This is a genomic window from Paeniglutamicibacter kerguelensis, from assembly GCF_017876535.1.
Classification (GTDB): Bacteria; Actinomycetota; Actinomycetes; order Actinomycetales; family Micrococcaceae; genus Paeniglutamicibacter; species Paeniglutamicibacter kerguelensis.
This window is the reverse complement of the sequence record NZ_JAGIOF010000001.1, coordinates 971147-1201832: the sequence shown is the minus strand read 5'-3', so window position 1 is coordinate 1201832 and position 230686 is coordinate 971147. Positions and strand designations below refer to the sequence as shown.

Annotated in this window: 200 protein-coding genes, 8 tRNA genes and 1 pseudogene (2 of these 209 cut by a window edge); 90 read left to right on the top strand and 119 right to left on the bottom strand. The window is 64.2% G+C overall.

Features of this window, described 5'->3' with window-relative positions:
* A protein-coding gene (locus JOF47_RS05405) for an IclR family transcriptional regulator (RefSeq protein WP_209996440.1) crosses the window boundary here: on the top strand, positions 1 to 159 show its final stretch. The gene continues 561 nt to the left of window position 1, outside the view; the window shows 159 of its 720 coding nt (coding positions 562–720); its start codon lies off the left edge, out of view; it ends in the stop codon at positions 157 to 159.
* Positions 160 to 330: 171 nt separating this feature from the next.
* Here JOF47_RS05405 and thiL read toward each other — a convergent pair whose 3' ends face one another.
* From thiL to JOF47_RS05345, 12 genes are all read right to left on the bottom strand, one after another.
* Entirely contained in the window at positions 331 to 1302 is a 972-nt protein-coding gene (thiL, locus tag JOF47_RS05400; protein ID WP_245356268.1) for a thiamine-phosphate kinase, read from the bottom strand.
* A 34-nt stretch (positions 1303 to 1336) separates the two neighbouring features.
* On the bottom strand, positions 1337 to 2977 hold the full coding sequence (locus JOF47_RS05395; protein ID WP_209996436.1) for a GTPase: 1641 nt from the start codon (positions 2975 to 2977) through the stop codon (positions 1337 to 1339).
* On the bottom strand, positions 2974 to 4713 hold the full coding sequence (locus JOF47_RS05390) for a dynamin family protein (RefSeq protein ID WP_342592714.1): 1740 nt from the start codon (positions 4711 to 4713) through the stop codon (positions 2974 to 2976). The genes JOF47_RS05395 and JOF47_RS05390 overlap by 4 nt, the downstream gene beginning before the upstream one ends.
* Before the next feature lie 182 nt (positions 4714 to 4895).
* A tRNA-Glu gene (locus tag JOF47_RS05385) sits at positions 4896 to 4971 on the bottom strand.
* A gap of 49 nt (positions 4972 to 5020) precedes the next feature.
* Positions 5021 to 5093: transfer RNA gene (locus tag JOF47_RS05380), tRNA-Glu, on the bottom strand.
* A gap of 67 nt (positions 5094 to 5160) precedes the next feature.
* Positions 5161 to 5232: transfer RNA gene (locus tag JOF47_RS05375), tRNA-Gln, on the bottom strand.
* A 102-nt stretch (positions 5233 to 5334) separates the two neighbouring features.
* The gene (locus JOF47_RS05370; RefSeq protein ID WP_209996433.1) at positions 5335 to 6117 is read right to left on the bottom strand and encodes an HAD family hydrolase; all 783 of its coding nucleotides are present in this window, start codon (positions 6115 to 6117) and stop codon (positions 5335 to 5337) included.
* Positions 6118 to 6134: 17 nt separating this feature from the next.
* Positions 6135 to 7640 carry a glutamate--tRNA ligase gene (gene gltX, locus JOF47_RS05365; protein ID WP_209996432.1) on the bottom strand — a complete coding sequence of 502 codons (1506 nt, stop codon included), beginning with the start codon at positions 7638 to 7640 and terminating at the stop codon, positions 6135 to 6137.
* A 143-nt stretch (positions 7641 to 7783) separates the two neighbouring features.
* Positions 7784 to 8545, bottom strand: a complete 762-nt coding sequence (locus tag JOF47_RS05360; protein WP_209996429.1) for a fumarylacetoacetate hydrolase family protein — start codon at positions 8543 to 8545, stop codon at positions 7784 to 7786.
* 3 nt (positions 8546 to 8548) lie between these two features.
* The gene (galE, locus tag JOF47_RS05355; RefSeq protein WP_209996428.1) at positions 8549 to 9664 is read right to left on the bottom strand and encodes a UDP-glucose 4-epimerase GalE; all 1116 of its coding nucleotides are present in this window, start codon (positions 9662 to 9664) and stop codon (positions 8549 to 8551) included.
* Between the two features lie 97 nt (positions 9665 to 9761).
* A complete protein-coding gene (locus JOF47_RS05350) occupies positions 9762 to 10856 on the bottom strand; it encodes a branched-chain amino acid aminotransferase (protein ID WP_209996426.1) in 1095 nt (364 codons plus the stop codon).
* 99 nt (positions 10857 to 10955) lie between these two features.
* Positions 10956 to 12014, bottom strand: coding sequence for a 3-isopropylmalate dehydrogenase (locus JOF47_RS05345; RefSeq protein WP_209996424.1), 1059 nt, complete (start codon positions 12012 to 12014; stop codon positions 10956 to 10958).
* A gap of 166 nt (positions 12015 to 12180) precedes the next feature.
* Between JOF47_RS05345 and JOF47_RS05340 the strand changes: the two genes are divergently transcribed.
* Both JOF47_RS05340 and JOF47_RS05335 read left to right on the top strand, forming a co-directional pair.
* Complete coding sequence (locus JOF47_RS05340; protein ID WP_209996422.1) at positions 12181 to 13380, top strand: sensor histidine kinase; 1200 nt, start codon at positions 12181 to 12183, stop codon at positions 13378 to 13380.
* Between the two features lie 75 nt (positions 13381 to 13455).
* Positions 13456 to 14076, top strand: coding sequence for a LuxR C-terminal-related transcriptional regulator (locus tag JOF47_RS05335; RefSeq protein WP_425354920.1), 621 nt, complete (start codon positions 13456 to 13458; stop codon positions 14074 to 14076).
* Positions 14077 to 14373: 297 nt separating this feature from the next.
* On the opposite strand, the gene metG is transcribed toward JOF47_RS05335, so the two are convergent.
* The 3 genes from metG to serA form a co-directional block, all read right to left on the bottom strand.
* Entirely contained in the window at positions 14374 to 15927 is a 1554-nt protein-coding gene (gene metG, locus JOF47_RS05330; RefSeq protein WP_209996420.1) for a methionine--tRNA ligase, read from the bottom strand.
* A 46-nt stretch (positions 15928 to 15973) separates the two neighbouring features.
* On the bottom strand, positions 15974 to 17017 hold the full coding sequence (locus tag JOF47_RS05325; protein WP_209996418.1) for an NYN domain-containing protein: 1044 nt from the start codon (positions 17015 to 17017) through the stop codon (positions 15974 to 15976).
* Between the two features lie 246 nt (positions 17018 to 17263).
* The gene (serA, locus tag JOF47_RS05320; protein WP_209996416.1) at positions 17264 to 18859 is read right to left on the bottom strand and encodes a phosphoglycerate dehydrogenase; all 1596 of its coding nucleotides are present in this window, start codon (positions 18857 to 18859) and stop codon (positions 17264 to 17266) included.
* Positions 18860 to 19899: 1040 nt separating this feature from the next.
* On the opposite strand from serA, the gene JOF47_RS05315 reads away from it, so the two are divergent.
* Positions 19900 to 20919, top strand: a complete 1020-nt coding sequence (locus JOF47_RS05315; RefSeq protein ID WP_245356266.1) for a glycosyltransferase — start codon at positions 19900 to 19902, stop codon at positions 20917 to 20919.
* Between the two features lie 152 nt (positions 20920 to 21071).
* Positions 21072 to 22400, top strand: a complete 1329-nt coding sequence (locus JOF47_RS05310) for a hypothetical protein (RefSeq protein WP_209996415.1) — start codon at positions 21072 to 21074, stop codon at positions 22398 to 22400.
* Between the two features lie 846 nt (positions 22401 to 23246).
* Here the strand turns inward: JOF47_RS05310 and JOF47_RS05305 are convergent.
* Positions 23247 to 24266 (bottom strand): hypothetical protein, encoded by a 1020-nt coding sequence (locus tag JOF47_RS05305; protein ID WP_209996414.1) that lies wholly within the window; start codon positions 24264 to 24266, stop codon positions 23247 to 23249.
* 1437 nt (positions 24267 to 25703) lie between these two features.
* Positions 25704 to 27266 carry an ABC-F family ATP-binding cassette domain-containing protein gene (locus tag JOF47_RS05300; RefSeq protein WP_342592713.1) on the bottom strand — a complete coding sequence of 521 codons (1563 nt, stop codon included), beginning with the start codon at positions 27264 to 27266 and terminating at the stop codon, positions 25704 to 25706.
* A 383-nt stretch (positions 27267 to 27649) separates the two neighbouring features.
* On the opposite strand from JOF47_RS05300, the gene JOF47_RS05295 reads away from it, so the two are divergent.
* Complete coding sequence (locus JOF47_RS05295) at positions 27650 to 27886, top strand: hypothetical protein (protein WP_209996412.1); 237 nt, start codon at positions 27650 to 27652, stop codon at positions 27884 to 27886.
* A 9-nt stretch (positions 27887 to 27895) separates the two neighbouring features.
* On the opposite strand, the gene JOF47_RS05290 is transcribed toward JOF47_RS05295, so the two are convergent.
* On the bottom strand, positions 27896 to 29470 hold the full coding sequence (locus tag JOF47_RS05290) for an SH3 domain-containing protein (RefSeq protein WP_209996411.1): 1575 nt from the start codon (positions 29468 to 29470) through the stop codon (positions 27896 to 27898).
* A 473-nt stretch (positions 29471 to 29943) separates the two neighbouring features.
* Here JOF47_RS05290 and JOF47_RS05285 point away from each other — a divergent pair, with 473 nt between their 5' ends.
* Complete coding sequence (locus JOF47_RS05285; protein ID WP_209996410.1) at positions 29944 to 31383, top strand: glycosyltransferase family 2 protein; 1440 nt, start codon at positions 29944 to 29946, stop codon at positions 31381 to 31383.
* 23 nt (positions 31384 to 31406) lie between these two features.
* Here JOF47_RS05285 and JOF47_RS05280 read toward each other — a convergent pair whose 3' ends face one another.
* From JOF47_RS05280 to JOF47_RS05250, 7 genes are all read right to left on the bottom strand, one after another.
* A complete protein-coding gene (locus JOF47_RS05280) occupies positions 31407 to 31904 on the bottom strand; it encodes a universal stress protein (RefSeq protein WP_209996409.1) in 498 nt (165 codons plus the stop codon).
* A gap of 349 nt (positions 31905 to 32253) precedes the next feature.
* On the bottom strand, positions 32254 to 32613 hold the full coding sequence (locus JOF47_RS05275; RefSeq protein ID WP_209996408.1) for a hypothetical protein: 360 nt from the start codon (positions 32611 to 32613) through the stop codon (positions 32254 to 32256).
* 108 nt (positions 32614 to 32721) lie between these two features.
* The gene (gene ilvC, locus JOF47_RS05270) at positions 32722 to 33744 is read right to left on the bottom strand and encodes a ketol-acid reductoisomerase (protein ID WP_209996407.1); all 1023 of its coding nucleotides are present in this window, start codon (positions 33742 to 33744) and stop codon (positions 32722 to 32724) included.
* Between the two features lie 35 nt (positions 33745 to 33779).
* The gene (gene ilvN, locus JOF47_RS05265) at positions 33780 to 34298 is read right to left on the bottom strand and encodes an acetolactate synthase small subunit (protein ID WP_209996406.1); all 519 of its coding nucleotides are present in this window, start codon (positions 34296 to 34298) and stop codon (positions 33780 to 33782) included.
* A 6-nt stretch (positions 34299 to 34304) separates the two neighbouring features.
* A complete protein-coding gene (locus JOF47_RS05260) occupies positions 34305 to 36182 on the bottom strand; it encodes an acetolactate synthase large subunit (RefSeq protein ID WP_209996405.1) in 1878 nt (625 codons plus the stop codon).
* Positions 36183 to 36466: 284 nt separating this feature from the next.
* Complete coding sequence (ilvD, locus tag JOF47_RS05255; RefSeq protein ID WP_209996404.1) at positions 36467 to 38170, bottom strand: dihydroxy-acid dehydratase; 1704 nt, start codon at positions 38168 to 38170, stop codon at positions 36467 to 36469.
* A 299-nt stretch (positions 38171 to 38469) separates the two neighbouring features.
* On the bottom strand, positions 38470 to 38925 hold the full coding sequence (locus tag JOF47_RS05250; RefSeq protein ID WP_209996403.1) for a hypothetical protein: 456 nt from the start codon (positions 38923 to 38925) through the stop codon (positions 38470 to 38472).
* A gap of 221 nt (positions 38926 to 39146) precedes the next feature.
* Here JOF47_RS05250 and JOF47_RS05245 point away from each other — a divergent pair, with 221 nt between their 5' ends.
* The 3 genes from JOF47_RS05245 (at position 39147) to JOF47_RS05235 (ending at position 40469) form a co-directional block, all read left to right on the top strand.
* Complete coding sequence (locus JOF47_RS05245) at positions 39147 to 39623, top strand: hypothetical protein (protein WP_209996402.1); 477 nt, start codon at positions 39147 to 39149, stop codon at positions 39621 to 39623.
* A 69-nt stretch (positions 39624 to 39692) separates the two neighbouring features.
* A complete protein-coding gene (locus JOF47_RS05240) occupies positions 39693 to 39977 on the top strand; it encodes a putative quinol monooxygenase (protein ID WP_209996401.1) in 285 nt (94 codons plus the stop codon).
* Positions 39978 to 40100: 123 nt separating this feature from the next.
* Complete coding sequence (locus tag JOF47_RS05235) at positions 40101 to 40469, top strand: lipopolysaccharide assembly protein LapA domain-containing protein (protein ID WP_209996400.1); 369 nt, start codon at positions 40101 to 40103, stop codon at positions 40467 to 40469.
* A 14-nt stretch (positions 40470 to 40483) separates the two neighbouring features.
* Here JOF47_RS05235 and pdxR read toward each other — a convergent pair whose 3' ends face one another.
* Positions 40484 to 41908 (bottom strand): MocR-like pyridoxine biosynthesis transcription factor PdxR, encoded by a 1425-nt coding sequence (gene pdxR, locus JOF47_RS05230; protein WP_209996399.1) that lies wholly within the window; start codon positions 41906 to 41908, stop codon positions 40484 to 40486.
* A 120-nt stretch (positions 41909 to 42028) separates the two neighbouring features.
* Here pdxR and JOF47_RS05225 point away from each other — a divergent pair, with 120 nt between their 5' ends.
* Positions 42029 to 42916 carry a dihydrodipicolinate synthase family protein gene (locus JOF47_RS05225; protein ID WP_209996398.1) on the top strand — a complete coding sequence of 296 codons (888 nt, stop codon included), beginning with the start codon at positions 42029 to 42031 and terminating at the stop codon, positions 42914 to 42916.
* Positions 42917 to 42955: 39 nt separating this feature from the next.
* Positions 42956 to 44182 carry an MFS transporter gene (locus JOF47_RS05220; RefSeq protein ID WP_209996397.1) on the top strand — a complete coding sequence of 409 codons (1227 nt, stop codon included), beginning with the start codon at positions 42956 to 42958 and terminating at the stop codon, positions 44180 to 44182.
* A gap of 113 nt (positions 44183 to 44295) precedes the next feature.
* Here JOF47_RS05220 and JOF47_RS05215 read toward each other — a convergent pair whose 3' ends face one another.
* The gene (locus tag JOF47_RS05215) at positions 44296 to 45249 is read right to left on the bottom strand and encodes a 2-hydroxyacid dehydrogenase (RefSeq protein WP_209996396.1); all 954 of its coding nucleotides are present in this window, start codon (positions 45247 to 45249) and stop codon (positions 44296 to 44298) included.
* A gap of 233 nt (positions 45250 to 45482) precedes the next feature.
* Between JOF47_RS05215 and JOF47_RS05210 the strand changes: the two genes are divergently transcribed.
* Together JOF47_RS05210 and JOF47_RS05205 are read left to right on the top strand one after the other, a co-directional pair.
* Positions 45483 to 45555 (top strand) — tRNA-Lys (locus JOF47_RS05210).
* 267 nt (positions 45556 to 45822) lie between these two features.
* Positions 45823 to 45895 (top strand) — tRNA-Lys (locus tag JOF47_RS05205).
* Between the two features lie 122 nt (positions 45896 to 46017).
* Here JOF47_RS05205 and JOF47_RS21780 read toward each other — a convergent pair.
* Positions 46018 to 47024 (bottom strand): annotated as a pseudogene (locus JOF47_RS21780) (serine hydrolase domain-containing protein).
* Positions 47025 to 48531: 1507 nt separating this feature from the next.
* On the opposite strand from JOF47_RS21780, the gene JOF47_RS05190 reads away from it, so the two are divergent.
* The 3 genes from JOF47_RS05190 (at position 48532) to JOF47_RS05180 (ending at position 52552) form a co-directional block, all read left to right on the top strand.
* Positions 48532 to 48604: transfer RNA gene (locus tag JOF47_RS05190), tRNA-Lys, on the top strand.
* A gap of 291 nt (positions 48605 to 48895) precedes the next feature.
* Positions 48896 to 50911 (top strand): MFS transporter, encoded by a 2016-nt coding sequence (locus tag JOF47_RS05185; RefSeq protein ID WP_245356265.1) that lies wholly within the window; start codon positions 48896 to 48898, stop codon positions 50909 to 50911.
* A 12-nt stretch (positions 50912 to 50923) separates the two neighbouring features.
* On the top strand, positions 50924 to 52552 hold the full coding sequence (locus JOF47_RS05180; RefSeq protein ID WP_209996391.1) for a S53 family peptidase: 1629 nt from the start codon (positions 50924 to 50926) through the stop codon (positions 52550 to 52552).
* Positions 52553 to 52598: 46 nt separating this feature from the next.
* On the opposite strand, the gene JOF47_RS05175 is transcribed toward JOF47_RS05180, so the two are convergent.
* Positions 52599 to 52799, bottom strand: a complete 201-nt coding sequence (locus JOF47_RS05175) for a hypothetical protein (RefSeq protein ID WP_209996389.1) — start codon at positions 52797 to 52799, stop codon at positions 52599 to 52601.
* A gap of 19 nt (positions 52800 to 52818) precedes the next feature.
* Here JOF47_RS05175 and JOF47_RS05170 point away from each other — a divergent pair, with 19 nt between their 5' ends.
* From JOF47_RS05170 to JOF47_RS05125, 10 genes are all read left to right on the top strand, one after another.
* The gene (locus JOF47_RS05170) at positions 52819 to 53295 is read left to right on the top strand and encodes an MFS transporter (RefSeq protein WP_209996388.1); all 477 of its coding nucleotides are present in this window, start codon (positions 52819 to 52821) and stop codon (positions 53293 to 53295) included.
* A gap of 228 nt (positions 53296 to 53523) precedes the next feature.
* Positions 53524 to 54021 (top strand): thioredoxin-dependent thiol peroxidase, encoded by a 498-nt coding sequence (bcp, locus tag JOF47_RS05165; RefSeq protein ID WP_209996387.1) that lies wholly within the window; start codon positions 53524 to 53526, stop codon positions 54019 to 54021.
* 88 nt (positions 54022 to 54109) lie between these two features.
* Positions 54110 to 54191, top strand: a tRNA-Leu gene (locus tag JOF47_RS05160).
* 134 nt (positions 54192 to 54325) lie between these two features.
* On the top strand, positions 54326 to 56173 hold the full coding sequence (locus JOF47_RS05155; protein ID WP_209996386.1) for an ABC transporter substrate-binding protein: 1848 nt from the start codon (positions 54326 to 54328) through the stop codon (positions 56171 to 56173).
* 89 nt (positions 56174 to 56262) lie between these two features.
* A complete protein-coding gene (locus JOF47_RS05150) occupies positions 56263 to 57744 on the top strand; it encodes a malate:quinone oxidoreductase (RefSeq protein WP_209996385.1) in 1482 nt (493 codons plus the stop codon).
* Between the two features lie 415 nt (positions 57745 to 58159).
* Complete coding sequence (locus JOF47_RS05145; protein WP_209996384.1) at positions 58160 to 58726, top strand: DUF4352 domain-containing protein; 567 nt, start codon at positions 58160 to 58162, stop codon at positions 58724 to 58726.
* Positions 58719 to 60164: a multicopper oxidase domain-containing protein gene (locus tag JOF47_RS05140; RefSeq protein ID WP_209996383.1), complete on the top strand. Its 1446-nt coding sequence runs from the start codon at positions 58719 to 58721 to the stop codon at positions 60162 to 60164. The genes JOF47_RS05145 and JOF47_RS05140 overlap by 8 nt, the downstream gene beginning before the upstream one ends.
* A gap of 4 nt (positions 60165 to 60168) precedes the next feature.
* Complete coding sequence (locus tag JOF47_RS05135) at positions 60169 to 61728, top strand: multicopper oxidase domain-containing protein (RefSeq protein WP_245356263.1); 1560 nt, start codon at positions 60169 to 60171, stop codon at positions 61726 to 61728.
* A 189-nt stretch (positions 61729 to 61917) separates the two neighbouring features.
* Positions 61918 to 62262: a PRC-barrel domain-containing protein gene (locus JOF47_RS05130; protein WP_209996381.1), complete on the top strand. Its 345-nt coding sequence runs from the start codon at positions 61918 to 61920 to the stop codon at positions 62260 to 62262.
* 219 nt (positions 62263 to 62481) lie between these two features.
* Positions 62482 to 63036, top strand: a complete 555-nt coding sequence (locus JOF47_RS05125) for a PRC-barrel domain-containing protein (RefSeq protein WP_209996379.1) — start codon at positions 62482 to 62484, stop codon at positions 63034 to 63036.
* Between the two features lie 41 nt (positions 63037 to 63077).
* Here the strand turns inward: JOF47_RS05125 and JOF47_RS05120 are convergent, their stop codons facing one another.
* Positions 63078 to 63287: a hypothetical protein gene (locus JOF47_RS05120; protein WP_209996377.1), complete on the bottom strand. Its 210-nt coding sequence runs from the start codon at positions 63285 to 63287 to the stop codon at positions 63078 to 63080.
* A 445-nt stretch (positions 63288 to 63732) separates the two neighbouring features.
* On the opposite strand from JOF47_RS05120, the gene JOF47_RS05115 reads away from it, so the two are divergent.
* Positions 63733 to 67116 (top strand): efflux RND transporter permease subunit, encoded by a 3384-nt coding sequence (locus tag JOF47_RS05115; protein WP_209996375.1) that lies wholly within the window; start codon positions 63733 to 63735, stop codon positions 67114 to 67116.
* 99 nt (positions 67117 to 67215) lie between these two features.
* On the opposite strand, the gene JOF47_RS05110 is transcribed toward JOF47_RS05115, so the two are convergent.
* Both JOF47_RS05110 and JOF47_RS05105 read right to left on the bottom strand, forming a co-directional pair.
* Positions 67216 to 68010 carry an ABC transporter permease gene (locus tag JOF47_RS05110; RefSeq protein ID WP_209996374.1) on the bottom strand — a complete coding sequence of 265 codons (795 nt, stop codon included), beginning with the start codon at positions 68008 to 68010 and terminating at the stop codon, positions 67216 to 67218.
* A complete protein-coding gene (locus JOF47_RS05105) occupies positions 68007 to 68927 on the bottom strand; it encodes an ATP-binding cassette domain-containing protein (protein WP_209996373.1) in 921 nt (306 codons plus the stop codon). The genes JOF47_RS05110 and JOF47_RS05105 overlap by 4 nt, the downstream gene beginning before the upstream one ends.
* Positions 68928 to 69139: 212 nt before the next feature.
* Between JOF47_RS05105 and JOF47_RS05100 the strand changes: the two genes are divergently transcribed.
* From JOF47_RS05100 to JOF47_RS05090, 3 genes are all read left to right on the top strand, one after another.
* Entirely contained in the window at positions 69140 to 69592 is a 453-nt protein-coding gene (locus JOF47_RS05100) for a pyridoxamine 5'-phosphate oxidase family protein (protein ID WP_209996372.1), read from the top strand.
* 71 nt (positions 69593 to 69663) lie between these two features.
* Entirely contained in the window at positions 69664 to 70812 is a 1149-nt protein-coding gene (locus tag JOF47_RS05095) for a hypothetical protein (RefSeq protein WP_209996371.1), read from the top strand.
* Positions 70812 to 71351 carry an HNH endonuclease signature motif containing protein gene (locus JOF47_RS05090; protein ID WP_209996370.1) on the top strand — a complete coding sequence of 180 codons (540 nt, stop codon included), beginning with the start codon at positions 70812 to 70814 and terminating at the stop codon, positions 71349 to 71351. The genes JOF47_RS05095 and JOF47_RS05090 overlap by 1 nt, the downstream gene beginning before the upstream one ends.
* Positions 71352 to 71435: 84 nt before the next feature.
* Here JOF47_RS05090 and JOF47_RS05085 read toward each other — a convergent pair whose 3' ends face one another.
* On the bottom strand, positions 71436 to 72947 hold the full coding sequence (locus JOF47_RS05085; RefSeq protein WP_245356262.1) for an MFS transporter: 1512 nt from the start codon (positions 72945 to 72947) through the stop codon (positions 71436 to 71438).
* Between the two features lie 150 nt (positions 72948 to 73097).
* On the opposite strand from JOF47_RS05085, the gene JOF47_RS05080 reads away from it, so the two are divergent.
* Together JOF47_RS05080 and JOF47_RS05075 are read left to right on the top strand one after the other, a co-directional pair.
* Positions 73098 to 74201, top strand: a complete 1104-nt coding sequence (locus tag JOF47_RS05080; protein ID WP_209996369.1) for an LLM class flavin-dependent oxidoreductase — start codon at positions 73098 to 73100, stop codon at positions 74199 to 74201.
* The gene (locus JOF47_RS05075; RefSeq protein WP_209996368.1) at positions 74194 to 74646 is read left to right on the top strand and encodes a MarR family winged helix-turn-helix transcriptional regulator; all 453 of its coding nucleotides are present in this window, start codon (positions 74194 to 74196) and stop codon (positions 74644 to 74646) included. The genes JOF47_RS05080 and JOF47_RS05075 overlap by 8 nt, the downstream gene beginning before the upstream one ends.
* A 141-nt stretch (positions 74647 to 74787) precedes the next feature.
* On the opposite strand, the gene JOF47_RS05070 is transcribed toward JOF47_RS05075, so the two are convergent.
* Positions 74788 to 75300 carry a GNAT family N-acetyltransferase gene (locus JOF47_RS05070; RefSeq protein ID WP_209996366.1) on the bottom strand — a complete coding sequence of 171 codons (513 nt, stop codon included), beginning with the start codon at positions 75298 to 75300 and terminating at the stop codon, positions 74788 to 74790.
* Positions 75301 to 75394: 94 nt separating this feature from the next.
* On the bottom strand, positions 75395 to 75760 hold the full coding sequence (locus JOF47_RS05065; protein ID WP_209996364.1) for an SPW repeat domain-containing protein: 366 nt from the start codon (positions 75758 to 75760) through the stop codon (positions 75395 to 75397).
* A gap of 292 nt (positions 75761 to 76052) precedes the next feature.
* Between JOF47_RS05065 and JOF47_RS05060 the strand changes: the two genes are divergently transcribed.
* The 9 genes from JOF47_RS05060 to JOF47_RS05020 all read left to right on the top strand — a co-directional run bounded on the left by JOF47_RS05060 (position 76053) and on the right by JOF47_RS05020 (position 83567).
* Positions 76053 to 76262: a DUF4287 domain-containing protein gene (locus JOF47_RS05060; protein WP_209996362.1), complete on the top strand. Its 210-nt coding sequence runs from the start codon at positions 76053 to 76055 to the stop codon at positions 76260 to 76262.
* A 115-nt stretch (positions 76263 to 76377) separates the two neighbouring features.
* The gene (locus JOF47_RS05055) at positions 76378 to 77316 is read left to right on the top strand and encodes a D-alanyl-D-alanine carboxypeptidase family protein (protein WP_209996360.1); all 939 of its coding nucleotides are present in this window, start codon (positions 76378 to 76380) and stop codon (positions 77314 to 77316) included.
* Positions 77317 to 77408: 92 nt separating this feature from the next.
* A complete protein-coding gene (locus JOF47_RS05050; RefSeq protein WP_209996358.1) occupies positions 77409 to 79055 on the top strand; it encodes an ABC-F family ATP-binding cassette domain-containing protein in 1647 nt (548 codons plus the stop codon).
* An 89-nt stretch (positions 79056 to 79144) separates the two neighbouring features.
* Complete coding sequence (locus tag JOF47_RS05045; RefSeq protein ID WP_209996357.1) at positions 79145 to 80080, top strand: threonine/serine dehydratase; 936 nt, start codon at positions 79145 to 79147, stop codon at positions 80078 to 80080.
* A gap of 167 nt (positions 80081 to 80247) precedes the next feature.
* Complete coding sequence (locus tag JOF47_RS05040; protein WP_245356261.1) at positions 80248 to 81198, top strand: DUF5996 family protein; 951 nt, start codon at positions 80248 to 80250, stop codon at positions 81196 to 81198.
* A gap of 120 nt (positions 81199 to 81318) precedes the next feature.
* The gene (locus tag JOF47_RS05035; RefSeq protein ID WP_209996356.1) at positions 81319 to 81666 is read left to right on the top strand and encodes a UBP-type zinc finger domain-containing protein; all 348 of its coding nucleotides are present in this window, start codon (positions 81319 to 81321) and stop codon (positions 81664 to 81666) included.
* Between the two features lie 84 nt (positions 81667 to 81750).
* Positions 81751 to 82032: a hypothetical protein gene (locus JOF47_RS05030; protein WP_209996355.1), complete on the top strand. Its 282-nt coding sequence runs from the start codon at positions 81751 to 81753 to the stop codon at positions 82030 to 82032.
* 159 nt (positions 82033 to 82191) lie between these two features.
* Positions 82192 to 82665: an HD domain-containing protein gene (locus tag JOF47_RS05025; protein WP_209996354.1), complete on the top strand. Its 474-nt coding sequence runs from the start codon at positions 82192 to 82194 to the stop codon at positions 82663 to 82665.
* A 119-nt stretch (positions 82666 to 82784) separates the two neighbouring features.
* Entirely contained in the window at positions 82785 to 83567 is a 783-nt protein-coding gene (locus JOF47_RS05020; RefSeq protein WP_245356260.1) for a response regulator, read from the top strand.
* Positions 83568 to 83653: 86 nt separating this feature from the next.
* Here the strand turns inward: JOF47_RS05020 and JOF47_RS05015 are convergent, their stop codons facing one another.
* Complete coding sequence (locus JOF47_RS05015) at positions 83654 to 85162, bottom strand: sensor histidine kinase (protein ID WP_209996353.1); 1509 nt, start codon at positions 85160 to 85162, stop codon at positions 83654 to 83656.
* Between the two features lie 338 nt (positions 85163 to 85500).
* Between JOF47_RS05015 and JOF47_RS05010 the strand changes: the two genes are divergently transcribed.
* Positions 85501 to 85926, top strand: a complete 426-nt coding sequence (locus tag JOF47_RS05010; protein WP_209996352.1) for a hypothetical protein — start codon at positions 85501 to 85503, stop codon at positions 85924 to 85926.
* A 99-nt stretch (positions 85927 to 86025) separates the two neighbouring features.
* Complete coding sequence (locus tag JOF47_RS05005; protein WP_209996351.1) at positions 86026 to 86586, top strand: Dps family protein; 561 nt, start codon at positions 86026 to 86028, stop codon at positions 86584 to 86586.
* A gap of 436 nt (positions 86587 to 87022) precedes the next feature.
* On the opposite strand, the gene JOF47_RS05000 is transcribed toward JOF47_RS05005, so the two are convergent.
* The 3 genes from JOF47_RS05000 to JOF47_RS04990 are packed head-to-tail and all read right to left on the bottom strand — an operon-like array spanning position 87023 to position 89526.
* Positions 87023 to 87445: a DUF4440 domain-containing protein gene (locus JOF47_RS05000; RefSeq protein WP_209996349.1), complete on the bottom strand. Its 423-nt coding sequence runs from the start codon at positions 87443 to 87445 to the stop codon at positions 87023 to 87025.
* Positions 87446 to 87477: 32 nt separating this feature from the next.
* Positions 87478 to 88836, bottom strand: coding sequence for a M20/M25/M40 family metallo-hydrolase (locus JOF47_RS04995; RefSeq protein WP_209996347.1), 1359 nt, complete (start codon positions 88834 to 88836; stop codon positions 87478 to 87480).
* 27 nt (positions 88837 to 88863) lie between these two features.
* Positions 88864 to 89526 (bottom strand): TetR/AcrR family transcriptional regulator, encoded by a 663-nt coding sequence (locus tag JOF47_RS04990; RefSeq protein WP_209996345.1) that lies wholly within the window; start codon positions 89524 to 89526, stop codon positions 88864 to 88866.
* Between the two features lie 101 nt (positions 89527 to 89627).
* Here JOF47_RS04990 and JOF47_RS04985 point away from each other — a divergent pair, with 101 nt between their 5' ends.
* Entirely contained in the window at positions 89628 to 90035 is a 408-nt protein-coding gene (locus tag JOF47_RS04985) for a nuclear transport factor 2 family protein (RefSeq protein ID WP_209996343.1), read from the top strand.
* Positions 90036 to 90327: 292 nt separating this feature from the next.
* Here JOF47_RS04985 and JOF47_RS04980 read toward each other — a convergent pair whose 3' ends face one another.
* The 6 genes from JOF47_RS04980 to JOF47_RS04955 all read right to left on the bottom strand — a co-directional run bounded on the left by JOF47_RS04980 (position 90328) and on the right by JOF47_RS04955 (position 97043).
* Complete coding sequence (locus tag JOF47_RS04980; protein ID WP_209996341.1) at positions 90328 to 91164, bottom strand: toprim domain-containing protein; 837 nt, start codon at positions 91162 to 91164, stop codon at positions 90328 to 90330.
* A gap of 63 nt (positions 91165 to 91227) precedes the next feature.
* Positions 91228 to 92373, bottom strand: coding sequence for a cysteine desulfurase family protein (locus JOF47_RS04975; protein ID WP_209996339.1), 1146 nt, complete (start codon positions 92371 to 92373; stop codon positions 91228 to 91230).
* Positions 92374 to 92414: 41 nt separating this feature from the next.
* Positions 92415 to 93284 (bottom strand): carboxylating nicotinate-nucleotide diphosphorylase, encoded by an 870-nt coding sequence (nadC, locus tag JOF47_RS04970; RefSeq protein ID WP_210001411.1) that lies wholly within the window; start codon positions 93282 to 93284, stop codon positions 92415 to 92417.
* Positions 93285 to 93343: 59 nt separating this feature from the next.
* Entirely contained in the window at positions 93344 to 95035 is a 1692-nt protein-coding gene (nadB, locus tag JOF47_RS04965) for an L-aspartate oxidase (protein WP_209996337.1), read from the bottom strand.
* On the bottom strand, positions 95032 to 96300 hold the full coding sequence (nadA, locus tag JOF47_RS04960) for a quinolinate synthase NadA (protein ID WP_209996335.1): 1269 nt from the start codon (positions 96298 to 96300) through the stop codon (positions 95032 to 95034). The genes nadB and nadA overlap by 4 nt, the downstream gene beginning before the upstream one ends.
* Positions 96297 to 97043 (bottom strand): NUDIX hydrolase, encoded by a 747-nt coding sequence (locus tag JOF47_RS04955; RefSeq protein WP_209996333.1) that lies wholly within the window; start codon positions 97041 to 97043, stop codon positions 96297 to 96299. Before JOF47_RS04955 ends, nadA begins: the two co-directional genes overlap by 4 nt.
* 323 nt (positions 97044 to 97366) lie before the next feature.
* Between JOF47_RS04955 and JOF47_RS04950 the strand changes: the two genes are divergently transcribed.
* From JOF47_RS04950 to JOF47_RS04940, 3 genes are all read left to right on the top strand, one after another.
* Positions 97367 to 98800 (top strand): SWIM zinc finger family protein, encoded by a 1434-nt coding sequence (locus tag JOF47_RS04950; protein WP_209996331.1) that lies wholly within the window; start codon positions 97367 to 97369, stop codon positions 98798 to 98800.
* Positions 98797 to 101331 carry a DUF6493 family protein gene (locus tag JOF47_RS04945; RefSeq protein ID WP_209996330.1) on the top strand — a complete coding sequence of 845 codons (2535 nt, stop codon included), beginning with the start codon at positions 98797 to 98799 and terminating at the stop codon, positions 101329 to 101331. Before JOF47_RS04950 ends, JOF47_RS04945 begins: the two co-directional genes overlap by 4 nt.
* A gap of 126 nt (positions 101332 to 101457) precedes the next feature.
* Positions 101458 to 102270: an alpha/beta fold hydrolase gene (locus tag JOF47_RS04940; RefSeq protein WP_209996329.1), complete on the top strand. Its 813-nt coding sequence runs from the start codon at positions 101458 to 101460 to the stop codon at positions 102268 to 102270.
* A gap of 272 nt (positions 102271 to 102542) precedes the next feature.
* Here the strand turns inward: JOF47_RS04940 and JOF47_RS04935 are convergent, their stop codons facing one another.
* On the bottom strand, positions 102543 to 104138 hold the full coding sequence (locus JOF47_RS04935; protein WP_209996328.1) for an MFS transporter: 1596 nt from the start codon (positions 104136 to 104138) through the stop codon (positions 102543 to 102545).
* Positions 104139 to 104816: 678 nt separating this feature from the next.
* Here JOF47_RS04935 and JOF47_RS04930 point away from each other — a divergent pair.
* The 6 genes from JOF47_RS04930 (at position 104817) to JOF47_RS04905 (ending at position 111140) form a co-directional block, all read left to right on the top strand.
* Positions 104817 to 106322 carry a fumarylacetoacetate hydrolase family protein gene (locus tag JOF47_RS04930; protein WP_209996327.1) on the top strand — a complete coding sequence of 502 codons (1506 nt, stop codon included), beginning with the start codon at positions 104817 to 104819 and terminating at the stop codon, positions 106320 to 106322.
* 7 nt (positions 106323 to 106329) lie between these two features.
* Positions 106330 to 106989, top strand: a complete 660-nt coding sequence (locus JOF47_RS04925) for a GntR family transcriptional regulator (RefSeq protein ID WP_209996326.1) — start codon at positions 106330 to 106332, stop codon at positions 106987 to 106989.
* 94 nt (positions 106990 to 107083) lie between these two features.
* Entirely contained in the window at positions 107084 to 108589 is a 1506-nt protein-coding gene (gene hpaE, locus JOF47_RS04920) for a 5-carboxymethyl-2-hydroxymuconate semialdehyde dehydrogenase (protein ID WP_209996325.1), read from the top strand.
* Positions 108590 to 108637: 48 nt separating this feature from the next.
* On the top strand, positions 108638 to 109747 hold the full coding sequence (gene hpaD, locus JOF47_RS04915; protein WP_209996324.1) for a 3,4-dihydroxyphenylacetate 2,3-dioxygenase: 1110 nt from the start codon (positions 108638 to 108640) through the stop codon (positions 109745 to 109747).
* A gap of 195 nt (positions 109748 to 109942) precedes the next feature.
* Positions 109943 to 110614 carry a phosphoribosyltransferase gene (locus JOF47_RS04910; RefSeq protein ID WP_209996322.1) on the top strand — a complete coding sequence of 224 codons (672 nt, stop codon included), beginning with the start codon at positions 109943 to 109945 and terminating at the stop codon, positions 110612 to 110614.
* A gap of 247 nt (positions 110615 to 110861) precedes the next feature.
* Complete coding sequence (locus tag JOF47_RS04905) at positions 110862 to 111140, top strand: GlsB/YeaQ/YmgE family stress response membrane protein (RefSeq protein ID WP_209996320.1); 279 nt, start codon at positions 110862 to 110864, stop codon at positions 111138 to 111140.
* 168 nt (positions 111141 to 111308) lie between these two features.
* On the opposite strand, the gene JOF47_RS04900 is transcribed toward JOF47_RS04905, so the two are convergent.
* Positions 111309 to 111686 (bottom strand): META domain-containing protein, encoded by a 378-nt coding sequence (locus tag JOF47_RS04900; protein WP_209996318.1) that lies wholly within the window; start codon positions 111684 to 111686, stop codon positions 111309 to 111311.
* A gap of 115 nt (positions 111687 to 111801) precedes the next feature.
* Here JOF47_RS04900 and JOF47_RS04895 point away from each other — a divergent pair, with 115 nt between their 5' ends.
* A complete protein-coding gene (locus JOF47_RS04895; protein ID WP_209996317.1) occupies positions 111802 to 112470 on the top strand; it encodes a phosphoribosyltransferase in 669 nt (222 codons plus the stop codon).
* Positions 112471 to 112594: 124 nt separating this feature from the next.
* Here the strand turns inward: JOF47_RS04895 and JOF47_RS04890 are convergent, their stop codons facing one another.
* From JOF47_RS04890 to JOF47_RS04880, 3 genes are all read right to left on the bottom strand, one after another.
* A complete protein-coding gene (locus tag JOF47_RS04890) occupies positions 112595 to 113965 on the bottom strand; it encodes an MFS transporter (protein ID WP_209996315.1) in 1371 nt (456 codons plus the stop codon).
* Positions 113966 to 114247: 282 nt separating this feature from the next.
* Positions 114248 to 115699 (bottom strand): 4-hydroxyphenylacetate 3-monooxygenase, oxygenase component, encoded by a 1452-nt coding sequence (gene hpaB / locus JOF47_RS04885; protein ID WP_209996313.1) that lies wholly within the window; start codon positions 115697 to 115699, stop codon positions 114248 to 114250.
* Between the two features lie 84 nt (positions 115700 to 115783).
* Positions 115784 to 116323, bottom strand: a complete 540-nt coding sequence (locus JOF47_RS04880) for a flavin reductase family protein (protein ID WP_245356259.1) — start codon at positions 116321 to 116323, stop codon at positions 115784 to 115786.
* Between the two features lie 177 nt (positions 116324 to 116500).
* On the opposite strand from JOF47_RS04880, the gene JOF47_RS04875 reads away from it, so the two are divergent.
* Positions 116501 to 117217 carry an IclR family transcriptional regulator gene (locus JOF47_RS04875; protein WP_209996311.1) on the top strand — a complete coding sequence of 239 codons (717 nt, stop codon included), beginning with the start codon at positions 116501 to 116503 and terminating at the stop codon, positions 117215 to 117217.
* A gap of 35 nt (positions 117218 to 117252) precedes the next feature.
* On the opposite strand, the gene JOF47_RS04870 is transcribed toward JOF47_RS04875, so the two are convergent.
* From JOF47_RS04870 to JOF47_RS04860, 3 genes are all read right to left on the bottom strand, one after another.
* Complete coding sequence (locus JOF47_RS04870) at positions 117253 to 118512, bottom strand: MFS transporter (protein WP_209996309.1); 1260 nt, start codon at positions 118510 to 118512, stop codon at positions 117253 to 117255.
* A gap of 99 nt (positions 118513 to 118611) precedes the next feature.
* Positions 118612 to 121731: an AAA family ATPase gene (locus JOF47_RS04865; protein ID WP_209996307.1), complete on the bottom strand. Its 3120-nt coding sequence runs from the start codon at positions 121729 to 121731 to the stop codon at positions 118612 to 118614.
* Entirely contained in the window at positions 121728 to 122894 is a 1167-nt protein-coding gene (locus JOF47_RS04860) for an exonuclease SbcCD subunit D (protein WP_209996305.1), read from the bottom strand. Before JOF47_RS04860 ends, JOF47_RS04865 begins: the two co-directional genes overlap by 4 nt.
* 77 nt (positions 122895 to 122971) lie before the next feature.
* Between JOF47_RS04860 and JOF47_RS04855 the strand changes: the two genes are divergently transcribed.
* Together JOF47_RS04855 and JOF47_RS04850 are read left to right on the top strand one after the other, a co-directional pair.
* Entirely contained in the window at positions 122972 to 123853 is an 882-nt protein-coding gene (locus JOF47_RS04855) for an ADP-ribosylglycohydrolase family protein (RefSeq protein WP_209996303.1), read from the top strand.
* A gap of 233 nt (positions 123854 to 124086) precedes the next feature.
* Complete coding sequence (locus tag JOF47_RS04850; RefSeq protein WP_209996301.1) at positions 124087 to 126231, top strand: bifunctional lysylphosphatidylglycerol flippase/synthetase MprF; 2145 nt, start codon at positions 124087 to 124089, stop codon at positions 126229 to 126231.
* On the opposite strand, the gene JOF47_RS04845 is transcribed toward JOF47_RS04850, so the two are convergent.
* The 12 genes from JOF47_RS04845 to clpS form a co-directional block, all read right to left on the bottom strand.
* Entirely contained in the window at positions 126228 to 127226 is a 999-nt protein-coding gene (locus JOF47_RS04845; protein ID WP_209996300.1) for a 3'-5' exonuclease, read from the bottom strand. The two genes, JOF47_RS04850 and JOF47_RS04845, sit on opposite strands and share 4 nt — an antisense overlap.
* Positions 127227 to 127400: 174 nt before the next feature.
* Positions 127401 to 128069, bottom strand: coding sequence for a hypothetical protein (locus JOF47_RS04840; protein ID WP_245356257.1), 669 nt, complete (start codon positions 128067 to 128069; stop codon positions 127401 to 127403).
* 23 nt (positions 128070 to 128092) lie between these two features.
* A complete protein-coding gene (locus tag JOF47_RS04835) occupies positions 128093 to 129016 on the bottom strand; it encodes an ABC transporter ATP-binding protein (RefSeq protein WP_209996297.1) in 924 nt (307 codons plus the stop codon).
* Entirely contained in the window at positions 129013 to 129405 is a 393-nt protein-coding gene (locus JOF47_RS04830; RefSeq protein ID WP_209996296.1) for a GntR family transcriptional regulator, read from the bottom strand. Before JOF47_RS04830 ends, JOF47_RS04835 begins: the two co-directional genes overlap by 4 nt.
* Before the next feature lie 227 nt (positions 129406 to 129632).
* Positions 129633 to 130340, bottom strand: coding sequence for a DedA family protein (locus tag JOF47_RS04825; RefSeq protein WP_209996295.1), 708 nt, complete (start codon positions 130338 to 130340; stop codon positions 129633 to 129635).
* Between the two features lie 646 nt (positions 130341 to 130986).
* The gene (locus JOF47_RS04820; RefSeq protein WP_209996294.1) at positions 130987 to 131343 is read right to left on the bottom strand and encodes a cupin domain-containing protein; all 357 of its coding nucleotides are present in this window, start codon (positions 131341 to 131343) and stop codon (positions 130987 to 130989) included.
* A 154-nt stretch (positions 131344 to 131497) separates the two neighbouring features.
* Positions 131498 to 132133 carry an RdgB/HAM1 family non-canonical purine NTP pyrophosphatase gene (rdgB, locus tag JOF47_RS04815; protein ID WP_209996293.1) on the bottom strand — a complete coding sequence of 212 codons (636 nt, stop codon included), beginning with the start codon at positions 132131 to 132133 and terminating at the stop codon, positions 131498 to 131500.
* Positions 132130 to 132885: a ribonuclease PH gene (gene rph, locus JOF47_RS04810; protein WP_245356256.1), complete on the bottom strand. Its 756-nt coding sequence runs from the start codon at positions 132883 to 132885 to the stop codon at positions 132130 to 132132. Before rph ends, rdgB begins: the two co-directional genes overlap by 4 nt.
* Before the next feature lie 146 nt (positions 132886 to 133031).
* The gene (locus tag JOF47_RS04805) at positions 133032 to 133937 is read right to left on the bottom strand and encodes an MBL fold metallo-hydrolase (RefSeq protein WP_209996292.1); all 906 of its coding nucleotides are present in this window, start codon (positions 133935 to 133937) and stop codon (positions 133032 to 133034) included.
* Positions 133934 to 134863 (bottom strand): glutamate racemase, encoded by a 930-nt coding sequence (gene murI, locus JOF47_RS04800; RefSeq protein ID WP_209996291.1) that lies wholly within the window; start codon positions 134861 to 134863, stop codon positions 133934 to 133936. The genes JOF47_RS04805 and murI overlap by 4 nt, the downstream gene beginning before the upstream one ends.
* A 65-nt stretch (positions 134864 to 134928) precedes the next feature.
* Positions 134929 to 135498, bottom strand: a complete 570-nt coding sequence (locus JOF47_RS04795) for a DUF2017 domain-containing protein (protein ID WP_209996290.1) — start codon at positions 135496 to 135498, stop codon at positions 134929 to 134931.
* A gap of 2 nt (positions 135499 to 135500) precedes the next feature.
* Complete coding sequence (gene clpS / locus JOF47_RS04790) at positions 135501 to 135797, bottom strand: ATP-dependent Clp protease adapter ClpS (RefSeq protein WP_210001408.1); 297 nt, start codon at positions 135795 to 135797, stop codon at positions 135501 to 135503.
* A gap of 227 nt (positions 135798 to 136024) precedes the next feature.
* Between clpS and JOF47_RS04785 the strand changes: the two genes are divergently transcribed.
* Positions 136025 to 137332: a nicotinate phosphoribosyltransferase gene (locus JOF47_RS04785; protein ID WP_209996287.1), complete on the top strand. Its 1308-nt coding sequence runs from the start codon at positions 136025 to 136027 to the stop codon at positions 137330 to 137332.
* Between the two features lie 55 nt (positions 137333 to 137387).
* Positions 137388 to 138038, top strand: a complete 651-nt coding sequence (locus JOF47_RS04780) for an isochorismatase family protein (RefSeq protein WP_245356255.1) — start codon at positions 137388 to 137390, stop codon at positions 138036 to 138038.
* 20 nt (positions 138039 to 138058) lie between these two features.
* Here JOF47_RS04780 and JOF47_RS04775 read toward each other — a convergent pair whose 3' ends face one another.
* From JOF47_RS04775 to JOF47_RS04755, 5 genes are all read right to left on the bottom strand, one after another.
* A complete protein-coding gene (locus JOF47_RS04775) occupies positions 138059 to 138925 on the bottom strand; it encodes a GIY-YIG nuclease family protein (protein WP_245356254.1) in 867 nt (288 codons plus the stop codon).
* A 458-nt stretch (positions 138926 to 139383) separates the two neighbouring features.
* Positions 139384 to 141180, bottom strand: a complete 1797-nt coding sequence (locus tag JOF47_RS04770) for a DEAD/DEAH box helicase (RefSeq protein ID WP_209996286.1) — start codon at positions 141178 to 141180, stop codon at positions 139384 to 139386.
* Positions 141181 to 141261: 81 nt separating this feature from the next.
* Positions 141262 to 141558, bottom strand: a complete 297-nt coding sequence (locus JOF47_RS04765; protein ID WP_209996285.1) for a DUF3039 domain-containing protein — start codon at positions 141556 to 141558, stop codon at positions 141262 to 141264.
* A gap of 73 nt (positions 141559 to 141631) precedes the next feature.
* Positions 141632 to 143200, bottom strand: coding sequence for a transporter (locus JOF47_RS04760; protein ID WP_209996284.1), 1569 nt, complete (start codon positions 143198 to 143200; stop codon positions 141632 to 141634).
* Positions 143182 to 143961, bottom strand: a complete 780-nt coding sequence (locus tag JOF47_RS04755) for an ABC transporter ATP-binding protein (protein WP_209996283.1) — start codon at positions 143959 to 143961, stop codon at positions 143182 to 143184. Before JOF47_RS04755 ends, JOF47_RS04760 begins: the two co-directional genes overlap by 19 nt.
* Positions 143962 to 144108: 147 nt before the next feature.
* On the opposite strand from JOF47_RS04755, the gene JOF47_RS04750 reads away from it, so the two are divergent.
* Positions 144109 to 146715 carry an AMP-binding protein gene (locus JOF47_RS04750; protein ID WP_209996282.1) on the top strand — a complete coding sequence of 869 codons (2607 nt, stop codon included), beginning with the start codon at positions 144109 to 144111 and terminating at the stop codon, positions 146713 to 146715.
* Positions 146712 to 147380, top strand: a complete 669-nt coding sequence (locus JOF47_RS04745; RefSeq protein ID WP_245356253.1) for a hypothetical protein — start codon at positions 146712 to 146714, stop codon at positions 147378 to 147380. The genes JOF47_RS04750 and JOF47_RS04745 overlap by 4 nt, the downstream gene beginning before the upstream one ends.
* Before the next feature lie 96 nt (positions 147381 to 147476).
* Here JOF47_RS04745 and JOF47_RS04740 read toward each other — a convergent pair whose 3' ends face one another.
* Together JOF47_RS04740 and JOF47_RS04735 are read right to left on the bottom strand one after the other, a co-directional pair.
* On the bottom strand, positions 147477 to 148400 hold the full coding sequence (locus tag JOF47_RS04740) for a tetratricopeptide repeat protein (protein ID WP_245356252.1): 924 nt from the start codon (positions 148398 to 148400) through the stop codon (positions 147477 to 147479).
* A gap of 126 nt (positions 148401 to 148526) precedes the next feature.
* Positions 148527 to 150236 (bottom strand): hypothetical protein, encoded by a 1710-nt coding sequence (locus JOF47_RS04735; RefSeq protein WP_209996281.1) that lies wholly within the window; start codon positions 150234 to 150236, stop codon positions 148527 to 148529.
* Between the two features lie 224 nt (positions 150237 to 150460).
* Between JOF47_RS04735 and JOF47_RS04730 the strand changes: the two genes are divergently transcribed.
* On the top strand, positions 150461 to 151783 hold the full coding sequence (locus JOF47_RS04730) for an AI-2E family transporter (RefSeq protein WP_342592712.1): 1323 nt from the start codon (positions 150461 to 150463) through the stop codon (positions 151781 to 151783).
* Positions 151784 to 151812: 29 nt separating this feature from the next.
* Here the strand turns inward: JOF47_RS04730 and JOF47_RS04725 are convergent, their stop codons facing one another.
* Entirely contained in the window at positions 151813 to 152163 is a 351-nt protein-coding gene (locus JOF47_RS04725) for a hypothetical protein (protein WP_209996280.1), read from the bottom strand.
* A gap of 90 nt (positions 152164 to 152253) precedes the next feature.
* On the opposite strand from JOF47_RS04725, the gene nucS reads away from it, so the two are divergent.
* From nucS to JOF47_RS04710, 3 genes are all read left to right on the top strand, one after another.
* Positions 152254 to 152949: an endonuclease NucS gene (gene nucS / locus JOF47_RS04720; RefSeq protein ID WP_209996279.1), complete on the top strand. Its 696-nt coding sequence runs from the start codon at positions 152254 to 152256 to the stop codon at positions 152947 to 152949.
* Positions 152950 to 153097: 148 nt separating this feature from the next.
* Entirely contained in the window at positions 153098 to 154333 is a 1236-nt protein-coding gene (gene nagA / locus JOF47_RS04715; protein WP_209996277.1) for an N-acetylglucosamine-6-phosphate deacetylase, read from the top strand.
* A 211-nt stretch (positions 154334 to 154544) separates the two neighbouring features.
* Entirely contained in the window at positions 154545 to 154748 is a 204-nt protein-coding gene (locus JOF47_RS04710; RefSeq protein WP_068735141.1) for a cold-shock protein, read from the top strand.
* A gap of 150 nt (positions 154749 to 154898) precedes the next feature.
* On the opposite strand, the gene JOF47_RS04705 is transcribed toward JOF47_RS04710, so the two are convergent.
* From JOF47_RS04705 to argS, 21 genes are all read right to left on the bottom strand, one after another.
* Positions 154899 to 155336, bottom strand: coding sequence for a DUF2550 domain-containing protein (locus JOF47_RS04705; RefSeq protein ID WP_209996276.1), 438 nt, complete (start codon positions 155334 to 155336; stop codon positions 154899 to 154901).
* A gap of 7 nt (positions 155337 to 155343) precedes the next feature.
* A complete protein-coding gene (locus JOF47_RS04700; protein WP_209996275.1) occupies positions 155344 to 155628 on the bottom strand; it encodes a F0F1 ATP synthase subunit epsilon in 285 nt (94 codons plus the stop codon).
* Between the two features lie 2 nt (positions 155629 to 155630).
* Positions 155631 to 157088: a F0F1 ATP synthase subunit beta gene (gene atpD / locus JOF47_RS04695; protein WP_209996274.1), complete on the bottom strand. Its 1458-nt coding sequence runs from the start codon at positions 157086 to 157088 to the stop codon at positions 155631 to 155633.
* A gap of 58 nt (positions 157089 to 157146) precedes the next feature.
* Complete coding sequence (locus JOF47_RS04690; protein WP_209996273.1) at positions 157147 to 158040, bottom strand: F0F1 ATP synthase subunit gamma; 894 nt, start codon at positions 158038 to 158040, stop codon at positions 157147 to 157149.
* A 78-nt stretch (positions 158041 to 158118) separates the two neighbouring features.
* Entirely contained in the window at positions 158119 to 159756 is a 1638-nt protein-coding gene (gene atpA / locus JOF47_RS04685; protein ID WP_209996272.1) for a F0F1 ATP synthase subunit alpha, read from the bottom strand.
* Positions 159757 to 159870: 114 nt separating this feature from the next.
* The gene (locus JOF47_RS04680; protein WP_209996271.1) at positions 159871 to 160683 is read right to left on the bottom strand and encodes a F0F1 ATP synthase subunit delta; all 813 of its coding nucleotides are present in this window, start codon (positions 160681 to 160683) and stop codon (positions 159871 to 159873) included.
* On the bottom strand, positions 160683 to 161237 hold the full coding sequence (locus tag JOF47_RS04675) for a F0F1 ATP synthase subunit B (protein ID WP_209996270.1): 555 nt from the start codon (positions 161235 to 161237) through the stop codon (positions 160683 to 160685). Before JOF47_RS04675 ends, JOF47_RS04680 begins: the two co-directional genes overlap by 1 nt.
* Positions 161238 to 161310: 73 nt before the next feature.
* Entirely contained in the window at positions 161311 to 161526 is a 216-nt protein-coding gene (locus tag JOF47_RS04670; RefSeq protein WP_209996269.1) for a F0F1 ATP synthase subunit C, read from the bottom strand.
* A gap of 99 nt (positions 161527 to 161625) precedes the next feature.
* Positions 161626 to 162432, bottom strand: a complete 807-nt coding sequence (gene atpB / locus JOF47_RS04665) for a F0F1 ATP synthase subunit A (RefSeq protein ID WP_209996267.1) — start codon at positions 162430 to 162432, stop codon at positions 161626 to 161628.
* A 94-nt stretch (positions 162433 to 162526) separates the two neighbouring features.
* Positions 162527 to 162760 carry an AtpZ/AtpI family protein gene (locus JOF47_RS04660; protein ID WP_209996265.1) on the bottom strand — a complete coding sequence of 78 codons (234 nt, stop codon included), beginning with the start codon at positions 162758 to 162760 and terminating at the stop codon, positions 162527 to 162529.
* Positions 162744 to 163244, bottom strand: a complete 501-nt coding sequence (locus tag JOF47_RS04655) for a hypothetical protein (protein ID WP_209996264.1) — start codon at positions 163242 to 163244, stop codon at positions 162744 to 162746. Before JOF47_RS04655 ends, JOF47_RS04660 begins: the two co-directional genes overlap by 17 nt.
* 162 nt (positions 163245 to 163406) lie before the next feature.
* Positions 163407 to 164525 (bottom strand): MraY family glycosyltransferase, encoded by a 1119-nt coding sequence (locus JOF47_RS04650; protein ID WP_209996263.1) that lies wholly within the window; start codon positions 164523 to 164525, stop codon positions 163407 to 163409.
* Complete coding sequence (locus JOF47_RS04645; protein ID WP_377738186.1) at positions 164522 to 165295, bottom strand: L-threonylcarbamoyladenylate synthase; 774 nt, start codon at positions 165293 to 165295, stop codon at positions 164522 to 164524. The genes JOF47_RS04650 and JOF47_RS04645 overlap by 4 nt, the downstream gene beginning before the upstream one ends.
* 30 nt (positions 165296 to 165325) lie before the next feature.
* On the bottom strand, positions 165326 to 166195 hold the full coding sequence (gene prmC, locus JOF47_RS04640) for a peptide chain release factor N(5)-glutamine methyltransferase (RefSeq protein ID WP_209996261.1): 870 nt from the start codon (positions 166193 to 166195) through the stop codon (positions 165326 to 165328).
* 6 nt (positions 166196 to 166201) lie between these two features.
* Positions 166202 to 167284, bottom strand: coding sequence for a peptide chain release factor 1 (gene prfA / locus JOF47_RS04635; RefSeq protein WP_209996260.1), 1083 nt, complete (start codon positions 167282 to 167284; stop codon positions 166202 to 166204).
* Between the two features lie 132 nt (positions 167285 to 167416).
* Positions 167417 to 169579, bottom strand: coding sequence for a transcription termination factor Rho (rho, locus tag JOF47_RS04630; RefSeq protein ID WP_209996259.1), 2163 nt, complete (start codon positions 169577 to 169579; stop codon positions 167417 to 167419).
* Positions 169580 to 169893: 314 nt separating this feature from the next.
* Entirely contained in the window at positions 169894 to 170841 is a 948-nt protein-coding gene (gene thrB / locus JOF47_RS04625) for a homoserine kinase (RefSeq protein ID WP_209996258.1), read from the bottom strand.
* A gap of 29 nt (positions 170842 to 170870) precedes the next feature.
* Positions 170871 to 171971 carry a threonine synthase gene (thrC, locus tag JOF47_RS04620; protein ID WP_209996256.1) on the bottom strand — a complete coding sequence of 367 codons (1101 nt, stop codon included), beginning with the start codon at positions 171969 to 171971 and terminating at the stop codon, positions 170871 to 170873.
* Positions 171972 to 173258, bottom strand: a complete 1287-nt coding sequence (locus JOF47_RS04615; RefSeq protein WP_209996254.1) for a homoserine dehydrogenase — start codon at positions 173256 to 173258, stop codon at positions 171972 to 171974. It abuts the gene before it with no gap.
* 8 nt (positions 173259 to 173266) lie between these two features.
* A complete protein-coding gene (gene lysA / locus JOF47_RS04610) occupies positions 173267 to 174688 on the bottom strand; it encodes a diaminopimelate decarboxylase (protein WP_209996252.1) in 1422 nt (473 codons plus the stop codon).
* Positions 174689 to 174692: 4 nt separating this feature from the next.
* On the bottom strand, positions 174693 to 176333 hold the full coding sequence (gene argS, locus JOF47_RS04605; RefSeq protein ID WP_209996250.1) for an arginine--tRNA ligase: 1641 nt from the start codon (positions 176331 to 176333) through the stop codon (positions 174693 to 174695).
* 201 nt (positions 176334 to 176534) lie between these two features.
* Here argS and JOF47_RS04600 point away from each other — a divergent pair.
* Positions 176535 to 176610 (top strand) — tRNA-Arg (locus JOF47_RS04600).
* A gap of 86 nt (positions 176611 to 176696) precedes the next feature.
* Here JOF47_RS04600 and JOF47_RS04595 read toward each other — a convergent pair.
* The 5 genes from JOF47_RS04595 to JOF47_RS22280 all read right to left on the bottom strand — a co-directional run bounded on the left by JOF47_RS04595 (position 176697) and on the right by JOF47_RS22280 (position 182438).
* A complete protein-coding gene (locus JOF47_RS04595; RefSeq protein WP_209996247.1) occupies positions 176697 to 177545 on the bottom strand; it encodes a slipin family protein in 849 nt (282 codons plus the stop codon).
* A gap of 349 nt (positions 177546 to 177894) precedes the next feature.
* The gene (locus JOF47_RS04590; RefSeq protein WP_209996246.1) at positions 177895 to 179274 is read right to left on the bottom strand and encodes a hypothetical protein; all 1380 of its coding nucleotides are present in this window, start codon (positions 179272 to 179274) and stop codon (positions 177895 to 177897) included.
* A 16-nt stretch (positions 179275 to 179290) separates the two neighbouring features.
* Complete coding sequence (locus JOF47_RS04585; RefSeq protein WP_209996245.1) at positions 179291 to 179734, bottom strand: hypothetical protein; 444 nt, start codon at positions 179732 to 179734, stop codon at positions 179291 to 179293.
* Positions 179735 to 180462: 728 nt separating this feature from the next.
* Entirely contained in the window at positions 180463 to 181128 is a 666-nt protein-coding gene (locus tag JOF47_RS04580) for a response regulator (RefSeq protein ID WP_245356251.1), read from the bottom strand.
* A complete protein-coding gene (locus tag JOF47_RS22280) occupies positions 181125 to 182438 on the bottom strand; it encodes a sensor histidine kinase (protein ID WP_209996243.1) in 1314 nt (437 codons plus the stop codon). The genes JOF47_RS04580 and JOF47_RS22280 overlap by 4 nt, the downstream gene beginning before the upstream one ends.
* A 226-nt stretch (positions 182439 to 182664) precedes the next feature.
* On the opposite strand from JOF47_RS22280, the gene JOF47_RS04570 reads away from it, so the two are divergent.
* The 5 genes from JOF47_RS04570 to JOF47_RS04550 all read left to right on the top strand — a co-directional run bounded on the left by JOF47_RS04570 (position 182665) and on the right by JOF47_RS04550 (position 187362).
* On the top strand, positions 182665 to 183252 hold the full coding sequence (locus JOF47_RS04570) for a M15 family metallopeptidase (RefSeq protein ID WP_209996242.1): 588 nt from the start codon (positions 182665 to 182667) through the stop codon (positions 183250 to 183252).
* 402 nt (positions 183253 to 183654) lie between these two features.
* The gene (locus tag JOF47_RS04565; protein ID WP_209996241.1) at positions 183655 to 185121 is read left to right on the top strand and encodes a carboxylesterase/lipase family protein; all 1467 of its coding nucleotides are present in this window, start codon (positions 183655 to 183657) and stop codon (positions 185119 to 185121) included.
* Between the two features lie 90 nt (positions 185122 to 185211).
* A complete protein-coding gene (gene cls / locus JOF47_RS04560) occupies positions 185212 to 186720 on the top strand; it encodes a cardiolipin synthase (RefSeq protein ID WP_209996240.1) in 1509 nt (502 codons plus the stop codon).
* Between the two features lie 41 nt (positions 186721 to 186761).
* Positions 186762 to 187067 carry a hypothetical protein gene (locus JOF47_RS04555; protein WP_209996238.1) on the top strand — a complete coding sequence of 102 codons (306 nt, stop codon included), beginning with the start codon at positions 186762 to 186764 and terminating at the stop codon, positions 187065 to 187067.
* On the top strand, positions 187054 to 187362 hold the full coding sequence (locus tag JOF47_RS04550) for a hypothetical protein (RefSeq protein WP_209996237.1): 309 nt from the start codon (positions 187054 to 187056) through the stop codon (positions 187360 to 187362). The genes JOF47_RS04555 and JOF47_RS04550 overlap by 14 nt, the downstream gene beginning before the upstream one ends.
* A 100-nt stretch (positions 187363 to 187462) precedes the next feature.
* Here the strand turns inward: JOF47_RS04550 and JOF47_RS04545 are convergent, their stop codons facing one another.
* The 3 genes from JOF47_RS04545 to JOF47_RS04535 form a co-directional block, all read right to left on the bottom strand.
* Positions 187463 to 188254: an ABC transporter ATP-binding protein gene (locus JOF47_RS04545; protein WP_209996235.1), complete on the bottom strand. Its 792-nt coding sequence runs from the start codon at positions 188252 to 188254 to the stop codon at positions 187463 to 187465.
* Entirely contained in the window at positions 188247 to 189167 is a 921-nt protein-coding gene (locus tag JOF47_RS04540; protein WP_209996233.1) for an ABC transporter permease, read from the bottom strand. The genes JOF47_RS04545 and JOF47_RS04540 overlap by 8 nt, the downstream gene beginning before the upstream one ends.
* A 93-nt stretch (positions 189168 to 189260) precedes the next feature.
* Positions 189261 to 190283 (bottom strand): ABC transporter substrate-binding protein, encoded by a 1023-nt coding sequence (locus JOF47_RS04535; protein ID WP_209996231.1) that lies wholly within the window; start codon positions 190281 to 190283, stop codon positions 189261 to 189263.
* A 413-nt stretch (positions 190284 to 190696) separates the two neighbouring features.
* Here JOF47_RS04535 and hrpA point away from each other — a divergent pair, with 413 nt between their 5' ends.
* The gene (gene hrpA / locus JOF47_RS04530; protein WP_209996230.1) at positions 190697 to 194680 is read left to right on the top strand and encodes an ATP-dependent RNA helicase HrpA; all 3984 of its coding nucleotides are present in this window, start codon (positions 190697 to 190699) and stop codon (positions 194678 to 194680) included.
* Positions 194681 to 194888: 208 nt separating this feature from the next.
* Here the strand turns inward: hrpA and JOF47_RS04525 are convergent, their stop codons facing one another.
* The gene (locus tag JOF47_RS04525) at positions 194889 to 196031 is read right to left on the bottom strand and encodes an ISAs1 family transposase (RefSeq protein ID WP_209996229.1); all 1143 of its coding nucleotides are present in this window, start codon (positions 196029 to 196031) and stop codon (positions 194889 to 194891) included.
* 402 nt (positions 196032 to 196433) lie between these two features.
* Here JOF47_RS04525 and JOF47_RS04520 point away from each other — a divergent pair, with 402 nt between their 5' ends.
* Complete coding sequence (locus tag JOF47_RS04520) at positions 196434 to 197105, top strand: hypothetical protein (protein ID WP_209996228.1); 672 nt, start codon at positions 196434 to 196436, stop codon at positions 197103 to 197105.
* Positions 197106 to 197805: 700 nt separating this feature from the next.
* On the opposite strand, the gene JOF47_RS04515 is transcribed toward JOF47_RS04520, so the two are convergent.
* Positions 197806 to 198135, bottom strand: coding sequence for a hypothetical protein (locus tag JOF47_RS04515; protein ID WP_209996227.1), 330 nt, complete (start codon positions 198133 to 198135; stop codon positions 197806 to 197808).
* Positions 198136 to 198769: 634 nt separating this feature from the next.
* On the opposite strand from JOF47_RS04515, the gene JOF47_RS21770 reads away from it, so the two are divergent.
* Both JOF47_RS21770 and JOF47_RS04510 read left to right on the top strand, forming a co-directional pair.
* Positions 198770 to 198940, top strand: a complete 171-nt coding sequence (locus tag JOF47_RS21770; RefSeq protein WP_245357013.1) for a hypothetical protein — start codon at positions 198770 to 198772, stop codon at positions 198938 to 198940.
* A gap of 29 nt (positions 198941 to 198969) precedes the next feature.
* On the top strand, positions 198970 to 199893 hold the full coding sequence (locus JOF47_RS04510; protein ID WP_342592711.1) for a M20/M25/M40 family metallo-hydrolase: 924 nt from the start codon (positions 198970 to 198972) through the stop codon (positions 199891 to 199893).
* A gap of 12 nt (positions 199894 to 199905) precedes the next feature.
* Here JOF47_RS04510 and JOF47_RS22460 read toward each other — a convergent pair whose 3' ends face one another.
* Positions 199906 to 200244, bottom strand: coding sequence for a LuxE/PaaK family acyltransferase (locus JOF47_RS22460; RefSeq protein WP_425354919.1), 339 nt, complete (start codon positions 200242 to 200244; stop codon positions 199906 to 199908).
* A 133-nt stretch (positions 200245 to 200377) separates the two neighbouring features.
* Positions 200378 to 200785: a maleylpyruvate isomerase N-terminal domain-containing protein gene (locus JOF47_RS22455; protein WP_425354918.1), complete on the bottom strand. Its 408-nt coding sequence runs from the start codon at positions 200783 to 200785 to the stop codon at positions 200378 to 200380.
* A gap of 1294 nt (positions 200786 to 202079) precedes the next feature.
* Between JOF47_RS22455 and JOF47_RS04495 the strand changes: the two genes are divergently transcribed.
* The 3 genes from JOF47_RS04495 (at position 202080) to JOF47_RS04485 (ending at position 204704) form a co-directional block, all read left to right on the top strand.
* Positions 202080 to 203285: an IS110 family RNA-guided transposase gene (locus JOF47_RS04495; protein WP_342592710.1), complete on the top strand. Its 1206-nt coding sequence runs from the start codon at positions 202080 to 202082 to the stop codon at positions 203283 to 203285.
* A 251-nt stretch (positions 203286 to 203536) separates the two neighbouring features.
* Complete coding sequence (locus JOF47_RS04490) at positions 203537 to 204379, top strand: patatin-like phospholipase family protein (protein ID WP_209996221.1); 843 nt, start codon at positions 203537 to 203539, stop codon at positions 204377 to 204379.
* Between the two features lie 91 nt (positions 204380 to 204470).
* Positions 204471 to 204704, top strand: coding sequence for a hypothetical protein (locus tag JOF47_RS04485; RefSeq protein WP_209996219.1), 234 nt, complete (start codon positions 204471 to 204473; stop codon positions 204702 to 204704).
* A 98-nt stretch (positions 204705 to 204802) separates the two neighbouring features.
* On the opposite strand, the gene JOF47_RS04480 is transcribed toward JOF47_RS04485, so the two are convergent.
* Positions 204803 to 205231, bottom strand: coding sequence for an HIT family protein (locus JOF47_RS04480; protein WP_209996217.1), 429 nt, complete (start codon positions 205229 to 205231; stop codon positions 204803 to 204805).
* Positions 205228 to 206406: an NAD(P)-dependent alcohol dehydrogenase gene (locus tag JOF47_RS04475; protein ID WP_209996215.1), complete on the bottom strand. Its 1179-nt coding sequence runs from the start codon at positions 206404 to 206406 to the stop codon at positions 205228 to 205230. The genes JOF47_RS04480 and JOF47_RS04475 overlap by 4 nt, the downstream gene beginning before the upstream one ends.
* A gap of 337 nt (positions 206407 to 206743) precedes the next feature.
* On the opposite strand from JOF47_RS04475, the gene JOF47_RS04470 reads away from it, so the two are divergent.
* Positions 206744 to 206911, top strand: a complete 168-nt coding sequence (locus JOF47_RS04470) for a hypothetical protein (protein ID WP_209996214.1) — start codon at positions 206744 to 206746, stop codon at positions 206909 to 206911.
* Positions 206912 to 206944: 33 nt separating this feature from the next.
* On the opposite strand, the gene JOF47_RS04465 is transcribed toward JOF47_RS04470, so the two are convergent.
* On the bottom strand, positions 206945 to 207793 hold the full coding sequence (locus JOF47_RS04465) for a sulfurtransferase (protein ID WP_209996212.1): 849 nt from the start codon (positions 207791 to 207793) through the stop codon (positions 206945 to 206947).
* A 107-nt stretch (positions 207794 to 207900) separates the two neighbouring features.
* On the opposite strand from JOF47_RS04465, the gene JOF47_RS04460 reads away from it, so the two are divergent.
* From JOF47_RS04460 to JOF47_RS04450, 4 genes are all read left to right on the top strand, one after another.
* Positions 207901 to 209013: a PLP-dependent cysteine synthase family protein gene (locus tag JOF47_RS04460; protein WP_377738202.1), complete on the top strand. Its 1113-nt coding sequence runs from the start codon at positions 207901 to 207903 to the stop codon at positions 209011 to 209013.
* Between the two features lie 744 nt (positions 209014 to 209757).
* Positions 209758 to 210621 (top strand): MFS transporter, encoded by an 864-nt coding sequence (locus JOF47_RS21760; RefSeq protein ID WP_245356248.1) that lies wholly within the window; start codon positions 209758 to 209760, stop codon positions 210619 to 210621.
* Positions 210537 to 211097 (top strand): MFS transporter, encoded by a 561-nt coding sequence (locus JOF47_RS21755; RefSeq protein WP_342592709.1) that lies wholly within the window; start codon positions 210537 to 210539, stop codon positions 211095 to 211097. The genes JOF47_RS21760 and JOF47_RS21755 overlap by 85 nt, the downstream gene beginning before the upstream one ends.
* Positions 211098 to 211278: 181 nt before the next feature.
* On the top strand, positions 211279 to 213273 hold the full coding sequence (locus JOF47_RS04450) for an acetoacetate--CoA ligase (RefSeq protein ID WP_209996210.1): 1995 nt from the start codon (positions 211279 to 211281) through the stop codon (positions 213271 to 213273).
* Positions 213274 to 213331: 58 nt separating this feature from the next.
* Here JOF47_RS04450 and JOF47_RS04445 read toward each other — a convergent pair whose 3' ends face one another.
* The 3 genes from JOF47_RS04445 to JOF47_RS04435 all read right to left on the bottom strand — a co-directional run bounded on the left by JOF47_RS04445 (position 213332) and on the right by JOF47_RS04435 (position 215555).
* A complete protein-coding gene (locus tag JOF47_RS04445; RefSeq protein WP_209996209.1) occupies positions 213332 to 214087 on the bottom strand; it encodes an IclR family transcriptional regulator in 756 nt (251 codons plus the stop codon).
* A 264-nt stretch (positions 214088 to 214351) separates the two neighbouring features.
* On the bottom strand, positions 214352 to 214858 hold the full coding sequence (locus JOF47_RS04440; RefSeq protein WP_209996208.1) for a hypothetical protein: 507 nt from the start codon (positions 214856 to 214858) through the stop codon (positions 214352 to 214354).
* A 19-nt stretch (positions 214859 to 214877) separates the two neighbouring features.
* The gene (locus JOF47_RS04435; protein WP_209996207.1) at positions 214878 to 215555 is read right to left on the bottom strand and encodes an MBL fold metallo-hydrolase; all 678 of its coding nucleotides are present in this window, start codon (positions 215553 to 215555) and stop codon (positions 214878 to 214880) included.
* Positions 215556 to 215728: 173 nt separating this feature from the next.
* Here JOF47_RS04435 and JOF47_RS04430 point away from each other — a divergent pair, with 173 nt between their 5' ends.
* Positions 215729 to 216154, top strand: a complete 426-nt coding sequence (locus tag JOF47_RS04430) for a Fur family transcriptional regulator (RefSeq protein WP_209996206.1) — start codon at positions 215729 to 215731, stop codon at positions 216152 to 216154.
* A 110-nt stretch (positions 216155 to 216264) separates the two neighbouring features.
* Here the strand turns inward: JOF47_RS04430 and JOF47_RS04425 are convergent, their stop codons facing one another.
* From JOF47_RS04425 to JOF47_RS04405, 5 genes are all read right to left on the bottom strand, one after another.
* A complete protein-coding gene (locus JOF47_RS04425) occupies positions 216265 to 217140 on the bottom strand; it encodes a metal ABC transporter permease (RefSeq protein WP_209996205.1) in 876 nt (291 codons plus the stop codon).
* A 4-nt stretch (positions 217141 to 217144) separates the two neighbouring features.
* Positions 217145 to 217945 carry a metal ABC transporter ATP-binding protein gene (locus JOF47_RS04420; protein WP_210001396.1) on the bottom strand — a complete coding sequence of 267 codons (801 nt, stop codon included), beginning with the start codon at positions 217943 to 217945 and terminating at the stop codon, positions 217145 to 217147.
* A 4-nt stretch (positions 217946 to 217949) separates the two neighbouring features.
* Positions 217950 to 218963 carry a metal ABC transporter solute-binding protein, Zn/Mn family gene (locus JOF47_RS04415; protein ID WP_209996204.1) on the bottom strand — a complete coding sequence of 338 codons (1014 nt, stop codon included), beginning with the start codon at positions 218961 to 218963 and terminating at the stop codon, positions 217950 to 217952.
* Positions 218964 to 219030: 67 nt separating this feature from the next.
* The gene (locus JOF47_RS04410) at positions 219031 to 220098 is read right to left on the bottom strand and encodes a hemolysin family protein (protein WP_209996203.1); all 1068 of its coding nucleotides are present in this window, start codon (positions 220096 to 220098) and stop codon (positions 219031 to 219033) included.
* On the bottom strand, positions 220095 to 221447 hold the full coding sequence (locus JOF47_RS04405; RefSeq protein WP_209996201.1) for a hemolysin family protein: 1353 nt from the start codon (positions 221445 to 221447) through the stop codon (positions 220095 to 220097). Before JOF47_RS04405 ends, JOF47_RS04410 begins: the two co-directional genes overlap by 4 nt.
* Before the next feature lie 663 nt (positions 221448 to 222110).
* On the opposite strand from JOF47_RS04405, the gene JOF47_RS04400 reads away from it, so the two are divergent.
* The 3 genes from JOF47_RS04400 (at position 222111) to JOF47_RS22450 (ending at position 226836) form a co-directional block, all read left to right on the top strand.
* Positions 222111 to 225899 carry a multifunctional oxoglutarate decarboxylase/oxoglutarate dehydrogenase thiamine pyrophosphate-binding subunit/dihydrolipoyllysine-residue succinyltransferase subunit gene (locus JOF47_RS04400; RefSeq protein WP_209996200.1) on the top strand — a complete coding sequence of 1263 codons (3789 nt, stop codon included), beginning with the start codon at positions 222111 to 222113 and terminating at the stop codon, positions 225897 to 225899.
* Positions 225900 to 226027: 128 nt separating this feature from the next.
* Positions 226028 to 226633, top strand: coding sequence for a GDSL-type esterase/lipase family protein (locus tag JOF47_RS04395; protein ID WP_209996199.1), 606 nt, complete (start codon positions 226028 to 226030; stop codon positions 226631 to 226633).
* A 128-nt stretch (positions 226634 to 226761) separates the two neighbouring features.
* A complete protein-coding gene (locus JOF47_RS22450) occupies positions 226762 to 226836 on the top strand; it encodes a 50S ribosomal protein bL37 (RefSeq protein ID WP_374954809.1) in 75 nt (24 codons plus the stop codon).
* A 111-nt stretch (positions 226837 to 226947) separates the two neighbouring features.
* Here JOF47_RS22450 and rsrA read toward each other — a convergent pair whose 3' ends face one another.
* Both rsrA and JOF47_RS04385 read right to left on the bottom strand, forming a co-directional pair.
* Positions 226948 to 227214, bottom strand: coding sequence for a mycothiol system anti-sigma-R factor (gene rsrA, locus JOF47_RS04390; RefSeq protein ID WP_209996198.1), 267 nt, complete (start codon positions 227212 to 227214; stop codon positions 226948 to 226950).
* The gene (locus JOF47_RS04385) at positions 227214 to 227933 is read right to left on the bottom strand and encodes a sigma-70 family RNA polymerase sigma factor (protein WP_377738209.1); all 720 of its coding nucleotides are present in this window, start codon (positions 227931 to 227933) and stop codon (positions 227214 to 227216) included. The genes rsrA and JOF47_RS04385 overlap by 1 nt, the downstream gene beginning before the upstream one ends.
* Positions 227934 to 228258: 325 nt before the next feature.
* On the opposite strand from JOF47_RS04385, the gene aroA reads away from it, so the two are divergent.
* Together aroA and rsgA are read left to right on the top strand one after the other, a co-directional pair.
* Complete coding sequence (gene aroA / locus JOF47_RS04380) at positions 228259 to 229605, top strand: 3-phosphoshikimate 1-carboxyvinyltransferase (RefSeq protein WP_209996197.1); 1347 nt, start codon at positions 228259 to 228261, stop codon at positions 229603 to 229605.
* A gap of 4 nt (positions 229606 to 229609) precedes the next feature.
* Positions 229610 to 230686 carry the 5' portion of a ribosome small subunit-dependent GTPase A gene (gene rsgA, locus JOF47_RS04375; RefSeq protein WP_209996196.1) on the top strand. Its footprint extends 27 nt past the window's final position, so only the first 1077 of its 1104 coding nucleotides appear in the window; its start codon is at positions 229610 to 229612; the stop codon falls past the right edge of the window.

The following is a 230686-nucleotide window of genomic DNA, read 5'->3' as shown; positions in this document are numbered from 1 at the left end:
TCGGCTCCGGTCCGCGGCCCGTCGGGGCGGGTCATTGCCGCGGTTTCCATGTCGGGCCCTATCGAGCGTCTCTCCCGGCAGCCCGGCCGCGCCCACCAAGAAGTCGTGGTTCAAACCGCGAATGCCTTGAGTGAAGCGCTTCGAAAGACCGGCGACTGATACACATGTTCGTTCGCCAAGCGGCAGAGAAGTACGCTTCCGGCCGGTCTATGCCCGCGGTCGTTCTTCATGCTCCGCTGCGGCGGTGAAGTGCAGGCGCGACGCTCGGCGATATGACCCGACCGTGCAGCGGCACTTCACCGCAGCTTGTGCACGCCCGGCGGAGCCTGATTATCCTTCGAAATGGTCGTAACCGATGGATGCGCCCTGCGCCAGTCCATCGAAGTAGACCTTGGGATTTGATTCTCCTGGCTCGAGGGCCTGCACAACCCCGACAGGCCTGAACCCCGGAGGCAGGTCGGCCTCCGCCGGGAATGTAGCCAACAAACCGTGATCCTCTCCCCCGGCAAGAACCCAGGGCAGCGGATCGCAGCCGAGCGCGTTGGAGATCGGTTCAAGTCGTTCGATGTCATTGAGCAGTGCGCCACGCTCGATACATACGTTCGCGCCACTTGCGGTTGCCATCCGTTGGCCGTCTTTAAGCAACCCGTCGGAGAGATCCATCATTGCGGTTGCCCCGGCGCGGGCAGCTTCGGGACCGGCGTGGAGCGGCGGCTTTGGGCGCCGCTGTCCTTGCACGATTCCAGCCTCGGCTTCCGTCCAGTCCGCCGCGGGCAGCGTCGAATCAAGCAACGCCAGTCCCGCCGCGGCGACCCCCAGCACGCCATTGACGGCCACGATGTCGCTAGGCTTGGCACCGGACCTCAGGATGGGTTTTCCCGTCGGCAGGGCCCCAGTGACAGCGGCAGTGATCGAAACCTCACTCCCCCTCCCTAGGTCCCCACCCGCAATTGAACAGTCCAACGCCCCCAGTTCACGAACCGCGGCGCTGAAGCCTTCGGCCAATTCCTCGACCCACCTCACCGGTGTTGAGTGGGGAAGGGTCAGGGAAATGACTGCCGCCGTGGCATAGGCGCCCATTGCATTGATGTCGGACAGGTTTTGCGCCGCGGATTTCCAGCCGACGTCAAAACCGCTGCTTTCGAAGCCGCTGGGCCAGTGCAGTCTAAAATCCTGGTTTTCGACCAGGGTGTCCACGGTGATAACGAAGGCCCCTCCGGGGGCCGCAATCATTGCCGCGTCGTCACCGGGACCCAGCAATGGCGCCGCGCCGCGCAGTCGCGGCAATATCCGTGCCAGCAAACCGCCCTCGCCTAGATTGCCAACAGTTAGATTTTCAGCCTCTGGCACGTCGAAGAGCTCCAATGAATTGATTGTGTCGATTGATTTCTGCGTCGACGGGGTCGACAACGGCTTCTTCCGCCACGGCAGCCATCGCGCCCAGCAAGGCCTTCCTGGCTTTGCGGGCGCGTCCGCTGCTGCCGACCCGGGCGGCGATACCGCTCAGGACGCCCAGGACCAGACCAAGCAGAATTCCCAAGATTAGCATCAACGTTGGTACGGGGATGCCTTCCACCCTGGGAGCGGGCGGGAGGCTGAACTGCAGATATTGCACCGCAGCAAGTGCCGCCAGCCAAAGCGCGCCGGTAAGTGCCGTTGCGAGGGACATCCATTGGATCACCGATACGAGCGGCCACCACCATGCACCTTTTGTGGCTTTCACGTCGGTGTTCGCGATGGCTTGATCCAGACGATCGGGTAGTTCATGCGTATGGTGGCGCGCCGCGCGGCGGATGGATGCCTTCCAGGGCTCCGGGGCACCGGCGCCCGCGCCTTCGGCATAGGCCCGCACGGCAGAGTCGGCTTGCGCGCGTTGCGCCAACCCCGGGGCAGGAAGGGACGTTCGATTGAGCTTGGGATTTACATCGGTGCTTTTCAGGTTCAGCCGACGCAATGGATCCGGGCGGAAATTGGACAGCCACCTTGTCAGCGGCCATCCCGTTTTCTTACGGGCATCGAGGCGGTATGAAGTGCGGACTGCGTCGACCACGGTGTCCATGCCGGATGCGACCGCCAAGTTCTGTATCAGCTCACGTTTTGCTTTGTCGGGCGGTGTTTTGAGTTCCTCCACGCCGTGGCCATCACCCAGTCGTTCGGCAATTGTTGCAACATCGGCAGCCAGCCTGTTTGATGCAGCACTTCGTGCGGTGACTACCTTGGCTATTTCCTGGCGAAGTCCTTCGATCCCTTCCCCGGTCGCCGCCGAGACGCCGAGAAGTCTAGGATTCCCGAGTCCGTCGCGTTCCAGTATGGAACGCAGAGACGTCATGACCGGGACCCGTTGTGCCTCGCGCAGATTATCGATTTGGTTGAGTACAACAAGGGTCACGGCACCGTGTGCGGACAACGGCCTGATGAAGTCGTGATGCACCGCGGCGTCCGCATATTTTTGCGGATCAAGCACCCAGATCAGGACATCTACTTGACCTGCCAATTTTGTTGCTATTTCCCGGTTGGCCAGGACCGTGGAATCAAAGTCCGGCAGGTCCAAAAGTATGAGACCGCTGGCTTCCTTTTCGGATCCAAAGACCCCCTGCTTGGCCAGACGCAATGGCGAGTGCAGGAATCGACGGTCATTGACCTCCAACCAATTCAGCAACGCGTCCGACCCATGGGCACCCCAGATTCCGGCCAGCGGCTGGCTGGTTGTCGGTCTGGTTGCGGCGACCCTGGCAAGTTCTTCCCCAACGACCGCATTGAAGAGCGAAGATTTCCCGCTGCCGGTCGCCCCAAAGAAGCCGACAACCGTGTGCTCGGAGGACAGCGTCCTGCGAGCCGCCGCGCGTTCCAGGACTGCCCAGGCCGCGGCACTTTCCTGTGTTCCAAGCCGTTCGTTTCCCAGCTCCGTTGCTTCCTGCAGTGCCTGCAACCGAAGTTCAAGGGGGCTAAGTGCGGATTCGGATCGGCGGCGGCTCATGCACCCTGCTCCCGGGCCAGTCGGCGAATGGCTGCCGAATGCTGATTCATGTTCTCGAGCTCCTGCTTTTCCGGGACGTCTTCAAGCCAGGACAAGAATCTGGCTCTTTCCAGCTCCAAAAGGGATTCACAACGCTGTTCAAGGCTTTCCATTGCCCTCTTGGTCAACCGCCTCACCGCATCCTCGCCGAAGATGGCTTCAAGCAATTTCTGTCCCACAAGGGCAGAGCCGCCAGCAATTCCCACTTCCAAGCCGGTCAATCCAGCCGTTGAAGCAAAAACAACAACCATCAAGGCAACTGCCACGCCATTGATTCCAAATGACACCATACGGGCGGTCATGTGCTTGTTGGCGCCTTCCGCACGGATGATATCCACGAGGTCAAGTTGCCAGGCCCTGACTTGACCGGCAACCTTGTCCGAAAAATCCTGGCTCGGGCTTCCGAACTTCCCTGCCTCGACAAGCGCCTTGCCCGCGGGGTCGGCCCTCCATCTGTCTTCGGCGGTTTCGCAGGCTTTTGCAGCTTGGTCCACCACCACTGCGTGCAGGCCGCTTTCAATGGCTTTTTCGACGCGGTCGACCGGCTGGGGTTTTCCCGTGAAAAATGCCCCTACTCGGTCGCGCAGCCGCCCGATCCCGGATTCGAGAGACCGGAAGAATTCTCCCGTTCCCACGAAATCCTGCCACCTGGCCAAAACCTCCCCGCGCAACAAAGTGCCGTCCTGCACGGCCAGTTGAATGCCGTCTTCGGCCTGCCCAAATGCCTCGTCGACATACGTTTCAAGCCGCAGGGCGCTGGCGGTTTGCTCGCCCATAGCAGCAGCAATTGCGTCAGTGCGGTTGGCAAGCTGACTCATGACACCGGCGAGCGTTTGGCGGGCGATGGCTGCGCGGGATTCACTGCTGGCGGCAATCTCCCCCAACCATGACTTGATGTCACCCACGGCCGCTTCAGGCAACATGTCCAATTCGTCGAGCTGGAACTCGCGCACCACAAAAAGTCGCGCGGACCCCAACCCCTCGCGTTGGAGCATGCCCTGCAGGTCTGCAGAAACTTCGGCTTCCACGCCGGCCGGCACACGATCCAACACAATTGAAATGCTGATGTTTCGCGCAGCAGCCTCGGAAAGCAGCTTCCAGGGAACGGCATCGGCATAGCGGTTCGCCGTGGTAACAAACACCCAGAGATCGGCCGCTGCCAGAAGCTGTCCGGCAAGGCGACGGTTTTCGTCGGAAATGGAGTCCACATCCGGGGCGTCCAGGATGGCGATACCACGGGGCACGGCATCGTCCTGAAGCAGGATGATGGAAGCGATGAGGGCAGGATCCGGATCCGCACCGACTTGGTCAGCGGGCAACATGCGCGCTGCTGGGACCGGAGTTCCGATGATGCGGCGAAGCCCTGGAAGTATGCGGTCGGTTTCAAGCCACGGCATGTCCTCCGCATGATGCAGAAGGATGGGCTGGCGGGTGGTCGGCCTGATGGCGCCGGCCCGCGTTACCGGATGGCCAACGATTGCATTGACCAATGTTGATTTCCCTGCGCCGGTGGAGCCGCCAACCACTGCCAGCAGCGGCGCGTCCAGGCTTCGGTAGCGCGGCAGGATGTAGTCATCCAGCTGCTCAACTGCCGTTCGCGCGTTTTCCCGTGCAACAGCCGCACCGGCGATCTCGAGGGGAAGCAGCCCACCAGATAATTGGTCTCGAACGGCGGAGAGCAATCTGATGGCTTCCACATCCGCAGGCGCAGCGGAAACATCGGGCACGCCTGCTGGTTCGGGGACATTACTAGTAGTCACAACTACATCATGCCAAATAGTCGGCCGGTATATCGTGACTTGGGGGGAATTCGCTCCAACCCTCGGAAAAGTCCGTTAAAGACAAAAGGCTCCAAACTGAAGTTTGGAACCATTTGCGCTGGTGACCCCAGCGGGATTCGAACCCGCGTTACCGCCGTGAGAGGGCAGCGTACTAGGCCGCTATACGATGGGGCCGCATAGCTGCAACGTTTTAGGACTGTTACCGTCCGATTCACATGAATCGTGACCCCAGCGGGATTCGAACCCGCGTTACCGCCGTGAGAGGGCAGCGTACTAGGCCGCTATACGATGGGGCCGTATGCTCCGCTTGTAGGGCTTTCGCCCCCAAGCAGACCGGCCTTCGCTTTCGCGAAGACCGTAGCGCTGGGGTACCAGGACTCGAACCTAGAATGTTGGTACCAGAAACCAGTGTGTTGCCAATTACACCATACCCCACAGCGTTGACTTGCTCTCCGGCTTTCCTTTTCGAAAGCTTTCCTGCGCCTCAGCACGAGAAATAACTATACAGGCGGATCGGCGCAAAGTACAAATCGGGCGCTACTCGCACCCCGGCGCACCCAAAAACCGCGTATTTCCGGCGATCAAGCGGGGTAACGAGGCCAGATTTTCGATGCATTTCCCCGAGTCGTTTTTGTGATCTGGGGCACGGTTCAGCAGGATTGCAATCAGTCCCGCGTCGCGCGCCCCCTGCACATCATTGATTGGGTTGTCCCCTACGTAAAGGGTTGTGCCGATTGAAGTGCCAAGCAACCGGCAACCTACGTGAAACGGACGCGGATCCGGCTTCGGCGCACCAGCAGTATCGGAGCCGACAAGAATGGAAATCCGCTCAAGGCCCGCGGCACCGAGCTTTTCTCGCTGGTAGCTTTCCACATTGTTGCTCACCGCCCCATAGGGGATGCCCATCGCATCCAACTCATCAAGGCAGCGGTGGACATCGGGGAATGGCGCCCACACGCTGCGCGCCGCGCGCTCGTACGAAGCACACCACCCGCCCAGAGCTTCTGCCGGCGGGGCATCCAGTCCCGCAAGTCCATAGGCGCGCTTGATCCGTTCAACGCGTTGCCCAAGAAATGTAAGCTCGCCCGACATGTAGCGTTCGTAGGCACCGGCGCCGTCGTCCGCGTAGTCGCGAGCAATGCGGTGGCGTTCATCCATGGGGACGTTCTCGAAGTCCTCGGCGGTCAGCAGATGGAAACCCTTGATCGCGGCAGATTTCAGGTCAACCAGGGTGTCGTCAATGTCAAAAAGAACGCCCTCAACTCGGGCGACGGAAGTGATTCCGCCAAGTGAGCTGAGGGCGTTGGTCGCGTTGTCCACGATTCTTTTGGTCTTCCCTACCGGGTGGCTCGGAAGGCACGCACGCGGGCGAGCGAGGATTCCTTGCCAAGAATCACCATGGATTCAAAGAGCGGCGGCGAAATGCGCTTACCGGACACCGCGGTGCGGATAGGTCCGAAAGCGTGACGTGGCTTGATGCCCAGCCCCTCCACCAGGGCCACCTTCAGCGCTTCCTGGATGGACTCTGCGGTCCAATCAGATGCAGCCTCGAGTGCGGCAACGCCTGCGTCAAGGATTTCGGCGGTGTTTTCCGGAAGTCCCTTCAAAGCATCCGCGGCCGGAACGATTTCCGAATCTCCGCGGAAGAGGAACTCCAGCATCTCGGGGGCTTCACCCAACAGGGTGATGCGCTCCTGGACAAGTGGCGCGGCCTCGGCGAGGATTTCCTGCTGGCGTTCGGTCAATTCGTCGCCGACCAGCTCATTGGCCTGCAAGTATGGAATCAGGCGGTCGCGGAAGTCTTCGGGTTCCAGCATGCGCACGTGCGTGCCGTTGATGGCTTCGGCCTTCTTGATGTCGAAGCGCGCAGGGTTGGACAGCACATCATGTACGTCGAATGCCTCGATGAGCTGCTCACGAGTGAAGATGTCCTCGTCGGCACTCAGGGACCAGCCCAGCAACGAGAGGTAGTTGAGCAGGCCCTCGGGGATGAATCCGCGGTCGCGGTGCAGGAAGAGGCTTGATTCCGGATCGCGCTTGGAGAGCTTCTTGTTTCCCTGGCCCATGACGTACGGAAGGTGACCGAAGAGCGGCATGTACTGGGCCACCTTTACGTCGATCAGGGCCCGGTAAAGTGCGATCTGGCGCGGGGTGGAGGAAAGCAGGTCTTCGCCACGAAGAACATGGGTGATCCCCATCAGCGCGTCGTCGACCGGATTGACCAAGGTGTACAGCGGCTGGCCGTTGGCGCGAACAACCACGAAGTCGGGAACGGTTCCCGGCTTGAACGTGATTTCGCCACGCACAAGGTCGGTGAAGGTGATGTCTTCATCCGGCATGCGGACACGCAACACCGGCTCGCGGCCCTCGGCGCGGTACGCGGCGACCTGCTCTTCGGACAGTTCGCGGTCGAAGCCGTCGTAACCCAGCTTCGGGTCGCGGCCGGCTGCCTTGTGGCGGGCTTCCACTTCTTCCGGGGTGGAGAAGGATTCATAGAGGTGGCCGCCGGCGCGCAGTTTTGCGATGACGTCCTGGTAGATGTCTCCACGCTGGGACTGGCGGTACGGCTCGTGCGGGCCGCCAACGTTTACCCCTTCGTCCCAGGTGATGCCGAGCCAGTCTAGTGCGTCAAGCAACTGGTTGTAGCTTTCTTCGGAGTCACGCTTGGCATCTGTGTCTTCGATGCGGAAGATCATCTTGCCGCCGGTGTGGCGCGCATATGCCCAGTTGAACAGGGCGGTGCGGATTAGGCCAACGTGCGGGGTGCCGGTCGGGGACGGGCAGAAGCGTACGCGGACGGGAGTTTCATCGGTCACAGTGGGAATGAGGGCTACATCAGTCATGATGTGTCTATTCTATGCCGCCGTGGGCGATGGTCTGCTGAACCTTCTGGGAGTGGTCGCCCAAGCCTGCCCGGAAACCAGCGGGCCCCGAGAACTCAATGAGTTTGCCCGGGGCCCGCATCGGAATCGAAACTATCGCAAGGTTAGCGACGGAAAGGATTGCTGAGGATTCCAATTCCCTCAATTTCAATTTCCACACGCTGCCCTTCGGCCACAAGGCCGACGCCTGCCGGCGTACCCGTGAGAATCACATCGCCGGGAAGCAGCGTGAAGGCCTGCGAAGCATAGGCAACCAGGTCGTTGATGCCCCACACCATTTCGGAGGTGTTGCCGTCCTGGACTACTTTTCCGTCCAAGCGGGTGGTCAACTGGGTGTCGTCATGGTCCAGCTCAGTCTGGATCCAAGGACCCAGCGGGCAGGAACCATCCCAGCCCTTGGCACGAGCCCACTGGCCGTCGGTGCGCTGTGCATCGCGGGCGGTGAGGTCATTGGCAACGGTGTAACCGAAAATCACATCGCCGGCCTTTTCAGCCGGAACATCCTTGCAGATTCTTCCAATGACAACAGCAAGTTCGCCTTCATAGGAAATCTCATCAGAGAAGCTTGGCAATGTGATCGGGTCGCCGGAACCGACCACCGCAGTGTTTGGCTTCAGAAACATCAGCGGTTCGGCAGGAACCTCGTTCCCGAGTTCGGCTGCGTGATCCGCATAGGTGCGTCCAAAGCCAATGACTTTGGAACGAGGAATGATCGGCGCCAACAGGCGGACATCTTCAAGCTTGTGCTTGGCGCCGGTGGGCTTGATGCCCTGGAAGAAGGGGTCGCCGGCAATGACAAGAACGTCATCACCTTCAACGACTCCGTACATCGGGTCACCGTCAACTACAAAACGAGCAATACGCATGGTTTACAGCTTAGTGGTTTCTTGAGGATCAGTTTCATCGCTTGCCGGAGCTTTCCGCTCGCCGGAAGAAGGCACAGGCTCTTCATCCCTGACAGCCAATGCGGGTTTGTCCGGGTATCCGGTCGGGTTGGTTGATTGCCAACGCCACATGTCTTCGACCATTTGTTCAAGGCCGCGTTCAGCCTTCCAGCCGATTTCTTCGCGTGCCAAGCTCGGGTCTGCATAGCTTGCCGCGACGTCGCCGGGACGACGGTCAACAATCTCGTAGGGAATCTCTTGCTTGGACGTCCGGGCGAATGCCTGGATTACTTCCAAGACTGAGGACCCGTGTCCCGTTCCAAGGTTCCAGGCATGAAGCCCGCCGTGGTCTTGCAGGTATTCAAGCGCAGCCAAATGGCCGGCACCCAAATCGACCACGTGAATGTAGTCACGCACTCCGGTGCCATCCGGCGTCGGGTAATCACTGCCGAAGACGCTGATCTTTTCGCGCACACCGACAGCAACTTGGGCGATGAAAGGCATCAAGTTGTTGGGAGTGCCTTGAGGGTCTTCGCCGATGCGACCCGACTCGTGGGAACCGACGGGATTGAAGTAGCGGAGCTTCGCAATCGACCAGCGCGGGTCGGATGCCGCCAAATCATCTAGCATGAACTCAATGTGCAGCTTCGTGCGCCCATAAGGGTTGGTGGCAGAAAGTGCGGTCGTCTCGGTGATTGGCAGCTCCTGCGTTTCCCCATAAACCGTCGCGGAGGAACTGAACACGAACGTGCGGACATTGTGGGCATCCATGATCTCCAGCAGGTTGAGCGTGCCGGTCACGTTGTTGCGGTAGTAAGTGAGCGGCTTTGCCACAGACTCCCCCACGGCTTTGAGCCCGGCAAAGTGAATCACGGCTTCCGGGCGAGCCGATTCGAACACTTCTTCAAGACGATCCGCATCGAGCAAATCCCCTACGTGAAGGGCTGCATTTTTCCCGGTCAACTCGGCGACCCTGCGAAGGGCCTCGGGCGAAGAATTGCTGAGGTTGTCGTATACGTAAACCTCGTGCCCCTCTTCAAGCAACAGGAGAACCGTGTGGGATCCGATATAGCCGGCACCGCCGGTGACCAAAATGCGCATGCTTTCCATTCTAGTTATGTTTGACCAATTTCATCGCATTAAACGAATGTTGGGTGGGGTTCAAAACGAATCCCACCCAACATGTATTGCCTAAGGTTTAGGCCAGTCGCTCGAGCCATCCGTGGCGATCGGCAACCACGCCGGTCTGGATTCCCAACAATTCGGTTCGCAGTGCCATGGTTACCTCGCCGGCCGGAGCTTCGGGGTCGCCGATGTGCTCTTCACCGTTCTTGAGGACACCGATCGGGGTGATGACGGCGGCCGTGCCACAGGCAAAGACTTCCTCGATATCACCGTTGGCGATTCCCTCGCGCCATTCCCCCAGAGCAATGGTCCGCTCTTCAACGTCCATCCCACGGTCCTTCGCAAGCTGGATGATCGAGGAGCGGGTAACGCCTTCGAGAATGGTTCCCGTCAGGCGCGGGGTGACAAGCTTGCCGCCCTTCATGACGAAGAAGACATTCATGCCGCCAAGCTCTTCCACAGCCTCGTCATTGAACGGGTCGAGGAAGAGGACCTGCTTGCAACCGTTTTGTTCGGCTTCGAGCTGAGCAACCAAGGACGCTGCATAGTTGCCTCCGCACTTGGCCGCACCGGTGCCTCCACGCCCGGCGCGGGCATAGTTATGCGAAACCCAGATCCCAACAGGCTTCAATTCGCCGCCGAAGTAGTTTCCTGCAGGAGACGCGATGACACGGTAGGAAACCTCACGTGCAGCACGGACACCCAGGAATGCCTCGGTGGCGATCATGAAGGGGCGGAGGTAGAGTGCCTCGCCCTCCCCGGACGGTACCCACTGGACGTCCGCCTTGACCAAACGGCGCAACGACTCGACAAAGGCATCCTCATCAAGTTGCGGGAGCGCAAGGCGCTCGGCCGAGCGGTTCAACCTGGCGGCATTTGCATAGGGGCGGAAGGTCCAGACGGTTCCATCCGCGTGGCGGTAGGCCTTGAGGCCTTCAAAGATTTCCTGACCATAGTGCAAAACCGAAGCCGCAGGATCCAAGGAGATAGGACCGTACGGCTCAATACGAGCGTTGTCCCATGTTCCCGTCACACCATCTTCACTGGCAGTCCAGTCAATGACTGCCGTGTGGTCGGTGAAGAAGTCGCCAAAACCGGGATTCGCCAAGATGGCAGCGCGGTCCTGGTCGCTCTTGCGTTGGTGTGAAAGTTCTTCGGTGAATTCCATGATGCCGTCAGGCTTCCTCTTCGAAAGGGTTTTGCGGTGGCAAGTCAATCATGACTTGCCACCCTAAGATTCGGTTCCATATCGAACCTAGACTTAAGCCTATGCCAGTGCCGCCACGATTGCATCGCCGATTTCGGCGGTGGTGCGTGGGTCGGTCATTTCATCGCGTGAGGCAATGTCACTTTCGACTGCTTCTTCAACTCGACGTGCGGCCTTCGGCAAGCCCACGTGATCCAGCAGCAGCGCGACCGAAAGGATTGCAGCGGTCGGGTCGGCTTTCTGCTGGCCGGCGATATCCGGCGCCGATCCGTGTACCGGTTCGAACATGGAAGGAGCTGTACGGTCCATGTTGATGTTTCCCGAAGCGGCCAAGCCAATGCCGCCGGTGATCGCACCGGCCTGGTCCGTGAGGATGTCACCGAACAGGTTGTCAGTCACAATCACGTCGAAACGCGATGGATTGGTGGTCATGAAGATGGTTGCGGCATCAACGTGCAGATAATCGTGAGTGACGTTTGGGAATTCCGCAGCAACGGCTTCAACCGTCCGGCGCCACAAGTGTCCGGCATAGACCAGGACGTTGTGCTTGTGGACGAGTGTCACGTGCTTGCGATCGCGTTCATTGGCGCGACGGAATGCGTCTCGAACCACGCGTTCCACACCGTACGCCGTGTTCACTGAAACTTCCGTGGCGATTTCATGGGGGGTACCTACCCGCAGGGCACCGCCGTTGCCCACGTAAGGCCCCTCTGTTCCTTCACGGACAACAATGAAGTCGACATCGCCCGGCGCCGCGAGGGGGCTCGGCACGCCCGGGTAGAGCTTGGCCGGGCGAAGGTTCACAAAGTGATCCAAGCTAAAGCGAAGTTTGAGCAACATTTCCCGCTCAATGAGCCCGGACGGAATCCGGGTGTCACCGGGGGCCGCACCGACCGCGCCAAAGAGGATGGCGTCGTGGGTCTTCAATGCCTCGAGGGTTTCTTCCGGCAGGGTCTCCCCCGTCTCGAGCCAGTGTTCGGCCCCAAGTTTGTAGTCGGTCAGTACCAGTGGGGCGTCGCTCTGCTCAGTTGCCTTCTTCAAGACCTTTACGGCTTCGGCAATTACTTCGGGACCAATTCCGTCACCTGGAATGACGGCAATATTCAAGGATTCGCTCATGGTCTCATGATAGCTATTCGTATCACTATGTGATCACCCTGTCTCATAATGTGGAATGACGATCGGATTGTGACGTTCACCAATCAACCCCTGGCATGATGCCACCGAAGAAAGTGCGCTAGTAGGCTTTCTACAGAGCCTTCTCCCCCCGAAAACGCAGGATTACATGACACCACATCGCACTTTGGACCGCTGGATCCGCGAAAACCCCAATAAGGTAGACCTCATCCTGGGTATCGCAATATGGCTTGCGTTTGGGCTCTCCAGTGCATTCACGATGTCAGGCGTCACCCAGAACGGTGTCAGTCAGTTCATTCCGGCGTTGATTTTGGGCTCGGCGGAAACCCTCCCCCTTATCTGGCGACGACGAAAGCCCGGTGTTTCGGCGGGCATCATCGTTGCCACCCACCTGGTCCAGGTGGCAATCACCGACGTTTACCTGCCCTCACAGATTGCCGTGCCAATAACCGTGTATACGCTTGCTGCCTACGGCAAACGGTGGCAATCCATCGCTGGCCTTGCTGCGGGTTTCCTCGGTGCCCTGCTGGTGACCCTGAAACTTGGAATGGCCAGCGGATTCACCGTTGAGGGGGGCCTCATCAGCTTTGTTGGGCTTGGCCTCGTGGTGATGCTCGCCTGGACCTTCGGTGACCTCGCCCGTACCCGCCGCCTTGCGATGCAAACCCTCGAGGATCGTGCCCGCAGGCTCGAAATCGAGAGGCAGCAAGAGCGGGATCTGGCCGCCGCGGACGAACGTAGCCACATTGCACGCGAAATGCACGACATTGTGGCGCATTCTCTATCCGTGATCATCACTCAGGCAGACGGTGCCCGATACGCAAGTGAACACGAGCCACAAATTGCCCGCACGACACTTGCAACAATCGCCGACACTGGCCGGGGGTCGCTTCGCGAGATGCGCCGCCTTCTCGGTGTCCTCCGCAACGACGAGGAAGCACCCACCCGGCCGCTCCCCACGCTTGCAGACATCCAGGATTTGCTGGATGCAACACGAAAAACAGGTCTCGACATCAGCTACTCGGAATCCGGGCAAGCTCGCCGCGACCTTCCCGCGGGGGCCGAGCTGACTTGCTATCGCGCCATTCAGGAAGCGCTGACAAATGTGGTCAAGCATGCGGGTCCATCCGTTCTAGCAACCGTGAGCCTTGCTTGGGACTACCGTGGATTGAACATCGGGATCACCGACAACGGCCGTGGAGCCGGAGCGCTCGGCACGGCCGATGTCGGCCAGGGATTGCGTGGAATGAGCGAACGCGTTTCGCTCTATGATGGCCGGGTGGAAGCGATTCCCGTCCCCGGGGGCGGGTTCCGTGTTGCAGTATTCATCCCTTACACAGAGGACTAGAAAATCTTGTTGAAAGAGAACCCCATCCGCGTGGCACTCGTGGATGACCAGCTTTTGGTCCGCAGCGGCTTCAGGATGTTAATCAACTCGCAACCCGACCTTGAAGTGGTTGCAGAGGCTTCCACCGGACGGGAAGCGCTCGCCTCTCCGGCGCTGGCTGGCGCCGATGTCATTCTGATGGACGTTCGCATGCCGGAGATGAATGGCATTCAAACTACCGAGCATTTGCTCGCGGGACGGACCAAGGATTCGCCCGGGCCAAGGGTAATCGTGCTGACCACCTTCGACCTTGATGAGTACGCGCTCTCAGCAATTCAGGCAGGTGCCAGCGGATTCCTGCTTAAGGATGCGCCTCCCGAGGAATTGCTCGAATCCATTCGCACGGTTTTCCGTGGAGATGCAGTCATCGCACCATCCACCACGCGCAGGCTGCTGGACCACGTCGCCCCGATCCTCCGCCGTGCGACTTTGCCGGACAGCATGCATGTCAAGGCCGTCGAATCGTTGACACCGCGCGAACGTGAAGTCTTCGGGCTTATCGCCAACGGCCAATCCAACCCGGAAATCGCCGCCGGCCTCTTTCTCTCCGAAGCCACGGTCAAGACGCATGTTGGACACATCTTGGCCAAACTCAACGCGAGGGATCGGGTCCAGGCAGTCGTCATTGCCTACGAAACAGGCGTCGTGTCGCCCTAGACTGGTGCTTGCGGGGCAGAGAACCGAAGCAGGCGATTGCGGTTCACTGGTTACCCGCTCCAATGTACTTGGTTGTGGGTGATTCAAGGGGATGGATGCTGGAAGCACCCATTTACCGCTCTGCCCCTTGCGGCCGGCGAACCGTGACACGGCTCAATCCTCAGCCAAAGGTTCCCAGTGGACATGGGCTCACAAGGCCCATTTGTGGGGCAGCAAGAAGGCCGGGTGCGTGGATGCTGTGCAAAGGCAAAGCATCCACGCACCCGGCCATCGTCTATGCGAGTGCCAAAAGTCCGATTATTGAACCGGTTCTTCGTACTTCGGGAAAATCGGTGTCGGTGCCGGCAGCTCCGTGCCAGCCACCAACGCAGTATCGAATGCATCGAAATCTCGCGCCGAACCCTCGGGCTGGCCCAAGACTTCAAGCAGCGATGACGCGGCAGTTGGCATAACCGGCTGCACCAGGAGCGCCACTCGGCGGACGACTTCCAAGGTCACGTACAAGACGGTTTCCATGCGCGCGACGTCGGTTTTCCGCAACACCCAAGGGGCTTGGTCGGCGAAGTAGGCGTTCGTGTTGCCCAGCACTGTCCAAATGGCTTCGAGCGCCTTGCTGAACTCCTGACGCGAGTATGAATCGCGGCAAAGATCGAGAAGCTTGCCGGCCTCGGCCAGGATGTTCTGGTCGGCTTCGGTGAAATCGCCCGGGGTGGGAACCGCTCCCCCGCAGTTCTTGGCCACCATGGACAGCGATCGCTGGGCAAGGTTGCCGAGATTGTTGGCGAGATCCGAGTTCATGCGGGCCACGATAACTTCATGGTTGTAGCTGCCATCGGCACCAAACGGGACTTCGCGCAGGAAGAAGTAGCGGACCTGGTCCAGACCGTACTGGGAAATGAAATCGGTGGGTGAAACAACGTTGCCTAGTGACTTGGACATCTTCACGCCGTTGTTGTGAAGGAAGCCGTGGATCATCACGCGCTTGGGCAAAGGCAATTTCGCCGACATCAGGAAAGCGGGCCAGTAGATGGCGTGGAAGCGCGAAATGTCCTTGCCGATCACATGCACATCGGCTGGCCAGTACTTCTTGAAGGATTCGGCCTCGACGTCGGGGAACCCGGTGCCCGTCAGGTAGTTGGTCAACGCGTCGACCCACACGTACATGACGTGGTCCTTGTTGCCCGGAACCGGAACTCCCCAGTCAAAAGTCGTGCGCGAAATCGACAGGTCTTCCAGCCCGCGTTCGACGAAGCGAATGACCTCGTTGAAGCGGGAGTGTGGCGCGCCGAAGTCGGGCTGAGACTTGTAAAGCTCAAGCAGCTTGTCCTGGTAGGACGAGAGCTTGAAGAAATACGATTCCTCTTCGGTCCAGGTAACCTCGGTGTCGGTTTCCTTGGAGTATCGCACCCCGTCTTCACGAACTTCGGTGTCTTCTTCGGCGTGAAAAGCCTCGTCGCGCACCGAGTACCAGCCCGCGTACATGTCCAGGTAGATGTCGCCGTTGGCCTCCATGCGCTTCCAGATGGCTTGGGCAGCGGCATAGTGGTCGGAGTCGGTGGTGCGAATGAAGCGATCGTAGCTGATGCCCAGCTCGTCGTTCATGGCCTGGAACGCATCCGAATTCCGCTGGGCCAGCTCGCGCGGGGTAATTCCCTGCTTCTCCGCAGTCTGCAACATCTTTTGGCCATGCTCGTCGGTACCGGTCATGAAGAACACGTCAAAGCCGTCAAGTCGCTTGAAACGTGCCATGGTGTCGGTCGCGATTACCTCGTAGGCATGCCCGATGTGTGGCACGCCGTTCGGGTAGGAAATGGCGGTGGTGATATAAAACGGAGTCTGCTCAGAAGTCACCCTAGAAATCTACCGTAGTTTGGCAGTAATCCGCCCATCGGAAACACTATGTGAGCCGATCGATTTGGTCCCAAAAGGCGATGCGGAGTGCTCTTCGGACATCCTGCAGATCCGTCTTCCACTCGCCAATGCGCTGGGCGCAATCCTTGAGCAGTACCCGGTCGATTTCCGCCGGCAACAGCGGGCGGTCCGCAAGCAAGTCCTTGAGCTCCGCTTGCGTGGTGCTGGCGTGCCAGTTCCGTGCGACGCTGGCACCGACTTCCTCGGCCACATCCATGTCCGAAGGGTCGCGGGACGTGCCGGTTGCGAATCCCGAGGTCTGCTGCGTTGAGCTGTAGACGAGTTGATAATCAGGCGGTGTTGCCGTCGCCATGGGCTGGGCCTTGGGACGGGATTGCAACAGCGCCGGTGAGGGAGGCCTCGGAACCCCGGGCTTAGTCGTGACGGGCAGTTCTTCCGCTGCATCCCCGATGATCTTGGCTTGGGTGCCTGCGCTGGCAATGGCGGCAGATTGGGCCGCATGTTCCGGATCCCAAGTCACGGCCTTCATGAAGGATGAGGCAATGAGTTCTTCGGGCAGGGTGATAATGCTGTCGACCCGGAGGGCCAAGTGCTCAGCAACCGAAGCCACTCCCAAGCGGTGGTCCGCCTTCTCCACGCCAATGAGCACCACCTTCATGCCCAGGTCCTGGGCTTCTTCGACGGCCTCGGCCAAGTCGTCGTCGCCCGATACGAGGAACGCCACCGAAGCAGCGCGATTTCGGGCAATCCCGACAAGGTCCAGAGCCAGTTTCAGGTCTACGCCCTTTTGCTCGCCGTTGAAGGAAATACGCCCCAAACGAACCTTGACGCCTGGTAGTAGGCCAATGCGTTTGTGCTGATCGGTGAAGATGGCATCCTTCGCAGCGTCGTACCAATAGACGCGAAGGTTCTCCAAGCCGGAAGAATCCTTGGCAGTTTTAAGGATTCCTTCAATCAGGGCCTCGTAGTTCACGGTAAAGGCTGCGCGCAGAGTTGTCCCAGAAGTTCGGTGCCCTCCTATTGCCAGTAGAAAGCTTGCGTCCACGAAAATAGCGCTCTGTGACATCATACCTTGATCCTATGCTCTTGGGCGGTTGAGTTGGCGAAACGCGCGGATCAACTCATCTCTACACAGGGAGTTCCCAGCAATCCACTGGGTAAGCCAACGCTCCGTGCTTCCTGAGCATCGGACCGTCCGGCCTCATAGTAGGCAAAGACAAAACGTGCCCCACACGCCGCCGCAACTATTCACGGGATTTGTTCCCGGAAAGCACTGGCAGGTGCGAGGCACGCTATGCGCTACTGGTTGAGGCGATTAGCCTTCGAGGTTGATTTCGCGCGCCACGGTGGCGCCGATTGCCGCTCCGACGATGTCTAGCACGCCGGCCGGCAGGGCCGAATCAACCGCAAGTACGGCCAAGGCTTCGCCACGTTCTTGCTTGCGAGCCACCTGCATGCCAGCAATGTTTACGCCCTGTTCGCCGAAGACGTTGCCCAGGGTGCCGATGACGCCCGGACGGTCCGCATAGCTCAACACGATCATGTGATCGGTGACGGGAATTTCGACTTCGTAACCGTTGATGCCTACGAGCTTTTCAATCTGCTTCGGACCGGTCAGGGTGCCGGCAACGGAAAGCTGGGCACCTTCCGAGGACGCGCCCTTAATGGTGAGGAGGTTGCGGTACTCAGGGGAATCCGGGCTTGTAACCAAGCGCGTTGCAACGCCGCGCTGTTCGGCGAGCACCGGGGCGTTGACGTAGGAGACCTGATCCGAAACCACGTCCATGAAGACGCCCTTGAGAGCTGAAAGCTCGAGGGCCTTCACATCCAGGGAGGCGATTTCACCGGCAACCACAACGTCGATGCTGGTCAACGAACCAACGGTCAATGCGTTGAAGATTCGTCCCAGCTTTTCAATCAGCGGGATGCCCGGGCGAACGTTTTCATCGATGACGCCACCTGCAACGTTGACCGCGTCAGGCACGAGCTCGCCGGCCAATGCCAGGCGTACGGACTTTGCAACCGAAACTCCGGCCTTTTCTTGGGCTTCGTCGGTCGATGCTCCGAGGTGCGGGGTGACAGTGACATTCTCGAACTCGAAGAACGGCATATCGACGCTTGGCTCCTTGACGAAAACGTCAATGCCGGCGCCAGCGATTTCTTCATTTTTCAATGCCGTGTATAGGGCGTCTTCATCGACAAGGCCACCGCGGGCAACGTTGATGACGTAGGCCGACTTCTTCATTTTCGCAAAGGCGTCCTTGCCAAGCATGCCCAGGGTTTCCGTCGTCTTGGGCATGTGGATGGTGATGAAGTCAGACTGGGCCAACAACTCATCCAGGCTAACCAACGTGACACCAAGCTGCTGGGCGCGGGCAGGGGTGATGTATGGGTCATAGGCGAGGATATCCATGCCAAAGCCCTGAAGCCGGGCGGCAACCAAGGCGCCGATGCGGCCAAGGCCAATGATGCCGGCCTTCTTCTCAAACAGCTCAATTCCGGTGTAGGAGCTACGCTTCCATGCGCCACCCTTCAGCGAAGCGTTTGCCGCAGGGATCCGACGCGCCAACGATACGATGTGTCCCACCGTCAGCTCGGCTGCGGAGATGATGTTGGAGGTCGGGGCGTTTACGACCATGACACCTGCCTGAGTGGCGGCCTTGATATCGACATTGTCCAAGCCGACGCCGGCGCGGGCGATGACCTTAAGGTTCTTGGCAGCGGCAATGGCCTCGGCATCCACTTGGGTTGCCGAACGCACGAGGATTGCATCAACGTCAGCAATGGCGGCCAACAGCTGGGAGCGGTCCGCACCGTCGGTCTGGCGAATTTCGAAATCGGGACCCAGGGCCGCAACGGTTGCGGGCGAGAGTTCTTCGGCCAAAAGGACGACTGGCTTGTTTACAGACACGGGGTGGCACCTTTGCTATTTCAGTGGGCTGGATGCTTGGCCCGAACGACAGCCGGACCAGATGCCAGATTATCGCCCGCCGCGTCATACTTCGGGGTTCACTGCATGATGTTACGAACCCAATAGCACGCTTTGTGAACTTCTTCACATGAAATTGAAATTCCAGTGGGTTCATGGCCGAGAAAAGCAGCAAAGGCTCAGCAGGCGTTGTCATCATTGCTCTCGGGCATGGGCCTTGAATCTCGGCCGATGCCCGATCACCCGGGCGAATTCATTGTCCGAAACTTCATGGAGGCCCGAGCCCAGTTGTTTTCTCGACTGCTGGGAATGCGTTGGCGCGAAATGTTCCGCTCAGGCAGCCACCATCCGTAAGACCGTAGGCAAATGCCTCGGCTGCACACCAAGCGCTCCATCGCCAAGTAGCCAACTACCAACTACCAACTACCAATCCTGTGGGAGTTGGGACCAGTCACTTTTAGTGGACCTTTGGGGATGCTGACACGCCGCCACTACTCAATAACAGCTCAATGCATCTGCTCCATCGCAGTCGTGAGCGTCACCTAATCATCTACAAATTTTTTGATTGCTGTAGCCGCCGCGATCCTACAGCCTCAGTTGCTGGCCTGGGTATCGCTGACGGCGCTGTCCGGAAACGATGTCCCGGCCACCTCACAGGCCTAGCTCATCGGGGCGCCCAACGATCACGCCCGCTCGCTAAATCGTTTGGGAATCGCCACAAGATTCCAATCACAGACAGTTCACGGCCAGACTGCGATCCGCAAATAGTGCCCCAGCGCGTGCCCTGACGAGAAATCAAGGTCCATATCGTCAATGCGATTGGCACGGTACAGGCCGATGGTCGACGCCACTCCGTGCGGGAATTACCCGAAAGGCCGGCATTAGCCGCATGAACAATCCAGATGGCAGCACCGTGGCCGGAACCCCTAATTGGATCACATGTCGTTCGACATGGATAATATCTACCGGTGCCTCCGTAAAATGCGGCACAGTTTTGTATGCCCAATTAACTGTCATTGGGTATGACTATTTGGAAAATGGGGAAGATATTGTCCGATAACGATCGGTACGAAGCGCACCGAATCGCAGCAATCGTACCTTGCTATAACGAAGAGCAAACGGTAGCGAAGGTTGTACGTGACCTCAAGGCCGCCGTCCCAAGCATGGAAGTCTACGTTTACGACAACAACAGTAGCGATGAAACGGTCCGCGTGGCTCGTGAAGCAGGCGCTATCGTCCGGTCTGAATCCCGCAAGGGTAAGGGCAATGTTATCCGCCGTGCCTTCGCCGATATCGATGCCGATATCTACGTCACCATCGACGGGGACGACACTTATGAAGCTGCGGATCTACCCCGAATGATCGGCACGCTTCTCTCGGGCCCGTATGACCATGTGCTTGGTGTTCGTAAGGACAGCAGCGAGACGGGATCCTACCGACCGGGCCATGAGATGGGCAACCGGATGTTCAATCGACTCGTTAGTTTCCTTTTCCATTCGCAGGTATCCGACATGCTGTCCGGCTACCGCGTTTTCTCGCGTCGATTTGTTAAATCGTTCCCTGCGATCTCAAAGGAATTTGAGATCGAAACAGAGCTAACCGTCCACATGATGGCTCTTCGCCTTCCTCAGGTGGAGGAAAAGGTGGGGTTCCGGGATCGACCCGCCGGAAGCGAAAGCAAGCTCAACACCTACTCCGACGGCCTGAAGATCCTCAACGTTATTTTCCAGCTGGTTCGCAACGAACGACCCAACTTGTTCCATGGTGTTGTCACCATTCTGGCCTGTGCGCTCTCGCTGATATTAGGGTTGCCTGTCGTATTCGAATTCTTCGAAACGGGACTTGTTCCGCGCCTTCCCACTGCAATCCTTTCGGCTGCGTTGATGGGTATGGCCGTGTTGGTGAGTTCAGTAGGCGTTCTATTGAGTGGAGTGAGAAGGGCTCGTAGGGAAGCTGCGCGCCTGGCTTATCTGCGCTTGGACCCTCCAGCCCATGTTCCCGCTGAAGACACCATGTTCTACAGAATCGGGCAAAGCTCGTGAATGCCAATTCCAAGGTAGACAGTGTCTCAAACCCAATCACAACGGACCATCGGGAACCATGGACGCGCAATGACTATATTTGGATCTCGGTTGTAGCGGTTTTTGCGCTCATGGGGAGCGTGTTCATGTGGGCAGCAAACAAGCCTGGCCGCATGAGCAATGATTCCAGTTATCAGTTGCAGCAGGTTCTCGGGAATATCCCGCTTAACGACTGGCACCCGGCCATCATGACCGAGACCTGGCGACTGCTGTACACGGTAACAGGGCAAATTGGTGCAATGGCTCTAGTCCAGATTCTTCTGGCCTTCCTCGCTGGCACACTCTTTTCCATCTATCTTCACGATTTGACACGCCGCTGGTCTGTTTCCGTTTTGGGCATCGGCATAGTGTTCTTGCCATATGTCATTACTTTCCTTGGCGTGATGTGGAAAGACGTCCAAATGATGATTGCACTATTCATCGGCGTTGCCTTGACCCTTCTGGCAGACAGGGCACGAAAATTCCGTGTCCCACTTCTGATAGCTGCATTTCTTTTCTTGCTATACGGAGTCCTAGTTAGAAAGAACGCGGCATTCGCCATCCTCCCGCTGGTGGTATTGCTGTTCGTCGTTTGGCGAAACAACTCTCGGTTCAAGCCTTGGTTAACCGCGTCGAAGAAACGCCGACTCCTCGGCCCAGTAGCCGCGATTGCCATTTTCGGTATCGTAACTTTGCTTTCAAGTGCTTCATTTACGGCAGTTGCAAAACCCGAACCTGCCGGACAACTCTCACAAGTTTTTCTAGATGACGTGATTTTCACAATGTCGGCCGATAGAATCCGTAATTCAGAAGCCCCAGAAGAGCTGAAATCTAAACTTATAAATGCCCAGAAAGATTGTGAATCAAAGGGCATTATCTGGGATGCATATTGGAAATGCTACGGGAGGGGTGCGACCGGGAAACCATTCGAACCAATTGCCATGCAAACCGAGCTGAGGAACCTTTGGATCCAAGAGGTCGTAACAAATCCGGTGAATTATGTTGCATACCGTACACAGACTTTTGCTCGGTTCCTCTTTGACACGGGAAGCGTGTATCGACCTTCCCAAAACATCGAATCTGTACCTGCCGAATATCAAGTAAACGCTGGCAAAGCTGACAGTGTCCTTACCGACTACGTTCTCAAGTTCGGCTACAAGACGTTCCCTTGGCTCTTCTCTGCATGGTTCTGGTTTGTTGCCTCGATTGCTACCATCGCTGTCGGTTGGCGCGCTAAGTATCTCCGCGTTCAAATTGTGGCGCTTGCAAGCTCGGCTACGTTGTACCTGGTCGGTTACTTCCCGATAGTCCCGGCTTCTGACTATCGGTACTCCTATTGGGCGGCAGTGGCCACAAGTATGGCGATCACATTGATTGTTGCGGATCGATTCTTGGCCTCTAAGCGATCATTTCAAGCTGGGGAATTCGCAGAAAATCACGTTTCAGAGATTGCTTCAAAGTGAGTAGATTCGTATTGGTAGCTGTGCCGCAGCACAAGACTGATACCAATAGGAATCTAGGAAAGTGAGTTGATAGCACATTTTTGGTCAGACTACCATTGTTAGAATATTTGGCGTAGGGATTTACCCGTTTCTCAACGCCGAACCATGAGTAACGAATGAAGGCGCACCTGACTGAGAATGTATGCTTCTAGGACCCAACTCCCCAGCTTTAACGGACTCAGTAACTATGTCTAGGCTTGTTCTCTGTCCACGTCCACCGATTTGTTGGACTGACGCTATCTCTGGGAAATGCCCCGAAACCTTTGCGGGTTCCGGGGCATTTCCGTGTCTTAGGCAGGAAAGTATTAGTCACTAGATCTTGGTGAAAAGCCCTTCAGTCCTGTACAAGAATGGCATCCTCCATCCTCATGGGTCCCAGTGTAAAGTCGATGTATCTAGATGTCGGCCGATCCCTGCGAATGAACTGCGCGGGCGGAAGCCACCTAGCAATCGCCGTTGGTGTGCTGAACCTATTTGGCCAGCGGACAGCTCGAGAACGGGACTCCGGGCAAAGCGTCATTCCTTCCGATACAGGTTTTCATGATCCTGAATGCATCACTAGGGTCAGTTGAGAAAGGCTCGGGCTCGTTCGAATTCGACGATTGAAAAACATTGCACGCACCCATGGAATTGCTCTGGACGCACGCAATGGGCTCACCTATTCTCGCGCCATGTTTTGAAATCAAGTTCTGCGGACTCGATACGGGGTTGCTTCCTCCACCTTGAACCTCGCGTGGGTCCCACCACTGGAGCTACGGTGCTGCAGGTGCGGCTCCTACCGCATCCATAGATCGAATCTTGGGTTTCTCATTCGGCGAATCGATACAGTCGAAAAATCCTTCGGCCGGCACTGTCACGTTCAGTCGGCAAGAGTCCGACTTCAACGCGTATGCTTCCTCCGCTCGTTGGATCGGCTTCGACTTTGATGCCCTCGGCTTCGACGCCGCTGATGGAGGGGCCCGTCAAGACATAGGTTCGAACATGCGCGACGAGTCCGGTGTTAGTCCAGGTATATCGGTAGATGGTGGGCGGCTGGCCCGAATAGCCTCCAAAAACATAAAGGTTCTTTGAGTTGGTTCCCACACCGTTGATGTCAAAGCCTTGAAAGGAATTGTTCGGGGTAACCGGTTCCACGAATTGCGTCACAAGAAGGTTCTTGGCTTTTTCAATCGACAGCTTCTGCCCCGGCGCCTTTTTCATGAGTGCCTTAAGCTTCGCCGTATTGTAGATGCCGTAGTAGGTGGTCGAACGCAATCCCCCGAGCTGAACCCGAATCGCCAACCGATTGCTTCCATCGGCCAACGCCACCGCACTTCGAACCGCGGGACCTGACTTCCCCGGGGCGACGGCCGCCAGGTTCGTCAGTGTGCCAACTCGGCGATAGCTCGCTTTCGTGGAACCCGCCGGTGCCTTGATGTACTCGACAAGCGAAACCGTCGTCGAATGATAAAAAGGCGGTGTCTCCCCGGACCCGCTCCCTAACCACGCATAGGTGCGGCCATTTTCCGTATACACCTCAAGCGATTCGCCGTGTCCGTATCCCGGCAGCCTCACGCTGTCGCGCTGCGTGCAATTTCCCGAAGCAGTGCGCGAACATCTGGACAGCAAAGTGTCGGCGCCGGCTGGCTGTACGAAAAAGACATCCGTACCCGATCCAAAGTCGAACGATTGAATAACCCTGTCTGAAACAGGTGGACCGAACCGAAGGGACCTATCAGGCGTCAATGTACGAGATAACACGGGACTTACCGCAAAACCAGGCACGCTCGCCGCTACGAACAAAAGCACCAAGATCGTAGAAGCGACCCTCATTCTCAACTTTTTCATCAGTCTTCTCCCCAAGAGAAATACCGAACCGAAGAGGGCCCCAAGGTATTAAGACCCCAAGCTCAACCAGACTAACGTCGCACTTAACACGCACCAATGAGCGGCAACAACAGATTTATCGACGAAACATTATGGACAGAAGATATGAACACTGGATTCGCGGGGCAAAAGGGCATCAAGATCCCTGAGTAAACTTCTCAAACCGACGAAGGATTGACGACGCTTGGATCTGTTCACTCCTTCGAGTTGCTTCCTCCGGCCCTAAGGTCACCGACATTGATCGGGGTAAGCCGGCGATCGTGCAGAATCACGGTTGCCCGAATCCTGGAACAATGCCACCAGTACTTGAGGTTTGGAAGCGCACTGCATGAGTCAACTGGAGAGCGCCGGACGCAAGCAATCGGCCGCACGGAGCAGGCAGCAGGTCATATGAAGACCTCCGCCTGGCCAGCTACATGGCGCCAAGTGAATCGTTCGTTTCCGTTGCTGTTTCCCGATTTTTTGCGTGTTTGCTCCGTGGGCATGGGACTGAATCTGATCTCTCACAAGGCATTGAGCAGGCAACAGTCCCTGCGGCACCCCGAAGCCTAAGATCGGGCGGATCGATGAGCAGATCGAGTGATCGCACTGGAAGCGGGACTACGCCAGTGCGGATTTGCGCCCAATGCTGTTCCTCGTACGGTGCCAGCCAACCGCAGACCAACGTATCTTAAAACTTGCACCAAACCTGATTCGGTGCAGGCCGGACCCAGGGGCTCCTGCTTCATAGCTATTAGTAGCGTTCATGCCATCTGGCGCCAATTCTGCACGTCGAAGGTCCTTGGACACCTTCGACAACCATGCCGGGCTGTTGCTGCAGATGAGCACCTAAACATCAAACGCCTGCTGGCCCGTGAGCGGGCCAGCAGGCGTTTGCTCGGCCGGTCATATACCAAGCCCATGACTGCCCCGGCTTCAGACCTGCGCATGTGGGCCAGGGCGCGACTTGACGATACGCTACCCGGTTCCGTGGAAGTCGATTGGTGGGTTCGAGCTGCTGGAACAGCAGCTGGCAGCACTGCTTCGCCGGAACCTACATTTTCGTCAAGTGGAGGGCAAACCGTTCGAGGAAGATCAAGGCCAAGAGACGGGTTCTGAAGCCCCAAAACGAGCCACAGGCGTCTTTCCATGCCGTGCCATCGACTTTGACTCGGACGAATGCTTCGAGCTCACCAACCACCAACTCAAACGCTGCTGCGAAAACGGCTGTCTTAAGATTCGCACAGTCGTTCCAAGACAGGGCAGCCAGGATTACCGAATTCCATCAAGCCGCCCCGGCCCGGGCTCCCCCATCTAATGTTGGCGAAGGCTTGTGTCAGCTTCGAACCGCGCGGTACCGCCAACATGGAATCACAGGCAGTACACACGACGTCCGCACAATCGCGGATCCGGGTTTTACTACGCCCCGCGAACCGCAATTTCCCCGGGCCGAGCGCCCTCGGCACCGAAGATCAAGTGACGGGTCGCGATCTTTTCGGTGAAGAACCTGTCGTGGCTGACCACTACGACCGCGCCAGGGAAATGCAGCAGCGCACGTTCCATCACCTGGGTGCTGGACATGTCCAGGTGGTTGGTCGGCTCATCGAGTATCAGCACCGAGGCACCCGAAAGCAGGCACATGGCCATCGCCACGCGGGAGCGCTGGCCGCCAGAAAGGTTGCCGATGCGGTTCTTCAGGTCTGCCTCGGAGAACTGGAACATGGACAGGAACCGGTTCACGGATTTCTTGGTTGCAGTGAATGCAAGCGAATTGGGCATGGCGTTGACCGCGTGGGTCACGGTGTCTTCCGGGTCCAGCTCTTCGAGGACCTGGTTGTAGGAGACAACCGCGGCGCCCTTAGTCCAGGTGATGTAGCCGGCATCCTGCTTTTCCTGTTCGGTCAGGACGCGCAGCAATGTCGACTTGCCGCTGCCGTTGGACCCGAGGATGACCAGACGGTTACCACGGCGAACTTCGAAGCTGAGGTCGTTGAACAGCGTCTTCTCACCATAGGACTTGCTCAGTCCCTCAACACGGCACAGGGTGTCCTTGATGTGCAGACCACCATAGATTTCGGTGATGATCTTGTCCACCGGGCGCGGGGCTCTGGACTTCTTGATCTTGGACAGCTTGTTGTCCAGTCCCTTGCTTGCGGCCTTGGCCGCTTCGCGGCGGTCGGAGATGCCTTCGGCTTCGAACGCCAGAAGCTCGGACTCGTGAACAAACTGGGATTCGAGGGTCTTGAGCTTGAACTGTTTGGCGACCACGTATTCGGCGAAGTTTCCGGGGTACTCGTGCAGGTGGAAGTTCTCCACCTCGATGATCCGGGTCACCACCGAGTCAAGGAACTTGCGGTCGTGCGAGACGATGATCGCTGCGCCCTTGAAGGACTTGAACCAGTTCTCCAGCCATTCAACGCCGGCAACATCCAGGTAGTTGGTTGGCTCATCGAGCAGCAACACGTCCGGATCCTCGAGCAGGATCTTGGCCAATGCCGCGCGGTTGCGCCAACCGCCGGAGAGCGAATCAATGGAACACACACGGTGGGCTTCGTCAAACCCCAAGGTCGTGAGCACGGTGTCGATGGAACGTTGGTAGTCCCAGCCGTCCAGACGATCCATGGATTCAAAGAGCTCGGACTGGCGGTGGATCAGTCGGTCCATTTCATCGGCATTGGGATTTTCTGCAATGGCCACGTCAATGGACGCCAACTCGGCTTCGATGTCTTTGACCTCGACGAACAATTCGTCGAGCACCTCGGAAATGGTTGATGCCCCGTTGAGCTCGGAGAACTGCGAGAAGTAGCCAATCTTGGTTCCCAGCTCCATGGCAACTGTTCCGGTATCCGGTTCAACCTGATCCAGGATGAGCTTCAGCAAAGTCGATTTGCCCGAGCCGTTCTTGCCAATGAGGCCGACACGATCCCCCGCCTCAAGTTTGAAGAAGGCCTCACGCAGGATCTGGTTGTTTTCAAATCGCACGCTGACATCGTTTAGCCGGATCAGGCTCATGGGCTGGGTCCTATCGAGAAGGTCGTTGGCAACACACAAGGCTGCTTTGAAGAGTGCACGTTCCCGTAGGAGTCCGTCCGGTGTTTGGATGACAAATCAGGGAGCCCAATCACCACCATCGATTCTACTAGCCGCCGCACCACACGCAGATCGCCACCCGCCCGACAACGACTTTCCATTGGCCCGCCCACGGGTTCTGCAGTGTGGCCTCCAATGGTTCAGCGGCTCGTGCTGTACGGGGGACGACTCCGGCGCCGAACCGCAACTCGACGCGACCGACGTCCGGTACCTTTGCGCCCCAGGTCTTGGCGAGGTTTGGGCCACGATGCCACACTTGAATCAGGAGGCGTGCCGTGGCCAGCAGCGATTTCACCAGCTCACGTGATAGCTCCGAGCACGATGTGCTCGTGTGGAGATATGTAGAAAACATGTCGGATCAGGAGATCCTGTCGATCATGGTTCACGCCGAAACCAAGGTTGAGAGCATCGCCCACGGCCGGTTACTGGTTGGCCGCCCCATCGCCACGGAAGTTCGCAATCGGCTGGTTCAGAGCGCTATTTTGCGCGAAATAAATCTTCGGGCCAGTTAGCGGCTGGATCTAATTGAACAACGGCGCCCGGTTTCCGGAATCTCCGTAGGTCTCCACATGGATATGGTCCATGTGCAACGTGGTGTCGTTCCAATTGCCGGAAAATTGCTGCCCGTACCTGCCGGACTTTGAGTATTCTTCCCACCCCTTGGCGGGACCGAGCCAAATCTTGTCCTGCCAGATCAAATAGGAAACGCCAAGTGACGAACGGTTATTGATCAGGAATTGGGCCACCTCATTTCCCTTGGCGACATTGATCGGATTCCGGTAGTCCTTGATCATGATGTCGGCGGCTTTGCCGGCGCTGTGTCCCACCGAGCCGGAGCGGATACCACCAATTGACGAAATGAGGGTTTGGAAACGCGCCCGAACTGCGTCCATCACGGCCAGCGTGTCGGGTTGGAGCCTGGCAATCATGTTCTTCGAGAGCAATGTTTCACTCATCCACCCGATGCCCTTGCTGGAGATTACCCGCGCCCAGCCATTGTTGGATTCAAGAATGGTGACTTTTTCTCCCGAAGGCACAACGCCGAGCACCTTGTACGCGGTCGAGTTCCCGGCGCGCAGGTTGATGTTCCCGCTGGCCCAGCGGTATTGGACTTCAACAGGCTTGTACTCAACCTCCGAAAGGTACTGTTCCGTCACCCAGCCGGCGCCCTTGCTGGTTTTGACATTTGCCCAGCCGCCAGCAGAGCGCGCCTGAAGGACCTTTTCGCCTGCGGGGATGACGCCGTGGCTCTTGAAGTTTGTGCCCGCGTCGATGCGAACATTGACCGAATTGGTAGTCCACCTAGGAGTGCTGTAGTTCAATTCCGGTGGACGTACTGTGGGCGGTTTAGGTGATGCGGGCTTGATGTCGGGTACGGATGGCTTGATGGCCTTGGTTGAAAGGTACTTCGACGGCACCCATCCAACGCCGGTAGCAGTTTTGACCTGTTGCCAGGAGCCAGAGGTTCGAAACCATTCGACCTTGGTGCTGGATGATAATGTGCCAAGGCTCTTGCTCGACGAGCTCGCCTTCACATACACTTTCCGCTTGCCGTTGACCCAGCGGTTAACTACCGAAGGATTTAGGCGGACCAACGCGCTGCTTGGAACGAAACCGGTCTTGCCGGAGGCTTTGACCTTGACCCACGATCCGCTCTTGCTAATTACCTCGACCTTCGACCGACGATGCACCGAGATGATGGCGCTTGAGGAAGGTGAGGCCCTGGCCCTCAGCGTGGTGTAGCCCTTGGTGTAGTTGTAGACCTTGGCCTTGTCCGTCGAATGTTTCGTCAGGTAGTCACCCGAGACCCAGCCGGTTTTCGACTTGTACTTCACCTGGTGCCATTTTCCGCTGACTTTCAGGATCGTAAGTGTGGTGTTTTTCGGAACCAACACCAACGACGCCGAGGATATTCTGGCGCTCTTTCGCAAATTCAGCTTCGCGGTAGTCCTTTTGACCGCCTTAGCGGGTGCCAGTTTGGCGTTCGCACTTGTCGAAAGAACCGGGGCCGGCAGTTGCGCCGCAGCTACCACTGTAGGTCCACCAATTAGTGAAACGGCGAGGACTAGCACTACTCCGAGGTGCTTACGCTTCATTCAGGGAGCTCCTGACAAGGTGTTTATGGCGAGCGGACAGATCCTTAGAGTATCGAATAACTTTTGTTCGTGGTTGGAATTCGTGAAACATTCTCTTCACCATCGAAAAAATTCCCTCATTGGTTGCAAAAGGCAACGCTTGACCCGGCCCGGGAACCGCACGAAGGGATTCAGCCGGGCAAGGTCCTGATAGTCGATTTTTAGACGCCTTCCCGCAGGATCAAACCACCGTCGGCGCCATCCGTCAGGGGGAAATTGCAGTCTCCTAACCCGCGCCCTGCTCAGCTACGGCAACTACCTCACTGGCTGGAGGCTTCCTAAGACGCGCAATTTGCCAATCACCAAGATGCAAAAAAGGTGATCGCTGGTAACGTACGACACAGCCATTGAACGCAGAAACTACTGTTCATCGTGTGGTTCCACCGATTCACCATGCCAAATGCCCGAATACTAATCACAGATTAGGAGTCCGCTTGAACATCACCGACAAGTTGGGTTCGGTGCAGCGAAAACTGAATCAATTCGCTGCACAGGTTGGGCAAGTGCGGATACGTGCTTCGGATTCCGGACCAACGTCCAGCGCACATACCTCCAGGGTTGCTGTTGTCGTACCAGTGTTCAATGCAATGCCCTATCTCCAGGTATTGCTTGAGTCCATAGCTGCGCAGGACTTGGACCCCGCTTTGTTCGAGGTAATTGCCGTCGACGACGGCTCCACCGACGGCGGCGGCAAGTTGCTGGACACCTTTGCCGCGCGTCACGCCAACTGGCGAGTGGTCCGTCAGCGAAACAGCGGATGGCCCGGAAAACCACGCAACGTCGGCATAGAGTCGAGCGCCTCTGATTACATTTTCTTTTGCGACGCGGACGATATCCTGGGCCCCGAAGCCTTACGCAGAATGGTCGACTTCGCCGATGAGAATCAGGTCGACGTACTGGCACCGCGAGTGGTCGGCATTGGCGGGCGGGGAGTGAATTCCATACTATTCGCAAAGACCTTGGTGGACGCACCACTCCGTACGATCCTGGGCACGCTGACTCCTCAGAAACTCGTCCGCCGAGAGCTGCTCGATGCACACGGCATTAGGTTTCCGCAGGGCAAGATCCGTCTCGAAGACGGCATGATGCTAGTCCGTTGTTACTTGTCGGCCAGGCGGATATCCATCCTGGCCGACTACGACTACTACTTCATCCGCACTCGGGACAACGGCACGAACATCAGCTCGCAGGGAACCGTTCCCGAAAAATACACCGGTTCGGTCTTGGAGATTGCCCGGATCATCAAGGAAAATCACCCGAATGCCGAGCACGCCGAGATCTTGGTGCTGGATTTGTACCAGCGCAAGTTGCTGCGTTCCTATGCGCCGGCCCGCTTTATGGCCATGCCACCCCGCGTCAGAAATCGCTGGGTCAAGGCCCATGCGGGCTTCGTGGGCCAGCACATACCCCGACATTTGGAAGAGCAGCTGGGATTCCCGTTCCGCCAACGTTCACAGCTGGTCCGCAAACAAGACGTGGAAGGACTGCTCCGGCTGGCCGCCACCGAGGAGGCATTAAAGCCCGACTGCCGTGCGGCGCTGCCACAGCCAGGCGGCACGGAAATGCGGGTCCGGCTCGAGCCGGCAGCGAAATACGAGTCGGCCCATATACTGGCTCGGGCCCGCGGCAAGGACACGGAGATCCAGTTCGAACTGCGCCCGGATGGTCTGGACTACGTGATTCACTTGCCCACATCCGAACTGGCCACTTTGGGCAAGGTTGTCGTGGATCTCTACGTGCAACTGCGGCTTGACGGCATAGAGGGCCGCCCGCGGCGCCTGTTGGCCCCCGAGGACGGTCTTCCTGCGGAAATCGGTGGCAATAAGCTCTACGCCACCGTCCAAGGCAACCTCAGCCTGGACCAGCGCAGCTGAACAGCGCTGCACTATCCCCGCGTCTAGTGGTCCTCATGATGCACGGGAACGACCACCACCGGCAGGCTTTGGTGCGCAATCACGTGCGAAGCCGTCGAGCCGCTGAGAAGTTCGGTCAGCCGCGCGCCAACACCCTTGTGGCGGGTGCCCACCACGATCATTCGGGCATGCAGTTCATCGGCCAAGTGGGCCAAGGTATTGCCGGCATCCCCGGCCAGGACCTTCAGCGACCATGTTGTCTGGCTGCCGGCCATGCAGCTTTCGAGCACCCGCATGATGTCGGCGACATCCGAAGTCATCTCCTCGTCGATTTGCTTGGGGTTCAATGAATTGCCTTGGATGTCTTCCTTCAGCTCCCAATCGGCACGGTAGCTGTTGGGTTCCACGTAGGCAAAAACCAGGGCGGTACCTAGCGATTCGGCCAAGGCGCGGGCCTCGAGGACCACTCGCCGAGGCTGTTTCGGCATCGCGCCGGCAAGAATGGGCCCCGCTCCCCCGACATGTGGTGGTTCCTTGCTCATGATGCGCTCCTCGCTTCACAAAAACACGAAAACTACTCCGTGATTTACATGTTCCGCCCTAACTTCCACTAGGGGAACATCTGGGCGCAGCAAGTGCGGGCGACGAGGATCTTTCCATGCCAGCTGGAGCCACAGAGCGGTCGACGACGACCATTTCACCATCTGCCGCGATGCTGCCCGGAAGCACCGCCTCCGTGCGTACCGCATTGACGACTGCTTATTCGAATGGCAAGCACGTGAGGTTCCGCATTGTTGCTGGCGAGGATCGTCGTGATTTCAGGCCGGGCGTTGGAGACCCTCGACAGGGATTCTCGCTGCCACGTGTTTCCATGCCAACAGGAAGGCAACGCTATTTCTTCACGGTCTTCGTCGGCTTCTTCGAGCAGCCTTGGTGGTGGCCTACTGCTTGGTCGCGGTCGTCTTGTGCATCTTGCGCCAATGGGTGGACGTTGGCGGTGGAGCGAGATCCATGGATCGGGCGGATGTTCGGCTCTTCCGGGAACAACTCGCCCCAGAGCATGCTGCTGCCCAGTATCCAGTTGTTATCGGTGTATGGAGAGGAGCCTGCACTGGCTTCGTATGTTCCTTCCACTGTCCCGGTACATTCAATAAAGAGCACAGCATGATTGGGGTTTCTATCGTGTATCCGAACAACACCCGCGCGCTCGGGCTGGGTGGTGAAGACCGGCTCGTCCGGGAACCCTGTCATGCCCCGGTGCCGGCCTCCTGACGCAGTTTGCCCCAACCGGCCTTTCGGCTGGTCGGGGCAAACATGTGAAACTACCTGGCGGCAGTCACTCGCTATGGCTTGTCGGCCTTAGCGTGCAACCGAACCTTCGGTGTAGTCATCGGTGGTCTTCCAGGAGAAGAGGTTGCGCAGTTCGCGGCCGGTGGCCTCGATCGGGTGGGCCTCGCCCTTGGCGCGCAGCGCCAGGAACTCCGGTGCGCCGGCATCCTGGTCTTCGATGAAGCGCTTGGCGAAGTTGCCGTTCTGGACGTCGGCGAGAACGGCCTTCATGTTCTCCTTGACCTCCGGGGTGATGACGCGCGGGCCGGAGACGTAGTCGCCGTACTCTGCGGTGTCGGAGACGCTCCAGCGCTGCTTGGCGATGCCGCCCTCCCACATGAGGTCAACGATCAGCTTGAGCTCGTGGAGGACCTCGAAGTAGGCGATCTCCGGCTTGTAGCCGGCTTCCGTCAGGGTCTCGAAGCCGTACTGGATCAGCTGCGAGGCGCCGCCGCACAGGACAGCCTGCTCGCCGAAGAGGTCGGTTTCGGTCTCTTCGGTGAAGGTGGTCTCGATGACGCCGGCGCGGGTGCCGCCGATGGCCTTGGCGTAGGACAGTGCCAGTTCCTTGGCGCCACCGGTGAAGTCCTGCTCAACGGCGATCAGGTCGGGGATGCCGCGGCCGGCTTCGAATTCGCGGCGCACGGTGTGGCCCGGGGCCTTCGGTGCAACGAGGGCAACGTCGACGTTTGCCGGCGGTGTGATGTAGCCGTAGCGGATGTTGAAGCCGTGGCCGAAGAACAGGGCATCGCCCGGCTGCAGGTTGGCTTCGATGTCGTCCTTGTAGACGTGGCGCTGGACCTGGTCCGGGGTCAGGATCATGATGACGTCGGCTTCGGCAACTGCCTCCGCGACAGACACGACGCGCAGGCCCTCGGCCTCGGCCTTGGCGATCGACTTGGAGCCGGCCTTCAGGCCGATGCGTACGTCAACGCCGGAGTCGCGCAGGTTCAGCGCGTGGGCGTGGCCCTGGGAACCGTAGCCGATAACGGCGACGGTGCGTCCCTGGATGATCGAGAGGTCTGCATCGTCGTCGTAGTACATGTCAGTCACTGGAATTTCTCCTTGTTTCGGTGTGAAGATTTTGGTTAGGCGGATACGGAGCGCAGGGCACGGTCCGACATCGATTTGGACCCGCGACCCACGGCAAGGGTGCCTGCCTGGACGATTTCGCGGATGCCGAAGGGCTCAAGCACCGCGAGCAGTGCGTTGATCTTATCGGCATTGCCGGTGGCCTCGATGATGAGCGAGTCGGTTGACACGTCCACCACGGAGGCGCGGAAGAGGTCTGCGGCCTGGGTGACCTGCAGGCGGGTTGCCGCATCGGCGCGCACCTTGACCAGGATGTGGTCGCGTTGCACCGATGCCTCCGGCATGAGCTCAACAATCTTGATGACGTTGATGAGTTTGTTCAGCTGCTTGGTGACCTGCTCCAGCAGGTCGCCTTCGGCGTCGACGACAACCGTGACACGGGAGATGCCCGGGACCTCGGTGGGGCCGACGGCCAGGGAATGGATGTTGAACGCGCGGCGGGCGAAGAGCCCTGCCACGCGGGTCAGGACACCCGGGACGTCTTCGACGAGTACGGAAAGAGTGTGGCGTGCCATAACTTTCTAGTCCTCTTCTTCCCACTCGGGCGTCATGCCGCGAGCAATCTGGATCTGGTCGTTGCTCACGCCGGAGGGGACCATCGGCCAGACCATCGAGTCGCGGGAAACCACGAAGTCGATGATCACCGGGCGGTCGTTGATTTCCAGCGCCTGCTTGATGGTTGCGTCGATGTCCTCGTCGCGTTCGCAGCGCAGGCCCACACAACCATATGCGTCGGCGAGCTTCACGAAGTCCGGGACGCGCGCGGTTCCGTGGCCCGTGTTCAAATCGGTGTTTGAGTAGCGGGAATCGTAGAACAGCGTCTGCCACTGGCGCACCATGCCGAGCGACGAGTTGTTGATGATCGCCACCTTGATCGGGATGTTGTTGATGACGCAGGTTGCCAGTTCCTGGTTGGTCATCTGGAAGCAGCCGTCGCCGTCGATGGCCCAGACGACGCGGTCGGGGTTGCCGACCTTCGCGCCCATGGCCGCCGGGACCGAGTAGCCCATGGTGCCCAGCCCGCCCGAGTTCAGCCAGGAGTGCGGGCGCTCGTACTTGATGAACTGCGCCGCCCACATCTGGTGCTGGCCAACGCCTGCGACGTACACGGCCTCCGGGCCGGTGAGCTCGCCGATGCGCTGGATCACGTGCTGCGGGGCCGAAAGCCCGTCCTGGGTTTCGGTGAACCCGATCGGGTAGGTTTCGCGCAGGCGTCCGATGGTGGACCACCAGTCGGTCAGGTCCGGTGCGCCCTCGTCGGCGAAGCGTGCGCGGCAGGCCTCGGTGAGTTCGGGGATGATCTCCTTGACCGAACCCACGATCGGGATGTCCGCCGTGCGGTTCTTGGAGATTTCGGCCGGGTCGATGTCCGCGTGGATGACCTTGGCGTTGGGCGCGAAGGTGTGCAGCACGCCGGTGACGCGGTCATCGAAGCGGGCACCCAGGGTGATCAGCAAATCCGACTGCTGCAGCGCGGTGACGGCGGAAACCGAGCCGTGCATGCCGGGCATGCCCACGTGGAGTTCGTGGGAGTCCGGGAATGCGCCGCGGGCCTGCAGGGTGGTGACCACCGGGGCGCCGACCAGCTCGGCGAATTCCTTGAGCTCCGCCGAGGCGTGGCCCTTGATGACGCCGCCGCCGACGTAGAACACCGGGCGCTTGGAAACGGCGATGAGCTTTGCGGCCTCGCGGACCTGCTTGTTGTGTCCGCGGACCACGGTCTTGTAGCCCGGCAGGTCGATCTTCGGCGGCCAGGAGAACATCATCTTGGACTGCTGTGCGTCCTTGGTGATGTCGACGAGGACCGGGCCCGGGCGTCCGGTGGAAGCGATGTAGAAGGCGCTTGCCAGCATCCGCGGGATGTCCTCGGCCTTGGTGACAAGGAACGAGTGCTTGGTGATGGGCATGGTGATGCCCACGATGTCCGCCTCCTGGAAGGCGTCCGAGCCGATGAAGGCGCTGTGGACCTGGCCGGTGATGGCAACCATCGGGACCGAGTCCATGTGCGCGTCGGCAATGGCGGTGACAAGGTTGGTGGCGCCGGGGCCCGAGGTGGCAATGCAGACGCCGACCTCTCCGGTGACCATCGCGTAACCCTGTGCCGCGTGGCCTGAGCCCTGTTCGTGGCGGACCAAGATGTGGTTGATCTTGGTCGAATCCATGAGCGAGTCGTAGGTCGGCATGATTGCGCCGCCTGGCAACCCAAAGACGTCCTTGACGCCCAGTTCTTCCAGTGTGCGGATGATGGCTTGTGAGCCAAGCATCTCGGTGGGAGCAACGATGTTGTTCGGGCCCTGTACGGGGCTCGACGCTTCCACGACGGAAGAGACAGTGGCATCCTTGCTTCGGTTGGCGGGTTTTGCCGCCAGCGGACCGCTGGCGGGAGTTCCGTTACTCATGGGGATTATTCCTTCTCTATCTCTTCTACTCTGCACATAAAAAAACCCCAATGGCGCCTGGCGGCGAATGGGGTTTGCGCGTCACCGAAGCCCTCCGTGGTGTGGGAGGGACTCAAGCTCAGCGCTTGATAACTAGTAGTACTTCGGTGCGGATCTGCATGTTTCCAGTTTGGTCGCCGCCGCTTCTGGAGTCAAACAATCACACGACTCATCTCATTATATGAGATGAGTGTCCGATGGGTGGACGCGTTCATCGCGCGCCCACCCATCGGATGCGCTTTTACCTAGCCGCAGTATGCGCCCGTCGAGGCCGAATTGACCAGCTTGACGTACTTGCCCAGGACACCGGTGGTGAACTTGGCCGGCAACGGCTCCCAGCCGATCTTGCGAGCCTCGAGCTCTTCCGGATCGACCAGCAGGTCGAATGAACGGGCAGCAATGTCGACGCGGATCTTGTCGCCGTCCTTGACGAAGGCGATCGGACCGCCGTCGACAGCCTCTGGGGCAACGTGGCCGATGCACAGGCCGGTGGTGCCGCCGGAGAAGCGGCCGTCGGTGAGCAGCAGGACATCCTTCCCCAGACCCGCACCCTTGATGGCGCCGGTGATGGCAAGCATTTCGCGCATGCCCGGTCCGCCCTTGGGACCCTCGTAGCGGATAACCACAACGTCGCCGGCGTGGATGTCGCCGTTGTCCAGCGCCTCCAGGGCACCCTGTTCGCGTTCGAAGACGCGGGCGGTTCCCTCGAAGACATCTGCATCGAAGCCAGCGGACTTGACGACCGCGCCCTCTGGAGCCATCGAACCGTGCAGCACGGTGATGCCGCCGGTCTTGTGGATCGGGTTGTCCAGCGCGCGCAGGATCTTGCCGTCTACGTCCGGCGGGTTGATCTCCGCGAGGTTCTCCGCAACGGTCTTGCCGGTCACGGTGAGGCAGTCGCCGTGCAGCAGGCCGGCGTCCAGCAGGGCCTTCATGATCACCGGGACGCCGCCGATCTTGTCCACGTCGGTCATGACGTAGCGGCCGAACGGCTTCAGGTCACCCAGGTGCGGGATCTTGTCGCCGATGCGGTTGAAGTCCGCCAGCGTCAGGTCGACCTCGGCCTCGCGGGCGATGGCCAGCAGGTGCAGCACGGCGTTGGTGGAACCGCCGAAGGCCATGGTCACCGCAATGGCGTTCTCGAAGGCCTTCTTGGTCATGATGTCGCGGGCGGTGATGCCCTTGCGCAGCAGGTTCACCACTGCCTCGCCGGAGGCGCGTGCGAACATGTCGCGGCGGCGGTCGGCCGAGGGTGGGGCGGCGGAACCGGGAAGGCTCATGCCCAGTGCCTCGCCGATGCAGGCCATGGTGTTGGCGGTGTACATGCCGCCGCAGGCGCCCTCACCGGGGCAGATCGCCTTTTCGATGCGGGTCAGGTCCTCGAGGCTCATCTTGCCGGCGGCGCAGGCGCCAACGGCTTCGAAGGCGTCAATCAGGGTGACTTCCTTTTCGGAACCGTCCTCCAGCTTGACCCAGCCGGGCATGATGGAACCGGCGTAGAGAAACACCGAGGCAAGGTCCAGGCGGGCGGCAGCCATCAGCATGCCCGGCAGCGACTTGTCGCAACCTGCAAGGAGCACGGAGCCGTCGATGCGCTCGGCCTGCATGACAACCTCGACGGAGTCGGCAATAACCTCGCGGGACACCAGCGAGAAGTGCATGCCTTCGTGACCCATGGAAATGCCATCGGAAACGGAAATGGTGCCGAACTGCATGGGGAATCCCCCGCCGGCGTGAACGCCTTCCTTGGCACCGGCGGCCAAGCGGTTCAGCGAAAGGTTGCAAGGGGTAATTTCGTTCCACGAGCTCGCAACACCGATTTGCGGCTTGGCGAAGTCGTCATCGCCCATGCCCACGGCGCGGAACATGCCGCGTGCCGGAGCGGCGTGGATGCCGTCCGTGACTACGCGGCTACGAGGTTTAATATCTGGAGTTGTGTCCTGGCTCATGCCCTAAATACTAGGCCTGTCAAGCGGTGCCGCCGAACCCGTGACGGCACCGCGACATATTTCACCCAACGCATACAAAGCATGTGTTCAAAACGTGGGATGACTAGACATGCTCCGGACAGCCAATTCCCCCTGAATATGACGACATTGATGAATGTATTCTCATTGGATCGGCCAGCTTGAGAATGCCCCCGGCGTGCACCTCCACGTCGCATCGGAAGCAGCGGTGAATTCGAGATCGGCAAAATCAAACCTGGACGTTGCATCAACACCTGCACTCAATTCACTCCGAGCAACCATCAAAGTCTTAGATGCACATTTTCGCCCGACATGAGAGCGTCTCGATGGAATGTCCGCGTGCTCTCCTCGGTGCCATGAAAAATTCCAGATGGGTCAGAATTGATTGGCTCAGAGTCGTCTTGATCTCCTACTTCATCTCGAAGCAGCTCCCCCGCGAAGATGACATGCACATCCGTAACCGGATGGCATGAACCGTTCATGACGTCGGCGTTTGCAACCCAAGGCACCCCCGTGAATGCTGCCGAATCTCGAGACCCAACACCAACTGCCCATCGTCGTTTTGCATTCCTTGCAGACTTCAGGTCGGTTGAAGGCTTGGTTGACGGATCAAGCGCAGCGCGTGCTGTTTTATCCTCGCGATTCTTGCGGGCATTTTCCGTAATTTCATCCCGTTCCAGTTCAAAGCTTTTCCGCTGCAATTTCAGTCGGTGATCGACACGGAAGAATGCTGCCACGGAAGCAACTGACCCACTCCAGGTCCCCATCGTTGCAACCCAATTCCCGTCTATCACCGATATCTCCAAGTCTCAATGCTTCTAGTAGATTCATTGAGACTGGAATTTTGTCGGAATACGCGGCTGTGCAAGATCGGCAAACCATAACGACACGGCGACATTTTTCACTCAACCGCTTACAGGACATGTGTTCGAAACATGAGATGGCTAGAGTGGCAGGTATGGAGAGACCCCAAGTTGATTCCACCGATGACGCCGACGACACCCTTAAGCGCCTGCTGCATGAGGCGTTCGATGGTCAGATCCCCAATTACGGAAGCTACAACCTTGTTGCGGCCTCCGGCACCTCGGGATCCTCGGGGCTGAAGGTGATCGGCTACCGGCGCGAACCCGCCGAGCTCATCATCTGCCCCCTAAACCCCAAGACGATGACCGCGTCCGACCGTGCCGTATCGGTCAACAACACCAATGTTTCCCACGTGGCGCTGATCAGCGACGGCAGCTACGAAGTGGGGACCAGCACCGGCCGCGTTTACCGCTTCAATATCCCGGCACATCCAACGCTCGACATCCCAGCAAACGAAGGCTCCGCCAGCCAACGCGGCCGCATCGACCAGGGCGAGGACGCCGCCGATTTCGCCGAATTCATGGACATCTTCATGGACGTGCTCGAGCGCGTGGCCTCCGACACCGACTAAAGGCCTTCGTTCCCGGAAACGAAACCCCTCGGGTCGCCCTCCCGCCCCGAGCCCGCAGCAAGGAGATCGATGATCAACGTTTTGGTTGGCAGCACGGTCCTGCCTGGGAACCTCGAAGCGGTTCTGGAGATCTATCGCGAGCTGGTTGCCCGGACGCGAAATGAACCCGGTTGCGTGAGCTACGAACTACTCCAGTTGCGCGAAGATCCCTGTGACTTGATGTTGCTTGAATGTTGGCTCTCCCAGGAACACCTGGACGCCCACACCCGGACACCGCACTTCGTCGAAGCCATCGCGCAACTCGAAATGCTCGAGACGGCGGCCCCTGCACTCATCTACACCAAGAGCGTGTAACGACCCTGTGCGGTGACCCCGTGCCGGGGAACACGAGCCTGTCCCCGGCATTCCCCCTTGCCTCCCCCGGACCAAGCGCTTATGTTGGCCACACGGCAACTTGCCAAAGGTCTTCACCGCTGGATGGGAAGCGAGGAAACCATGACCGACGACCCGCTCACTCCGCAAGGTCAGGAACCCGAGGTTCCCCCAAACAAGCCGGAAGCGGCACCCGCTCGACCCGCCGTCGGCACCCGTGCCGGCGTCGTTTGGACTTTCACCATCGTCGCCCTCATCGTATTGGTGTTCCTGGTAGTGTTCATGGTGCAAAATCAGGATCGTGTCACCGTGTATTTCCTGGGATTCCATGGACAGCTGGCGCTCGGGGTTGCCATGCTCATAGCTGCGGTTGCGGGCGCTACCGTGGTGGCAATCGCCGGCGCAGTTCGCATCATCCAGCTACGCAGCCGGGCCCGAACCTCGGGCAAACGCCAGGACCGCAAGAGCAGCTGAACCGCAAGAGCACATCAGTTCGCGGAAGGCGACTCCCCTGCCGCGGCACGCTCGATGAGTGAAACCAGGACACCGAGCGCCCGGGTCAGCTCCGTATCCGTCACCGCGCCGTATCCGAGCACCAAGCCATTTTTCCGCGCCCCGTCGGCGTAGTAGTCGGCGAGCGCCGGAAGCAATACCCCACATACCAGTGCATGCCTCGCGAGGTCGCTGGCATCGATTCCGGGTGCCAGTTCCAGGACCGCATGCAGGCCTCCGTCGAGGGCGGAGACCGCTACATCCTTGCGTGCACCGAGTCGTTCGAGAATGATGTCACGGCGGTGGGCGTACTCCCGGCGGGCGCGGGCAATGTGTCGGGCAAGGCCACCGCCGTCGATGTAGCTCCCAAGAGCCAGCTGGAGCATCCCGGATACCGGGGTGCCAAGGGCGCGACGCGTGCCCTTGAGCCCTTCGGCGGAAGCGCCCCGGGCAATGAGGTACCCGCAGCGCAACCACGGACTGAGCGATTTCGAGAACGTTCCCACCAGGATCACGTCGGCTTGCGACGGAAGCGACGCAAGTGTGGGCAGGGGCCTCCGGCTATGCCGGAATTCGCTGTCGTAGTCATCTTCGAGAATCAAGACGTTATTGGCCGAGGCCCACGACAGCAAAGTCAATCGTTCCTGGATCGGCATGCGCCCTCCCAGCGGGTATTGGTGGCTCGGGGTGACGAGCACTGCGTCGGGCGGCGTCTCCAAGCTGGCGAGTTGTTCGACCCTCAGTCCATCGACGGTAACCGGCAGAGTCTCAACCGCGGCCCCCGCCGCGGCAAGCACTCGCCGGGCCGTTGGATACCCCGGGTCTTCGACGAGGACACGTGGACGGTCGGAGCGACTGCGAAGGGCGGTGACTATCAGTTGCAGCGCATCGCTGGTCCCCGCCGAAACGATCACGTCCTCGGCATTGACATTGAGCCCCCGTGATGTCCCTAGGTGCCCTTGGATGGCGGCGCGCAGGGTGTCGATACCCAGCGCGGGCGGGATCTGTGAACTCACCGGTTCGGCAGCTGCCTTGCGCCAGGCGGAGCGCCATTCGTTGTCCAGGAAGGGCACGCCCGAGGGGCGCCCCGGACTCAGGTCCAGAATCGGTTTGGCCGCTTCCGATTGCTTTGCGGCAGCGGCCACCCGGGCGAAGCCCCGGATGTCGGGGCGAACGGCAACACGGGTCCCTCCGGCACCGCGGCTATCGAGATAGCCCTCCCCCGATAGTTGCTCGAACGCCCTGACGACCACGCCCCGTGAGACGCCGAGCTCGGTGGCCAGCGCGCGCGAGGAAGGCAGCGAGTCCTCCGCCCGTAGCGTTCCATCAAGGATGGCAGTCCGGAGGCGCGCTGCCAGCTGGACCGTCAGCGGCGATTTGCTGCCGGGGTCCAAGGTAATGGGAAGTTCGGCCGTCGCCATCTTGGTCCTATCGTTATTGGCAATCTTGGATCTAGGTTGGGTCCAAGATGATTGCCAGTATAGGTCCTGGATCTCCCGCGACCGACCGCGGGGGACCATAGAAGATCGAGGATCCACATCATGTTTGACGGACTGTGCGCCTTCCCGCTAACACCGCTCTCGGAAGACGGCGTCGACCAAACCGCCCTTGCCCGACTCGTCGGTCGCATCACCGACGCCGGCGTGAAATCAATCGGTGTCCTGGGGTCCACCGGCGTCTACCCCTACCTGTCCCGCGACGAACGCCGAGAAGCGCTGCAAGTTGCTGTCGGTTCCGCCGGCGATGCCTCGGTCATGAGCGGGATCGGTGCCATGCGCACACGGGAAGTGATCGCCAACGCCGAGGATGCGCAGCTCGCCGGGGCTTCCGCCCTGCTCCTTACACCCGTCTCCTATCACCGGCTCACAGCAAACGAGGTGTTCGGCCTGTACCGCGACGTCGTCTCGGCTTCCTCCGTGCCGGTCTTTGTGTACGACAGCCCGGGTACCACCGGGTTTGTCTTCTCCGACGAATTGCTCGAACGCATCGCCCGACTCCCCCGGATCGGCGGCATCAAGATTCCCCCGCCCCCGGCCGGAGCCACGGCATCGCGCCTTGCCGAACTCCGAGGGATCTTCTCCCCCGAACACTCGATCGGCCTCAGCGGGGATTGGGAAGCCGCCGACGCATTGCTGGCCGGCTATGACGTTTGGCATTCTGTCATTGCAGGAATCTTCCCCCGCCACGCCATGGAACTGGCCGACGCCGCACTGGCCGGAAACGCCGGCACCGCACGGGAAATCTCCCGGAAATTCGATCCCATCTGGGCGTTGTTCAAATCTCACGGGAGCCTGCGCGTGGTTGCGGCCATCGCCGAGGAACTGGGACTCACCAACCCCCACAGCCTCCCGAGCCCGCTGAAGGGCCTCGAAGACCAGACCCGTTCGGAGATCAGGGATTCCCTGAAGCTCACCGGCCTGGACGGCTAGCCCGCAGGCTGCCGCCCGCGGACGTGGATCGACAACACCGTGAGAACTCCAAACAAAGAAATCACCAAGGCCCTGCCCGGGGACCGACCTGCGGGTGCCGGAGGCCTGGCCAGGTACGTGGCCGCTGCAACGTTGGCGCGGACAGCGGACGGCGGCGCAGTGGTCGCCGTCGTCCTGCTGGTCACCACCAGCGGTGGTCCGGGATGGCTTGCAGGGCTCCTAGGCGCCAGCATCACGGCGCCGCACCTGCTGGGGCCATTCGTTGCCCGCAGCCTGGACACCGCGCGCGATGCACGCAACGTCATTGCCTTTGCCTGTATTGCACACGGTGGAACGCTCGCCGCGGCGGTACTGCTCTATCCTGTGACCTTGCCCATTGTGCCGGCACTGCTTTTGATCGTCTCGGGGCTGTTTGGGCCACTGCTGACCGGCGGCATCAGCTCCCGGCTCCCCGAGATCGCCGGGGACAGCCGGGAAAGCCAACGCCGAGCCCAGGGCTGGGACGTCGCGACCTATGGCATTGGCGGGACCCTTGGCCCGGGAATCGTCGCGGCAGTCTCGGCCTGGTCGGGAGCCGCCGTTGCGGCCCTCATGCTTGCTGCCGGAACCATGCTTGCAGCCATCCTGGTGAAACTCCTGCCGCACGGAAGCCGGGCCGCAAATCAAACCGAGGTGCCCAAGCCCGGGCAAACGCTTTTGCTGATGCTGACCACCGGCCCGCTGCGCCGGACCTTGTACATGACAATGACCGTGGCCCTGTCGGTAGCCGTGCTTCCCATAACGGCCGTGGCATCGACAGGTCATTTCAAGGTCGATGGGGCCGCTGCAGGAATCCTCACTGCCGCATACGGCTTGGGCAATCTGGCCGGATCGATCGGCGTGATGATCCGTCCGCTGAAAGGGGACGCCGACAGACTCATGACCTGGCTTGCCTTCACGGTTGCCGGAGCACTGCTCTGCGTGACGCTCTCCACCGTTTTCAGCGCGGCGATCGCCGCCTATGGACTCGCTGGAATCATCAACTCGTACTTCTTTGCCGCGACCCTTGCCGCGCGCAGCGAGTATGCGCCGCAAAACTCGCGAGGCCAGGTCTTCGTCTGGGTCGGCGCACTGAAGATCACCGCGGGGTCCGCCGGAACAGCTCTCGCGGGAGCCGTCATTGCGGGCCCGGCGCCACTCCCCTTGCATGCAGCCCTCGTCCTGACGGCCTTCATCGCGGCATGCTCAATCGTGGACCGGAACAGCACCCGAAACCCTGTGCAGTGAGCACAAGGATGGTTGGCCTCCCGGGCATTCCGGAAGGCCAACCACCCTCGATCCGTTGCTGTGCAGGCAGGCGATTCACGCCGCCCTCGACGCCTTGCCGGCCACGAATCCAGCTAGTGTCGGTTGGCGGCTTCGGCGCTGTAAACGAGGTTCTCCGAATCCCGGCCTTCGGCCCAAGCCACAACCTGGCGCTTCAGCAGAGCCGTCATGCGCGGCAGAAACGCCTCGGTGTTTCCGCCATTGTGCGGGACGATCAGTGCATTGGGCAGCTTCCAAATCGGATGATCCTCCGGAAGCGGTTCCGGGTCAAAAACGTCCGAGGCGCAGCGCAGGCGCCCGGTCGCCAGCTCCGCCACCAGAGCGTCGGTGTCAACCACCGCGCCGCGGGCCACGTTGACGATGACCGCATCGTCGGGCAGCGTGGAGAGCAGCTGCGCATCCACCAGGTGGTGGGTCGATGCGTTGTGCGGAACTATGAGGATCAAGACCTCAATCGACGAGGCGCGCGAGTGCAGGTCATCAATGGCCAGGATTTCACCGTGCTCGTCGGTGCGTGCACGTGTGCCAAAACGGCTGAGCTCAACTTCAAACGGAACCAACCGCTTGCGAATTTCTTCGCCGATGCCGCCAACACCAACAATCGCCACCTTGCGGTCGGCCAATCCCGGCCAACGCCGTGGATTCCAATGGCCGGCGGCCTGGTCCCGCACCGACTCCCCGATGCCTCGCAGCGAGGCGATTGCCATCCCGACGGCCAACTCGGCCGTGGAAGCGGCATGAACGCCGTGCGCAGTAGCCACTGACACATCCGGACCAACAAGTTCACGGATTCCGTCGAACCCAGTGGTTTGGGTCTGCACCAACTTGAGGTTCGGCGCCTTTTTGACATCTTCCAGCTCGGAGAACTTGGCCATGTAGGGGAAAACTGCAATTTCGATGGCCTCAAGGGCCACGCCCACGGGATCGCTCGTGAAGTCCCAAATGCCGGCTTCGAGACCTTCTGGCAAAGGGCCTACAGCAGCGAGGAGTTCTTCACTGGGAAAAGTAACAACGGTGTTCTGCTTCATGCTCTTGAGCCTAGGTCGATCAGGGCACCTGCCCTAAAGGAACATGCCCCGGCAACGAAACAATCTTTCACGTAGCTAAAGTCCTGCTATTGCCGCCACAACAACCCAAATCAGGACGATTATTGTGACCTCGCTCGCAAAAGGCCATTTCGATTTGCATTCCCCCGTCAAGCTGGTAAAGTTTCATGTCGTTGCAGAGCGCGGGAGTTACGAACTCCGGCAAAACAACAGCCGCACCTCTAGCTCAATTGGCAGAGCAACTGACTCTTAATCAGTAGGTTCCGGGTTCAAGTCCCGGGGGGTGCACAGCAAAGAAGGTCCGATTCGCAGTTGCGAATCGGACCTTCTGCTTTTCCCGGATGCAACGGCTCCAAAGCGGCCCCGCAACCGCACTGGACACGCCTGGGCCCGGCCCGCGCCCGCCCGATCGGGCCGCCCAAACCCAGAGTTCATCGCCAAGGCTCACACGATCGCTGGCGCACGTCGGAAGCGTCGCGCGCAAGCCTGAGAAGCTGGTATAGTTTCATGTCGTTGCAGAGCGCAGGAGTTACGAACTCCGGCAAAACAACAGCCGCACCTCTAGCTCAATTGGCAGAGCAACTGACTCTTAATCAGTAGGTTCCGGGTTCAAGTCCCGGGGGGTGCACAGCAAAGAAGGTCCGATTCGCAGTTGCGAATCGGACCTTCTGCTTTTCCCTGGAAACCTCCCGGACTCACGGGATGGGTCGCGACAACGGGCCTCGAAGCGCTACGGCTGCCAGGACTTCCTCATCGTGAAGGCACGGGCGCAAACTCATGCCCCAACGCCTTGGAAACCCCCACAAAAATGCGTGTGGCCGGGGCCGCGCACGGCAGCTCGCCAGGATTGTCACTCAACGTGGGCGATTCGGCGCATCCACCCGAGGAGATGTCGCTGTTGACCATGACCACCACCGACGTGTCGGTGGTGGTGTCGTAGTACAAGGCCGTGTTGAAACCGGGCAGCTCCCCCGTGTGCCCCACCCACCCGCCAATGCAGCCCAAGGCCAGCCCATAGCCTGCCGGAGTTGGGAACGACTTCAGCCGCGCTATTTGGGCCTCCGGCGAGAGCAGCCCCTGCCCCGTGGCCAGCGCCCGGTCGTATGTCAACAAATCCTCAACGGTGGAGATCAAGGCGCCGGCGGCACCGGCGAAAGTCGGCGTCCAGTTCGTGGCGTCGACGGGCTCGTTCAGCGGTTCCAAGCCCTGGAGCGTAAACCCGCGCGGATGAGGGCTCGGAACCGCGTCCGAATCACCCGGCCAGCTGGTGTTCGCCATGCCCAACGGCACCAGGATTTGCTGCTTCAGCACCTCCAGGAATGGCTGTCCGGTCACCTTTTCAATCACCGTCCCCAGCAAGATGGTATTGGTGTTGGAATAGTTGAACTTCTCCCCCGGGGCAAATAGCGGCGAGGCCGAAACGCCGTAGGCAATGAGCTCATCCGTGGTGAACTTGCTGGAGGGGTCGCCGAAGTAGCGCTTCAAGAAATCCTCGGTGTAAAAGCTGGACACGCCGCTTGTCATATTGGCCAGCATGCGCAGGGTGATCCGCTCGCCATTGGGAATGCCGGGATGGTATTGCCGATCGGATCATCGAGGCCGAGCTTGCCCTCTTCGGCCAATTGGAGCAGCAATGTTCCGGTGAACGTCTTGGCGACGGAGCCAATTCGGGCATGCATGTCTGTGGTCATAGGCGCCTTGGTCGTCGGGTCGGCCAGCCCATAAGCCGCCGTCCAGATGCCTTGAGGCGTGCGCACGCCCACTATGGCCCCCGGTGCCGCAGCCGTCTCAAAGGCAGCCTTCGCGCCCGAGTCGAGAGTCGCAACCACGGATTTCGGCAGGGTGCCCGAGGCTCCAGGTGCGGCCTTGACCACGTTGGCCGGATCGGCCACACACTGCCCCGCAGTGGTGCCCGGGCTTGATGTCGGGCTTCCCTGTTCCACACTGGACGGACTCGGTGGCGGTACGACGCCAGACCCGCACCCAGTCAAAACCAGGGCAAGAACCGCACCAATTGCCAACTTCCCCCCTGAAAACCACTGAATCCTTCATGAGCTCACCCGGTTCCCTAGTTCCCGAGAGTTGAAAAGGTTCGAGCCGGACGGTGGCCCTCCCTCGACATCCCTGACAAGAATTGCCGAGAGGAGCATCCCTTCAGTCGCTTCTACCCCGCCGGAACCGCAGCCAACATATGGCCCGGTGGGGAGGTCTATTTGTTGCGACAGGAGAACTTCCCGGTCGTTTCCTTGCCGATGCAGCGGCCTAAGTTTCTCGATCCAGGGATCGCCACGGTTGCTGGGGCACCACGTCCCGGTGTCGCCCTGGAAACCTCCATTGCCGCCGGAGTCGCAGCCATTGACGTCGGGAAAAGGTACTCCGGGACATGGTTCCACCGTCAAGGCTGCCGGTTCGCCAGGAGTCTCGATCCCGCTCACTTGAGAGCTGGACACTGTTGCGAGGTGCGTCACCGCGAAGGCCGGGCATGAAAAATTGCCCGCGGCGTTTTGCGGTGTTGGCTGTGGTTGCCGGCGAATAGAAGTGAACGACGAAGCCGTGGCGATCGCAGCAAAACCGTGGAATGTGATGAATCGCCGTTTCTTCATCCCGGCCCCCTTGATCTTCAAGAACACCTGATTCGTCACGCTTTTCGAGTAGAGCAGTGATCCTTGGGTGTGTCGAGGACAGCGTGCGTTTTCGCAATCCGGCCGCGCTCTTGAAGAACGGTGATCTGCTGAACCAATTAACCACGCCGTCTTGTACGAGATGGAATCGCTGCACATCGGTCTTGTTCGACCGCTGTTGGCACGGCGGAATTGAGGAAGTCCCGCCAGCCAAGCCATGGACAGCTCAGTCACCGTTAGTCGACCGCCATTGGCTGCACAGCTTTTGCGGCACGTGAACCACTCTCATCCGACATTGACCGCTACACAAACACATTCCTTCCAAGAGCACACTGAGCGGCGGGGTCCAGTGACAACAACTGCCGCCCCAACATTGAACGATGCATAGGTTTCACCCTTTAAGGCGAATACGCTTTGCCACCGAAACCAACTGTGCGCACCGTCACAGAACGACTTTCGCGGGAAGCGCCCGAAAATCATGGGCGAACCCTCCGAAATCGCGGGAAAAACCGCGTATTTACAAGGAATTTGGCGGACCGATCGAACCCCAACCCCCGATTTTAGTTCTGGACCACTTTCTGGTTATGATTATCTGCGTCGCAAGGACGGGTTCCGCACGGAGCGCTGACCGAAACGACATAATGCACCTCTAGCTCAATTGGCAGAGCAACTGACTCTTAATCAGTAGGTTCCGGGTTCAAGTCCCGGGGGGTGCACGGTAAGAAAGGCTCGATCTGTTTAGACAGATCGAGCCTTTCGTTTTCCCCCGGAGCCCGCATTCCGACACTTCATCTTCGGAGGACGGGATCCGGGCCTCTGCCGGTAGGGAATTCGATCCAAGCTTCGCCCGCTTGAAGCGCGCAAGGAGCTGTCGCTCCCGGTCCCAAACCGCACGTCGTCCCCAAAGTTCATTGCCGACGATGTCTGCGGATTGCTGGACAGTCCCTGATAGTCACTCGGGGCAAATGCTCAGGTTCCCGACGCAGCCACGGGACTAACATGGATAGTTGACAGAGGTAAACAATTCCCCTGCCCCGTGGTCCATGGAGGGGCTGACAAAAATGCTTCAGGAAAAGTTCCAGCTTGGCGGCAACGTGGCAATCCGGCGGTCCCGCGACCTGGCCAATCCCCGCTACAAGTGGATCGTTCTGTCAAACACCACCCTGGGCATGCTCATGGCCACGATCAACGCATCGATCCTGCTGATCGCCCTGCCCGACATCTTCCGCGGCGTGGGCATCAATCCCTTGGCCCCGCGAAACACCAGCCTGTTGCTGTGGCTGATCATGGGCTACATGGTTGTCACGGCCGTGCTGGTGGTCAGCTTTGGCCGGCTGGGCGACATATACGGCCGGGTGAAGATGTACAACGCCGGCTTTGCCATTTTCACGCTGTTTTCAATCCTGCTTGCGGTGACGTGGATGCAGGGCGTCCCGGCCGTGTACTGGATGATCATCATGCGAGTCCTCCAGGGAGTGGGCGGTGCCCTGCTGATGGCCAATTCCAATGCCATCATCACCGACGCGTTCGACGTCGACCAGCGGGGCCTGGCCCTTGGACTGAACCAAGTGGCCGGCATCGCCGGATCGTTCCTGGGACTGATCATCGGCGGGCTGCTGGGCCCGGTCGATTGGCGGCTCGTGTTCCTGGTCTCGGTGCCCGTGGGGCTTTTCGGCACGATCTGGGCCTACCTGAGGCTGCATGACAACGGCATCCGGCAGCCGGCGAAGCTCGACTGGTGGGGAAACATCACGTTTGCGGCGGGACTGATCGCGGTCTTGGTCGGCATCACCTACGGCATCCAGCCATATGGCGTCCACACCATGGGGTGGACCGACCCCTGGGTGCTGACGGCGCTGGTCGGCGGCGTGATCGTGCTGGGCATCTTCATCATCGTGGAAAACCGGGTTGCCGAGCTGATGTTCGAGATCTCCCTGTTCCGCATCCGCGCGTTCACGGCCGGAAACCTGGCCAGCCTGCTCTCCGGCATCGGCCGGGGCGGGCTGATGTTCATCCTGATCATCTGGCTGCAGGGCATCTGGCTCCCCCGGCACGGCTACGGCTTTGCCGAGACGCCCTTGTGGGCCGGCATCTACATGCTGCCGCTGACTGCTGGCTTCCTGGTGGCGGGGCCGGTCTCCGGTGCGATCTCCGACCGGCGCGGGGCCAGGCTGCTGGCCACCGGCGGCATGGTTGTCGCGGCCCTGAGCTTCTGGTGGCTGCTCCTGCTGCCGGTGGAATTCGAGTACTGGAGCTTTGTGCTGGCCCTGCTGGCCAACGGTATCGGCATGGGTCTGTTCGCCGCGCCGAACCGCGCCGGCATCATGAACAGCCTGCCGCCCAACCGCCGCGGCGTGGGCGGGGGCATGAGCACGACTTTCCAGAACTCCGCCATGGTCCTGTTCATCGGCATCTTCTTTTCCCTCATGATCACGGGACTGGCCCGCTCCCTCCCGTCCACGCTGACCGAGGGGCTCGTCACCCACGGTGTCGGCGCCGTGGACGCCGGAAGGGTTGCCGGCCTGCCGCCGGTGTCCGTCCTGTTCGCGTCCCTGCTGGGCTACAACCCGGTGCAGACGCTCTTGGGGCCCGCCGCCCTGGCGCACCTTTCACCCGCCGACGCCGCCTACCTCACCGGCCGGGGATTCTTCCCCGCCCTGATCTCGGGCCCGTTCGCCGACGGACTCACCGTGGCCTTCGGCTTTGCGATCGTCGCCAGCCTGGTGGCAGCCGTGGCCTCGGCACTGCGCGGCGGCAAGTACGTCTACGACGAAGGCACTTCCGGCGGAGGCCTTCCGGAAGAGGACGCTTCGGGCGCGGATGACACCGCAACGCCGATGCCCCACACGACGGCACAGGCCTCGGACCCCTTGACCCGTGGAACGGATGGTCCTGAAATGGACACGGGCGGCCCCGCCCCATGCCGGCGGGCGGCCTTGAAGAAAAGGTCGCACCACCGTGCGGAGCCGTCATGGTTCCGGCCGCCGAACCGTTGCAGCATCCAGCTACCCCGCCCATCGTGATTGGTGCACACCATGAACAGCCATTCCAGCCATTCAAGCCACGCCAGTCCTGCCGGGGATCCCCCGGACCGCGTTCCGCTGCCCGGCAGCGAGCGTGGACCCGCCCCGGACAGGTCCGCGGCCGCCAGGCCCGGGGTCCGCACGATCGATGAGGAACAGGTGGAAATCAGTGTCTACCTGCGCCGCAGCCGCCCAGTGCCGGAGGACAAGCTTCCCGGCGGACCGCAGAAGGGGGCCCGGCCGGCGTCCCACGGCGCCAGCGCCAAGGACATCGACCTTGTCACCACGACCCTCACCGAGCTCGGTGCCGTCGTCGTCGACGCCAATCCGGCAACACGGTGCCTGCGGGTCGCCGGAACCGCGGGGCTGCTGGCCGAGATCTTCGGAACCCGGCTCGAACGGGTGACAAGCGTGGCACCCAACCGGGAAGCCGTCACGCACCGCCAGCGCACGGGCGGGTTGAGCGTGCCGGCGGCCCTGGACGGGGTGGTCACGGCCGTGCTGGGCCTGGATGACAGGCCGGCCGCGCGGCCCCACTTTCACGTCGCACCCAAAGCCGCCGCCGGCGTAAGCTACACGCCCTTGGATCTGGCCCGAATCTACAAGTTCCCCGCCGACACCGATGGAACCGGCCAGGTCATTGCCATCATCGAACTAGGCGGCGGCTTCGTCCAGGCCGATCTCGACGTGTACTTCGCGGATCTGGGCATCGAGGGTCCCACGGTGATCGCCATCGGTGTCGACGGGGCGGCCAATGCGCCCGGCTCCGATCCGAAGGGGGCCGACGGCGAGGTCATGCTGGACATCGAGGTGGCCGGTGCGCTGGCGCCCCGGGCCGCACTCAAGGTCTATTTCGCACCCAACACCGACGCCGGGTTCGTCGACGCAGTCGCCCGGGCCGCCCATGACACTCCGACGCCCGCCTCGATCAGCATCAGCTGGGGCCAAAACGAGGACGAATGGACGGCCCAAGCACGCGCGGAGATGGACAATGCCTTTGTTGACGCCACGCTGCTCGGGGCGACGGCCACTGCCGCGGCAGGCGACAACGGCAGCGCCGACGCCGCCTCCGACGGCAAGAACCATGCAGACTTCCCGGCCTCCAGCCCGCACGCCTTGGCCTGCGGCGGCACCCGCCTGATGGCCGATCCGGCAACGGGCAAGGTCCGCTCCGAAACCGTGTGGAACCATTCCGCGAAATCCGCCACCGGCGGCGGGGTCAGCGACGCATTTCCGCTCCCGCCATGGCAACAACAGGTCACCGTCAGTTCCGGCGCCGAGCCGTCCGCCGTCCCCGGAGGGCGGGGCGTGCCTGATGTCGCGGCAGTCGCCGACCCCCGAACGGGCTACAGGGTCAGGGTCGACGGCAAGGACGTGGTATTTGGCGGCACCAGCGCCGTTTCCCCCTTGTGGGCCGCGTTGCTTGCCAGGCTGGCCCAGCAGCAGGGGCACGGGTTCGGATTGCTGCAACCGGCCATCTACGCACGGGTGGAGGCCGGCCTCGCGGCAAGCGGGTTCCGCGACATCAAACGGGGAAACAACGGGACGTACCGGGCAACCGCCGGTTGGGATGCCTGCACCGGTCTCGGCGTGCCTGACGGACTGGCCCTGCAAGCCGCCATCGTGATCGCTATCCATTGACGGAACTCCGGCCAGTCCCGTTTGTCCCGTTTGTTCTGGGTTAGCCTTACCAGCCGTCGTTGCGGATGGCGGCGCGCACCCGCGCGGACCGCGATCCTATGCGGTTTGTCGATCCGGTTCGGTGCGCACGCGCCTTTTGGTCCTCATGGGTGCCCGAAGCGCCCGATCCCGCAAAGGCGACACGTTGGGAAACCAGTGCCTCGGGCAGCGCGAATCCCGACGAGGCCCCCGGCTTGTTCTTGGACATGAAAACGACCCTACTATTAGTGATTGAGTTCTATCAATCACTAATAGTAGGGTCAGCGGGCACCATCGGCCAAGCCGTCCGGGGATGGGGCCTATGCGAAGAGTTCCGCGCGGGCATCGGCGCTGCGCGCATCATGACCTTCGCGGCCGTCGGCACCCTGGTCACGGCCCTGCCGCTGTTCATCCTGCTGGTCAACGTCTCGACCATCGGAACCATGATCGGCATCGAGCTGGTCTTCGGCTTCCTGGCCACCGCGTACTTTGCACCGCTGCCCGCATTGCGTGCGGCGATCTTCCCGCCGCAGATCCGAACCACCGGAATGTCGCTGGGCTACAACATTGCCGTGACGGTCTTCGGCGGCTTTGCCCCGTTCATCCTCACCTGGCTCATCGCCGGCACCGGATCGTTGCTGGCGCCAAGCTTCTACCTGCTGGCGATCGCCGCAGTGTCCCTGAGCAGCCTGGTCGTGGTTCGCCGGGTGTACAAGCAGAGCTAGGCCCCGGCGCTTCATCGCCCCCCACCATGCCGCGGTGCCTCCCATGGACACCCCCAAGCCATGGGAACCACCGCTTCCTTGTCTGCCGAGCGCTTGCCCCCTGCGGCGCCGGCACGTTCACGGCCGCGCGGACCACCGCCCATTGGAGATAGGCTCGTGGGCAAGACCAACCACTTATCGGGGTGCGACTTCCGTGCGCCGAACAACAACACAGGGAGCAGCAAACTCATGAGCGAGAACGCCACGACCGAAGCAGTCCGCCTGGTACCCGGGGACCCGGCGCCGGACTTCACCCTCATCGATGCCAACGGCGAGGAACTGGCGCTGGCATCGCTGCGCGGCAAGAAGACCATCCTGTACTTCTACCCGGCCGCATCCACCCCGGGGTGCACCAAGCAGGCCTGCGACTTCCGCGATTCGCTTGGATCGCTCCAGGGTGCCGGCTACCAGGTGGTCGGCATCTCCCCCGACACACCGGCAAAGCTTGCCAAGTTCGCGGCCAAGGAAGAGCTCAGCTTCCCGCTGCTGTCCGACGAGGACCACGCGGCCGCGGCCGCCTACGGCGCCTGGGGCGAAAAGAAGAACTACGGCCGCATTTACGAGGGCCTGATCCGCTCGACCTTCGTCATCGACGAGGCCGGCCTGGTGGAGCTCGCGCAGTACAACGTTCGTGCCACGGGACACGTTGCCAAACTCCGTCGTGATCTGGGACTCGATCCGAAGTAAGTTTCGCCCACAGCCCAAAAGTGGAAAAAACGGCCGCCGGAATCCGCTACACTGATTCATGCTGAACCACATGAGTGGTTGCGGCCTTGCGAGCGTGGCGAAATTGGCAGACGCGCTGGATTTAGGTTCCAGTGTCTTCGGACGTGGGGGTTCAAGTCCCCCCGCTCGCACAAATCGCCGAAGGGCAATTCATCCCCTCAGGCACCCATGCAAGGCCCCCGGATATTTCCGGGGGCCTTGCTCGTTAGTACCGTGCAGGGGACCGAAACGATGTCGGTGCCCAAAACACTTGAAGGAGTCCTTGGTGCCCACGCCGCCGTCATCCCCAGTTTCGGCAGCCGCCTCGCGCCGCGCATTCCTGGCCGGAGGACTCGGCGTCGCAGCCCTGGCGCTAACCGGCTGCATACCCCAGAAGACCCCCGGCCCGTCCGCCACCCCCACCGGCGATACCGCCCCGGCCGTGCAAAAATTCCGCCTCGGCACAGCAGCCAACCCCGTGACGCTGGATCCGGCGGTCTCCGGCGACAACGAAACATTCCGCATCACCCGGCAAATCTTCGAGGGCCTCATCGGCGTCGACCGCGAAACGGGCGCACCCATCCCGTTGCTTGCCACCGACTGGATCTCCAGCCCAGACCGTTTGCAGTACACCTTCATCCTGCGCCGGGACGTGAAATTCCACGACGGCACCGACTTCAACGCCGAAGCCGTGGTCCTCAACTTCCGACGCTGGGCGGCGCTGCCGAAGGACGCCAAGGCCGACTCCGACCAGGGCTTCACCCAGGTCTTCAGGTACAGCGACTCGCTGCCCAAGTTGCCCGATTCCATCCCGGCCCCGAAACCCGTCGAGGGTCCGGACGGCCAGGAAACCGTGGATCCACAACTGGAGGCCGAACACCAAGCCGAGGTGCAACGCCTTGAAAACCTGCGCGAACAGCTGAAGTCCAACCCATTCATCGGAGCCAGCACCGGGGCAAGCGCCAGCTACTTCGGTTCCATCAAGACGGCCGGAACCCACACCGTCGTCCTGACGCTGCGCCGCCCCATCACGGGGTTGATCGAGGCCCTGACACTGCCCGGGCTGGTGATCGCCTCCCCCACGGCCCTTGCCGCGGCGCCGGCCGAACCGGGCCACCCCTCCGCCCTGTCCACGCACCCTGTGGGCACCGGCCCTTACGCCTTTGCCTCGTGGAAAGGCAACACCGTCGAAGTGGCCCGCTTTGCCGACTACTGGGACGCAACGGCCTTTGCCAACAATCCCGAGGCACCGACCCTAGTTTCTTTCCGCGAAACAAGCACCCCGGCAATGCGTCTTGGCGAATTGCGCCGCGGCGACATCGACGGCTTTGACATGGTCACCGTCACGGGCCTGCGCGAACTTGTCCGCGAGGGCAAACTGATTGTGCAGCGGGACCCGTTCTCCGTGGCCTACCTGGGCATGAACCAGAAGAACAAGTGGCTTGCCAAGCCAGAATTCCGCCAAGCGATCGCGCACAGCATCGACAGGCAAAAGATCATCGATGCCTACTACATTTCCGGAACCAAGGAAGCGCGCGGCTTCCTGCCCCCTTCCCTCGGCATCAAGCCCTCCGACACCTACTACGGGCCAGACCTGCAACGGTCCAAGGCGCTGCTGGCGGAGGCGGGCTACGACGGTTCCCCCGTCCCGTTCCTGTACCCGCTGAACATCTCGCGCGCCTATCTGCCGCTGCCCGAACTCATCTATGCGGAAATCTCCCGCCAGCTCGCCACCGCGGGCATCAACATCGAACCGATTCCGGTGGACTGGACCGACGGCTATGTCAGCCGAGTGCATTCGGGCTCCACGCCCGGGTTGCACCTGCTGGGCTTCAACGGCGGGTACCGCGACCCCGATGATTTCCTTGGGGGGATCTTCTCCGATACGAACAAGCAATTCGGGTACAACTCGCCCATCTTGCAGGCGCAAATCCTCTTGGCCCGGTCGATTCCCGGCGGCGAGGAGCGGGTCAACGCCTACCAGGACATTTCGCGCACCCTGGCCGTGGACCTGCCGGCATTGCCGCTGGCCTTCCCGATTTCCGGGCTGGCGTTCAACGACACGGTCAGGAACTATCCTTCGTCCCCGGTGCTAGACGAAGTTTTCTCCGATGTGAAACTGAACACCAAGTGATTAAGCAGTCAAGACCCCAATTTCTTGGAGTCGGAGCCCCCGCGCTATTCTTGGCTGGAGTCTAGAAGAACTTTCAACGGAGATAGCCTGTGCCTTCTGAAGCCACCAGTCAATCATTTGACGTCGTTCTAATCGGCGCCGGTGTCATGAGCGCAACGCTCGGAACCCTGATCAAGCAATTGGAGCCGGGGTGGAGCATTGGACTTTTTGAAAACCTGGATCAGGCAGGCCTCGAGTCGTCATCGCCCTGGAACAACGCCGGCACCGGCCACTCGGCATTGTGCGAGCTGAACTACACCGCAGCGGCGGCCGACGGTTCGGTTGATCCGGCCAAGGCCATCGGCATCAACGAGCAGTTCCAGGTCACGCGCCAGTTCTACTCCCACCTTGTACAGAACAAGCAGGTCGGTGACGCTTCGACCTTCATCAACCCGCTGCCGCACATGAGCTTTGTCATCGGCGACGAGCACGCGGACTACCTCAAGACCCGCTACGAGGCGCTCAAGCCCCATGCGCTGTTCAACGAGATCGAACACACCGAGGACCTGGACACCATCAAGTCCTGGACCCCGCTGGTTGCCAACGGCCGCGACGGCTCGCAGCGCGTTGCAGCGTCCCGCGTCGCCTCCGGCACCGACGTCGACTTCGGTTCGCTGACCCGCCAGATGACCGAGAACCTTGCAGCCACCGGCGTCGAGGTCAACTTCGGCCACAAGGTCAAGGGCATCAAGCGCGACGGTGCCGGCTGGACCCTGACGGTCAAGAACAACGCCACCAAGGCCAAGCGCACCGTGAACGCCAAGTTCGTCTTCGTGGGCGCCGGCGGCGGCGCCCTGGGCCTGCTGCAGAAGGCCGGCATCGAGGAAATCAAGGGCTTCGGCGGCTTCCCCGTCTCCGGCCAGTTCCTGCGCTGCACCGACGAAACCGTCATCGACCAGCACCATGCCAAGGTTTACGGCCAGGCTTCGGTCGGCGCCCCGCCCATGAGCGTTCCGCACCTCGACACCCGCTTCGTCAACGGCAAGCGCTCGCTGATGTTCGGCCCGTACGCCGGCTTCTCCACGAACTTCCTGAAGACCTCCTCGTTGTGGGACCTTCCGCTGTCCATCCGCCCGCACAACATCATCCCGATGCTGGCCGTGGGCAAGGACAACATGTCATTGACCGCCTACCTGATCAAGGAGGTGCTCAAGTCGCGTGCGAAGAAGGACGATGCACTGCGCGAGTACTTCCCGGAGGCCACCGGCGAGAAGTGGGAACTGATCACGGCGGGCCAGCGTGTCCAGGTCATCAAGAAGGACGCCAAGAAGGGCGGCGCACTGCAGTTCGGCACCGAGGTCATCACCTCCGCCGATGGCACCATCTCCGGCCTGCTCGGCGCTTCCCCGGGTGCCTCGACGGCAACCCCGATCATGATCGGGCTGCTGGGCCGCTGCTTCCCGAAGCAGTTCTCCGGCTGGGAGTCCAAGCTCAAGGAAATCATTCCGTCCTACGGCGTGAAGCTGAACGAGAACCCGTCGCTTTACGCCGAGGTTCGCGCCGAGACCGACAAGGTCCTGAAGCTGGCCTAGTTTTCACGGCCGGTTGGATTCCGGCCATTGAGCGCACAACTCCGGCACAAGTCCGGTTCGCATGTCCTTCCCCGCCTCGTGCGGGCGGGGGCTGCGGGCCGGGCTTTTGCCGTTTTCGGCCCCGACCTCACGCGACCCAGATTCCGAAAACCTTGTAAAAACCTTGTGACTAGGGTCAAGATGCTCCATCGCGCCTTTACACCCTGTTTGGCGCCATAGCATACTGAGCCTCACTGCGGAGGCGGGATCAATCAATTCGGGGAAAGGGAAGCCCCGGGATCCCAACCGCCGCTGGGGAACTCTCGGTATCAGAGGAGGCCGAACCATGCTCGCAGCTTGGGGAAAACACAGTCCTGCCCGCCATCGAATCCACGGGACCGATCCGGCCCCACAAGGCCCCGAGGAACGGCCGTTGTTGTCGCGGCGGTCCCTTGGCATCACCCTTGGAACCTCGCTGGTTCTAGGGGCGGGCGGGATCACGGCATTGGCCGTGGCATTCGCGGCCAACGGCCCTCCCGGAACCACCACCGTGAAAACCAGCTTCGGCAGGGCCCGGATCTCGAGGGCGGAACGCCAGTCCAGGCTCTCGGCCGATGCGGCCACGGCGAGCGGCCATGCCGGCCACCCGATGACCGGCGGCAGGTCGCTTCAACCGGTGAACATGACCTACGGGGACCACGTGCTTGTCCAACTCGACGTCTTCAATGAAAGCGACGAGGACCAAATGTTTTCACCCGGGCAGCTTCGCTTGCGGGGAAACAGCCAGCCCTGGCTGGTTGTCAACCGGTGGAACGACCTGGTCCCCGGGCTGTTGGCCCCGGGATCCGAGCTCCGAACCAACATCAGTTTCCTGGTCCCCTCCGATGCCACGGCCTTCACCGCCCTTTTTGACGACATCTCGAACCCGGGCGGCGCACCCATCGACTTGCCATTGCCCGCCGTGGCCTGGCGCACCGGATTCCTGGAGGCCGGTCATGCCTGAGGAAAACGTTTCTCCAACAGAAGGCAACAATCCCTGTCCTTCCACCACCGGGCCCGACGGAAATGAAGGAACGCTCGACCGGGCCGGCGCGCTGAAATTCGGTGCGGCCGCGGGTATCGGGGTTCTCGCGGCCGTGGCCGCCGTCAACCGCCCCGCCGTCGCTGCAGTTCCCGCCAGGGCCCGTGGGCGGGTGAGCGCAGCCGCAGTGCCGCTGCCCGGGGTGTTGGACCTCTACATCAATGAGGGCTACGCAAAAATGGTCGACGATTCGCTGGTCTACCAGCGCGGTTTCGGCGACAAGCCAACCGCACTTCGGGACGCCAAACCGTCATTGCGCATCGTTCCGAAGATCTTTACAAGAAACGGGAAAGTCGTCCAATCACGGACGTATCCACTGGGGGCGGCGCTTCCCCCAAACGGGACGCCGACGCCGGCCGGACCGGACGGTGCTAACTCCGGCCAGTTCATGATCATGCGCAACCACTGGGCCAGCTACTTCCCGCAACGCACCATCATCGCGGAAACCGGATCGACGGTGCGGCTTCGCGTGTTCAACGGGCTTTCCGGAACACACCAGCTAACCGTTGCCCAGGCGGGGCCCGGTGGCCAAGACGAGACCACGTGGCCGATTCCTCCGGGCGGGGAAGGATATCTGGAATTCGCCGCACCTGGCGCAGGCACCTACATCTACTATGATCCGACGAATTCCCCCGTGCAGCGCGCGCTCGGACTCTTCGGATCCCTGGTTGTGCTGGACCCCGAGGACGCCTGGCGGGTGGCGCCGCATCAGATGGCCTTCGAACGGCAGTGGCTGTGGGTCACTCATGCGGTCGACACCAAGTGGGCAAACATCGAGGCGGCCGGCGGAACCGTCGATCCGGAGGCGGACCCCGCAGTGCCCCGCTATTTCCTGCTCAACGACCGCAGCGGCTTCGAGGCCCTCGGCCATTCGCCGAACCCTGCGATCAACCGGGCGGCGCATGAGGAGTCACTGGTGTCCGGCTACCCGCGGCAAGTCGACGTCCGCGATTTTGGCGAGGACGTGGAGCTGGGCACCCTCCGGGGCGGGCAGGCGGTCCGGATGGTCAATCCAGGGATTGCCTTCCACCAGATCCATTTCCACGGCAACCATCTCTGGACGGTTCGACGTAACAACGTCGAATGGCCGCGCAAAAATGGGCACGTGGATGACGAGGGGCACGTGGTGCTCCAACAGTGGGAGGACGTCGTGGAACTCCAACCGATGGACCGCAAGGATTGCATCATCCCTTTGAAGCGGCCGCCTGACGCCACCGACCAAGTCTGGAACAACCGGACCGAGGACTGGAAGTACCCCATGCACTGCCACGCCGAGATGTCGCAAACCGCGGCCGGCGGCATGTACCCCGGCGGGCTTGTCGCCCATTGGGAACTCAAATCACCGGTGAGTGGAGGCTAGGACCATGAGTACGACATTCTGGGGGTCGCTCGGTACCGCTGTGGCGATCGGCGGCAGCCGCGACACGGCGAAGAAAAAGCCCAAGAAAAAGCGCCGGCCAAAACCGAAAGACACCAAGGCAAAGGCAAAAGTGAAAGGCGCCAAGGAGCCGGGGCCGACGACAAAGAAGAAGGTCGCCAAGAAGAAGTCCATCAAGGCGCCGGCCAAGAAGCCGAAGCCGAGCCCAAAACCAACGCCGAAGCCGACTCCCAAACCGACTACGTCGCCGTCTGCGACAAAGCCACCGTCGCCGTCTCCTACTCCAACAAAGACACCGTCGCCAACCGCGACGGCAGCACCGAGCCCGACCGATCCGGCGCCGTCGACAGGTCCAACCCAGTCCACGGCGCCGACCTCCCCGTCGCCACGGCCGACCGTCGCCCCGCCATCATCCGACGACGATGACGACGGCGAGCCCCGGGACTATGACTCCCAGGCCGACTTCGCCTCGCACCAAATGCAGCAGGACACCCCGGAAACACAGTTCCGGCAGACTCCGCAGCTGTCCGTCAACCTGGACGTTGCAAACAAAAAGCTGACGTTCCCCGACGGGGCGGAGTTCGAGACGTGGGTTTTCCACTCCCCGACCTCCGGCCGCGGCTTCCCCGGGCCCACGCTGCGGCCCAAGGAAGGGGAAATCTTCCATTCCCGGGTCGAACCCAGCATGGGTCCGCATACCATCCACTGGCACGGCATGGAACCGGATCCGCGCAACGACGGGGTGGGGCACACCTCGTTCGAGATCGATGACCACTACACCTATCAGTGGCAGCCCGAACCCGGGCGAGTGCACGACCCGAACTACGGCGCTGCGGGAACCTACTTCTACCACTGCCACGTCAACACGGTGCTGCATGCGCAAATGGGGTTGCTGGGCCCGCTGATCGTCGATCCCATGGTTTTGCCCGGCTACGAGGTCTCATCCCCCAAAAACCGCAGGGCCTTCGGCGATGGACCCGAGTACGACATCGAGACCGAGTCGCTCATCATGATGTATTCGGTCGACGCGCGCTGGCACGACCTGGGGCACGCGGCCGGCCTGTCCGGTGAGGACGTGGGGCTCAACCGCTTTGAACCCCAGCACTTCTACATCACCGGCGGCCTGCTGAACTCGCGCAGGGAACGCGAGGGTGCCGTATGGGCGCCCACCGAGCTGCCCATCAGGGTACCCGGCAAGGAGCAGGCCCCGAGCCTCATGCGGTTGCTGGACGGCAACTACCTGCCCAACGTAATCACGTTCCATGACAAGTACGGCAACCCCGCACGCATCGCCGAACTCATCGCCCACGACGGGCGCCCCTACCGGCACACCGCGGTCAAGGGGGCGCCGGCGATCCCGACGAGCATGCACGAGGACCCGGAGGCACACCTATTCACCCACATTGTGGCGATGGGTGCGGCGGAACGCTACGACGTGCTGCTGCACCCGCCAAAGGCCGGGGATTACACGCTGAAGATCGCCTGGAACAACTGGATCACCGGCAAGACCCTGGCCACACGGGAGCTGAAGCTCAAAGCCTACTAAGCCGCCGGCGCGGGGCGGCGCACCATCCGCCCCGCCTTGAACGGGAACCGGGTGGGTGGTTTGCTTGGTTTGGATGCCCGAAACATGTCGCGGCGCAGTCGTTGCCGACGGCCATTTGCCACGTCCGCGGAACCGCCTCGCGCGGTTTCATCGACGGGCCGGGGAGGACCATTCGGCAAGGACACCGCAATGCTCGGCCACGGCTACGTGAACGCATTGAAACAGGCCAAAAGCAGCGTCTACGGCCCCGAGGGGGAAAAGATCGGCACGCTGGGCAACATCTTCATGGACGTCGGCACCGGGGACGCAGACTTCGTCACCGTGCATCTTGGGCTCTTCGGCGCCGAGGAGTGCTTTGTCTCCCTCGACGGCGCCGAGATCGCCCACGGCCACCTGCATGTGGCTTTCGGCAAGGAGAAAATCAGGCACGCCCCGCCCCTAGACCCCGCCGGCACGCTGACCGACGAAGACAAGCACCTGCTTGACCAGTACTACTCGCGGGGCGCTCCAGGTGCCGGGAGCGCCGGCCCGTAGGATGCGGGCCGGCCGCGTCGACCCGCGGCCCGCGTCGCGAAGGAATACGACGGAGGTTCCCTCCCTCTTGAACGGGAACGTGCATGGTGCTTTGCTTGCCATGGATGCCCGGCAACGTTGGCCGCAAATTTCCGGCCGTGCCCGATTCGCCCGGTTCAAGGACTCCGCCGGACGGCCCGTCTGGCCGCGCCGGGAGAAACATCCGGTTAGGACACAGCCATGCTTGGGCGCGAGGAACTCCACAAACTACTTGAAACCGAAACCACCGTTGTTGGCCCGGTCGGTGAAAGGATCGGCAGGCTTGGCCACCTGCTGCTTGACGCCAGAACCGGGGAGCCCGGATTCGCCACCGTCCACACCGGCTTTTTTGGAACAGCCGAAAGCATTGTCCCGCTCAACGATGCCGCAATCTCCCGGGGCATCCTCCACGTCGCCTTTGGCAAGGACGTGGTGCGGCACGCGCCGAACATCGATCCCCTGGCCGAGCTGAGTCTCGCGGACGAGGACAGGCTCTTCGATTACTACGGACTGGCACCGCGGGACGCCGCCGGCAGATCCCACGGCGCCCACGCCGCGGATCCCGCCGCCGCCAATGCGGCACACGCGACACGCGCCTCGGGCTTCGAGATGGACGAGCGGGTCATCGCCGTGGACGACGACCAGGGGCGTCCGCTCCTGCGCAAGTACGTGGTGACGGCCAGCGAAACGGAGGCCACGAAGTCTCCCAGGGCAACGGGGCAGCCCGGCAGGCACGCGGCACCGCCGGAACGCTGATCCCGAAGGGGGCCCCGGCCCCGCGTGCTGCGCCGTGTCTGTCATCCGGCATCCAAACGTTCCCCGTCTTCGTCTGCGTCCGCGTCGGAGGTCGGGCCGGCGTTGCTGTGTTGCAGCGTCGCGCCGAGGCCCAGATGCGCCGCGCCATCGTCCGCGACCAGCTCCGCCTCCCGCAACGGGTCAAGGTCTTCACGCGGTCCATTGATTGCTTCCCCGCGTCTCGGTTCAAACTCCGGGCTGTTCGTGGTCATTTCTCTTCTCCCGCCCATGCAACGCTTGCTCCGGGTTCACCCCGGTTGTGCCAGGATTCTTTCGCCGAGTCGATTCCCGTGCCGGACGCCGACCCCGTGCCCCGGCCTTTGCGCGATCGGTTCGCAACCCGGGAACGGATCCGCCAACCGCCGCGCTACTGCCAAGCTACTGTGCCCGGGACGGCGTTCCAACCCCCAAAAGTCCCACGGATCCACACTCCCGGGATCATTCCGTCGTGCCCCGCCGACGGGCCCTGCAGCCGCCCAAACGCGAAGCCCGCGGGGCGGGTCCCGCCGAAGATCCGCCGGACACCGTCCGGGAACGACCCCGGCACCGCGCCACGCTGTGGCCAAGGTCGTCCTTTCGGTTCATGCTTGGGTGCGCCCGGGTGGCTAGAGTGGTAGAAGCGCAAAATCACACACCACAAAATCTCAAGGATGGCAGATGCATCGGCTGGCCGTACTCTCACTGGGCAACCGGGCCCTGATCGCATTGATTACCGTGTTTGTCGCGGTCTTCGGCGTGATCACGATGGGGCAACTCAAGCAGGAACTCATTCCCTCGCTGGAATTCCCGCGGATCTCGGTGGTCGCAGCCCAGCCCGGCGCCTCCCCGGAAGTCATCGACAAGCAGGTCGCCCAGCCGCTGGAGGGCGCCTTGCAGGCCGTCGAGGGGCTCGAGTCCTCCTCCTCCACCTCGCAGACCGGATTCACCACCGTCTCGCTGTCGTTCGTCTACGGAACCGACCTTGACCGCGCCCGCGCCCAGGTGGACAAGGCCATCTCCAACGCCAAGGCCACGCTGCCCGCGGACGTGGAACCTTCCGCCTTCGCCGGGTCCATCTCCGACTTCCCGATCGTCTACATGGCGGTCTCCGGCGGCGAGGACCTGAACGCGCTGCGCTCGGACGTCGAACGCCTGGTACTGCCCAAGCTCTCCAAGATCGACGGGGTGCGCACGGCCGACGTCTCCGGCGGCACCTCGCAGCACATCGCCGTGCTGCCCAACAACGCAAGGCTCGCCGCCGAGAAGCTCGGCGTCAACGACCTCAAGAAGACCATTGAGGACGGCTCCGGGCTGATGCCGGTGGGCCGCATGGAGGCCGACGGCCTGGACCTGCCCGTCACCAGCGGATCGCTCGTCGACTCGCTGAACGCGGTCAAGGCCCTGCCGGTCAAGGGCTCCACCGGCGTGCTGAAGCTCTCCGACCTTGCCACCGTCCAGATGCAGGACGATCCCGCCACCTCCATCACCCGCACCAACGGCGTGGAAACCCTTGCGGTCTCCGTGACCAAGAAGCCCGACGGGGACACCGTCGGCATCTCCCACGCCGTCACCGCGATGGTCCCGGAGCTGGCCGCGCAGCTGGGCGACGGCGCGAAGTTCACCACGGTGTTCGACCAGGCACCCTTCATCGAACAGTCGATCCACGACCTCACCGTCGAGGGCCTGCTGGGCCTGGGCTTCGCCGTGATCGTCATCCTCATCTTCCTGCTCTCGGTGCGCTCCACGCTTGTCACCGCGATCTCCATCCCGCTCTCCCTGCTGGTCACCTTCATCGGGCTGCGCATGGGCGGCTACTCGCTGAACATGCTGACCCTGGGCGCGCTGACCATCTCGATCGGCCGCGTGGTCGACGACTCCATCGTCGTCATCGAAAACATCAAGCGGCACCTGGCCTACGGCGAGGACAAGAAGACCGCGATCACCACCGCGGTGCGCGAGGTCGCCACCGCCGTCACCGCCGCGACGCTGACCACCGTGGCAGTGTTCCTGCCGGTGGCGCTGGTCGGCGGCATGGCCGGGGAACTCTTCCGCCCGTTTGCGCTCACCGTGACGATCGCGCTGCTGGCCTCGCTGCTGGTCTCGCTGACCATCGTGCCGGTGCTTGCCTACTGGTTCCTAGGGCACACCCAGCCCGGCGCCGCCGACCCGGCCGCCGCCCGGACCAAGGCGGAGGCCAAGGAGCGCAACTCCTGGCTGCAGCGCGGCTACGCGCCGGTGCTGCGCGGCACCCAGCGGCACCCGGTCATCACGCTGCTGGCCTCCGTCGCGATCCTGGCCGGCACCGTGCTCATGGTTCCGCTGGTGCCCACCAACCTGCTCGGCGGCACCGGGCAGAACTCCTTCTCCGTCACCCAGGCCATGCCGGCCGGGTCCTCGCTGGACACCACGCTCAAGGCCGCCAAACCCGTGGAAAAGGTCCTGCGCGCCGTCCCCGGCGTGCAGGACGTGCAGATGACCGTCGGGACGCCGTCGGGCGGCTTCGCCTCCTTCATGGCCGGCGGGTCGGACACCGCGAGCTTCACCGTGATGACCGATGCCAAGGCCGACCAGCAAACCATCATGGATGCCGCCCGGGTGGCGGTCGAACCGCTGGCCAAGGGCTCGACGATCTCCCTGTCCGGGTCCGAGGGCGGCATGGGCGGCTCGAGCGCCGTCACCGTGCAGGTTGGCGCCCCCACCCCGCAGATCCTCGCCGAGGCCACGGCCGCCACCGCCAAGGCGATGGCCGGGATCCCCGGCGCCACGGATGTCAGCGACAACCTCTCCGAGGCGCGCCCGCAGGTTTCCATCAAGGTGGACCGGGTCAAGGCGGCCAAGGCCGGCCTGAGCGAGACGCAGATCGGCGCGCTGGCCGCCGGCAACATCTCCCCGGTCCCCGCCGGCACCGTGCGCGTGGGCTACACCGACTACCCGGTGAGCATCGGCGAGGGCACCGACCTGACGTCCCTGAACCAGCTGCGGGACCTGGCGCTGCCGACCCCCGGCGGCCCGGTCAAGCTGGGCGACGTGGCGACGGTGGAACGCACCGAGTCCCCCGCCACCATCACCTCCTCCAACGGCGACCGCATCGCCACCGTGTCCATCACCCCGGGCGAAAACGACCTCGGTGCGGTCTCCGCGGAGGTCGCCAAGCGGCTTGACAACCTGGCCCTGCCGGCCGGGGCCACCGCGGAGCTCGGCGGCGCCGCCACCGAGCAGGCCGAGTCCTTCTCCCAGCTCTACCTGGCGCTGCTGGCGGCCATCGCGATCGTCTACGTGGTCATGGTGGCCACGTTCAAGTCGCTGGTGCAGCCGCTGATCCTGCTGGTCTCCATCCCGTTCGCCGCCACCGGCGCGATCGGCCTGCTGCTGCTCACCGGCGTGCCGCTGGGGCTGCCCTCGCTGATCGGCATGCTGATGCTGGTGGGCATCGTCGTCACCAACGCGATCGTGCTGATCGACCTGATCAACCAGTACCGGCACGCCGGCGTCGACCGGCCGGCGATGAACCTGCCGGACGCCATCTACCACGGCGCCCGCCAGCGCCTGCGCCCGATCTTGATGACCGCGATGGCCACGATCTTCGCGCTGGTCCCGATGGCCATGGGCCTGACCGGCGGCGGAGGATTCATCTCCCAGCCGCTGGCCGTGGTGGTCATCGGCGGCCTGGTCTCCTCGACCGCGCTGACCCTGGTCCTGGTCCCCGTGCTCTACCACCTGGTGGAGGGCGCCAAGGAACGCGGCGCCAAGCGCCGCTCCGACAAGCGCCGCAAGCCCGGCGGCCCCGCCACCTCGACCAGCGAGCTGATCAAGGCCATGGACGACGCCGGCAAGGTCCCCGTCTACGGCTCGTCCGCCACCGCGGCCGAGACCAACAGCATGGGCATGGTTCCGCCGCCGGTCAGCGCCACCTGGACCTACCCGCCGGGCACGCTGATCAACCCCGCGACGGGCTCGATCCCGCTGACCCGCCGGGAACGCAAGGAAGTCGAAGAGGGCATGCACGACCAGAAGCCGGCCGCGAAGCCAGGCCCGAAGTCGAAGCAGAAGCCGGCCCAGTAGCCCGCCGGGCACCACGGCAATGGCCGGCGGATCCATCCGGATCCGCTGGCCATTGCCGGCTTCAGGAACTCTGCCTCCGGGTCCCCGCGTCGTGAAGGCTCAGGCGTCCCGGCGCTTGAACACCCACAGCCCGGCGCCCAGCAGGACACCCGCCCAGGCGACCAGCACCACCAGTGCCGTTCCGGCACCGTAGGGTTCAACCAGCCCTGTGCCGAGGACCTGCCCGGCGGTCGTCGGCAGATACGCAGCCGCATTCCGGACCCATTCCACATTGAACAGCGGAAGGATCTGCGGCAGCCCGAAAATCAGGACGAACGCACTGGTGATGGCCCCGGCGGTGCTGCGCAGCAGCGCCCCGATGCCCAGCGTCACCAGCGAGAGCAGACCCAGGTACACCGCACCGCCGGCCAACGCCGTGAACAAGTCCGCGGCCGTGAACCTCCCGTAGTCGGCCGCGGCGGGTGCCGCGACCAGCGTCCCGACACCCACCATCGCCAGGCCGGAGCCAAACCCGAACATGCCGAGCACCGCGGCCTTGGCCCCCAGCAGTCGGCGGCGCACCGGGACCGCCTGCAGGGAGGAAATGATCGTCCCGTTGGCGTATTCGGAGGTGATGGCCAGCGCCGCGATCGCCGCGATGAACAACTGCGTCAGCTGCAGGGATGCCAGCGACATGAACGGCGCCGGCATTTCAGACTCGTAGCCGTTGTCCCCGCTGGCCTTCGCAGAGAAGGCCAGCAGCCAGGTCAGGGCCAGGTGCACGATGAACGCCGCAGCCAATGCCACCCGCGTGGAGCGCACGGCCCACAGCTTGGTGGCCTCGAATGAAACGGCCGCCCCGAACCCGGGTTTTGGCCCGGCGACGGCCCCACGCACCATCGTCGTCCCGCTCATGATTCCTCCCCGATCCGTGTTGGCATGTAGTCAAGGCTCTGCGCCGTAAGCTCCGTGTAGGCCTGCTCGAGCGATGCCCGCTGCAGGCCCAGTTCGTTCACGCGCACGCCCATCGCGTGTGCAATGCCGCCGATCTCTTCCGGGCTCGCCCCGGTGACGCGCAGCGATTCGGGTCCGGCCAGCATCACCGCGTACCCCGCGCGTTCCAGCCCCGCGGCGAGTTCGGCGGCCTGGGGGGAACCGACCAGCACCAGGTTTCGCGCGCTCGCGGCCAGCACGGCCTCCATCGATTCGTCGGCCAGCAGCTTCCCGCGCCCGATGACCACCAGGTGGTCGGCGGTGGACTGCATCTCGCTCATCAGGTGGCTGGAGACGAAGACCGTCGCCCCGGCCGCAGCCTTGGTGCGCATGAGCCCGCGGATCCAGGCGACGCCGTCGGCGTCCAGCCCGTTGACCGGCTCGTCGAACACCAGCACCTCGGGTTCCCCCAGCAGCGCCGCTGCGATGCCCAGCCGCTGGCGCATGCCCAGCGAATACGTGCCGATGCGCCGGTGCCCGGCGGAGGCCAGTCCGACCTCCTCCAGCACCTGCCCCACCCGGGACACCGGGATCCTGTTGCTGCGCGCGAGGCCGACAAGGTGCGAATCCGCGCGCTGTCCGCGGTGCCCGGTGCGCGGCTCCAAGAGGGCGCCCACGGTGCGCAGCGGTGCCGGAAGTTGCGCGTAACCCAGCCCGTTGATGGTTGCCCGCCCGATGCTGGGCGCATCCAGGCCCAGCAACATCCGCATGGTGGTGGTCTTCCCAGCTCCGTTCGGACCCAGGAACCCCGTCACCTTCCCCGGCGCCACCGTGACGTTCAGCCCGTCGACGGCGCGCGTCGGCCCGTAGCTTTTGCCCAGGTTCTCCAACGTGATCATGTTTCCTCCTCCTTCTGCATGTTCCCGCACCATCCGGAACCCTCCCGGATCGGCGCCTTTCCCGTGTGTTTCCGTCCCTTTCCACGCTAGGTCCATCCGCCCTCCAAGTACTTCGGGGTCCGCCCGGAGACTGCCCTGATTAATCCCCGGGCGGGCCGCGGGGGCCACCCCTGACTCTGGCCACGGCCCACGCCCCGACGTACGCTCGTGGCATGGAAAAACAACAGCGCCACCCGGAAACCGAGGTCCTCGAAGCCCACCAGTGCTGGGAACAGCTGCGGGGCGTCTCGCTCGGGCACGTGGCCGTCAGCCACGGCGACCAGCCCAGGATCTTCCCGATCAATTTCACGGTCGACCACGGCACGGTCGTGTTCCGCACCGGCCCCGGAAACAAGCTCGACATCCTGCGCCGGCAGCCAAACGTCGCGTTCGAGGCCGACGGCGTCGACCAGGAATCCGGCATCGCCTGGTCGGTCATGATCGAGGGAACCGCGGAGCTGTTCCAGGGCATCGAGGAGCTCATCGATTCCTTCTCGCTCATGCTCTTCCCGTGGGAACCCGGCCCGAAGGACCAGTTCGTGCGCATCGTCCCCACCAGCGTCACCGGCCGCCGCTTCCACGTGGCCGAACCCATGACCTGGTGGAAGCACATGAAACACGGCTGATCCCGCCCGGTTGTCCACATTCCCGCAGCGGCCACACGCGGCGGGGCAGTCCGTCCCCCACGCTGGGGTGCATGGAGGCCGGCAGATTCATCATCACCCTTACGGGGCGTCGTGACGATCCGGGGTACCAACCCACCTCGGAGGATGAGTTGGGCGCACTGCTGGAATCAACCCGGCTCACGCGCGACCTTTTCGAACACGTGGTGGCGCACGCCGATTCGCCCACCCGGGCAGTCCTTCTGGCCATGGTCGTCGAACGGGCACACGGATTCCTCGAATTCGCCCAAATCCGGGTCGCGCAGGTCGCCCGGCAGAACCTGGTCCACGAGCTTCCCGCCGAAACCTTCACCCTGCTGCGCGGCATTGCCGATGATCCGGCCGGCTACATCAACGGCGAGACAGCGCTACCCCCGGACCCGGCCACAGTGCCCCCGGGCCGGCCCGAGTTCAAGGACCCCGTCGAATGTTTGAAGGGCACCCTGGACATCGGCCATTTCGAGGCCCGCGACAGGTTGCAGGCGGCCGACGCATTGCTGCCCCACATGGACGAGCACGGCATCCAACAGGGCCCCCGGTATCCGGAACTCGCCGACCAAATCCGCCACGGCAAGGCCCGCGTGCGGCCCACCGCCGCAGCAGCCCGCAGGCTGGACAGGCTCCGCCCAAGCATCCAGGCCCGGCCGGAGAGCGCCACGCTCGCCCGGGACATCGAAGAAAGCATCGCAAGGACCGTCGCCGAGGACATCCCGCGGAACACCCACCGGTTGTTCGACCAGATCGGCGACGAGCTCGAAGACACCCCCGAGACGCCGACCCCCGGGGAAGTCCGCGCGAAGACCGGTATCTTCATTACCAAGCGCACCCGCCACTTCACCTACCTGAGCGCGTGCATGCTCAATCTCGATGCCGAGGTTTTCCTGTCGCACTTCGCCAGGTCGGACAATCCGCGGACCAACGCCGGCAACCGGCAGGCATTGGCCGATGCCGCGACCCGCCCGGGATCACCGGCGTCCCAAGATTCCCCCGTCACCGCGAATCCCGACACGACGCCGGCGCACACTCCCCCAAGCGACGGGCCAACTGGTTCACCCGGCCGGCCACCGCGGAGACCTTCGAAGCTCCCCCGTTCTCCGGCACGAATTCACTCAGCCCCGGCGACTTTTCGAATGCCGACGGCCTCACCCCGCCGCAACGCCACCTGCAAACCTTGCTCAACTTGATGCGGGCGCCGAATTCACCGCCGACAAAGGCGCCCACCGGTCTCCCGACAGCGCAGATCGTCGTTTACGTCTATCTGGAAACGCTGCTGGGCCTGGCCAAGGGCGCGGGATGGAGCGTCCACGGCTTGGAAATTCCGGTCGGAGATCTCCGCAGGCGGCTGTGCACCGAGGGTGTGATCCCCATCGTGCTCGGCGGGCAAAGCGAGATACTCGACGTGGGCCGTGAAATACGCCTTGCCCCCGACTACATGAAGCGGGCGGTCCTTGCGCGCGACGGCGGCTGCCTCTACCCCGGTTGCACCGTGCCGCCCGAACACTGCGAGTTCCACCACATCAAACCCTGGAAAGACGGCGGCGGAACCAGCGTGGACTGGCAGATTCCCGAGTGGACCGCGCACCACCACATGATCGACAACGGAGAACTCTCCGTTGTCGTCCACGACGGGCTGCCGCACCTGATCCTGCCTAGTTACCTCGACCCGGAACAGATCCCTCGTAGAAACACCTACTGGCAGGGCCCGCGCCCCACTCTGTTCTGACTGCCGGACCATCCGGCCAACGGTCAGGCCTGCCCCACGTGCTCCACGTGCCCCGCGTGCCCAACGTGAATCCCTGTCGGAATACTAGGAGCCGGTTCCATCCACATGCAGGGGCGTATCCTCAAGCGCACCGCGCGGCACTGCCAACAACGCCAGCGCGCACACGATCGCCGTTCCGCCGCAGATCCCCCACACGATCATGTACCCGGCCAGCGGGGCCGCAAAGCTCTCGGCACCGCCCTCGCCCACCACCCCTGCAGCCTGCCCGATCAGCGCCAAGCCGAAGATCGCCGAGGCGAAAGACCCGCCAATCGTCTTCACGGCATTGGTCAGCCCTGTGGCCATGCCCGTCCGGTGGAACGGCGCGGCGGCGGCGGCGGCCGCCGGAAGGGCCGCCACCAGCGCGCCGGAACCGAGCCCGGCAACCACCATGTTGGTGAGCACCTGGGCCAACGAGCCGTGCAGCGGCAGGAACATCAGGTATCCGATGCCGATCAGCGTGCTCGCGGCGACCAAGGTCGCCCGGGTGCCTAGCAGCCGCGCGGCCGGCGGAAAGAGCAGCGCCCCGATGAGCAGCGAGAGCACGTACGCACCGATGATGATCGAGACCCCCGAGGCGCTCATGCCCAGCCCGTAGCCGTTGACTGCGGGGTCGGTGCGGGCAAAGGTGCTCATCGGGATCTGCGCGCCTAGCACCGAGACGCCGAACAGCCCCGCGGTGAGCTGCAGCGGCCACATGGAGCGGGCAAAAAGCACCTTGAAGTCGATCAGCGGGTCAGCCTGCTTGTTTTCATGCCGGTAAAACACGTAGAGCACGGCCAACCCAAGCGCCAGGCAGCCCCAGACCAGCGGGCTGGCGGGACCGTTGATGCGCAGGAAACTCAGCCCGCTGGTCAGCAGCAGCAGGCCGACGGCCAGATAGCCGAACCCGCCGCCGTCGATTTTCGCGCCGTTGCGCGCCCCGTCATCGGGCACGCCGAACCCCACGGCAAAGACGCACAGCGTCGTGGCCACCGCCGGAACCACCATGGTCAACGCAAGGTTCCCGCCGAAGAGGCCGATCAGCGCGCCGCCGGCCAGCGCGCCGGCGATGACCCCGAATTGCAACGCGCCCACCAGCAAACCTGCCGTGCGGCGCGTGATGGGACCCGGCGCACCGAGTTTGCGCGCGCGGGAGAAGACGATAGCGATTTCCAGCGGCAGCCACACCGCGTAGAAACCCTGGAACGCCCACGCGATCAGGAAGGTCGTGAAACTTCCGGCGAAGACCACGGCCCAGGATGCGGCGGCAGTGACGATCGCGGAGACCAGCAGCATGCGCTTGTGCCCGAAGATGTCACCGAGCGATGCCAGCAGCGGGACGGCCAGCGCGGAGACCATCAGCTGGGCGGCCTCGAACCAGTTCACGTCGGCGTCGTGGATGCCAAGGTGTCTTGCGATGTCGGTCATCAGCGGCGTGTAGTAGCCCTGCAGGATGCCGCTGGTAATCTCCACCAGGGCCAGGAACCCCACGATGGAGGCGACGGCGCCCCAGCGCACCGGGGCATGGGCGGAGATGTCCGCGGGGCGGGCGGGCGGCATAGGCGAATGGTCCATAGCGGGACTCTATCGCGAACCCGATGCCGGCGTGACGCTCCCCACATGGGTCAACGGGAATTATTTCACCGCCCCCATCGCTATTACATGCAAACGCATACAAATCTGGCACAATGGGACACAGCCACATCACCGCCTAGGAGGCAAAAAATGCAGTTCGGCATTTTCAGCGTCAGCGACATCACCCGAAACCCGGTCAGCGGCAACACACCGACCGAGAAGCAGCGCATCGACGACATCGTTGCCATCGCCAAGAAGACCGAAGAGGTCGGCATGGACGTCTTCGCCATCGGCGAGCACCACAACCGCCCGTTCTTCTCGTCCTCTCCCACCACGACCCTGGCCTACATCGCGGCGCAGACGGAAAAGCTGATCCTCTCCACCGCCACCACGCTGATCACCACCAACGACCCGGTGAAGATCGCCGAGGACTTCGCGATGCTGCAGAACCTCGCTGGCGGCCGCGTCGACCTGGTGCTGGGCCGCGGCAACACCGCCCCCGTCTACCCGTGGTTCGGCAAGAACATGCAGGACTCGGTGAACCTCACGGTGGAAAACTACAACCTGCTGCGCCGCCTCTGGGATGAGGACGTTGTGAACTGGGAGGGCAAGTACCGCACCCCGCTGCAGAACTTCACCTCCACCCCGCGCCCGCTGGACGGCGTGGCCCCGTTCGTCTGGCACGGCTCGATCCGCACCCCGCAGGTCGCCGAAATCGCCGCGTACTACGGCGACGGCTTCTTCGCCAACAACATCTTCTGGCCCAAGGAGCACTACCAGCAGCTGATCAGCCTCTACCGCGAACGCTACGAGCACTACGGCCACGGCCGCGCGGACCAAGCGATCGTCGGCCTCGGCGGCCAGTTCTTCATCCGCAAGAACTCCCAGGACGCCAAGAACGAGTTCCGCCCGTACTTCAACAACGCGCCGGTCTACGGCCACGGCCCCTCCATGGAGGACTTCATGGAGCAGACCCCGCTGACCGTCGGCTCGCCGCAGGAAATGATCGAAAAGACCCTGACCTTCCAGGAGGCGTTCGGCAACTACCACCGCCAGCTCTTCTTGGTCGACCACGCGGGCCTGCCGGTCAAGACCGTGCTGGAGCAGCTGGACCTGTTCGGCGAATACGTGCTGCCGGAGCTGCGCAAGGAACTCGACGCGCGCAAGCCCGCCGACCACCCGGAGGCACCCACCCACTCCAACCGCGTTGCCGCACGGGACGCCAAGCTGGCCGACGGGAGCGCCAATGTCTAACCCGGCCTCGCTGCGCGATTCGAACGCGGCCTGGGAATCGCTCTTCCGGGCGCAGGTTTCGGTGATGCGCAAGCTGCAGAAGCTTCCGGAGTTCAAGCAGCTGAGCACCAGGGAGTACGACGTGCTCTTCAACCTGTCCCGCTGCCCCTCGGGGTCCAGCCGCCTCTCGGACCTGAACCAGCACCTGCTCATTTCCCAGCCGAGCCTCAGCCGCATGGCCGACCGGTTGGAGGCCAAGGGCCTGGTCGCCCGGCAGCCGGATCCCACCGACCAGCGGGCGGTGCTGTTCACGCTGACCGATGCCGGCGCCAAGCTGCAGCGGGAGATCGGCCGCGAACACGTCAAGGGCATCCACGCGCTGATCGGCGATGCGCTCACGGCCGAGGAGTTCGCCGCCCTGGAGCGGCTGACCACCAAGCTGCGCGACCACGTCGAATCGGACTAGACGGGCACGGGTTTCCCGACGACAAGGAACCGCGGATGCCGGGCGAAGCGTCATCTTCCCCGGCATCCGCTGTTCGTGTTCGTGATTCGGCGGCTCCCTTGCATGCCAGGGGGACCGGGAAGCTTGGCCGGCTGCAATGCCTCAGACGCCAAACGGAGCGGCGTACCTGAATTTGCCGGTCGGCAGCGTGTGGCCGTCCAGCGCCAGCGCCATGAAGCGGTCTCCCCACGACATGTCCGAGGGCAAGAGGCCGGCGGGGATGGCCGGGACGTATCCGAAGCGCGGGTAGTAGCCGGTGTGGCCCAGCAAGACGATGGCGCGCTCCCCCGCGGCCGTCGCCCGGTCGCGGATCTCGTTGAGCAGCGCCCCTCCGATGCCACGGCCCTGGTGTTCGGGGGCCACCGAGACCGGGCCAAGACCCAGCAGCGGGATGTCACCGTCAACCCAACCACGGGTGGCAATCACATGGCCGACGATGCTTCCGTCGACCTCGGCGACCACCGAAAAACCCTCAAGGTATTCCTCGCACCCAAAGAGGTCATCCAGCAACGCTGCCTCGCCGGGTTCCGTGTGGCCCTCGGGGTCGGCAAACGCCAGAACTGTCAATTCGCGAATGGCGGAGCGGTCGTCGGTGGTTTCGGTACGCAGCAACATGCTCCAAGGCTATCGTGCAGGGTCCCGCCTCGGCACCTGACATGGAGCAGGACCCGGCCTCTACGGCCGGGCCCTGCAAATTGGTTGTGTTCACTTAGTGCGAAGTAGCATGGTGATGCTCGTGGTACTCACGCATCGCCGGCTTGACCGCCATGCCCGTGGCGACAAGTGCCACCACGCCCGGGATCCAGGTGTTCCATGCCACGCCCGGCATGCCGGACGCGAAGCTACCCATCCACGGTGACGCAACGACCAACAGTGCCACGACGAGCTGTACCCATTCCGCTGCGGGCGTGCCCGGCAATGCCAGGTTGATCGCACCGATCACAATCAACGCAATACCACCGGCAGTCATGTACGCATTGGACGAACCCATCGCGGTGGTCCACGTCATGGCGAGCAGCGTGTATACGCCGGATGCCACCACCAACCAGTTCTGCCATCCAGTAAACCGCTTCATGGTCTAGATCTCCTTGCCTTTCATCCCGTCCCCCGATTCACGAGTTTGTCGATACGCGATGAGGGGTCGCCCGATCGGGCTCCGTCGGAAACCCAATGAGGACCTTGGTTTGCCCTTAGTCCTGCATTCTTCCGTCGGCTACTCTCATCCTGCTCCCGCATCCCTTGTGCGGAGTAGGGTACAAAGTCACGGGCCCAACAGCAGCGCGCCCGGGTGGTTTTGGCGTTTACCTGCCTTCCCGACTGTTTCCCGACCCTTGCGGGAGGGACATAGGCATGCTGGGATGGACCGTATGAGTGATGCACCCAAGGGACCCAAGTCCTATTTCCCGTCGATCGAGTCGAAATACGGCCAGCCGATCGAACATTGGATGAACCTTTTGAATGCGGTTGCCGGAAAGAAACACCTGGAGCAGGTCAACTGGTTGAAATCCGAACACGGCATCGGCCACGGGCATGCCAACGCGCTGGTCCACGTCTACCGGGCCGAACACCAGCACTAAGCTCGAACGGCTCGGTCTGCAGGATTTTCACCAACGATTGTGGATAAGATGGTTCGCAAGGCACGCCGCGCAACAGAGGGCCGGCATCATCGAGCGAACGGAACCGGACACACCCATGCGAAAACACCTTAAGATTCCGGCCCTGCTGGCGACCGCCACGCTCTCGTTGACCATGGGCTTCGCCGCCGCCCCGGCATCGGCGTCGGCGTCGGCACAATCATTGGCGCCCGCGTCGTTGACGCTGACCCCGCAGCTGGCCAAGAAGCCGGCCCCGCCGCGGAACCCGAAGAAGTTCAACGTGCTGGTCAACAAGACCTACCCGCTGGCCCCCAAGACGTACGCCCCGAAGACCACGACGATCCCGGGAACGAACGGCATCCGCCTGCAAACCACAACCGCAACCGCCTACAAGAAGCTTGCTGCGGCGGCCAAAAAGGACGGTGTGAAAATCAAGCTCACCTCCGGATACCGCTCGTACTCCTCCCAAAAGAAGATCGTTGACCAGTACACCCGCTGGTACGGACCGACGAAGGCGCTGAGCCTCGCCGCCAAGCCGGGTACCTCGGAGCACCAGACCGGGCTGAGCCTCGACGTCGGAAACTTCAACAAGGCCTGCGCCCTGCAGGACTGCTTCGAAAACACGCCTGTGGGCAAATGGATGGCCAAGAACGCACCGAAGTACGGCTTTGTGCTGCGCTACCCCAAGGGACAGCAAAATGTGACCGGTTACTCCTACGAGCCGTGGCATTTCCGCTACGTCGGCACCACGCAGGCCCGCACCATGGCCAAGAAGAAGTCCAAGACGCTCGAGCACTACTACGGTGTGGCCAGCACCCCGAAGACGACCACCAAGCCGGTGACGTCCGTCAAGCCGTCCACCAAGACCGCCACCCAAAACGTGAACCTGCGCAAGAGCGCCACGACCGCCTCCGAGTCGCTGACCGTGGTCAAGAAAAGCACCAAGGTCAGGCTGACTGGCAAGGCCTCCGGGGTATGGGTCCAGGTGAAGGTCGGAACCAGGACCGGCTGGATGAGCTCGCAGTACCTGCGCTGATTCCCGGCTCCGCGCGCTGGTTCCCCGCTCCCGGCGGGCAGGGAACCAGGCCGGATGTCCGGGTCCGGCGCGCGGGAAACTAAACTGGAACCATGACTGCAACGCTCGTGGCCAAGGACCTTGCCGGTGGCCACGCCCACCGAACCCTTTTCTCCAACCTGAACTTCACTGTCTCCCCCGGGGACGTCATCGGCGTGGTGGGCGCCAACGGGGCCGGAAAGTCGACGCTGCTGCGTTTGCTGGCCGGCGTCGACGAACCGCTGGGCGGCACCGTCTCCAGCGCGCCGGACGGCGCGTTCATCGGCTGGCTTCCGCAGGAACACGAACGCCTCGAGGGCGAGACCATCGAGGCCTACCTGGCCCGCCGCACCGGGTGCGCCCAGGCCACCGCCGACATGGAGGCCACCGCGGAGGCCCTGGGTTCCGACGCGCCGGGCTCCGACGACGCCTACGCGGCGGCGTTCGACCACTGGATGGCCAGCGGCGCCATGGACCTCGAGGACCGTGCGCCGGCAACGCTTGCCGAGTTGGGTTTCGACCTGCCCACCGACACCCCGATGACCGCCCTCTCCGGCGGACAGGTGGCCCGCGTGGCCCTGGCGGCCCTGCTGCTCAGCCGCTTTGACCTGGTCCTGCTCGACGAACCGACCAACGACCTGGACCTGGCCGGGCTTGAACGCCTCGAGTCCTTCGTTTCCTCGCTGCGCACCGGCGTGGTGCTGGTGTCCCACGACCGCGAGTTCCTGGCCCGCTGCGTCACCCGCATCGTCGAACTGGACCTGGCGCAGAACCAGGTTGCGGTCTACGACGGCGGCTACGACTCCTACCTGGAGGAGCGCGCCATCAACCGCCGGCACGCCCGCGAGGCGTACGACGAGTTCGCCGACAAGAAGGCGGACCTGGTCTCGCGCGCCCGCACCCAGCGCGAGTGGTCCTCCCAGGGCGTGCGCAACGCCATGAAGAAGAACCCGGACAACGACAAGCTTCGCCGCAAGGCGTCCAACGAGTCCTCGGAGAAGCAGGCGCAGAAGGTCCGGCAGATGGAGTCGCGCATCAAGCGGCTGGACGAGGTGGCCGAGCCGCGCAAGGAATGGGTGCTGCAGTTCGAGATCGCCGCGGCCCCGCGTTCCTCCAGCGTGGTCAGCACGCTCAACGACGCCGCGATCACGCGCGGGGACTTCACGTTCGGGCCGGTGTCGGCGCAGGTCAACGCCGGGGACCGGATCGGCATCACGGGCCCCAACGGCGCCGGCAAGTCCACGCTGCTGAACCTGCTGCTCGGGCACCTTGCCCCGGACACCGGCTCCGCGTCGCTGGGTTCCTCGGTGGCGATCGGCGAAATCGACCAGGCGCGCAGCTACCTGAGCGAGGACACCGCCCTGGGCGAGGCCTTCGAGGCCGCCGTTCCGGAGATGTCCCCGGCCGAGGCGCGGACGCTGCTGGCGAAGTTCGGCCTCAAGGCACACCAAACCGCGTCGCTGGTCCGCGACCTATCCCCCGGTGAACGCACGCGATCGGGCCTGGCATTGCTGCAGGCGCGCGGGGTTAACCTGCTGGTCCTCGACGAGCCGACCAACCACCTGGACCTGCCCGCCATCGAACAGCTCGAGGAGGCCCTGGACTCCTACGAGGGTGCGCTGCTCCTGGTGACCCACGACCGCCGGCTGCTGGACAACGTCCGGCTTGATGCGCGCTGGCAGGTCGAGGACGGCAAGGTCCGCATCGGCATCAACTCCTAGGGACCGCACGCCGCCCGGCCACTTCACCCGGCCGCTTCATCACCCCGCTTCCCGGATCGAACGCCCTCGCCGGCGGAAAAGAGCCACACATGCTTCTGCTCTCCGATGTCCTCGACGCCTCCGCACGCATCGCAGGCCGCGTCCGCACGACGCCGTTGATGCCGGTCGACGACCCTGGCCTGCCCGGTGTCACCCACCTGAAGCTGGAACAGCTGCAGCTCACCGGGACGTTCAAGGCCCGCGGCGCCTTCAACCGGCAGCTGGCTGCCCTGGAAGCCGGGGAGCTCGATGCCGAGGCAGGCATCGTCGCGGCATCCGGCGGCAACGCGGGACTCGCAAACGCCTACGCGGCGGCCGCCCTGGGCGTCCCCGCCAACGTCTTTGTCCCGGGGAACGCGCCGGCGGTGAAGGTGGCGAAGCTCAGGGCCTACGGAGCCGTCGTCCACTTGGTCGGCACCGAGTACAGCCATGCCTACGAGGCGGCCATCGAGTTCGCCCAGCGGCGCGGCGCGTTGTTCTGCCATGCGTACGACCAGGCTGAAATCGTCGCGGGTGCCGGAAGCATCGGCCTGGAAGTCATCGGCCAAGCTGCAGGCGGGGTGGACACCCTGCTGGTCGCGGTCGGCGGGGGCGGGTTGGTCGGCGGCATCACCGCCGGGGTTGACCGAAGGATCAAGATCGTCGGCGTCGAGCCCGAGCTGTGCCCGTCGCTGACCGATTCCCTGGCGGCCGGCCACCCGGTCGAGGTCGAGGTTTCGGGCATCGCCGCCGATTCGCTCGGCGCCCGGCTGATCGGCACCATCGGGTTCGAGGTTGCCGCCGCGCACGGCGTTTCCACGGTGACGGTGACCGAGCAGTCGATTCTCGAGGCCCGCTCCTGGCTGTGGCAGAACTACCGCATGGCGGTCGAGCACGGCGCCGCGACGGTGGTGGCCGCGGTTCGCTCCGGCGCCTACGTTCCGGCCCCCGGGGAGCGGGTGGCGCTCTTGGTTTGCGGCGCCAACACCGACCCGTCGGACTTGTAGGTCGCCTGCGGCTCCCGGCTCGACGGGCTGCGGGAGGCGGGCCCATTTCGCGCCGCCCGGCCACGGGGTAGCATCGGCTGCAACGGCACCGCCCCGGCAACCGCCCCGGCCAGCTCCACCGACGGTTACGGGGTGAAAAGTGCATGCGGAAAGCGGAAGGGCATCCGATGGAACCGTCAGGACCCGAAACAGAGCTCGCCGGTTGGCCACTGCTCCGGCTCGACGAATGGGCGCAGACCAGGGACACGCTTCACCTGTGGACCCAGGTCGTCGGCAAGATCCGCATGGCCCACGCGCCGATGCTCAACCACTGGTGGCAGGTCCCGCTGTACCTCTCGCCGCGCGGGCTCACGACGTCCTCCATCCCGCACCCCCGCGGCGCCTTCGACATCGAGTTCGACTTCTGCGACCACCAGCTCCGGATCCGCGCAGCCAACGGGACCGGGCAAACCATTCCACTGCGGCCGATGCCAACGGCCGGCTTCCACGCCGAGGTGTTCGAGGCCCTCGACCGGCTGGGCCTGGACACGGCGATCCGGCCGACCCCCGTGGAGGTGGAGCCGGCGGTGCCCTTCGCCGAGGACCACCAGCACGCGTCGTACGATCCCGCGGCGGCCCGGCTCTTCTGGCGCCAATTGCTGCAGGCCGATCGGGTGATGAATCGGTTCAGGTCGCATTTCAGCGGCAAGGCCAGCCCGGTTCACTTCTTCTGGGGCGCCATGGACCTGGTGTGCACGCGCTTCTCCGGCCGCACGGCCCCGCGGCACCCGGGCGGCGCCCCGAACTGCGCCGATTGGGTCATGGTGGAGGCATACTCCCACGAGGTGAGCAGCTGCGGTTTCTGGCCCGGCGGCGGCGAGGAGGGCGCGTTCTATTCCTATGCCTATCCCGAACCGGAGGGTTTTTCCGCGCACCGGTTGTCCATCGACGGCGCCTTCTACAGCCAAGAGCTCCGCGAGTTTGTGCTGCCCTACGAGTGCGTGCGCGGCGCCAAAGATCCCGACGGCGAGTTGATGCGGTTCCTGCAAGAAACCTACGCGGCGGCCGCTGGGCCCGGGAACTGGGACCGCGCAAGGCTTGAGACCGATCCGGACCGCTGGCTCGGGCTCCTGCCCTGAGGGCCCCGCCTCCCGCCTGCTGTTGACCCCTGCCGTCGGGCCGCGGCCCGGGCGTACAGTATGGGTGTCAGAACGCCCGGATCATGTCGTGACGGGCGCCGGATCACGGGAGATGACCACATGGACGTCGTACAGGGTATCGATGTTTCGGTTCCACCGAGCGGGACCGGCTGCGCAGAATGCGAGGCCGCCGGAGGCTGGTGGCTGCACCTACGCCGGTGCGCGCAGTGCGGGCACATCGGATGTTGCGACACCTCCCCGTCGCAGCATGCAACGGCCCATGCTCGGGCAACCGGGCATCCGGTGCTGAGCAGCTTCGAGCCCGGCGAGGACTGGTTTTGGAGCTACGCCACCTCCACCTTCTTCGAGGGCCCCGCGTTGTTCCCGCCCACGCACCACCCGCCCGAACAGGCGGTGCCGGGCCCCGCGCCGCGCGTGCCGGAGGACTGGGAGGACCACCTGCACTAGAAATTGGCTCCAAGGTGTGACGGCGCGGGCCAGGGCGTCCAGACTCGAGCTGCATTACCCAACATCCGGACCTGGAGTGCTCCGGTGGAGAACGGCCTGAGCACCTTTGCAACAGCACTGTGCGCCTCGAGGGTGGTTTCCGCAGTTCGCTCCGGCGCCGACACCGATCCGCCGTGCTTGTACACCTCCATGGCATTGCACACCTCCTCCAGGATGGTGATGGAAAGATGCGGCATGACCTTGGTGCGCCACTTCCGCGCCGAGTGGCCCGTGCGCATCGACGGCAACGCAGAAGGCGGCGTCGAATACGCAATCAACCTCGCCGGGCGGCCCGCCGGACGCCCGAAGCCCCGAATCCCCCGCTGACACCCGGGGACCGGGATTCCTCCAGCCTCCACCCGCAGGAAACCCAACCGATGGAGACTCCCACCTGTACGCCGCCGCATGTCCGGGCCTGCCAAAGGAGTCTGCGGGACTTGGTAACGTGTGAAACGGGGCAACGCATTCCCCGCTACGGAGGAAGAAATGATCCAGCAGGCATTCGTGGAGATCGCCGAGACCGTGGCTCGCGGCGCCCACGCCGGCCAATTCGACAAGTCCGGCGCCGACTACATCACCCATCCCGCCCGCGTCGCCGAGCGCGTACGCCGCCAGGGCGGTGCCGACGAGGCGGTCGCCGCGGCATGGCTGCACGATGTGCTGGAGGATTGCGACGTGTCGTCCACCGACCTGGCCGCGGCGGGCATCCCCGACACCGTAATCACCGCCGTCCAGGCATTGACCAAGATGGACGGCGAAGCGCCCGAGGACTACTGCGCCCGCGTCCTTGCGAACCCCACCGCCCTGCCGGTCAAGCGCGCGGACATCGATGACAACACCGACCCCGTGCGCACGGCGCTGCTGCCCGAGGCCACGCGCGAACGGCTCGCTGCCAAGTACGCCCGAACCCGGCATTTGCTCGGCCTCGACAACAGCCCCAGCACCAGCCCCAAGCAGTAGTCGCCGCTTCCTGAACACGCTTCCGGACGGGGGCCTTTGGCCCCTTGCCGACCGCCCGGTGCGCGGCGAAGAATGAAGGCATCGACAACTTCTTGCGCCTTGGGATTGGGGTGGACCACATGGAACAGACTGCCGGATCGACCGGGTTCCATCCCGCCACCGAGGTTTCCGCCGTCGTACCAACCCCCGATGCCGCCACCGCCGATGTCTCCGCCGTCGCGGAGGGCTCTGTCGGCGGATCGGGGCAAGGTCCCCCCATCCGCGTTTTCATCCTCGATGACCATGAGCTGGTGCGCCGCGGGCTGCGCGAGCTGCTGGAGGGCGAGGGCTTCGAGGTGGTTGGCACCTCGGGCAGCGCCAAGGACGCGCGCAAGCAGATCCCGGCCCTGCGCCCGGACGTTTCGGTGCTCGACGCCCGGCTGCCCGACGGCACAGGGATCGAGGTCTGCCGCGACGTGCGCTCCATCGACGGATCGCTCAATTGCCTGATCCTCACCAGCTACGACGACGAACAGGCGTTGCGCGGCGCGGTGCTTGCCGGTGCCGTCGGCTACGTGCTGAAGCAAATTGCCGGCAACGACCTGATCGGGGCGCTGCGCCGGGCGGCCCGCGGCGAATCGCTGTTCACCCCGGGGCTCAAGCAGCGGATCGTTTCGGGTCTTTTCACGCACGAGAACCCGGACCCGCGCATGGGCTCGCTCACCACCCAGGAACGCCGGGTGCTGGAACTTGTCGGCGAGGGCATGAGCAACCGGCAGATCGGCGAGCGCATGCGCCTCGCGGAGAAGACCGTGAAAAACTACGTCTCGTCGATGTTGGCGAAGCTGGGGTTCGAGTCGCGGACGCAGGCCGCGGTGTTTGTGACCCACCCGCCGGCCGGGCCCAACGACGGGGGCACCTGACCCGGCCTGTCGGGGCCTTGTGGATGGTCGGGGTCTTCGGGATGGCCGGGGGCCTTCGCGGCTACCGAATCCCGAGGCGAAGCAACTCAATCCAGCGGAACGGCCCAGCGCAGCGTGGTTCCCTTGCCGGGCGTTGAATCCAGCCCGAGGGTGCCGCCGAGTTCCTCCGCGCGTTGGCGCATGTTGGCCAAGCCGCTTTCGACGGCGGGCGCCGTAAAGCCGGTCCCGTCGTCGGCGATCTGTAGGACCAGTGCCCGGTCGGTGCGTTCCACGTCGATGGCCACGGCGCTGGCGTGCGCGTGGCGCACCGCATTGGACAGCGACTCGGTGATCACGGCAAGCAGGTTGGCGAGCAGGGTTTCGTTGTCCAGCCCGTCGACCGCATCCCCGATGTGAACCTGCGGCGTAAAGTCGAGCGGTTCGCAGGCCAGCCGGATGGCGCGCAGGATGCGGCTGCTAGGCCGCTCGTGCTCCCCGGCGCTGGTGCGCAGTGAGTAGATGGTGGCGCGCAGCTCGGCGATGGTCGTGTCCAGTTCACGGGTAATGCCGGCCGCGCGTTCCCGGGTGGCGGGCGTGGGAAGGTGCTTGCCCAGGGCACTGATGCTCAGGCCCGCGGCGAAGATGCGCTGGATGACAACGTCGTGCAGGTCGCGGGCGATGCGCTCGCGCTCCAGGTACAGTCGGACCTCCTCATGCAGGTGGTGCATCTGGACCAGCCCGATGCCCTGGGCGATGTTGGAGCTGAAGACCGCGGCCATCTGTGTCTCGATGCGCCGGTAGGACGGTTGCCCCTTTCCCCTGATCATCAGCAGGATGCCGTAATGGGTGGCGCGTGCGCGCAGTTCGGTCAGCAGTGTGTACCCGCCGTCGGCAATCTCCCCCAGCGGCAGCACCGATTCGGGGCCCTTGAGGATGACCGTCTCGAAGTCCCTCAGGACGCTGGGCTCGCGTTGTCCGACGTTGACCAGGATGCGCCCGGAGAGGCTCGGGTGGACGTGCTCGCTGATCCCCGCGATCCGGTAAGTGTACGGGGAGGCATCTTCGTCGTTCACCGGCGTGAGGATCAGTCCGTACTTGGCCTGGGATTCGCCGCGGGCCAGTTCGGCGACGCTGTCCAGGCCTTGGGTTTGCTGTTGGTCCCCGCCCAGCAGTTCCCCGATGCGTGAACTTGCCTCGAGCCAGCGGACGCGGTCCGCGGCGTCCTGGTAGAGCTGGGCGTTTTCCAGGGCGACCCCCGCAGCTCCGGCGAGCGCGTCGGCCAACTCCCGGTCGATGCGCGAGTAGCGGTCCTTCCCGTTCTTGGGCCCCAGGGTGAGCCTGCCCAGGAGCTGGTCGCGGGTCTTGAGTTCGACGCGCAGCCGTTTGCCTTCGTCCCTGCCCGCGTCTTCTCCCAGCGCGGCCGCGTCCTTCCCCCGGGTGAGGCGACCCTCGGCCATGGTGGCACCGGTGAGTTCAAGCAGCCCTCCGGTGGCCCCGAAGATTTTCATCGCCTCGTCCAGCAGGCGCTGGACGACGGTGTCGACGCTGAGGTCGCTGGTGACGCTGGCCATTGAGGCGAGCAGTTCGCGGATGTGGGCGTCGCTGCGCTTTGACATGGCGTGCATTCCCCTTTCCCGCGCTCGGCGTTCCCAGTCCCCTCTATGCGTCACCCTACTCATCCGGCGGGCCGGCGCAAGTGGTGGGCAGAGGATGCACTGGGGGCGCGAAAGGGTGCGCACAACGCATGGCCGTTCTTCTGCGCCGAGGGGACGGTTCCCGGGGATCGCGGGCGGTTCCGCTGCCGCCGGGGCCATCCACCCAACCCACGAATAGAACATTTGTTCGAGTGTGTGGTGGGAGGGGATTTCACGGCTAGTCCTTGCCTGCGGCGTTAGATGAGTCTAGGTTGGCCACAGTAGGACAATTCAACGGCCGAGGCGCGAAGGGGCCTGCAATGATGACACATGCCGAAAAGCAGATGAAGAACGTCACGAAGCGACTCGAACTCTGGTCGCAGAAGGCCAAACAGGAATACCCACAGCACCTGGAGGATTCCTTGCGGCGGGCCGTGGACCGGATCGACCCCCAGGGGTTGTCGCGTGCCTCGGAGGAAGTCCTCGCCACGGTGACGGGCAACCGCGCGATGGCCAGGCGTGCGCGGAAGTCGATCGGGAAGTCGCTGGCCACGGCGCAGCGGAAGTACGGCACCCACCACTCAAAGGCTCGCGGGGTCCTTGTGTGCCTGGGAGTGGCCGCGCTGATCGCCGCCGCGTGTGCCGCCGTCATGTGGCGCGCCACGCGCCACGTCGAGAATTCACCCAAGCCAAAAGGCCCGGATGCTCCATCATGGCAGGGCATCGACCCGGACATGGGCGGGTAGCCCCGCCCACGCTCTTTGCGGGCTCGGCCAGACACCACGTCGGAAAGTACATACACACGCGCCACGATCCCTGGGGCGCTACCCATGAAGGAGGCATCAATGTCAGCAAACAACGGCTCGAAGGCAAAATTCACGGTACCCGGCCTTGAACTCAAGGACGGACAGAAGGTGGGCAAGGCATTGCAGATGCGCCTGCACGCCCTCAACGATCTGCAGCTGACCCTCAAGCATGCCCACTGGAATGTCGTGGGACGAGATTTCATCGGTGTTCATGAAATGCTCGACCCGCAGATCGACAGCGTCAGGCACATGGTGGATGTGTTGGCCGAACGCATGGCCACCCTGGGCGTCGCTCCCAACGGCCTGGCCGGCGACCTGGTCAAGAAACGCGGTTGGGACGACTATTCCATCAACAGGGCAAGCACCGGCGAGCACCTGGCCGCCCTTGACCTGGTCTACTCGGGCGTCATCGGATCCATGCGCGAGTGCATAGCGGAAATCGGCGCACTGGACCCAGTCACCGAGGACATCTTGATCGGCCAGACCGGAGAACTGGAACAGTTCCAGTGGTTCATCCGCTCCCACCTGGAAAACGATCACGGCGAACTGCTCAATGCCGGGGCCAAGACGGAAAAAGACGCGGCAGCCAAGGCGATGTAGTTCCGCTTGGCCCAGGAGCGGGTTGACGGGTGGCCGTTCACCCGCTCCTTGCATGAAGTCACGCCTCGGGTCTTGCGGTGGCGCTAAGGGGCATTTCCGCGGAACGGATGCGGCCTAGACCGATTCACCATGGTGCCGGCTCCGGATCGGGGGCCGGAGCCGGAGGGTAGCCCGGCGGCAACCCCGGATCGGGCTCCAGGGGTGGAGACGTTGGATAGACCGGTTCAGGCCCCGGCGGCGGGCCCGGCGGGGGTTCGGGCGTTGGTTCGTGACGCGGAGGCAAGGTGTCGTGGTCGGCCATGGCCGCCGACAGCGCATCGTCTGGGTCGCACTTGAACATGCTCTCGCCTCGGGACTCGAGTGCAAAACTGGTTCTTCGTGGCGGGAGGCAAGCCGTTCCGTTGGAGGGGATCAGCATCGCCGGCTCCCTGACTCTTCATGATTGCACGAGGTTTCCCCCGGGATCCACCCATGGCCGGCCGACTTCCGCGGTGCCGGTCGGTTCCGGACTTGCGGCGCCGTTACCCGGGTACGGCGCTTCCCCGGTGGAAGACCAGCCGCGCCCCGTCCGCGCCAAGGCGCCGGATCGAAGATCGCAGCGACCGTTTTCGGCAAGTTCCAGCGCATAGGTCAGCAGGAAGAGGCCGTCGGCCAACGCCTCGACGTGCTTGGCGTTCATCGGCCACGGCGTTGCCGGCGGTCGGCCGGGTTCGGAACACAGCTGCGCGATGATTTCCTCGCGATCCCACAGGCGACCGGATTGGCCGATCTCCCGGAAGTTGGGGGCCAGCAGGCGCGCGAGCAGCACCGGGTCCCTGCGCACCTGCAGATCCAGCAGCCTGGCCTCTGCGGCGGCCACCCGGTCAAAGGCAACCTACGCGTCCGGTGCCGTCAAAGCGAGCGCAGCAGGTGTTGGTAGAAGGCCACGCCCTTGCCCAGTTCCATGATCGCGACGGATTCGTTGGTCCCGTGGATGGAGCCGCGCTGGGCCTTGTCCATACCCAGCGGAGCAAAGCGGTAGACATGTTCGCTGATGGCGGCGAAGAACCGCGCGTCGGTGGCTGCCATCATGATGTACGGAACGGCCAGCGCCTCCGGGTGCGAGCGGCCCATGCACGCCTCCAGGAACGCGAACTGTTCGCAGTCGACGGGCGAGATCGGCGATGGCTCGGTCGCCGAAAGGATCGTGTGCCTGATCTTCCGATCCGCGACCCGCCTGCGCACCCCCGCGATGGCCGACGCCACCGACTCGGTGACGGAGATGCGGATGTTCAGGATGACGGCCGCGCGGCGTGCCAGCACGTTGGTGCCGTCGCTGCCCTGCAGTTCGGTGGCGGCAACGGTGGTGCGGACCATGGCCGCGGGTTCGGCGCCGACCCGGGCGAGCACCTCTCCGGCGAGGCGCCCGGGTCGGGCGACAAGCTTCAGGGCCGCGCGCACCGGGCGCGGCGCGGTGGAGCCCAGGCGCTTGAACATTTCCTCGGTGACGGGGTGGACGTTGGCGGGAAACGGCTTGCGTTGCAGGCGGGTGATGGCGCGGGCAATGCGCTGCACCGCACCGAATGCGGGCGGGGCCGAGGCATGCCCGCCGGCGTCCTCGGCCTCCAGCAGCAGGTCGAGGATGCCCTTTTCGCTCACGCCGATCACGCCCACCGGCGCGTTGACGCCGGGGAAGGCCTGGTGCGCCACGGCGCCGCCCTCGTCGAGCACCAGCCAGGGTCGCACGCCGCGCGCGGTGAGGAAATCCACTGCATGTTTGGCGGTTTCCCCCGCGGTTTCCTCGCAGTCGCCGAAGAAGAAGTACACATCCGTGGCCGGGACGAAGCCCGTTGCAGCCAGGGAATCGGCGGCCTCCAGGATGCACGCCAGGTCGCCCTTGTCATCAAGGGCGCCGCGGCCGTGGACGCGCCCGTCGGCGATGGTCCCGGCAAACGGCGGGTGCTCCCAGTCCCCCGCACTCTCCACCGGCACCACGTCCTGGTGCGCCATCAGCACCACGGGCCTGGCATCAGATGCTCCCCTCCAGTGCCAGAGCTGCCCGGTGATCCCGACGGTGTGTTGTTCGACGGCACCCGCGATGTGCGGATAGAGCTCCCGCATCAGTTCGACGTGCCGGGTGAACTCCTCCCGGTCCTCTGCGTCGCGGTCCGGGCGGGACACCGTTCGGCAGCCGATCAGCAGGGCGAGCTTTGCCGCGGTGGCCGCCGAGCTGTCGGAAAGCATTGCTGCATCATGTGAGGTGGATGACATGTTTTCCAGTGTATGCGGGGACCGGCCTCAGAAGTCCACGCCACCGCGGAGCAGCGCGTAGCCGTTGCGGGTGCGTTCGGCCACCCGGCGGGCCAGCTCGTCTCCCGCGACGCCGTCGCGCACCTGTCCGCGGGTGAAGGCCACCAGCGAGCGATGGACACCCAGGATCATGTGGGCCGCCGCGGCCGCGTCCTGCCCCGCGGCGGTGGTCCGGGCGATCACGTCGGCCAGCGCCACTGCGGCCCCGTCGTAGGAGGCGCGCTCCCGGTCCAGCAGCGACGGGCTGGCGGCGATCATGCGGTTGACCGCTGCCAGCCGCTCCCGTTCCCTGCGGGTCTCGGCCGAAGGCCGGCGCTCAAGCAGGAATCCCTCGACGGCGTCGACGATTCCCGATGCGGGCGGGCGGTCCTCGATGGCCGCGAGCATCCCGTCCCAGAACCTGTCCAGTTTCTGGAACACGAGGTCTTCCTTGGTGCGGAAGTAGTTGAAGACGGTTGCCTCGGACACCTCCGCCGCGCGCGCCACCTCGGCGACGGTGGTGGAATCGAATCCGAGGGACACGAACAACTCCATGGCTGCGGCGGCGATCGCTTCCCTGGTGCGTTGTTTCTTCATCTCCCGCAACCCGACCGGCGCCTGCACCCCGGCCGGGCCCGGCTCCCGCGGTTCCCCGGCAGCTACCTCGCCCATCGCCGCATCCCCTTCAAGAATTCGTCGTCTCCACGTCTTGCCCTGAACTTAGGGTAGCTCTAAATTTAGAGTTGCTCAACGAATTTTGGAAGAGGCACACCATGTCCACCATCGAGGAGTTCATCAGCGCCTGGGCCGAGGCCAAACGCACCTGCGACGCCGCGGCAACCGAGGGCCTGTTGACCGAGGACTTTGTCGGCATCGGCCCCTGGGGATTCGAACTGCCGAAGGCCGCCTGGCTAGGCAGGTTCGGGCCCGGCTGGCTGCACTACGACGAGTTGACGCTGGATGAGGTCTGGGTGCGGGAGTATCCTAACTCGGCACTCGCCAGGGCCCGCCGGAACGTGCGCGGCACGGCGCGGGGAAACCCGATGCCCACCGCCCGGGCCAGTCTCGCCGTGGTGCGGATCGACGGTGCGTGGAAGCTCGCGGGCATCCACTACAGCTTCATTGCCGGGGCACCCGGGGCGCCTTCCTTCCCAGCGTCTTCCTTCCCAGCGTCGCCATGAAACCGGCAACACCGCCGGCGTCATGCCCGCCAGCGGCGCGCTTCCGCCTGTCACGGCGCGCCTTCCTGGCACTGCTGACTGCCCACATCGTGTGCGCCGTCGGGTTGCTCGGCGATTCCGCGGGGTTCCTGGCCGTGGCCATACGCCGGATGGCCTCCCCCGACGCCGGTTTCCGCGAGGCCACTCACGAATTGCTGGCCATGTTCGCGCTCGTCTTCGGGATCCCGCTGAGCTTCCTGGCCCTGCTCACGGGCATCGCCCTGGGACTTTCGACGACGTGGGGCGTGTTCCGCTATCCGTGGGTCACCACGAAACTCGCACTCATCGCCTCCGTGATTGTTGTCGGCGCGACGTTGATCAGCCCGGTGATCCGGCCCGGCGGAGAGCCGAACGACGCGGCGCTGGTTGCCGGCGGTGCCTGGGATGTGCTGGCCCTGCTGCTGGCCACCTCGCTGGCCGTAGCCAAGCCGGGAAGGCGGCGCGGGTCCCCGAAGGCCAGTGCAGCCGGGCCGGGCAGTGCCGGGTTGGGTGGCGCCGTCCGGTCTCCCGGCGAGCACTGAGGATTCACGCCGGCATGGTGCCGGATCGATCCGGATCGATACCCGGATCGATCATGCCCCCGGCGACCCGCCCTCGGTGATCCCGAGCCGTTTCCGACGGTACCGAGCAATCCGGCCAACGGGGCGGGGATGGTGTCCAAGGGGACGGCCAACGCGAGCAGTCGCGCGTAGCGGGCCTTGTTCCCGCTGCGCCCGCCGAAGAACCTGGCCAGCTGGTGTTCCACGGGCTGCCCTCGCAGGGCGGGCTGGGACTGCAACCGGCGGAAGGATTCCAGCTCGCCCTGCTGGGCCATCACCTCTTCGACCCCCTCCACGCCCAGGGCGCGGACGAATTCGGCTTCCAGGTCCGGGTCGCAGATGAAGACCGTTTGCAGGACCGCCTCGAAGTCGCGACGTTCGGCGGCGTCGACCAACCCGATCAGCTGTTGCCCGGCCAGCGCCTCGGCCGCCCGGCGGGCACCCTTGGACCCGCCCACGGCAAGCACCCGCGGCGCCGGCAGGCCGAGCCGTTCGGCAAGCGTTTGCACGGCAATCGCGTCGCTTTGCCCCTCGACCAGCACGATGCCCATGCAGCAATGGATACCACATCCGTCCGCCGCGCCTCAAGGGTGGCGCAGGTTTGGCTGGCGCCGCTAGGGACCGGCGATCGCCTTGACGGCAGCCACCACGGCACGGGCGGCGGTGGCGATCTCCGATTCCTTCACCGAACGGGTGAAGCTCAGCCGCACCGCGGTGTGTGCTTCCTGCTCACCCCGGCCCAGGGCGAGCAGCACGTGGGAGGGCTCGGTGGACCCGGCGGCGCAGGCCGACCCGGAGGAGGCGACGACCCCGCGGCGCTCAAGTTCCAGCAGCACGGTCTCGCCCCCGGTTTCCGGGAAGGTGAAGGAGACGATGCCGGGCACGCGATCCGTCGCATGGCCGGTGAGCGTCGCGCGGGTGCGGCCCCCGGTGTTCAGGCCCTTCAGGACGGTCTGGACGATGTGGTCTCCGTAGCCGTTGGCCGCGCCTCCCGTGTTGGCCTCCGCGGCCAGGCGCAGGGCGGTGGCCGTGGAGACGGCTCCTGCGACGTTTTCGGTGCCGGAGCGGCGTTCGCGTTCCTGCCCGCCGCCGTGGATCAGCGGCTCCAAGGCCAGCTTGCCACGCACCATGAGCAGCCCGGCGCCCTTGAGGCCGCCGAGCTTGTGACCGGAGAGGCTCAGCGCATCAACGTGCCGGGCCAGCTCCGCGACATCGAGCCAGCCGGCGGCCTGCACGGCATCGGTGTGCACCAGGGCGCCGACGCCGTGTGCGGCCGCTGCGATTTCCGCGATCGGCTGGATGGTGCCGACCTCGTTGTTCACCGCCATCACGGAGACCAGCGTGGTGTCCTCGCGCAGCAGGGCGGCAAGGGCATCCGGGTCCAGGATGCCGTCCGCATCGACAGGAGCCACGTCCAGCGTGAAGCCATGGTGCTTAACCAGGTAGGCGCAGGACTCGAGGACCGAGGAATGCTCGATCGCCGAGTGGACCAAGTGCCGCCCGCGCGGGTTGGCCAGCGCCAGGCCCTTGACGGCCAGGTTGTTGGACTCGGTGCCGCCGGAGGTGAAGACCACGTCCCCGGTGCGCACGCCCAGCGTGTCCGCGGCGGTCTCGCGGGCGTAATCCAGCGCGCGGGCGGCGGTCTGGCCCATGCCATGGACGCTGGACGGGTTGCCGTAGTCGCTGGTCAGCAGCGGGATGATGACATCGAGCACCTCCTGGCGTACGGGGGTGGTGGCTGCGGCGTCGAGGTAAATCATGGTTGGTGCGCTTCAATCCTGCTGGTTTTGATCGTGCTGATTTAGGTGGTGCTGGTTTTGATGGTGATGTCCAGTCCAAGGTCCAGGGCCCGCACCGAATGGGTGAGGGCCCCGGAGGAGATCACGTCGACCCCGGTGGCGGCGATTGCCGCGACGGTGTCCAGTGTGACGTTACCCGATGCCTCCACCAACGCCGCCCCGTTGATGCGGCGCACGCCCTCGGCAAGGTCGGCCAGGGAGAAGTTGTCGAGCATGATGGTGTCCACGCCGGCGGCGAGCACCGCGTCCAGCTGGTCCAGCGAATCGATCTCCACCTCGAAGTGCACGGTGTGGCCAAGCTGGGCGCGGGCGGCCCGCAGGGCGTCGGTGAGATCGGCGCCGGTGCCGAGCAGGGCCAAGTGGTTGTCCTTTGCCATGACGGCATCGGAGAGGTTGTCGCGGTGGTTGTGCCCGCCGCCGCAGCGCACCGCGTAGCGTTCCAGGATGCGCAACCCCGGGGTAGTCTTGCGGGTGTCCACGATGCGGGCACCGGTGCCTGCCGCGGCGCGGACGTAGGCGCGGGTGGCTGTGGCGATGCCCGACATGCGCTGGAGCAGGTTCAGGCCCACGCGCTCGCCGGCCAGCAGGCCGCGGGCCGGGCCCGTCACGGTGATCAGGGTGTCCCCCGTGTTGAATTCGTCGCCGTCGGCCAACGCGGGGGTGAGTTCCAGTGCCGGGTCGGTCAGCTTCATGGCGGCGATGAAGGTGTCCAGGCCGGCGCAGGTGCCGGGTTCGCGGGCGATGACCGACGCCGTCGCCTGGGCGTCGGCGGGGATGAGCACGTTGCCGGTGAGGTCGCCGCGCGGGTTGTCCTCGGCGAGCGCCGCGAGCACGATCTGGTTGATGGCGCGGGTAGGGACGGGCAGCGGCATGACTGTGGTGGGCGTGGCCGGGGTTGGTATGGCCGGGGCGGAGATGGTGTTCTGCAAGGTCAGGATCCGATGTTCGAGGAGACGAGTTGGGAGGTGGCGGCGTTCGCGTTGGAGGCGTTTGCCTGCCGGAAGCCGTGGCGTGGCAGGGTGCCGTTGGCGGGTTCGGGCTGCCATGGCGCATCGAGCCGGAAGTGCGCGCCGATCGAGTTTTCCCGGGCCCGCGCCGCCGTGGCCATGACGCGGGCCAGCGTGAGCAGGTTGCGCAGCTCGTGGGCCGCGCGGTCGTCTCCCTCTATGTACCAGAGGGAGAGTTGGCGGAGCGCGTGTTCGAGGTCAGCGCCGGTGCGTTCCACGCCGAGGTGGCCGGTGGCGAGGCGTTGCAGCGTCGGCAGGTCTACGGGGGTTGACCCCGTGGCGGCGGTCGGCGCGGCAGGTTCGGCAGTAAGCACGTGGGAGGTGATCGATCCGGTGTCCACAATTCCGTTTTCCGCGCCGGCGGCGGGCAGGTTGACGACGGCGGACCAGGCGAAGACCAGCGCCTCCAGCAGTGAGTTGGAGGCCAGCCGGTTGGCGCCGTGCACACCGGTGCAGGCAGTCTCCCCCGCCGCGTAGAGGCCCGGCAGCGTGGTGCGCCCGAGTCGGTCGGTGAATACACCGCCCATCCAGTAGTGGGCGGCCTCGGTGACGGGCACCGGAGCGGCCGCCAGGTCGTGGCCGAGCTTGGCGAGTGCCGCGGTGATGGAGGGAAAGCGCCAGGCCAGGAAGCCGGGCCCGCGCGCCGCATCGACCCCGGTGGCGTCCAGGTAGGCCTGTCCCCCCGCGGCGTTGACCGCATGGATGGCGCGGGCCACCACGTCGCGGGGCGCGAGTTCGGCGTCCGTGTGGACATCGGGCATGAAGCGCCTCCCGTGTTGGTCGAGAAGCACGGCGCCCTCGCCGCGCACCGCCTCGGACACCATGAAGCCGCCGGGGCTCACGAGCGTGGGGTGGAACTGGACGAATTCGCTGTCCACCAGCAGGGCGCCGGCCCGGTAGGCAAGCGCCGCACCGTCGCCGGTGGCACCGTGCGGGTTGGTGGTTGCGGCGAAGAGGTTGCCGATGCCTCCGGTGGCGAGCAGCACCGCGTCGGCGGTCAGCTCCTCGGTGGTGCCGTCCGCATTGAGCACGCGCACGCCGGTGATACGTTCGGGGTCGGCGGCATCTCCCGCCAGCAGCTCGGTGGCAAAGGCCCGTTCGCGGATGCGCAGTGCGCCAGCGGCCTCCTGCCTCAGGCAGGCATCGATCAACGCACTGGCCAGGGCCTTGCCCGTGGCGTCTCCGCCCGCGTGCAGGATGCGCGCATGGGCGTGCGCGGCCTCCAACCCCAGGGCGTACCCGCCATCGGCATCGGAATCAAAGACGGCACCGGCCTCGACGAGCCGTTCAACGTGGCCCCACGCCGCCGAGCACATGGCGCCCACGGCGGCCGCGTCGTTCAGCCGGGCGCCGGCGGTGAGCGTGTCCGCGACGTGGCTTGCGACCGAATCCCCGCGGGAAACGCCCGAAGGTCCCACGGCGGTCAGGCCGCCCTGGGCGAACCAGGAGTTCGAGTTCTCCAGGTTGTCCTTGGTCAGCAGCGTGACCTCCAGGCCGCGGGTCGCCGCCGTCAGCGCCGCGTAGAGCCCGGCAACACCCGAGCCGACCACCAGCAGGCTGGTGGCCCGCAGCGGTGCAGCACTCAACGGTGCAGCACTCAACGGCGCGGCAGTCATGGCCGCGCCGCCAGCATCCGGTCCAGCGCCACGCGTGCGTCGGCCGCGACCTCCGGGGCCACGACGATCTGGTTGAGCACCTCGCCGCGCACCAGCGCCTCGAGCACCCAGGCCAGGTAGCCCGGGTGGATGCGGTACATGGTCGAGCACGGGCAAATCACCGGGTCCAGGCAGAAGATGTGGTGCTGCGGGTACTCGGCGGCCAGCCGGTTGACCATGTTCACCTCGGTGCCGATGGCAAAGGTGGAGCCGGCCGGGGCCGCGGCGACGGCCTTGCGGATGTAGTCGGTGGAACCGGCCGCGTCGGCGGCGTCAACGACCTCCATCGGGCATTCGGGATGCACGATCACCTGCACGCCGGGGAAGTCGATGCGCGCCTTGTCGATCTGCTTGGTGTTGAAGCGGCGGTGCACCGAGCAGAAGCCGTGCCACAGGATGACCCGGGAGTCGAGCAGGGTCTGCGCATCGTTGCCGCCGAGCGGCTTGTTCGGGTTCCACATGGGCATCTGCTCCAGCGGCACGCCCATGGCCTTGGCGGTGTTGCGGCCCAGGTGCTGGTCGGGGAAGAACAGCACCCGCTGGCCGCGCTCGAATGCCCATTCCAGCACCGTGGTGGCGTTGGAGGAGGTGCAGACGATGCCGCCGTGCTTGCCGACGAACGCCTTGAGCGCGGCGGAGCAGTTCATGTAGGTCACCGGGATGACCGGGGCCAACCCCTCGGGGGTCTTTTCATTCCCGTAGAGGTCCATCAGCTGTTCCCAGCATTCCTCCACGGAGGACTCGTCGGCCATGTCGGCCATCGAGCAGCCGGCGGCAAGGTTGGGAAGGATGACCTTCTGGCGGTCGGCGGAGAGGATGTCGGCGGTCTCGGCCATGAAGTGCACGCCGCAGAAGACGATGTACTCGGCCTCCTCGCGGGTCAGTGCCGCGTTGGCCAGCTGGAAGGAGTCGCCCACGAAGTCGGCGAACTTCACCACCTCGTCGCGCTGGTAGAAGTGGCCCAGGATGACCAGGCGCTCGCCGAGGGTTTCCTTGGCGGCGAGGATGCGTGCGGTCAGTTCCTCGTCGGAGGCCTCGCGGTACTCGGCCGGGATGTCGCCCTGCTTCGGGGTGGAGGCCGGGGTGGCGTCAGCCTCCGAGGCACCGGGGCCGTAGGACGGCGCGCCCTTGTCGAACGCCCAGGGGCCCTTGGCCAGGTCCGTGTTGCAGGTGGATTCCGGGGAGATCAGCGTGAGGCGCTGAATGGTGGAGTTGATGCTGCTCATGAGATGTTCTCGCTCTCAAGTGGGTGGGAAGTTGAGCCGGTGTAGCGATAGAGGCGTGGGGGGCGGTGTTTGCCGCCGGAGAGGAACTCGTCGGTTTCCTCGAGGTCGGTCGCCGCGCGGAGCTGGCGGCGGAAGTTGGCGGGGTCCAAGGACTTGTTCAGCACCGCTTCGTAGACCTCGCGCACCTGGGCGAGGGTGAAGCGCTCGCCCAGCAGGCGGTGGGCGATCGACCCGTATTCGACCTTGTTGCGCAGCCGCCAGAGCGCGTACTCGATGATCTGCCGGTGGTCGAAGGCCAGGTTGGCCAGGACGGACTCGTCGTCGGCGCGGAACCAGGCGACGTTCGGGTCATCGAGCAGCACCGAGGTTGCGGGGGTGTCGGTGTGCGGGGCGTCGTCCTCGCGCACCAGCGCCCAGTAGACGATGGAGACGACGCGGCGGGTCGGCGAGCGGTCCAGGTCCCCGAAGGCGTAGAGCTGTTCGAGGTAGCGCGGGATGAGCCCGGTGGTGTCGAGCAGGTTCGCCGCTGCCGCGTCGACCAGCGAATCGCGGGGACCGAGCGGGCCGCCGGGTAGCGCCCACTGGCCGCGAAAGGGTTCGCGGGTGCGGCGCACCAGCGGAAGCCAGAGGCTTTTGCGCCCCGAGCGTTCGTCGTCGCGCAGCGCGAAGATGACAGTCGAGACTGCCAGCATCGGCGGTTGATCGCGGCGCTCGGCCACGTTTGCGAATGGAATCTGACTCATCACCTTAGTTAATGTCATATTGACCAAAACTAAGGATACGACCACGAAGGCGGGTGCACAAGCCGTATTACGGAGGACGCCTCCGCCGTCGCCTCCGGAGGCCTGGAGCACCTGAAACAAGCGGCATTTCCGGAGCTCCGGCGTGGCCGCCTCGTGGCACGGGGCCACTTTCGAGCGCCCTTTCAAAGCGGCGTTGACTTGTGCACTTCCGGGATGTCTGTCGGCCCGGTGTCATGTCCACGGGCGGATTCCTCGGTTAGCATGGGTCAACGCCCCGCAAAACGACGCTCCGACCGCCGACCCGTGAAAAGTGGATGCCTACGATGACCGCACCCATCACCGAACAGCTCTACGCCTACGGCCGCAGTTCCGTGCTGCATTCCCTGGACGGCCACCCATCCCTGCGCATGGCCACCAGCGGCGGATTGGATGCAAACCTCGTTCCGTCCGCAAATCCATACTTCTACTCGGGATTCCCCCGCGAGCCGATGAGCGTGGCCGCGGGATTCCGGGTCGTGGCCAAGGTAGCACGGAGCAGGTACTACGTGCCGCCCGGAATGCTCACGGCCCTCCTGCGCGCGGCCGACCCTGTGGTCACCTCGTCACCCCACGGGTTGCGTTTCGAGTCCTTCAGCGCCTGCTGCGGGGTCCATGCGCGTCTCGACGTGGCAGCCGGCGCCCTCGACACCGAATTCCAGGCCAGCGGGGTGACAAACGTCGACGTCAATCCCCCGCTGCGGCAGGCTCTTGCTGGCCTCCGGCCCGGGGAACCGTTGCACCTGGCGGTGGGGGACGATGGATTGCGCGTCCGCACACTGGACGCCGAGGCCGTCGAGGAAAAGGTCGAGCTGCCCCGTCGCTGGTTGAAGGGGTTCTGCGAGGTCCAGGCGTCGACGTCGGCCGTGGCCCTTCGCCACGAACTCGGAGCGGAGGATGCACGGCGGTTCATCCGTTCGCTGCCGCGCACCAGCCCCACAGGATCGGTGGTCTGGGCGACCCGCGCCGTGCGCTCGCTGCGCCTGGCCTCAAGGCCAAGCCCCGGGGCCGTGTGCCTGGCAGGCCCCGAACGCCTGCGCACGCTGGAACCCCTGATGCAGTTTGCCACCGGGCTTCGCATTTACGGCCCGGAATCGGATTCCGGCTCCTTGCCAAGTGCCGGCACGTGGGTACTGGACCTGCCGGGGGCCCGGCTCACCCTGACCCTCAGCCCCGGAAAATCCCGTGGGTTCTCCGGCGAGGGTGGCGTGCTCCACCAGGTTTCCGGGGAGGCCGCACGGAACAATGCGGACATCCTCGCCGCGGCGCTGGCCTTTGAACCCCGCATCGACGTTCACCGGCTGGGGCTGGAGACCGGGCTCGGGATTGCCCGGGTGTCCGACGCGCTGGCCGTCCTGGCAACATCGGGCCAGATCGGGTTCGATGTCGCGGAGCCGGGCTACTTCCACCGGCCGTTGCCCTTCGAGACGGGCAACCTATTGGGCGCCCATCCCCGTCTGGCCGGTGCGCAGAAGTTGCTTTCGCTCGGCGCCGTCGCCCCGCTTGATCCGGCGTCGTCCGTGGCTGCCTCATTTACTGTCCATTCCGGCGGGAACGAGTACGTGGTGCGGCTGCGGGACGGGCACGCCGACAGTTGCAGTTGCCCCTGGTTTGCCAAGCACAGGGGCGGACGCGGCCCGTGCAAGCACGTCATGGCCGCTCGGATGCACCGGCGGGACTCCGACCCGGCCACCCTCGGCCACGGACGGGAAACACCTTGAGCAACGGGATCTACGACCACTGGGACTTCAACAGGGACCTCGCCGCACTGGTCGGGCGCGAGTCGACAACGCTTGAAACGTTGAACGAACAGATGCTCAAGGTCGATGACCCCGAGGCTCGGATGACCAAGGCCGACCAGCGGACCGTTGCGGAGCTAGCCGGACGGTGGACCCAGGGCCCGTCCTTCGTTCCCCTGCGGCTGGCGGAGCTTTTCCACGGGGCAAGGCTTGAACACAACGACAACTACGTGTTGGCCGCGGTTGGGCACCTAGGCGGCCGCTCGGACACCACCGGGATCCGCACGTTCATGCTCACCCACGACCACTACCTGCGCGAGAACGTGTTCTGGCGCTTCTTCGAGGTCGAGGGCGGCGGGGAGATTTCCCTGGCCAACATCGACAAATTCAGCAGCGAGGACGGCTCGTGGAAGGCCATCGTCGTCGACCTCGTGGACGACGGAGTGCTTGACCGGGACCGGACCATGCGCAGCTGCCTCGAGGCCCTGAATCGGGACTTCTCCAGCTACCGCGCCGGCTGGTTTTCCAGGCTGTACGACGCACTGAAGCCAAACGCCGCCGAGGCCGGACTCAACCAAGACCAGCTGCTCCGGCTCATGGCCTCGGCGAACACGGCCACGGTTGCCCTGGCGGTGCGCCAATTGGCGGTCCTGCATCAAGCGGGAATGCTGGATTCCGACCGGTTCGTCCGCCAGTGCTCCCCCGCGGTCGCCGGCAGCAAGGCGTCCGCGCTGAAGGTCCTTGGCATCCTGGGCTCGCTGGCATCCACAAAACCGTGGATGGCCGGCGGGGCGGGTTTTGCCGAAGCGGCGCTCTTCGATGCCGCGGCCACGGGCCTGGCGCATCCGCACCGGGACGTGCAGCACGCGGCGGCGACCCTGCTGGTCAAGCACCAACGGACGGCACTGCTGGAGGCGGGCATGGACTCGCTCTCCCCCGCCATGGCCGCCCAGTTCATGCCCCGGGCCGCTGCAGCCACCCAGCCACAGGATCCCATGGCCGCCGTGGGCCCGGCTCCGGCGCCGCCGCGCCCCGAGCCGGTGAGCATCTGGACCGACGACGAGGCGCTTGAACGCTTCGCCGCCCTGCTGGAGAACCCGAACGATGCCATCGAATTCGAGCTGGCCCTGGCCTGGCTTGCCGCCCACGAGGCCTCGGCGGTTCTGCAACCGCTGGCCCGCCGCGCCGCCAAGCTCAACGACCCCGAGGGCCCGAACGAAAACATCATGGTGGACCTGGCGCTGGCCGCAACGGATCCGGGGCATGTCTTCCGCCCGGGAAACCGGAGGAAGCAGCGCTTCTGGGCATCCGAGGGCACGCCTAACGACTGGCCGGAGGACCGTTCGGTCGTCCCGGTGTTCCACAAGCGCGTGCGCGAGGTCGTCGAAATCCTGCAAAACCGTGGGGAACGGCGCACCCTCCTGGCAACGCCCACCGAATCGTGCGGGTGGGTCGATCCGGCCGTGTTGGTCCGCAGGTTCCTGGACGCGGACGCCGCGGGCCTGGCATGCCTGCATTTCGACGCGATCACCGCACTGCTTCGGGTGGGACCGGACGGCCGCGCCGGGGCGCTGGCGACTCTGCAATCCTCCGGCGTCGGGTCGGCGAATGCCGCGGCTCGCAACGCGCTGGCGTACGCACTCGGCGGTCCGGCCCAGGAAATCGAAAATGCGCCGTGGTGGGTTGCCGCGGCGCGGGCCCGTGCACCGCGCCAAGGTGACGAGCACCTACGCGCGGCCGGATTGATGATGCCGGGCCAGGCCGACCCCGCCACGCTTTCAATCAGGTGGGAAGGAACCCGGGACTCCTACGAGCAGCGCGGCAAGACGCACCACTACACCTGGTGGACCATCAACATGGTTGCCGGACCGAGGGGCAAGTCCCCGGCCGATTTCCCGACGGTGATCCCGTCGCGTACCGACGCGTCCGGTGAAGGATCGCCGTTGGACTACCTCCAAATCGCGCTGGCGGTGCCGGCCAGCACGCTGCCATTTGCCGCGGCGTCGATGTTGCGGATGAAGCAGGCACTTGACTCGACCAGTCCCTCCGGGGAGGACCAGATTCTCGCCGCCCTCGAGAACCATCCCGGCATCTGGCATGAGGCAACCGCGGAGCTCCTCGCGCTCGCGCTTGCATCACAACGAACCGACATCCGCATCAGGGCCGCGGAACTGTTCGCGGCCGCCGTGCCGGATCGCCTGGCGGCACGGGAATTCGCCATCGGCATGGCGAATTGCGCCGCGGCCTGCACGCTCTCGCGCTGGGCCGGCTCGCTGGCCGACGCTGCCAGTATCTCCGGGCGGGCGGCCGGGGCCGTCACCGAGGTCTTGGGCCGCCTGTTGCCGGCATTGGAACACGGGCACCATGGCATCGGCAAGCTCATGTCGGTGTTGCTTGATGAGAGCGTCCGTCTCGCGAAAACTCCCCAAGACCTGGCGCTGCGTGAATGGCTGACCGGGTTCACCGGGTCCTCGGCCGCGGCGCGGACCGCCCGGCAGCTGCTGGCCTTGTAGGTCTGCATCCCGAAGCGGGCCGAGCGCGTGGCGCGGCGTTTTCGCGGACGGTGCCCCCGTCGCCTCGCAGCGCCCGTGTGATCTGCGGAACTCGCAAATCCATGTCCGATCTGACAGGATTTGCCCATGGGATCCACACATGAGCACCTCGTCGAAGGCACTGCAAACGCATTGAGCCTGACCACCTATGTATCCGAGAACGCCGCCGGGCTCCGTCCCGTGGTGCTGCTGCACGGCTTCGCGTCCTCCAGCGACCTGAACTGGGTGAAATCCGGCTGGATCCGCTCGCTCACCGAGGCCGGCCGCAGGGTCCTGGCCGTCGACCTGCCCGGGCACGGGACGTCCCCGGCACCGGAGGACCTGGACGCCTACACGCCCAGCCGGATGCGCGCGGACCTGTTGCAGCTGCTGATGGACAACGGCGCCCTGGCGCTCAAGGACGGCGACCCGCACAGCGGCGTGGATCTGGTCGGCTATTCGCTCGGCGCCCGCCTGGCCTGGGAATTCGGAGGCACCCAGCCGCAGCTGGTGAACCGGCTGGTGCTGGGTGGCCCGGCCAGCATCGACCCGCTGGCGGCTTTCGACCTGGACGCGGCCCAGCAGTTCCTGGCCGACGGCAGCTCCATTGCCGACGAGGCTACAGCCGACCTGCTGCGCATGGCGCAGACCGTGCCGTCCAACGACATGTTCTCGCTTATGAGCATGATCCAGGCGATCAAGACCGAGCCGTTCGCCCCGGAACAGATGGTTCCGACCATGCCGACCCTGTTGGTTGCCGGCGACGGCGATTCGCTGGCCACCACCATGCCGCGGCTGACCGAGTTGCTCGGCACCCGCCAGACGCCGAAGTCCGTGCTCTGGCTGCAGGGCCGCGACCACGCCAACGCGGTGACTAGCCGCGAGTTCAAGAACGCCGCGGTGGAGTTCCTCGCCCAATAGCCTCGTTGGTTCACCACTAGCTTCAGGCATCACCCTGAATTCAGTGGATCAGGCGGCCCGCCCGGAATGGGTTGTCGCGGCCTCTCGTGTACCCTCAACCCACATGAGGCTGCCCACCACCTTTTTGGCAGCCCCGTGGTCGTGCTTCTTGAGCAACGTTTGGGGTTGCCGTCCAGTCGGTCCACAGGTGACGGGCCGCGACACCGCTGGCGCGCCACACCTGCACTCGGTGCTTCTGCGCGCCCTGTAACAACCCATTCGGCACACAAGGCTCAGCCTAGGATCATTCCCTCTCCGGTTCCGGAGGACTTGGGGTCCGGAAGCCGCTTCATGCGGAACGCGGTAAGCAGGCCGAAAATACCGGCGAGCATCGGAATGAGGAGCGAGATCTGAAGGGCGATGGGCCGCGCGCTGGTGTTGATGCGGATGATCTCGTCCTGGTATTCCTGCGGCTGACTTTCAAGCAGTGCATCGAGTTGCGCGTTGCTCATTATCTGGGCGTCGTCTTCCAAAACCCGTGCGACCTGCTGCTGCTCATCGGGCGGCAGCACGGTGCTCGACGTCGCCATGCTGGTAAAGATTATCGACAGCGCCGCCAGCATGATGCCGCCGGCAAACGCGAGTCCGAACGAAAGACCAAACGACCCTGCGGCCGAGTTCACGCTTGCGGCCTCACTGACCCGCTCGTCCGAGATCGGAGACAAGGTGTAGTTGTTCAGCTGGGATACCAACAGTCCCAGTCCGCCTCCCGAGATGACCAGCGGCAGCAGGAGCCACCAGCCCGAATCCGCGCGCGGCACGATCGGCACGAGCACCCCCAGGCCCACCACCAGTAGCAGGAAGCCCCATCCGATGAGACTGGCCGGACGCCGCGACCCGCTCCTCTTACCGGCGAGCATGGCAACCGCGAACATCGTTAGCGAGAGCGGGGCGATCGACAACCCCGATAGCATGGCGTTGTATCCGAGCACCATCTGGAGGTAGATGGGTAGCACGATCATGGTGCCACCGAGGGCAATCTGCTGGAGCATCTGCCCCGTGGCACCAAGACGGAAGGCTTTCGACTGGAACAGATCCGGGTCCAGCAATGTCGGCTTGTCGCGCCGCTTGCGCTTAACGAGCCAGTAGACCAGGCTTCCCAGCCCGAAGGCCCCCACGGCCAGGAGCGCGCCCACGGCTTCGCCGCCCTCCTGCCAGACCAGGATGCCGAGCACGATGCCACCCATGCCTACGACCGACAGCAGCGACCCGACGACGTCCAGCGTCCTGGGCCCCAGGAAGGGGACGTCGTGAACGAGCTTGATGCCGCAGAGCACGACTGCGATGATGAGGACCTCGAGCAGGAAGGCGACGCGCCAGGACAGGAACGTGGTGATGAACCCGCCGAGCAGCGGCCCGACGGCCGCGGCGATGGCAGCCGAGGCCCCGACCAGGGCGTAGACCCGCTTCTGGGCCTCTCCCTCGAAGTTGCCGTGGATGAGGGACTGCATGGCGGGAAGCAGCAGCGAGGCACCCAGCCCGCCGATCACCGCCCAGAATATGATGATCGGGAGCAGGCTCTGGGCCAGCGTCATCGCCAGCGCACCGAGCGCGTAGCAGCACAGACCGATCACGTAGGCAAGCTTGCGCCCGATCAAGTCCCCGACCTTGCCCCCGATCAAAATGAAGGCCGCGGACACCAGCGCTTCGAGAGCAATAGTCGCTTGGAGACCGCTGACGGTTACCCCGATATCGTGCACCACGGCGGAGATTGAAACGTTCATGATCGACGTGTCGACGACGAGCACGAACATCGCCATCGCCAGCAACAGCGCCAGCAATCGGTTGAACGGCTCAGTTTCCGTATTTCCACTGTTTGGCGAACTCATCGAGAGCCGTCGTTCCGGCTCGCCTCGCCCAGATTCATCTTGCAGCCGAACATGTCGCCTCCCCTTGGAGTCGCCCCGGCAGGTTCACCGGCGAGCTGACCTGATCAAGCAATTACAGCCACAGCCTCCCAGCTCGCGAATGGCCTGAACAGGGACCAAAGTCCCGTGTAGGAGGCAGCGCCACTGCGGCCCGGACTTCGGTTTTCAACGTTCAGTGGTTCCGGAACGAATTTCGTGAATCGAGGATCCGTGTCCGGGATCCGGTAGCTGAGACTGGACGTGGAAAAGTGGCAGGGTTCCGTCACAGGCCACCCAAGACGACGGAGCGAGTGTGGAAACGACATCAAGTATCCCGTTGCTTGCATGCCGGGACCCGCGATTTCACCGAGACACCCGGCCGCGACGACGGAAGATTCTTGCGTTGCTGCGGCGGGGCCGGTCCTGCCGTTTGGCCCGTTCGCGCACATATCCGCCGGATGCGGAACTGGTTCCCAAGCGTTTCCCGCCCTTGGAATCCATCCGCAATGATACGCAGGTGCGGTGGATTCGCGTGGGGATCTGGATCAGGTGATTGAGGTGGTTGGCGGCGTAGCGCTGAAGCACACTTCGAGTGTTGACAAATCCGGAGACCGCCGTCACACTGGATCATATACGATTTCATACATCACAGGAGGAAACGTGAGCAGCGACGCCACAGCCACCGATCTGGTCCAGGTCGACCAGTCAGTCTTCGATGCAGCCGGCAAGGTGCTTGCAGTCCATCTCTCGTACTCCTCGCGTGCAGCCCAGCGCGGCCGCACCCCGGCCTTCCCTTCCTACTTCATGAAGGCCTCCTCCTCGCTGGCCGCCGCTGGCTCCACCGTGGAACGCCCGGCCGGAACCGAGCTGCTGGCCTTCGAGGGCGAGATCGCCCTGGTCATCGGCACCGACGCCCGCCGCGTGTCCGTGGAGGACGCCTGGAGCCACGTCGGCTCCGTCACCGCCTCCAACGACCTGGGCGTGTATGACATGAAGTACGCCGACAAGGGCTCGAACATCCGCTCCAAGTCCGGTGACGGCTACACCCCGATGGGCCCGGTACTGCTCCCCGCGGCCTCGGTGAACCCGGCGGCCCTGCGCATCCGCACCTGGGTCAACGGCGAGATCGCCCAGGACGCCACGACCGCCGAACTCATCTTCTCCTTCGCGCAGATCGTCGCCGACCTGTCCCAGCAGATGACGCTGAAGGCCGGCGACGTGATCCTCACCGGCACCCCGGCCGGCTCCTCCGTGATCGTCCCGGGCGATACCGTCGAGGTCGAGGTTGACGACGAGGCCGCGGGCCTGTCGACCGGCCGCCTTGCCACCACCGTCGTCGAGGGCTCCGCCACCTTCGCGGACTTCGGCAACCAACCCAAGATCACCGACGCGGACCGGATCGACGCCTTCGGCACGGCCTCCGCGGCCGGCATCGAGCTGCCGATCACCGGCAAGGAGGCGCTGACCAACGAGGTCAAGGCCAAGCTGCTTTCCGTCGCCACCGCCACCATCTCCGGCGCGCTGCGCAAGCGCGGGCTGAACAACGTCTCGGTCGACGGCCTGCAGGCCACCAAAGGCATGACAAAGGTCATCGGCACCGCCCGCACGCTGCGCTACGTGCCCAACCGCGAGGACCTCTTCAAGTCCCACGGCGGCGGCTACAACGCCCAGAAGCGCGTCATCGACTCCGTGGGTCCGGGCGAGATCCTGGTCATGGAGGCCCGCGGCGAAAAGGGCTCCGGCACCCTGGGCGACATCCTGGCGATGCGCACCCAGGTCCGCGGCGCCGAGGCCATCATCACCGACGGCGGCGTGCGCGACCTGGATGCAGTGGCGGCCCTGGACATCCCGACCTTCCACAACGGCGCGCACCCCGCGGTGCTCGGCCGCAAGCACGTGCCGTGGGACACCGACGTGACCATCGGTTGCGGCGGCGCCACCATCCAGCCCGGCGACATCGTGATCGCCGACGCCGACGGCATCCTGGTCATCCCGCCGCACCTGGCAGCAGAGATCGCCGACGAGGTCGTCGAATCCGAACGCCAGGACACCTTCGTGTTCAAGAACGTGTCCAACGGCGCCGAGATCAAGGGGCTGTTCCCGATGAACGCCGACTGGAAGGCCAAGTACAACCAGTGGGTCGCCGACGGCGAACCGGATTTCTAGGCCGGCCATGAACGCGAGCAAATCAGAGGTCGCCTACCAGCTGCTGCACACCCGCATCACCGACGGCACCTTCACCCCCGGGTACCGGCTGGTGCTCGGCACCATCGCCAACGAACTCGGCTGCTCGGTGGTGCCGGTGCGCGAGGCCATCCGCCGCCTCGAGGCCGAGGGGCTGGTGACCTTCGAACGCAATGTGGGGGCCACCGTCGCCGCGGCCGACAACGCGCTCTACCTGCACACCATGCAGACCCTGGCAATCATCGAGGGCGCCGCCACCGCGCTGAGCGCCCCCTTCGTGGATGCCGACCAGCTGGCGGCGGCGCGGGCCATCAACCAGGCGATGACCGATCTGCTCACCGACTTCGACCCGCCGCGCTTCACCGAGCTGAACAACGAGTTCCACCAGGTGCTCTACCGCAACTGCCCCAATCCGCACATCCTGGACCTGGTACACCGCGGCTGGAACCGGCTGGCGGTCATGCGCTCATCGTCCTTCACCCACATCCCGGGGCGCGCCAGGGAATCGGTCAGGGAGCACGCACAGCTGCTCGACATGATCGAGGCCCATGCCCCGGCCGGCGAGATCGAACAGGCGGCGCGGGCGCACCGCACCAACACCCTGAACGCGTACCTGGCGGCGGCCAACTTGCCGGCCTCCCCGCTCTAACGCAGGACAACGGGCGCCAAGCACCCAGCACTTAGCACTTAGCACTTAGCACGACGACCTTCCTCACAACTTGTCACACCAAAGGAGACACCACATGAGCAAGCACTTCGTTCCGGAGAACCTGCCAACCCACCTGCAGCACTACATCGGCGGCCAGTTCGTCGATTCCATCGGCGGGGAAACCTTTGAGGTCCTCGACCCGGTAACCAACCAGACCTACGCCACCGCCGCCGCGGGCCAGAAGGCCGACATCGACGCCGCCGTCAATGCGGCCACCGAGGCCTTCAAGAACGGCCCGTGGCCCACCATGAGCGCGCGCGCCCGCGCCAAGGTGCTGTACAAGATCGCCGACGCCGTCGTCGCCCAGGAAGACCGCCTGGCGGAGATGGAAACCTTCGACACCGGCCTGCCGATCACCCAGGCCCGCGGCCAGGCGCAGCGCGCGGCGGAGAACTTCCGCTTCTTCGCGGACCTGATCGTCGCCCAGCACGACACCGCCCTGAAGGTCCCGGGTTCCCAGCTGAACTACGTGAACCGCAAGCCGATCGGCGTCGCCGGCCTGATCACCCCGTGGAACACCCCGTTCATGCTCGAGTCCTGGAAACTGGCACCCTCGATCGCCTCGGGCTGCACCGTGGTGCTGAAGCCGGCCGAGTTCACCCCGCTGTCCGCATCGCTGTGGGCCACCATCTTCAAGGAAGCCGGGCTTCCGGACGGTGTGTTCAACCTGGTCAACGGCATCGGCGAGGAAGCCGGCGACGCGCTGGTCAAGCACCCCAAGGTCCCGCTGATCTCCTTCACCGGCGAATCCTCCACCGGCCAGCTGATCTTCCGCAACTGCGCGGAGAACCTCAAGGGCATGAGCATGGAGCTGGGCGGCAAGTCCCCGGCCATCGTGTTCGCCGACGCCGACTTCGACGCCGCGATCGATTCCACCCTCTTCGGCGTGTTCTCGCTGAACGGCGAGCGCTGCACCGCCGGCTCGCGCATCCTGGTCGAGCGCCCGATCTACGAAAAGTTCGTCGAGACCTACGCGGCCCGCGCGAAGAACATCAAGGTCGGCGACCCGCACGACCCGACCACCCAGGTCGGCGCGCTGGTCCACCCGGAGCACTACAACAAGGTCATGGGCTACGTGGAGATCGGCAAGACCGAGGGCCGCGTCGTGGCCGGCGGCGGCCGCCCGGAGAACCTGCCCGAGGGCCAGGAAAACGGCTCCTACGTCGCGCCGACCGTCTTCGCCGACGTCGCACCGGATGCCCGCATCTTCCAGGAGGAGATCTTCGGACCCGTCGTCGCGATCACCCCGTTCGACACCGACGCCGAGGCGCTCGAGCTGGCCAACAACACCAAGTACGGCCTGGCAGCCTACGTGTGGACCAACGACCTGAAGCGCGCGCACAACTTCGCCCAGGACGTCGAGGCCGGCATGGTCTGGCTCAACAGCCACAACGTGCGCGACCTGCGCTCCCCCTTCGGCGGCGTGAAGGCCTCGGGCCTGGGCCATGAGGGCGGCTACCGCTCGATCGACTTCTACACCGACCAGCAGGCGGTGCACATCACCCTCGGTGAGGTCCACACCCCCAAGTTCGGCGCCTAGCCTTTCCCCCTCCCCCACTTCAAGAGTTTTTCCGCAAAGGAGCGAACCATGAGCACCACCGAATCCAACACCATCCCCAAGCCGTCCGTCCCGGCCCCGGACATCCTGCGCTGCGCCTACGCCGAACTGGTCGTCACCGACCTGGCCGCCTCGCGCAAGTTCTACGTCGATGTGCTGGGCCTGCACGTGTCCTACGAGGACGACCAGCAGATCTACCTGCGCTCCTTCGAGGAGTTCATCCACCACAACCTCGTCCTCACCAAGGGCCCGGTCGCCGCGCTGAAGGCCATGGCCTTCCGCGTGCGCACTCCGGAGGACGTCGACGCCGCTGAGGCCTACTACAAGGAACTGGGTTGCCGCACCGAGCGCCGCACCGAGGGCTTCGTCAAGGGCATCGGCGACGCGGTCCGCGTGGAGGACCCGCTGGGCTTCCCCTACGAGTTCTTCTTCGAGACCACCCACGTCGAGCGCCTGCACATGCGCTACGACATCTACTCGGCCGGCGAGCTGGTCCGCCTTGACCACTTCAACCAGGTCACCCCGGACGTTCCGCGCGGCCGCAAGTACCTCGAGGACCTGGGCTTCCGCGTCACCGAGGACATCCAGGACGACAAGGGCGTGACCTACGCGGCCTGGATGCACCGCAAGGGCACCGTGCACGACACCGCGCTGACCGGTGGCGACGGCCCGCGCCTGCACCACGTGGCCTTCTCCACCCACGAGAAGCACAACATCATCCAGATCTGCGACAAGATGGGCGCGCTGCGCATGTCCGACCGCATCGAGCGCGGCCCGGGACGCCACGGCGTCTCCAACGCGTTCTACCTCTACATCCTGGACCCGGACGACCACCGCATCGAGATCTACACCCAGGACTACTACACCGGCGACCCGGACAACCCGGTCATCACCTGGGACGTGCACGACAACCAGCGCCGCGACTGGTGGGGCAACCCGGTGGTCCCGTCCTGGTACACCGAGGCATCCCTGGTCCTGGACCTGGACGGCAACCCGCGCGAAGTCATCGCACGCACCGACTCCTCGGAGATGGCAGTGACCGTGGGAGCCGACGGCTTCTCCTACACCCGCGCCCCGGGCAACGCCATGACCGGGGACCCGGGCGAGGAAGTCGGCTTCAAGATGGGCCACCAGCTCTAACCCGTCGCCCTTCCAAGGCACCGTCCCCGTGGCCGGTTTCCGCTCCCTCCCATGCGCGAAGGGGGACGGAAACCGGCCACCGGCCGTTGTTGCGTTGCCCGCTCCCCAAACAGACGGCCAGCCGGGTATGGCGAACAGCGGGCATACCGGTGGCGGGCATGGTGGTAGCGGGCCAAAGCGGGGAAACTGGATGCCATGAACACCGCTGGCCCACATAGATTTGCCGACCGTTTGGCGGCCGGATCCATTCTCGGCGAGCTGCTGGCCGCCCAGGGGTTTGGCACGGACACCGTCGTACTCGGCCTGCTGCGCGGCGGGGTCCCCGTCGCGGCACCGGTCGCCGCGCGCCTGGGCGCAGCCTTGGGTGCACTGGCAGTGCGAAAGCTTGGCATCCCGGACGAGCCGGAGGTCGCCTTCGGCGCCGTCGCCAGCTACCGACGGCAACGCGTGATGTACCATGTCCCCCGGATCCACGAGTATGCGGTGAGCCGGTATTCCCCCGCGGCCCTGGCCGCCGTGGAGCGGCATGCAAACACCAAGCTCCTGCGACTGGCCTCCACCTTCGATGCATTCGCCCCGGACTGCGCGGGGCGGACCGTGGTGTTGTGCGATGACGGCCTGGCCACCGGCGCCACCATGACAGCCGCACTTCGGGTGGTGTCCCGGCTGGAACCTGACAACCTGGTGGTGGCGGTTCCCGTCGCCCCCGCCAAGGTCCTGCGCGAACTGTCCGCCTATGCAGACGCCGTGGTCTGCTTTCTCACACCACCGGATTTTTCGTCGGTGGGCACCTACTACGAGGATTTTTCACAAGTCTCCGAGCCGGAGATCATCCGGCTACTTGCGGAATCCGGCACCACGCAGTAGCCGCCCGAGGCACTTGTCCCGCCCGCCGACAACCGATTGGACCGGACCTGCCGGTCCGCGGCGCCGGGCAACCCCAAGCCTCCCGGCCTCCTGCACCCGAAGACGCCTAAATGCGTGCCCGTGTATAGGGCCGATCGACCCATTGCTTCGGCACCGGAACGAGCGTAGGTTGTTGCCGCTGGTTTCTATCGGCACATCGGCCCCACCGTCACCGTGATGGCCGGGCCTCTGATCGAAGGAGCGGATCATGGGCATCATCAGCTGGATCATTCTTGGACTCATCGTTGGGGTCCTGGTCAAGGAATTCATGCCCGGAAGGGTCAACGGCGGGTGGATCACCTCGCTCGTGCTTGGCGTCGTCGGCGCCGTAGTGGGCGGATGGCTCGGATCCCTCATCTTCAACACGGGGCTTGGCGGGTTCTTCAACATCCGCACCTGGGTGCTGGCCATCCTCGGCGGTGTCCTTGTCGCCGGAACCTATGGACTCGTGAAGGGACGCGGCGAAGGCCACCGCGCCGCGCACTGACAAAAAATCAGGTGTCGGCAGTGCCCCTCGCAGGGGGCACTGCCGGATCTTTTTTGTGCCACGTTTTTGTGCCACGACTTGAAGGGCACTGCTTTCGTGGATCGGCGCGGGCAGCTTGCCGCTAGCGGCCATGCGGCCATGCAGCCGATTCCCCGGGGTCCAGCCGGGTCAGTTGCTGTTGCCTTCCTGCGCCAGAACACCGATTTCCTTGCCCTGTGCATCAAACACCATGAGCTTCGTTCCATCGACCTTGACGGTGGACGCGTGTGAAAGCCACGTGTCGACGCCCGCACATGCCATCAGTGTCGCGGCCATGTTTTCCAGGGTGATGGCATCGTCGGCTTGCTTCCAGGAACCGGTCAACGTATTGCAACCGTCGTTCCCGGTGAAGGAGCCCTCACCCGAAAAAACGAGGACGGGCGAGTTGGCCGGCACTCCACCCCACTGGCCGACGACCGAGGAGCCGTCCTGCCCCTGGGTCGTCGCGCATCCGGCGAGGCCCAAGGAGGCGGCCAGAACAAGCAAAAGCGCTGCAATTCGTTTCATGGTCACATGCTACAGCCGCAATTCGCGTCCGCATCCGTTCCACCGGAATGCGCATGCGCCACGCCGCGGCGTTGCGGCGATCGCCGTAGCCCGGCCCAGGGTGCAGACTGGGATCATGAGACCGGACCACGTTGCACCCACGCGTTTTTCCGACCGAGCCGAGGCCGGCGAGTACCTGGCTGCCGAACTGGAGCACCATGCCGCCGATGAAAACGTGGTGGTCCTCGGACTGTTGAGCGGCGGCGTCCCGGTCGCGGCGGCCATCGCGAAGCAACTGGGCGTCGAGGTCGACGCCCTCGCCGTCAGCGGGCTCGTCCTGCCCGAACGGAGCACCGTCGCCTATGCGGCGCTGGCGGCCTACGGGGACGACGTGTCCCTGAAGTACGTTGCCCGGGTCTGGGGCCCTGCCCAACAGCGCTTTACCACGGCGGTCCTGGCCGAGGTGGAGGCCGCGGCCCGCACGGAACTCAAGGACCTGCAGCAAAGGCTGGTCGGTGAGGTCGTGCTGCCCGTGAAGGATCGCACCGTGATTCTCTGCGACGACGGCATGGCAACCGGTGCCACCATGCTTGCGGCGGTCGAAGTCATGCGGCATGCGGGTGCGGCCCGCATCGTCGTTGCGGTCCCGGTGGCCACGCTGGCCGCCCGCCAGGAACTCGAGGCGGAAGCCGATGAATTCCTTTGCGCCATCACGCCGAAGGTGTTCAACACCGTGAGCGCGTTCTACTCCCGGTTCGATGCGGTGTCCGACGACGAAGTCGTTGCGCTGATCCCGCACCTCTGAGACCCTGCCGGACAACAACCAAGGGCCCGGCACGACAAAAGGGCCGGCCGACTCGCTGTCCCTCGCCCGCTGCGGGAGGATGCGAATCGGCCGGCCCGATTGGTTTTATTCCGGAACTTGGCCCTTAGGCCTTCTGGCCGTGCTGTTCCTTGTCGTAGGCGGCCTGCAGGTCCGGGTCGACGTCCTGGACGTGGAGGTTGTTGCCCTTGGTCTCGCCGACCCAGAGGACGGCGGCCACGGAGATGACCGTGAGGACCATGATGTAGATGGCGATCGAGATCGACTTCCCGGTTTCTTCCAGGAGCACCTGCGAAATCGTTGCGGCGAAGGCGCCGCCGAGGATCGCACCCAGGGCGTAGCCGATCGAGATTCCCGAGTAGCGGATGTGCGCCGGGAACATTTCGGCGTACATGGCCGACTGCGGTCCGTAGGACAGGCCCAGGCCGATGGTCAGGATGAAGACCGAGAGTCCGTAGAGGAAGATGTTGCCGGTGTCGATGAGCATGAACATCGGGATCATCCAGACGAAGATCAGCGCGTAGCCCAGCACAAAGGTGTTGCGGCGGCCGATGATGTCCGAAAGCCAGCCGCCGATCAGGGTGAAGATGAGCCAGCCGAAGGAACCGACGGTGGTCGCCAGAAGCACCGGGGCGGCGGGCATGCCCAGCACCTTGGTGGTGTAGGAGATCAGGAACGCGATGACCAGGTAGCCGGCGGCGTTGTTGGAGATGAAGATCAGGGCGGCCTGGATGACCTCCTTGGTGTTGGACTGGAAGAGCTGCTTCAGCGGGGTGTGCTCCGAGGCCTTGCGCAGCGCCAGCTGCTTGAAGATCGGGGATTCCTCGACGGCCTTGCGGATCAGGTAGCCGACGACGATCAGCACGACGGAGAGCAGGAACGGAATGCGCCAGCCCCAGGCCAGGAACTGCTCGGGGGTCATCGAGATGCGCAGGATGTAGAGCATGCCGGTCGCCAGGATCATGCCGATCGGCACGCCGATCTGCGGGTAGGCACCGAAGTAGCCGCGCTTGTTTTCCGGTGCGTGCTCGACGGCCATCAGTGCCGCGCCGCCCCATTCGCCGCCAGCGGAGAAGCCCTGGATGATGCGCAGCAACACCAGCAGCAGCGGGGCCCAGAAACCGATCTGGGCGTAGGTCGGGAGCAGGCCGATGAGCGCGGTGGCCGCACCCATCATGATCAGCGTCGCGACCAGGACCCGCTTGCGCCCGTACTTGTCACCCAGGTGGCCGGCGACGATGGCGCCGAGCGGGCGGAAGAGGAAGGAGATGCCGATCATGGCGAAGGCCAGGATCTGGGCCAGGCCCGGGTTGGATTCACCCAACGGCTTCAGGAACAGCGGGGTCAGCAGCGTCGCGGTGAGCTGCGCGAAGATGAAGAAGTCGTACCACTCGATGGTGGTTCCTACCAGGGTGCCCGCAAGGACGCGACGTTCCTCGGAACGTTTGGCGTTTGCGGCCAGGGAAGCTGAAGCCATGGGAACTCCAAGTGTGGGGCGCTGAGCGCTGCGAATGATGAGGGGGAACCACTTGTTACCGACCGTTCGGACGGTAATGTGATCAGAATCATGATACCGCACATTCGTGACTTCACTCACCCCTGCGGTCGAAAAGTGAAACGAGCGGGCGGACGGTCGCTCCATCGCACTTTTTGAAAAAAGTGCGATCCGACGTGCGGCTATTCACGATCGACGCGCCGAGTGCCAATCCGGGCCGGCATTCGGCGTGCCATTTCCGCGGCCCGGCCGCGCGGTTCCGCCCTAGTCTTCGCGGGCCAGGAACTCGCGGATGCGCGCGCGGACGGGCTCGCGGTCGTAGCTGTTGACCAGCGCGCCGGCCATGCGGACCGGGTCGCCGAAGAAGAAGTACTCATAGAGCGCCTGGCGGCCGGAGAAACCCGTGATCGAGGCATCGTAGGCAAGCTTGAACAGGCGGATGCGCTCCGGCCCGGTCAGGCTCTTGCCCTGCAGGTACATCTCGATGTCCTCCCGCGCCACCTCAAGGTCAGCCTGCCCCGGAAGCGCCATGAGGCCCGAGGCGCAGAATTTCCGGATGATCTCCGGAAAGCGCTGGGATGCCTTCGGGTACCAGTTGCGCGCGGCGTTCAGGGTCTCCCAATGCGGCAGGAAAACCCCGTCCTCGCTCGGCGCCGCGAGCGCCTCGGAGGCGGTGACCAGCGCCTTGCCGATTTCGACGTAGCGGATCAGCTCGGCCAGGTCCTCCTGGATGTGCTGGAATCCGTCGATGCCGATGGTCCCGGCGATCTCCGAGGCCAGGCCCAGGAAGAACTCGGACTTGGCAATGGTGCGGGTGACAACCTGGTGGGTCATCAACGCCCCGGCACCCGTCTCCTGGTACCAGGCATTGCACAGGTCGGGGCGGCCCTGCATGAAGACGCGCTCGGCGGGAACGAAGACGTCGTCGAACACCACCACGGCATCGATCTCGTCGAAACGGCTCGCCAGGGGCTCGTCGTGCTTGTTGCCGCCGTTGTGCAGGCCCGTGCGGCACAGGTAGCGCAGGCCCGGTGCGTCGTTCTGGATGGCGAAGGCAAACGAGAAGGGCTCGTCCTCGGGGGTGCCGCGCAGCACGGTGGAGGGAAAGACCAGGAGTTCGTCAGCGATCGGCGCGATCGTGGCGAGCATGCGGGCACCGCTGATGACGATGCCGCCGTCTCGCTCCTCGACGATCCGCGCCGTGAGCTGCCCGCCAAGCTGCTCCGAACCGGAGACCGATCGGTTGACCTGCGGCGGGATCAGGGTGTGGGTCGCCAGCAGGTCGTTTTCGCGGGCGAACTCGTAGTAGGCCTCGATGCGTTGGCCGAACTTCGGGTCCGCCTTTTCAAAGAACTTCTTGGCCGTGGACAGCGCGGTGAGCGAGGCATTCATGTAGTCTCCGGTGCGGCCCAGGAATCCGTTTGAGTATTCGGCCCAGGCGGCGGTCGCCGCCCGCCGCTTCTTCAAGTCCTCCGCCGAACGCGGCACCAGGAACGAGGCGTTGACCAAGTCCCCCGAGGTTGGCGAGGTGCAAGTCAGTGCGTCTTGGTACTTGGGGTCGTGCTGCATGTCGAAGAGCTTGGCGTAGGTGAGGGCCAGCTCCTTGAACGCGGGGTGCTCAGTGAGATTTTCGGAGACCACTTCTCCGTCGATGACCAGGTGAGGGGTCATCGAGTTGAGCTTGTCCAGAAACTGCCGACCGGTACGGATGCCCATTTTCCAACCTCTTCTGCGATTTTGATTCACTGGTGTTCGGGACTGGGTTGGTGCCGGTTGGCACCCGCGGGCCGGCAAATCGCCTCATAGAAGCTCTTCGACGCCCAGCTGGCTTTCGGGGATGGTGGTGAAGGAACTGTTCGCGAACGCGAGGGCATCGCCCTTGCGGTAGTTGAATTCATGGACCAAGCCCAGATAGAGCGTGTGGTCGCCGCCGTCGTAGGCCGCCCAGGGGGTACATGAGAAAAAGGCCAGGACGCCTGAAAGCCGCGGTGCAGTTTCGCCTTCGACCCAGATGGGATCCCTGCCTGGGCGCCCGGCAAAATGCATGGCCAGGGCCTGCTGCTCGGCCCCGAGGATGTTCACCGTGAACGGGCGATCCTTAAGCTCGTCGTGCGCCTTGGTGCTGCGCGCAATGGACACCAGCACCAACGGAGGGTCCATCGAGACCGAAGTAAAGGAGTTCACGGTGATGCCGTGGCGCCGCGTCACGCCGTCGAAGGTCACGATGGCAACGCCCGTGGCAAATCGGCCCAAGCTCCCGCGGAAGTGATGCAACGTCGCGCCGTCGAGCTTTTTGGGAATGCCACCCTCGGCGACCACTTTCCTGCGTGTGACCATCATGAATTTCCCCAGGATTTCCCGCTGCCCCGACCGGCTCGCACTCAGACACGTAGTGTTCTAATATCGAACCTAGGGTTCTCATAGCGAAATTGTGATTAAAACCCTAGTTGAGACTCACTGGACAAACAAGAAGCCAGTGGCCCGGGAAACGAAATTGCGAAAGGGTCCCACGCGCCCATGACACCCTCCGACACATCCACACCAGCTTCACAGACCCTTTCCAGGGGCATTCGCATGCTGGAGCTCCTGGCCGAGGCCCCGGGGCCCCGAACCATTGCTCAGTTGGCTTCCGACCTGGGCGTGCACCGTTCGATTGCCTACCGGATCCTGCGCACCCTTGAATCGCATCGGCTGGTCACCCGCGATGAATCCGGCCGCGTCCACGGGGCACCGGGCCTCGCCGTGCTTGCCCGCGGGGTGCAACGGGACCTGCAAAGCGCTGCGCTGCCGGAACTCACGGTCTTGGCCAACGAACTGAAGATGTGCGCATTCATTGCCGTGTGGGACCAGCCCGACTGCACCACGCTGGTGACGGTGGAACCGCGCCACGTGCATGCCACGGTGGTTCAGCACCCCGGCACCCGGCACCCGTTCGGCCACGGCGCCCCCGGCATCGCGATGCAGTCCACGCTCACCGAGGAACAGTGGAACGCGTTGAACCACGAGACCCCGTACCGGGAGAATGCCGCATTGGCCCGAACCAGGGGCTACGCCACAAGCATCGATGAGGTAATCCCGGGCCTGTCCTCCGTGGCCGCGCCCATCGAGGTGCCGGGCCGGCTTCCGGCCGCCGTCGCCGTCGTTTACAGCACCGGTTCGAACACCAGCGACGTCGAGGCTATCGGCGCCCGCCTGCGCGAAGCGGCCCGAGCCATCTCCGCGGAGCTCGGGTAGCAGGGGTTTCCGCTCGCGCAGTGCCGGGGCCGCAGTTAGGCAGCCAACATGCGGCGCTGCGCGCGTGAACGCAGCAAAGCCATGCCGGCGCCGGAGACCAGCAGGAGCACTGCGGCCGCTGCGGCAACACCGAACGCACCGGCATAGCCGTGCGAATCGGCGAAAGCTCCGGCCAAGCCGTTGCCGATGGCCGTCCCGACAACGATGCCCGATGACAACAGGGTCATGACGGTTGAGAGGCGTTCGGACGGTGCGATCTCGCCGCCCAGGGTGAAGATGGTGACAAGGATCGGCCCGACGGGGATCCCGACCAGCAACAGGGCCGCGACCATCCAACCGATCCCTGAAGGAACCTGCAGCAGCAGGGCCGCGGGCACCATGAAGATGGCGCAGGCGAGCCAGCGGGCAGCCTGTGGCCAACCATGTGGCCAGAACGCAACGGACAGCGCGGCGGCGGCGCTTGTCGCACCGGCGGCGGCGTAGAGCAGTCCGCCGATGTTTGCGTTGCCCTGGGCACCGGCAAAGGCCAAGGTGCCGGCGGCACTGGACCCAAAGAAGGTTCCCATGCCGATCATGCCGGTGACGGCCAGTGCGATTCCGACGACCTGGTTCCGTGTCAACTTGGTCTTGGTCGTGCTCTTGATATGGGGAACGACGGCCTTTTCGGTGCGGTGCACCGCGAAGAGCGGCACCAAGATGAGCGTCAGGGCGGCGGCGATGGCCAGCGGCAACCAGGGGGCGATCAGCGCGGCGAAGAGCCCGACGGCTGCGGGGCCAAACACGAACCCGAGTTCGTCGACCATGCTTTCATAGCTCAGCGCCGCGGAGAGTTCGCGGCCGCCCGACTCGCGCTTGCGGGTCAGGGCCATCCAGCGCACACGGGCCAGCGGGCCGACCTGCGGGCCGGTGGCGCCTGCCAGCAGGGACAGCAGGACGATGACTCCCACGGGGGCCAGCGCGGCGGATCCGCCGAACCACATCAACGCGGTGATGAACAGGGATTGCAGGATGGCGACGGGGATCAGCACGCGGCGCTGGCCGATGCGGTCGGAGAGGTAGCCGACGGTGGGTCCGCCCACGGCCGAACCGAGGCCGACCATGGCCGCTGCCAAGCCGCCCATCGCGTAGGATCCGGTCGAATCGATGAGCAGGGTCATCGAGCCGATCGTGAGCATTGCCAGCGGCAGCCGGGCGAAAAAGCCCAGCGGGAAAAAGGCCCAGCCGACCAGCGGCGGCAACGCCGCATAGGGCGAACCCTGGGTGTTTGGTCTCTTGGGGGCTGTCTTGGATTTCAAAATGGGTGCACTCCACTAACGTGCGTGCACCGTCCCTGCCTCCCGTTGCACAAAACCCTTTTCAGACGTCTATTAGTCTAGCCGAGATGCGCCTCGGCGCTAACCTCCGATTTCCATGGATACCGTCGAACCGTTGCGCCCCTTGTGGACGTTGAGCCGGGTGGTGATCCGTTGCTTCATGTCCGCCACATGGGAGACCACGCCGATGACCCGGCCGCCGCTGCGCAGTGCCTCGAGGGCGTCCATGACCTGCTCGAGCGTTTCGGCGTCAAGCGAACCGAAGCCCTCGTCCACGAACAGCGTCTCGATGTCGATGCCGCCGCTTTGGTGCTGGATGACATCGGCCAATCCAAGTGCCAGGGACAGCGAGGCCATGAACGACTCCCCGCCGGAGAGCGTCTGGGTGTCGCGCCGGACGCCGGTCCAGGAATCGAGGATCTGCAGGCCGAGGCCCGATTTGTTGTTTCCGCGCGGGGTGTCGTCGTGCACCAGCGAGTAGCGCTGGCCGGTCATCAGCAGCAGGCGTTGGGTTGCCGCAAGTGCGACGGCCTCCAGCCTGGCAGCGAGGACATAGGTGCTCAACGTCATCTTGAGCCGGTTCTCCCCCAGCCCGCGGGCCAAGTCTGCCATCGACTTGAGTGTGTTGAAGCGATCAAGCACCGGCCCCTGCTCGCGGGCCAGGGCGGCAAGCCTCTCGCGGCCGGCCTGCAGCCTGGCGGTGTAACTTTCGAGCACCGCATCGCCTGCCAGCACCGCGTCCCGGCGATCCAGGGATTCCCGCACCGCGGCCGCAGCGGCAGCAAGTTCATCGGCATCCGGGGCTCCCGTGCCGGAGTCGGCCTCGGTGCGTGCGAGTGCGGTTTCCGGGGCCTCCGCCAGCGTCTTGATGCGCACGGACTGCTCGTTGTGGGCATCGACCAGCTCCTGGCTCCGGGCACGTTCTCCCGGCGGCAGCAGCTGTCCCAACCACGCGGCAGTGTCGGCGATGCCGGCCTGGGCAAGTTTCGCTTCCCACTGGGCGTCCGCGGCCGCTTCCGCGCTGTGCGCTGCGGCCAGCGCTGAGGCCGCCGCCGCGAGGGACTCGAAGCTCGCCGCCCGGGCCTTGAGCGCGGTGTGGCGTTCCTGCAGGCCCTTCCCGTCGCTGCTCAGCGCCGCGAGGGACTCGGAGAGCTTGGCGATGCGAGCCTCGGCTGCAGCAATCTTGGTGCCGGTGACTTCGAAGGCCGTGGCGGCCTTGGCCTCATCGATTTGTAGGGATTCAAGCTTTTTGGTTGCCTTGGCGAGCTCCGCGGCGGCGTCGGTTGCGGCCGCGGAGGATTCGACGGCAGCCCGGTGATTGAGGGAGGCTGCGTCGAAATCCGCCGTGGCGGTTTTCTGGTCGAGATCGCCGATCCGGTCCCGGATCAGTGCAAGCACGGTGTTGGCCTTTTCCAGCTGGGCAGCGGTCTTGCTTTCGGCTGCTTCCGCCTTGGCGGCCTGCTCCTGGGCCTGTTCGATGGCGTCGGAGTCGACGAGCTCACCCTCGGGCAGGGGCGCGGGCTTGGGGTGTTCGTCGGAACCGCAGACCAGGCAGGCTTCGCCGTCGCGTAGCGCCGCGGCGAGCGTTGCGGCCGACTGGTCCAGGCGCAGGGAGACAAGGTCTGTCACGGCCTCACGCAGGGTCAGCGTGTGGCTCTTGGCATCGTTGAATTCGGAGTGTGCCTTGAGCTGGGCGCGTTCGGCCCTGCCACGCGTCGCCACTTGGTCGCGGCGTTCGCTCGCTGCATCGACCGCCTCCTGGAGCGCCGGCAGGGAAGCCAGCAGCGCGTCCGCGGTGGTGCATGCCTCCTGGAGGGCTGGGAGTCCGGCCTTGAGCTCTTGGATGTCTTTCGCGCGCCGGGACTGCAGCGCCGATTCGGATTCAAGTGCAATCTTGAGCTGACCCAATTCGGTCCGGGTCGCTTCGAGTTCCCGCTCATCAGGCAGTGCTGCCTCGATGACCGCGGCCTTCTGCACGGCGGAAGTCGCAGAGGCCTTGGCATGCTCGGCGAGCTGCACCACCGTGTCCAGCGCGACCCCGGGAGCCTGTGCCGCGGCGAGGAGCCCGGCGGATGCTTCCTCCTCCCCGTCGGGCCCTTGGGTTTCCGCCAGGGTTCCTGCACCTGAATCGAGGGCATTGGAAAGCGCTTCATGCAGCTTGGCCTCCGCGTTTGCGGTGGCCTCGGCGGCACCGAGTGCTTGCTGGTGGTACGGCTTGAGTGCGGCCGCGGCCGCATCGAGCTTCAGCCTGCCGGCCAGATCCGCAGCATCGGGGCCTTGCTCCTCATGGATCCGGCGGAGCGTGGACAGTTCGGCAAGCTGCGCATGCCGGGCCCCTCGTTCCTTGAGCTTGGTTTCCACGGTGCGTGCGGCCCCCGACTGCGCGTCCGCTTCGCTGAGTTCGTGCTGCAACTTCTGCCGGGCACCGGACAGCGTGGTGCCGAAGAATTCGCCCAGCGTCTCAAAGTCACCCGAGTCGCGCAACCCTGCGGCGTCCTCCGGCAGCTCGGCTTCGTCCGGGTATAGGGTCGTCAGCGCATCGGCTACGAGTTGGTCGATTGTCGCCCGCTGGTTTCGCTCGGCGGCCTCGGCTTCCGCCTTGGCCTCGGCGAATCGATCTGCCAGCACCTTTTCGGTGAGTGCGTATTCGCTGGTGTCAAAGAGCGAGCGCAGGAGGTCTTCGCGGTCCTTGTCCTTGGCCCGCAGGAAGGCTGCGAAGGCACCCTGCGGCAGCATGGCCACCTTGGTGAATTGTTCCTTGTCCAGGCCCAGGATGTCGCTGAGGGTGGCGCCGACCTCGTCGTTGCGGGTGGATTTTTCGACCCAGATTCCGCCGACAAGTTCACGCAGGCGGCTCTGCGCCTGGGCCGTTGTGGTGCCGTTCTTGCCGCGTTTGGTTGGCCGGTCCCAGGCGGGCGAGCGGGTGACCTCGAAGCGCCGGCCTCCGGTGGAGAATTCGCAGATGACTTCGGGGGCCACCGATGCTTCCGCGTGGTCGCTGCGCAGCGACTTGCTGCCCTGGCGGACCCCGGGAAGCGAGCCGTAGAGGGCGTAGCAGATGCCGTCGAGCACGCTTGTCTTGCCGGCACCGGTCTCACCGTTGAGCAGGAAGATGCCGCCCTCGGAGAGTGCATCGAAGTCGATGGTGGCGCGCTTGGCGAACGGCCCGAAGGCCTCGATTTCGAGACTGTGGACCCTCATTTTTCAACCTTTTCGCTGCGTACCTGGGCAAGGACGGAGACGAGTAGGTCGTCTTCGGCCTGGTTGAGTGGGCGTTTGCGTACGTGCTCGACGAATCCCGAGCAGACCTCCATCGGCGACTTGGCCTCCGCGAGCCTGTCGGCATAGCTGTGCGCCGTGTCGTCGGGCTTTTCATCGGGCTCGAAGTTCAGCACCAGGGTGTCAGGGAACCTGGTGCGCAGCCGTTCCATGGCACCGGCCGGGCGGTGCTTGTCGGTGAGCGTGACCTGGCACCAGGCGTCCCTGGCCGAGGCGTACTGCTCGTCGGTGAGCAGCTCGTCGATCTTCCCGCGCAGGATGCGTAGTTGCTTCCGGGCGGGCCAGTCGACCTTCTTGACGTCGCCCAGTCCCTCGGCCGTCATTTCAAGGACCCAGGCGCCCTTGCTGTGGCCCGCCTCCGAGAAGGAGTACGGGATGGGGGAACCCGAGTAGCGGATGCTCGGGTCAAGTTTTTGGCGCCCGTGCAGGTGTCCGAGCGCGGCATAGGTGAAGTCGGCGAAGTGCGCGGTGGGCACGATGTCCAGCCCGCCGATGCTCAATTCACGTTCGGATTCCGAGCCCGCTCCCCCGGCGGCGAAGACGTGTGCCATGACAATGCTGTGGATTGGTTGCTCCGAGCCCGCTTGGCGGGCCTGCAGGTCCTCGCGCACCAGGTTCAGTGCCGCGTTGATGACCGGCGAATGGCCGGGTTCCTCGACGCCCAGGCGTTCGGCGACCATGCGCGGCTCCAGGTAGGGCAAGCCGTAAACGGCGAGCGCGAAGCCTTCGCCGTCCATGACCACGGGCCTGTCAATGTCCTCGAGTCGCGTGCGCAGATGCAATCCGGCATGTTCCAGCAGTGCCGAGCCAAATCCCAGGCGCAGGGCCGAGTCGTGGTTTCCGCTGGTAATGACAATTTCGACGCCGGTTTGGCGCAGCCGAACCAGAGACCTGTCAAAGAGCGACACCGCGTCAACCGATGGCAGGGCCCGATCGTAGACGTCTCCGGCGACCAGAACCACATCGATATTTTCCTCCCGAATGGTCTCCAGCAGCCGGTCGATGAATTCTTCCTGTGCCGCCAGCAGGGAAGCCCCGTGGAAGGAGCGGCCCAGATGCCAATCGGAGGTGTGCAAGATACGCATGGTTCCAAGCCTAGCGACGGCACCGGACGCTTTGTTAACCGACTCGGCGCCTCGGGGAAAACCCATAGACTGGTGGGGTGACTGATTCAATCGATCCGTATGCGATTCCCGCTGATTTTTCCGACCGAGTTTTCGGCGTGCTGCTTGCCGCCGTCGACGGTGCCACCCATGCCCGTGACGGCCACGAACCCGGCGAAAGCGAAACGCTGTCCCTGTTCCTGCTTGATGGATTGCTCGAGGCCCTGGAATGGGCAAACGACGGCGTTGCCTCGGACGAGGCCGCCTGCATGTGGCTGGCCGGGCTGCGTTGGTACAAACTCGTGATCAAGTCCTTCCCGGAGGGGGCACCGGAACCGCAGCCACGCTGGATCGACGAGGCGTTCGAGGGTGCCGAGGACTTTGCCCCCGGGGACCCCCAGCACCTGATTGCCTTGGTGAACCCCGACATGGCTTCGGTTGGCCGCCCGGCCTTCCCGAATGCCGACACCTCGGGTGTCTTGAGCCGTGCGGCATTCATGGCGTTGCTGCCGCGCGTGGATGAGGCAACGACGCACAAGCTTGCAACGGACGCCGCTGCCCTGACCCACGGTTCCCCGCTGGCACACGCCGCGGCCGGGCAGGCTGCGCTTGTCGTGCGCGCAGCCTTGGAAAACGGCTCGGCATCCGCGCCCCGCTGGGCCGAGCTGGTTGCTGGTCTCGAGGGTACGGCGGCCGAGGCGCTGCGCACAGCGGTGGCCTTTGTCACCGAATCGCTGGAAAACACCGACCCGCAGGCCGCGTACGACGCACTCTATGAATTGCTTGGGGAAGAACCGGATGTCGAAACGGCTTCCTACGCAGGCGCCTTGCTTGCAGCGGTGCTGGGAACGGATGCCGTGGCACACCGCCCCGCGTCGGTCCTCGATCCCATCCTGGATCAAATGCACGAGCGGTGGATCAAGCTGACGGTGGGAAGCTAGCAGCAACCGGTGCCGGACCGTGGAGCGCCTTGCTCCACGGTCCGGCACCTTGGACTTCGCGGGGCATCTTGAAGCGACCGCAAATTGCAGGGGTTCACCTCTGGGCATGCAGTGCCCGGCCCCTTCCGGGTGATAATGCGTTGTGGCGTGGAAACGCAACAACACGTGCGGAATCAAGGTAGAACCACCTGTCGGACGGCATCTCAGCGAAGCATGGGGCAAAGGGGCAACACATGACCGCGAATGGCTCACCAGGCAAGCCGCCCGCCGAAGTTTCCAAGGGCAGTAGCCTGCCCGAGTTCGTCGACAATGCGCGGGCCACTGTATACGGTGCGGTCTCCAAAGCTCCCTTCACCGTGGCGCTCATGGGCGCCATTTTGCTCAGCGGCCTGATCACCAGGTCGCTTTTCAGGACAGTTGGCAACAACAGGTGGTTCGAGGACCTGGCCTACGGATTGCCGGCCTTCAGCAGCGGGGACTGGCTTACGGCAATCACGGGAACCTTTGTGCTCGGCGAACCGGGCTCCTACCTTCTTGTGCTGATCCTGATCCCGCTCAGCGTGGGATGGCTGGAGGTGTTCCGCGGAACAAAGTCCGCGGTCCTGACATTTTTCCTCGGCCAGTTCGCCTCCCTTGCGGTCGTCGCAGTCATATTGCTGCTCTTTAGGAACCTGGGATCGAGCTGGATCGATGAGTTGTCCCGCGACCTGGACACAGGTCCGAACGGCGGCATCTTCGCATGCCTCACCCTGGCGGTTTGCTACCTGAGGCAGCCGTGGAAGCTGCGTTGGCAGTTTCTCCTGATCAGCTTCGCCGTGGTGAGCGTGACACTCGTCGGGGAAATCAGCGACCTGGAACATGCCGCTGCGATCGGCTTGGTGCTCCTGCTGAAGTTCCGAACCATTTCAAAGCCCAACTTGCGCGAACAGCGGTTCATCGCCTGGGTAGGCCTTCTGTCACTGGTCACCATCCAAATCCTGACAATCATTGTTCCCACCAACGGCCCCTTTGGCCCCACCCAGGCCGGTGGCGGGCGCATCGCCGTGATTGTCGACGCGCTGCTTGCCATAGTCCTGTCTCGCGGGTTGCGTTCCGGTCGACGCGTCGCCTGGGTCGCGGCCATCGTGCTGGCAGTGCTGAACGTGCTGCGTGGAATCCTCGGTTTGACGCTCATCGTGACCCTCGGGCCGGAGCTCAAGCAGGGGTCGGGGATTGCGTCGTTTGCCGCGGCGCACGCGGCGTTGTGGGCCCTCATGCTTGTCTACCTTGTGGTGTGTTGGCGCGCCTTCGGCGTACGCAGGCACCGGCGCCTGCCAAATGCCGTGGGGCACCGGGGCATGGATCCTGCAGCGGTGCTCGCCCAGCTACGGAGGTACGGCGGCGGGACCATCTCGTGGATGAGTACCTGGCGCGGGAACCAGCATTACCGATCCCCCGGTGGTTCAGTGGTGACGTACCAGGTACACATGGGTTGCGCCATCGGCTTGGCCGAGCCCATCGGCCCGCCCGAGGACCGCGATGGTGCAATGACGCACTTCTCTTCGGCCGCAGAAAAGGCCGGCCTGTGCCCGTTCTTCTTTTCCGTCAGCGCACCGCTTGCCACGCCGCCCGACTGCTGGCGTGCCATGCAAATCGCCGAGGACACCCTGATCGATTTGCCCGGGCTGGAGTTTGCCGGAAAGAAATGGTCGGACATCCGCACGGCACTCAACAGGGCCGCACGTGAGGATGTTTCGTTCAGGGTCACCCGGCTGGCAGATGAACCGGCAAGCGTCAGATCCCAGCTCGAAGAGATTTCCAAGGCATGGGTCGGCGACAAATCGTTGCCCCAGATCCGGTTCACCCTTGGCACCCTCGAGGAGGCGGCCGATCCCATGGTGAAACTTGCCCTGGCGGAAAATGCGCAGGGTGAGGTTCAGGGATTCCTGAGCTGGCTGCCGGTCTATGCCCCCGGCGGAGAGGTTTCCGGCTGGACGCTGGACCTCATGCGTCGTCGCGACTTTGGCTTCGTATCGATCATGGAGTTCCTCATCGGTTCATCCCTCAAGCACTTTTCGGCCTCCGGAGCGGGATTCGCCTCGCTGTCGGGGGCACCATTGGCCCGCACCCAGCACACGGCTGCACAGGAGCCGGTGGACAAGGTGCTCGCGTCACTCTCCAAGGCCCTGGAACCGCTCTACGGTTTTGGTTCCTTGCACGCTTTCAAGGCCAAGTTCAATCCCCGGGTCGAGCCCATGTATTTGGTTTACCGGGATGAGAGCGATCTTCCGCGCATTGCCGGCGGGTTGACCCGCGCCTTCCTGCCCGAAGCCACGATGAGCCAGCTTGCCCGTGAGGGATTCAGCGCACTTCGCGACATGCGCGCAAAGCGGCGTTAGGCGGCCGAGAACCCGTCGATGAGTTGAAGGAATTCGCCTTCGGCCAGGATGGCCACGCGCTGGCCGGCTTCCTGGAGGCGCAGCACGCGCTTGGCCTTTCCGGTGAGCCGCCCGTTGGCAAGGTCCTCGGGAACAAACCCGTCGCCGACCACCAGTACGGTGGTGGCCTTGGTGACCCGGCTGGCGGTGGTGGCGCCACGTTCGGCGGCTCGGTCCTTGGCCACCTGCCGGCTGATGTTCAGGTTGCCGGTGAAAACAACGGTTTCACCGTACAGCGGGTGCGCCGGATCGGCTTCGAGGTTCGGCTCGGGATCGTTGCCTTCCTGCGGCCAGGCTGCCCAGTCGGGCTGGACCGGCACGGAGTTTCCCCGGGCCGCCCATCCCTGGGCATCTCGAGTGGCCTTGGAAAGCTCATCCCCCGGGGCGTACGCCTGGGCGAAGCCCATCTTGACTTTCAATTTCTCGGCGGCCGCGACAACGGAATCCGCCGCTTGGCGGTGGGCGATGTCTACCATGATGGCGGCGCAGGCGTGTGCGTCGGCGAGCGCATCGTGGTGGTTCACCATGGGCGAGCCCGCTTCCTCCGCGACGAAGGGCAGCGAGTAGGAGGAAAGCTCGTAGGTTTTCCGGGCCATCTTCACGGTGCACGCGTAGTCGTAGGCGGGGCCGGAGAGTTCGGAGACCTCCAAGGCGGAGCGGATCACGCCGAGGTCGAAGGCCGCGTTGTGTGCCACGAGGGTGTCATTGCCAATGAAATTGGCCATGGGGATGAACAGTTCGCCGAAGCGCGGCGCATCGGCAACCATCTCGGAGGTGATGTGGTGGATCATCGTGTTGCGCGGATCGAAATGGTCGAATCCGGCCGGCGGGCGCATCAGCCAGGAGACTTCCTCGATGATTTTTCCGTTGCGGACCTTGCTCAGGCCCACGCTGCAGGCAGAGCCGCGGAATCCGTTAGCCGTCTCAAAGTCGATCGATGTAAAGTCCAAAGCCACGTGTGAAACGATACAGCCGATGACCGTCATTCTTGGAACCGCGACAATCGTATGTGGCGGGAATGACAGTGTTCTCGCCGGCCTCACGCCCCCTGCGCGCCCAACAAAAGGTTGGCTCCCCGTATGTCGCAACGGGGAGCCAACCATCGGCTTCAAGAGTGTCGGGAGAACACCCTAGGTGGTTGCCTTCCGCAGGGTCACGTACGATCCCCCGGCGAGCAGCACGCAGACGGCACCCAGCATCAGGGCTACCCCAAGGGTGGTCAACGAGCCGAGCCAGCCACCGAGGAGGACCCACCAATCGTTGAATGTCACCATCGCCAGCAGGGCCAGCAGGACCACCGCGAATCCGATGCCCACAATCAGCATGCCGGTGGCTTTCCAGCGCAGGTACACGGTGGCGCACCAGAATCCGATCATGAACAGCAGCACCATGGCAACGAAGTAGAACAGGATCTGGACCGCGGCGTTGTTCTCGGCTATCCATCCCAGCGCAAAGAGCTGTCCGTTCATGCCCCACCCGCCGGTTGCCTTTTCGATGAGCCCAAGGACGTAGTAGAGCACCGAGTAGGCCAGCGCGATCACCGCGAACAGGCCCAGGGTTCCCAGGTAGAAGCTCTTCCGCGAAACGCTCATGGCCTGGGAGAACGGGAACGTCAACGTCAACGACTGGATCCCGAGCGCCAGGAAATACCACATGACGGCTTGCCCCGATCCTGAGATCAGGACCCCGGTGCTTTCATCCTTGGGCACAATGGCCCAAATGGCGAATGTGAAGGCTGTGCTTGCCAGCAGGATCACCATCGGAATGCCCAGGAAGGTCCACTTGTTGATCAGTTGCATTCGCGCAACGTTGACGATGCGGCTCATTTGAGGGCCTCCAGGCTTTCCTCGTTGTTTTCCTTGGACTGTTCCGCAAGCGTGGTGCGAACCACTAGTTGCTGCAGCGGAACCGGGGAGAGTTCGAGTCCCAGTTCGGCTGCCATCTCCCGCTGGGTGCCGGTGAGCCTGGCCTTGATGGTCACCGAGGCCAGGGAACCGAGCGAATCGCGGTGCAGCACCTCGTAGCCGTCGATGAACGCGCTGACCTTCTCCGAGTTGCCGGTGACGGCCACCGCGGATCCCCGCAGCATTTCTGCATCCTCATCGAGCATGATCCTGCCCTTGTCGATGACCACCACGTGTTCAAGCAGGTTCGCGATCTCGTCGATCAAGTGGGAGGACAACACGATCGTGCGCGGATATTCCGAGAAATCCTCCACCAGGCGGTCGTAGAAGATCTGCCTCGCCACCGCGTCGAGCCCGAGGTACGGCTCATCGAAGAAGGTGATTTCGGCCCGGGACGCCATGCCGATGATGACGCCAACTGCCGAAAGCTGTCCGCGGGAGAGTTTCTTGATCCGGCGCTTCAGCGGCAGGGAGAACTCTTCCACCAGGCGGTCGGCAAGTTCCTGGTTCCAGTTTCCGAAGAAGAGCGAGGCCGCCATGAACGCCTGCTTCGGCGTGAAGTCGTCCGGGTACTTCTGGGATTCGCGGATGAAGCAGATCCGAGAGAGTGTTTCATCGCGTTCGAACGGGCTGCTTCCGTAGATCAGCGCTTCGCCGCTGGTGGGGTACCCCTGTCCGGTCAGGATGGACATCAGGGTCGTTTTGCCGGCACCGTTGCGCCCCAGCAATCCGTGGATCCTGCCTTCCTGGAGCGTGAGTGAAATGCCGTCCAACGCATTGAGTTCCTTGTAGGCCTTGACGAGGTTGCGAACCTCGATGGCGGGTACCGGTCGGTCGTTCATCGGATGCCGCTCCCTTCAGCTGTTTCTGCGATCAGTGATTGCTTGATCATGAGGCTCAGCTCCTCGCCGCCAATGCCGAGCTTCCGTGCTTCCCGGGCCAGCGGCTGGATGTACTGTGCCTGAAAATCCTTGCGGCGGAGGTCGAGCAATCGGTCTCTTGCTCCGGTTGAAACAAACATGCCAATTCCACGTTTCTTGTACAGGATTCCACTTTCAACCAAGAGATTGACGCCCTTGGCGGCGGTGGCTGGATTGATGCGGTAGTAGGCCGCGAATTCGTTGGTGGAGGGAACCTGCGACTCCTCGCCGATAATTCCCGAAACGATGTCGTTTTCGATCAGCTCGGCGATTTGCAGGAAGATCGGCCGGGAATCATCGAACACGCCCATGGGGCACTACCTCCGAGGATTCCCATTCGCAACCACTTGGTTGGTTCAGTGGTTCATTACTCATGTAACTAACCTAGATTCGGGTGCGCCCACTGTCAAGATCCGAACGACAACGTATTTCACGGCCTCGTTGGTTTTCCGGGCAGCAAAAAACCCGGTCGTTGCGCACCCCCGTTAGGGGGCGGCGACGACCGGGTTCCGAAAAATCCGATTACACGGCGTGCCCGCTAGTCGACGTTTTCGCTCTCGTACTCGGGCTGAAGCGGTAGGTCCTTGCTCTTGCGCTTGCGAAGCTTGAGCACCAGCCACAAGGCAACTAGCAGGACAACGGCAACGATGACGATCTTCTGGAAGACATCGGCGTAGGTTTCGACTATGTGCCAGTTTTCGCCCAGGTAGAAGCCTGCAAGCACGAAGATCGAGTTCCAGATCAGCGAACCGGCCGCCGTCAGCCCCAGGAACTTGCCCTGGTTCATCTTGGTGATGCCCGCCGGAATCGAAATCAGCGAACGGAAGATCGGGATCATGCGGCCGAAGAACACGGCCTTGGAACCGTTGCGGTCAAACCAGCCCTCGACCTTGTCCACGTCGTCCAGGTCCACCATTGGAAGCCAGCCGAAGATCTTGCGGGTGCGCTCACGCCCCAGCGCGCGGCCCACCCAGTAGAGGGCGTAGGCACCGAAAATCGAGCCAAGCGTGGTCCACAGAAGCGCCTCGAAGAGCGAGAACGATCCGCGGCTCGCGGTGAAGCCAGCAAGCGGCAGGATCACCTCGGAGGGCAGCGGAGGGAACAGGTTCTCCATGGCGATGGCCAGCGCGGCGCCGGGGGCGCCGATGATTTCCATCAGGCCCACGGCCCAGTCGGCAAATCGGGTGATCAGGCTGTCGCCGGAGGAATCGGCGGTGGCGGCCTGTAGCGCAATCAGAGTCGTCATCACTACATAGTGTCCCTTACCTGTCCGGAAGTTTCCTGTGACGATCGCCGTGATGTGGCGAACGCCTCACGGATGACACACATATGATCAGCACATGAAGCCAGCAAGCGCCCGGAACCCGGAAATCATTCGCATGTTTCCCGACTATGCCGACACCGTGCTCTGGGTCGACGGTCCGGTCGATTATTCGGAAACCGGGTTGAGCGCGGGACTTGTTGACGGCCTGCGGGCATGGGAGCAGTCCTACTACGACGGGCTCAACCGCGACTACGCATTTCGCTCGAGGGAGCTTGAGCTGGAGTTCGTCCAAGCAGGCATTCACCTCGCCAAGCTGGTTTCCTCGGAAATCGGTTCCGGCCATGTCATCGAGTATCTCGATGCCAAATTACTCAAACACCCCGTGTTTTTCCAAGGCCCGGGGACCGCGTCCAACCCGGCGGCAGCCAAGTGCTTCGACGATCTGGTGGTAGCCAAACGGCAGTCGGCCCGGGATCTTAGGGAAATGTTGAAGGATGGCCCCTACTACGCCTATGCGCCACTGAGAGGTGCGGTGTTTGACCCGCAGGGGGTACTCGAAGGACCTGGCAAAGTCTCGAAAGGGCAAAAAGTAGTCTGCCACCCGGCCATGGGTTCCCCGCCGCGTGCCTCAGGAGGTCGCCGACGGCACGCCCCTGTCCGTCTTGGCGACGCTGAGCAGCAATGCCGATTCCTCGAGGGCGGTGATCTGCGAAGTTCCGGACGGCATGACCAGCAGGTCGCCGGTGCGGCCTTCCCAGTGCTGCTCCCCCGAGCTCAGCCGGATGCGACCGCTGAGCACCATCACCGTGGCTTCGCCCGGGTTGATGTGCTCCTTGAGTTCGGTGCCGGCCGCCAGGCCCATGACGGTTTGCCGCAGCGTGTGTTCGTGCCCGCCGAAGACGGTGCTGGCACTGCGCCCGCTGGAAGCCGTCGCGGCCGTGCGCATCTGCGTGCGTGCGATGGCCGTGAGTGAAAACTTTTTCATGCTGCCCCGATTCCCGCGTTCTCCGATGCCCAATGTCTACCCGGTGTCCCGCGCCCCGGTCAAGGATCCGATCGCGGGTCACCGGGCGGGGAAGCAAAAAATGCGTTGGCGCCCCGGATTTTCGGGGCGCCAACGCATTGGGGGTTCGTTGCGTTTAGCGCGACTGGTCTTCGGTGAGCGCGCGAACGATCTGCGGCAGCAGGCCGCGGAATGCGCGCCCGCGATGGCTGATCGCGTTCTTTTGCTCGCTGGTCAGCTCGGCCACCGAAACGTCGTAGCCATCCGGCTGCACGATCGGGTCGTAGCCGAAGCCGCCGTTGCCCCGGCGCTCGCGCAGCAGCGTGCCGGCCAGATGCCCGAGCTCCACCGCAAAGTACCCGCCCGGGGTTGCCAACGCGGCGGCGCACACGAACGAGGCACCGCGATGCTCGTCCTTGACGTCGCCAAGCTGGGCCAGCAGCAGGTCGATGTTTGCCTCGTCGTCGCCGTGGCGGCCGGACCAGCGCGCCGAGAAGATGCCCGGAGCCCCGCCCAGCACGTCGACGGACAATCCGGAATCGTCGGCAATGGCAATCAGGCCGGTGGCGGCGGTGACGGCGCGGGCCTTGAGCAGCGCATTGCCTTGGAAGGTCACCTCGTCCTCGACCACGTCGGGTGCGCCGACCGCGGAGGCGTCAACCACCTGGGTGTCGACGTCGAGCCCGGGAACCTGGCCGCGCAGCAGCTCGCGCAATTCGCGCAGCTTGCCCTTGTTGTGGGTGGCAAGCACCAACCGCGGGCTTACGCTCATGCGTTTTCGCCCAGGGTTTCGCGCTGGATGCGGGCCAGCTCGGTGGTGCCGACCAGCGCCAGGTCCAGCAGCGCGTCCAGTTCGGCGCGCTTGAACGGTACGCCCTCGGCGGTGCCCTGCACCTCCACGAAGTCGCCGCCACCGGTGACCACGACGTTCATGTCGGTCTCGGCGTCGACGTCCTCGACGTAGGGAAGGTCAAGCATCGGGGTGCCCGCGATGATGCCCACGGAGATCGCGGAGACCGAGTCGGTGAGGACCGTGGCGTTCTTCTTGACCAGGTTGTTGGCCTTGGCCCACTCGATGGCCTCGGCCAGCGCCACGTAGGCGCCGGTGATCGCGGCGGTGCGGGTGCCGCCGTCGGCCTGCAGCACGTCGCAGTCGAGGACGATGGTGTTCTCGCCCAGTGCCTTGGTGTCGATGACGGCTCGCAGCGAGCGGCCGATCAGGCGGGAGATCTCGTGGGTGCGGCCGCCGATCTTGCCCTTGACCGATTCGCGGCCGTTGCGGGTGTTGGTGGCGCGCGGCAGCATCGCGTACTCGGCGGTGACCCAGCCGGTGCCTTCCCCCTTGAGCCAGCGCGGCACGCCGGCGGTGAAGGAGGCGGTGCACAGCACCTTGGTGTTGCCGAATTCGATGAGGGCCGAGCCCTCGGCCTGCTTGGACCAGCCACGGGTGATGGTGATCTCGCGGAGTTGGTCTACCGCGCGCCCGTCGGCGCGCACTGCTGCGGAAGTCGATGCTGAAGTCATGGCTTCAAGTCTAGTGCGCACATCCAACGGGACCGCACCCCGGTGCCCCTCGGAGCCGGCGTGGCCGCGGGACGGCAAAGGCGTACCCGGTTCCACCGACATACGGCGGGACCGGATGCGCCTTCGCGCCAAGCAACGGCGCGGCCCTACTTCTTGCTGGGGTCGATGCCCTGCCACTCGCGGGTGGGCGCCGATCGCACGATCGAGACCGGTGCGGTCGGCAGCGCCTTGGGGGTGCCCAGCTGGGAACCGGACCAGACGCCGTAGGTGACACCGGAGACCGCCACAGCAATGCCGCCGGAATAGACCTCCTTGGCCTCTTTGACCACGGTGTTGATGTCGGTCCAGACGGGGACGTGGGTCAGCAGCAGGCGCTCGACCCCGGCCTCCGTCGCGGCCTGGCCGGCGCGGCGGCCGGTCAGGTGCACGCCCTTGATGGAATCGTCGCGGCCTTCCTGGAAGGCTGCCTCGCAGAGGAACATGTCCGCGCCCTGGGCGGCCTCGATCAGGCCCGGGCAGGAATCGGTGTCGCCGGAGTAGGTCAGCACGGAGGTGCGCATGGTGCCGTCCGCCATCGGCTCGGTGGCCTCAACACGCAGCGCGTAGGACTCCTCGATGGGGTGCAACACCGGGTACGGCGTGATGGAGAACGGGCCGATCTTCACCGGCTCATGGGCCTTCCAGTTCTGGAAGTCGAAGTCCGGGTGCATGCCCTCTTCCAGCGGAAGGCCGTAGGCCGTGGCCATGCGGTCCGCCGTCGCCGCGGGGCCGTGCACGAGCATGCGATCACGGCCCCAGCCGGCCGGATCCCAGCGGATGGCAACGTGCATGCCGCACAGGTCCATGCAGTGGTCGGGGTGCAGGTGCGAGATGAAGATCGCGTCCAGGTCCTTGATGTCCGTGTAGCGCTGGAGCACGCCAAGCGCCCCGGAGCCCAGGTCCAGAAGAATCTTCCACTGGCGTTCACCGTCGAACGCACTGACAAGATAACAGGAGGCGGGCGATCCCGGACCGGGGAATGACCCGGTACAGCCTATGATCGTCAGCTTCATGACACACTCGCTTTCGAAAGGGCGACCATTGCCGGAGTGATCATGGCAATGGAGCCGGTCGGATAGTGGGCGGCGACGTGGTCGACCTGTTCAACCGCCAAGACTTCGGGGCCCAGGAAACGCCGGGCCAAAACCTCAAAACTTGCCGCGTTCCCGGTGGCCAGGAACTGGTGTGTGGGGGCCGCGGTCTCGTTGCGGGCCAATTCGTGGCGCATCAGCGCGCGGTAGACGTCCTTGGCCGTTTCCTCGGCGCTGGAGACCAGGGTGACGTCCTCGCCCATGACGTAGGAGATCACGCCGGTGAGCAGCGGGTAGTGGGTGCAGCCGAGCACCAGGGTGTCGACGCCGGCGGCCTTCAGCGGGGCCAGGTACTCCTCGGCGGTTTCCATGAGCTCGGCACCGGTGGTGATGCCGTTCTCGACGAACTCGACGAAGCGCGGGCAGGCCGCAGAGGTGATCGAAAGGTGCGGGGCCGCGGCAAATGCGTCCTCGTAGGCACGCGATCCGACGGTGGCCAGGGTGCCGATGACGCCGATCCTGCCGTTGCGGGTGGCGGAGACGGCGCGGCGCACCGCGGGCTGGATGACCTCGACCACGGGGATGCCGTAGCGGGCCGTGTAGCGTTCGCGGGCATCGCGCAGAACGGCGGCGGAGGCGGAGTTGCAGGCGATGACCAGCAGCTTGACCCCCGCATCGACGAGTTCGTCCATGACGCCGAGCGCGTTGGCGCGGACCTCGGCGATGGGAAGCGGCCCGTAGGGCGAGTTCGCGGTGTCCCCCACGTACATGGTGGATTCGCCGGGAAGCTGGTCGATGATGGCACGCGAAACGGTCAGGCCGCCGACGCCGGAATCAAAGATGCCGAGCGGGGCGCTGGCCCGGGGCCTGTCGAGTGGGAACGTTTCGCTGGTGGACGCACTTGTCATGGTCTACGAAGACTACTAGGTGGGCGCGCCTAACAACTAGCAAGCACGCCACACTGTAGCCCAGCTCACAATGATTTCAGCATGGCCTGCATGAGGGATTCCTGCAGCCAGGTGACGAAATTGTAGACAAGGGCGAGGTACTCGTCGACGGTTTCGGCCTTGGACCAGTCGTCCTGGGCGTGGATGCGCTCGGCGTCCTCCTCGGATTCCAGGCCCAGCCGCTCGGCCAGCACCAGGCGCACGTCGTTGATTGCCGCAGCAAAGCGCGGGGCAGTCTCCTCGTTGAGCAGGAGGGTGGATGACTCCATGAGCAGCGCGGCCTCGCGCAGCGCACCGATCTTGCGTTCCCGGATGCCGCGTTCGCTCAGGCGCCGGAACTCCAGGGCCGCGATCGGGTCGTTCGGGTCCGCATCGGGAAGCAGGCGCTTGGTGGCCCGGTCCGTGGGGGCCGCGAAGTGGTCCTTGTGGGCGTTGGGGTCAAGACCCACCATCGCCCACAACGGGTCCTCGTCCGCCTCGCGTTCGGGTTCGAGCAGCTGGATGACGTCTTCGAAGAGCCCGCGCAACAGCTTTCGCTCGGCACTCTCCAGGGATGCGGAGTACCCACGCATGGTGTTCTTGAACGCTCGTGCCATGGTTATGCGGCGTCCGCCTTGGAGAGGGTCGCCCACAGGCCGAAGCCGTGCATTGCCGCGACATCGGCCTCGATCTTCTCGCGGGTGCCGGTGGAAACCACGCTGCGGCCCTGCTGGTGCACCTGCATCATCAGCTCGTCGGCCTTGGCCTCGGAATAGCCGAAGTAGGAGCGGAAGACGTAGCTGACGTAGCTCATCAGGTTGACCGGGTCGTTCCAGACGATCAGGACATAGGGTTGGTCGGCTTGCAGCGCTTGAACCTGCTCTACGTGCTCAAGCACATCGGGCATCGCAGTCATGAATGGCATGCTCCCATTCTACGACCGCGCGCGGTCCGCGCGAACCGCCGTACCCGGCAACCGCCAAGGGGCGGAAACCGGCTGGCAGGTCTAGAGTATCTACTAAGATACCGGCGGCGCAGCACGCTCCTGACCAGCTCACATGCGTCTGACCTCCGGCAACACGAGCCCGTGGGATTTGCCTGAGCGGCAGCACCACCACTTCCCCATTGCGAGGAGCCAACCGCATGTGGCAGCAGCCAACCTCCCTGTTCACCGACCATTATGAGCTCACCATGCTGCAGGCCTCCCTGCACTCCGGCGCCGCACACCGGCCCAGCGTGTTCGAGGCCTTCGCCCGCCGCCTGCCGGAGGGCCGGCGCTACGGCGTGGTCGCTGGAACGGGGCGCATCCTGGAGGGGCTCAAGGAGTTCCGTTTCGGCGAGGAACAGCTGGCCTTCCTTGCCGAAACCCGGGTGGTCGACGAGACGACCCTCGACTACTTGCGCAACTTCTCCTTCAGCGGAAACATCTACGGCTACGCCGAAGGGGAAATCTACTTCCCCAACTCCCCCGTGCTGATCGTCGAATCGACATTTGCCGAGGCCTGCGTGCTGGAGACCTTCATCCTGTCGGCGCTGAACCACGACTCGGCGATCGCCTCCGCGGCCTCGCGCATGATCGCTTCCTCCGGCACCCGCCCGTGCATCGAAATGGGATCACGGCGCACCCACGAGGAATCGGCGGTTGCCGCCGCACGCGCCGCGATCATCGCCGGGTTCGACTCGACCTCCAACCTGGAGGCCGGCCACCGCTACGGGTTGAAGACCGTCGGCACCGCAGCCCACTCCTTCACGCTGCTTCACGATTCCGAACGCGCCGCCTTCAAGGCCCAGGTCGCCTCCATGGGCGCCGGCACCACGCTGCTGGTCGACACCTACGACGTGGAGGCCGGCGTGCGGGCCGCGGTTGAGGTCGCCGGCCCGGAGCTCGGCGCCGTGCGCCTTGACTCGGGCGACCTGGTGGAGCAGGCCCGCTGGGTCCGCGACCTGCTCGATGACCTGGGCAACGAGAACACCCGCATCCTTGTCACCTCCGACCTGGACGAGTACGCAATCGCCGCGCTGCAGTCCGCCCCCGTTGACGCCTACGGCGTGGGCACCTCGCTTGTCACGGGTTCGGGGCACCCCACCGCCTCGATGGTCTACAAGCTGGTGGCCCGCCACAACGACGCCGGGGAATTCGTCTCGGTGGCCAAGGCCGCAAAGAACAAGGCCTCGGTCGGCGGCCGCAAGTTCGCGCTGCGCCGGCTCAACGAGCGCGGGCGCGCCACCGAGGAACTTATCGGCGTCGGCGAGCTTCCCGCGGCGGACGCGAACGATCGCGTGCTGCTTGAACAATTCGTCGTCAACGGCGAAATCCAGGCCGGCTGGACCGGCGCGGAGGGCGTGCGCCGGGCGGCCAAGCGGCACAAGGACTCCATCTTGGAGATGCCCGGCAGCTCGCGGCGCCTGCAGCGCGGCGAGCCGGTCATCCCGACCGTTTACATCGACTGACCCCCGGGCCGGTGCCCGCCGGCGGCGTTGTGCGCACACCGAAAGGAAAGCAACCATGAGCAGCGAACCAATGAACCAGGCGGGGTCCCCCGCGGCACCGCACCCCGCGGCACGCGCGCTGGTCATCGTGGATGTGCAGAACGACTTCTGCGAGGGCGGTTCGCTCGCCGTTGCCGGCGGCTCCGTGGTGGCGACCGCCATCGCGGAGGACCTGCTGGCGCGGCGTGCGAGCTACTCCGTGGTGGTTGCCACGCAGGATTGGCACATCGATCCGGGAAGCCACTTCTCCGAAACACCCGACTTCGTTGAGGCCTGGCCCGTGCACTGCGTCGCGGGCAGCGATGGCGCGGCCCTTCACCCGAACCTGGCCCCGGCCGTGCACCTGGTCGATGCGGCATTCCGCAAAGGGCGCTTCGCCGCGGCCTACTCAGGGTTCGAGGGGCGCCTTGCCCTCGCCGGTGCCGGGGACGACGACGAGTCCGGACCGCTGCTGGGCGACTGGCTGCGCGATCAGGGCATCACCGCCGTGGACGTGGTGGGCATCGCCGCCGACCACTGCGTGCGTGCCACGGCCCTTGATGCCCGGAAACTGGGCTTCAATACGACGGTGATTACCCCGCTCACGGCATCGGTGAATCCCGCAAACAACGCGGCCGTCTTCGCGGAACTGCGCGCCGCGGGCGTCACGGTGCTGAGCCTGGGCTAACAACCGCGCCCGCGCCGCGGTCAGTTTCGGTTCAACCCGAACTGCCTGGTGAGAAACGCACGTTTGTAGTGCGCCTCGGCACCATCGACTTCTGCCGTCGAGGTGCCGGGGCTGAACACCCTCAGGATGCTGAACTGGAAGTGCTTCCGATGCGACATGTCCAGGGCATCCAGTTCGCGCAGCGCGACGTTGCCGCCGTGGCCGGTCTTCGCATAGGAGCTCCAGCGCCCCAGGATGCGCTCTGCCCCGTCGGCCTTTCCCACATACAGCTGTCCGGTGCTGGTGTCCGCAATCAGGTAGACGCCTTGAACGGATTTGAGCACTTCTCGCCAGGATTCGTAGCGGGAGTCCTCAATGACCGCCTGCAGCTCGCTGAACGAGAGGAGGAGGTTGTCGAAACCGGGGAAAGCTTCGGCCTGGGCGTCAGCGATCTCTTTTACCTCGAAGCCGGTACCCTGCTCGGCTCGTTTCGCCCAGTTGACCGGGTCGTTGGACCATTCGACGACCAACCGGTTTTGAAACGCGGCAAGGATCGACGATGGCCGGAGGTCAAAGCTGCGACGAACCTCCGTGCGGTCCTCCATGACTTCGCCGTGGTTCTCGTAGGCGCCGAGGAATCTCGATCGCCGGCCGCCGGCCGCGATGAAGTTCAGCCAGATGAATGGCGGTTTCTTGCCCACCTTGTTCGTCCGCCCCTGCCAACGCACGTATTCAAGGATCTTCTCCGGCGTCAGGTCCGCGGGCCCGGTCAGGCCCGTGGCCGTGTAGGTGTGCCGCAGGAGCAGAATGTTGCTGGGCTCGACTCCAGTGGTGTCGAGGATGTTGCCAAGCGTGAGGTGCCCTTCGAAGGACTTTGTTGGTTGGGCCTGGCTGATGTTGGTATCCATTCGCTGGTTCCTGGCTATTGCTCTCAATGCGTTCCCATAACAAGTGGGCGCCCCTGTGTTCAGGACGCCGGCTGATGCGTTGTGCTGATGGTCGCCGACCTTGAATGCCCAGCGTTCGACCTCGTCGAAAACCTGCCCGTCGATAACTTGGCACCCACGAGCCACGCCAAAGTGCTCATGCAGGCCAACCAGTAGCTTGTGGGCCGCCAAAGTTGCCAGGTGACCAACTTTAGCGCTGTCGGGCTCCGGTTTGCGGCTGGCTGCTGCCCGGGTTCCCGGCGCCGACATCGGTGGCTTCCACGGTCGGTGAATCCGAGATCAGGAACTGTTCGTTTCCTCGCCCGGGCGCGCAAACTCCGACGGATTGCGCACGAGGCCAGCTGGATCCGTGGCTGGAGAAAGAAGTGGTGCAAGGCGACTCCCTCGGAGAGCCGCCTTGCACCACCTTCTTACTTGATCTACTTCTTGCCGATGAACCAGCCCTGCAGCTTGTTCAGGCGCGTTTGCAGCTGCTCGGCGTTGGCCTGGGCAACGGCCGGGCCGCCGCAGACCTCGCGCAGCTTGGTGTGGATGACCCCGTGCGGGGTTCCGGTGCGTGCGCTCCAGGCCGAAACGTTCTTCGACAGCTGGGAACGCATGTCCATGAGCGCGCGGTGGTCGATGACCGGTGCCGCCGCGGCTTCCTCGTGGCTCTTGCGCACCTTGCGCCGGGTGACCTGTTCGGCCTGGCGCTGGCGCAGAAGCACGCCCACCTGCTCGGCGTCCAGGAGTCCGGGAATGCCCAGGAAGTCCTGTTCCTCCTCGGAGCCCACCGCGCCGCCGGTGCCGAACTCGCCGCCGTCGAAGAGCACACGGTCGAAGGACGCGTTGGAATGCAGGGCCTCGAACTTCTGCTTGTTCAGCTCGTCGCTGGCCTTTTCCTCGCGGTTGGCCTCGGCAACGAGGGCATCCTCGGGGTTGTAGTCCGGGTCATCGACGTGCTTTTCGGGGCGGTCCAACGCGTGGTCGCGCTCTGCTTCCATCTCGTTGGCCAGGGCCATGAGGATCGGCACGGAGGGCAGGAACACGCTGGCGACCTCGCCGCGCTTCCGGCTTCGCACGTAGCGGCCGATGGCCTGGGCGAAGAAGAGCGGGGTGGAGGTCGACGTCGCATACACGCCCACGCACAGGCGCGGCACGTCGACGCCTTCGGACACCATGCGCACGGCGACCATCCAGCGGCTGTCGCCGGCGGAGAACTCGTCGATCTTCTTCGAGGCGCCGGCGTCGTCGGACAGGATCGTGGTGACCTTTTCGCCGGTGATCTTCTCCAGCTGTGCGGAGTAGGCGCGGGCGTCCTCGTGGTCGGTGGCGATGACCAGGCCGCCGGCGTCGGGCACGGTGCGGCGGACCTGGGTCAGCCGCTTGTCCGCGGCGGCGAGCACCGAGGGGATCCATTCGCCGGCCGGGTCCAGCGCGGTGCGCCAGGCGTGCGCGGTGATGTCCTTGGTGAAGCCCTCGCCGAGCTGGGCTTCCATTTCCTCGCCGGCGCTGGTCTTCCAGCGCATGGAACCGGAGTAGGCCATGAACAGCACCGGGCGGACCACGTGGTCCTTCAGCGCGTTGCCGTAGCCGTAGGTGTAGTCGGCCTTGGAACGGCGGATGCCGTCGGGCCCTTCCACGTAGTCGACAAACGGGATCGCCGCGGTGTCGGAGCGGAAGGGGGTTCCGGTCAGGGCCAGGCGTCGGGTGGCCGGCTCGAAGGCCTCGCGGATGCCGTCGCCCCAGGAAAGCGCGTCGCCGCCGTGGTGGATCTCGTCGAGGATCACCAGGGTGCGCGCGGCCTCGGTCTTGGCGCGGTGCAGCAGCGGCTTGGAGGCCACCTGGGCATAGGTGAGAACCACGCCGATGTAGCCGTCGCCGTGGCGGCCGTCCGCGTTCTTGAAGTTCGGGTCGATGGACAGGCCCACGCGGCCCGCGGCATCCGCCCACTGCTTCTTGAGGTGGTCGGTGGGGGCGACGACGATGATGCGGTTGACGGTCTTTGCGTCCACCAGCACCTTGGCAAGTCGCAGTGCAAAGGTCGTCTTGCCTGCACCGGGGGTTGCCACGGCCAGGAAGTCCTGCGGCTGGGTGGTGAAGTACTTATCGAGTGCCTCGGCCTGCCAGGCACGCAGCTTGGGGCCCGTGCCCCAGGCGGCTCGTTCGGGATAAGCCGGAGGAAGACGATCCTCCATGGGCAGTTTGTCTCCAAGGGAGAACAACGTATCTGTCATGCACACACCCTCCGTGGCGCTAAGGAACCATCGCCCGCGCAAAAGCGCACGGGTTGGCCAGGGACTTGATTGGTGTGGGTGTTACTTCTTGCCCTTGTCTCCGCCGCCGGAGAGGGACTCGTAGATTTCCTTGCATTCCGGGCAGACCGGGAACTTGTTCGGGTCGCGGCCCGGAACCCAGACCTTGCCGCACAGGGCAATCACCGGGTCGCCGGAGAAGGCGGACTCCATGATCTTTTCCTTGCGCACGTAGTGGGCAAAGCGCTCGTGGTCGCCGGCCTCCACTTCCTGGGCAACTTCGGTGCGCTCGATGGTCGTGGCACCGCCGCCGGAAGTCGTACGCGGGTCGTCTTTGAACGGATCTAGGGGCATGCTCATGTCCACCAGTCTAACAACCCGGACACCGAAACAGGGTGAATCCGGTGGTGCGGTAAGTCGCACCACCGGATGCCTATTTGTTGACCATGACCGCCTGCATCAGTTCCGGCATGCGGTTTTCCAGCCAGCGGCCGCCCAGCCGGATGCCGACAATGAGCAGCACCACACCAAGGACGATGCCCACGGGCAGCGCCAGCCAGCCGTAGAGCGCCTGCCCGGTGACGACCTGCGCGACGGTGAAGCCCAGTGCGGGAACCAGCAGCACGAACATGATGCCGAAGGTGCAAAGCTGCACCACCGCCATGCGAGCCCCGGCACCGGGAGGGGTCTTGAAGGGGCTCTCCCCCGGCAACGGCACCGAATAGGTGAATCGGGCCGAGGAGACCGAGGCAACGCCCAATCCGGAAAGCAGCGCCCCCAGGGAGAGCCCGATCAAGGCAGGCAGCAGTTCCGTGCGCCCCAGGAAGACCGCGGGCAGGATCGCCGCCAGCAGCGTCACGGGCAGCGCAAACAAACCGCAAGCAATCACCCGCCCGGCACGGTCGGCCACGCCGCTGACACCCGTGAGCACGTGGAGGGAAAACGCCGTCGAGTCGTAGGAGACATCGGCCGAGATCGAAAACGCCAACAGGATGGCCAGGAACGGGCCGAGCCCCAGCATGATCGTTCCGGTTCCCGAGTTCGAGGAAGCGAACCAGAGGATCACGGGCAGCAGCGGGACAATCACGATGCTCGCCGCATAGCGCGGGTCCTTGAGCCAGTAGGTCAGTGCGCGGGCAGCCACCGCCCCGGTGGGAGTGGCTGGGAAGAAGTTGAAGAGACCCATGCCCACGGCCTTGCCGCTGGCGGCCGGGGCGACCGGCGTCTCCATGGCCTTGTGCAGGGAACGCTCCCACGCCCACACCACCAGGCCAAGGTAGGCCAGCCCCAGCAGGAAGCGCAGCAGGCCCGGCAGCGGCGTCCCGGAGGCCAGGTCTCCCGGGACGGCGGCAAAGACGCCCAGCGGCGTCCAAGCCAACACCTCGGCGACCTGCGGTAGCCAGCCGAGCGCCGATTCGAATCCGCCGGAAACGGTTCCGATGATCGGGCCCAGCAGGATCAGCGGGACGATGGCGATGATGCCGGCAACGTCGCGGAAGCGCCTGGATCCGGTCAAGCGGGTCATGGAAGTGGTGGTCAGCCGGGCCAGGGCCAGGCACATGAGTGCCGCCAGGACGCCGCAGACCACCGCGGCCGCCAACGCCGCCGCGTCAAAGCGCCAGGCCAGGAACTGCGAGCCCATGAGCAGCAGGGTGAGCAGGCCCGGGATGCCGATGAACCCGGAAAGCAGCAGCCCGGCGGCGAGCTTCGGCCGGGAAATCGTGAAGGTCGTGAAACGCGCCGGGTCAAGGGTCAGGTCCACGCCGAAGGCGACCAGCGGGATGACGGCCCAGCCCAGGGTGATGAGCGAAACGGCCAGCACCAGGTACATGGCGATGTCGCTCGGTTCCATGTCCGCCAGGAACACCAGCCCGACGATGAGCATGGCGATGATGCCCAGGCCGTAGAGCCCGCCGATGATGACACCGACCAGCTGCCAGGGGCTGCGCCTGAATGAGTTGCGCAGCAGCTGGAGTTTGAGGGTCAGGAGGTGTGCAACCACGAGAGCCCCTCATTCGATCCGCGCCCGCCGACAAGGTCGACAAAGCGGTCTTCCAGGGACATTTCGCCGCGAACCTCGTCCACGGATCCCGCGGACAACAGGTTGCCGTCCGCGATCACCGCGACGTGGCTGCACATGCGCTGGACCAGGTCCATCACGTGGGAGGAAACGATGACGGTGCCGCCGTGGGCAACGTAGTCGCTGAGGATGTCGCGGATGTTTGCCGCCGAGACCGGGTCGACGGCCTCGAACGGCTCATCGAGCACCAGCACGCGCGGGGAGTGGATCAGCGCCGTGGCCAGCGCGATCTTCTTGGTCATGCCGGCCGAGTAGTCGACAACCAGCTTGCTTCCCGCATCGGCCAAATCCAGCACGCGCAGCAAGTCGTCGGTGCGCGTATCGACCGTTGCCCGGTCCATGCCGCGTAGCAGTCCCGAGTAGGTGACAAGCTGGCGGCCCGAGAGCCTGTCAAAGAGGCGCACGCCGTCGGCAAGCACGCCCAAAGAGGCCTTTGCCTTCGCGGGTTCGGCCCAGACGTCGATCCCGTGGATCCACACCTGGCCCGTGTCGGGGCGCATGAGCCCGGTGGCCATGGACAGCGCGGTGGTCTTGCCCGCGCCGTTGGGCCCCACCAGGCCAAAGAATGATCCGGTGGGCACATCGAGGGAAATGCCGTTCACCGCTACTTTTTCGCCAAATCGCTTGCCCAGCGTACGAATCGACAGGGCCGCCGTGCCGGGATCCAGGTAAGAGTTGCTCATGGCTAAAAAGTACCAGTGTGACGGAACCAAAGTAGTCATCCGAACGGACTAATCCAGAGGTCAACCCGGGCTTCCGCAACTAACGGTATGCTCGCGGGAGCTAATCCATTTGCGTTAGGTTAGCCATGCCTAATAAATTGTCGGGCGATGAGCATACAACCAGCCCTGGCCGCAGTCGTCTTCGCCGCCGAATTGGCGCGCTTCGGGAACCGGACCGCGATCCACCATGACCGCGGCTCGCTGAGCTATGCCGAGCTTGCCGACCGCGTGGAGTCGACCGCACGCTCCCTGGGGCCGGTGCGGCGGCTCGTCGCGCTCGAGGCCGGGAACACCCTGCCATCCCTGGTTGCCTATCTTGCAGCACTCACCGCCGGACACCCGCTGCTGATCCTGCCCGCGGGCGGGGGCGATGCCGCGGCCGCGCTCATCGAAGCCTACGACCCGGACGTGGTCATCACCTCGGCGGGGCGGGAATCCCGGGTGCAGGAGCGGCGTGAGGGCACCGGCCACCGGCTGCACCCCGAACTTGCACTGCTGCTGAGCACCTCGGGCTCCACCGGCTCCCCCAAGCTGGTCCGCCTCTCCGCCACCGGGATCCAGGCCAACGCGCAGGCAATCGCCGAATACCTCGGCCTGCGCCCCGGCGACGTGGCGGCCACGACGCTGCCGCTGTCCTATTGCTACGGAATGTCGGTGGTCAACAGCCACCTGGCCGTGGGTGCCGCGATCGCGTTGACCGATGCCTCCGTGGTCGACCCGTGCTTCTGGGAGCTCATGCACGCGCGGAAGGTGACATCCTTCGCCGCCGTCCCCTACACCTTCGACTTGCTGGAACGGGTCGGGTTCGCCGAGATGGAACTGCCGGCCCTGCGCCAGATCACCCAGGCGGGCGGGCGCCTTGCCCCGGAGAAGGTGCGCTCCTACGCGCAGCTGGGCCAGGGCCGCGGCTGGGACCTGTTTGTCATGTACGGGCAGACAGAGGCCACGGCGCGCATGGCCTACCTGCCGCCGGACCTCGCCGAGACCCACCCCGCGTCAATCGGCGTCCCCATCCCGGGCGGCGAATTCCACCTTGAACCGGTTCCCGGGCTTGACGCCTCGGAACTTGTCTACACCGGCCCCAACGTCATGCTCGGCTACGCCGAATCCCCCGGGGACCTGGCCGCCGGACGCACGGTGGAGAGGCTGCACACCGGCGACCTGGCGCGGCGCACCCCCGAGGGCCTGTATGAAATCACCGGCCGGCGCAGCCGCTTCGTGAAGATCGTCGGGCTGCGCGTGGACCTGGGACAGGTGGAGCGCAAGCTCACCGCCCTGGGAGTTGCGGCGTCGGTCGCCGGCACCGACGAGCGCATCGTTGCGGCGGTCGAAGGCGGCCACGACCTGCCGATGCTTGCCGGGATCCTGGCCCGGGAGCTGGGGCTGCCGCGCGGGGCCGTGGCGCTGCACCCGGTGGAGGAACTCCCCCGGCTGGCCAACGGCAAACCGGACTACCCCGCGGTGCTGGCCATGGGCGGCACGCCCGCCTCAGCCGACACGTCCTCCCCCGGCTCGCCCTCCTGCCCGGACTCGTTGCCGTCGGCGGCCACGCGGCAGGACACCGTCCGCTTGGCGATCGCCGACGCGCTGGAGCGCGGGGACATCGCCGGCACCGACACCTTCGTGTCCCTGGGCGGGGATTCACTGTCCTACGTCGCGGCCTCCGTCCGCCTCGAGCAGTTGATGGGCACCCTGCCGCCCGGATGGCACCTGATGCCGGTGGCGGAGCTGGAAGCACTTGCCGGGGCGCCGCGCCGGGAAGAAACCGGCAACAAGGCCCTTCGCGCGCTGCGGTCGCTGGTGCCGCCGATGGACACCGGGATCGTGCTGCGCGCCGTAGCAATCGTCTTCATCATCTCCTCGCACATCGACCTGTTTGAATGGCAGGGCACCGCACATGTGCTCATGGGACTTGCCGGCTACAACTTTGCGCGCTTCATGCTGGCGGGCACGCGGCCCGAACGGTTGCGCCGGCAGCTGCGCGCCGTGGTGCGGATCGTGGTTCCCACCGTGTCGATCGTCGCGCTGGGCTTGATGGTGACAGAGAAGTACAACTGGACCAACATACTCCTGCTGAACTCGCTGCTGGGAACACCGAAATTCGGCACCAACGAGCATTTCTGGTTCGTGGAGGCCCTTGTCTACATCCTGCTGGGGCTTGCCGTGCTGCTGGCCGTCCCCGCCGCCGACAGGGCCTTGCGCAGGTGGCCCTGGGCGTTCCCGATGGCGCTTGTCGGGCTCGATCTGCTGCTGCGCTTCGATGTGATTGTCCTCCGGATGCCGTGGCAGGGCCCGATGCTGTGGCTCTTTGCCCTGGGCTGGGCCGCCGCGGCCTCCCGCACGGCGTGGCAGCGCGCGGCCGTCTCGGCGGTGACGCTGCTCTCCGTTCCCGGGCTGTTCGACAACGACCTGCGCAACGCCACCATCATGGTCGGCATGCTGATGGTCATCTGGATCGCCACCATCCCCGTCCCGCGTTTCCTGCACCGCGCGGTATCGGTGCTGGCCGGCGCCTCGCTGTACATCTACGTTTCCCATTGGCTGGTCTTCCCGCTGTTCGACAAGAAGTACCCGGCCCTGGCCGTCGCGGTCTCGCTGGTTGTCGGCATCGTCTACGGCACCCTCGCCACCCGGGCCATGAACCTGGCCGAATGCTTCCTCGCAAACCGGCGGTCCGGCCGCAGCACAGAGAGCATCCCGAAGGAACAACCATGATCGATTCCCTGGCACAGGCGCCTGCCGCCGAGCAGCCCGTGCTCCCTGTCGGGGAAGTGACCAGCCCCGAGCCGGCCCCTTCCCGCAAGGCCCGTGCATCCCGTGCCTTGCGGGCTTCCGGGAAAGCACAGGCCCGGCGCGCGGCGCTCGCCGGCCTTTGCATGGCGGGCTGGTCGGCGTCGGTGCTGGTCGGCCACAACATGGACACCGCCCAGGAGGTGCACCGCATCGGGCTGGCCGTGCACATCCTGGCGCTGGTCATCTCGTTCGGCACCATCCTGGTGATCGACTGGATCGGCCTGCTCTGGCTCATGGGCAAGCGCGAGATCCACGAACCCGGACGGCTTGAGTCGGCCGCCAAGCCGTTGATCTGGGGAGGGCTGGCCATGCTGCTGGCCTCCGGCGCGTTCATCAACCCGGACCTGGGCAGCATTCCCACCCGCGTGAAGCTGGTGTGCGTGCTGGTGCTGATGCTCAATGGCCTGGCCATCGCGCCGCTCATGCACTGGCTGCTGGCCATGCCCAGCACCACCCGGTTCGGCGAGGTCGCCCGCGGCCTGCGCGCCCGGCTGATGGTCGCCCTCACCGTGTCCCAGGCCTGCTGGTGGACAGCGGTGCTCATCGGCCTGCTCAACAGCACGCTGCGGCGCTGGACCGGAAACTGAGAAGGTCCGGAAGCTGAAAACACGCAAAATGGGGAGGCCGGTCCAAGACCGGCCTCCCCATTCGCTTGCCTTGGCGGATCCGACCGCCGGGTCCTGCTAGAAGAGCACGCGTGCAAGCTTCTGGCGCGATGCCACGACGCGCTCGTCGTGGACGCCCACGATCGAGTACAGCTCGACCAGGCGAGCCCGGGCAACCTCGCGCTCGTCGCCGAAGTTGCGGCCGATGAAATTCACCAGCCGGCCAAAGGCGTCCTCGACGTGGCCGCCCACGACGTCCATGTCGGCCACGGCCAGCTGGGCCTCCAGGTCGTCGGGGTTCGCGGCGCCCGCGGCGCGGACCGCGGCCAGGTCCTGGTCCTGGGTGCGCATGAGCAGGCGCACCTGGTTCAGGCCGATGGCGGCGTCGGTGTCATTGGGCTTGTCGTTCAGGGCGTGCTTGTACGCGATCTCGGCTGCCTGGAAGTCCCCCGCCTCGATGGCGTCAAGGGCCGCCTGGTGCAGCGGCGGCAGCGGCGCCTCTGCGGGCGCCGCCCCGGTGCTGAAGGGCGCAACGGTTCCCGAGACACCGTGCTGGATGCCCAACGACAGCAATTCGTCGAGCAGCGACTGGATCTGGGAGACCTCGGCGCTGCCCTGGAACATCGGAACGGGCTGCCCGTTGATCAGCGCGATGACCGAGGGAACCTGGGTGACCTGGAACGCCTGGGCGATCGTCGATTCGGTTTCGGCATCCACGGTGGCCATGACGACGGAGCCGTTCTTGGCGTTGACCACCGAGGCCAGCAGCCCGTCGAGCTGGACCGAGGCGGGAGAGCGCGGGCTGCCGAGGGACACGATCACCGGAACCTGCTGGGAAATGGCAACGATTTCCGGGAAGAGTTCCTGGTTGATCGTGCGCACCCAGCTGGGGGCGTTGTTCTCCGGAGCATCGATCCGCTCCGGGTGAACCTTTTTCAGGGCCGCCAGATCAATGGCGCCGCGCGACGATGGTGCAGTGGGTTCAGGCATGCTGGAGGTCATGCCTCTACTTTAGGCCGCTGCACGCCCGCTGGGAAAACCTGCGCCGACAAGAAAGGCGAAGTGGACCGAAATTTTCTTTCGATCCACTTCGCCCTGGCCAGACAGGCCCGAACGGGCCCGCCGTGGTTACTTCAGCAGGCTGGCACGCCTGGTGACGACTTCGGCAGCAACGACGCTCACCTTCTCCTTGGAATCCGCGGCCGGGATGAACAGCAACATCGGCTCGCCGTAGGTGATGGAAATGCCCTTCTTGGTTTCCTTGGCCCCGGTGATCTTTGCCGTTGTCGAATCCAGCCCGATGGTTCCGCCGGTTTCCTTGGGCCTGGCAGTGGTCTCGGACGTGATGTGGCCGGAGACCAGTGCACCGCCGCCGGGAACGGCCAGAACGGTGGTCTGCTTGTCGTTGACCGTGCGCTTGAACGCGATCTTCGCGTCCTTGTTGGCCTTCACCAGGTCGGCCTGGCCCTTGGCGTTGAGAGTCAGGAAGGCGCTCTTGGAGAAGTCGTCGGCAAACTTGGACTTCTCGTCATCCATGACGCTTGCCAGGCGGGTCAACGCCTCCTGCGGGGTCATGGTCAGGCCCTCGGCATCGCTGGTTGCCATCTGCACCGCCGGGTCGCCCACGGCAATGCCCGGGAAGGTCGAACCCGGGAGCATTGGCGTTGCAAATACGAGCTTGTAGTCCTCGCGGGGTCCGGCCTGCGTCAGGGTCATCGCCATGGGGATCGTCGAAGCCTCGGAGTCCTTGGCCGTGACAACCATGATGGAACGCGGGAACGTGGAGGCACTCTGGGTCGGCACGGCCGCCGACCGGATGACAGAGGTGTTGACCGCCGGCAGGGGATCAAGCTTCACCCCGTCGTTGCGGAGTCCGTAGTTTTCGGCGCGCAGGATCTTCAGTGCACCCGCGGTGCGTTCGTCGAGGTCCTTGGCGTCCTTGGACTTGTCGGCGGTTGCAACGGATGTCGAGATGGCTTCAAGGATCCGCTCGAGCTGGGCCTGCATCACCACGGGGTAGACCTCCTGCTCCTTGTTCGCGCTCTCCTTGGGGCTCGGGGCAGCACTGGCCAGTGCCGGGGTTGAGGGCAGCACAACCAGGGCGAGGACGCCAAGGGTTGCCACAACCTTCTGCGTGGCCGAGGAGCCCTTGGGGTCCTGGGGTTCCTCAACCTGCGGAAGCGTCCCGGTTGCAGCTTCGGCTTCACGGCTTGCCGCACGGCGTCCGCCGCCGGAACCGCCACGCGGCTTGGGGCGGAAAACCATCCCGGCCAGGCCGCCGGCAATCAGGAGCGCACCGATGATGATCAGTGGCATCGACAGCGGGGTCGCCGTGTCGCCGGGCCAGGTGACGGTGATATCGGTCGGAGCAGCGGCCTTGCCGTCTGCGGCCACAAGCAGAGTCCAGGAACCGTCGTCGGGGTTCGTCCAGTGGTATGTCAGGGTTTTGTCGGCCGTTTCGGTGGCTTCGAAGATGTCGCCCCCGACGGGATCCGGCACGCTTTCCTCGCCAGTCACGGCGCTCGCTTCAAGCACTTGGTCGGCGGCGTTGACGCCCGTGACGTTGGTGTGCGCAGCCTTGCCCACCCATGCCTCGGCGTCGGAGCTACGCACCATCGATGCGCTGAATTTGCCTTCGCCGTTGATGGTGATCACCGCCGGCTGCCCGGAAACCTTGCCCACGTCGGACTGGATGAGAGTCACTGGGGCTGCGGCCGGAGGCTGGGAGAAGGAAGCGGTCAGCGTCTCGGGCGGAGCCCAGATGGTACGCTGACCGATGCCCACTACCAGGGCTACCAGCCCAAGAATGATCGCGATCGCTGAAAAGATCTTTCGCACAATTACACCTAACGGAACGGGGGTCGAGAATCGGCCTCAGTGCGCCAACCGAAAATAATTCGAAATGGTGGCACACCCCAAGTCTAACGAGTGGGCACCACCAAGTGTTCCAAGATGTAACCAGAACCACCACAGTATTCGACGCCGGACCCAGCCGGTTCGATGCCCCTACACGCCACCGCCCAATGCCTCTGGCAAAGCGCAAAAGGTACTAGGCTCGGGCTGTGACTACTCATGATGGGGACGAAGCAAAAGGACCGGCAGTGCCCCCCAACGGCCCAAACGACTCCACCGACGCGACCCCCGAGATTCCCGGGAAACTCACGGATAACCCGACGCAGTCCGGCACCCAAGCGGGAGATGGCGCAGCATCGACGGCACCGTGGTGGCGTCGCGTGATCGGCCGGGCACAACACACCTTGGATTCGCGCATCAAGCCTCCGGAGAATTTCGGGTTCCCTCCGGATCCCGGACACGAGCTCGGGGAACCAGAGCCCGAAACCCTCAACGGTTCCCGGTCGCACCCGGTGGCCTTCGGATTCCTCTTTACCGTCGGTGTCGGGCTCGCATTGCTTGGATTCTTCCTGCTCACCAACGTGGGTTCACTGATGATTTGGATATCCATCGCCCTGTTCATCGCGCTGGGCCTGGATCCGGTGGTGCGCTACTTTGTGGGCAGGGGCCTTTCACGCATCGCCGCCGTCTTGATCACCATGGCCTTGCTTCTGGGAGTCGCCGGAGGATTCATCGGCATCATCATCCCGACGATCGTGACCCAGACGGCACAGTTCATCGAACGGGCCCCGAGCATCGTCGACGATTTCCTGAAGTCGGAATTCTTCGTTTCCCTGGACCGGCAATACCAGGTCTCCGACCGCATCAGCCAGGAAATCGGCAAGTTCTTCACCGACACCGGTGCCGTGGGCGGAATCTTCGGCGGCGTCCTGGGTGTCGGCAGCGTGGTGGCGCAGGGCCTGTTCGGCGTCTTCATTGTGCTGGTGTTGGCGATCTACTTCCTCGCCTCGCTTCCGGCGTTCATGGCCTTCTGCTACAGGCTTGCCCCGCGCTCCAAGCGGGCCAGGACCGAGAAGCTTGGCAACACCATCACCCGCTCGGTCGGCAACTACGTCATGGGCCAGGCCGTTGTCGCGGTGCTGAACGCCACGGTCGCGCTGATCCTCATGAGCATCCTCAACGTCCCGTTCGCCGCCCTGCTCACCCTGATGGTCGCCATCCTGGCGTTCATCCCGATGGTCGGCGCGGCAATTGCCGGCATCCTGGTGTCGCTGATCTCGCTGACCCTGGGATGGCAGACCGCGGCCGTCTACGCGATTTGCTACTTCGGCTACCTGCAGCTCGAGGCCTACTTCATCTCCCCGAGAATCATGCAGAAGGCCGTCTCCGTGCCCGGTGCGGTGGCCGTCATCTCCGTGATCGCCGGCGGCACCCTCATGGGCGTGGCCGGGGCTTTGATGGCCATTCCCACGGCCGCCGCCGCCATGTTGCTGCTGCGCGAGGTCTTCATCGCCCGTCAGGACCACCGCTAGCCGCAGCAGGTGGCGCCGGCTAGTACCGGCTAGTACTTGTAGGAACGGGAGTCCCAGCACTTGGAATGCCAGTGCCTGCGGGCGGCGGCAGAGGCGTCGTCACCGGACCAGTGGTCTGCGCGCCATGCCACGACGTGTTCGATTCCTGGCTTGATGAATTGGTCGCAGCCCGGGCACTTGTAGGTCTTGGCGGCCCCCGTGGCCGAAATCTTGCGCACGTGCCACTGCCCGTCCGGCGCGTCCTGCAGGCGCTGCACGCCGTAGCGGGCCTTCTCCAGCCAGGGCTCGTCGCTTCCGAGTTCCGGGCGGGTCCATTTGTTGGACCGTCCCCCACGCGGTGCGGGGGCGGTTGAACGTCGGGGGCGATTCGAGCGGGCCATATGTCAATTCTCCCCCAAGTCTCAGCGGCGCCTGTGCCGCTGCCCACTCTTGGCCATTGCCGGGGCCCGAAACCCGGTAGAGTGCACGGTGTGCGTTTAGTGATTGCCAAGTGTTCAGTTGATTATGAGGGCCGTTTGCGTGCCCACCTCCCCCTGGCGACCCGCCTGTTGATGGTGAAGGCCGACGGCTCGGTCCTGGTCCATTCGGACGGCGGCAGCTACAAGCCGCTGAACTGGATGAGCCCGCCCGCCGTCATGCGGATCGTGGAACCGGACGAGGAGCAGGCCGCCGAGGGCGACGTCGAGCTCTGGCACGTCGCCCACCAGAAGTCCGATGACCGCTTGGTGGTCCACATCAAGGAAATCATCCACGACACCGAGCACAACCTCGGCACCGACCCGGGCCTGATCAAGGACGGCGTCGAATCCGACCTGCAGCGCCTGCTGGCCGACCAGATCGAGACCGTCGGCGCAGGGTTCACCCTGATCCGCCGCGAATACATGACGGCGATCGGCCCGGTGGACATCCTGGCCCGCGATGCCGGGGGCTCCACCGTCGCCATCGAGCTCAAGCGCGTTGGCGACATCGACGGCGTAGAGCAGCTGACCCGGTACCTGGAACTGCTCAACCGCGACCCGTTGCTCAAGCCGGTGCGGGGGGTATTTGCCGCGCAGAAGATCAAGCCTCAGGCTCGCACGCTGGCCACCGACCGCGGCATCGATTGCCTCGTGCTGGACTACGACGCCATGCGCGGAGTCGATGACAGCGCCGCACGGCTTTTCTAGACGCGTTCACGAACCGAAGGGTTGCAGCTCTCCAGCGGAGAACTGCAACCCTTCGTCGTAGGCGCCGGCACCGCGGCACCGATTGGCGCGCAGCCATTTGCTGACGTCAATCCGTGGCCAGCCGGGCACGCACACCTAGAATGGGGTCATGACTCCATCAGCCTCCCCGGCCCGCTACGCGCTCACCGGACGCCTTCTCTCGCACGGAACCGAAATCACCGACGGCATCGTTGCAGTCGACGGCAACCGCATCGCCTTTGCCGGGAACGCAACGGAGTTTGCCTTCCTCGAGGAGGCCGAGAGCTTTGAACTGCTAACGACCCCGGAGGGAACCATCATCACCCCGGGCCTGATCGACTTGCACTGCCACGGCGCCGTGGGCGGGGACTTCCCGTCCGGAGACGCGCAGGCCATCGGCAAGGCCATCGACTTCCTGCACCGCGCCGGGACCACCACGCTGCTGGCATCCCTTGTCACGGCGGACCGCGACGACATGCTCACCTCCGCCAGGGTGCTCGCCGAGTTCGCAGAGCGCGGAGACATTGCCGGCATCCATGCCGAAGGCCCGTATCTCTCGGACGTCCGCTGCGGCGCGCAGGACCCGGCCTTCCTGTCAGATCCGGAACCCGCTTTCGTCGATGCATTGATCGAGGCTGCGGCCGGGCAACTGCGCACCATGACCTACGCCCCGGAACGCCAGGGCTCGGACGCGTTGCTCGAGCAGCTGGTCTCCCAGGGCGTCGTGCCCTCCCTGGGCCACACCGATGCCGATGCCACCGCGGTCACAAGTTCGCTGGAACTTGCCCGGGAGGAGCTTGGCAGCGCCGGGGTCGACGGATTCACCGAACGCCCCACCGTGACACACCTGTTCAACGGCATGCCGTCGCTGCACCACCGCTCCCCCGGCCCGGTTGCCGCTTGCCTGGAACTTGCCGCGGCAGACAAGATCATCGTCGAGCTCATCGCCGACGGCGTGCACCTCGACCCCGTGACGGTGCGCACCGTGTTCAACCTGGTCGGCGCAGACTCGATCGCGCTCGTCACCGACTCCATGGCCGCAGCCGGCCTGGTCGACGGGGACTATGCACTGGGCCCGGCACAGGTGACCGTTGCCAACGGCGAGGCACGCCTGGCCTCCAACGGCTCGCTGGCCGGAGGCACTGCAACCATGCTCGATGTCCTTCGTTCTACCGTTGCCGGAGGGGTCCCGCTTTCCGAGGCCCTGACCTCCGCCACCAAGGTCCCGGCCGAGGTGCTTGGGCTGGTCGACGAGGCGGGGCAGCTCCACCAGGGATTCGTCGCCGACCTGCTCTTGCTGGATGAGAATCTCAACCTGATGCAGGTCATCCGCAACGGTGAAACAATTTATGAAGTTTCTGTTTAGCACCAATACCAAAGGTGTTGACCCAGATCACATGCCTATGTGATGCTGGACTCAGTCTTTGTGTTGGTTAGTCATACCCGCCAAAGCTAGGTTGCGGGTGTGAAGCGACTGATGCGGTTCAATCCACGTCAGTGTTCTTCTCACTTCTGTACCAATCACGACCGGCGCACGGTGCGCCGGTCGGTTTTTCGCACTAAATGAGGAGAAATACATGGCTCAGGGAACCGTGAAGTGGTTTAACGCCGAAAAGGGATTTGGCTTTATCACTCCGGATGGCGCCGAGGCTGACGTTTTCGTTCACTACTCGGAGATCCAGACCAATGGCTTCCGTACGCTGGAAGAAAACCAGCGCGTGGAATTCGAAGTTGGCCAGGGTGCCAAGGGTCCTCAGGCAACCGGCGTTGTCGGTCTCTAGGACTTCACAACCTCTTTGAACCCTCGGGCCGTTGCAACACCCCGGCGTTTCACACGCTGGCCAAGGGTGCCAGCGCGGCCCGGGCCGAAGAATAGTTAAAGCAGTGGGGCGGGATGATGTTTATCATCCCGCCCCACTGCTTTACTGCGTTTAGTCTTGCCGCCAGGTGCCGACGCCCGCAACGGGGCCGGCCTCCAGCCAGGCCGAGAGACCGTTATAGGTCCCGTAGTCCATGGCAATCAATATTTCTCGGCCTTCGTAGGTCACCATCACGATGACGCTACCAGGCTGTACCAGGTGCTTTTCCTCTTCTGCGGGCTTTCGCCATCCATTGAGTTCGATGGAACTTCGCAAAAACTTGTGCACCGCAATCGGGGAGACGGAAAAGAGCTTGAGAAACTCAAGCTCTCCGGCTCCATAACGAGCGACAACCATCATCCACTTCCCGGGGGCCGTGGAGATCGAAGCGTCGAATGTGCCAAGAGTGCGCCGTAATTGAATACGGCGCACTCCCATGGCGCCCAAGAACATCACCACCAGCAGCAAGGCTGCCAGAACGATGAGTACAGGAATGCCGAGTTCGTTCAAGGCAGGACTATCGAGTTCCCGCCGGGGCAGATTCGGCCATGACGGCGTTATCGGCAACGATCACAACGCGGTTGGCATCAACGGAGAAGAACCCGCCGTCAACCTGGACCGTGAACCGGGGACCGGAAACCGGGACGATTTCCAGATCACCGGCAGCTAGCACGGCCAACATCGGCGCGTGGTCGGGAAGGATCCCGATCTCGCCTTCGCTGGAACGTCCCTTGACCAGTTTTGCCGCGCCGGACCACACGAAGTGGTCGGCAGCAACAATTTCGACTTGGAGTTCGGCCATGATTACTTGGTCGATTCCTGGATCTTGGCCCACTGGCGCTCGACATCGTCCATGCCGCCAATGTTGAAGAATGCCTGCTCTGCGATGTGGTCGACATCGCCGTTGCAGATCGCGTTGAAGCCTTCGATGGTGTCCTTGATGGAAACCGTCGAGCCCTCGACACCGGTGAACTGCTTTGCAGTGTAGGTGTTCTGCGACAGGAACTGCTGGATGCGACGTGCACGCGAGACAACGATCTTGTCTTCTTCGGACAGTTCGTCGACACCGAGGATGGCGATGATGTCCTGCAGTTCCTTGTTCTTCTGAAGGATCTGCTTGACGCGCACGGCGGTGTTGTAGTGGTCGTGACCGACGTACTGCGGGTCAAGGATTCGCGACGTGGAGGTCAGCGGATCGATGGCGGGGTACAGACCACGGGAAGCGATTTCACGGGAAAGTTCCGTGGTCGCGTCCAAGTGGGCGAAGGTCGCTGCCGGAGCCGGGTCGGTGTAGTCATCCGCAGGCACGTAAACGGCCTGCATCGACGTGATCGAGTGGCCCTTGGTCGAGGTGATGCGCTCCTGGAGGAGACCCATCTCGTCGGCCAGGTTCGGCTGGTAACCCACGGCCGAAGGCATGCGGCCCAGAAGGGTCGACACCTCGGAACCGGCCTGGGTGAAGCGGAAGATGTTGTCGATGAAGAGCAGAACGTCCTGGTTCTGGACATCGCGGAAGTACTCCGCCATGGTCAGAGCGGACAGTGCCACGCGCAAACGCGTTCCTGGCGGCTCATCCATCTGGCCGAACACCAAGGCGGTGTCCTTCAGAACATTGGCTTCTTCCATTTCGACCCAGAGGTCGTTACCTTCACGGGTGCGCTCGCCAACACCGGCGAATACCGAGGTACCACCGAAGTTACGTGCAACACGGGTGATCATTTCCTGGATCAGCACGGTCTTACCAACACCGGCGCCACCGAACAGGCCGATCTTGCCACCCTTGATGTAAGGGGTCAAAAGGTCGATCGACTTGATGCCGGTTTCCAGCATTTCGGTCGAGCCTTCGAGGCTCGCGAATGCCGGAGGCTTGCGGTGGATCGGCCAGCGCTCGGAAACCTGGATTTCCGAGGCAGGAACGTCCAGGGGCTCGCCCAGGACGTTGAAGATGTGACCCTTGACGCCGTCGCCTACTGGCACGGAGATCGGGGCACCCGAGTCGAGCACCGAGGTACCGCGGACAAGTCCGTCGGTGGCCTGCAGGGCGATCGCACGAACCATTGAGTCACCGAGGTGCTGGCTGGTTTCGAAGGTGATGGTCTTGGTCTCGCCGTTGAGGGTGATCTCAGCGGAAAGAGCGTTGTAAATGGCAGGCAGGGAGTCGGCGGGGAATTCGACGTCGACAACCGGGCCGATAACGCGTGCGATACGGCCGGTTGCACCGGTCGTGGCAGCGGTACCCTGCTCGTTAAGTTGGGCAGTCATCTCTCTCTCACTTCATTTGTGTAGATGGCGTGGATGTAAGTGTTTGGGAAGATCTCGGTTAGCCGTTCAGCGCGTCAGCGCCGGCAACGATTTCGGAGAGTTCCTGGGTAACCTCGGCCTGGCGGGCGTTGTTACGAAGACGCGTGTACTTCTTGATCAGTTCCTTGGCGTTGTCACCGGCGGTCTTCATGGCACGCTGGCGTGCGGCAAGCTCGGAAGCTGCTGCCTGCAACATTGCATTGAAGATGCGCGACTCGATGTAACGCGGAAGCAGTGCGTCAAGCACCTGCTCCGGTTCCGGCTCGTATTCGTAGAGCGGCAACAGTTCATCGGCAGGAGTCTCGGACTCCTCCTCGACGACCTCGAGCGGCAGCAAACGAATGACCGTCGGTTCCTGAACGACCATGGACTTGAACTGGGTGAATACAACGTGGATTTCATCCACGCCGCCCACTTCAAATTCGTCGGCGAAGTCCTTGAGCAGGACCTCGCGCAGTTCGCGTGCGGTTTCAAACTCCGGGGCGTCGGTTCCACCGGTCCACACCTTCGCGTATTCGCGTCCGCGGAATTCAAAGTACGCCTGAGCCTTGCGGCCGACCAAGTAGGTCTTGACGTCCTTGCCTTCTTCATGGAGCAATTCAACGAGGTGCTCTGCCTGCTTCAAGACGCTGGCGGAGTAGGACCCGGCGAGCCCGCGGTCCGAGGTCATTACCAAGACTGCCGCGCGACGGATTGACTCCGGCTCGGTGGTCAGTGGGTGATCGATCTCGGACTGTGACGCGACGGCAGTAACAGCACGGGTAATCGCATTGGCGTACGGCAGCGATGCCGAGACACGCGCACGTGCCTTGCCAATACGGGAAGTAGCGATCAGTTCCATCGCCTTGAAGATCTTGCCCATCGACGTCGTCGATGCAATCTTCTGGCGGTAGACCCGGATCTGGGCTCCCATGTTTGTCCTTTCCTTATCCCTTTGTAGGGGTTGCCGCGCCGCGCAAGGTGGCGCGGCAACCCTTACTCAAAGGCGATGTCAGCGCTTTTGCTTGACGATCTTTTCCTGGTCGACGGATCCCTCGGCCAAGGCGTCGAATTCTTCGTGGCCAGCGGCGACAAGCTTGTCGTCGCCTTCACCGAAGAAGCCGGCCTTGAAATCGGCAATGTTCGACTTGAGCGATTCAACGGTCTCATCTTCGAGCTTGCCGGTCTCGGCGATCACGGTCAGCACGTTGGTGCGGTGACGCAAGTGAGCCAGGAAGTCGGTCTCGAAGCGGCGAACGTCTTCAACCGGGACATCGTCCAGGTAGCCGTTGGTACCGGCCCACACGGAGACAACCTGATCCTCGACCGCGAACGGTGCGTACTGTCCCTGCTTGAGCAGTTCCATCAGGCGTGCACCACGGGTCAGCTGCTGCTTGGAAGCGGCATCGAGGTCCGAGGCGAACATGGCGAAGGCCTGCATGTCGCGGTACTGAGCCAATTCAAGCTTCAACGTACCGGCAACCTTCTTCATGGCCTTGATCTGCGCCGAGCCACCAACACGGGACACCGAAACGCCCACGTCGACTGCCGGACGCTGGTTGGCGTTGAAGAGGTCCGACTGCAAGAAGATCTGGCCATCGGTGATGGAAATGACGTTGGTCGGGATGAACGCCGATACGTCGTTTGCCTTGGTTTCGATGATCGGAAGACCGGTCATCGAGCCCGCACCGAGTTCGTCGGAGAGCTTTGCACAACGCTCAAGCAAGCGGGAGTGCAAGTAGAACACGTCGCCCGGGTAAGCTTCGCGTCCTGGCGGACGGCGCAGCAACAGGGAAACGGCGCGGTAGGCTTCGGCCTGCTTGGACAGATCATCGAAGACGATCAGAACGTGCTTGCCGTCGTACATCCACTGCTGGCCAATGGCCGAACCGGCGTACGGTGCCAGGTACTTGAAGCCAGCCGGATCGGATGCCGGGGAGGCAACGATCGTGGTGTATTCCAGTGCTCCGTGGTCTTCAAGGGTCTGGCGCACTGCGGCAATGGTCGAAGCCTTCTGACCAATTGCCACGTAGATGCAGCGGACCTGCTTGTTGGTGTCGCCCGAAGCCCAGTTGGCCTTCTGGTTGATGATGGCATCCACGGCCAGAGCGGTCTTGCCGGTCTGACGGTCGCCAATGATCAGCTGACGCTGGCCACGGCCGATCGGGATCATCGCGTCGATGGCCTTCATGCCGGTCTGCAGCGGTTCGTGAACCGACTTGCGCTCGGTGACGCCTGGAGCCTGAGCTTCCAGTACGCGACGTCCGGTGGACGCGATCGGTCCCAGGTCATCGATAGGCTCGCCCAGCGGGTCAACCACGCGTCCCAGGAAGGCGTCGCCCACTGGTACCGAGAGGATCTCGCCGGTGCGCTCTACGCGCTGGCCTTCGGCGATGCCGGTGAAGTCGCCCAAGACGACGACACCGATCTCGCGGGTGTCAAGGTTCTGGGCCAGGCCCAGGGTGCCGTCTTCGAAGCGAAGCAGCTCATTTGCCATGACGGAGGGAAGACCCTCCACCTTGGCGATACCGTCACTTGCCGTGGTTACGCGGCCGACCTCGGTGCGCTCAGCTTTGCCCGGTTCGTAGGACGCTGCGAACTCATTCAAGGCATTGCGGACGTCGTCGGCGTTGATGGTCAAATCGGCCATCTGCAGTCCCTGCTCTCCTAAGTTGTGATTACCGCGATCAATCGTGTGCGGTAACCGAAAATTGATTCAGTCTATGGTGACTGGCTGGCAGGTAGACCCCTGAAGGGGGTCTACCTAGCCTGCCAACCGGCGGCGAAGATCCGACACGCGGGTTGCGATGGAAGCGTCTACCACTTCATCGCCCACCTTCACGCGGATGCCGCCGACTAGTTCCGGGTCGATGTTGACATTGATTTTCAAGTCTCGACCGTAAAGGTTATTCAGGCCTGCCTGCAGGCGCGCGAACTGCTCGGCGGTGAGGTCACGAGTGACGCTTACCTGGGCAATCCAGCGATCCTGACGCTTAGCCACCAATTCCACGAAGCGCTCCAGAAGTGCGACGGGCTTGAGCCCACGCGGCGAAGCGACGGCCTGGCGGATCAGCAGTGCCGATGCTTCACTGGCAGTCGGGACAAGCTTCAGCGCCAAGGCGCATTTCGCTTCCGTCGTTGCCTGAGCATCATCAAGTGCACGCTGCAGATCATGACTGGACCCAACAACACGGATGAACGCGAAGAGGTCTTCTTCGAGCCTCTCCAAGCCAGCGGAACCGCCCTGACGTTCGGCGACCATGATTGCAGCGTTAGCTGCCACGATCTCCAATGCATCGCCAATGTCTCGTGCCGAGCTCCAGCGCGAAGTGGCAAGACCAGCGACGGTGGCCTCGGCGTCGGCCGAAACCTTTCCGCGCAACAGCTGGGCTACAAGCCCCGCCTTGTCCGAAGCCCCACGGGCGGGATCAGTCAGTGCGCGACGCAGGCCTGCATCGCCGTCGATGACCCGAAGGGCACCGAACAGCTCTGTCGACAATTCCAAGGACGCGTGTGCAAGCTTGGTTTCCAACGACGCCAGCGCCGCGGCGAGTGACTCGCTCGATACACCTGCCATTAGTTCGATGCACCTGCGTTCTGCTGGTTTTCCAGATCTGCCAGGAACTTATCGACCACGCGAGCTGCGCGCTCGTCGTTCTCAAGAGCGTCGTCGACGATCTTGCTGGCCAGCGAAGTTGCCAGGGTTCCGACCTCGGCGCGCAGCGAGGTAACTGCTGCAACGCGCTCGGCTTCGATCTGACGGTGGGCCTGCTCAGTGATGCGAGCGGACTCCTCGGAGGCCTTGGTCTTCAGCTCAGCCAGGATCTGGGCACCTTCTTCGCGCGCGTCCTCACGGATGCGGTTGGCTTCGGTGCGTGCTTCCAGCAGCTGGGCCTTGTACTGCTCAAGGGTGGCGTTGGCTTCTGCCTGTGCGGCTTCAGCCTTCTCAAGTCCACCTTCGATGGCCGTAACGCGGTCCTGGTAGGACTTCTCGAATGCCGGGGCAATGTACTTGACCACGATGAACAACAGGACAGCGAAGCCTGCAGCAGTGACAAGAATTTCCCACGGGTTCGGAAGCAGAGGGTTGGCACCCTCACCTGCAGCGAGGATCAATTCGTTGCTGATCATTCTCACTCTTCCTTATCTCTTAGGTTCCAATTGCAATAGCCCTGCGATAGTGGCAGGGCCACCACCAAAGAAACTAAGCGCCGATGACGAAGGCGAAGACCAAGCCCAGGATTGCCAGTGCTTCTGCAAGGGCGAAGCCCAGCATGGCGATTGGCTGAAGGATGCGCTGTGCTTCCGGCTGACGAGCCACACCGTTGATGTAGGCAGCGAAGATCATGCCCACGCCGATGGCCGAACCGATAGCAGCCAGGCCGTAGCCGATCATGTTGAGGGAGCCGTGGAGTTCCATTTCGTTCCTTTCAAGATACCGACACTTTGTCGGCAGGTTGTGAGGTCATTCCCTGTTGAAGGGGAAAGCTTTGTGTTGGTTTAGTGCGAGCCCGAATGTTTAGTGGGCGTCTGCATCCAGGGCACCCTGGATGTAGATGGCGGTCAGCAGGGTGAATACGAAGGCCTGCAGGACCATGATCAAGAGTTCAAGGAAGTACATCGCTACGGAGCCGGCGATTACCGCAACGCCAACGGCGTTCATTGCCAGCGAATCCTGGACCATGATCAGGTAACGGGCGCCGGTGGCGGCGAGCATCACGATCATGTGGCCGGCCAGCATGGTGGCCATCAAACGCAGCGAGTGGGTCAGCGGGCGAACGATGAAGTTGGAGATGATTTCCAACGGCACCATCAGCGGCAAGATCCAGCCCGGCACGCCGGAAGGAACGACTGCGAGCTTGAAGTAGCGGATACCGTGGTTCTTCACGCCGACGGCAATCCAGGTGCCGTAGATGATGATCGCCATGGCGTACGCCGAACCAGCGTGCGAGAACGATGGGATCTGAAGGAACGGAATCGCGCCGAAGAGGTTGTTCAGCAGGACGAAGAAGAAGGTTGCGAAAAGCAGCGGCACCCAGGGGCGGAAGTTCTTTTCGCCGATGATGTCGCGGCCCACGGAGTTGCGAACAAATCCGTAGGCGCTCTCTGCAAGGAACTGAGCCTTGCCTGGAACCAACTTCGGGTTCTTAATTGCGGACTTGAAGAACCACACGATCAAGATGATCGAAAGGATGATCATGATCATCTGCTTGCCGAAACCGGTCCCGTACTCGGCTAGCCAAGGAAACACCTCGGGAAGGTGGGTGTCGGAAATTGTCGGCGGGACATATGGTTCTGTGGCCGTCGGAAGCGCAAACGCGGTCAACGCGCTGTCCTCTCTGCAGTTTCGGTCATGGGGCAAAGTTGGTGACTCGGCGCAGGGCACCGCTCACCGTGTGAAGTTCTGGTGGTCGATCTCATTACTCGGTACTGTCTTCGCGGCGTCGGTGCCGTTGATGATGGCTAGCCAAGAAGTATCCCGCGGTGGCACCAAGCAGCGCACCAACGAAGAGTATCCATCGGGTGTCCAGTAAAAGATCCAGACCCCAGCCTATCAAACCCCAAGCGATGAGCCCGCCAACGATGTAGTTGATGAATTCACGCACCGGGCGTTCATGAGGCATTTCATCGGGGTGCTTAGCGTGGGCTTCCATGCTGGTCCTCCCCACTTCCGGGCGGGGTCGGCTCCTCGTCGGCAAAGATGGGGAGGCGGGCCTTGGAGAAGGCGCGGATCTCACCAATTTGCCAAAGGACCAAGGAACCGATGGCCCCCCACATGAATGCGGGACGGTTAACCCAGTCGGGAAGCCCGGAAAAGAGCACTAGGAAACCCATGCCGAAGATCTTGAGCACATAGGTGAACAAGAAGGCCGGCAAGGCCCAGCTGCTGCGATATCGGCCAACCAGTTCGGCGATGAGCAGGCTGACGCCAAAGAAGATGATAACCAGACCCACGGCAAACCCAATGGAACCAGCCATGTCTGCGCCAAGAATCGGCCAAAGCACCAGGGAAACGGCAGCGCCGACACTGATCGTGTAGGCGGTGCAGGTCTTCAGGATGCCCGCCCAAGGGGAACGCGGAGCCGACGACGCGGCAAGCGCACCGTTGGCTTTCGAGCCGCGAACCGGCTTGATCATCTGCATCCTATTCCCTTGTATACAGCGGCCCCTGGCACAGGGTATCTGCGCAACAAGGAGTTTGATGGGGATTGACCTCCAGTGGAAGCCTCATTGAATTCTACACGAGATAGAACGACTGCTCGACTTGGGGGTTCCTCCCCTGCCCGATCGCCGCACCGGCTACTTCTCGCGATCGGCCTTCAGCTGCGTGTAGCCTTCCCGGATCTTCGGCCACCACGTGGCCAATCCCACAAAAACAATTGCCGCAACATAAACGGGAACAACGATTCGCCGGTTCCCCAGCGAGAAAGCCATCACCCCGGAGGCACACAGCGCCGCCCACAGATACATCAGGATGACCGTGGTCTGCTCGCTGTGCCCGCCCTGGACCATGCGGTGGTGCATGTGCCCCTGGTCGGCGTGGAACGGCGACTGCCCCCGGGACATGCGCCGGATGACGGATAGCCCCAGGTCCAAGAGCGGGAGCATGATCACCGCTGCGGGGAGGATGACCGGCATGTAGGCAGGCACGTTGCGGAATCGGAAAGCGTCCTCCCCCAGCACGTCGCCCGTGACAGCGATTGAGGAAACGGCAAGCAGCAACCCGATCGCCAACACACCACTCTCCCCCATGAAGATGGAGGCCGGGTTGAAGTTGTGCGGCAGGAATCCGAGCGTGGCGCCCAGGAGTATCGCGCACAGTAGTGCGGAGAAGTTTGAGTAGTCCTCGGCGTCCACGCGCGTCGCAAGGTAGTAGCTGTAGATGAAGAACGTTGCCGCGCCAATTGCGGAAACCCCGGCGGCCAGCCCATCGAGGCCGTCCATGAAATTGATGGCATTCATGATCAAGACGATCAGGAGGATCGTGACCGCCACTCGCGCCACTTGTGAATCGAAATGCACCGATCCGACGGGCAGCGCCTTGATGACGATCCCGTGGCTGGCGATGATCAGGCCGATGGATATCTGCCCGATCAGCTTGATCCACCATTTCAGGTCCATCAGGTCGTCGAGGACCCCCATGACCAGCACCACGGCCAGCGCGATGGCCACGCCCTGGACCGGTTCGGTGTTCCTGAACACTCCGTCCAGAAATGGGATCCGGCTGGCCATCGCGAGACCGAGGTAGATCGCGCCGATTATTGCCACGCCGCCGAGCTTGGGCGTCGGACGCTTGTGCATGTCACGCTTGCGCACCGAATCCTCGGGCAGGAACCGGGCGCCGACGGCGCGCAGCACCGGCGTCAGCAAGTATGAGGTTATGAACGCGACCCCGATCAGCAGGAGATAAGTTCTCATGAGTCGGTGGTCGACTCCATTGCCCCGCGGGTTTCCCCGGTATCTTCAGGCGCGTCGGATTCGGGGGCTGCGTCGGCTTCGGCGCTGTCGTCGGGGGTCTCCGCCGGAGGCACTTCGCCCAGGCCCAGCAGGCCGGGAACGACCACGCGCAATGCTTCCAGGCCGAGCGCGCCCTCGCGAACCACGCGCGGCGGGTTCAGGGTGCAGTCGATGATGGTGGAGCTCAGGGCTTCGCCGCTGACGGGGCGCGGCCCCGCCTCGAGGTAGACGTCGACTGATTCGCCAAGCTGCTCGAAGGCCTCGGCCGCGGTGGCCGCGGCGGGATGGCCAGTGCGGTTGGCCGAGGACACGGCCAGCGGGCCGGTGACTGCCAGCAGGTCGCGGGCCACCTCGTCGTCGGGAACCCGCAACGCCACGGTTCCGCGGGTCTCCCCCAGGTCCCAGGTCAGCGACGGCTGGGCCTGCAGGATCAGGGTGAGTGCGCCGGGCCAGAATTCCTCGGCAAGCGCCCGGGCGTCCTCCGGCACATCGACGGCAAGCCCGTCCATGGTCTGGATCGCGGGAATCAGGACCGGAGGCGGCATGTTCCGTCCCCTGCCCTTGCAAGCCAGCAATGTGGACACCGCCTGGGCGGAAAATGCGTCGGCGGCGATGCCGTAGACGGTGTCCGTGGGCATCACAATGCAACGCTGCGCGGAGAGCGCGGTTTGCGCGGCCGCCAGTCCGGCATCGCGTTGCTGGCTATCTAGGGCGTCAAAACGTGAAGTCACGCGGTCCATTCTTCCATGTGTAGGGTCCTGCTAGCGGCGGATTCCGCTGGTCGAGCGATCGCGGCCGGTCAGATCGCGGTGCGTCTGGATGTTGCTCCAGACGCCGCCCTCCTCAAACAGGGCGGCCATTTGGGGTGCCTGGACCTCCGCGTGCTCCATCACGAACAGCCCGCCGGGGCGCAGCAGCCTTGCCGCGGAGCGCTCGGCGGCACGCGGCATGACCATGCCGTCGTCGCCTCCGCCGTAGAGTGCCATCTGCGGGTCATGCTCCCGGGCCTCGGGCTCGCGCGGAACGGCGTTGGCCGGGATGTACGGGGGGTTGGAGACCACCACGTCGCAGGTGCCGTCCAGTTCCGCAAACGCGTCCCGCATGTCGCCCTGGATGAGGTGCACCCCCAACGGGGCAAGGTTGCGTTGTGCATAGGGGAAGGCGAGGTCGGAAAGTTCGACCGCGTGCACCTCGGCGCCGGCCAGCTCGTGGGCCAGCGAACCGGCGATGGCGCCGGAACCCGTGCCCAGGTCTACCAGGCGCGGGGCCGGCAGTTCCCGGGCGAAGTCGACGGCGATCTGCACCACGGTCTCCGTCTCCGGACGCGGCACAAACACCCCGGGGCCCACCGCGAGCTCCAGGTACCTGAAGTAGGCGACGCCGGTGAGGTGCTGCAGCGGGACGCGGGTTGCCCGCCGCGCCACCAGTCGGCCATAGGCGGCATCGTCCGCGACGGAGAAGGACTCCCCCATCATCTGCAGGCTCTTGAGCCGCCCGCGGCTGGTGTTCAGCACGTGGGCGGCCAGCAGCTCGGCGTCCACCGCCGGGGAGGGGACGCCGGCCGCGGCCAGGGTTGCCGTGGCTTCGGCCAACACCTCAGCCAGGGGCTGGCCGAAACACTTGTCGGACATGGCTGTTTAGTCCTTGTCCCCGCCGATGGCGTCCAGACGCTGCTGCTCGTCCATTTCGATGCAGGAGTTGATCAACGGATCAAGGTCGCCGTTCATGACCGCATCAAGGTTGTAGGCCTTGTACCCTGTGCGGTGGTCGGCGATGCGGTTTTCGGGGTAGTTGTAGGTGCGGATGCGCTCGGAGCGGTCCATGGTGCGCACCTGCGACTTGCGGATGTCGGAGTTCTCCGCGTCGATGATTGCCTGCTGGTGCGCAAGGATGCGCGAACGCAGCACGCGCATGCCCGCCTCGCGGTTCTGCAGCTGCGACTTCTCGTTCTGCATTGCCACCACGATGCCCGTGGGAAGGTGGGTGATGCGCACCGCGGAGTCGGTGGTGTTCACGGACTGGCCGCCGGGGCCCGAGGACCGGTACACGTCGATCTTCAGGTCGTTCGCGTGGATCTCGACCTCTTCGGGCTCGTCGACCTCGGGAAGGATCAACACGCCGGCGGCCGAGGTGTGGATGCGTCCCTGGGACTCGGTCTGCGGCACGCGCTGCACTCGGTGCACGCCGCCCTCGAACTTCAGGTGCGCGTACACGCCCTCAGCCGGGTCGTTCGACTTACCCTTGATGGCAACCTGGGCGTCCTTGTAGCCGCCGAGGTCCGACTCGTTGAACGAGATCATCTCGGTCTTCCAGCCCTTGGCTTCCGCGTAGCGGGTGTACATGCGCAGCAGATCCGCCGCGAACAGCGCGGCCTCGTCGCCGCCTTCGCCACCCTTGACCTCGAGGATGACGTCGCGTGCATCGTTGGGGTCGCGCGGGATCAGCAGGCGGCGGAGCTTTTCCTCGGCTGCCGGCATGGCCTCCTCGAGCTCGGCGACCTCGTCGGCGAAGTCCGGGTCTTCCTCGGCCATTTCGCGGGCTGCCTCGAGGTCCTCGGTCATCTGCTTCCAGCGCTTGTGCGCCTCGACGATGCCGTTGAGCTGGGCGGAGCGGCGTCCGAGCTTGCGGGCAAGGCCCTGGTCCTGGTAAACGGCGGGGTCCGAGAGCTGGGCCTGCAGGGCAGCGTGCTCATCGAGTAGTCCCTTGACGGACTCAAACATGGGTTTCAACTTCTTTCACGACGACTGGTTCCATTCTAAGGAACGAAAGGGGGAATTCGGTGTTAACGACCGACGCCCGATCCCGCCGTGCCCGCGAAAAGCGGGCACGGCAAAACCGGGCGTATGGCGTAGCTAGGCGTCGTTCTTGGAACCCAGCGTGGTCTTGTTGATGAGCATCAGGAACTCGGCGTTCGAGGAGGTCTCGCGGATCTTGCCCGTGAGGGTTTCCAGTGCCTGCTGCGTGTCGAGGCCCGAGAGCACGCGGCGCAGGCGCCACATGATGCGAACCTCGTCCGGGGACAGCAGGTTCTCTTCGCGGCGGGTGCCCGACTCGTTGACATCGACGGCCGGGAAGATGCGCTTGTCCGCGAGCTTGCGGGACAGGCGGAGTTCCATGTTGCCGGTGCCCTTGAACTCCTCGAAGATGACCTCGTCCATCTTGGAACCGGTCTCGACGAGCGCGGTGGCCAGGATGGTCAGCGAGCCGCCGTTTTCGATGTTGCGGGCTGCACCGAAGAAGCGCTTCGGCGGGTACAGCGCCGAGGAATCGACGCCGCCGGAGAGGATGCGTCCGGAGGCCGGGGCCGCCAGGTTGTACGCACGGCCCAGGCGGGTCATCGAGTCCAGCAGGACCACGACGTCCATGCCCATTTCCACCAGGCGCTTGGCGCGCTCGATGGCGAGCTCGGCGACGGTGGTGTGGTCGTCGGCCGGGCGGTCGAAGGTCGAGGCAATGACCTCGCCCTTGACGGTGCGCTGCATGTCGGTGACTTCTTCGGGACGCTCGTCAACCAACACCATCATGAGGTGGACCTCGGGGTTGTTGATGGTGATGGCGTTCGCGATCGACTGCAGGATCAGCGTCTTGCCGGCCTTCGGCGGCGAAACGATCAGGCCGCGCTGGCCCTTGCCGATCGGGGCAACCAGGTCGATGACACGCGGGCCGACCAGCTTCGGGTCGGTCTCCAGGCGCAGGCGGTCCTTCGGGTACAGCGGGACCAGCTTGGAGAAGTCAACGCGGTTGGCGTTCTCTTCCGGGGTCTTGCCGTTGATGGCCGTCAGCTTCACCAGGGCATTGAACTTGGCGCGGGTGTTGGCGTTCTCGTTCTCGCGCGGTGCACGGATGGCACCAACGACGGCGTCGCCCTTGCGCAGGTTGTACTTCTTGACCTGGTTCAGGGTCACGTAGACGTCGTTCGGGCCGGCAAGGTAGCCGGTGGTGCGGATGAACGCGTAGTTGTCCAGCACGTCCAAGATGCCGGCGACGGGCAGCAGCACGTCGTTCTCGTTCATCTCGGTGTCGTCGACATCCGGCTGGTTGCGGTTGCGGCGGTTGCGGGAGTTACGGTCATTGCGGTCGTTGCGATCGCCACGTTCATTGCGTTCGCCACGGTCGTTGCCGCGCTCGTTGCCGCCACGCTCGTTGCGTTCGCGGTTGCGCTCGCGGTTGCGTTCGTTGCGTTCGCGGTTGCGCTCGCGGCGGTTGGCGTTGCGGTCCTCGGCGGACTCGCGCACGCGCTCCTCGGCCTTCTCGGCAGGCTTTTCGACGGCCTTTTCCTCGGCGGCCTCGGGGGCCTCCACGGATTCGGCCTGTTCAACGTTGCTCTCGCGGCGGTTGCGGTTGCGGTCGCGGCGGTTGCGGTTGCGGTCGTTGCGCTCGCTTCGCTCCGGGCGGCCCTCGTGGGTGCCCTCGGCGGTCTCGCCCTCGCTTGCAACGGCGGTCGCGGACTCGGCGGTCTCGGCGGTTGCCGCCGCAGGCTTGCCTTCGGCTGCGGGCGCGCTGGGAGCGGACTCGGCGCGGCGGTTGCGGGAGTTGCGACGCGGTGCGCGTTCCTCGGCGGCGGGCGCCTCGGCGACCTCGGCGGTTTCCGTTGCCACGGCCGGAGCGGCCACGGTTCCGGTGGATTCGGCACGACGGCTGCGGCCGCGGCGCGGTACGCGGTCCTCGGAGGCGGGCGCCTCTGAAGCCTCGGCCGGAGCTTCGGTCTTGGTTTCCGCGGCAGCCTTGGCGGTGCGCTTGGCCGGGGCCTTGGCCTCTGTCTTGGTTTCCGCTGCCGCTTCCACCTTCGGTTCGGCCTTGGCCTTGGCCTTGGCATCGCGGTCGGCTACGGAGCCACCGCGCTGGTGGCTGGAAATCGCGGTGACAAGATCGCTCTTGCGCATCCGGGATCCGCCGGTGATACCCAGCTGGGACGCAAGCGCCTGCAATTGTGCAAGCTTAAGGCCGGCAAGTCCGCCGCCCTTGGATGCGTTGTTTTCTTCCACGCCTGCATTCAGGCTGGTGGTTTCGGTCACGAAGGTTCCTTCCCCCTCGTCGGGCGGATCGCATCAGAGAGATCCGCAACGTTTGACTGCCCTTTGCCCGCGTCAGATGCGGAAAAGGTTGAACCGTGCATGGACCCGGTGAAGGCCAATACCTCGGTCGATCTTGCGTGGGACACATCAAAGGATTGGATGCCCATCAAAGACGATGAACTCAATCGGATGGTGTGAGGGTGCTTGCGCGCCTGGCTAAAAGTGGTTTGGCGGCGGTCAGGCGCCGCGAAAACGCGGCGATCGACGATTGCACTAAACGCAATGAATCATTCCCAAGATCTGGGATGGTTCTTTTAGGGACTTGTGCTAAGCACTTCTACTCTAACACCGCTTTGCGGCACAGACGGAATCTGGACACGCCAAGAAGTTTCGCGGTGATCCGCGGCATGTCCCGCGATGGCCCGCGCCACGGCCTCGGCCTCCTCGTTCCCCGCACACAGCACCAACACCGTGGGACCGGCACCCGATACGACCGCCGCGTGGCCAAGGGCCCGCAGGTGTGTGATCAGTGCGGCGCTCGGGGCCATGGCCGGGGCCCTGAACGACTGGTGCAGGAAGTCCTCGGTTCCAAGCAGCAACGCGCTTGGCTCGTGGGCCAATGCGTGGATCAATAGCCCCACGCGCCCGCCGTTTGCGGCGGCAACTGCATGCGGAACCGTCTCCGGCAGCAGGCCGCGGGCCGCATGGGTGGAAAGTTCGACGTCCGGAATGGCAATGACCGGGACGATCGATTCGTGCAGCACCCCGTTGAGGGTGCCGAATCCGCTCCCGGCAACCCAGGACAGAGTGAGCCCCCCGAAGATGGCCGGGGCCACGTTGTCCGGGTGGCCTTCCCAGCGCGCGGCGGCCTGGAAGATTTCCTCCAGGCCCTCCTGCGCGTCGGCGGGAAGCAGTGCGTTGGCTGCCGCCAACGCACTGACCATGGCAGCGGCGCTGGAGCCCATGCCGCGGCCGTGGGGAATGCGGTTTGTCGCTTCAAGGCGCAGGCCGCAGGCCTCGTAGCCGAGCTCGGCCCAGCGTTCCAGGATGGTCTTGGCGATCAGGTGGGTCTCGTCGGTGGGCAGCGACTCCGCGCCCTCCCCCGTCATCCGGACCACGACCCCGGGCTCCGCAAGCGTGTGGACCACCAGCGTGTCGAACACCGACAACGCCATGCCCAACACGTCGAAGCCCGGCCCCAGGTTGGCCGTCGTTGCCGGCACGTGCACGGCAATGGTCTGTCCGGCCTGTATTTGCGCCATGTTGCGTTTATTCCCTTGGTGAATTGCGTTTAGGCAAGGCCGAGTGCGCCGGCTACGGCGACAACATCGAATTCGACCTTGGTCGGTGAAACCTCGGAACCGTCTGCGGTCTTCAGGGCCCAGTCCGGGTCCTTCAGGCCGTGGCCGGTCACGGTGATCACGATGGTCTTGCCCGTTGGCACGTCGCCCGCGGCGTGGTGCTTGATCAACCCGGCGACTCCCGCCGCGGAGCCCGGCTCCACGAAGACGCCCTCGCGGGAGGAGAGCCAGCGGTGGGCCGCGAGGATTTCCTCGTCGGTCACCGAGTCGATGATTCCGCCGGACTCGTCGCGGGCCTCCTCGGCCTGCTTCCAGGATGCGGGGTTGCCGATGCGGATGGCGGTGGCGATGGTATCCGGCTCGGTCACCGGGTGGCCCAGCACGATGGGTGCGGCGCCGGCGGCCTGGAAGCCCCACATGATCGGGGTCTTGGTGGACACCGGTGCGAGCACGTCGCCGGCCTGGTTGGTGTACTCGGAGGAGTACTCCTTGTAGCCCTTCCAGTAGGCGGTGATGTTGCCCGCGTTGCCCACCGGCAGCACGTGGTAGTCCGGGGCGTCGCCCAGGTAGTCGACAACCTCAAACGCGCCGGTCTTCTGGCCCTCGATGCGTGCCGGGTTCACCGAGTTCACCAGGAACACCGGGTAGTTTTCGCTCAGCTTGCGGGCGACCTCGAGGCAGTTGTCGAAGTTGCCGTCGATCTGGATGATGTCCGCGCCGTGGGCGATCGCCTGGGACATCTTGCCCATGGAGATCTTTCCGTCCGGGACCAGCACGGCGCACTTGAGGCCGGCCTGGGTTGCGTAGGCGGCGGCGGAGGCCGAGGTGTTGCCGGTGGAGGCGCAGACAACGGCCTTGGCGCCGGCCGCAACGGCGGCGGTCATGGCCATGGTCATGCCGCGGTCCTTGAAGGACCCGGTCGGGTTCATGCCCTCGACCTTCAGGTAGACGGTTGAACCGGTAAGTTCACTCAGCGCCGGGGCGAACACCAGGGGTGTTCCGCCCTCGCCGAGGGTGACGATCTTGGTGTTTTCGTCAACGGGCAGGCGGTCGGCGTATTCGCGGATGACTCCGCGCCACTGGTGGGCCACTTAGTTTCCTTCAACTCGCAGGACAGAGATTACTTCTTGGACGGCAGCCAACTCCGCCACTGCCGCAACGGTGGCGGAGAGGGCGGATTCGGTGGAGCGGTGGGTGACGATGCGCAGCTCGGCGACAGCAGGCGCCGAGTCCCGGTTCACGGTCTGGCGCAGGGCCTCGATGGAGACGCCGTTCGTGGCAAAGATCGAGGCGATCGAGGCAAGCACGCCCGGTTCGTCGGAGACCCGCAGGCCGATGGCGTAGCTGGTGGCGGCCTGCGCGAAGTCCATGACCTGCACGGACTGTTGGGTGGCGATGGCCGGCAGCGGGCCGCCGGAAACCACGCGGCGTGCCACGGCGACGGTGTCGCCCAGCACCGCGGAGGCGGTCGGCGATCCGCCGGCGCCGCGGCCGTAGAACATCAGTTCGCCGGCGTTTTCCGCCTCGACGAAGACCGCGTTGAACGCGCCGTGCACGGCGGCCAGCGGGTGAGTGCGGGGCAGCAGCGTCGGGTGCACGCGCACGCCGATGCCGTTCTCGCCGCGTTCGGCGATGGCCAGCAGCTTGATGACCATTCCGGCGTCCTTGGCGGCAGCCACGTCGCCGGCGGTGATCTTCGAGATGCCTTCGCAGTACACGTTTTCCAGGGCGAAATCGGTGTGGAAGGCCAGCGAGGCGAGGATCGCGGCCTTGGCCGCGGCATCGTGCCCCTCGACGTCGGCCGTCGGGTCCGCCTCGGCGTAACCCAGGGCCTGGGCCTCGGCGAGCACGTCGTCGAACTGGGCGCCGGTGGTGTCCATGGCGTCGAGGATGAAGTTGGTGGTGCCGTTGACGATGCCCATGACCTTGGTGATCCGGTCGCCGGAGAGCGAGTCGGAGATCGGGCGCAGGATCGGGATGGCGCCGGCGACGGCTGCCTCGTAGCGTAGCTGGGCGTCGTTGGCGAAGGCCAGGGCGCTCAGTTCCGCACCGCGGGCCGCCAGCAGCGCCTTGTTTCCGGTGATGACCGAGGCGCCGCGGCTCAGTGCGCGGCCGATCAGCTCGCCGGCGGGCTCGAGGCCGCCGAGCAGCTCGATGACGATGTCCGCGTCGTCGACCAGGGCGGCCGAGTCGGTGGTGAACAGCTCGGCGGGAATCTGCCCGTCGCGCTGGGTTGCTACATTGCGTACTGCAATGCCCGTCAATTCGAGTTTTGCCCCTGCGCGGTCGGCAAGCACCGATGCGTCTTCCAGCAGGATGCGTGCCACCTGGGCACCCACGTTGCCGCAGCCGAGCAGGGCCACCTTCAGTGTCTTCACGTTTCTAACTATGCTCCCAAGTCGCGGGCCAACAGATCGGCTTCGGTTTCCCTGCGGATGATGGCGCGTGCGGCACCGTCCCGCACCGCAACGACGGCCGGGCGGCCCAGGTAGTTGTAGTTGCTGGCCAATGCCCAGCAGTACGCCCCGGTTCCCGGTACGGCGAGCAGATCGCCGGCGGCAACATCCTCGGGCAGGTAAACGTCCCTTACGACTATGTCACCGGACTCGCAGTGTTTGCCAACCACGCGGGAAATAATCGGTTCACTTGCCGTCACACGGGACGCCAGCACGGCGGTGTAGTCGGCGTCGTAGAGCACCGGGCGGGCGTTGTCGCTCATGCCGCCGTCGACCGAAACGTAGCGGCGCGGCACCAGGGTGCCGTCCCCGGTCTCCACCTGGACGCTCTTGCGCACGCCGGCCTCGTAGAGGGTGAAGGTGGAGGTGCCGGCAATGGCGCGGCCCGGTTCGATGGAGATGCGCGGCACGGCGATGCCCAGCTCGAGGGCGGTTTCGCCGACGACCTTGGCCATGGCGGCCGCAAGCGTTGCCGGGGCGCTCGGGGTGTCAACCTCGGTGTAGGCAATGCCGTAGCCGCCGCCCAGGTCCAGTTCCGGGAGTTCCACGCCGTGGATTTCCTTGATCCCGGCCAGGAAGCCGAGCATCTTCTGCGCGGCCAGGGCAAAGCCCTCGGCCTCGAAGATCTGGGAGCCGATGTGGGCGTGCAGGCCCAGCAGGTTCAGCTCCTCGTGCTCCAGCGCAAAGCTGACGGCCGCGGCGGCCGGGGAAACGTCCCCGCCCACCGGGATCATGGAGAGCCCGAACTTCTGGTCCTCGTGCGCGGTGGCGATGAACTCGTGGGTGCTGGCGTGCACGCCGGGGGTCAGCCGCAGCATGACGTTGGCGCGCTTGCCGGTTCCCCGGGCCAGCACCGCGACGCGCTCGAGCTCGTCGAGCGAGTCGACGACGATGCGGCCCAGGCCCGCCTCGATTGCCGTGCTGATCTCGGTGACCGATTTGTTGTTGCCGTGCAGCGAGAGGTTCTCCGCGGGCACGCCGGCCACGCGGGCGACCGCCATTTCGCCGCCGGAGCAGGTGTCCAGGCGCAGGCCCTCGGCGGTGACCCAGCGGGCCACCTCGGTGCTCAGGAACGCCTTGCCGGCGTAGTAGACATCCACGCCGCCGCACAACTCGGCAAAGGCGGCGTCGAATGCCTGCTTGAATCCGCGGGCTCGGGCCCGGAAGTCGTTTTCGTCAAGCACGAACAGCGGGGTGCCGAACTCCTTGGCGAGTTCCGAGACCGGCAGGCCCTGGACGGCCAGTTCCCCGCCGGCAGTACGGGCCACGCCCGCGGCCCACTCGATGGGGCGCAGGGCGTTGGCGTCCTCGGGGAAGGACAGCCACTGGGGTGCAAGGGGGGAAAAAGCCATGTGATTACATCTTCTCCGGCGCGGACACGCCCAGCAGGCCAAGGCCGTTGGCCAGGACCTGGGTGGTGGCGTCGTTCAGCCATAGTCGGGTGCGGTGGATGGCCTCGACCGGCTCGTCGCCGATCGGGGTGACGCGGCAGGCGGCGTACCAGGAGTGGTAGGCGCCGGCGAGCAGCTCGATGTGGCGGGCCACGCGGTGCGGCTCGCGGTGCGTCGCGGCCTGGGCGACCACGGACGGGAACTGCCCGAGCGCGGCCAGCAGGTCGTTTTCGGTTTCGTGGGTCAGCAGCGTTGCATCGAAGTCGGTGCGGGTGACACCCTTCTCGACGGCGTTGCGGGCCGCTGCGGCCGAGCGCGCGTGGGCGTACTGGACGTAGAACACGGGGTTGTCGTTGGTGTTCTTCTTCAGCTGCGCCGGGTCGATCGTCATCGGCGAATCGGCCGGGTAGCGGCCCAGCGAGTAGCGCAGCGCGTCGGCGCCGAGCCAGTTGATCAAGTCGCGCAGCTCGATGATGTTGCCGGCGCGTTTGGACAGGCGGGCGCCGTTCACGGAGATCAGCTGGCCGATCAGCACCTCGATGTTGACCTTCGGGTCGTCGCCCGCGGCGGCGGCAATGGCCTCCAGGCGCTTGACGTAGCCGTGGTGGTCGGCACCGAGCAGGTAGATCTTCTCGGAATAGCCGCGGTCCTTCTTGGAAAGGTAGTAGGCGGCGTCGGCGGCGAAGTAGGTGGGCTCGCCGTTGGCACGGATCAGCACGCGGTCCTTGTCGTCGCCGAAGTCCGTGGTGCGCAGCCACACGGCGCCGTCGGTGTCGTCGATGTGTCCCTGTTCGCGCAGGCGTGCCACGGCGTCCTCGACGGCGCCCCCGGCATGCAGCTCCTCCTCGGAGAAGAACACGTCGAACTCGACGCCGAAGTCGTTCAGCGTCTCCTTGATGTCGGCCATCTGCGCCACGTAGGCGGCGTGGCGGATGATCGGCAGGGCCGCTTCCTTGGTGAGCATGCGGATGTCCGGGTGCGCCGAGGTAACGGCGTGGGACAGCTCCTTGATGTACTCGCCCGGGTAGCCGCCCTCCGGCACCGGCAGGCCGTGCAGGCGGTTGTAGACGGAGAGGGCAAAGATGTTCATCTGGTTGCCGGCGTCGTTGATGTAGTACTCGGAAGTGACGGTTGCGCCGCTGGCCTTGAGCACGCGTGCGATCGAGTCGCCCAAGGCGGCCCAGCGGGTGTGGCCGATGTGCAGCGGGCCGGTCGGGTTCGCGGAGACGAACTCCATGTTGATGTTGTGGCCGACCAGGGCCTCGTTGGTGCCGTAGGCGGCACCGGCCTCGACGATGGTCTTGGCGAGCTCGCCCGCGGCACCGGCCTCGAGGGTGATGTTCAGGAAGCCAGGACCGGCGATGTCAACCTTGGCGACGCCGCTGGCGTCTGCCAGGCGCGTGGCAAGGATCTGGGCGAAGTCGCGCGGGTTCATCCCGGCCTTCTTGCCCAGCTGCAGGGCGATGTTGGTGGCCCAATCGCCGTGCTCGCGACTCTTCGGTCGCTCCACACGCACAATCTCGGGTACTTCAACGGAAATCTGGCCAGCGTCGACAGCGTCGCGGAGGCAAGCGGAAATGGCTGTGGAGAGTTCTTCAGGAGTCACCCCTCAAGGATAACCGGGGCGCAACGGCTCCACCGACGTTGTGACGCCGCGACGTCGCACACATCAACACCGCATTTGACCCGCTCCCCCGCCGCGCTGGCCGCCAATTTGTGATTCGGCACTTCACACCTGCTAAGCTCTTTTACGTTCCCAGCTGGAAATGATTCGTTTTCCGAGAAATCGGTTGTCGAAGTCCGGCACGCCCTCGTAGCTCAGGGGATAGAGCGTCCGCCTCCGGAGCGGAAGGTCGAAGGTTCGAATCCTTTCGAGGGCACCAAGGAAAACCCCTTGTTTCGCGGCAATCATGCGCGGAGCAAGGGGTTTTTTGTTTTGCCAGGATCCAGCCCGGGGCCGGACCCCGCCCTATGCGGCCAGGTGGCGCCCTTCCTCCTCGGCAGGCTTCACGGCAAGCGCCGCCACGGATCCCGCGGCACGGCTTGCCGAATCGTTTTCGCGGGCCAGGAACGTTCCCAATTCGCTGATGGTGCTCATCAACGGGGCGGGGAAGACAACCGTGGAGTTCTTGTCCACCCCCAGCTCCACCAGCGTCTGGAGATTCCGCAATTGAAGGGCCAACGGGTGGGCCATCATGGTGTCCGAGGCCTTGCCGAGCGCCGCGGCGGCCAGGGACTCGCCCTCCGCGGCAATGATCTTTGCCCGCTTTTCACGTTCGGCCTCAGCTTGGCGGGCCATGGCACGTTTCATGCTGTCCGGAAGCTGGATGTCCTTGAGTTCGACCAGGGTCACTTCGACCCCCCATTCGAGCGTCGTCACATCCAGGACTTCGCGGATCCCCGAGTTGATGACGTCCGTCTCGGCCAGCGTTTCATCAAGGGTGTGCTGGCCAACCACCTTGCGCAAGGTAGTCTGGGCGATTTGGTCGATGGCCGCGTTGACGTTTTCGATGGCAACCACCGACTTCACAGCATCAACGACACGGAAGTACGCGACTGCCGAGACATCGACGCTGACGTTGTCCCGCGTGATGATGCCCTGGGACTGGATGGGCAGCGTGATGATTCGCAGGGAGACCTTCGTCAGCCGGTCGATCACGGGGATGATGATCACCAGACCCGGTTTCCTTGCGCCGATGACGCGGCCCAGACGGAAGACCACGCCCTTTTCATATTGCTTGACCACGTGGATGGCAAGCACGGCAAGCAGGATTGCCAGCAAAATGACAACCACGTAGATGACGATGGTGAGTACCATGGCATGTCCTTGGGACGACTGCTCTATCCAGACGTTGAACTCACAGGGAACCGCCGGCGGCCGGTCATTACCCGTCGCCGCGAAGGTTACGCTTGAAGCGCTTGGATCTATACCTTAAATGTAGGCCCGTCGTCGATGCCGGCAGAGGGTCCAAAGGCCCTATGCGGTACGAAAAATGCATCCGGCACCGCTGGCGGGGAAGCTGCCAATTGACGCGTCGCACTCCGCAAACATGCCTCCGGTCCGGGTCGGCCCGATGCCAACGGCCCCCTCCCGGGAAACAATGCGCCCTCTAAGACTTGGCGAAGGATCTTGCAGCGGCCGCCGGCGGTCCAGGGTTTGCCTGCCGCTACGCCACCGGGACCTGTGTTTCCGCATCCGCAGCCGGGAGCGCATCGCCGGCCGGACGCTGGAGCAATTCAAGAACCACCACAGCAATGACGGCTGCCACCAGCGTCCAGATGACCACGCCTGCCGTCAGCGGCCGCACGAAGAGAATGACCAGTGCCCCTGCAACGGCGATCACGAGGCGGAGCAGTAGCCGTTGGCGATAGAGCCACTCCCCCGTGCGTCCGGTGCTTATTCCGTGGCGTTGTGCGGCTTCGCGGACCTGCTTCATCCCCTGCCCGAAGAATCCACGAAGGCGCCGTGGCGTGCGGAACGGCCCGGCGTACCAAGCGACAACGGCGACAGCGACGGCGAGCACAAGGATGGCCGTACTGACTGTCTGCAGTAATTCCACCACAGTTGCATACACCGGGCCGGCGACGTCACCCGGGAGCAGCGACGGGCTGACGGATGCAAGGAAGACGATGTTTCCGGCCGCGAGAGCCGCCACCGTGATCGCCATCGCCAGCGCCAACGCGATGGCCGCCCAGATCAATGCCACCACCTTGCGCCGGGCAACAAGGACGCCCGCCGCAAGGAAGAGCAGCGACGCCCACGGCAACCAGGTGCCGGCCGCGACAGCCAACCCGTAGGCGAGTTGGATCCGTGGCACCGCATCCGACTGGGCAACGACGATCGTCCTGTTTACTTCGGGAACTTGGTTGGCGATGTCGATGCCCTGCGCCACAAGCGCTTTCTTGACTGCGGCGATCACCGGCGAGAGTTCAATGCCAAGGCTTCCGTCCCCGCCGACCTGCAACGCAGCATTCGGGTCGTTCTGCATGGCGCCGGCAAATTGGCTGTGGGAGACCCGCAGGGCTTCCCTCCAGACGACGGCGAAGGCATCTGAGGAGACGAAGTTGGCGACGGTGCTGTGCATGAGGTTTTGGATGCCCGCTGCAGCCGGACCTTTCATGGACTCGAGCGCCTTCGTCGCCAACGGGCCGGTGCCGAGTGCCGTGACGCCGTCGATAATATCCGAAGTCAATTTGTGGACGTCAATGTGCTGGTCGATGGCTTTGGACGCTTCGTCCGCCACGAACGCTTGAACCGCAGGATTGTCGGCCAGCGGGGCATATGCGGCGACGAAGCGGTCGGTGGCGGTGAGCTCGATCTTCGCCCAGGAGGCAGCAATCGCCGTCGGGGCGAGGAGCGCCCCGATCACGATCAGAACGGTCGCCAGCAACGTCCACGGCCAGCTGCGCGGTTTGCGGGGCGTGGGTTCGGTGGTCGCCTGCAGGGACCCCGGAGGCGATACACCGCCCTTGTTCTTGAGGATGCGGTTCTCTTCCTCAAGCTCCGCGATGCGCTTCGCGAGCTCTTCGTTCGATACGCCAGGCATACGATGTTTCCCCTTGTCAGTTGGTGGCGAAGTGGTCAGCGAATTGGCAAACGGTCCTCGGAGCCGCACTCGTGGGTGGGACGGTTCCGGACTTCGAGCAAAGTCGGGACGGTACGGAACCGCCGGCGAAGAGAGCCTCGTCCTGCGGGAAATGGGGAGAGCCTGCCGGCAGCGCAAGCGGCGTGAAGCCAGCGTTCGTCGCGAGCGCGATCGATTCGGCCTCCGCTGCGAGACCGGCCCCGAAGGGCCCGCTGGACCGCGAGGTGACAGGGAGACCGTCCTCAGTGGTGGTGTCTGGAATGCGGCCCGCGCCGGTGAGCGCGCCATCTTCCGCGGACTCGAGACCGTCTACGATCCCGGCCTTCTCACCAGTCGCAACAAACACGCCGGAAACCGGCGAATCTTCAACCGATCCGGCGAATTGGAAGAGGGTACCCTCCACGGACTTCGCTGTTGTCACGACAGTTCCGTTCGTTTCGAAGGGGGCGACAGGGTCTGTGGCAAAAGGAGGGGCGGGTTGCACCCGCGCGTGGTTCGCATCGGCTCCCGCGAATACCGGTTGCTTCCCGGGCGATATCGTGTCTGGACGAGGCATCGGGTCGGCCGCCGACGGATGGATCGAAGCAGGATGGGCCGTGTTCGTTCCAAAGCCAATCGAAGGGAATGCCAGAGGAGTTCCGGCCAGTGCATTTCGCGGGTTCGTTGTCAGCCGGAACCGCTGCCGCACAACGCCAAGGCATTGCAGGAGGCACGGACCAGCCAGGGGCATGGCGTCTCGCTGAGGGGAGACGTCATTGTTCATCGAATCAAGCATCTCGGCCATAGTGACTACCTTCGTCCGGGCATAGGCACACCCGCTATTGCGAAGGTATAGGCATCTCGGCCGGGAAATCATCACCCAATTGGGGTGGAGGTCACAGGCTGGGGCATGGCCGGTGCGCGCGGCGCACGTTCCCCCGGGAACTCTCACGGGAAGCGACTTGGTCGCTGCTTGAACTGCCGGATCCGCCGGCACAACTTAAATAAAGCGGCCCCCACAGCGACGGCGAATCTCAGTGGGGGCCTAGCCGCAACAAACCTTGAGAAAGGCGTATTGGCTGCTTCGAACTTTACAGCCAATGCCTGCAATAGCCCGCATCCTCGCCACGTGATGCTCGATACATCGGCCAGGCGGCGGGCCGATTCCGGTTAGCGGCGGATCCCGCTTTCGTATGAGTAAACGACAATCTGGACCCGGTCGCGCAGGTCGAGCTTGCGCAAGATCGCCCCGATGTGGGTTTTGACCGTCGATTCGCTCAGAAACAGCTTTGCCGAGATTTCCTGGTTCGCCAGCCCCAGCGCCACAGCCGCGAACACTTCCTTTTCCCGCTCCGTGAGGTCGTCGAAAAGCGCGGGAACTTCGGGAACGGGCACCGGTTCGGCTTCAAGCAGCGCGGCAAGATTCTGCGGTGCAATCACCGAATTCCCCGCATGCACCGCCCGGATGGATTCGCACACGAATTCCGGGGTGCTGTCCTTCAGCAGGAACCCGCTGGCTCCATGCCGGACCGCCATGGCGGCATGCTGGTCCCAGTCGAAGGTGGTGAGCATGATGACCTTCGGGACCTTCCCGAATCGGCCGGTGGTGTCCGAGAAGATCTTGCGCGTTGCCTCGACGCCGCCCATGGGCGACATCTGTACGTCCATGAGCACCACGTCCGGTTGGTGCGCGGCAATGGCTTCCAGCGCTTCGGTGCCGTCTGCGGCCTGCCCCACGACTTCCATGTCCTTTTGCGCACCTACGATGATCGCCAGCCCGGAACGGAAAAGCTGCTGGTCATCGACCAACACCACACTGATCTCTTGGTCGTTCAACGGGCTGTCCATTCATTGTTTAGCGGGAAAGTCGCGGCGATCGTGAATATGCTCGGGGCACCTTCGACGCCTTCATCCGTATCGATGCTGAGCGTTCCGGCGACGGAGGCAAGCCGTTCACGCATGCCTCCGAGGCCGGTTCCGCTCCGCGGATTCGGTGCGGAAACCTCAAAATAGTTTGTCACGCTGAGGGTGTAGCTTGTGGTGCCCCAGTAATGGCGCACGTAGATGGGCGTGGTTTCCGTCCCGTGATGCAGGGCGTTGGCCAGCATCTCCTGGACGATGCGCCTGATGACCGGCAGCAGCCCAGCCGGCAACGGCACGGGCTCGCCTAGGGTTTCCTCCGTGACTTCGTATCCTGTCGCCCTGACGTTGTGCAGGATCGCCGAGACGTCCGAGGTCCTCGGCGGCAGGAGACCGAGCTGCGCCGTTTTGAGGGCCATGCTGCGATCGTTCCCCGGATCGGGCGTCGTCGCCTCGGCCGTTTGCGACAGCACGTGGCGCACTTCCCCCAGGGAACGGCGAGCCGCGTCGGCTATGGTTCCCGTCGTTTCACGGATCTTTGCGACATCCGAATCCGGGATAAAGCGGATTGCATCCGCCTGGGCGATGATCACGGCCAGGGAGTGTCCCACCACGTCATGTACGTCGCGTGCCAGCGCGGCGTTCTCGGCGCGCAGCCGGGCAAGTTCCAGCGCGTTGTCGGCCTCTTCACGTGCCTGGGCCGTGTACAGCTCGGCCGATTGTTTGCCGGCAAAGAGCCTGATCATCAAACCAAGCAGCCAGGGCAGGGTCATCATCGACGCCGTCGCGACAAACACCGCGATCACTTGGTTGTTGCTGGGCCATTGGTTGTACTCCACCGCACGGATGACCGGACCCACGAGCCATGAGTCGATGCGAATCATGTACAGCGTGCCGAGCACTGAGCCCACGAGGATTGACAATCCCGAAAGCGCAACCCAGGTTCGGCTGCCGCAACGTGCGGCCATGCCCACCACATAGAGTGCGGCCAGCTGGCTGAGCAGGATATCGAACCTGCTGTTCACTTGCAGCAATGTCGAAAGCCAGACCAAGGAAATCGCCAGGCCCGGCATGGCCCTGGCGCATGCCACCGCGAGCGCGGCGATACCGATGAACACGACGGCGTCGGCGGGGTTGGTGGGCTGGAACCATCTCCAAACACCGGGCCATCCAAGAAGATACTCATGCCCGAAAACCACGACGGAGATGAATACAACGGCAATTATTGCGTCGGGCTGCCATCGGATCCAGGAACGCGTTGGCTTGTCGGGCCGGGACTTCTTCACGCCCAAATGCCTGAATCCAATCGAGCCGACGCACAGGTTTGCGGAAGCGGCACCACGCCGACGACGAAAAAAACAGGGATCTGCATACTCCAACGTTATGCGTAGTTGCGTGCCGGCGTTATCGGCCTGCGGTACCGGGAGCCTCAGCCTTGGGTACCATATGCGCCTTTTCATGTAGCTACCGTGGCCTGATGTGCCAGAACCCGGAAACGCGAAGAATTGGAACATGATGAGATTTCCTTCGCAAACACCACGCTCGCTCTTCTCCCGAATCCTGCGAATTGGCATTGTGGCGACCTCGCTGACGATAGTCATTGCGTCGTTGATCGGTTTCGCATACGCGTTGTGGCCACAGAAGGAGCTGGTGGCCTCCGGATTTGCGAATCCAACGTCCGCCACGGCGGTCGGGCATGGCACAGAGAATATCGGCCTGCTCGGTGCGAAATACGGCAACGGGAAAATCCCCACAAACGAGCTGGAGGAAATAGCTCCCGGCCGCAAATTGGTACCCGCGGCGGCCGAGCATTTCATCCAAATGAAAAAGGCCTTGCACAAGGACGGGCACGAGCTTCAGGTCAATTCCGCATACCGAACCCTGGCCGAGCAAGAACGGCTCGTCAAGCGCCAGGGCTTGCTTTCGGACGGAGGAACCGCGGCACCCGCGGGCGAAAGCGAGCACGGTTTGGGACTGAGCGTCGACCTGAAGCTCTCCAGCGAGGCGCTGCAGTGGATGGAAACGCGGGCCGGATCTTTTGGATTCAAGAACACGGTCCAAGGCGAACCGTGGCACTGGACCTATATGGGCGACCGCTAAGCCTGCCCCGGCGTGCACGTGAGTGGTTCGTCCTTGCCGCATGCCACAAACACGATTCGAAGCCGATCGGGGCATCCGGGGATATCGCCGCGAAACGTTCGGGTAGCGGTGCTTCGGCGAGCGCAGCCAGATAGCTTCATGCGCGTTCCCGGCCGCGGGCGAGCCGGTCATCCCCTCCAATCGCCAGACCACCTGTGCGTTCACGCGCCAATAGAATTCGCCGCAGCCGTGCGGCCAGTCTCGCTTTCCCGGCCAGAACGCTGCAAAGCCCCGGCACGGTCCGTGAAACCCCGCACTCCGGAGCGGGAGGATTCGGTCGCATACGCCCCCTGCCAATGTCCACCTTGCACCGCTAATCTGGTCTTGGGGACTGGCCACACAAACAGGTGGGAGGGAAAACTCATGAGCGTAAGCGATCAACAGCAAGTCGTTCCGGTGATCAGGCGAACGCTCTCCGGTCCGGTCGAGGGAGTCCTGGCCGGCGGGATCGAGCGCTTCATGGGCATCCCCTACGCAGCGGCGCCGGTCGGGGAACTTCGCTTCGCGCTGCCGGTCCTGCCACAGCGTTGGACCGAGCCCCGTCCCGCCACGGACCCCGGGCCCACGGCACCGCAGGTTGCCTACGAAGGACCCCTGGGACGACTCCTGCCCACGGTCATCATTTCAGGAGACGACTACCTGAATGTGAACATCTTTGCCCCGCCGCGCCGCGGTGACACCTTGCGGCCGGTCCTGGTCTGGTTTCATGGCGGTTCCTTGAGCCACGGGTCCAACGCACTCCCCGGGTACGACGGGAGCGCTTTTGCGCGGGATGCTGTTGTTTTCGTTTCGGTGAATTACCGCTTGGGCGTCGAAGGCTTTTCGGTGCTTGAGGATGCACCGTTGAACCTTGGACTTGCCGATCAAATTGCAGCCCTTGAGTGGGTCAAGGCCAATATCTCTGCCTTTGGCGGGGATCCCGCCCAGGTCACGGCATGTGGGCAATCCGCTGGCGGCAATACACTTGCCGCCTTGCTGGCCCATCCCCGGGCCAACAGCCTGATGGCGCGGGCGATTATCCAAAGCGCCCCGTTGAGTGCGCAGCCCGCCTCAAAGGCCCGGCGGATTTCCCAGCGTATCGCCCAGGATCTTGGAATCCAGGATGCCCGTGAGGATTTCATGGCGAAGACCCCTGCCGAACTTCTCGCTTCGCAAGCCAGGGTCCTCTCCGGGGTCACCGCGCTGTCCGGCGGGCCCCAATTCGCCTTGGCCATCGACCCGGAGTTGGTTCCCATTGATCCGCTGGCCGCGCTGATTGACGGGGAGGGCAGCAACGTGCCGCTCATGATCGGAACCACCACCGAGGAGGCCCGGCTGTGGCTGGTCCCCACGGGTTTGGACGCCCGGATCAACGGACTCTATCTGGCGATGGCCAGACGGAAAGCCGGGATTCCACGCTCCGCCCTGAAACTGTTCCAACGGAACCGCCCCGGTGCCACTCCGGGAGAGATCCTCGGTGCCCTGCTGACGGACAAACTGCTTCGGGTGCCGATGAGCAAGGTTGCCGACGCCCGCTACCACGCCCGGGCACAAACCCACGTCTATGAATTCGCTTGGAAGAGCCCTGTCGAGGAACTTGGCGCGGCCCATGCGGTGGATCTTCCCTTTGTCTTCGACAACGTCACATTGCCCGATTCCGTTGGGTTGGTTGGCAATGCCGCACCCCATTCCCTGGCCAGCTCCATGCACGAGGCCTGGGTCTGCTTTGCAACCATGGGCGATCCTGGATGGCCGGCCTGGGACTTCAGCCGGCCGGTGAAGACCTTTGACGGGAAGAAAAATCCGGTTCTCTTCTCCCCTCGCGACGACGAATGCGAGGCACTCGGGTAACTGTGTCCTTCCGGGCACTCCCCGAAACCTTCCCCCATCGACTAGCGTGAACCCTAAGATCACGGTTCTCAGTAGGGGAAAGAAGCACGAATGTTCAACAACGCGCTGTGGTGGGCCATCACGCTCATCGTCATTGACATCACGATTCGCGTGTTGGCAATCATTTTCGTGCCGCGCAACCGCCGTCCGACCTCCGGCATGGCCTGGCTGCTGGCGATCTTCCTGATCCCCTACGTCGGGGTGATTTTCTTCCTCCTGATCGGAAGCCCCAAGCTCCCCCGCAAACGCCGCGAGATCCAAGACGAAATCAACGCCTTCATGCGCGCCGTCTCCATCGAGGAACGCCGCAACCAGGACCTCTCGGGAAACCCTGCCTGGTTCAATTCCCTGTCCGAAATGAACACGACCTACGGCGGGCTCCCCCTGACGCACGGAAGCAGCGGCCGCCTGCTGGAAGACTACGAGGACACCATCGCGGTCATGACCGAGGCGGTGGACGGCGCCACGGACTATGTCCACGTGCAGTTCTACATCTTCAGCATGGACGCGACGACCAGCCCGTTCTTCGATGCGCTCGAACGCGCGGTTGCGCGCGGCGTGCGGGTCAACGTCCTCTTCGACCACTGGGCCTGCCGCGGCAAGCCGTTCTACAAGGAAACCAAGGCACGCCTGGACAGCATGGGCGCCAAGTGGGCGCTGATGCTCCCGCTGCTCCCCCTGGAGGGAAAGTACCAGCGCCCGGACCTGCGCAACCACCGCAAGATCCTCGTCGTCGACGGCAGCGTGGGCTACATGGGCTCGCTGAACATGATCGACCGTACCTACAACGTGAAGAAGAACATCGAGCGCGGCCTCAAGTGGCAGGAACTGGTCCTCGAACTCCGCGGGCCCGGCGTCGCGGCCCTGGACGCCGTGTTCATTTCCGACTGGTACTCGGAAACCGGGGAGGTGCTCACCGAGAGCGTGCGCCGCGCCGAACTTGTCGCCGCGGGCGACTCGCTGAGCCGGCTCGGCGGGTCGCTGATCGACCACCGGGAGGACCGGGGAACGATGCTCACCCAGGTGGTCCCCTCGGGCCCCGGGTTCGAACGCGAGAACAACCTCCGCCTGTTCCTGGGCATGATCCACGCAGCCCAGCAGCGCATCGTGATCACCTCGCCGTACTTTGTGCCCGACGAGGCGCTGATGTACGCGATCACCTCGGCTGTGGCCCGCGGCGTTCCGGTTGACCTGTTTGTCTCCGAAATCGGCGACCAGGCTCTGGTCTACCACGCACAGCGTTCCTACTACGAGGAGCTGTTGCGGGCCGGGGTGCGCATCTACATGTACCCGGCGCCCTACATCCTGCATGCCAAGCACTTCACCGTCGACGACGACGTGGCCCTGATCGGGTCCAGCAACATGGACATGCGCTCGTTCGGCCTGAACATGGAGGTCTCGATGCTAGTCCGCGATGTCGGCTTCGTGCACCAAATGCGCGAGGTCGAAGGCCACTACCGGGATATCAGCCGGCTGCTGACCCTCGACGAATGGCTCAAGCAGCCGCTGCGCTCCACGGTGCTGGACAACCTCGCCCGCCTCACCTCGGCACTGCAATAGGCTCCCTTCCGCGCAGCGACGACGCCGAAACGGACTCCCGCATGGACAACCACAAGTCGGCGATGGCCTTCATCCACGACCGGGCACGCATCCTTGGGGTCGAAGTTGCCGGGGATGCCATCCGCCTGCGTGCCGAGTGTTCGAACGGCATGACCGTCGACCTGGTTCCGGCTGAGGCCGAAGATGCCACCTACCTGCTCGAGCTTGCCGACGAGCTTGTCGGGGCTTACATCGTCTTCGGCGGCTACCTCCGCATGACCGGGCCGGGCGCCTTCCACGTCACGGCCCTGAGCCTCGGCCTCGATCACGCCCTGGCCTTGAGGGGAAACCGACATGGCCTTCGTTAGCGATTCCGGAGTCATCACGGGCGTCACCCGGAACGCGGGCATCGGCGGGTGGCGTCTGGACGTCCTGTCCCCGCTGGAACGCGACGGCGTGATCTCCGCGCCGGCCCATAACTACAGCCTGTCGATCTTCGTCGACCTCTGCCCCGCATGGACGGAAATCCTGCCCCATGCCAAGGGCTTGGAACTGGTGTTCCACGGCCACCTCGGCGGCGAGGGACGAACCGAGGTGGCGGTGCTCGGGATGGGCTTGACCCCGCGCAGCGTCCTTGCCCTGCGCAAGCGCTTGGCCGGGTGAGGCGCCGCCGCGATTCCCGCCAGGCGCACAGACGACGCAGGAGCCGTACCCGGTGGGGTGCGGCTCCTGCGTTGTTTATGTCTTGTTGATCGTTCCGGAGCTACTGGAGCAGGGTCCGGTCATCGAGCTGTGCGCCCTTGATCTTCTCGAACTCGTGCAGCAGGTCCGGAACCGTCATCTTGGCCTTCTGCTCCGCATCCAGGTCCAGGATGATCTGACCGTCGTGCATCATGATCAAGCGGCTGCCTAGGCGCAGCGCCTGTTCCATGTTGTGCGTGACCATCAACGTGGTCAGCTTGTGGCGCTCGACGATTTCCTCGGTCAGCCGGGCCACCAGGGCGGCACGCTGCGGGTCAAGCGCCGCGGTGTGCTCATCGAGCAACAGGATCTTCGGTCCGGAGAACGTGGCCATGAGCAGGCTCAGCGCCTGGCGCTGTCCGCCGGAGAGCAGGCCCACCTTGGACTTGAGCCGCTTTTCCAGCCCGAGCTCAAGGGACTTCAGTTCCTCGACGAACAACTCGCGCTTGGCCTTGTTCACGCCCATGGCCAGGCCGCGGAGCTTGCCGCGGCCCAGGGCCAGCGACATGTTCTCCTCGATCGACATGTTCGGGGCGGTGCCGGCCATCGGGTCCTGGAAGACCCGGCCGATGTACTTGGCGCGCGCATGGTCTGGAAGCCTGGTGACGTCCTTGCCGGCGATGGTCACGCTACCGGTGTCCGGGCGCAGCTTGCCGCCAACCATGTTCAGGATTGTCGACTTGCCTGCGCCGTTGGAACCGATGACCGTGACGAATTCGGCGTCGTTGAGCGTGAGGTTCACATCACGCAGGGCCTTACGCTCATTGACGGTGCCGGGGAAGAATGTCTTGTTGATGTTCTTGATCTCAAGCATTGGTCTTCACCGCGTCTTCCTTTGGAGCAACCGCTTTTCCGTTGATGCGGATGCGGTTGCCGAACTTCGAAAAGCCCTTCCATTGTGGCAGGATCAGCGCGACTACAACCAGTACTGCGGAGATCAGCTTCATGTCGTTGACCTCCAAGCCCGCGTTCAGCGCCAGCTGGATGACCAGGCGGTAGATGACGGAGCCGAAGACCACGGCGATGCAGGCAATCCAGATGGCCTTCTGGCCGAAGATCGCTTGGCCGACGATGACCGAGGCCAGGCCGATCAGGATGACGCCGATGCCCATGCCGATGTCGGCGAAGCCCTGGTACTGGGCGATGAGGGCTCCGGAGAGGCCAACAAAGCCGTTGGAGATGGCCAGGCCCAGGATCTTCTGGTTGTCGGTGCTGACGCCGAAGGAACGGATCATTTCCTCGTTGTCGCCGGTGGCGCGCATGGCCAGTCCGACGTCGGTGCGCAGGAACCAGACGATCAGTGCCACGACGACCATGCAGCCGAGGAACATGAGCGCAACCGAGGTCCAGGTGCCCAGCAGCTTGTTTTCGCGCAGGAACGACATGACGGTTGTTTCGCCCAACAGCGGCGTGTTGGCCTTGCCCATGATGCGCAGGTTGATCGAGTACAGGGCAATCATCGTCAGGATGCCTGCAAGCAGGCCATCGATCTTGCCCTTGGTGTGGAGCAGGCCCGTGACAACGCCGGCGAGTGAGCCGACGAAGAAGGCGAGGATCGTGGCAATGTACGGGTTGACGCCATTGACGATCGAGATGGAGGCGACAGCCGCGCCCGTGGTGAAGCTTCCGTCGACCGTCAGGTCCGGGAAGTCGAGAATGCGGAAGGTCAAGTAGACCCCGAGTGCCATGATCGCGTAGATCAGGCCTAGTTCAACCGCGGTGATCATGGGTGGATCCTTGCGTTTCGAGTGTTGGGTTAATGTCGGTGGCCGGTCGGTGTTGACCGACCGGCCACCGGAAGACCGAGAATCCGGTCGGGATTACTTGGTGTAGGTCTCGACTGCCTCGGAAAGCACGTCGGCCGGGAAGGTCAGGCCGATCTTTTCCGCGGCGGCGGTGTTGATGTACAGCTCGACCTTGGTGATGGTCTCAACCGGCATGGTTTCCGGCTTTGCCTCGCCCTTGAGCAGCTTCACGGCCATGGCAGCGGTCTGCTCGCCGAGCTTCTCGTAGTTCAGGCCGTAGGTGGCGGTGGCGCCGCGCTTGACGGACTCGCCGTCGGCGGAGATGACGGGGATCTTCTTGTCCTGGGAGACCTGCAGCAGGCCCTCGAGTGCCGAAACAACCGCGTTGTCGGTCGGTACGTAGAAGGCGTCGACGTTCAGGCCGGCGGCGGCCTGCTGGACCTCGGAGGAAGCCGAAATGGCCTTCGCTTCGATGGTCAAGCCGAGCTCTGCAGCGGCTTCCTTGGCCCATTCGACCTGTACCTGCGAGTTCACTTCACCCGAGGAGTAGACGATGCCGACGGTCTTGGCTTCCGGCTTGATCTTCTTGAGAAGTTCGAGCTGCTCCTTGACCGGGTTCTTGTCCGAGGTGCCGGTGACGTTGCCGCCCGGGGCTTCAAGGCTCTGAACGAGCTTGGCCGCCAGGGGATCGGTCACTGCAGAGAAAAGCACCGGAATGGTGGTGACGGCCTGGGCCGCGGCCTGGGCGGTCGGCGTTGCGACGGCAAGCACGAGGTCCATGTCCTTGTCGGCGGCGAACTTGCCGATCATGGCGGTGTTGTTGGCCTGGTCGGCCTGGGCGTTGGCGAAGTCGTACTTCACCTTGTCGTCGCCGGTGTAGCCGGCATCTGCCATGCCCTTCTTGAATCCCGTGACAACGGCGTCGAGGGACGGGTGGGAGACGTACTGGCCGATGCCGATGACAACCGGCCCCTCGGCTGCGGGGCTCGAAGCAGCGCCCGAGGCGCCCGGCTCGGGGGTCGAACCGCCACAGGCGGAGAGCACCAGAGCGGTGGCGGCGAGGCCGGCAGCGATCTGGGCGGACTTGAAGAGTTTCATGTTTTTCCTTTCACGACATGCGAGTCATGCCCGGTCTTCGACAATTGCCGCGTCGGGGCGTGTTCAGGATTCGTACGTCCCTGCCTGCGGCCGGAAGTTCTCCTCATGAATCACCTAGATACTACATGTGAATCAACTCACATTTCTTCCATCGACCGTGAAATACAAGACGAATTGATCTTGAAAATAACCCCTTCGGTGAAAAATACAATCCAAAGACGGCCAAAATGGACATTTTGTATCTCACCGCACCATCTTTCAGACGGATACTCGGGAATTTCGCCATGATTTCGGGCACCCAACACTAAAACCGCAAGCCACCTGCCGTTCGGCCTTGGTTTTCCGTCGGCTCCGGCACGGGCGGAGCCGACGGAACGGGGAGGGAGCCGGGGCTGGCCTAGACTGGAGGGACCATGGCTCTGACGATTTCATATCCCGAATCACTGCCCGTTTCCGCACGTCGTGACGACATCAAGTCGGCGATCAAGGACCACCAGGTGGTCATCGTGGCCGGCGAAACCGGATCGGGCAAGACCACCCAGTTGCCCAAGATGCTGCTCGAGCTCGGTTTGGGCGAAAAGGGCATGATCGGCCACACCCAGCCGCGCCGTCTTGCCGCGCGCACCGTGGCCGAACGCATCGCCGAGGAACTTGGCACCACCATCGGCGACGAGGTCGGCTTCCACGTGCGATTCACCGGCGAAACCTCGCGCAACACCAAGGTCAAGGTGATGACCGACGGCATCCTGCTGGCCGAGATCCAGCGCGACAAGCTGCTCAAGAAGTACAACGCCATCATCATCGACGAGGCCCACGAACGCAGCCTCAACATCGACTTCCTGCTGGGCTACCTGCGCCGCATCCTCCCCAAGCGCCCCGACCTCAAGATCGTCATCACCTCCGCGACCATCGACCCGGAGCGCTTCGCCGAACACTTCGCGGCGGAAGGAGCCTACGGCGCGGAGCCCGTGCCGGCGCCCATCATCGAAGTTTCCGGGCGAACCTTCCCCGTCGAGCTGCGCTACCGGCCGCTGAACCCGGCCGACGGCATGGACGAGGACGAGCTGGACCCGGACGCCCAGGTCGAGGACCGCGACCCGTTGGACGCCATTTGCGACGCGGTCGACGAACTGGCCAAGGAAGCCCCCGGCGACATCCTGATCTTCTTCTCCGGAGAACGCGAAATCCGCGACGCCGCCGAGGCCCTGCGCGCCCGCGTGCAGACCAACAAGCGTCTCTCCGGCACCGAAATCCTGCCGCTGTTTGCGCGGCTTTCGCTGGCCGAACAGCACCGGGTCTTCCACCCCGGTTCCGCCCGGCGCATCGTGCTGGCCACCAACGTCGCAGAAACCTCGCTGACCGTGCCCGGCATCAAGTACGTGATCGATACCGGCACCGCCCGCATCTCGCGCTACTCCCACCGCACCAAGGTCCAGCGCCTGCCCATCGAACGAGTGTCCCAGGCCAGCGCCAACCAGCGCTCGGGCCGCTGCGGGCGCGTGTCCGACGGCATCGCGATCCGCCTGTACTCCGAGGAAGACTTCGAGTCGCGCCCCGAGTTCACCGACCCGGAAATCCTGCGCACCAACCTCGCCGCGGTCATCCTGCAGATGAGCTCGATGGGCGTTGTCCGCACCGCCCGCGACGTCGCAGACTTCCCCTTTGTCCAGCCGCCAGATTCCAAGTCGATCGCCGACGGCGTGGCACTGCTGCGCGAACTCGGCGCCCTGAACACCGGCACCGACGCCACCGTCACCGCGGTGGGCAAGCACCTGGCCCAGCTGCCGGTCGATGTACGGCTGGGCCGCATGATCGTCGAATCCGGCAAGCGGGGCTGCGCCAAGGAAGTCATGGTGCTCGCCGCGGCACTGAGCATCCAGGACCCGCGCGAGCGCCCCAGCGAGGAAACCGGCAAGCGCGAGCGCGCCCAGGAGCTGCACAAGCGCTTCGTCGACGACAAATCTGACTTCTCCTCCCTGCTGAACCTCTGGCGCTACCTGCAGGAGCAGCAAAAGGAACTCTCCTCCTCCGCGTTCCGCAGGCTGTGCAAGAACGAATACATCAACTACCTGCGTGTGCGCGAATGGCAGGACCTTTTTGCCCAGCTGCGCCAGCTGGCCAAGCCGCTGGGCATCACACTCTCCCCCGAGCCGGTCGACCCGGCCGGCCACGAGGACGCCATCCATATTTCCCTGCTCTCGGGCCTGCTGAGCCATGTGGGCTCCTGGGACGAGCGCAAGCGCGAGTACGTCGGCGCCCGCGGAACCCGCTTCTCCGTCTTCCCCGGCTCCGCCCTGTTCAAGAAGTCGACAGAGTGGGTCATGGCCGCCGAGCTGGTGGAAACCAGCCGCCTCTGGGCCCGGACCGCCGCCCGCCTGGACCCCAAGTGGGTCGAGGAGGTCGCCGGGGACCTGCTCAAGCGCAGCTATTCGGAACCGCACTGGTCGCGGAACAACGGCGCCGTCATGGGGTACGAGAAGGTCACGCTCTTCGGCCTGCCGATCGTCCCGCGCCGCCGCATCCAGTACTCGCGGGTCGATCCCGAGCTCTGCCGCGAGCTGTTCATCCGCCATGCGCTGGTGGAGGGCGACTGGAAGACCCACCACAAATTCTTTGCCCGCAACCGCCGAGTGCTTGAGGACATCGAGGAACTCGAGACCCGCATGCGCCGCCGCGACCTGCGGGTCAGCGACGAGGACCTCTTCGAGTTCTACGACAAGCGGATCGGCCCCGACGTGGTCTCCGAGCGGCACTTCGACCGCTGGTGGAAGGCCGCCCGGCACGAGGACCCCACACTGCTGGACTTCGACCCCGAGGCCCTGCTGCTCGCCGACGCCCAGGAACTCGACGAGACCGCATTCCCGCGTACCTGGCGCCACGGGTCCCTGGACCTGGACCTGGCCTACGAGTACAACCCGGCGGCCAAGGCCGGGGAATCGGACGGCGTGTCCGTGCGCGTGCCCGTGCTCTTCTTGAACCAGCTCGATCCTGTGCGTTTCCGCTGGCTCATCCCCGGGCTGCGCGTGGAACTTGTCACCGCGCTGATCAAGTCGCTGCCCAAGGTCATCCGCAAGAACTTCGTTCCGGCACCCGACGTGGCGCGCCTTGCCGTCGCCGCGCTGGAAAAGGACTTCAACCCGGAGACCGACGACCTGGCCGAGTCCCTGGAACTGGTGCTGCGCCGGCTCAAGGGCGTGGTGATCCCGCCCGGTTCCTGGAACTGGGATGCCCTTCCGGAGCACCTGAAGTTCTCCTTTCAGGTGATCGACTCCGACGCGAAGATCCTGGACGAGTCCAAGGACCTGGCGATGCTGCAGCAGACCCTTGCCGCGGCCAACCGCTCCGCCCTTGCGCGCTCGCTCGGTGTGAAGCCGGGTGCCTCGATGCCTTCGGGCAAGCCGGCCGGGCCCCAAGGTGCCAAGGGAACCGCCGGCAAGAACGGGAAGCGCGCACCCGCAAATTCCCAGGCAGCCCGCGGCAAGTCCGCCGCGGTGGCCACCACGGTGTGGGAACGCACGGGACTCACCGACTGGGATGCCCAGCTCGGCATCAATGGAACCATCACGCTCAAGGTCGTCTCCGAGGTCGCCGGCCAGCAGGTCACCGCCTACCCGGCCCTGCGCGATGACAAGACCAATGTCCGGCTCACCGTGTTCCGCAACGAGGCCGAGCAGCTCGCGGCCCACCGCACCGGCGTGATCCGCCTGCTGCTGCTCAAGGTGCCGTCCCCGTCGCGGTATGTGCTGGACCACCTGAGCAACAAGGAAAAGCTTGTCTTCACGCAGAACCCGCACGGCAGCGTCGAGTCGCTGATCCAGGACTGCACCATGGCGGCGGTCGACAAGCTGGTGCCCGAGGCCCTGCCGTTCAACAAGGCCGACTTCGACGCCCTCTACGAGAGGGTGCGTGCCGAGCTGATCGACACGGTCTTCGCAGTGACGGCCATCGTGGAGAAGGTGCTTTCGGGCACCCGCCGGATCAACAAGGAGATCAAGTCGGCGTCCTCGATGGCGCTGATCAACGCGCTCAACGACGTGAAGACCCAGCTGTCCCAGCTGGTCTACCCCGGCTTCGTGGCTGCCACCGGCTACTCCCAGCTGGCCCAGTTGCCGCGCTACATCACCGCGATCGAAACGCGACTGGAAAAGCTGAAGGCCGGCAACGTCACCCGCGACAATGCCGCAACCCTGCAGATCCAGGCGCTCGAGGACGAGTACGACGCCGCGCTGGACATGCTGATCCCGGGCATGAGCACTCCCCCGCTGCTGGCCTCGGTGAAGTGGATGCTGGAGGAATTCCGCGTATCGCTCTTCGCCCAGGAACTCGGAACCGCTTATTCGGTCTCCGAGAAGCGGATCCGCCTAGCCATCAAGGAAGGCTTGGCCGCCGCCCGCTAAGGCAGCTGAAAGTTCGATCCTGTTCCGCGCCACGGTGGCCGGGCAGCCTGCGGCATCGCAGCCTGCCCGGCCATTCGGCTTTAAGCCACGTGGGAACATGACAGAACTTTCCACGCCTCCGGTTATCCCTTGGCACACCGGAGGGTGCAGGGCATCGTCAACGACAATTCCGTCGACATCGCGTGACCCCAGGGCGTCTGCAAAGTCGTTAGCGTGAGCCGATTCCCGCGATTTCGAGCGCTTGGCCGGGGTGGTTTCTGAGTTTCCGGGTGGCCTTGGCGATGTTGTTGTGGCCGTGGCGCTTGAGCAGGGTGATGGCGATGTTCCGCAGGATGGCCATCACGCGGGGCGTGTTTCCGGTGCGGATTTGGGATTTGTCCTCCTGCCAAACGACATCCCTGCGCCAATGCAGGCCGTTTTCGATGCCCCAGTGTCCACGCACCCAAGCGCCGAGTTGCGCCGGGCTGGCCTGGTGGGTGGGCAGCGAGGTGACGGCGTAGACGGTCTCGAGGTGCCAGGTAGTGGCGCCGACGACCCGTGATTTGCGGGTGATTTGGATGGCTTGTTCCGCGTGCGGGAAGCCGATGCCCGGGTTCAGGGTGGCGCATTTGACCGTGCGGATCATCTGCCGGCCGTTGGCCTTGGACCTGCTCCGGTTGCCCGCCGGGACCTGCTCCCAGGGGCTTTGCGCCAACTGGTCCAGCAGGGTGGGCTGGTTCCCCTTCACGGTGAAGATGTAGTGGGCTCCGCGGCCGGCCAGGTAGCGGGCGTGGCCCGTCTGGGTGTGCAAGGCATCGGCGGTGACGACCACGCCCTTCAGGTTGGTGAAGTGGTCCATCAGCGACGGGAACTGCGTGATCTCATTGGTTTTCCCGTCCACCGACACCTGGGCCAGCACCTCGTGAGTGTCCTGGTCGATGGCCGCCATGAGGTGGACGCGGGTTCCCTTGCCATTCTTGGCACCGCGCAGTTCCTTGCCGTCCACGGCGATCGCCGCCGGATTGCTCCGCTGCTGCGCCCAGTCCGAGACCAGCAGGTCCATGGACGCGGCATCGAGTCGTTCGAAAACCCGGGCGAGCGTGGTCGCATGCGGTGAACCGATTCCGTGGACTGCCAACTCCGACCGTGCGGTGTCCGCGGCCCATTCGGCCATTTCCACCAGGGTCTTCGCGCCGGCCACCACCGAGCAGACCATGATCACCAGCAGGTGGGCGAACCCGTGGCGAACACCGCGCCTGGCCCGCGGATCCGGCAGTCCGGCCAGCGCGGCAAGGACCTCCTGCGGGTTGAGGGTTACAGGTGCGTGGCCGTCGAATTGGGCAATGAACTCTTGCAGGTGCGAAGATGGCACGTAGGAACTCCTGTAAAACATGTGGGCTGATATTCACATGCTTAACAGGGGTTCCTACTCATTAAAAGGGGTCATCGGGTTCGTCTCACATCTTAAGACTCGAGGCTGCTTGGCGACTTTGCAGACGCCCTGCGCGTGACCCACCTGTCATCTTCCAAGCTTCATGTGAACGTGACCATGAAGAGCTGCGCAACTGATGGCCTGAAGGATCCCAACATCGTTGGCTTGGCGGACCCGCGGTTGCGCCCCTGGAACAGTGGCCCGAACCGTTGTCGATGATGCCGTGGCTCACGTGGTTGTGTTCGACCTTGCCGTGGTCGATGGAATCGCGCATGACCACGAGAAGGCAACATTGCATGTTTCCTCGCTGTCACAGCCTCAGGCGAGTATTACGATGGACCGTTGCAACAAGCAAAACAGCCGAATGAAGGTTTGGAAATATCAATGAGTTTCTTTAGAAAAGAAGTGCCTTTGTGGCGTGCTCTGCTTACCGGTCTCTGCATAGCTGTGGTTTTCGGGCTGGCTGCGGTTGGCGCACTGAGGGCACCGCAGGGCATGCTCAATTTCCTTCCCTTTAGCAACAATTCCGAAAGCCGCAATTCACAAGTCATCGACTCCCTTACCCGCGAGGAGCAGGTCGTACTGCTGAGTTTGGGCATCCAGGGCATTTCTGAAAAGAACGGTCAAAGCAATTTCTTCGGAATCGAAGTTCCCGGAAGTTCGAGAGTCTCGTTAATTCAGTATGGCTTCAAGGCGAAACTCGGCTTCGATGGCAAGGACGTGAAGTACGAGTCGTCTGGAGACAAGATTCTTATTTCCTTTCCAAAGTTCATCTTCATCGGCCACGACGATGAGACTTTTCGGTTGGTCACCGAGAACAATGGTGTTCTGAGTTGGATTACGCCAGAAATTGACGCTGTCGAAATGGTCAACAACATCCTCAGCGACGAGGCCAAAGACCAGTACATTGATTCCAATGAAGCGGATTTGAAAGATCAGACGTCCGTCTACTACAAGAACATCGTCCAGGGCATTGATTCTGACATTGAAGTTGAGCTCAAGTTCCGCAATTGATGAGAGGCACGAAGAGCTAGCCACGAACTTTCATGCTGCCGGGTTTCTGGTGGATCACGGCTAACTGCCTGCCCTGTCGGATCCTATGTTGGCATTTGGGTGCGGCATTGTGATCAATGCGTAGTGCCGGGTCCGCAAGGTCAGGCAGGTTGCACGTTCGGCCGAGCATGGCCCATTTGCTTGGGGTGCAGGCAACCCCGTGGAATGGTTCCTTAACTCGGACTGCACCGCTGTGCACCTCAATCAGGCGCGGGCACCATGAACACGGGACGTCGGTAGCTTTCCATGCGTCTTCGGAGCATGATGATCCTTCCCCTGATGCTGTTCCTCGGACTGCTCGGCCTCTTGGCGCTGTTACAACTCATGCTTGTACTTGGCGCACCGTGGGGGGTCTTTCGCCTGGGGCGGCCGGCACCAAGTACTCCCCTCTCGAACGCGCGTTGGCAGCGCCCTGGCGATCTTGATCTATGCCTTGTTCGCCATGGTGGCGTTAGACCGAGCCGGCATCATTCATTCGTTCCCGGGGACCGGCTTCAGCACCGCAGCCATGAGGGCCAGCACCGCTTTCCTGGTACTGAGCATCGTGCAGAACCTCTTCTCGAAAAGCAGCCGCGAACGACTGGCCATGACTCCTGTTGTCATTTTCCGGGAAAACCAATGAAGAAGAATTAGAGGAAAATGACAATACAAGGGCCTGATGCTAGGCATTCATGCGTTCAGCTGCGCCGAGTAATTGAACATACAAGAATGCCGAGACAGCAACTGCCGCTATCTGAATCAGGGTCGCGTAGAGCATTGTCCAATAATCGCTTCGAGTGCGTTGAATCTCGTAGTAGCTGCGAAATTTGGTGGTCCCCCAAACAAACACGACCAGGGAAAGCAATAGGCCGACGATCGTAACTACCAGGATCATCAGTGGATGCGTATTGAAGGCCAAGAGCCCGAACAAGGTCAGTGACGCCAGCCCGCCAGGAATCATCCAACGCAATGCCTGAACGGGCGTCATTACCGTCCACTTCCACACGTTCATGCACCCTTCCAGCGACCGATTAGTATCCCACGTATTCACAACCAGAATACTCAGGGGATTTTTCGAGGGGATGAAGCCTCGTTCTTTCACCATCCCGATGGAAGGTTCCCCTTACGGGATGGTTATGTTCAGAGCAAGGACGGTCTGGTCAGGGCTGAACCGCTTAGCGTGAATTTCCGTACCGCTCATCCGTCTGTCCCGAATCTAGAACCATGCATTCCCCGCCATGGAGCGTGGCAGGTTTCTGGCTTACTTGGGTCCCACCCCTACAAGAACTGCCGTCCCCGTCCCCCGGCTGACGCACGGATTCCTCTTGTTCCACACACCAAGAGAAAGACCACCCGAGGCCATGGAACCTCCGCCCACCCGGCACGGGAACCGGGCCATCGTCATGGCCCGGACCCAAGAATCCACCGAAATTCAGGCCCCCACGGAAAATCCAGCCCCAAAAGCCACTACTCGCGGATTCGGGTCAGAGGTCGAACGCGTCGCAGCGATCGGCGCCTGGCTGCACGGCTACAATCGTCACCGCGGGCACACCTCGCCCAAGGGTCAGCCACCGGCCAGCCGCTCACAGCAAAGGCACAGGCAGGTGCTATGTAGGGGGCTAGCCCTCCCGCCCTAGAATGTGTCCATGAGCGTCGAAGACGCAGACTTGGGGGAGATCACATGCGACATGCAGAATCCGTTCCGCAGCGTTTCCACAACCATCCTCATCGCCGCACCCGGCTGTGGACCGTTGCGCTGTGCGCGGCACTGGCTGGCGGCGTTGCCGCATGTTCGGGCGAGCCACGGCCGCCTGTGAGGGTGGAGGCCCCGCCGGCCCCTTCTTTCGTGCAGGAAGTGGTGGAGCCCAGTGCGCTGACCCGGCATCTGGAGGCGTTCCAGGATGCGGCGGACGCGACTGGTGGGAACCGGGCCGACGCCACCAAGGGCTACGAGGCGTCCGCGGCGTACGTCGAGGAGCAGTTGCGTGCGGCGGGGTACGAGCCGCGGCGTCAGGAGTTCAGCTACGGCCGGCGCAACCCCGTGGACGCGTTCAACATCCTGGCCGACACCGGCAGTAGCTCCGGCAGCGTGCTGGTACTCGGCGCGCACCTGGACTCGGTCGAGGAGGGACCCGGGCTCAACGACAACGGCAGCGGGGTCGCCGCGGTGCTCGAGGTCGCGCTGCGGCTCGCGGAGGAGGGCGCCGTGTCGCGGGAGCGGATCCGGTTCGCGTTCTGGGGTGGCGAGGAGGACGGAATGCACGGCTCGGAATACTACGTCGAGCAACTCTCCCGCGAGGAAACCGCCGCGCACGTCGCGTACTTGAACGTCGACGTGGTGGGCTCGCCGAACGCGGTGGTCTTCGTGTACGACGGCGACGGCTCGGACAGCGAGGAGGCCGGGCCCGAGGGGTCTGGCGCCATCGAACGGGTGTTCCAGGACATCCTGCGGGCCGAGGGGGTCCAGGCGCTGCCGTTCGGGTTCATCGAGGATTCGGACTACGACGCGTTCGTGAAGGGCGGCATCCCGACCGGGGGCCTGTTCACCGGCGACGCGGGGACCAAGAGCGAGGCCGAGGCGCGCACCTTCGGCGGGCAGGCCGGGGAGCAGTACGACGAGTGCTACCACCAGGCCTGCGACACCATCGAGAACGTCGACATGGCCATGCTGGAGCAGATGACCGAAACGCTCATGAGCGCGACGGTTTCGCTCGGCAGCATCGAGGGCGGCCTGGCCATGGGCGCGGCAACGGAGGAGGGCGCCGGCTGAGGCGCCGCGAACTCAGGCCTTCACGAGGGCCGCCGCCTCATCGTGGGCGGTGGTGCCCGAACCGAGGTAGCGCTCGATGCTGACGGGGCAATGGCCAAGCCCGCCACCCGGCCCCCGACCGCGGAAGTTGATGACCTGGCCGGTTCTCCCGCACCCGCAGGTACCGGTCTCGACGTCGCCCACGTCGTCGGTGAGGAGGAAACCGGGGTAGCTGGTGTTGAGGGCGTCCAGTACGGCGATGGCCCCCTCCCCCGGAGCGAGCTCCTTGCCGATCTGGTCAGGGTCCCGGATGGAGATGTAGCACCACGGCGGGACGTGCTTGCGATGCAGGTGGCATTCGACAGCGAGCATGTTCGATTCGATCATGGCCATGAGCAGCGACTCGCCCGTGCCGCGGACCTCGGGCCACTTTCCGTGGGACCAGTCGAGGTCCGTCGCGACGAGCCGTACGCCTCGGATCCGCCGCCAGACCTCGAGGCGGGGATTAGTCGTCACGGCCGTGAGCACGCGTGCCAGCCGGTCCGCCGGAATCTGCCGCGGGAGCCCGAGCGGACGGCGGATGTCCTGGTGGTGGATCGTGGCGTCGACGAGCCCGACCAGGCCACCGAATCCGGCCGTCAGTCCACACGGCCGCAGGTGGACCCGGACGACGTCGAGCAGTCCGTCGATCGTCAGGTGCGCCGTCTCGTCGACCCCGACCTGATTGGCCCGGATCAGGAGGCCCTTGGCGAACCGGCGCAGGAGACCGGTGCGGTCGAGGCCGTCGTAGGACACCATATGGGGCGACCACGTCGCGCACGCGCCAGCCCCCGCACAGCGAGGCCTCGTCCCACTGCTCGGGCGTGAAGGTCGACAGAAGGTCCTCGATGTCTTCCCGCTCGGCCTGCGCCATGCCCATGTCATTCACACCCAATATGGTCGCACGCACCACGGCATCGTCCGGACAACGCATCCTCATGGGAGCCCGCCTCTACAACATCCTCGCCGGGCTCTTCACTACCCGCGACCCCGTCACGGCGGCAACATCACCTACGCCCCCCAAGACCCCATCAACAAAAACGAAGTCACCGGTTTCTGGGATGGGCAAAGATTGGAAGAGTTGCCGAACGCATCTCCACCTGGGTCGGGATAGTCTCCGGTTGGTTGTTCCAGGTCTGCGGCGCCGTGTCGCTGGCTGCTGGTCTGGTTTCGTCTGGTTCATACCACCCCGCGGGCAAGAAGTATAGAAAGACGGCCCATGCCTCGCTTGGCCTGACAGTGGCTGGGGTTCCCGTGACCGAACCGCGGGGTGCTGTCGCGGCGGGCGCACGGCCGCCGTCGCCGGCGCCGGACCGCGGATACCGGTCCCCGGTTCACGAAATTCGTGCCAGAACCATTTACCGTTGCGATTCACAACCAATGGGTCACCCTCTGGGTACGGTGCCTTTTCGAACGGTTCAGGCCTCGAGCTTGTGCAGTCGACTTCTGACTGTGCAGTCGACTTAGAGGAAAATGACAACCGTGTCGCTGGCCTTGAGCATTCTGGCGGTTCTCGTCGCGGTGGGTTGAATCCCGCATCAGGTCATTCCACACCGCCCCGCGGAATCCCCTGCGACGGCGCTTGGCGCTGGCTGGCCCATCTCGGATCCCGGAACCGGCGGTCTGCAGCGAGGTCGGCGACGACCGGCAAGATGCCCGTTGCGCACGACTTCGCCGGCGTGCTAGGTTTCCGGTGATCGTGATCAATCGGCAGGAGGTGAGACCCATGAACGCAGTGTCCATAATGGGCGCTCCCCCGCAGTCCACGATCGCGCGACGGGTCTAGCCGCGACCGGGAGCGCCCGCCAGGCAATTCGCGAAAGGCGACTCCCATGAACTCATCACCTTTTTCAACCCTGCACATCACCTCGACCACGCCCCCCCGTTACCTTTTTTGTAATCCCTTAACCGAGCCCCATGGGCAAGGATTGGGGTTGCTGGCCTGTCGGTCCCGGCATGATTCACTCCCCCTGTCATCCATGATCCGGGGGTGCTGTCACCGGGACCGGGAGGCACCGGGGATATCGCAAATAGGGGCCGGATCGGGACAGGACAGCACCCGTCCAATTGTCGGTCGTAACGTGGATGCCGAGCCGTGGAGCCGCAGGACAAGCCAGCACCGTTTCATCCGATGCCGCCCACCGGTGGCCCCACGAATGAGGTGCGCAGTGATCAAGGACCATGAAACCATCGACGTGTTCATCGGCGTCGATGTCGGCAAGTCCAACCACCACGCGGTGGCCCTGAACCGGGCGGGCAAGAAGCTGCTGGACAAGGCCCTGCCGCAGGACGAAGCCAAGCTCAACGCCCTGATCAAATCCCTGTCCAAGCACGGGCGATTGCTCTTCGTCGTGGACCAGCCGGCCACCATCGGCGCCCTGCCCGTCGCCGTCGCCCAGGCCCAAGGCATTCCGGTGGCATACCTGCCCGGGCTGGCAATGCGCAGGATCGCCGAGCTGCACCCGGGCGAAGCCAAGACCGACGCCCGGGACGCGTTCATCATCGCCAACGCGGCACGCACCATGCCGCACGCCCTGCGCACCGTCGAGGTCCCGGAGGCTCAGGTGGCGGAGCTGGCCATGCTCTGCGGATTCGACGACGACCTGGCCAAGGCGGCCACCGCGACCTCCAACCGGATCCGCGGGCTGCTCACCCAGGTCCACCCGGCCCTGGAACGCGTGATCGGCAAGCACCTGGACCACGTGGCCATGGCCGAGCTGATGGCCAAATACCCCACGCCGGCCGCCCTGCGCCGGGCCGGGGAAGCCCGGATCGGTGCCCTGCTGCGCAAGCACGCACCGCGGGCGTGGAAGGGCTGGGCCAGGGACATCAGCGCGGCGCTGGCAGCCCAAAGCGTCGTCGTTTCAGGCACCGACGCGGCAGGAATCGTCCTTCCCGAACTCGCCCGCATGCTCGCCCAAACCCGGGCAGCCCGCGCCGCGGTCCTGGGCCGGGTCGAGGAAATCGTCCGGGCCCACCCGCTGCACCTCATCCTTGATTCCATGCCAGGGTTCGGGATCCGCACCCAAGCCAGGATCCTCACCGAGGTCGTCGGCAAGGAATTCGCCACACCAGGCCATCTGGCCTCCTACGCCGGGCTGGCGCCGGTGACGTGGAGATCCGGGACCTCCATCCGCGGGGACCATTCCTCCCGCAAGGGCAACAAGACCCTCAAACGGGCCTTCTTCCTTTCCGCGTTCGCCTCGCTCAAATGCAAGGACCACACGTCCCGGACCTATTACGAGAAGAAGCGCGCCGAGGGAAAGAAACACAACCAGGCCGTGATCGCGTTGGCCCGCCGCCGGTGCAACGTCCTGTTCGCGATGCTGCGCGACGGCACCGTCTATGAGGCGCCGGAGGCCGCCGTCGCCTGAGCACCGAACCCCGCAAAGGGCACGTCATCCGATTCACGCCGGCTGAACCGGACCGCGAAGCCTGCCCGGAAACGTCGCCCAAGGATTTTCGGCAAAACCCCCGAAAGGGGCTTGCGAAAAAGATAGGGGCACCCCCCCGGACTGACGGGGCCCGGCCGGGAACAGCCGCTGTTCGACGCCCTCGCTCCGGTGCACGCCACTGACCGGCGGGCGCTGGTCCTCGGGGCGGCGGATCGGCGGGCAATGCTTGGTTGATCGGCGTCATCGCAGGCCTGCTTGAGGGCGGGCTGGATGCGACCACTGCCGACCTGCTCATCGGCACCTCTGCCGGGGCGACGGCCGCGGCCCAGATCACCGGCGCGAGCCCGACCCAGTTGCTGGCCGACATCCTCTCGGCTGCGCCCGCGCAACCCACGGGCGGGGCCGGATCCGGCGGCAATGGACGAATTCCCCCGGCGTCGGCGTCCGACAACATGCGCCGGACCGGCGAGATCATCGCCGCTTCCAGCGATCCGGCGGACATGCGCCGGCGGCTGGGAGCGGCTTCACTCGAGATGGATGCGGATCCGGAGGGATCCTGGAAATCTCGGTGGCGCTCCATCGTTGCCGGCCGGCTGCCCGGCCCGCACTGGCCGCACCAAGACGTGCTCATCACCGCGGTCGATGCCGGGACCGGCGACCCCGTGGTGTTCGACCGGGACAGCGGGGTCGACATGGTGGATGCCGTCGCCGCCAGCACCTCATTCGGCTTCGGAGCCCCTCCCTACCGCATCGGCGGGGGCTGGTACATCGACGGCGGCTACCGGCGGTCCAGCGAGAACGCCGACCTGGCCGCCGGATACGGGCGGGTGTTGGTGCTCTCGCCATTGGGTGGCCGGTCACGGGCGTCGCTGGCCTGGGGCATGGATCTTGCCACCCAGGTCGCCGAGCTCCGCGCCGGCGGAAGCAGGGTCGAGACCATCTTGCCCGATGCCGCCTCCGTGGATGCTTTCGGCAGCAACATGATGGATCTGGCCACGCGGCCGCCAGCCGCCCGGGCGGGCTACGACCAAGGCAAGGCCCTTGCCGGGCAGCTCAGGGAATTCTGGAACTGATGCCCCGATGTCGGTCGACTCGGCGGGCGGGTGTCGACCAGGACTCCGCCCGCCGGTTCCGATGGCGGTTGGACGATGCCAAGATGGGGGCATGCGCATTGAAGATTGGTGGCCCCGGCTGGATCCCGAAACCCGGCAATGGATGATCGACAACAACGGGGATGCGGTCCCGCCTGAGATCTTGGGGCGGATTATGTCGGTGGCGGGCAAATCCACGGCACGTGACTCATGGGCCGGGGCCGACGATGCCGAGGGGTTCTTCCTCTCGGATACGGCAGTGGACTGGATCGAGGAAACGGCCAACGGCGAATCCTCGGACCGCTAGCCATCTGGCCAGGCAAACGGCAAGCGGGTCCGGGCAGCAGAAAACCTCCGGCTTGATCGTTCGGATCCTGCCGGAGGCCTGATCGTTTTGTGCGTCGGCTAGCTGGCCGGAACGAATTCCCCGTGGCCGTCTTCGCGCAGTGCGGTGCGCAGCTTCTCGGCGTTTTCATCCATCGTGGCCGGGTTAGGGTTCGCATCCGCCCGGGCCAGGTCGTAGTCCGCCAACGAGTTGGTCGGCCACACATGCAGGTGGAGGTGCGGAACCTCGAAGCCCGCGATCATCAGCCCGGCGCGTTCGGCACCGAAGGCGCGCACCTGGGCCTGACCGATCTTGCCCGCGACGTCGGTGAGGTGGTTCATCAGCTCGGCCGGGGCCTCGGTCCATTTGTCGACTTCCACCCGCGGAACCACCAGGGTGTGGCCGTGCGTGATCGGCCCGATGGTCAGGAACGCAACGGCGTGCTCGTCCTTCCATACGAAGCGGCCCGGGATTTCCCCGTTGATGATCTTGGTGAACAGTGTGCTCATGCACCCTCCTTGGCTGTCTCGCCGAGTGTGGCGATATCTAGGACAAATCTGTACTTCACGTCGGAGGCGACCATGCGGTCCCAGGCCTCATTTATGTGGTTTGCGTCGGTGAGTTCGATGTCGCTGGCGATGCCGTGCTCGGCGCAGAAGTCCAGCATTTCCTGTGTTTCGGCGATCGACCCGATGGGCGATCCGGTGTAGCTCAGGCGCTTGAAGAGAAACGGTCGGATGTCGAAGGCGGGCATGGGCTCGGCAGGTAGCGAGAGCTGCACCAGTGCCCCGTCGCGTTTGAGCGTCCGAAGGTACACGCCGATGTCGTGCGGTGCGGAGACCGTGTCGATGACCAGGTTCAGCAAGTCGCCGGCGGCTTTCATCTGCTCCGCGTCAGAGGTGTTGACGACGGTTTCGGCACCCAGCGCCAGCGCGGATTCGCGCTTGTCCTCGCTGCGGGTGAACACCGTGACGCTCGCGCCCATGGCCCCGGCCAGCTTGACGGCCATGTGGCCAAGCCCGCCCAGGCCCAGCACGCCGACCTTGCTGCCGGTTCCGACCTTGTGGTGGCGCAGCGGCGAGTAGCTGGTGATGCCTGCGCAGAGCAGCGGGGCCGCGGCGGCCGGGTCCAGCGCGTCGGGGATGCGCAGCACGAAGTCGCGGTTCACCACGATGCTCTGCGAATAGCCGCCCTGCGTGTATTCGCCGGTGTTCGGGTCGGTGGCCCCGTAGGTTCCGACGCTGTTCCGGCAGAACTGTTCCAGCCCCTCGCGGCAGGCATCGCAGTTGCGGCAGGAATCCACCAGGCAGCCGACGCCCACACGCGCCCCAATGGCCAGGTCGCGCACCTGCCCGCCAACCTCGCGGACGATGCCGACCATTTCGTGGCCGGGGACCAACGGCAGCCTGGTGGCACCCCACTCGCCGCGGCCTGCGTGGACATCACTGTGGCACAGCCCGCAGTATTCCAGCTCGATGACAACGTCGCGTGCACCGGGCTGCCGTCGCTCGATTTCCAGCGCGGTGAGCGGACCGTGTTCTTCGACGATGCCCATCGCCCTGACTTTCTCCGGGCCGGGGGGCGGAGAATCCGTTGCGTCCTTGGCCTGCCGGGCGAGCGCCTCGGCGCGGGCGTTGATGCGTTGGGCGGCATTGTGTGGCGGGGGTACCGGGCGACCAATCATGCCTTTGAACTTACTCCTTGGCGGCCGCGGGTGCCAGCGCGCTACGCCGCCGTATCGGTTGGACCATCAAACCCCATCTGCGCCGGGCAGCTAGGCTGGGCTTCATGAAGGCTCCGGCCATCTTGGCGAAAATCGTTGCCGGCGTACTCGGCATGACCTTGCTGTGCGTAGGAACAGTAGTTGGAATCGGCGCATTCATGCTGGAGCGGACTCCCAAGGAAGCCCGCTACATCGTCGATACGGCCTTCCCCGTGGGCTTCTCACCCAACCCAACCGGGAAGAAAAGGCGGACATCATCGCCGGCGAACTTGGACAACTTCAACAGGTCACTTCGGCCGTGGGCACCGAAGCCGGACCCGAGGAAACCAAGATATCCGTCACGACGCTCAATGCGCCAAGCAGCGACTTGCTCCGGCAGATCGACGATATTTGTTCCTCGCCCGCCACCCGCTGGAATTACTTTTGGGGCGACGTGTGGACATGCACCGTGAACGGCAAGCTCTAAGTCGGTTCCGGCCCCGGTCCTGCACACCGTGCGCTATGGGGTTTCGCCGGTGGCGGCGGTGCGCGCTGGATCCGATGAATATTGCGACCAGGAGCCCGGGAAAAGGGCTGCCTTGATGCCGATGGTTTCAAGGGCCAGGATCTGGTGCGCCGCGGTGACTCCGGACCCGCAATAGGCTGCCACCGGCTTCACAGCGCTATCCGCTACACGAACTCCCAAGGCAGCGAAGCGCTCGGCGAGTTTCTGTGCAGACAGGAACCTGCCGTCTACGCCCAGGTTTTCGGTGGTCGGATTGCTCAATGCGCCGGGAATGTGGCCGGCGCGGGGGTCGATGGGTTCGGTGGCACCGGTGTAGCGTTCGAAGGCGCGCGCATCGAGCAATGCGCCCGGAAAATGCTCGGCCTGGTCGATGTCGATGGTCGGCAACCGGTCCCAGTCCAGCTCCACTGTTCCTGCAGTTGCTGTGTGCTCGCCCTGTTCAAGCGGATAGCCGGCGCCGGTCCAGGCATCCAGCCCGCCGTTGAGCACGCGCACGTTCTCGAAACCCGCATGGCGCAGCAGCCACCAGGCGCGGGCCGCAGCTAGGGCACGCGTCGCGTCATAGACGATGACTTCGGATCCGGGGTTGATGCCCCAGCGTTGCGCCGATGCCTGGAAATCCTGTGCCGAGGGCAACGGGTGGCGGCCGGCCTCGGGGGTCGCCGAGGCCGATAGCTCGTGCTCCAGGTCGACGAACACGGCCCCGGGCAGGTGCCCTGCCAGGTAGTGGGCGTGGCCGTCCGGATCCCCCAGCGCCCAGCGTACGTCAAGCAGCACAACGTCCCGCTGCCCGTCCAGCAGTCCGCGTAGTTCCTGTGCCTCGATGAGCGGATGCTGTGCCATGGACAATCTCCTTGAACGGTTTCGAAAAGCAATCGGCACCACGACTCTACCCGCGCCCGATGCCGTGTCCACTCCAAGCCACGGACGAATGTATGTAGGGTGGAAGCGTGGACAAAACACCCCTGATTTCACTGCCCGAACCCTCATCCTCCCGCACCTGGGTCGATGCAGCGGTGCGCACCATCGACGCCGAATCCGTGCGGTCGGCCGACACCCACCTGCACAAACTCGAGCTGCCCCGCGAATGGGGCATCGACCTGTACCTCAAGGACGAGTCGACGCACCGCACCGGCAGCCTCAAGCACCGCCTGGCCCGCTCGCTCTTCCTGTACGGGCTGGTCAACGGCTGGATCACCGAGGGAACCACGATCGTGGAGGCCTCGAGCGGTTCCACCGCCGTCTCCGAGGCGTACTATGCCAAGCTGCTCGGGCTGCCGTTCATCGCCGTCATGGCGGCAAGCACCAGCCGTGAGAAGATCGCGCTGATCGAGGCCACCGGGGGCACCTGCCATCTGGTCAAGGACCCGTCCAGCGTGTACCAGGTGGCCGAGCAGCTGGCGGCCAAAACCAATGGCCACTACATGGACCAGTTCACCTATGCGGAGCGGGCGACCGACTGGCGCGGCAACAACAACATCGCCGAATCGATCTTCGAGCAGCTGGCCATGGAGGAACACCCGATCCCGTCGTGGATCGTTGTGGGCGCCGGAACCGGCGGCACCTCGGCAACCATCGGCCGCTACGCGCGCTACCACCGCCACACCACCCGGCTGGCCGTCGCCGACCCGGAGGGCTCGGCGTTCTCCCCCGCGTGGCACGCCTGGGACCAGGGAACCGACCCGGCACTCGCCACCGGACGCGCCAGCCGCATCGAGGGCATCGGCCGGGCCCGCCCGGAACCGAGCTTCGTGCCCTCGGTCATCGATTTCATCGCCACCGTGCCGGATGCCGCCTCCGTGGCCGCCATGCGCCACCTGCAGGATTTCGCGCACCTGTCCGCGGGCCCGTCCACGGGAACCAACCTCTGGCTGGCCTGGCAGATCATTGCCAACATGCGCGCCAAGGGCGAGCGCGGCTCGGTTGTCACGCTGCTCTGCGACAACGGGGACCGCTACGCCGCGTCCTACTACAACGAGTCCTGGCTGGCCGGGGCGGGGCTGGACCCGGCACCGTATGCCGGACGGATCGAACGCCTGCTGGAAACCGGCAGCTGGGGCTAGTTCGCCACGAATGCGTTCGAGCGTGGAGCATCGCGTCCGGTGCCGCTCTTCATTTCATCATTACTGGCCCATGGAATCGGCGTCCGCCCGATTCCATGGGCCAGCTTCACGTTGGCCGTTAGACTGGGTCATCCTTGTGCCCCACACCGGTCTTCCCAGCCACCCGGGTTCGATAAATTCGGTGCCACTAGATCAGTCTCCTGCACGGTCGGAAGAGAGTCGCGCGCCCAAGAGACTGGGACTGAAAGACTCACAAATGCGAGACGCTCAGAAGCCCGATTCCGTGGCGATAGAACCGTGACCGGGGGAATCTATCGCTGACGCCGACACAGCTGCCTAAGCCGGCGCTCCGGCTATCGAACAGCGAGCAGCCGGTAGTTGTCCCCTGACAACTCACCCAAGAACCTTGAGTCTGTACTTTGAAGCCCCGACTTCAGCAAGAACGTGCTACCGCCTTGTACATGGTTGGCGTCCACGATTGCTGCTACCCATCGGTCCTCAACGACCACGGATCAAGATTCCTTCAGTCGGAATCTGAACCAGTTTGTTGATCTTGTTTGGCGAATTTTCAACCCACCCATGTCATCTACCTCCAGATAGACGGCACCCAAGCGTTGCGTTTGAGATTCCTTATCAAGGAATGTTGGCAAAAATCATGGAACAAACAAATTCCTATGGCTAGGGTCACATTCGTCGGTCGTCAAGTCGTCCGATATCTCGCCGGACAAACCTAGGACACTCCCCATGGACACACTCGAGCAAATACGCAATTCGGCAATGAGCCGATTCCAGGTGATGGCCGTTGCCATCGCTCTGGCTCTAATTCTGATCGACGGCTTTGATGTGGCAGCAATGGCCTACGCCGCACCGGCACTCTCTCGCGAGTGGGGGATAGCCCCTGTTGCACTTGGATTCTTGCTCAGCGCAAGCCTATTCGGCATGGCCGCCGGATCCATCTTCCTCACGCCGCTGGCCGACAAGATTGGTCGTCGTCGCCTCACGTTGATCTCACTGCTCATCATCAGCATTGGCATGGTAGCGTCCGTCTTCAGCGCAAATCCGTCTCAACTGCTGGTGTTCCGGATCCTGACAGGCCTTGGTGTTGGAGGCATGATGGCCAATCTCAACGTACTGGTGTCCGAATACTCCTCAAACAAGCGCCGAGGCTCCATCATGGGGATCTACACGGCCGGATATCCGATCGGTGCCACAATAGGCGGTTTGGTGGCTGGCCCCTTCATCCCCGTCTACGGCTGGCACTCGATCTTCGCGATCGGTGCGGGACTGACGATCATGATGCTTGTCATTTCCTGGATCTGGCTGCCCGAATCCCTTGACTACCTGTTAATCCGCCGACCGGTCGGTGCCCTGGAACGGGTGAACGTCATTCTTTCCAAGATGCGGCGCCCAAACCTAAGTGAACTTCCTCCGGTCAGTTCCGAAATCACGGGAGAATCAGCGATCCGTGAAGTGCTGACCAGCCCGATCCGCTTCCGAACGTTCATGCTTGGGCCGGGTACGGAATGCTGGTTGCCGCCTACTACTTTGCCAACACTTGGACACCAAAGATTATGGCCTCGGCATCCAACAACGACTCGTTGGGCGTAACCACGGGAATGGTAGCCAATGCCGGCGGCATCCTAGGCTGCTTTGTATTTAGCGCGTTGGCGACGAAATTCCGCAGTCGCCCCTTGTTGGTGCTTTCGCTGCTCGGAGCGGCGCTGGCGTATCTCGTATTTTCGTTGTTCTTCGCCCAGATCAGCATCGCGATTGTCCTGGCAGGTTTGTTGGGCCTCCTCACCAACGCTGGCATCGCCGGCTTCTACTCCGCCTCCCCCGACATCTATAGCGCTCGCGCCCGTGCCACTGGAGTTGGCTGGATGATCGGGCTGGGGCGATTGGTCTCCATCGTTGCCCCCATCGCCGTCGGTTACCTCTTGGCCGGCGGCTGGGAGGCAGAAAATATCTTCAAGCTTTTCACCATCCCGCTGGCGGCATCCGCATTGTCCATCATCGCGTTGGGCTATTCGCTCAAGCGACAGACTCCGCAGACAAGCGGTTTGCCACCCGTAGCCGTTTCCTGAGGGCATTTCATTGCTGCGGTGTCGATACGCCAACACCGGCAAAGAGACCGCGACGTTGAGGCCGCCAACCGCGTCGCGCCAATGCCCGAACATCACTTCCGCGAAACCGGAGCCTCTCAAGCGCCTCGGCTAAATGCCGGGGAATCTGTGAGAACACGAACCACCTTTGAAGGACTGAACCATGAAGATGACAGAACCCGGGGCCATGCTGCGGCCCGCGCCCGCACGTGAGGCTTGGTCCCAGAGTGAAATGGGACGATTCTTGGAAAGGATCGAAACCAAGACCGGTCGACGCTTTGACGACTACGAAGCGGCATGGACCTGGTCGGTGGAGAACCTTGAGGATTTTTGGTCGGAGGTGTGGGACCACTTCGAAATCATCACACACGCGCCCTATGCCTCGGTACTCGCAGAACGCAGCATGCCCGGTGCGGTGTGGTTTGAAGGTGCTCGCATCAATTACACCGAACACATCCTGCGCAGCCTCGCCCGCCACCCCGACCGAGTCATGGTCAAGTCACGCAGCCAGACCAACGGCAGCATCAATTGGACGGGTGCGCGACTCACCGAAGAGATAGAACGCATACAGCAGGGATTAATCCGCCACGGGATCCAGTCCGGGGACCGCGTTGCCGGATACCTACCGAATATCCCGCAGACGTTGGCCACCTATCTTGCAGTCACGGCTCTCGGTGCAATTTGGTGCTGCGTGCCACCGGAAATGGGTGCCGATGGTGCGCTAGGTCGTATCCGGCAACTGGAGCCAAGCCTGCTGCTCGCCATTGATGGGTATCGATGGGGAGACAAACAGATCTCCAAGCTCGAAGACCTAGCTGCTATCCGCGCCGAGTTGCCAGATACTCACACCGTTCTTCTGCCCTACCTCGACACCAGTATTGATGTGTCGGTCGCCGCACAGCGTTCGGAGTCCTATGCAGTCTTCACTTCAGAGCGAGCCGAAGCGATAACCCTGCCGGTTCCGTTCGAGCATCCGCTGACGGTGCTGTTCTCTTCCGGCACGACGGGGGCACCCAAGGCCATCGTCCACTCACACGGCGGGCTACTGCTGGAGCATTACAAGGCCATGGGTCTGCACTTCGACCTGACCGAAAACGACACAGCCTATTGGTTCTCCACCACCGGTTGGATGGTGTGGACCATGGGCGTTTCGTCCCTGCTGGTGGGCGCGGCCGTCGTTCTGCAGGACGGAGACCCTAACTGGCCATCCCTCAGCGGACCCTGGTCCCAATGGGCCGTCATGGAGGAAACCGAAGCCACCTACATGGGAACGGGATCCGCATATCTGGCCGTTTGCGCCCATGCGGGGGTGCGACCTGGCACGACATGGAATCTGTCGCGCCTGCGGGAAATCCAATGCTCCGGCTCTCCGCTCGCTGCCGACGTCTCCGGATGGGTCTACGACGAGATTTCCCCGGGGATCATGCTTGCGCCAACATCCGGTGGCACCGACATCTGTGCAGCGTTCGTGGGTGGCAGCCCGTTGAGTGCCGTTCATGCTGGGGAAATGGCTTGTCGCCCGCTCGGTGTCGCGGTCGACTCGTGGGACGCCGCAGGGAACACACTGCGCGGGAAACCCGGCGAATTGGTGACCACTCTGCCAATGCCATCCATGCCGGTTTTCTTCTGGGGTGATCACGAATCGGAGCGTTACCACTCCAGCTACTTCAACACCTTTGACGACGTATGGAGACACGGCGACTGGCTGGTCCGCACCGAACGCGACACATGGGTCATCACCGGCCGCTCCGACGCCACGCTCAACCGTGGCGGCGTGAGGTTGGGAACCGCCGAGTTCTACGCGATGCTCGAGGGCCATCCGGGCGTCAACGATGCAATGGTGACGCACTTCGAGCAAGGTGGCGCCATGGGTCAGCTGTTGCTCCTGATCGTGGCAGGGCGTACTACTGACACGGAGGCCCTGGAACGTTCTGTCCGCTCCGCATTGCGCACCCAACTCTCGCCGCGTCATGTCCCTGACCATGTGCTGTTCGTGCGCAGCGTCCCGCGGACCAGCACCGGAAAACGTCTAGAAATTCCCCTCAAGAGGCTGGTTCAGGGTGCCCCGAGGGCAGTCATCGACACCGGCGTCCTGGTCAACCCCCAAGACCTCGATGACACCATAGAACGCGTCACGCAGGTTCTGTCGCTGGCCTAACGACAGGAGATGCGCCCGGCAGTGCCCGGGCGCATCTCCGTGGCCACGTCGACGCGGCTCAGCGGTACAGCGCTTCCGTCACGGTAGCGGCCGCGCGATGCAATGCCTCGACGTTGGCATTCACCGCCGAGCGATCAAAACGGACACTCGGCGTGGCGATAGTCAGCGCAGCGACAGGCACTCCGTGAGGATCGTTGATACTAACGCCCAATCCCATCACTCCCTGCTCCGTTTCCTCAATACTGGCGCCGAACCCGTCTCGACGGACCTTGGTCATATGCCTCTTGAGCAGTGATGGCGTGGTGATTTTGCTGGTGGACCAGGACAGCAGCCCCGAGCGGTATAGGTCCTCGAGCTGGGTATTCGTCATCCTCGCCAGCATGGCCTTACCGCCTGCCGATACGAAGGCAGGCATCAGATTTCCCACGAGCTTCCCGATGCGCAGGGTCCGTTTCGACTCGACGCCGTCAATAAACTGGATATGCCCTCCATACATCACCATGAGCTGCACCGTCTCGCCGGCCGCGGCCTGCAGTTGCTGCATCGCCGCCTGAGCGACCTGACGAATCTGTTCGGTTGATACCGGTTGGGCGCTTCGTCCCGAGAACTCGGGCCCCTGCCTGTAGGTCCGGTCGTGACTCTGCGCGGCAAAACCCCTGTATGCCAGGGAGTTCAAGAGCCGGTGGGCCGTCGAGGGTGCTACTCCCAAGAGCTCGGCCGCCGCCTTGACCGAGAGCGGTCCGCCGTCGCGCATGGCCATCATCAGCACGAGGGCGCGGTCCACGGACTCAACGGGTGAGGTCTTGTTCTCCATCCTGAAATCCTGCCACACCCCACGTCCCTCCAGCGACTCGCAGTAAATTCTTAAACAGCCTGCATCAACCTGGATCAACCGCGTCCTCTGGATCCTCCGGCTAGGTGTTCGCCACGTCGATTTCCCGGTGCGGACCAGCATCCCGGCGGACTGGTTCCCACGACCAGAACATGCGGGCGTCTAAGCTCCTGCACTCGTGACCTAATCTCGAACACCGTCCCATACCTGCGGCATTGAACGACTGCTGGAGACCGGCGTCTGGGGCTAGTTCACCGGTGATGTGATCGAATCGGCGCCGATGTGCAGGGGCGTCTGGAAGACCCGTTGCAGGCAGGCTCCGCTGCCCGAACTTTCCAGCCGTCCTTCCACGGTGCCGCGGACCGGGCCGAACCCCGGAGCGGAGGCCTCGACGTCGATCGGGCCGGGGTTGAAGTCCCCGGTGACCCAGTAGCCCACTAACGTCCCGTCGGGCACGGCCGAGGCAGAACAGGCGGTGTCCGCGCTCGTCGGAACCGCCGGGGAACAGCCCGCATCCACGCTGGTGCTGCCGGGCACCAGATCGACGTCCTGGGCATGGCAGGTTCCGCCCTGGCAGGCCCGTACCATGACAGAGTCGAACCCGGCCGGTGCAACCCCGGCTTCCACCACCACGGGAAACCCCTCCAGCAGGGCCAGCTCCGGGCACGCGTCCGCCGGCTGGCCGGCGCATCCGGGGACCAGCAGCGCACCTCCCAGCGCGGCCGCCGCGACCCACCGCTTCTTTCGGTCCATCGGTGCCGCCCCGGGCCCGCTAGCCGTCCAGCGAGACGGGTTCCCCGTCGGCAGTCCGCCGGTAGGACAGTCCGTGTTCGTTGGCCGCCCGGGTCAGGTGCGCGTCCATCATGGCCAGGCCGCGGGCGTTGAGCAGCCCGTCGTGGATCGGGTAGTTTTGCGCTGCGCCGACCGCGACCAGGAAATCGATGGTCTCCCCGATCTTCGCCCACGGCGCGTGGGCGGGAATGAGCAGGGTCTCCACGTCGATGCCCTCGGGCACGTGGTAGCTGTCCCCCGGGTGGTAGAGCCGCCCGTCGATGAAGTAGCCGAGGTTGGCAACCCGCGGGAGAGTCGCGTGGATCAGCGCGTGTTCACCGCCGTGGGCCGAGACCTCCATACCGGCAACGCTGAAGTTCTCCCCCGCGGCCACCGCGTGGATGCGCGTCTGCGCCTCTGGCACGCCGGCCGCGACGGCCGCCTCCAGGACCCGCGCCGCCACCGGTTCCGGCGCGTGGAGGCTCAGCCCGGTTTGGGTTTTCAGGGCCTCAACCACGGGGTCCAGGTCCAGGTGGTCGGCGTGCTCGTGGGTCACCAGCACCGCTTCGACCCCGGCCAGTGCATCGGCCACCGAGCTGAAGTTGCCCGGGTCGATCGCCAGGGCCCTGCCCACGGATTGGATGCGTACACAGGCGTGGGAGAACTTTTGCAGATCCATGGTGCCACCCTAGTTGCGCGGGCCTCGTTCGCACCAGAGCCCGGATTGCCCCTACGGTGCTGGGTCCCCACTGGTAAACTTGGGGAGTCATCGGTGTTTTGTTGCCGCGCCGTTTCCGGCGTCCATGGCGCCCACCGACGATGTTGTGCTGATCTATAGGAGTGCTTCCACCCATGACCAATCCCACGACCGAGCGGCGCGGTTCCGAGCAGCGTGTGACAAAACAGCGGCTGGCGGTTGTCGCGGCCCTGGGCCAAGTCGATGACTTCGTGACGGCCCAGGAGCTCCACCGCTGGCTCGTCGACGAGGGCGACAAGGTCTCGCTTGCGACCGTCTACCGCTTGTTGCTGTCCATGGCCGAGGACGGCCTGGTGGATGTGCTGCGCAGCGCCGAGGGCGAGTCCATGTACCGCCAGTGCCAGGCCGAGCACCACCACCACCACCTGGTGTGCCGCACCTGCGGCAAGGCCGTCGAGGTCGAGGCACCCGCGGTCGAGCAGTGGGCGGCCCGCGTGGCTGCCGAGAACGGCTTCACGGATCCCACCCACACCGTGGAGATCTACGGGCTGTGCCCCGCCTGTTCGCAGGCAGGCAAATAGCAAGACCCGCCACACGTCTTAAACGACCTCGGGCGGAACCCCCATCCAGTGGATGGGGGTTCCGCCCGAGGTCGTTGGCGGTCCTTCGTGGCCCGGCGACAGGCCTAGGCCTAGGCCGCCAGCGCCACCGTCTTGATATGCCGCACCCTGTCGCGGCGCCAGGCAACCAGCCGGCAGACGACGTAGATGAGGAACGAAATCGTCGTCACGTACGGGCTGATCGGCAGGCTGCCGGCCAAGGCCAGGAGAATGCCGCCCACCACGGAAGTCACCGCGAAGAACACCGAAAGGCCGACGGTGAGCACCGGGTTTGCGGTCACGCGCATTGCCGCGGCCGCCGGGGTGATCAACAGCGAAAGCACCAGCAGCGAACCGACGACCTGGATGGACAGCGCCACGGCCAGGCCGAGCACCAGCATGAAGGCCACCGAGAGCTTTGCGGCGGGAATGCCGCGGGCCGTCGCGACCGCCGGGTCCACGCTGATGAAGGTCAGCGGACGCCACATGGCAATCAGCGCGACCATCACCACCACCGAACAGACGGCCAAGAGGCCCAGCTGCACCTGGTCGACCGCCACGATCTGCCCGGTCAACAGCCCGAACTTGTTGGCGCTGCGCCCCTCGTAGAGGGCCAGGAACAGGATGCCCAGGCCAAGCCCGAAGGGCATCAGCACCCCGATGATGGAGTTCCTGTCCTTGGCCGCGGCACCCATCATGCCCAGCACCAGTGCGGCGATGACCGACCCGATCAGCGAACCGAACACCACGTTGGCGCCGATCAGCAGCGCAAAGGCCGCGCCGGCAAAGGAAAGCTCGGCGATGCCGTGCACCGCGAAGGCCATGTCGCGGAGCATCACGAAGATGCCGATCATGCCTCCCACCAGTCCCAGCATGGCGCCGGCGATCAGCGAGTTGGTGACAAGCGGCAGGATTTCGGCGTAGTCCTGGAAGCTGAAGACGGTGCTCCAGATATCTGAGAGATCCATGTGGTCAGGCTCCTGCCGACGGGTGGGTGTGGCTGACGTTTTCGGGCATGCCGACCACCACGATGCGGCCGTTGGATTCGAAGACCTCGATCGGGCTTCCGTAGAGTTCGGACAGCACGTCCGAGCGCATGACCTCGGCGGGGGTTCCCACGTGGAAGCGCCCGCCCGCCAGATAGAGCACCCTGTCGACGTACTGCAGGATCGGGTTGATCTCGTGGGTCACGAAGACCACCGCGGAACCGCGGTCGCAGGCCTGGCGGTGGATCAGCCCGGAGACGGCCTGCTGGTGGTGTAGGTCCAGCGAGAGCAGGGGCTCGTCGCAGAGCAGCAGCCGCGGGTTGTCCGCCAGCGCCTGGGCAGCGCGCAATCGCTGCTGCTCGCCGCCGGAAAGCACCCCGACGGGCCGGTCCGCGTAGGACGAGGCGCCGACCAGTTCCAGCAGCTCGTCGACGCGCTTGCGGATGGCCCTGCGATTGAGCCTGATGCCCCATCGGTGGCCGTCGATGCCCAGGGCCACCAGGTCGCGGGCGCGCAACGGGGTGTTCTCGGCAAAGGGACGCTGCTGCGGGATGGTTCCCACCAGGCGCGACCCGCGGGTCGCGGGCTTCCCCGCCACCTCGACGGTTCCCCCGGAGAGCTGCTGCAGCCCCAGCAGGGTCCGGAGCATCGTGGTCTTGCCCGAGCCGTTGGGGCCCAGCACGGCCAGGAACTCGCCCGGCGCGATGTCAAGGTTCAGCCCGTCCCAGAGCAGGCGGTTCCCGAAACTCAGCGAGGCATCACGCAGCCGGACGACGGGTTCGACCATCGGGTCACTGGTTTCCAAGGGCCACCTCGAGTTGTTGCACGTTTGAATCCATCCAGGAAATGTAGTCCTGCCCCGGGGGCAGGGTTTCGGTCATGCTCAGGATCGGGACGCCGGCGGACTCGGCGATGGAGCGCACCTTGTCCGTTTGCGGTCCCGAGGTTTGGGTGTTCAGCGCCAGCAGCGCGTACTGCCTGTTGACCAGGCCGTCGTTCAGGCGCTTGAGCAGCAGCGGGGACACGTCGTCGCCGGATTCCATCGCGGCGCTGAAGCCCGTGGGCGTTGCGTCACTCAGCCCGGCCTCGGTGAGCAGGTAGTAGGCAAGCGGTTCGGTCATTGCGAACGTCTTGCCCTCGGTGGCGGGCCGCAGTGCGTCGATGCGTCCGGCCAGGGAATCCACCTTGGCTTCGAAGGCGCGCGCCGCGGCCTCGAACTCGGCGGTCTTTTCCGGCCTGAGGGACGCGAACTTGGCTGCGAGGCCCTCGGCCAGGGCACCGACGGTGTGCACGTCGTACCAGACGTGCTCATTGGGCCCCGAGTGGTCGTGCCCGGCGTGGGATCCCCCGGCAGGTTCGGCATGTTCCTCGGCCGCATCGGGTTCGGCATGCTCGTCGTGTTCCTCATGGCCCTCGTGGGATTCGCTCTTTTCGGCGAAGTCGACGGCATGCAGGATCGCGCCCTCCGGCAGTTCCAGCCCGCCGGCCAGCGAATCCATGAACGGGTCGTAGCCGTCGCCGTTGGCGACGATCACGTCCGCCTTGGACAACGCAAGCATGTCCCGGGCCGTGGCCTCGTAGGAGTGCGGATCCTGCGAGGTCTTGTCGACGATCGCCTTCACCGCCACGTTTTCCCCGCCGACGGCGCGGGCCACGTCGGCATACACGGAGGTCGAGGCGACCACGTTAAGCACGGCGTCCCCACCGCCCGTCCCGGCCGCGCCTTCCGCCGGCGCCGTGGAGGCGCAAGCGGAAAGCAGCAAAGCCGAGACGAGGACGGTGAGGACGCTCAGTGGTCTGCGCATGCGGTGTTCGCGGGCCCTTTCGAAGGAAGCTGGAACACCAGACTATCTCAAATGCGAGTCATTCGCATTATTGGGCGCTCCGGTTCTCGCGCCGGATGCCGCGCTTCTGGTTCTGGTCGTCGATCTCGCCGACCAACTGCTCCAGCACATCCTCAAGGAACAGGACCCCGAGCGTGTTGCCGGACGGATCCACCACGCGGGCCAGATGCTCGCCGGCGGCGCGCATCTGTTCCATGGCATCCTCGATCTCCGCGCCGGGGGCCACCACGCCCATGGTGCGCAGCTCGACGTTGGACACCGGCTCGCGGTACTGCGAATCAGGCAGGGACATGACGTCCTTCAAGTGCCAGTAGCCGATGAAGTCGTTGCCGTCGCTGATCACGATGCGGGAGAACCCGGTGCGGCCCACGGTGCGCTCAAACTGCTCCACGGTCGCCCCGAGCCCCAGGCTCACCACCCTGTCGCGCTTGACCATGGTGCCCTCGGCCGTGAGGTTGGAGAACTCCAGCGCCTTGGACAGCATCAGCGCATCTTCCTTCTCCATGGCCCCGGACTTCGCGGAGCTGGCAATGATCGACTGCACTTCCTCGGCGGTGAACGCGGAGTTCACCTCGTTCTTGGGCTCGACCTTCATCAGGCGCAGGAACACGTTGGCAAGCCAGTTCAGCGAGACCACGATCGGATGCACCAACTTGGCCAAGAGCAGCAGCGGGCCGGCCAGGAGCAGCACGGCCTTGTCCGCCATGGACACCGAGATGTTCTTCGGGACCATTTCGCCGAAGGTCACGTGCAGGAACGTGACGATCAGCAGCGCAAAGATGAACGCGATGGTTCCGGCCAGCGCCTCGGGGATGCCCACGAACTCAAGGGGCACCACAAAGAGGTGGTGGATGGCCGGCTCCGCCACGTTGAGGATCAACAGCGAACAGACGGTGATGCCCAGCTGGCAGACGGCCAACATGAGGGACACCGATTCCATGGCGCGCAGCGCACGGATGGCGCGCCTGTTGCCGGCATCGGCCAATGGTTCGATCTGGGAACGGCGCGCCGACATGACGGCGAATTCCGCCGCCACAAAGAACGCGTTGCCCAGCAACAGGATGACAAGCCAGAAGATTCCCGCCCAGTCGCTCATGCGCCGGCCTCCGAATCCTCGTCGGGGCTGATGGCCAGGGCCTCGTCGGCATCGGGGGCCGCACGCGGAGTGAAGTGCAGCTCCGCGACACGGCGCCTGTCCAGCGCCGTGACAACAAAGACGCCGCCTTCCGTGGCGACCTCGTCGCCCACAGCCGGGATCCTGCCGAGCTCGGCCATCACAAATCCACCCACGGTTTCGTAGGCGGCATCCTCGGGGATCTCCACCTCGCCGATCAACTCATTGACCTGGTCGGGGCGGAACATGCCCGGGATTATCCAGCTTCCGTCCTCGAGCTGGCGAACCTCCGGCAATGCGGTGTCGTGTTCATCCGCGACCTCGCCGACGATTTCCTCGATCAGGTCCTCCAGTGTGACCATTCCGGCGGTTCCGCCGTACTCGTCAAGCACGATGGCCATCTGCAGGTTGGCCGTGCGCAATTGCACCAGCAGGTGGTCAAGGTGCACGGTCTCGGGCACAAAGATCACAGGGGTCTTGTTCTCGCCGACTTCCTTGCCCCCGCGCTTGTCGCGCGGGATGGCGATGATGGTCTTCACGTGGCAGACGCCCTTGATTTCGTCGCTGGACCCGTCTGTGACGGGGAAGCGCGAGTAGCCGGTTTCCTTGGCCAGGGTGATCAGGTCCTGCACATGGGCATCGTGTTCGATGGTGCGCATCTTGGTGCGCGGGGTCATCACGTCGGCCGCCGAACGCTCGGAGAAGCGCAGCGTGCGGTCCACGAACAGTGCGGCATCCTTGTCGAGGGTCCCCAGTTCCGCGGAGCGGCGGACCAGCGAGGCCAGCTCCGCCGGGGAACGGGCACCGGAGATTTCCTCCTTGGCTTCCAGGCCAAAGAGGTTCAGCACCTTGTTGGAGAACCCGTTGAGCAGCACGATGCCGGGCTTGAAGATCGCGGTGAAGATCAGTTGGGGGCGCGCCACGGCGCGGCCGATGTCAAAGGCCTTGGCGATCGCAAGGTTCTTGGGCACCAGTTCGCCGATGACCATGGAGAGCAGCGTGGCAAGCACCATGGCGGTGACCAGGCTGACCGGGACCGCCGAATCCCCCAGGCCCAGGGCATGCAGGGGTTCCTGGAGCAGCTTGCCGACCGAGGGTTCCATCACGTAGCCAGTCAACAGGGTGGTCAGGGTGATGCCGAGCTGGCAGGAGGAGAGCTGTGTGGAGAGCGACTTGAGGCAGCGAAGCAGTGCTTCGGCTTTTTTGTCACCGCCCCTCACGGCCTTTTCGACCGTGGCGGGATCCAGTGCCACAAGGGAAAACTCGACCGCGACGAAGAAGCCCGTGCCGAGAATCAGCAGGAGGCCGACGACCAGGAGTAGCCATTCCATTTAGTGTTTCACCGCCCCGGCGGCGGGAGTGCACAGGCGCATCGTGGATGGCGTGCAGTAGTTCTTATGCTTTGTCTGCGCCGGACTAGAAGGCTCCGATGGCGAGGCAGAACTGGGCAAGCAATGACGTATATGGCCGGCACCGCGTGTATTCACGACTGGCCGGCACAGAGAGTGGCTGTCCATTATGGAATCAGTCTAACCGAACCCCGACCTGCATTCGCTCGAATCGCCGCGGAAACCGTCCCGGACCATCCGGCCCGCACGCGGGCCCTGCGCCGCGGCACCAACGGATGGTTGCCGGGCCCGCGACACGCCGGAGCCGAGGCTCCCGCCCGCCGCCCGGCGCGGAAGGTTCAACGCGCAGGGTGCCTTCGGCCCGAACATGCCCCGCACGGCACCTCGATGTTGATGAGGAGTAAATCCGGGCCTCGATGCCTTACCGGCACCGGGCGGCAGTTGCCCGGGCCCGATCGCGTCCGGGTCGCCTCGGCGCTGGATCAGACCGCTTGGCGCAACGGGCGTGTGATGCCCAACTCAATGATTCCCATCTGCGGGTCAATAGTCACTAGACTACTTAGCAGGTCTAGAACTATGCCCCCGTGATAGTCAGTGTTGCGGTGGCGCTTGGACAAACGGAAATCAGGGAAGAGGCGTAATACCGTGCCAGATCAATCGCACCACCGACTCACCGAAGAGTTCGGCGGGAACGAATGGCTAGTCGATGAGCTGTATCAGCAGTTCCTCAAGGACAAGAACTCGGTAGACAAGAAATGGTGGGACATCTTTGCGTCCCTCAATTCGGATCAGGCAAGCGCCTCCGACGCCCCGGCCCCCGCGGCCCCGGCCGCCGTGCCAGCGCCTGCTACCAGTGCACCGGCGGGAGTACCACGCGCGGCCACCCAGGCACGCATCGTGGATGTCACCGGGTCGACTGCCCGTTCTTCCGCGGAATCCTCAACCGCCACTGGCGCAGCTGCGGCCGCGCCGCGCGTGCCGGCGGATCCCGCCCCGATCACCAAGGCACAGCCGATCCCGGCCCAGCTGCCCAAGTCGGCCGCCCCGGAAGCCACCGCCGAGGAAAAGCGCACCCCGTTGCGCGGCCCGGCCAAGGCGATCGTCACCAACATGGAGCAGAGCCTGACGGTTCCGACGGCAACGACCGTGCGCGCCGTGCCGGCCAAGCTGCTGATCGACAACCGCGTGGTCATCAACAACCACCTCAAGCGCGCCCGCGGCGGCAAGATCTCCTTCACCCACATCATCGGCTTCGCCGTGGTGCGGGCCCTGAAGCTCTTCCCCTCGCAGAACGTCACGTTCGCCGAGATCGACGGCAAGCCCGTCGCCGTCCAGCCGGGCCACGTGAACTTCGGCATCGCCATCGACATGCCCAAGCCCGACGGCTCGCGCATGCTCGCCGTGCCGAACATCAAGGCCGCCGAGACCCTGAGCTTCAACGAGTTCTGGGACACCTACGAGGGCCTGATCAAGCGCGCCCGCGCCAACAAGCTCACCGCGGACGACTACGCGGGCACCACCGTCTCGCTGACCAACCCCGGCGGCATCGGCACCGTGCACTCGGTTCCCCGCCTCTCCAAGGGCCAGGCCACCATCGTCGGCGTCGGCGCCCTCGAGTACCCGGCAGCCTTCCGCGGTGCGGCCGAAAAGACCGTTGCGCTCCAGGGCGTCGGCAAGGTCATCACGCTGACCTCCACCTATGACCACCGCGTCATCCAGGGTGCAGGCTCGGGCGAATTCCTGCGCCTGATCGAATCCCTGCTGCTGGGCGAGCAGGGCTTCTACGACGAGATCTTCGAAGCGCTGCGCATCCCCTACGAGCCGGTTCGCTGGGCCGTCGACAACCAGGTCGACATCGACCTGCAGATCAACAAGATCGCCCGCATCCAGCAGCTGATCCACTCCTACCGCGTGCGCGGCCACCTGATGGCCGACACCAACCCGCTGGAATACGTCCAGCGCCGCCACCCGGACCTGGACATCCAGACCTACGGCCTGACGCTGTGGGACCTGGACCGCGAATGGGTCACCGGCGGCTTCGGCGGCAAGGACCGCCTGATGCTGCGCGACATCCTCGGCGTGCTGCGCGATGCCTACTGCCGCACCACCGGCATCGAGTACATGCACATCCAGGATCCGGTGGAACGCAAGTGGTTCCAAGACGAACTGGAGCACAAGTACTCCAAGCCGACCCGCGAGGAACAGTTCCGCATCCTGGGCAAGCTGAACGCCGCCGAGGCGTTCGAGACCTTCCTGCAGACCAAGTTCGTCGGCCAGAAGCGCTTCTCCCTCGAGGGCGGCGAATCCCTGATTCCGCTGCTTGACGGCATCATCTCCGATGCGGCCGACGAGGGCATCGACGAGGTCGGCATCGGCATGGCCCACCGCGGCCGCCTGAACGTGCTGACCAACATCGCCGGCAAGACCTACGCACAGGTCTTCCGTGAATTCGAGGGCACCGCGACCCCGGGCTCCGTCCAGGGCTCCGGCGACGTGAAGTACCACCTGGGCACCGAGGGTTCCTACACCTCGGACTCGGGCAACCAGACCCGCGTCTATCTGGCCGCCAACCCCTCGCACCTCGAGGCCGTCGACCCGGTGCTCGAGGGCATCGTGCGCGCCAAGCAGGACAAGTCGGAGTCCAAGGACTTCAACGTGCTTCCGATCCTGGTGCACGGCGACGCGGCCTTCGCGGGCCAGGGCGTCGTCTCCGAGACCCTCGCGTTCTCGCAGCTGCCCGGCTACAAGACCGGCGGCACGATCCACGTGATCGTGAACAACCAGGTCGGCTTCACCACCGCCCCGACCTCCTCGCGCTCCTCGGTGTACGCCACCGACGTCGCCAAGCAGGTCCAGGCACCGGTCTTCCACGTCAACGGCGATGACCCGGAATCCGTGGTGCGCATCGCGCAGCTGGCCTTCAAGTACCGCCAGCGCTTCAACAAGGACGTCGTCATCGACCTGGTGTGCTACCGCCGACGCGGCCACAACGAGGGCGACGACCCGTCGATGACCCAGCCGATGATGTACAACCTGATCGAGGCCAAGCGCTCGACCCGCAAGCTGTACACCGAGGCCCTCGTCGGCCGCGGCGACATCACGCAGGACGAGGCTGACCAGGCGCTGCGCGACTACCAGGAACGCCTGGAACGCGTCTTCGCCGAGACCCACGCGGCACAGACCTCCCCGATCCCGGTGATCACCGCCGGCACCTCCGCCGTCAACGACCTGGAACTGCCCGCAGCCCAGCGCGACGACGAGGCCGCACCGGCCAAGGAGAACCCGACCAAGATCAGCGCCGACACGCTGGCCCACATCGGCGCCGCGCACGTGGCGATCCCGGAGTCCTTCACGGTCCACCCGAAGCTCAAGGTGCTGCTGGAACGCCGCGAAAAGATGAGCCGCGAGGGTGGCATCGACTGGGGCATGGCGGAAATCGCCGCCTTCGGTTCGCTGTCCATGGAGGGCGTGCCGGTTCGCCTGGTGGGCCAGGACTCGCGACGCGGCACCTTCGTGCAGCGCCACGCGGTCTTCCACGACCGCCTCAACGGCGACGAGTGGTACCCGCTGCTGAACCTCTCCGAGGACCAGGCACCGCTGTCGATCTACGATTCGTTGCTCAGCGAATACGCCGCCCTCGGCTTCGAGTACGGCTACTCGGTGGAACGCCCGGACGCCCTGGTGCTCTGGGAGGCGCAGTTCGGCGACTTCGTCAACGGCGCACAGACCGTGATCGACGAGTTCATCTCCTCCGCCGAGCAGAAGTGGGGCCAGCGCTCCTCGCTGGTCATGATGCTTCCGCACGGCTACGAGGGACAGGGCCCGGACCACTCCTCCGCCCGCATCGAACGCTTCCTGCAGATGTGTGCCGAGCGGAACATGGTGGTGGCCCAGCCTTCCACCGGCGCCAACCACTTCCACCTGTTGCGTCGCCAGGCCTACGCCCGTCCCCGCAAGCCGTTGGTCATCTTCACCCCGAAGCAGCTGTTGCGCCTGAAAGCCGCGGCCTCCTCGGTCGAGGACTTCACCACCGGCACCTTCCAGGAGGTCATCGCCGACACGGCCAACCTGAACCCGGCCGACGTCGATCGCGTGCTGCTGGTTTCCGGCCGCCTGTACTACGACCTGGCCGCGGCCCGCACCAAGGCCGAGGACACCAAGACGGCGATCATCCGCGTCGAGCAGCTTTACCCGCTGCCCGCCGAGGCAATCGCCGCCGAGCTGGCCAAGTACCCGAACGCCGAGGTCGTCTGGGCACAGGACGAACCTGCAAACCAGGGCCCGTGGCCGTTCGTCGGACTGAACCTGCCGGGCGAGTTGAACAAGCACATCCGCTTGGCATCCCGCAAGGCCTCCGCCGCCACCTCGACCGGCACGCACAAGCGCCACGAAGTGGAGCAGGCCCAGCTGATCACCAAGGCCTTCGCGCGCTAGAACGCGGAAAGGCACCGGTGAAACGGTGAATTGACAGTGCCTCAGGGGCGGGATGCGACAGTGTCCCGCCCCTGAGGCACTTAACCGACTGCTAGTGTTGGTGCGTACCCGCCCCAGAAAGGTCATTCGTGGAATACCGCACTATCCGACTCACCGCCATTGGCGACGAACTCCTGGCCGGCCACGGGGATCCCCGGGCCCTGGGCTGGTACGGGCGCGTATTGGCACGAACCACCAGCAACGAGGTGCGCATCGAGAGCTACACCCTCGCCGCACCCGGCGAGGGTTCCGAGGCATTGAGCACCCGCTGGTTCGACGAGGCATCACGCCGCTTCGGACAGAACGTCGACAACCGGCTTGTCGTCGCGCTCTCAGACCGGGACCTTGACCTGGGTCTTTCTACGGCGCGCAGCCGCTTGAACCTGGCGAACATCCTTGACTCGGCATCCCAGATGAGCATCAAGGCACTCGTGGTGGGCCCGGCCCCGGGCCTGGACCCCGAACGCAACCACCGGCTGGCCGAGCTCTCCCACGTCTATGGGGACGTGGCCACGCGCCGGCGCCACCATTACGTTGACACTTTCACCCCGCTGCAGAACCACGCGCAGTGGCGCAGCGACCTGAACGCCAACGGCGGGCTTCCCGGCCAGGCCGGCTACGGGCTCATGGCGTGGCTGGTGCTGCACCGCGGCTGGTATTCCTGGCTGGGACTTCCGGAGCCCGCGGCCGGCTGACGGCCACCGCCGGACACTTCCGGGCGCCGCCGCGCACTGTGTCGCGGCCCACTTTGTCGATCGGGCAGGTGTGTGAAAGACTGGCAAAAGTCCAAACATGGCCCAGATCACACCAAGGGAGTCAGCAGATGAGCAAGCGTTCACGTAAGCGCAAGGACCGCAAGCGCGGCGGAGCCAACCACGGCAAGCGTCCCAACAGCTAGTCCGCCGTCCGCCGTTCGCCGCCCGCATGGCCGGGTGGCGTGAAGCAAAAAAGTTGGTCCCCCGACTCCGGTGTTCCGGAATCGGGGGACCAACTTTTTTGTGCCGCGAATCTAGCCGTGGCCGATTTCCACGCGGATCTCGCTGATCCGGGAAATGATCTTGGACTTCAATGTCTCCGGCGCGATTTCCTGGCAGCTGCGGCGCACCACCGAACGGATGATGCACTCCAGGTCGTATTCCTCGGCGCACTCGGCACAGTGTTCGAGGTGGGCCTTGACCTCCGAGAGGTCCTGCAGCGACAAGGCGCCATCGAGGTACTCGTAGAGACGAACGATGCGTTTGTCGTCGCAATCGCCCAATGAATAGCAGTCACCCATTACTTCTTCTCCGCTCCGGGCTTGGCCGCCCCTTGGGTCTTTGGTGGCTGGCCACCGCCACGCTCATGGGCGTAGTCGGCCAGCAATTCTCGCAATTGTTTACGTCCGCGGTGCAGCCGTGACATCACCGTGCCGATCGGCACACCGAGGATTTCCGCCGCTTCCTTGTACGGGAAGCCTTCCACGTCGACGAAGTACACGGCCAGCCGGAATTCCTCCGCGATGGCCTGCAACGCGTTTTTCACGTCCGAATCCGGAAGGTGGTCAAGCGCCTCGACCTCGGCCGAGCGCAACCCCGAGGAGGTGTGTTCGGCGGCCTGTGCCATCTGCCAGTCCTCGACGGTGTCGGTGCTGGTGCGCAGCGGTTCGCGCTGCCGCTTGCGGTACAGGTTGATGTACGTGTTGGTCAGGATCCTATACAGCCAGGCCTTCAGGTTGGTTCCGGGCTTGTACTGGTGGAACGCCGAATACGCCTTGGTGTAGGCCTCCTGGACCAGGTCCTCCGCGTCGGAGGGGTTCCGTGCCATGCGCATGGCGGCCGAATACAGCTGGTCGACATATTGCAGGGCATCGCGTTCGAAGCGCTCGCGGCGCTGTGCTTCGGTCTCATTGGCTGCCGGTACGGTGTCGGTACCCTGGATATCTTCGGTCATCACGGCCCAGTCTACGCGTAGCGGCGCCACTGCAGCACTCGGGGCAGCGGCTTCTAGCACAACCATGTGTTCCTCCACCTGTTGGCAACCATCCATACCGGCCGATCGCGTTTTGGCCGCCGCCCAACCGACGGGACAGGAGTGGACAAACGCAACATCCGGTATAGGGGTAACACCGGACCGCCCCGCGCTATTCCGGCCCCTTGCCGGTTCCCGCGCCCGATCCCCTGTCCGCTCCCCCGGCGCACCGCCCGAACGGCTAGGATTGAGGGCAGGCACTGCATCCGGGCCAGAGGCCCGGTTCCGCGGTTGGCCCGTGTTTTCCACAGCACACCCGATCCCCCTTGGCCGGGGCCCACCCCGGCCACACGTTCACCACCGGAGGCAGCCAATGAGCATGCAGAACACCGTTGATCAGTTATGGGACGCCCCGCACCCGGGCACGCCAGTGAACGGCACGGTCGTCGTGCCCGCATCCAAGTCGCTGACCAACCGTTATCTGCTGCTCGCGGCCCTGGCCGACGGCACCTCGCGGATCCGCAACGCCCTGGCCTCGCGCGACTCCGACCTGATGATCGCGGCGCTGCGCGCGCTTGGCGCGGGCATCGAGGTGCTGCCGCAGCCCGACGGCACGATCGACCTGCTGGTCACCCCGCTGGCCCTGGCCGGCGAACCGGCCGGTGCGGAAGCCGCGCCGGAAACCGTTGCCATCGACTGCGGCCTGGCCGGAACCGTGATGCGCTTCGTGCCGCCGCTGGCGGCCCTGGTGCGCGGGGAATTCTCCTTCGACGGGGACCCGCACGCACGCCTGCGCCCCATGGCGCCCATCGTCGCCGCTCTGAAGGACCTGGGCGTGCAGGTGGCCGAACACGGTGCCGACGGCATGCTGCCGTTCACGCTCACCGGCACCGGCCGGCTTGCCGGCGGGTCCATCGTGGTCGACGGCGCCAGCTCATCCCAGTTCATCAGCGCGCTGCTGCTGATCGGCGCCCGCACCGCCGACGGGCTGGAAATCACCGCCGCCCCCGGCCCGATCGCCAGCCCGGACCACATCGAAATGACGGTGCAGACCCTCGGCGAGCTCGGCGTCACCGTCACCCGGCCCGATGCGCGCAGCTGGAAAGTCGAACCCGGAGCCATCGGCGCCTTCGACAAGGTCATGGAACCGGACCTCTCCAACGCCGGCCCCTTCCTGGCCGCGGCCCTGGTCACCTCCGGCACCGTGCGCATCCCGCACTGGCCGGCCTCCACCACGCAGGTCGGCGACCGCTGGCGCGAAATCCTTGGCACCATGGGCGCGGAGGTCCGCCACCTGGCCGACGGCACGCTGGAGGTCACCGGCCCCGAAGAGATCAACGGCATCGACTTCGCCGACGCCTCCGAGCTCGCCCCCACGCTCGCGGCGCTCTGCGCCCTGGCCGCCGGCCCCTCGCGGCTGACCGGCATCGCGCACCTGCGCGGACACGAAACCGACCGCCTGGCGGCGCTGGCAACCGAGATCAACAACCTCGGCGGCAGGGTCACCGAGCTCGCCGACGGGCTGCTGATCGAACCGGCCCGGCTGCACGGCGGGGACTTCGGCACCTACGCCGACCACCGCATGGCAACCGCCGGGGCCATCATCGGCCTGGCGGTGCCGGGCGTGCGCGTTCTCGACATCGCGACCACCGCCAAGACCATGCCCGACTTCCCCGCACTCTGGATGACGCTGGCGACCAGCGGAAAGGCCGCACACTAAGCACATGGCACGCAACACTGAGGACTGGGAAGACTTCACGGTCCGCACCCGCCCGAACAAAAAGGGCACCCGCCCGCGCACCAAGGACCGCCCCGCCTACGAGGAAGCGGTGATCGGCCGCATCATCACCGTGGACCGCGGACGCTACACCGCGATCCTCGACGAGGACACGGCCGACGAGCGCATCGTGATCGCCGCCCGCGCCCGAGAACTGCGCCGCAACCCCGTGGTGCCCGGCGACTTCGTCGCGCTGGTCGGGGACACCTCCGGGGAGCCCGACACCCTGGCCCGGCTGGTGCGCATCGAGGAACGCTCGACGCTGCTGCGGCGCAGCGCGGACGACACCGACCCGGTGGAGCGCGTGGTGGTCGCCAACGTGGACCAGCTGGTGATCGTTGTGGCCGCGGCCAACCCGGAGCCGCGCACCGGCTTCATCGACCGCGCCGTGGTGGCGGCGTTCGACGCCGGCATCCGACCGTTGCTCTGCGTGACCAAGGCCGACGTGCGCGACCCGGAGCCGTTCCTGGAGAACTACCGCCACCTGGACATCGACATCGTCATCTCCCGCACCACCGCGCAGGACGCCACGGGCATCGACGCGCGGTCCGCCGACGGGCTCTCCGCGCGCTTGGCCGGCACCCCCGTGGAGATGCTGCGCGAACACCTCGCCGGCAAGGTCTCGGTGGTCATCGGGCACTCGGGCGTGGGCAAATCGACGCTGGTCAACGCGCTCACCGGCGCCGAGCGCGCCACCGGCAACGTCAACGCCGTCACCGGCCGCGGCCGGCACACCTCATCCTCCGCGCTGGCGCTGCGCGTGGACGACGCCCCGGAGGGCACCTGGATCATCGACACCCCGGGCATCCGCTCCTTCGGCCTGGCCCTGGTGGACCCGGAGAACATCCTCAAGGCGTTCGACGACCTGGAACCGATTGCCGCGGACTGCGAACGCGGCTGCACGCACAAGGCCAGCGAACCGCACTGCGCCCTGGACGCCTGGGTCGCCTCCGGCGAGGCGGGGCCCATCGGCACCGCACGGCTGGATTCCTTCCGCCGCCTGCTCGGCCAGGACGAGACCACC

Bases quoted from the DNA above. Each gene is read 5' to 3' on its own strand.
- JOF47_RS04445 (WP_209996209.1), bottom strand. From the start codon at position 214,087: ATGGAGAACAAGACCTCACCCGTTGAGTCCGTGGACCGCGCCCTCGTG.
- JOF47_RS04710 (WP_068735141.1), top strand. From the start codon at position 154,545: ATGGCTCAGGGAACCGTGAAGTGGTTTAACGCCGAAAAGGGATTTGGC.
- JOF47_RS04975 (WP_209996339.1), bottom strand. From the start codon at position 92,373: ATGATTTACCTCGACGCCGCAGCCACCACCCCCGTACGCCAGGAGGTG.
- JOF47_RS04850 (WP_209996301.1), top strand. From the start codon at position 124,087: ATGACCGCGAATGGCTCACCAGGCAAGCCGCCCGCCGAAGTTTCCAAG.
- JOF47_RS04410 (WP_209996203.1), bottom strand. From the start codon at position 220,098: ATGAGCGACTGGGCGGGAATCTTCTGGCTTGTCATCCTGTTGCTGGGC.
- JOF47_RS04880 (WP_245356259.1), bottom strand. From the start codon at position 116,323: ATGATGGTCACACGCAGGAAAGTGGTCGCCGAGGGTGGCATTCCCAAA.
- JOF47_RS05290 (WP_209996411.1), bottom strand. From the start codon at position 29,470: ATGAAGCGTAAGCACCTCGGAGTAGTGCTAGTCCTCGCCGTTTCACTA.
- JOF47_RS05110 (WP_209996374.1), bottom strand. From the start codon at position 68,010: ATGAGCGGGACGACGATGGTGCGTGGGGCCGTCGCCGGGCCAAAACCC.
- aroA (WP_209996197.1), top strand. From the start codon at position 228,259: ATGAGCATGCAGAACACCGTTGATCAGTTATGGGACGCCCCGCACCCG.
- JOF47_RS04555 (WP_209996238.1), top strand. From the start codon at position 186,762: ATGGACAACCACAAGTCGGCGATGGCCTTCATCCACGACCGGGCACGC.
- ilvD (WP_209996404.1), bottom strand. From the start codon at position 38,170: ATGAGCCAGGACACAACTCCAGATATTAAACCTCGTAGCCGCGTAGTC.
- thrB (WP_209996258.1), bottom strand. From the start codon at position 170,841: ATGGCGCAAATACAGGCCGGACAGACCATTGCCGTGCACGTGCCGGCA.
- JOF47_RS04780 (WP_245356255.1), top strand. From the start codon at position 137,388: ATGAGCAGCGAACCAATGAACCAGGCGGGGTCCCCCGCGGCACCGCAC.
- JOF47_RS05125 (WP_209996379.1), top strand. From the start codon at position 62,482: ATGCTTGGGCGCGAGGAACTCCACAAACTACTTGAAACCGAAACCACC.
- JOF47_RS04910 (WP_209996322.1), top strand. From the start codon at position 109,943: ATGAACACCGCTGGCCCACATAGATTTGCCGACCGTTTGGCGGCCGGA.
- JOF47_RS04690 (WP_209996273.1), bottom strand. From the start codon at position 158,040: ATGGGAGCCCAGATCCGGGTCTACCGCCAGAAGATTGCATCGACGACG.
- JOF47_RS04515 (WP_209996227.1), bottom strand. From the start codon at position 198,135: ATGAACGTGTGGAAGTGGACGGTAATGACGCCCGTTCAGGCATTGCGT.
- JOF47_RS05345 (WP_209996424.1), bottom strand. From the start codon at position 12,014: ATGAGCGAATCCTTGAATATTGCCGTCATTCCAGGTGACGGAATTGGT.
- JOF47_RS05025 (WP_209996354.1), top strand. From the start codon at position 82,192: ATGATCCAGCAGGCATTCGTGGAGATCGCCGAGACCGTGGCTCGCGGC.
- JOF47_RS04935 (WP_209996328.1), bottom strand. From the start codon at position 104,138: ATGAGTTCGCCAAACAGTGGAAATACGGAAACTGAGCCGTTCAACCGA.
- JOF47_RS04590 (WP_209996246.1), bottom strand. From the start codon at position 179,274: ATGCCTGGCGTATCGAACGAAGAGCTCGCGAAGCGCATCGCGGAGCTT.
- JOF47_RS05080 (WP_209996369.1), top strand. From the start codon at position 73,098: ATGCAGTTCGGCATTTTCAGCGTCAGCGACATCACCCGAAACCCGGTC.
- JOF47_RS05090 (WP_209996370.1), top strand. From the start codon at position 70,812: ATGCGGGCGCCGAATTCACCGCCGACAAAGGCGCCCACCGGTCTCCCG.
- JOF47_RS04905 (WP_209996320.1), top strand. From the start codon at position 110,862: ATGGGCATCATCAGCTGGATCATTCTTGGACTCATCGTTGGGGTCCTG.
- JOF47_RS04550 (WP_209996237.1), top strand. From the start codon at position 187,054: ATGGCCTTCGTTAGCGATTCCGGAGTCATCACGGGCGTCACCCGGAAC.
- JOF47_RS05020 (WP_245356260.1), top strand. From the start codon at position 82,785: ATGGAACAGACTGCCGGATCGACCGGGTTCCATCCCGCCACCGAGGTT.
- JOF47_RS04700 (WP_209996275.1), bottom strand. From the start codon at position 155,628: ATGGCCGAACTCCAAGTCGAAATTGTTGCTGCCGACCACTTCGTGTGG.
- atpD (WP_209996274.1), bottom strand. From the start codon at position 157,088: ATGACTGCCCAACTTAACGAGCAGGGTACCGCTGCCACGACCGGTGCA.
- JOF47_RS04990 (WP_209996345.1), bottom strand. From the start codon at position 89,526: ATGGGCGAGGTAGCTGCCGGGGAACCGCGGGAGCCGGGCCCGGCCGGG.
- JOF47_RS21760 (WP_245356248.1), top strand. From the start codon at position 209,758: ATGGACACACTCGAGCAAATACGCAATTCGGCAATGAGCCGATTCCAG.
- JOF47_RS04795 (WP_209996290.1), bottom strand. From the start codon at position 135,498: ATGGCACGAGCGTTCAAGAACACCATGCGTGGGTACTCCGCATCCCTG.
- JOF47_RS05065 (WP_209996364.1), bottom strand. From the start codon at position 75,760: ATGAAGCGGTTTACTGGATGGCAGAACTGGTTGGTGGTGGCATCCGGC.
- JOF47_RS04565 (WP_209996241.1), top strand. From the start codon at position 183,655: ATGAGCGTAAGCGATCAACAGCAAGTCGTTCCGGTGATCAGGCGAACG.
- JOF47_RS05075 (WP_209996368.1), top strand. From the start codon at position 74,194: ATGTCTAACCCGGCCTCGCTGCGCGATTCGAACGCGGCCTGGGAATCG.
- JOF47_RS04670 (WP_209996269.1), bottom strand. From the start codon at position 161,526: ATGGAACTCCACGGCTCCCTCAACATGATCGGCTACGGCCTGGCTGCT.
- JOF47_RS04655 (WP_209996264.1), bottom strand. From the start codon at position 163,244: ATGATCAAGCCGGTTCGCGGCTCGAAAGCCAACGGTGCGCTTGCCGCG.
- JOF47_RS05050 (WP_209996358.1), top strand. From the start codon at position 77,409: ATGACTGCAACGCTCGTGGCCAAGGACCTTGCCGGTGGCCACGCCCAC.
- JOF47_RS04595 (WP_209996247.1), bottom strand. From the start codon at position 177,545: ATGGTACTCACCATCGTCATCTACGTGGTTGTCATTTTGCTGGCAATC.
- prfA (WP_209996260.1), bottom strand. From the start codon at position 167,284: ATGTTTGAGTCCGTCAAGGGACTACTCGATGAGCACGCTGCCCTGCAG.
- JOF47_RS05175 (WP_209996389.1), bottom strand. From the start codon at position 52,799: ATGTCCAAGAACAAGCCGGGGGCCTCGTCGGGATTCGCGCTGCCCGAG.
- JOF47_RS04535 (WP_209996231.1), bottom strand. From the start codon at position 190,283: ATGAAACTCTTCAAGTCCGCCCAGATCGCTGCCGGCCTCGCCGCCACC.
- JOF47_RS21770 (WP_245357013.1), top strand. From the start codon at position 198,770: ATGAGCGTCGAAGACGCAGACTTGGGGGAGATCACATGCGACATGCAG.
- JOF47_RS04955 (WP_209996333.1), bottom strand. From the start codon at position 97,043: ATGAGTCAGATTCCATTCGCAAACGTGGCCGAGCGCCGCGATCAACCG.
- JOF47_RS04450 (WP_209996210.1), top strand. From the start codon at position 211,279: ATGAAGATGACAGAACCCGGGGCCATGCTGCGGCCCGCGCCCGCACGT.
- JOF47_RS04570 (WP_209996242.1), top strand. From the start codon at position 182,665: ATGATGAGATTTCCTTCGCAAACACCACGCTCGCTCTTCTCCCGAATC.
- JOF47_RS05015 (WP_209996353.1), bottom strand. From the start codon at position 85,162: ATGTCAAAGCGCAGCGACGCCCACATCCGCGAACTGCTCGCCTCAATG.
- rph (WP_245356256.1), bottom strand. From the start codon at position 132,885: ATGACTTCAGCATCGACTTCCGCAGCAGTGCGCGCCGACGGGCGCGCG.
- JOF47_RS05310 (WP_209996415.1), top strand. From the start codon at position 21,072: ATGAGCAATGATTCCAGTTATCAGTTGCAGCAGGTTCTCGGGAATATC.
- JOF47_RS05120 (WP_209996377.1), bottom strand. From the start codon at position 63,287: ATGACCACGAACAGCCCGGAGTTTGAACCGAGACGCGGGGAAGCAATC.
- JOF47_RS05305 (WP_209996414.1), bottom strand. From the start codon at position 24,266: ATGAAAAAGTTGAGAATGAGGGTCGCTTCTACGATCTTGGTGCTTTTG.
- JOF47_RS04485 (WP_209996219.1), top strand. From the start codon at position 204,471: ATGCGCATTGAAGATTGGTGGCCCCGGCTGGATCCCGAAACCCGGCAA.
- JOF47_RS04740 (WP_245356252.1), bottom strand. From the start codon at position 148,400: ATGACCTCCAGCATGCCTGAACCCACTGCACCATCGTCGCGCGGCGCC.
- JOF47_RS04465 (WP_209996212.1), bottom strand. From the start codon at position 207,793: ATGGCACAGCATCCGCTCATCGAGGCACAGGAACTACGCGGACTGCTG.
- ilvN (WP_209996406.1), bottom strand. From the start codon at position 34,298: ATGGCACGCCACACTCTTTCCGTACTCGTCGAAGACGTCCCGGGTGTC.
- rsrA (WP_209996198.1), bottom strand. From the start codon at position 227,214: ATGGGTGACTGCTATTCATTGGGCGATTGCGACGACAAACGCATCGTT.
- JOF47_RS04775 (WP_245356254.1), bottom strand. From the start codon at position 138,925: ATGGATACCAACATCAGCCAGGCCCAACCAACAAAGTCCTTCGAAGGG.
- JOF47_RS04785 (WP_209996287.1), top strand. From the start codon at position 136,025: ATGTGGCAGCAGCCAACCTCCCTGTTCACCGACCATTATGAGCTCACC.
- pdxR (WP_209996399.1), bottom strand. From the start codon at position 41,908: ATGGCGACGGCCGAACTTCCCATTACCTTGGACCCCGGCAGCAAATCG.
- JOF47_RS04725 (WP_209996280.1), bottom strand. From the start codon at position 152,163: ATGGCCCGCTCGAATCGCCCCCGACGTTCAACCGCCCCCGCACCGCGT.
- JOF47_RS04745 (WP_245356253.1), top strand. From the start codon at position 146,712: ATGATCGATTCCCTGGCACAGGCGCCTGCCGCCGAGCAGCCCGTGCTC.
- JOF47_RS05040 (WP_245356261.1), top strand. From the start codon at position 80,248: ATGGAACCGTCAGGACCCGAAACAGAGCTCGCCGGTTGGCCACTGCTC.
- JOF47_RS05280 (WP_209996409.1), bottom strand. From the start codon at position 31,904: ATGAGCAAGGAACCACCACATGTCGGGGGAGCGGGGCCCATTCTTGCC.
- JOF47_RS04675 (WP_209996270.1), bottom strand. From the start codon at position 161,237: ATGATCAGCAACGAATTGATCCTCGCTGCAGGTGAGGGTGCCAACCCT.
- JOF47_RS04765 (WP_209996285.1), bottom strand. From the start codon at position 141,558: ATGAGCATGCCCCTAGATCCGTTCAAAGACGACCCGCGTACGACTTCC.
- JOF47_RS04770 (WP_209996286.1), bottom strand. From the start codon at position 141,180: ATGACAGATACGTTGTTCTCCCTTGGAGACAAACTGCCCATGGAGGAT.
- JOF47_RS05240 (WP_209996401.1), top strand. From the start codon at position 39,693: ATGATCAACGTTTTGGTTGGCAGCACGGTCCTGCCTGGGAACCTCGAA.
- JOF47_RS04405 (WP_209996201.1), bottom strand. From the start codon at position 221,447: ATGGAATGGCTACTCCTGGTCGTCGGCCTCCTGCTGATTCTCGGCACG.
- JOF47_RS05095 (WP_209996371.1), top strand. From the start codon at position 69,664: ATGGAGGCCGGCAGATTCATCATCACCCTTACGGGGCGTCGTGACGAT.
- murI (WP_209996291.1), bottom strand. From the start codon at position 134,863: ATGACAAGTGCGTCCACCAGCGAAACGTTCCCACTCGACAGGCCCCGG.
- JOF47_RS04985 (WP_209996343.1), top strand. From the start codon at position 89,628: ATGTCCACCATCGAGGAGTTCATCAGCGCCTGGGCCGAGGCCAAACGC.
- JOF47_RS04890 (WP_209996315.1), bottom strand. From the start codon at position 113,965: ATGGCTTCAGCTTCCCTGGCCGCAAACGCCAAACGTTCCGAGGAACGT.
- JOF47_RS04875 (WP_209996311.1), top strand. From the start codon at position 116,501: ATGACACCCTCCGACACATCCACACCAGCTTCACAGACCCTTTCCAGG.
- JOF47_RS05315 (WP_245356266.1), top strand. From the start codon at position 19,900: ATGACTATTTGGAAAATGGGGAAGATATTGTCCGATAACGATCGGTAC.
- JOF47_RS05045 (WP_209996357.1), top strand. From the start codon at position 79,145: ATGCTTCTGCTCTCCGATGTCCTCGACGCCTCCGCACGCATCGCAGGC.
- JOF47_RS04475 (WP_209996215.1), bottom strand. From the start codon at position 206,406: ATGATTGGTCGCCCGGTACCCCCGCCACACAATGCCGCCCAACGCATC.
- JOF47_RS05350 (WP_209996426.1), bottom strand. From the start codon at position 10,856: ATGGAATTCACCGAAGAACTTTCACACCAACGCAAGAGCGACCAGGAC.
- nadC (WP_210001411.1), bottom strand. From the start codon at position 93,284: ATGCCGCTGCCCGTCCCTACCCGCGCCATCAACCAGATCGTGCTCGCG.
- JOF47_RS22460 (WP_425354919.1), bottom strand. From the start codon at position 200,244: ATGCTCGCTGTCGAATGCCACCTGCATCGCAAGCACGTCCCGCCGTGG.
- JOF47_RS04435 (WP_209996207.1), bottom strand. From the start codon at position 215,555: ATGGATCTGCAAAAGTTCTCCCACGCCTGTGTACGCATCCAATCCGTG.
- hrpA (WP_209996230.1), top strand. From the start codon at position 190,697: ATGGCTCTGACGATTTCATATCCCGAATCACTGCCCGTTTCCGCACGT.
- JOF47_RS04415 (WP_209996204.1), bottom strand. From the start codon at position 218,963: ATGCGCAGACCACTGAGCGTCCTCACCGTCCTCGTCTCGGCTTTGCTG.
- JOF47_RS05245 (WP_209996402.1), top strand. From the start codon at position 39,147: ATGGAGAGACCCCAAGTTGATTCCACCGATGACGCCGACGACACCCTT.
- JOF47_RS04440 (WP_209996208.1), bottom strand. From the start codon at position 214,858: ATGGACCGAAAGAAGCGGTGGGTCGCGGCGGCCGCGCTGGGAGGTGCG.
- JOF47_RS05070 (WP_209996366.1), bottom strand. From the start codon at position 75,300: ATGTTGCTGCGTACCGAAACCACCGACGACCGCTCCGCCATTCGCGAA.
- JOF47_RS05225 (WP_209996398.1), top strand. From the start codon at position 42,029: ATGTTTGACGGACTGTGCGCCTTCCCGCTAACACCGCTCTCGGAAGAC.
- hpaB (WP_209996313.1), bottom strand. From the start codon at position 115,699: ATGGGCATCCGTACCGGTCGGCAGTTTCTGGACAAGCTCAACTCGATG.
- JOF47_RS04430 (WP_209996206.1), top strand. From the start codon at position 215,729: ATGACCAATCCCACGACCGAGCGGCGCGGTTCCGAGCAGCGTGTGACA.
- JOF47_RS04385 (WP_377738209.1), bottom strand. From the start codon at position 227,933: ATGGTTGTGCTAGAAGCCGCTGCCCCGAGTGCTGCAGTGGCGCCGCTA.
- nadA (WP_209996335.1), bottom strand. From the start codon at position 96,300: ATGAGCAGCATCAACTCCACCATTCAGCGCCTCACGCTGATCTCCCCG.
- JOF47_RS21755 (WP_342592709.1), top strand. From the start codon at position 210,537: ATGCTGGTTGCCGCCTACTACTTTGCCAACACTTGGACACCAAAGATT.
- atpA (WP_209996272.1), bottom strand. From the start codon at position 159,756: ATGGCCGATTTGACCATCAACGCCGACGACGTCCGCAATGCCTTGAAT.
- JOF47_RS05115 (WP_209996375.1), top strand. From the start codon at position 63,733: ATGCATCGGCTGGCCGTACTCTCACTGGGCAACCGGGCCCTGATCGCA.
- JOF47_RS05275 (WP_209996408.1), bottom strand. From the start codon at position 32,613: ATGACAGGGTTCCCGGACGAGCCGGTCTTCACCACCCAGCCCGAGCGC.
- JOF47_RS04950 (WP_209996331.1), top strand. From the start codon at position 97,367: ATGACCGCACCCATCACCGAACAGCTCTACGCCTACGGCCGCAGTTCC.
- JOF47_RS05395 (WP_209996436.1), bottom strand. From the start codon at position 2,977: ATGAGCCGCCGCCGATCCGAATCCGCACTTAGCCCCCTTGAACTTCGG.
- prmC (WP_209996261.1), bottom strand. From the start codon at position 166,195: ATGTCCGACAAGTGTTTCGGCCAGCCCCTGGCTGAGGTGTTGGCCGAA.
- JOF47_RS05260 (WP_209996405.1), bottom strand. From the start codon at position 36,182: ATGAGTAACGGAACTCCCGCCAGCGGTCCGCTGGCGGCAAAACCCGCC.
- JOF47_RS05105 (WP_209996373.1), bottom strand. From the start codon at position 68,927: ATGATCACGTTGGAGAACCTGGGCAAAAGCTACGGGCCGACGCGCGCC.
- JOF47_RS04900 (WP_209996318.1), bottom strand. From the start codon at position 111,686: ATGAAACGAATTGCAGCGCTTTTGCTTGTTCTGGCCGCCTCCTTGGGC.
- JOF47_RS04835 (WP_209996297.1), bottom strand. From the start codon at position 129,016: ATGAACGACCGACCGGTACCCGCCATCGAGGTTCGCAACCTCGTCAAG.
- JOF47_RS05325 (WP_209996418.1), bottom strand. From the start codon at position 17,017: ATGATGTCACAGAGCGCTATTTTCGTGGACGCAAGCTTTCTACTGGCA.
- JOF47_RS05085 (WP_245356262.1), bottom strand. From the start codon at position 72,947: ATGGACCATTCGCCTATGCCGCCCGCCCGCCCCGCGGACATCTCCGCC.
- JOF47_RS05035 (WP_209996356.1), top strand. From the start codon at position 81,319: ATGGACGTCGTACAGGGTATCGATGTTTCGGTTCCACCGAGCGGGACC.
- JOF47_RS22455 (WP_425354918.1), bottom strand. From the start codon at position 200,785: ATGGCGCAGGCCGAGCGGGAAGACATCGAGGACCTTCTGTCGACCTTC.
- JOF47_RS04480 (WP_209996217.1), bottom strand. From the start codon at position 205,231: ATGAGCACACTGTTCACCAAGATCATCAACGGGGAAATCCCGGGCCGC.
- nadB (WP_209996337.1), bottom strand. From the start codon at position 95,035: ATGACTGCCGCGCCGTTGAGTGCTGCACCGTTGAGTGCTGCACCGCTG.
- JOF47_RS04860 (WP_209996305.1), bottom strand. From the start codon at position 122,894: ATGCGTATCTTGCACACCTCCGATTGGCATCTGGGCCGCTCCTTCCAC.
- JOF47_RS04925 (WP_209996326.1), top strand. From the start codon at position 106,330: ATGAACGCGAGCAAATCAGAGGTCGCCTACCAGCTGCTGCACACCCGC.
- JOF47_RS04980 (WP_209996341.1), bottom strand. From the start codon at position 91,164: ATGGGCATCGTGCTGGTCGAGGGGCAAAGCGACGCGATTGCCGTGCAA.
- JOF47_RS05060 (WP_209996362.1), top strand. From the start codon at position 76,053: ATGAGTGATGCACCCAAGGGACCCAAGTCCTATTTCCCGTCGATCGAG.
- JOF47_RS05335 (WP_425354920.1), top strand. From the start codon at position 13,456: ATGTTAATCAACTCGCAACCCGACCTTGAAGTGGTTGCAGAGGCTTCC.
- clpS (WP_210001408.1), bottom strand. From the start codon at position 135,797: ATGACTGCGATGCCCGATGTGCTTGAGCACGTAGAGCAGGTTCAAGCG.
- JOF47_RS05010 (WP_209996352.1), top strand. From the start codon at position 85,501: ATGATGACACATGCCGAAAAGCAGATGAAGAACGTCACGAAGCGACTC.
- cls (WP_209996240.1), top strand. From the start codon at position 185,212: ATGTTCAACAACGCGCTGTGGTGGGCCATCACGCTCATCGTCATTGAC.
- JOF47_RS05130 (WP_209996381.1), top strand. From the start codon at position 61,918: ATGCTCGGCCACGGCTACGTGAACGCATTGAAACAGGCCAAAAGCAGC.
- JOF47_RS05135 (WP_245356263.1), top strand. From the start codon at position 60,169: ATGAGTACGACATTCTGGGGGTCGCTCGGTACCGCTGTGGCGATCGGC.
- JOF47_RS04995 (WP_209996347.1), bottom strand. From the start codon at position 88,836: ATGTCATCCACCTCACATGATGCAGCAATGCTTTCCGACAGCTCGGCG.
- JOF47_RS04680 (WP_209996271.1), bottom strand. From the start codon at position 160,683: ATGGCAGGTGTATCGAGCGAGTCACTCGCCGCGGCGCTGGCGTCGTTG.
- JOF47_RS04895 (WP_209996317.1), top strand. From the start codon at position 111,802: ATGAGACCGGACCACGTTGCACCCACGCGTTTTTCCGACCGAGCCGAG.
- JOF47_RS04830 (WP_209996296.1), bottom strand. From the start codon at position 129,405: ATGGGCGTGTTCGATGATTCCCGGCCGATCTTCCTGCAAATCGCCGAG.
- bcp (WP_209996387.1), top strand. From the start codon at position 53,524: ATGAGCGAGAACGCCACGACCGAAGCAGTCCGCCTGGTACCCGGGGAC.
- JOF47_RS04825 (WP_209996295.1), bottom strand. From the start codon at position 130,340: ATGACGACTCTGATTGCGCTACAGGCCGCCACCGCCGATTCCTCCGGC.
- gltX (WP_209996432.1), bottom strand. From the start codon at position 7,640: ATGACTGATGTAGCCCTCATTCCCACTGTGACCGATGAAACTCCCGTC.
- JOF47_RS04420 (WP_210001396.1), bottom strand. From the start codon at position 217,945: ATGGTCGAACCCGTCGTCCGGCTGCGTGATGCCTCGCTGAGTTTCGGG.
- hpaD (WP_209996324.1), top strand. From the start codon at position 108,638: ATGAGCACCACCGAATCCAACACCATCCCCAAGCCGTCCGTCCCGGCC.
- JOF47_RS04540 (WP_209996233.1), bottom strand. From the start codon at position 189,167: ATGATCACCGCGGTTGAACTAGGCCTGATCTACGCGATCATGGCACTC.
- JOF47_RS04840 (WP_245356257.1), bottom strand. From the start codon at position 128,069: ATGCAACTGATCAACAAGTGGACCTTCCTGGGCATTCCGATGGTGATC.
- galE (WP_209996428.1), bottom strand. From the start codon at position 9,664: ATGCGCATTTTGGTCACCGGCGGTGCCGGCTATATCGGATCCCACACG.
- JOF47_RS04940 (WP_209996329.1), top strand. From the start codon at position 101,458: ATGGGATCCACACATGAGCACCTCGTCGAAGGCACTGCAAACGCATTG.
- JOF47_RS05340 (WP_209996422.1), top strand. From the start codon at position 12,181: ATGACACCACATCGCACTTTGGACCGCTGGATCCGCGAAAACCCCAAT.
- hpaE (WP_209996325.1), top strand. From the start codon at position 107,084: ATGAGCAAGCACTTCGTTCCGGAGAACCTGCCAACCCACCTGCAGCAC.
- JOF47_RS05180 (WP_209996391.1), top strand. From the start codon at position 50,924: ATGAACAGCCATTCCAGCCATTCAAGCCACGCCAGTCCTGCCGGGGAT.
- JOF47_RS04865 (WP_209996307.1), bottom strand. From the start codon at position 121,731: ATGAGGGTCCACAGTCTCGAAATCGAGGCCTTCGGGCCGTTCGCCAAG.
- JOF47_RS05140 (WP_209996383.1), top strand. From the start codon at position 58,719: ATGCCTGAGGAAAACGTTTCTCCAACAGAAGGCAACAATCCCTGTCCT.
- rdgB (WP_209996293.1), bottom strand. From the start codon at position 132,133: ATGAGCGTAAGCCCGCGGTTGGTGCTTGCCACCCACAACAAGGGCAAG.
- JOF47_RS05360 (WP_209996429.1), bottom strand. From the start codon at position 8,545: ATGCGTATTGCTCGTTTTGTAGTTGACGGTGACCCGATGTACGGAGTC.
- nagA (WP_209996277.1), top strand. From the start codon at position 153,098: ATGACTCCATCAGCCTCCCCGGCCCGCTACGCGCTCACCGGACGCCTT.
- lysA (WP_209996252.1), bottom strand. From the start codon at position 174,688: ATGGCTTTTTCCCCCCTTGCACCCCAGTGGCTGTCCTTCCCCGAGGAC.
- JOF47_RS05235 (WP_209996400.1), top strand. From the start codon at position 40,101: ATGGGAAGCGAGGAAACCATGACCGACGACCCGCTCACTCCGCAAGGT.
- JOF47_RS04650 (WP_209996263.1), bottom strand. From the start codon at position 164,525: ATGAGAACTTATCTCCTGCTGATCGGGGTCGCGTTCATAACCTCATAC.
- JOF47_RS04425 (WP_209996205.1), bottom strand. From the start codon at position 217,140: ATGGATCTCTCAGATATCTGGAGCACCGTCTTCAGCTTCCAGGACTAC.
- JOF47_RS05215 (WP_209996396.1), bottom strand. From the start codon at position 45,249: ATGAAGCAGAACACCGTTGTTACTTTTCCCAGTGAAGAACTCCTCGCT.
- JOF47_RS04660 (WP_209996265.1), bottom strand. From the start codon at position 162,760: ATGGAAGCCCACGCTAAGCACCCCGATGAAATGCCTCATGAACGCCCG.
- JOF47_RS04820 (WP_209996294.1), bottom strand. From the start codon at position 131,343: ATGAAAAAGTTTTCACTCACGGCCATCGCACGCACGCAGATGCGCACG.
- JOF47_RS05055 (WP_209996360.1), top strand. From the start codon at position 76,378: ATGCGAAAACACCTTAAGATTCCGGCCCTGCTGGCGACCGCCACGCTC.
- JOF47_RS04545 (WP_209996235.1), bottom strand. From the start codon at position 188,254: ATGCTTGAGATCAAGAACATCAACAAGACATTCTTCCCCGGCACCGTC.
- JOF47_RS05005 (WP_209996351.1), top strand. From the start codon at position 86,026: ATGTCAGCAAACAACGGCTCGAAGGCAAAATTCACGGTACCCGGCCTT.
- JOF47_RS04755 (WP_209996283.1), bottom strand. From the start codon at position 143,961: ATGAGCAACTCTTACCTGGATCCCGGCACGGCGGCCCTGTCGATTCGT.
- JOF47_RS04805 (WP_209996292.1), bottom strand. From the start codon at position 133,937: ATGAAGCTGACGATCATAGGCTGTACCGGGTCATTCCCCGGTCCGGGA.
- JOF47_RS05100 (WP_209996372.1), top strand. From the start codon at position 69,140: ATGGAAAAACAACAGCGCCACCCGGAAACCGAGGTCCTCGAAGCCCAC.
- JOF47_RS04750 (WP_209996282.1), top strand. From the start codon at position 144,109: ATGAGCATACAACCAGCCCTGGCCGCAGTCGTCTTCGCCGCCGAATTG.